Annotated in this window: 156 protein-coding genes, 7 pseudogenes and 1 riboswitch; of the genes and pseudogenes, 85 read left to right on the top strand and 78 right to left on the bottom strand. The window is 62.3% G+C overall.

Features of this window, described 5'->3' with window-relative positions:
• Positions 1-737: 737 nt before the first annotated feature.
• Positions 738-1,004 carry a hypothetical protein gene (locus tag AC0L3I_RS11730; protein ID WP_473487578.1) on the bottom strand — a complete coding sequence of 89 codons (267 nt, stop codon included), beginning with the start codon at positions 1,002-1,004 and terminating at the stop codon, positions 738-740.
• A gap of 311 nt (positions 1,005-1,315) precedes the next feature.
• Between AC0L3I_RS11730 and AC0L3I_RS11725 the strand changes: the two genes are divergently transcribed.
• Both AC0L3I_RS11725 and AC0L3I_RS11720 read left to right on the top strand, forming a co-directional pair.
• Entirely contained in the window at positions 1,316-1,780 is a 465-nt protein-coding gene (locus AC0L3I_RS11725) for a dihydrofolate reductase family protein (protein ID WP_473487577.1), read from the top strand.
• Between the two features lie 27 nt (positions 1,781-1,807).
• Positions 1,808-2,014, top strand: a pseudogene (locus AC0L3I_RS11720) (SbtR family transcriptional regulator); the annotation flags it as partial.
• Between the two features lie 153 nt (positions 2,015-2,167).
• On the opposite strand, the gene groL reads toward AC0L3I_RS11720, so the two are convergent.
• From groL to AC0L3I_RS11705, 3 genes are all read right to left on the bottom strand, one after another.
• A complete protein-coding gene (gene groL, locus AC0L3I_RS11715; protein WP_473526995.1) occupies positions 2,168-3,811 on the bottom strand; it encodes a chaperonin GroEL in 1,644 nt (547 codons plus the stop codon).
• 55 nt (positions 3,812-3,866) lie between these two features.
• Positions 3,867-5,120, bottom strand: a complete 1,254-nt coding sequence (gene hemA / locus AC0L3I_RS11710; RefSeq protein ID WP_473526994.1) for a 5-aminolevulinate synthase — start codon at positions 5,118-5,120, stop codon at positions 3,867-3,869.
• Positions 5,121-5,224: 104 nt separating this feature from the next.
• The gene (locus AC0L3I_RS11705; protein WP_473526993.1) at positions 5,225-5,722 is read right to left on the bottom strand and encodes an SCO family protein; all 498 of its coding nucleotides are present in this window, start codon (positions 5,720-5,722) and stop codon (positions 5,225-5,227) included.
• A 310-nt stretch (positions 5,723-6,032) separates the two neighbouring features.
• Here AC0L3I_RS11705 and AC0L3I_RS11700 point away from each other — a divergent pair, with 310 nt between their 5' ends.
• The 10 genes from AC0L3I_RS11700 to AC0L3I_RS11655 all read left to right on the top strand — a co-directional run bounded on the left by AC0L3I_RS11700 (position 6,033) and on the right by AC0L3I_RS11655 (position 15,346).
• Entirely contained in the window at positions 6,033-6,731 is a 699-nt protein-coding gene (locus tag AC0L3I_RS11700; RefSeq protein WP_473527007.1) for a carboxypeptidase regulatory-like domain-containing protein, read from the top strand.
• A 90-nt stretch (positions 6,732-6,821) separates the two neighbouring features.
• The gene (locus AC0L3I_RS11695) at positions 6,822-7,958 is read left to right on the top strand and encodes a metallophosphoesterase family protein (RefSeq protein WP_473526992.1); all 1,137 of its coding nucleotides are present in this window, start codon (positions 6,822-6,824) and stop codon (positions 7,956-7,958) included.
• A gap of 29 nt (positions 7,959-7,987) precedes the next feature.
• Positions 7,988-8,449: a c-type cytochrome gene (locus tag AC0L3I_RS11690; protein ID WP_123148005.1), complete on the top strand. Its 462-nt coding sequence runs from the start codon at positions 7,988-7,990 to the stop codon at positions 8,447-8,449.
• 157 nt (positions 8,450-8,606) lie between these two features.
• Positions 8,607-10,043, top strand: coding sequence for a cbb3-type cytochrome c oxidase subunit I (locus AC0L3I_RS11685; protein ID WP_473526991.1), 1,437 nt, complete (start codon positions 8,607-8,609; stop codon positions 10,041-10,043).
• The gene (locus tag AC0L3I_RS11680; protein ID WP_473526990.1) at positions 10,040-11,725 is read left to right on the top strand and encodes a cbb3-type cytochrome c oxidase subunit II; all 1,686 of its coding nucleotides are present in this window, start codon (positions 10,040-10,042) and stop codon (positions 11,723-11,725) included. Before AC0L3I_RS11685 ends, AC0L3I_RS11680 begins: the two co-directional genes overlap by 4 nt.
• 3 nt (positions 11,726-11,728) lie before the next feature.
• On the top strand, positions 11,729-11,905 hold the full coding sequence (locus AC0L3I_RS11675; RefSeq protein ID WP_404282276.1) for a hypothetical protein: 177 nt from the start codon (positions 11,729-11,731) through the stop codon (positions 11,903-11,905).
• Complete coding sequence (locus tag AC0L3I_RS11670) at positions 11,877-12,086, top strand: hypothetical protein (RefSeq protein ID WP_473526989.1); 210 nt, start codon at positions 11,877-11,879, stop codon at positions 12,084-12,086. The genes AC0L3I_RS11675 and AC0L3I_RS11670 overlap by 29 nt, the downstream gene beginning before the upstream one ends.
• 169 nt (positions 12,087-12,255) lie before the next feature.
• Positions 12,256-12,378, top strand: a complete 123-nt coding sequence (locus AC0L3I_RS11665) for a hypothetical protein (protein ID WP_280178825.1) — start codon at positions 12,256-12,258, stop codon at positions 12,376-12,378.
• Positions 12,379-12,434: 56 nt separating this feature from the next.
• On the top strand, positions 12,435-13,163 hold the full coding sequence (locus AC0L3I_RS11660; RefSeq protein WP_473526988.1) for a sulfite exporter TauE/SafE family protein: 729 nt from the start codon (positions 12,435-12,437) through the stop codon (positions 13,161-13,163).
• Positions 13,164-13,219: 56 nt separating this feature from the next.
• Positions 13,220-15,346 (top strand): heavy metal translocating P-type ATPase, encoded by a 2,127-nt coding sequence (locus tag AC0L3I_RS11655; protein ID WP_473527006.1) that lies wholly within the window; start codon positions 13,220-13,222, stop codon positions 15,344-15,346.
• An 8-nt stretch (positions 15,347-15,354) separates the two neighbouring features.
• Here AC0L3I_RS11655 and AC0L3I_RS11650 read toward each other — a convergent pair whose 3' ends face one another.
• The 4 genes from AC0L3I_RS11650 to AC0L3I_RS11635 form a co-directional block, all read right to left on the bottom strand.
• Complete coding sequence (locus AC0L3I_RS11650) at positions 15,355-16,623, bottom strand: FCSD flavin-binding domain-containing protein (RefSeq protein WP_473526987.1); 1,269 nt, start codon at positions 16,621-16,623, stop codon at positions 15,355-15,357.
• The gene (locus tag AC0L3I_RS11645; protein WP_473526986.1) at positions 16,620-16,934 is read right to left on the bottom strand and encodes a c-type cytochrome; all 315 of its coding nucleotides are present in this window, start codon (positions 16,932-16,934) and stop codon (positions 16,620-16,622) included. Before AC0L3I_RS11645 ends, AC0L3I_RS11650 begins: the two co-directional genes overlap by 4 nt.
• A 90-nt stretch (positions 16,935-17,024) precedes the next feature.
• Positions 17,025-17,351, bottom strand: a complete 327-nt coding sequence (gene soxZ / locus AC0L3I_RS11640) for a thiosulfate oxidation carrier complex protein SoxZ (RefSeq protein WP_254019927.1) — start codon at positions 17,349-17,351, stop codon at positions 17,025-17,027.
• 15 nt (positions 17,352-17,366) lie between these two features.
• Positions 17,367-17,813: a thiosulfate oxidation carrier protein SoxY gene (locus AC0L3I_RS11635; protein WP_473526985.1), complete on the bottom strand. Its 447-nt coding sequence runs from the start codon at positions 17,811-17,813 to the stop codon at positions 17,367-17,369.
• A 763-nt stretch (positions 17,814-18,576) separates the two neighbouring features.
• On the opposite strand from AC0L3I_RS11635, the gene AC0L3I_RS11630 reads away from it, so the two are divergent.
• The 6 genes from AC0L3I_RS11630 to AC0L3I_RS11605 all read left to right on the top strand — a co-directional run bounded on the left by AC0L3I_RS11630 (position 18,577) and on the right by AC0L3I_RS11605 (position 26,056).
• A complete protein-coding gene (locus tag AC0L3I_RS11630; protein ID WP_473526984.1) occupies positions 18,577-19,518 on the top strand; it encodes a hypothetical protein in 942 nt (313 codons plus the stop codon).
• 210 nt (positions 19,519-19,728) lie between these two features.
• Positions 19,729-20,589 (top strand): FAD binding domain-containing protein, encoded by an 861-nt coding sequence (locus AC0L3I_RS11625; RefSeq protein WP_473526983.1) that lies wholly within the window; start codon positions 19,729-19,731, stop codon positions 20,587-20,589.
• The gene (locus AC0L3I_RS11620; protein ID WP_126107184.1) at positions 20,589-21,065 is read left to right on the top strand and encodes a (2Fe-2S)-binding protein; all 477 of its coding nucleotides are present in this window, start codon (positions 20,589-20,591) and stop codon (positions 21,063-21,065) included. Before AC0L3I_RS11625 ends, AC0L3I_RS11620 begins: the two co-directional genes overlap by 1 nt.
• Positions 21,066-21,067: 2 nt before the next feature.
• Positions 21,068-23,332, top strand: coding sequence for a xanthine dehydrogenase family protein molybdopterin-binding subunit (locus AC0L3I_RS11615; protein WP_473526982.1), 2,265 nt, complete (start codon positions 21,068-21,070; stop codon positions 23,330-23,332).
• Positions 23,332-23,577 (top strand): MoaD/ThiS family protein, encoded by a 246-nt coding sequence (locus AC0L3I_RS11610; RefSeq protein WP_473526981.1) that lies wholly within the window; start codon positions 23,332-23,334, stop codon positions 23,575-23,577. Before AC0L3I_RS11615 ends, AC0L3I_RS11610 begins: the two co-directional genes overlap by 1 nt.
• 316 nt (positions 23,578-23,893) lie before the next feature.
• Positions 23,894-26,056: an adenylate/guanylate cyclase domain-containing protein gene (locus AC0L3I_RS11605; protein ID WP_473526980.1), complete on the top strand. Its 2,163-nt coding sequence runs from the start codon at positions 23,894-23,896 to the stop codon at positions 26,054-26,056.
• A gap of 39 nt (positions 26,057-26,095) precedes the next feature.
• Here AC0L3I_RS11605 and AC0L3I_RS11600 read toward each other — a convergent pair whose 3' ends face one another.
• A complete protein-coding gene (locus AC0L3I_RS11600; RefSeq protein WP_473526979.1) occupies positions 26,096-26,608 on the bottom strand; it encodes a YHS domain-containing (seleno)protein in 513 nt (170 codons plus the stop codon).
• A gap of 14 nt (positions 26,609-26,622) precedes the next feature.
• Positions 26,623-27,210 (bottom strand): ankyrin repeat domain-containing protein, encoded by a 588-nt coding sequence (locus AC0L3I_RS11595; protein ID WP_473526978.1) that lies wholly within the window; start codon positions 27,208-27,210, stop codon positions 26,623-26,625.
• A gap of 335 nt (positions 27,211-27,545) precedes the next feature.
• On the opposite strand from AC0L3I_RS11595, the gene AC0L3I_RS11590 reads away from it, so the two are divergent.
• The 3 genes from AC0L3I_RS11590 to AC0L3I_RS11580 all read left to right on the top strand — a co-directional run bounded on the left by AC0L3I_RS11590 (position 27,546) and on the right by AC0L3I_RS11580 (position 29,405).
• A complete protein-coding gene (locus AC0L3I_RS11590; RefSeq protein ID WP_473526977.1) occupies positions 27,546-27,902 on the top strand; it encodes an ArsR/SmtB family transcription factor in 357 nt (118 codons plus the stop codon).
• Positions 27,886-28,389, top strand: coding sequence for an SRPBCC family protein (locus AC0L3I_RS11585; protein WP_473526976.1), 504 nt, complete (start codon positions 27,886-27,888; stop codon positions 28,387-28,389). Before AC0L3I_RS11590 ends, AC0L3I_RS11585 begins: the two co-directional genes overlap by 17 nt.
• A 200-nt stretch (positions 28,390-28,589) precedes the next feature.
• A complete protein-coding gene (locus AC0L3I_RS11580) occupies positions 28,590-29,405 on the top strand; it encodes a class I SAM-dependent methyltransferase (RefSeq protein ID WP_123150947.1) in 816 nt (271 codons plus the stop codon).
• 197 nt (positions 29,406-29,602) lie between these two features.
• Here the strand turns inward: AC0L3I_RS11580 and AC0L3I_RS11575 are convergent, their stop codons facing one another.
• The 8 genes from AC0L3I_RS11575 to AC0L3I_RS11540 all read right to left on the bottom strand — a co-directional run bounded on the left by AC0L3I_RS11575 (position 29,603) and on the right by AC0L3I_RS11540 (position 36,092).
• The gene (locus AC0L3I_RS11575) at positions 29,603-30,022 is read right to left on the bottom strand and encodes a DOPA 4,5-dioxygenase family protein (protein WP_473526975.1); all 420 of its coding nucleotides are present in this window, start codon (positions 30,020-30,022) and stop codon (positions 29,603-29,605) included.
• Between the two features lie 116 nt (positions 30,023-30,138).
• Positions 30,139-31,695: a serine hydrolase gene (locus AC0L3I_RS11570; protein ID WP_473526974.1), complete on the bottom strand. Its 1,557-nt coding sequence runs from the start codon at positions 31,693-31,695 to the stop codon at positions 30,139-30,141.
• A 132-nt stretch (positions 31,696-31,827) separates the two neighbouring features.
• On the bottom strand, positions 31,828-32,655 hold the full coding sequence (locus tag AC0L3I_RS11565; RefSeq protein ID WP_473526973.1) for an ABC transporter permease: 828 nt from the start codon (positions 32,653-32,655) through the stop codon (positions 31,828-31,830).
• Entirely contained in the window at positions 32,583-33,359 is a 777-nt protein-coding gene (locus AC0L3I_RS11560; protein ID WP_473526972.1) for an ABC transporter ATP-binding protein, read from the bottom strand. Before AC0L3I_RS11560 ends, AC0L3I_RS11565 begins: the two co-directional genes overlap by 73 nt.
• On the bottom strand, positions 33,359-34,405 hold the full coding sequence (locus tag AC0L3I_RS11555; protein ID WP_473526971.1) for an ABC transporter substrate-binding protein: 1,047 nt from the start codon (positions 34,403-34,405) through the stop codon (positions 33,359-33,361). Before AC0L3I_RS11555 ends, AC0L3I_RS11560 begins: the two co-directional genes overlap by 1 nt.
• A 67-nt stretch (positions 34,406-34,472) precedes the next feature.
• Positions 34,473-34,910, bottom strand: a complete 438-nt coding sequence (locus tag AC0L3I_RS11550; protein ID WP_370463434.1) for a VOC family protein — start codon at positions 34,908-34,910, stop codon at positions 34,473-34,475.
• Positions 34,911-34,912: 2 nt separating this feature from the next.
• Complete coding sequence (locus AC0L3I_RS11545) at positions 34,913-35,644, bottom strand: FadR/GntR family transcriptional regulator (protein WP_292192908.1); 732 nt, start codon at positions 35,642-35,644, stop codon at positions 34,913-34,915.
• Between the two features lie 10 nt (positions 35,645-35,654).
• Positions 35,655-36,092, bottom strand: a complete 438-nt coding sequence (locus AC0L3I_RS11540; RefSeq protein WP_473526970.1) for an FAD-binding oxidoreductase — start codon at positions 36,090-36,092, stop codon at positions 35,655-35,657.
• Positions 36,093-36,492: 400 nt separating this feature from the next.
• Here AC0L3I_RS11540 and AC0L3I_RS11535 point away from each other — a divergent pair.
• A pseudogene (locus AC0L3I_RS11535) lies at positions 36,493-36,640 on the top strand (sugar ABC transporter substrate-binding protein); the annotation flags it as partial.
• A gap of 47 nt (positions 36,641-36,687) precedes the next feature.
• Entirely contained in the window at positions 36,688-37,437 is a 750-nt protein-coding gene (locus tag AC0L3I_RS11530; RefSeq protein WP_473526969.1) for a glucose 1-dehydrogenase, read from the top strand.
• A gap of 69 nt (positions 37,438-37,506) precedes the next feature.
• Here the strand turns inward: AC0L3I_RS11530 and AC0L3I_RS11525 are convergent, their stop codons facing one another.
• From AC0L3I_RS11525 to AC0L3I_RS11515, 3 genes are all read right to left on the bottom strand, one after another.
• Positions 37,507-38,082, bottom strand: a complete 576-nt coding sequence (locus AC0L3I_RS11525; protein ID WP_473526968.1) for a dihydrofolate reductase family protein — start codon at positions 38,080-38,082, stop codon at positions 37,507-37,509.
• A gap of 130 nt (positions 38,083-38,212) precedes the next feature.
• Positions 38,213-38,746 carry an SRPBCC family protein gene (locus AC0L3I_RS11520; protein ID WP_473526967.1) on the bottom strand — a complete coding sequence of 178 codons (534 nt, stop codon included), beginning with the start codon at positions 38,744-38,746 and terminating at the stop codon, positions 38,213-38,215.
• Positions 38,743-39,132 (bottom strand): ArsR/SmtB family transcription factor, encoded by a 390-nt coding sequence (locus AC0L3I_RS11515; RefSeq protein ID WP_473526966.1) that lies wholly within the window; start codon positions 39,130-39,132, stop codon positions 38,743-38,745. The genes AC0L3I_RS11520 and AC0L3I_RS11515 overlap by 4 nt, the downstream gene beginning before the upstream one ends.
• Positions 39,133-39,551: 419 nt before the next feature.
• Between AC0L3I_RS11515 and AC0L3I_RS11510 the strand changes: the two genes are divergently transcribed.
• Positions 39,552-41,099, top strand: a complete 1,548-nt coding sequence (locus AC0L3I_RS11510; protein ID WP_473526965.1) for a winged helix-turn-helix domain-containing tetratricopeptide repeat protein — start codon at positions 39,552-39,554, stop codon at positions 41,097-41,099.
• A 103-nt stretch (positions 41,100-41,202) separates the two neighbouring features.
• Here the strand turns inward: AC0L3I_RS11510 and AC0L3I_RS11505 are convergent, their stop codons facing one another.
• Complete coding sequence (locus tag AC0L3I_RS11505; protein WP_473526964.1) at positions 41,203-41,826, bottom strand: ankyrin repeat domain-containing protein; 624 nt, start codon at positions 41,824-41,826, stop codon at positions 41,203-41,205.
• A 399-nt stretch (positions 41,827-42,225) separates the two neighbouring features.
• On the opposite strand from AC0L3I_RS11505, the gene AC0L3I_RS11500 reads away from it, so the two are divergent.
• Both AC0L3I_RS11500 and AC0L3I_RS11495 read left to right on the top strand, forming a co-directional pair.
• The gene (locus AC0L3I_RS11500; RefSeq protein ID WP_473526963.1) at positions 42,226-42,681 is read left to right on the top strand and encodes a histidine phosphatase family protein; all 456 of its coding nucleotides are present in this window, start codon (positions 42,226-42,228) and stop codon (positions 42,679-42,681) included.
• 57 nt (positions 42,682-42,738) lie between these two features.
• Entirely contained in the window at positions 42,739-43,161 is a 423-nt protein-coding gene (locus AC0L3I_RS11495) for a VOC family protein (protein WP_473526962.1), read from the top strand.
• 386 nt (positions 43,162-43,547) lie between these two features.
• Here the strand turns inward: AC0L3I_RS11495 and AC0L3I_RS11490 are convergent, their stop codons facing one another.
• Complete coding sequence (locus AC0L3I_RS11490) at positions 43,548-44,690, bottom strand: MFS transporter (RefSeq protein WP_473527005.1); 1,143 nt, start codon at positions 44,688-44,690, stop codon at positions 43,548-43,550.
• 474 nt (positions 44,691-45,164) lie between these two features.
• Between AC0L3I_RS11490 and AC0L3I_RS11485 the strand changes: the two genes are divergently transcribed.
• Positions 45,165-46,175 (top strand): Lnb N-terminal periplasmic domain-containing protein, encoded by a 1,011-nt coding sequence (locus tag AC0L3I_RS11485; RefSeq protein ID WP_473526961.1) that lies wholly within the window; start codon positions 45,165-45,167, stop codon positions 46,173-46,175.
• Positions 46,176-46,327: 152 nt separating this feature from the next.
• The gene (locus AC0L3I_RS11480; protein ID WP_473526960.1) at positions 46,328-47,182 is read left to right on the top strand and encodes an aldo/keto reductase; all 855 of its coding nucleotides are present in this window, start codon (positions 46,328-46,330) and stop codon (positions 47,180-47,182) included.
• Between the two features lie 109 nt (positions 47,183-47,291).
• Here the strand turns inward: AC0L3I_RS11480 and AC0L3I_RS11475 are convergent, their stop codons facing one another.
• The gene (locus AC0L3I_RS11475; protein ID WP_473526959.1) at positions 47,292-49,439 is read right to left on the bottom strand and encodes an alpha/beta fold hydrolase; all 2,148 of its coding nucleotides are present in this window, start codon (positions 49,437-49,439) and stop codon (positions 47,292-47,294) included.
• A 172-nt stretch (positions 49,440-49,611) separates the two neighbouring features.
• Here AC0L3I_RS11475 and AC0L3I_RS11470 point away from each other — a divergent pair, with 172 nt between their 5' ends.
• Complete coding sequence (locus AC0L3I_RS11470) at positions 49,612-49,950, top strand: hypothetical protein (protein ID WP_473526958.1); 339 nt, start codon at positions 49,612-49,614, stop codon at positions 49,948-49,950.
• A gap of 69 nt (positions 49,951-50,019) precedes the next feature.
• On the opposite strand, the gene AC0L3I_RS11465 is transcribed toward AC0L3I_RS11470, so the two are convergent.
• Positions 50,020-50,325: a hypothetical protein gene (locus AC0L3I_RS11465; RefSeq protein ID WP_292186190.1), complete on the bottom strand. Its 306-nt coding sequence runs from the start codon at positions 50,323-50,325 to the stop codon at positions 50,020-50,022.
• A gap of 139 nt (positions 50,326-50,464) precedes the next feature.
• Positions 50,465-51,316: a class I SAM-dependent methyltransferase gene (locus AC0L3I_RS11460; protein ID WP_473526957.1), complete on the bottom strand. Its 852-nt coding sequence runs from the start codon at positions 51,314-51,316 to the stop codon at positions 50,465-50,467.
• Between the two features lie 177 nt (positions 51,317-51,493).
• On the opposite strand from AC0L3I_RS11460, the gene AC0L3I_RS11455 reads away from it, so the two are divergent.
• Complete coding sequence (locus AC0L3I_RS11455) at positions 51,494-52,414, top strand: VOC family protein (protein ID WP_473526956.1); 921 nt, start codon at positions 51,494-51,496, stop codon at positions 52,412-52,414.
• Between the two features lie 92 nt (positions 52,415-52,506).
• Here the strand turns inward: AC0L3I_RS11455 and AC0L3I_RS11450 are convergent, their stop codons facing one another.
• Positions 52,507-53,559 carry an acyltransferase family protein gene (locus AC0L3I_RS11450; RefSeq protein WP_473526955.1) on the bottom strand — a complete coding sequence of 351 codons (1,053 nt, stop codon included), beginning with the start codon at positions 53,557-53,559 and terminating at the stop codon, positions 52,507-52,509.
• A 395-nt stretch (positions 53,560-53,954) separates the two neighbouring features.
• On the opposite strand from AC0L3I_RS11450, the gene AC0L3I_RS11445 reads away from it, so the two are divergent.
• The gene (locus AC0L3I_RS11445) at positions 53,955-54,098 is read left to right on the top strand and encodes a hypothetical protein (RefSeq protein WP_473526954.1); all 144 of its coding nucleotides are present in this window, start codon (positions 53,955-53,957) and stop codon (positions 54,096-54,098) included.
• A complete protein-coding gene (locus AC0L3I_RS11440) occupies positions 54,095-54,496 on the top strand; it encodes a DCC1-like thiol-disulfide oxidoreductase family protein (RefSeq protein ID WP_095496521.1) in 402 nt (133 codons plus the stop codon). Before AC0L3I_RS11445 ends, AC0L3I_RS11440 begins: the two co-directional genes overlap by 4 nt.
• 189 nt (positions 54,497-54,685) lie before the next feature.
• Here the strand turns inward: AC0L3I_RS11440 and AC0L3I_RS11435 are convergent, their stop codons facing one another.
• From AC0L3I_RS11435 to AC0L3I_RS11420, 4 genes and pseudogenes are all read right to left on the bottom strand, one after another.
• Positions 54,686-56,185, bottom strand: coding sequence for a thiol-disulfide oxidoreductase (locus tag AC0L3I_RS11435; RefSeq protein ID WP_473526953.1), 1,500 nt, complete (start codon positions 56,183-56,185; stop codon positions 54,686-54,688).
• Positions 56,186-56,507: 322 nt separating this feature from the next.
• Positions 56,508-56,750, bottom strand: coding sequence for a hypothetical protein (locus tag AC0L3I_RS11430; protein ID WP_473526952.1), 243 nt, complete (start codon positions 56,748-56,750; stop codon positions 56,508-56,510).
• Positions 56,751-57,023: 273 nt separating this feature from the next.
• A pseudogene (locus tag AC0L3I_RS11425) lies at positions 57,024-58,279 on the bottom strand (NAD(P)/FAD-dependent oxidoreductase).
• Position 58,280: 1 nt separating this feature from the next.
• Complete coding sequence (locus AC0L3I_RS11420) at positions 58,281-59,669, bottom strand: aminotransferase-like domain-containing protein (protein WP_473526951.1); 1,389 nt, start codon at positions 59,667-59,669, stop codon at positions 58,281-58,283.
• 312 nt (positions 59,670-59,981) lie between these two features.
• Here AC0L3I_RS11420 and AC0L3I_RS11415 point away from each other — a divergent pair, with 312 nt between their 5' ends.
• From AC0L3I_RS11415 to AC0L3I_RS11400, 4 genes are read left to right on the top strand one after another with little or no spacing between them, the layout of a single operon-like run.
• Positions 59,982-61,145, top strand: coding sequence for an ABC transporter ATP-binding protein (locus tag AC0L3I_RS11415; protein ID WP_473526950.1), 1,164 nt, complete (start codon positions 59,982-59,984; stop codon positions 61,143-61,145).
• Positions 61,146-61,150: 5 nt separating this feature from the next.
• Positions 61,151-62,200, top strand: coding sequence for an ABC transporter substrate-binding protein (locus AC0L3I_RS11410; protein ID WP_473487532.1), 1,050 nt, complete (start codon positions 61,151-61,153; stop codon positions 62,198-62,200).
• A 6-nt stretch (positions 62,201-62,206) separates the two neighbouring features.
• The gene (locus AC0L3I_RS11405) at positions 62,207-63,487 is read left to right on the top strand and encodes an ABC transporter permease (protein ID WP_473526949.1); all 1,281 of its coding nucleotides are present in this window, start codon (positions 62,207-62,209) and stop codon (positions 63,485-63,487) included.
• Between the two features lie 2 nt (positions 63,488-63,489).
• On the top strand, positions 63,490-64,314 hold the full coding sequence (locus tag AC0L3I_RS11400; protein ID WP_473487530.1) for an ABC transporter permease: 825 nt from the start codon (positions 63,490-63,492) through the stop codon (positions 64,312-64,314).
• Between the two features lie 46 nt (positions 64,315-64,360).
• On the opposite strand, the gene AC0L3I_RS11395 is transcribed toward AC0L3I_RS11400, so the two are convergent.
• Complete coding sequence (locus AC0L3I_RS11395; RefSeq protein ID WP_258123107.1) at positions 64,361-64,699, bottom strand: winged helix-turn-helix transcriptional regulator; 339 nt, start codon at positions 64,697-64,699, stop codon at positions 64,361-64,363.
• A gap of 15 nt (positions 64,700-64,714) precedes the next feature.
• Here AC0L3I_RS11395 and AC0L3I_RS11390 point away from each other — a divergent pair, with 15 nt between their 5' ends.
• The 4 genes from AC0L3I_RS11390 (at position 64,715) to AC0L3I_RS11375 (ending at position 69,861) form a co-directional block, all read left to right on the top strand.
• The gene (locus tag AC0L3I_RS11390) at positions 64,715-65,758 is read left to right on the top strand and encodes an NAD(P)-dependent oxidoreductase (protein ID WP_473487529.1); all 1,044 of its coding nucleotides are present in this window, start codon (positions 64,715-64,717) and stop codon (positions 65,756-65,758) included.
• Positions 65,685-66,164: a GFA family protein gene (locus AC0L3I_RS11385; protein ID WP_473487528.1), complete on the top strand. Its 480-nt coding sequence runs from the start codon at positions 65,685-65,687 to the stop codon at positions 66,162-66,164. Before AC0L3I_RS11390 ends, AC0L3I_RS11385 begins: the two co-directional genes overlap by 74 nt.
• 339 nt (positions 66,165-66,503) lie before the next feature.
• The gene (ftsH, locus tag AC0L3I_RS11380; RefSeq protein ID WP_473526948.1) at positions 66,504-68,423 is read left to right on the top strand and encodes an ATP-dependent zinc metalloprotease FtsH; all 1,920 of its coding nucleotides are present in this window, start codon (positions 66,504-66,506) and stop codon (positions 68,421-68,423) included.
• 445 nt (positions 68,424-68,868) lie between these two features.
• Positions 68,869-69,861 (top strand): glycosyltransferase family 2 protein, encoded by a 993-nt coding sequence (locus AC0L3I_RS11375; RefSeq protein ID WP_473487526.1) that lies wholly within the window; start codon positions 68,869-68,871, stop codon positions 69,859-69,861.
• Positions 69,862-69,940: 79 nt separating this feature from the next.
• On the opposite strand, the gene AC0L3I_RS11370 is transcribed toward AC0L3I_RS11375, so the two are convergent.
• Complete coding sequence (locus AC0L3I_RS11370) at positions 69,941-71,167, bottom strand: glycosyltransferase family 2 protein (protein ID WP_473487525.1); 1,227 nt, start codon at positions 71,165-71,167, stop codon at positions 69,941-69,943.
• A 279-nt stretch (positions 71,168-71,446) separates the two neighbouring features.
• On the opposite strand from AC0L3I_RS11370, the gene AC0L3I_RS11365 reads away from it, so the two are divergent.
• The 5 genes from AC0L3I_RS11365 to AC0L3I_RS11345 all read left to right on the top strand — a co-directional run bounded on the left by AC0L3I_RS11365 (position 71,447) and on the right by AC0L3I_RS11345 (position 77,408).
• Positions 71,447-72,418: a polysaccharide deacetylase family protein gene (locus AC0L3I_RS11365; RefSeq protein WP_473487524.1), complete on the top strand. Its 972-nt coding sequence runs from the start codon at positions 71,447-71,449 to the stop codon at positions 72,416-72,418.
• Positions 72,418-73,263, top strand: a complete 846-nt coding sequence (locus AC0L3I_RS11360; RefSeq protein WP_473487523.1) for an ABC transporter permease — start codon at positions 72,418-72,420, stop codon at positions 73,261-73,263. Before AC0L3I_RS11365 ends, AC0L3I_RS11360 begins: the two co-directional genes overlap by 1 nt.
• Before the next feature lie 88 nt (positions 73,264-73,351).
• Positions 73,352-74,302, top strand: coding sequence for a glycosyltransferase family 2 protein (locus AC0L3I_RS11355; RefSeq protein ID WP_473487522.1), 951 nt, complete (start codon positions 73,352-73,354; stop codon positions 74,300-74,302).
• Positions 74,303-74,538: 236 nt separating this feature from the next.
• Entirely contained in the window at positions 74,539-76,167 is a 1,629-nt protein-coding gene (locus AC0L3I_RS11350) for a glycosyltransferase family 2 protein (protein WP_473526947.1), read from the top strand.
• Between the two features lie 5 nt (positions 76,168-76,172).
• On the top strand, positions 76,173-77,408 hold the full coding sequence (locus tag AC0L3I_RS11345; protein ID WP_473526946.1) for an ABC transporter ATP-binding protein: 1,236 nt from the start codon (positions 76,173-76,175) through the stop codon (positions 77,406-77,408).
• A gap of 242 nt (positions 77,409-77,650) precedes the next feature.
• Here AC0L3I_RS11345 and galE read toward each other — a convergent pair whose 3' ends face one another.
• The 3 genes from galE to AC0L3I_RS11330 form a co-directional block, all read right to left on the bottom strand.
• Positions 77,651-78,625: a UDP-glucose 4-epimerase GalE gene (galE, locus tag AC0L3I_RS11340; RefSeq protein ID WP_473526945.1), complete on the bottom strand. Its 975-nt coding sequence runs from the start codon at positions 78,623-78,625 to the stop codon at positions 77,651-77,653.
• Positions 78,622-79,596: a UDP-glucuronic acid decarboxylase family protein gene (locus AC0L3I_RS11335; RefSeq protein ID WP_473487518.1), complete on the bottom strand. Its 975-nt coding sequence runs from the start codon at positions 79,594-79,596 to the stop codon at positions 78,622-78,624. The genes galE and AC0L3I_RS11335 overlap by 4 nt, the downstream gene beginning before the upstream one ends.
• A gap of 378 nt (positions 79,597-79,974) precedes the next feature.
• Positions 79,975-81,177 carry an MFS transporter gene (locus tag AC0L3I_RS11330; protein ID WP_473526944.1) on the bottom strand — a complete coding sequence of 401 codons (1,203 nt, stop codon included), beginning with the start codon at positions 81,175-81,177 and terminating at the stop codon, positions 79,975-79,977.
• A 212-nt stretch (positions 81,178-81,389) separates the two neighbouring features.
• Here AC0L3I_RS11330 and AC0L3I_RS11325 point away from each other — a divergent pair, with 212 nt between their 5' ends.
• Entirely contained in the window at positions 81,390-81,812 is a 423-nt protein-coding gene (locus tag AC0L3I_RS11325) for a VOC family protein (protein ID WP_473526943.1), read from the top strand.
• 43 nt (positions 81,813-81,855) lie between these two features.
• On the opposite strand, the gene AC0L3I_RS11320 is transcribed toward AC0L3I_RS11325, so the two are convergent.
• Positions 81,856-82,749: a LysR family transcriptional regulator gene (locus AC0L3I_RS11320; protein WP_473526942.1), complete on the bottom strand. Its 894-nt coding sequence runs from the start codon at positions 82,747-82,749 to the stop codon at positions 81,856-81,858.
• A gap of 97 nt (positions 82,750-82,846) precedes the next feature.
• Between AC0L3I_RS11320 and AC0L3I_RS11315 the strand changes: the two genes are divergently transcribed.
• Entirely contained in the window at positions 82,847-83,596 is a 750-nt protein-coding gene (locus tag AC0L3I_RS11315) for an SDR family NAD(P)-dependent oxidoreductase (protein WP_473487514.1), read from the top strand.
• A gap of 205 nt (positions 83,597-83,801) precedes the next feature.
• Positions 83,802-84,140, top strand: coding sequence for a YybH family protein (locus AC0L3I_RS11310; protein ID WP_473526941.1), 339 nt, complete (start codon positions 83,802-83,804; stop codon positions 84,138-84,140).
• Between the two features lie 106 nt (positions 84,141-84,246).
• Here the strand turns inward: AC0L3I_RS11310 and AC0L3I_RS11305 are convergent, their stop codons facing one another.
• Positions 84,247-84,708, bottom strand: a complete 462-nt coding sequence (locus tag AC0L3I_RS11305) for an Lrp/AsnC family transcriptional regulator (RefSeq protein ID WP_095496501.1) — start codon at positions 84,706-84,708, stop codon at positions 84,247-84,249.
• A 158-nt stretch (positions 84,709-84,866) separates the two neighbouring features.
• Here AC0L3I_RS11305 and AC0L3I_RS11300 point away from each other — a divergent pair, with 158 nt between their 5' ends.
• The gene (locus tag AC0L3I_RS11300; RefSeq protein ID WP_473526940.1) at positions 84,867-85,874 is read left to right on the top strand and encodes an ornithine cyclodeaminase family protein; all 1,008 of its coding nucleotides are present in this window, start codon (positions 84,867-84,869) and stop codon (positions 85,872-85,874) included.
• A gap of 81 nt (positions 85,875-85,955) precedes the next feature.
• Here the strand turns inward: AC0L3I_RS11300 and AC0L3I_RS11295 are convergent, their stop codons facing one another.
• Positions 85,956-86,888, bottom strand: coding sequence for a dimethylarginine dimethylaminohydrolase family protein (locus AC0L3I_RS11295; protein WP_292206511.1), 933 nt, complete (start codon positions 86,886-86,888; stop codon positions 85,956-85,958).
• Positions 86,889-86,910: 22 nt separating this feature from the next.
• Positions 86,911-88,503 (bottom strand): zinc-binding metallopeptidase family protein, encoded by a 1,593-nt coding sequence (locus tag AC0L3I_RS11290; RefSeq protein ID WP_473527004.1) that lies wholly within the window; start codon positions 88,501-88,503, stop codon positions 86,911-86,913.
• 75 nt (positions 88,504-88,578) lie between these two features.
• Between AC0L3I_RS11290 and AC0L3I_RS11285 the strand changes: the two genes are divergently transcribed.
• The 6 genes from AC0L3I_RS11285 to AC0L3I_RS11260 all read left to right on the top strand — a co-directional run bounded on the left by AC0L3I_RS11285 (position 88,579) and on the right by AC0L3I_RS11260 (position 94,116).
• Positions 88,579-89,466: a LysR substrate-binding domain-containing protein gene (locus AC0L3I_RS11285; protein ID WP_095496498.1), complete on the top strand. Its 888-nt coding sequence runs from the start codon at positions 88,579-88,581 to the stop codon at positions 89,464-89,466.
• A gap of 255 nt (positions 89,467-89,721) precedes the next feature.
• On the top strand, positions 89,722-90,816 hold the full coding sequence (locus AC0L3I_RS11280; RefSeq protein WP_473526939.1) for an ABC transporter ATP-binding protein: 1,095 nt from the start codon (positions 89,722-89,724) through the stop codon (positions 90,814-90,816).
• Positions 90,817-90,906: 90 nt separating this feature from the next.
• Positions 90,907-92,019, top strand: a complete 1,113-nt coding sequence (locus tag AC0L3I_RS11275; RefSeq protein WP_473527003.1) for an ABC transporter substrate-binding protein — start codon at positions 90,907-90,909, stop codon at positions 92,017-92,019.
• A 24-nt stretch (positions 92,020-92,043) separates the two neighbouring features.
• The gene (locus AC0L3I_RS11270; RefSeq protein WP_473526938.1) at positions 92,044-92,877 is read left to right on the top strand and encodes an ABC transporter permease; all 834 of its coding nucleotides are present in this window, start codon (positions 92,044-92,046) and stop codon (positions 92,875-92,877) included.
• On the top strand, positions 92,877-93,683 hold the full coding sequence (locus tag AC0L3I_RS11265) for an ABC transporter permease (RefSeq protein ID WP_473526937.1): 807 nt from the start codon (positions 92,877-92,879) through the stop codon (positions 93,681-93,683). The genes AC0L3I_RS11270 and AC0L3I_RS11265 overlap by 1 nt, the downstream gene beginning before the upstream one ends.
• A 187-nt stretch (positions 93,684-93,870) precedes the next feature.
• Positions 93,871-94,116, top strand: a complete 246-nt coding sequence (locus AC0L3I_RS11260) for a DUF982 domain-containing protein (RefSeq protein WP_473526936.1) — start codon at positions 93,871-93,873, stop codon at positions 94,114-94,116.
• 45 nt (positions 94,117-94,161) lie between these two features.
• Here AC0L3I_RS11260 and AC0L3I_RS11255 read toward each other — a convergent pair whose 3' ends face one another.
• Positions 94,162-95,226 (bottom strand): glycosyltransferase family 2 protein, encoded by a 1,065-nt coding sequence (locus tag AC0L3I_RS11255; protein WP_473526935.1) that lies wholly within the window; start codon positions 95,224-95,226, stop codon positions 94,162-94,164.
• 171 nt (positions 95,227-95,397) lie between these two features.
• Between AC0L3I_RS11255 and AC0L3I_RS11250 the strand changes: the two genes are divergently transcribed.
• Positions 95,398-95,607 (top strand): hypothetical protein, encoded by a 210-nt coding sequence (locus AC0L3I_RS11250; protein ID WP_473526934.1) that lies wholly within the window; start codon positions 95,398-95,400, stop codon positions 95,605-95,607.
• Positions 95,608-95,719: 112 nt separating this feature from the next.
• On the opposite strand, the gene AC0L3I_RS11245 is transcribed toward AC0L3I_RS11250, so the two are convergent.
• Complete coding sequence (locus AC0L3I_RS11245; protein WP_123148166.1) at positions 95,720-97,051, bottom strand: dicarboxylate/amino acid:cation symporter; 1,332 nt, start codon at positions 97,049-97,051, stop codon at positions 95,720-95,722.
• 239 nt (positions 97,052-97,290) lie between these two features.
• Here AC0L3I_RS11245 and AC0L3I_RS11240 point away from each other — a divergent pair, with 239 nt between their 5' ends.
• From AC0L3I_RS11240 to AC0L3I_RS11230, 3 genes are all read left to right on the top strand, one after another.
• On the top strand, positions 97,291-99,150 hold the full coding sequence (locus AC0L3I_RS11240; RefSeq protein ID WP_473526933.1) for a sensor histidine kinase: 1,860 nt from the start codon (positions 97,291-97,293) through the stop codon (positions 99,148-99,150).
• A 14-nt stretch (positions 99,151-99,164) separates the two neighbouring features.
• A complete protein-coding gene (locus tag AC0L3I_RS11235) occupies positions 99,165-100,520 on the top strand; it encodes a sigma-54-dependent transcriptional regulator (RefSeq protein ID WP_473526932.1) in 1,356 nt (451 codons plus the stop codon).
• Positions 100,521-100,796: 276 nt separating this feature from the next.
• The gene (locus tag AC0L3I_RS11230) at positions 100,797-101,522 is read left to right on the top strand and encodes a 3-keto-5-aminohexanoate cleavage protein (RefSeq protein WP_473526931.1); all 726 of its coding nucleotides are present in this window, start codon (positions 100,797-100,799) and stop codon (positions 101,520-101,522) included.
• Positions 101,523-101,572: 50 nt separating this feature from the next.
• On the opposite strand, the gene AC0L3I_RS11225 is transcribed toward AC0L3I_RS11230, so the two are convergent.
• A complete protein-coding gene (locus AC0L3I_RS11225; protein WP_473526930.1) occupies positions 101,573-102,403 on the bottom strand; it encodes an NAD(P)H-dependent oxidoreductase in 831 nt (276 codons plus the stop codon).
• Positions 102,404-102,497: 94 nt separating this feature from the next.
• On the opposite strand from AC0L3I_RS11225, the gene AC0L3I_RS11220 reads away from it, so the two are divergent.
• Positions 102,498-103,421, top strand: a complete 924-nt coding sequence (locus tag AC0L3I_RS11220) for a LysR family transcriptional regulator (RefSeq protein WP_473526929.1) — start codon at positions 102,498-102,500, stop codon at positions 103,419-103,421.
• Positions 103,422-103,581: 160 nt separating this feature from the next.
• Here the strand turns inward: AC0L3I_RS11220 and AC0L3I_RS11215 are convergent, their stop codons facing one another.
• Positions 103,582-104,583: an NADP-dependent oxidoreductase gene (locus AC0L3I_RS11215; protein WP_473526928.1), complete on the bottom strand. Its 1,002-nt coding sequence runs from the start codon at positions 104,581-104,583 to the stop codon at positions 103,582-103,584.
• 124 nt (positions 104,584-104,707) lie between these two features.
• Between AC0L3I_RS11215 and AC0L3I_RS11210 the strand changes: the two genes are divergently transcribed.
• Both AC0L3I_RS11210 and AC0L3I_RS11205 read left to right on the top strand, forming a co-directional pair.
• Complete coding sequence (locus tag AC0L3I_RS11210; RefSeq protein ID WP_473526927.1) at positions 104,708-105,310, top strand: TetR/AcrR family transcriptional regulator; 603 nt, start codon at positions 104,708-104,710, stop codon at positions 105,308-105,310.
• 2 nt (positions 105,311-105,312) lie between these two features.
• Positions 105,313-106,182 (top strand): alpha/beta fold hydrolase, encoded by an 870-nt coding sequence (locus tag AC0L3I_RS11205; RefSeq protein ID WP_473527002.1) that lies wholly within the window; start codon positions 105,313-105,315, stop codon positions 106,180-106,182.
• A 136-nt stretch (positions 106,183-106,318) separates the two neighbouring features.
• Here the strand turns inward: AC0L3I_RS11205 and AC0L3I_RS11200 are convergent, their stop codons facing one another.
• The 4 genes and pseudogenes from AC0L3I_RS11200 to AC0L3I_RS11185 all read right to left on the bottom strand — a co-directional run bounded on the left by AC0L3I_RS11200 (position 106,319) and on the right by AC0L3I_RS11185 (position 112,026).
• The gene (locus AC0L3I_RS11200; RefSeq protein WP_473526926.1) at positions 106,319-107,377 is read right to left on the bottom strand and encodes a Gfo/Idh/MocA family protein; all 1,059 of its coding nucleotides are present in this window, start codon (positions 107,375-107,377) and stop codon (positions 106,319-106,321) included.
• 77 nt (positions 107,378-107,454) lie between these two features.
• Positions 107,455-108,239, bottom strand: a pseudogene (locus AC0L3I_RS11195) (ThuA domain-containing protein).
• 407 nt (positions 108,240-108,646) lie between these two features.
• Complete coding sequence (locus AC0L3I_RS11190; protein WP_473526925.1) at positions 108,647-110,137, bottom strand: DUF2778 domain-containing protein; 1,491 nt, start codon at positions 110,135-110,137, stop codon at positions 108,647-108,649.
• A 449-nt stretch (positions 110,138-110,586) separates the two neighbouring features.
• A complete protein-coding gene (locus AC0L3I_RS11185; RefSeq protein WP_473526924.1) occupies positions 110,587-112,026 on the bottom strand; it encodes an FAD-binding oxidoreductase in 1,440 nt (479 codons plus the stop codon).
• Positions 112,027-112,314: 288 nt separating this feature from the next.
• On the opposite strand from AC0L3I_RS11185, the gene AC0L3I_RS11180 reads away from it, so the two are divergent.
• Positions 112,315-112,578 carry a hypothetical protein gene (locus tag AC0L3I_RS11180; protein WP_473526923.1) on the top strand — a complete coding sequence of 88 codons (264 nt, stop codon included), beginning with the start codon at positions 112,315-112,317 and terminating at the stop codon, positions 112,576-112,578.
• A gap of 529 nt (positions 112,579-113,107) precedes the next feature.
• On the top strand, positions 113,108-113,407 hold the full coding sequence (locus tag AC0L3I_RS11175) for a hypothetical protein (RefSeq protein WP_473526922.1): 300 nt from the start codon (positions 113,108-113,110) through the stop codon (positions 113,405-113,407).
• Between the two features lie 63 nt (positions 113,408-113,470).
• Here AC0L3I_RS11175 and AC0L3I_RS11170 read toward each other — a convergent pair whose 3' ends face one another.
• The 3 genes from AC0L3I_RS11170 to AC0L3I_RS11160 are packed head-to-tail and all read right to left on the bottom strand — an operon-like array spanning position 113,471 to position 116,477.
• On the bottom strand, positions 113,471-114,703 hold the full coding sequence (locus AC0L3I_RS11170) for an NAD(P)/FAD-dependent oxidoreductase (protein WP_473526921.1): 1,233 nt from the start codon (positions 114,701-114,703) through the stop codon (positions 113,471-113,473).
• Positions 114,700-115,413, bottom strand: a complete 714-nt coding sequence (locus AC0L3I_RS11165; RefSeq protein WP_473526920.1) for a methyltransferase domain-containing protein — start codon at positions 115,411-115,413, stop codon at positions 114,700-114,702. The genes AC0L3I_RS11170 and AC0L3I_RS11165 overlap by 4 nt, the downstream gene beginning before the upstream one ends.
• Entirely contained in the window at positions 115,410-116,477 is a 1,068-nt protein-coding gene (locus AC0L3I_RS11160) for a type III polyketide synthase (RefSeq protein ID WP_473526919.1), read from the bottom strand. The genes AC0L3I_RS11165 and AC0L3I_RS11160 overlap by 4 nt, the downstream gene beginning before the upstream one ends.
• A gap of 653 nt (positions 116,478-117,130) precedes the next feature.
• Between AC0L3I_RS11160 and cueR the strand changes: the two genes are divergently transcribed.
• The 3 genes from cueR (at position 117,131) to AC0L3I_RS11145 (ending at position 118,858) form a co-directional block, all read left to right on the top strand.
• Positions 117,131-117,529 (top strand): Cu(I)-responsive transcriptional regulator, encoded by a 399-nt coding sequence (cueR, locus tag AC0L3I_RS11155; protein WP_123148164.1) that lies wholly within the window; start codon positions 117,131-117,133, stop codon positions 117,527-117,529.
• The gene (locus AC0L3I_RS11150; RefSeq protein WP_244602786.1) at positions 117,526-118,074 is read left to right on the top strand and encodes a cytochrome c; all 549 of its coding nucleotides are present in this window, start codon (positions 117,526-117,528) and stop codon (positions 118,072-118,074) included. Before cueR ends, AC0L3I_RS11150 begins: the two co-directional genes overlap by 4 nt.
• Positions 118,075-118,183: 109 nt before the next feature.
• Positions 118,184-118,858 (top strand): phytochelatin synthase family protein, encoded by a 675-nt coding sequence (locus AC0L3I_RS11145; protein WP_473526918.1) that lies wholly within the window; start codon positions 118,184-118,186, stop codon positions 118,856-118,858.
• 236 nt (positions 118,859-119,094) lie between these two features.
• On the opposite strand, the gene doeB is transcribed toward AC0L3I_RS11145, so the two are convergent.
• From doeB to ehuR, 10 genes are all read right to left on the bottom strand, one after another.
• Entirely contained in the window at positions 119,095-120,096 is a 1,002-nt protein-coding gene (gene doeB, locus AC0L3I_RS11140; protein WP_473527001.1) for a N(2)-acetyl-L-2,4-diaminobutanoate deacetylase DoeB, read from the bottom strand.
• 5 nt (positions 120,097-120,101) lie between these two features.
• Positions 120,102-121,292: an ectoine hydrolase DoeA gene (gene doeA / locus AC0L3I_RS11135; RefSeq protein ID WP_473526917.1), complete on the bottom strand. Its 1,191-nt coding sequence runs from the start codon at positions 121,290-121,292 to the stop codon at positions 120,102-120,104.
• A 38-nt stretch (positions 121,293-121,330) separates the two neighbouring features.
• Positions 121,331-122,323 carry an ectoine utilization protein EutC gene (eutC, locus tag AC0L3I_RS11130; protein WP_123148091.1) on the bottom strand — a complete coding sequence of 331 codons (993 nt, stop codon included), beginning with the start codon at positions 122,321-122,323 and terminating at the stop codon, positions 121,331-121,333.
• The gene (gene eutB, locus AC0L3I_RS11125) at positions 122,320-123,312 is read right to left on the bottom strand and encodes a hydroxyectoine utilization dehydratase EutB (protein WP_473526916.1); all 993 of its coding nucleotides are present in this window, start codon (positions 123,310-123,312) and stop codon (positions 122,320-122,322) included. Before eutB ends, eutC begins: the two co-directional genes overlap by 4 nt.
• Positions 123,313-123,316: 4 nt before the next feature.
• Complete coding sequence (gene eutA, locus AC0L3I_RS11120; RefSeq protein WP_473526915.1) at positions 123,317-124,093, bottom strand: ectoine utilization protein EutA; 777 nt, start codon at positions 124,091-124,093, stop codon at positions 123,317-123,319.
• A 6-nt stretch (positions 124,094-124,099) separates the two neighbouring features.
• Positions 124,100-124,759 (bottom strand): ectoine/hydroxyectoine ABC transporter permease subunit EhuD, encoded by a 660-nt coding sequence (gene ehuD / locus AC0L3I_RS11115; protein ID WP_473526914.1) that lies wholly within the window; start codon positions 124,757-124,759, stop codon positions 124,100-124,102.
• A 16-nt stretch (positions 124,760-124,775) separates the two neighbouring features.
• Complete coding sequence (gene ehuC, locus AC0L3I_RS11110) at positions 124,776-125,435, bottom strand: ectoine/hydroxyectoine ABC transporter permease subunit EhuC (RefSeq protein WP_473526913.1); 660 nt, start codon at positions 125,433-125,435, stop codon at positions 124,776-124,778.
• 229 nt (positions 125,436-125,664) lie between these two features.
• Positions 125,665-126,516 (bottom strand): ectoine/hydroxyectoine ABC transporter substrate-binding protein EhuB, encoded by an 852-nt coding sequence (ehuB, locus tag AC0L3I_RS11105; protein ID WP_473526912.1) that lies wholly within the window; start codon positions 126,514-126,516, stop codon positions 125,665-125,667.
• A gap of 91 nt (positions 126,517-126,607) precedes the next feature.
• Positions 126,608-127,393 carry an ectoine/hydroxyectoine ABC transporter ATP-binding protein EhuA gene (gene ehuA / locus AC0L3I_RS11100; protein ID WP_065006648.1) on the bottom strand — a complete coding sequence of 262 codons (786 nt, stop codon included), beginning with the start codon at positions 127,391-127,393 and terminating at the stop codon, positions 126,608-126,610.
• A 122-nt stretch (positions 127,394-127,515) separates the two neighbouring features.
• Positions 127,516-128,901 carry a MocR-like ectoine utilization transcription factor EhuR gene (gene ehuR / locus AC0L3I_RS11095; RefSeq protein WP_473526911.1) on the bottom strand — a complete coding sequence of 462 codons (1,386 nt, stop codon included), beginning with the start codon at positions 128,899-128,901 and terminating at the stop codon, positions 127,516-127,518.
• An 83-nt stretch (positions 128,902-128,984) separates the two neighbouring features.
• On the opposite strand from ehuR, the gene AC0L3I_RS11090 reads away from it, so the two are divergent.
• The 4 genes from AC0L3I_RS11090 (at position 128,985) to AC0L3I_RS11075 (ending at position 134,083) form a co-directional block, all read left to right on the top strand.
• The gene (locus tag AC0L3I_RS11090; RefSeq protein WP_473526910.1) at positions 128,985-129,476 is read left to right on the top strand and encodes an Lrp/AsnC family transcriptional regulator; all 492 of its coding nucleotides are present in this window, start codon (positions 128,985-128,987) and stop codon (positions 129,474-129,476) included.
• 330 nt (positions 129,477-129,806) lie between these two features.
• Entirely contained in the window at positions 129,807-131,300 is a 1,494-nt protein-coding gene (locus tag AC0L3I_RS11085) for an NAD-dependent succinate-semialdehyde dehydrogenase (protein ID WP_473526909.1), read from the top strand.
• Positions 131,301-131,584: 284 nt separating this feature from the next.
• Positions 131,585-132,964 (top strand): aminotransferase, encoded by a 1,380-nt coding sequence (locus tag AC0L3I_RS11080; protein WP_473526908.1) that lies wholly within the window; start codon positions 131,585-131,587, stop codon positions 132,962-132,964.
• 9 nt (positions 132,965-132,973) lie between these two features.
• On the top strand, positions 132,974-134,083 hold the full coding sequence (locus AC0L3I_RS11075; protein WP_473526907.1) for an alcohol dehydrogenase family protein: 1,110 nt from the start codon (positions 132,974-132,976) through the stop codon (positions 134,081-134,083).
• A gap of 114 nt (positions 134,084-134,197) precedes the next feature.
• Here the strand turns inward: AC0L3I_RS11075 and AC0L3I_RS11070 are convergent, their stop codons facing one another.
• The 3 genes and pseudogenes from AC0L3I_RS11070 to AC0L3I_RS11060 form a co-directional block, all read right to left on the bottom strand.
• Entirely contained in the window at positions 134,198-135,169 is a 972-nt protein-coding gene (locus AC0L3I_RS11070; protein ID WP_473526906.1) for an MBL fold metallo-hydrolase, read from the bottom strand.
• Positions 135,170-135,381: 212 nt separating this feature from the next.
• A pseudogene (locus tag AC0L3I_RS11065) lies at positions 135,382-135,979 on the bottom strand (YkoF family thiamine/hydroxymethylpyrimidine-binding protein).
• Positions 135,970-136,082: riboswitch (TPP riboswitch) on the bottom strand. It overlaps the preceding pseudogene by 10 nt.
• 312 nt (positions 136,083-136,394) lie before the next feature.
• Complete coding sequence (locus AC0L3I_RS11060) at positions 136,395-137,777, bottom strand: aspartate aminotransferase family protein (RefSeq protein ID WP_473526905.1); 1,383 nt, start codon at positions 137,775-137,777, stop codon at positions 136,395-136,397.
• Positions 137,778-138,035: 258 nt separating this feature from the next.
• On the opposite strand from AC0L3I_RS11060, the gene AC0L3I_RS11055 reads away from it, so the two are divergent.
• The 3 genes from AC0L3I_RS11055 to AC0L3I_RS11045 all read left to right on the top strand — a co-directional run bounded on the left by AC0L3I_RS11055 (position 138,036) and on the right by AC0L3I_RS11045 (position 139,944).
• Complete coding sequence (locus AC0L3I_RS11055; protein ID WP_473526904.1) at positions 138,036-139,157, top strand: NAD(P)/FAD-dependent oxidoreductase; 1,122 nt, start codon at positions 138,036-138,038, stop codon at positions 139,155-139,157.
• Between the two features lie 88 nt (positions 139,158-139,245).
• Positions 139,246-139,470, top strand: coding sequence for a hypothetical protein (locus AC0L3I_RS11050; RefSeq protein WP_123148078.1), 225 nt, complete (start codon positions 139,246-139,248; stop codon positions 139,468-139,470).
• A gap of 114 nt (positions 139,471-139,584) precedes the next feature.
• Positions 139,585-139,944 (top strand): YybH family protein, encoded by a 360-nt coding sequence (locus AC0L3I_RS11045; protein ID WP_473526903.1) that lies wholly within the window; start codon positions 139,585-139,587, stop codon positions 139,942-139,944.
• A 184-nt stretch (positions 139,945-140,128) separates the two neighbouring features.
• On the opposite strand, the gene AC0L3I_RS11040 is transcribed toward AC0L3I_RS11045, so the two are convergent.
• Entirely contained in the window at positions 140,129-140,566 is a 438-nt protein-coding gene (locus tag AC0L3I_RS11040) for a CBS domain-containing protein (protein WP_473485581.1), read from the bottom strand.
• A 235-nt stretch (positions 140,567-140,801) separates the two neighbouring features.
• Here AC0L3I_RS11040 and AC0L3I_RS11035 point away from each other — a divergent pair, with 235 nt between their 5' ends.
• Positions 140,802-141,239, top strand: coding sequence for a hypothetical protein (locus AC0L3I_RS11035; protein ID WP_123148076.1), 438 nt, complete (start codon positions 140,802-140,804; stop codon positions 141,237-141,239).
• 72 nt (positions 141,240-141,311) lie between these two features.
• On the top strand, positions 141,312-142,502 hold the full coding sequence (locus AC0L3I_RS11030) for an NADH-quinone oxidoreductase subunit D (RefSeq protein ID WP_473526902.1): 1,191 nt from the start codon (positions 141,312-141,314) through the stop codon (positions 142,500-142,502).
• A gap of 118 nt (positions 142,503-142,620) precedes the next feature.
• On the opposite strand, the gene AC0L3I_RS11025 is transcribed toward AC0L3I_RS11030, so the two are convergent.
• Positions 142,621-143,373 (bottom strand): metallophosphoesterase family protein, encoded by a 753-nt coding sequence (locus AC0L3I_RS11025; RefSeq protein WP_473526901.1) that lies wholly within the window; start codon positions 143,371-143,373, stop codon positions 142,621-142,623.
• Positions 143,366-144,178: a nucleotidyltransferase family protein gene (locus AC0L3I_RS11020; protein WP_473526900.1), complete on the bottom strand. Its 813-nt coding sequence runs from the start codon at positions 144,176-144,178 to the stop codon at positions 143,366-143,368. Before AC0L3I_RS11020 ends, AC0L3I_RS11025 begins: the two co-directional genes overlap by 8 nt.
• A 203-nt stretch (positions 144,179-144,381) precedes the next feature.
• On the opposite strand from AC0L3I_RS11020, the gene AC0L3I_RS11015 reads away from it, so the two are divergent.
• Both AC0L3I_RS11015 and AC0L3I_RS11010 read left to right on the top strand, forming a co-directional pair.
• Positions 144,382-144,666: an acylphosphatase gene (locus AC0L3I_RS11015; RefSeq protein WP_473526899.1), complete on the top strand. Its 285-nt coding sequence runs from the start codon at positions 144,382-144,384 to the stop codon at positions 144,664-144,666.
• 247 nt (positions 144,667-144,913) lie between these two features.
• Positions 144,914-146,620 carry an HAD family hydrolase gene (locus AC0L3I_RS11010; RefSeq protein ID WP_473527000.1) on the top strand — a complete coding sequence of 569 codons (1,707 nt, stop codon included), beginning with the start codon at positions 144,914-144,916 and terminating at the stop codon, positions 146,618-146,620.
• Between the two features lie 198 nt (positions 146,621-146,818).
• Here the strand turns inward: AC0L3I_RS11010 and AC0L3I_RS11005 are convergent, their stop codons facing one another.
• Positions 146,819-147,253 (bottom strand): hypothetical protein, encoded by a 435-nt coding sequence (locus AC0L3I_RS11005; protein ID WP_473526898.1) that lies wholly within the window; start codon positions 147,251-147,253, stop codon positions 146,819-146,821.
• Between the two features lie 300 nt (positions 147,254-147,553).
• Between AC0L3I_RS11005 and AC0L3I_RS11000 the strand changes: the two genes are divergently transcribed.
• Positions 147,554-147,739, top strand: coding sequence for a hypothetical protein (locus tag AC0L3I_RS11000; RefSeq protein WP_473485574.1), 186 nt, complete (start codon positions 147,554-147,556; stop codon positions 147,737-147,739).
• 153 nt (positions 147,740-147,892) lie between these two features.
• On the opposite strand, the gene AC0L3I_RS10995 is transcribed toward AC0L3I_RS11000, so the two are convergent.
• From AC0L3I_RS10995 to AC0L3I_RS10980, 4 genes are all read right to left on the bottom strand, one after another.
• Positions 147,893-148,204, bottom strand: a complete 312-nt coding sequence (locus AC0L3I_RS10995) for an FCD domain-containing protein (RefSeq protein WP_473526897.1) — start codon at positions 148,202-148,204, stop codon at positions 147,893-147,895.
• Between the two features lie 1,133 nt (positions 148,205-149,337).
• Entirely contained in the window at positions 149,338-150,807 is a 1,470-nt protein-coding gene (locus AC0L3I_RS10990) for a hypothetical protein (protein WP_473526896.1), read from the bottom strand.
• A 1,322-nt stretch (positions 150,808-152,129) separates the two neighbouring features.
• Positions 152,130-152,564 carry a hypothetical protein gene (locus AC0L3I_RS10985; protein ID WP_473485571.1) on the bottom strand — a complete coding sequence of 145 codons (435 nt, stop codon included), beginning with the start codon at positions 152,562-152,564 and terminating at the stop codon, positions 152,130-152,132.
• Complete coding sequence (locus AC0L3I_RS10980; protein ID WP_473526895.1) at positions 152,557-153,036, bottom strand: ABC transporter substrate-binding protein; 480 nt, start codon at positions 153,034-153,036, stop codon at positions 152,557-152,559. The genes AC0L3I_RS10985 and AC0L3I_RS10980 overlap by 8 nt, the downstream gene beginning before the upstream one ends.
• 246 nt (positions 153,037-153,282) lie before the next feature.
• Between AC0L3I_RS10980 and AC0L3I_RS10975 the strand changes: the two genes are divergently transcribed.
• From AC0L3I_RS10975 to AC0L3I_RS10965, 3 genes are all read left to right on the top strand, one after another.
• Positions 153,283-153,723 carry a hypothetical protein gene (locus AC0L3I_RS10975; RefSeq protein WP_473526894.1) on the top strand — a complete coding sequence of 147 codons (441 nt, stop codon included), beginning with the start codon at positions 153,283-153,285 and terminating at the stop codon, positions 153,721-153,723.
• 183 nt (positions 153,724-153,906) lie between these two features.
• Positions 153,907-154,824 (top strand): aldo/keto reductase, encoded by a 918-nt coding sequence (locus AC0L3I_RS10970; RefSeq protein ID WP_473526893.1) that lies wholly within the window; start codon positions 153,907-153,909, stop codon positions 154,822-154,824.
• Positions 154,825-155,490, top strand: coding sequence for a DUF6064 family protein (locus AC0L3I_RS10965; protein ID WP_473485567.1), 666 nt, complete (start codon positions 154,825-154,827; stop codon positions 155,488-155,490).
• Between the two features lie 37 nt (positions 155,491-155,527).
• Here the strand turns inward: AC0L3I_RS10965 and AC0L3I_RS10960 are convergent, their stop codons facing one another.
• From AC0L3I_RS10960 to AC0L3I_RS10945, 4 genes are all read right to left on the bottom strand, one after another.
• Complete coding sequence (locus AC0L3I_RS10960) at positions 155,528-156,169, bottom strand: ThuA domain-containing protein (RefSeq protein WP_473526892.1); 642 nt, start codon at positions 156,167-156,169, stop codon at positions 155,528-155,530.
• 68 nt (positions 156,170-156,237) lie between these two features.
• Positions 156,238-156,879, bottom strand: coding sequence for a LysE family translocator (locus AC0L3I_RS10955; RefSeq protein ID WP_473526891.1), 642 nt, complete (start codon positions 156,877-156,879; stop codon positions 156,238-156,240).
• 24 nt (positions 156,880-156,903) lie between these two features.
• Complete coding sequence (locus AC0L3I_RS10950; RefSeq protein WP_473526890.1) at positions 156,904-157,833, bottom strand: dihydrodipicolinate synthase family protein; 930 nt, start codon at positions 157,831-157,833, stop codon at positions 156,904-156,906.
• An 11-nt stretch (positions 157,834-157,844) separates the two neighbouring features.
• Positions 157,845-158,477, bottom strand: coding sequence for a LysE family translocator (locus AC0L3I_RS10945; RefSeq protein WP_473526889.1), 633 nt, complete (start codon positions 158,475-158,477; stop codon positions 157,845-157,847).
• 171 nt (positions 158,478-158,648) lie between these two features.
• Here AC0L3I_RS10945 and pdxR point away from each other — a divergent pair, with 171 nt between their 5' ends.
• Positions 158,649-160,139: a MocR-like pyridoxine biosynthesis transcription factor PdxR gene (gene pdxR, locus AC0L3I_RS10940; RefSeq protein WP_473526888.1), complete on the top strand. Its 1,491-nt coding sequence runs from the start codon at positions 158,649-158,651 to the stop codon at positions 160,137-160,139.
• On the opposite strand, the pseudogene AC0L3I_RS10935 reads toward pdxR, so the two are convergent.
• Positions 160,063-160,278: pseudogene (locus AC0L3I_RS10935) on the bottom strand (transposase domain-containing protein); the annotation flags it as partial. The gene pdxR and the pseudogene AC0L3I_RS10935 overlap by 77 nt on opposite strands.
• Between AC0L3I_RS10935 and AC0L3I_RS10930 the strand changes: the two are divergent.
• Positions 160,279-160,498, top strand: a pseudogene (locus tag AC0L3I_RS10930) (sugar-binding domain-containing protein); the annotation flags it as partial.
• A 572-nt stretch (positions 160,499-161,070) separates the two neighbouring features.
• Positions 161,071-161,751 carry a peroxiredoxin-like family protein gene (locus tag AC0L3I_RS10925; RefSeq protein ID WP_473526887.1) on the top strand — a complete coding sequence of 227 codons (681 nt, stop codon included), beginning with the start codon at positions 161,071-161,073 and terminating at the stop codon, positions 161,749-161,751.
• A 403-nt stretch (positions 161,752-162,154) separates the two neighbouring features.
• Here the strand turns inward: AC0L3I_RS10925 and AC0L3I_RS10920 are convergent, their stop codons facing one another.
• A complete protein-coding gene (locus tag AC0L3I_RS10920; protein WP_258123016.1) occupies positions 162,155-162,490 on the bottom strand; it encodes a hypothetical protein in 336 nt (111 codons plus the stop codon).
• Positions 162,491-162,558 lie beyond the last annotated feature (68 nt).

Here is a 162,558-nt window from a genome sequence, read left to right as displayed (position 1 = left end):
AAAATAGAACTGACTGCAACTTGATCATGATAACCTCCCTATATTGTTTTTCTTGTGTATCCGGGTAAGTGCAACCGAACATTGCTTCGTCGCTTATGCAAAGCGTAGGGTTGCAGCTTCGATTCCGACAAATCCATCTGTCAGAGCGATTTCTGCTTAGCCTCGTCAACTTTACAATTCCCCAGATGAATGGCAGTTCCAACGTCAACTGTCCTGGAAGCCGTACTGCGGACGAAAAGCAACGCCTGACATCCCGCGACGCTGTACTCGGCGCGAGAGGCCGGTGTTCGAAAGCGACGCCTACTAATCGAAACGCCAGCCTGTCGCCTTGTGCGGACGGCCGATGCGGTTCGCCGAACGCATCATCGGCTCAAGGCTCGGATCGTTGATATTGCCGAAATCGGGCAAGCCATACTGTCGAGCGGCCGCCAATACCCAGGAAAGACCTGCCACTGAGTTCCACGAGAGCCTAGAGGCGGAAGGAGAGCCGAGCTTTCCGACCGGTCCGGGTGGGTGGGCCGAGCAACAGAGTGACGGCGCTAACGCCCAGCGTAGCAGCACCGACGCAACCGCCGACAACCAGGGCAGGTAAACACAGGTCCTGACGGGTAAATTCGCGCGCTTGCCGCGCCGCGATGACATCCTCAACCTCACCTGAATGCGGCTGTCGCCCCATTCGATAACGGAATGCCAGCGGAGCAAGTAACTCCGCGCTGAATTGCGTCCGGTGCGAAATCCTATGCGAACAAGCCGACTGCTCGATCGTAAAAATGGTCGAGAGCGCAGCGCCTGGCGGCAATCCGGGCGGCTTCAAGCAATTCCTCGCGACCCGAGGCGCCGTCCTTGTAGGTTGCGATGACCACGCGCGCGATCATTTCGGCGTCCTCGTCGTCAAGCTCCGCTTCGCCGGACCGCAAAATTTCCCGAACCACACCCCTCAAGAGATCCAGTTCAATGGTTGAAAAAACGCCCATATGGGGCGCGGATGTGCACTCCACCGCCATCTGAATTCCTCCCGCTGTCACGATATCAAACACGCGAGAGATTACAACTAAAGTATTAGACGAGCGCTTCGGAGGTCGTTCGGCACCCGAACACCGCTGCAACCTTGCTATGCCGCATTTGCCCGAAGTGCCGCGAAATGCTTTTCTCACCTTGGGACAAACAGAAATGGTGCCATCTCATTGCCGAAGCGTCCGCAGACAACAATCGACGTTTCAGGCGGTTGTCGGACCCAACACCTTACGGAACCCCGTTGCGCCGCATGACGTGCAGACCTAGCAAATGCGATTAGTCGGCCATCGATGGAGTCCTCATGATGAAGACTGTCGTTAGGGTTGTCTGTGCCATCGGCCAAGCGGGGCAGCTCGGCCTCAAAGGCGGCCTCCCATGGGAAGGCAACCGGTCGCCGGAGTTCGTCGCCGACGTTGCACGATTTTTCGACCTCACCAGAGGGCACGTCTTGCTCGCCGGCCCCAAGACGATCGCGAGCATTCCGGATTTTGCTCGCGCGGATCGGGAACTTGTCGTTGTTCGCTCCAGCATGGATCCCGAGGACACGCTCCAACGCTTTGCCGGCCGTGTCGTTTTCATCGGCGGCGGTCCACCGGTGTGGGACGCCTATGCGCGCTTCGTCAGCCACTGGGATGTCACCCGGCTGCCCTATGACGGGCCGGCGGACCGCTGGTTCGATGCAAGATGGCTTACGGGAGGTGGCGAGGTTGCCAGAAATCACGCGACCAATGAAGGCTCGGCTCGTTTCGATCCGGGGAACATTTAGACCACGTCGCGACCCAAGTTCCAGTCCGCATTTTCTGCGACTTTGCGGCAGCTGATCGAAGCGGCGGTGGCCGATGGCTCGATCCGCAGCGACGTCGACGCCTCCGACGCGCTGGGCGGCATCTATTCAGCGCCCGACACCGAGGACTGGCGCGACCGCTCTCGCCGGCTGGTGTCGCTGCTGATGGACGGGTTGAGGTTTGGGGCTGGCAAGGGCACCAAGGGTAGTGGGTGAAGGCTGGGCCGCCGAAAGCGCGGCGCTAGAACGAAGTCGGCTACGCGCCATGAGCCGACCTTGGATACCGTGATCCTCGACGACTTGTCTCACCTCGATAGCGGACGAGATCATTGTTGATGGCCGCGAGCCCGGATTACGACCGTGAAGCGGTCAAAAATCCAAATCCATATCGTGATGATGATGCTCGTGACCGGGAAGCTCCGGCGGCGGCGGGCCAGGCACTTCGGCCACCATGGCCTCCGTCATGATGAGGAGGCCTGCCACCGAGGCTGCGCCCTGGAGCGCCGTTCGCACCACCTTGGCCGGGTCGATGATGCCCTTTGACATCAGATCACCGTACACGCCCGATTGGGCATCGTAGCCATAGGCGTTGTCGTCGTTTTCGAGGATCCCGGCGATGACGACCGAGCCTTCCAGGCCGGCATTGATCGCGATTTGCCGAGCCGGCCAGGTGATCGCCTTCCTGACGATCGCGATGCCGACCTGCTGGTCCTCGTTGCTGCCCTTGAGCTTCTTGAGCGCCCTGCCGGCGCGCAGCAAGGCGACCCCACCGCCGGGGAGAATGCCCTCTGCAACCGCGGCTCTTGTCGCGTTCATCGCGTCATCGATGCGATCCTTCTTCTCCCTGACCTCGACTTCGGTTGCACCGCCGACCCGGATAACGGCGACGCCACCGGCGAGCCTGGCCAGCCGCTCCTGGAGGTTCTCGCGGTCGAAATCGGAGGTGGTTTCCGCAAGCTCGAGCTTGATCTCGGCGATGCGGGCCTCGATTCTTTCCCGCTTGCCGGCGCCGCCGACGATCGTAGTGTTTGCCTTGTCGATCATCACCTTCTTGGTGCGCCCGAGCATATCGAGGGAAGCATGCTCGAGCTTGATGCCCAAATCCTCCGAGATCACCGTTCCGCCGGTCATCAGCGCGAGATCCTGCAGCATCGCCTTGCGGCGGTTTCCGTAGGCCGGCGTCTTCACGGCTGCAACCTTGAGAGCGCCGCGCAACTTGTTGACCACCAGCGCCGCAATCACCTCACCCTCGACATCTTCGGCGATGATGAGCAGCGGCTTGCCGGCCTGCACCACCTTCTCCAGCAGCGGCAGTATTTCGTTCAGACTGGACAGTTTCTTGTCGCTGATGAGGACATAGGCATCCTGCATCTCGACCCGCATCTTTGCACGATTGGTGATGAAATGGGGCGAGATATAGCCACGGTCGAACTGCATGCCCTCGACGAATTCGAGTTCGGTTTCGAGCGACGTCCCGTCCTCGACAGTGATCACGCCGTCATTGCCGACCCTCTTCATGGCGTCGGCGAGGCAGCGGCCGATCTCCCTGTCGCCGTTGGCCGAGATGGTGCCGACTTGCGCAATCTCGACGTTCGAGGTGACCTTCGTGGCGTTGTTTTTGAGTTCCGCGACGACGGCTTCGACCGCGAGATCGATGCCGCGCTTCAGGTCCATGGGATTCATGCCGGCGGCCACCGCCTTGGCGCCCTCCCGGGCGATCGCATGCGCGAGCACGACGGCGGTGGTCGTGCCGTCGCCGGCCTGATAGGAGGTTTTTGTTGCTATCTCGCGCACCATCTGGGCGCCCATGTTCTCGAACTTGTTGTCGAGTTCGATTTCCCTGGCGACGGTCACGCCGTCCTTCGTGACCCGCGGCGCGCCGTGCTCCCTGCCGATCGCGACGTTGCGCCCCCGCGGGCCAAGCGTGACGCTCACCGCATTCGCCAGGGTGTCAATGCCGCGCAGCATTCTGTCGCGAGCCTCGAACGAAAACATGATCTCCTTGGCAGCCATTTCCTTGATCCTTAAGACCTAATCTACGGGGAACGGCGAAGCTTCATTCGGCCGCTCAGTCGAGATTGTCCCGTGGCAGCCCGAGCCGATTCCAGACATCGAACAAAGCTGCCGCGAGCCGATCAATCATGATGTCCTCGTGACAAGGTGTCGGCGTGATGCGCAGCCGCTCAGTTCCCTTCGCCACGGTCGGATAATTGATCGGCTGGATATAGATGTCGTGCTCGCTCAGCAGCAGGTCGCTCGCCGCTTTGCAATGCGCCGGATCGCCGACTGCCACCGGAACGATATGGGTGTCGCTCAGGATGACCGGCAGCGCAGCGGCACCCAGCGCCGCCTTGACCCGCCGGACGCGGTCCTGCTGGCGCTTGCGCTCCCACTGCGAGGTTTTCAGATGCCGGATCGCCGCTGTGGCCGCGGCGCAGATCGCCGGCGGCAACGCGGTGGTGAAGATGAAACCCGGAGCATAGGAACGAACCGCATCGATCAGCACAGCACTTCCCGTGATATAGCCGCCGAGGCAGCCGAAGGCCTTGGCGAGCGTGCCTTCGATCACATCGATCCGGTTCATGGCGCCATCGCGCGCGGCGATGCCGGCGCCGCGAGGGCCGTACATGCCCACAGCATGGACCTCGTCGAGATAGGTCATTGCGCCGTAACGATCGGCGATTTCGCAAATGCGATTGATTGGCGCGACGTCGCCGCCCATCGAATAGAGACTTTCGAAGACGATGAGTTTTGGCCGATCCGGACCCGCCTTCAACAATTCCTCGAGATGATCGACGTCGTTGTGGCGGAAGATGCTCTTCTCCGTACCGGACTGGCGGATGCCCTCGATCATCGAATTGTGGTTGAGCGCATCGGACAGGATCAGACAACCGGGGATCAGCTTGGCGATGGTCGAGATGCCAGTCTGGTTCGAAACATAGCCGGACGTAAAGACCAGTGCCGCCTCCTTGCCGTGGAGATCGGCAAGCTCGCTCTCGAGCTCTAGGAGCGGATGGCTGGTGCCGGAGATATTGCGCGTCCCGCCGGCCCCCGTTCCCAGGCGGGTAGCAGTCTCCACCATGGCGGCGACCACTTTTGGGTGTTGTCCCATCCCGAGATAGTCGTTGGAGCACCAGATCACGACGTCCTTCGGTCCATGCGGGGAATGCCACACGGCATTGGGAAAGCGTCCGGCGATGCGCTCAAGGTCCGCGAACACACGGTAACGCCGTTCCTCCTGCAGACGCGCGATCGCATCTGCAAAGAAACCGTCATAACTCGTAACGCCAGCCTTTCGGGACTCCCACCGACTATCGGTCATGCTCCCCCCGATTTCTACTCGCCGCGGGTCTAGATCGCCCCATCGCGACGACCTTTGCTGCACCTCGAATTTCGTCCTATCCGAAACCCCATCGAAGGCTTCTTTCACTCACGAGATTGCGCCATGATTTTGCGCAGCGTGTCGGCAATGCGACCAGTTGGCGTGTCGAAGTCCAAGCCTCGCACGAATTTGCCCTGAGTATCCATAATATAGATGTAAGTACTATGGTCGACGACGTAGTCTTCGGCATCCGCTCCAGTTTTGTGGCGTGCGCTGTAGGCGCCATATTCCCGGGCAACCGCGGCGATCTGTTGCGGACTGCCGGTGAGTCCCACGATCCTTGGATCGATCGCCCCGGTGTATTTCCCCATCACCTCAGGCGTGTCGCGTTCAGGATCGACGGTGATGAAGAGCGGTTGCAGTTTTGCGGCGTCAGGGCCGAGTTCCTCAATCGCCGCGGCGATTGAGGACAGCGTCGTCGGACAGATGTCGGGACAAGAAGTGTAGCCGAAGAAAACCAGCAGCCATTTGCCGCGATAAGTCTCATCGGTGACCGTCGTTCCGTCCGGCGCCGTAAGCGTAAATGAGCCGCCGACCGTCACCGGCGTGTCAGTCCGCGCCACCGGTGGGCAGATCCACAGGGCCGCTGCGAATATGATGCAGAAGCGGGATATGGGGGACCGTAGGCCCGGAGCGAGGAGTTCATGCCGTCGGCTCATCAAGTACCTCCGGTACCTCGAGAAAGACGCTCCGAAACCCCGCGATGTTTGCAACTAGCAAACTCGCCTAAACTGCCGAACCTTATCATATTTTTTTGCTGAATGGCTAGACATGGTGCTGGTATGGCCCTATTTTTAAAAGTTGCCCCTCATCCTAATGAAGGAGGTGGCGTCTGTGACGATTCGCGAATTGATGAGCGGGCTGGCGGCGATCGCTTTCGTTGCGACAATGTCCGCGCCAACGCAAGCCTACGAAGAGAGTCCGGTCACGGGAGGCGGAACGATCGAGGGTACGGTCGTCTACCGCGGGGACGTGCCGACAACAAAGATCATCCCCACCAAGGATGTCGAGGTGTGCGGGGCCCCCCGCGAGGAGCCGCTGATCGAGGTCGGAGGCGATCAGGCCGTGCTGAACGCGGCGCTGTACCTAGTCGACGTGGCAAAGGGAAAAGCCTGGCCGGAGCCCGGCAAGCCGCCTGAGCTTAACAACCTCAAATGCCGCTTTGAACCCGCGGTTCAGATGATACCGGCCGGTTCGCTGGAGGTGGTCAACAGCGACCCAATGCTCCACAACACCCATGGCTATTATGGCAAGCGCACCGCCTTCAACCTGGCGCTGCCCAATAAGGGCCAGCGCATACCCGTCGAACTGAAGCGCGCCGGCACAGTCCGCATCGACTGCGACGCGCATGGCTGGATGGAAGGCTGGGTCTATGTGGTGGACAATCCCTACTACGCGATCACCGGCGCCGATGGCAAGTTCAGCATCCCCGATGTACCGCCTGGGGACTACAAGCTCGTGGCGATCCACCCCTTCACCGGACCCATCGAGCAGCCCGTAACGGTAGAGGAGAATAAGGCCACCAGTCTGACGATTGAACTGAAAAAATAAGAAAATGGGCGACCCACTGATGCAACAGGGTCGCGTTCCTGTGAGAAGACCGACGCTTTAAGAAACGGTCTGCACTGAGGAGGAAACCTGATGTCTGACGAGCTTGACCGCATTCGGCGCGAAATGCATGCGGTGCTGCAGCCGCCTGGAGTGCGCCCCGACGACTCGCTGCAAATCACCCGTCGCACCTTTATTCACAGATCGCTGCTGTTCGGCGCCGCTTCCGTCGGCCAGACCTTCGCGTGGTGGCCGCTGCTCAACACCATCGACGTTGCTCACGCCGCCGAAGCGCCCTTCAAGTTTGCCTGGATTTCGGACACCCATCTCTACGAGAGATCCCTCAACACGCGCTTCGTCGACAAGGTAGTGCGCGCCGTGCAAGAGGTCCAGGCCATGGATCCGCCGGCCGACTTCCTGATCTTCGGCGGCGACCTGGCCCAACTCGGAAAGATCGAGGAACTCGAGCTTGGCGTCGATCTCCTCAAGGATCTGACGATCAAGAAGTACTACATCCCGGGCGAGCATGACTGGTATCTGGATATGGGCAAGAAGTGGGGCGAGTTGTTCGGCCAGCCCAACTGGACCTTCGACCACAAGGGCGTGCGCTTCATCGGGCTCGATACGGTCAGCCGGGGACCGGACTACTGGACAGTGAAGAAGATGACGCCAGAGGAGCGCATGGGCCATATGGCGACCCTCGACGGCACGGTTGCCGGCGCGTGGGCAGGCGTCGGCCCCGACCAACTCGACTGGATGCAGAAGACGCTCGCTGACTGGGATAAGTCCAAACCGATCGTCATCTTCAGCCATAATCCGCTCTACGAGTACTACCCGCCCTGGAACTTCTGGGTGCGCGACTGGCGCGAAGTGAATGAGGTGCTGAAGCCTTATACCAAGGTCACCAACATCCATGGTCACGTCCACCAGGTACTCTATAACGAGATCGGGTCCATGCGCTCGATCGGCATGCTGGCGACCTCCTGGCCCTGGCCCTATGCCCCGGAGGGCGTGCCCAAGCTCACCAAACCAATGATCCGGGCCGACCCCGGCGATCACTTCGATGGGGTTGGCTGGGAAACCGTGAACGTGAACGCCGACGACAAGGTCGACGTCGAGTATATCATGTGGGGCCGCAAGGAGGTTTTCGTTCAGTCGGACCCGGATTCCTCGCTTAGTCAGCCCGAGAAGTTGCGACCGCGAATGGCCGACAATATGTGGCCATACTAAGGGAGGGCCATACTAAGGGAGGAATGGCGATGACAATCAGAGCGATTCTCGGCACGTTGTGCCGTCCGTTCTCCGTCGCTGCGATTGCGGTGGTCGCCGTCGTAGTCGGCCCCAGCAGTGCCCACAAGGCACCTCACACACCGGAGCAGTTGAAACTATTCGACGAGGTGCTCATGGAGGAGGTCAGGAAGGGCGACCTCTTGTTCCATGGCGATGCGGCGACCGCCAAACAGATGAACGTCGTCCTCTCCAAGACGGGAATGGCCTGCGCAATGTGCCATCCCATGGCCTCCGACACCCACCCGCAGTCCTACCCGAAGTTCCAGGTTGAAATCAACAAATTCGCGACGCTACGCGACATGATCAACTGGTGCATCGAGAAGCCCAATCAGGGCGAAAAGATCGAGTTCGATTCGGAGGCAATGAAGGCCTTGGAAGCGTACATCCTCTGGTCGAACGCCGGCTCGGTGTTAGTCCCCGGCAAGCATTAGTTCTTTTCGGCTTGGAGCGGGCTGCATAGCGAAGATTTGCGCGGGAAGATATCTGAAACCGGCCGCCGGCATCGGGTGGTTCTCGATGCCGGTAAAGTTTGGAGTTGAGTCCTGAAGATGCGCGCGGCTCAAGCGCGCGTGATGGAAGAGGCGCGCCGTGGCAGAGACATTGCGTGGCAAATTTGCCGGCATCGACCTGGATGAACTGGTCGACTGGCCGGTTGTGCGAACTTGGCTCTATTGGGGCATGTTCTGGCTCTTGGTCACACCGTCGATCGGCGTGGCGCTGTCGGGCCTCTTCAATTATCCCGATTATCTAGGCACTGCCAACCTGGGACTGACCTTCGGCAGGTTACGGCCGGTCCACGTCAACGGCGTCATCTTTGGCGCGTTTTCCTCCCTCTTCATCGGCGAATGCTACTACTTGGTGCCGCGCCTCTGCGGTGTGCGGGTGCCCTGGCCGCAATGGGGCGTACCGCTGGCCTGGCTGTGGAATGTCTCCGTGGCGGCGGCGCTCATCTCGTTGCCGTTCGGCGAAAACCACGGCCTCGAAGCGGGCGAGTTCCCGCTGTTCGCGAAAATCCCGATCTTCCTCGTTGTCGCCGCGGCGACCGCACAGTTCCTGATCACCATCGCCCGACGTCTCGAGCCACCACTTTATGTCGCACTCTGGTATCTGATCGGGGCTTTCGTCTGGACGACGATGAATCTCGTACTGGGCATCATCCTGCCCTACACGATTTCTGGCATAAACAGCGCGGCCTTCCACGGCCTCTACCTTCACTACATCGTCGGATTGTGGATCACGCCGGCGGGTTACGTGCTGATCTACAATTTTTTGCCGATCAGCGTGGGCAATCCGATCTATGGCCACAAGCTCTCGCTTGTCGGCTTCTGGTCCCTCGCCCTATTCTACCCCTTTGTCGGCATCCATCATTATCTTTACAGCCCGATCGCCGATTGGGCCGAGACGATCGCGATCGTCACCTCCATGCTGCTGATCATTCCGGTGTGGACGGTGCTGGTGAACTTCTTCGGCACGGTGAAAGGCCGCTGGGACGCCTTCGGCAAGAACCTCCCGGCGAAATTCCTGATCATGGGCGCACTGATGTACCTGGCAGGGTGTTTCCAGGGCTCGACGGAGGCTTTGCGCTCGATCCAACAGCCGACCCATTTCACTGATTTCGTCATCTCGCACTCGCACCTCACCGTGTTCGGGACGTTCGTGGTCTGGGCAATGGGCGGTCTGGTCTATGTCTGGCCGCGGGCGTGCGGGCGCGAGCTTTGGTCGTTCACAATGGGCAATTGGGCATTTTGGCTGATTACCGTCGGTATCTCCACCATGGGCCTGGTGCTGACCGCCGCCGGACTGCAGCAAGGCTTCCAGTGGATGGCCGGCACCGAATGGCTCGACACGGTGATCTCGATGCGACCCTATTGGCTGGTGCGTACCGTGGGTGGCATAACCATGGATATCGGGATGACGCTTCTCGTCATTAATCTGATGATGACGGCGCTGACCCGCCCCGCCGAAGTGGCGGAAGGTCCGGCATTCGGTGTGGCACCGGTTCCGGCTGGCGGGGCGAACCGATGAGCGCTCGATTCGTTACGCTGGTAGCCGGCATCTTTTTCTTCTTCGCCGCCCTCGTCACGCAAGGCTTCCTACCATTTTTCGAACCCTCGGCGCGAACCAACCGGGTGACCGCCGTGGTCCGCACCGATTTCGGCCAGCTCAAATGGATGATGACTGAGGCCACCGATTACACGCCGCTGCAACAGCACGGTCGCGACGTGTATCTGCGCGAAGGTTGCTGGTATTGTCATTCCCAGTACGTGCGCCCGGTGACCGGCGAGACACGCCGCTGGGGTCCGGTGACGGAGTCAGGCGAATTCGCCTACGACGTGCCACATCTGTTCGGCACGCGGCGCATCGGACCCGATCTGATGCGGGTCGGACTTAAGTTCAGCGACGAGTGGCATCTTGCCCATTTCTGGAATCCGCGCATGCTCTCCCCGGATTCGATCATGGCGCCGTATCGCGGACTGTTCGACGAGCCCGAGCAGCCGGTCAAGATCGTCGATGATGGGGCCGGCAATCGTACGCTGGAAAGGACGCCGGTTTCCGAGGGGCTGTTCGACTTCGCTAGCAAGGAGCAGATCAGGCTCACGCCAAACGCTGACGGGCTCCTGTTCGTCCCGCTGGAGGCGCGTGGCAAGGCTCCAGTCATTGTGATACCAAACGAGGAATACAAAGGCGATGCGGTCAAGATCGCCGCGGAGACGCAAGACCTGGAAGCCCTCATCGCTTATGTCCAGAAGCTCGGCATGGACCGCGGCAAGTGGCGCGATCTTTTTGAACCGCAGCAGCTTGAAGTGACCGAAGTCACATTCCCGCGTTCGAGTGAATGGATCGCCCATGGCCGCGAGGTCTATGAGCGGCGATGTCTCGGTTGCCACGGCCTGAATGGAGACGGCAATGGGCCTGCTGCGACCTTCCTTCACATACAGCGCCCGCGAAGCTTCGCGGCTGCTGTGTTCAAATTCCGGCTGACCAAGGAACCACTACCGACTGACGGTGACCTCCTGCGCACGATCACCCGCGGGGTACGCGGCACGGCGATGCCGGCCTGGTATGAACTGCCTCTCACGGATCGGCTCGCTGTCATCCAGTACATCAAGTATGAGCTGGCCGTGGACCGCTCCGATCCGGCCCAGCCTTATGCATTCTTCATCGAGGAGCCACCTGGCCCTCCGCTCTACATCGCAAAGCCGCCCACCGTTTCCCAGGCAATCCTCGAGCGCGGCAAGGAAGTGTGGCAGATCGCAAAATGCTGGGAGTGCCATGGTCAAGGCGGAAAGGGCGATGGCCAGAAGGCTGCCGGGCTGAAGGACGATCTCGGTTTTGGCATTGTGCCGGCCGACCTCACCGGCGGCCAGTTCAAGTCGGGGACAGCGGTCGAAGACATATTCCGCACCATGACGACCGGGTTGAGCGGCACCCCTATGCCCTCCTATCGGGACTCGTTGCCCGAGGAGGACCGCTGGGCGCTCTCGTATTACGTCCTCGCACTTTCGGCCTATAAAGACCCGCTCACATTGCAGGCGCTGACGATCAGCGACACGGATCGCGCGGCGCTTAATGATCTGACGCTGGAGGCGGCTTCTCCGGACAAGGCCTATGTTCCGGGCGGGGTGCCGGCGCAGAACACTTCTGAACTCGGCGAAGAGAACGGCGGATCGGTGACCGAGAAACAAAATGCTGCCGAAGGAGGCTGAGTTATGCTCGGATTTGAGGTCACCGGACCCTACGTGAGCGCGTTGCTTATGAGCCTTGGTGCGCTCTGTGTCTTTATTTGGGGCGTGCTTTCAGGCGCCTTCCACGGCGCCGATGAAGCGGCCACCAGATTCTACGAAAGGGAAGCGGAAAATGACAACGCCAAGCACACAGCAGAGTGACGGTCCGTCTCACGGTTCGGACCCCGACCACGAGATGGAGGAGTACGCCGGCGGCACCGTCCAGTCGCGACACGGGTATATCCCGATATGGCTGCTGGTCGTCTACGCGGTTCTTTTCGTCTGGGCGCTCTATTACGCCTACCTTTATTGGGGCGGAGTCGGACCGGGAAGGATCGGCTAGAGAGCACGGTCGCGCACGCCAGGTGATGGCTGACGAGTTGAGTGAAGGAGCAGGAGATGCTGATAGCCAAGATCGTAATGGGTTTAGCGATTCTGAATCTTTTCCTACTGGCCTCCGCGCTCGCTATGAACGTTGCCCTTGCTTATTTCGGCTGACCAGGAGGAGGCGTATGCTTGCAGATACCGTTTTCTCGTTCGCAAATGCGAGCCCGTACCAAGCGATCGCCTTTATCGGCGGCGCGATAGCCCACATCGCCTTCTTCGTATGGGTGGCGTACCTCGTGCGCCATTAGCGGCGCGGAGCAACACCTCTGGTTGATCGAGCGATGCGTCGGCAGGAGGTCTGCCAATGACCTATTATCTCGTGATCTTCGCCGCTGGGTTCGCGGGCAGCTTTCACTGCATCGGCATGTGCGGCGGCTTTGCCTGCGCGCTGGGCCACGATCAGCGAGGGGGAGGCGCAACCGTCCTTCGCCACCTGCTCTATAATACCGGCCGATTGACAACCTATTGCTTTCTGGGCGGGCTCGCAGGCGCGCTCGGTCAAGTCATCTGCACCACGCAGGATCTAACGGCGGCGCCGCTCTTGAACGGCTCCCTCGACATCGCCCAACGAATTCTCGCGATTGGCGCTGGCCTGCTCATGATTGCCATGGCGTTGCAGTTCTTCGGTTTGCTGCAGGTCTTTCATCGCCTTGCCATCGGATTTGGCCGCAGCACATTTGCAGTGTCCCTGCGCAGCCTGCTGACAGCCCGGAGCAGCGCCGCACCGCTTGCCTTTGGTGTGTTCAACGGCTTCCTGCCATGTCCCCTCGTCTATGCCTTCGCCGCCCAGGCGGCGAGCACCGCTGGAGCGCTTCCCGGGTTTCTCGTCATGGCATCGTTCGGACTGGGAACCTTCCCTGCGATGTTGATGATGGGCGGCGTCGGCCGGATACTCGGGCCAGCCTGGCGGCTGCGCGGCGTGCGGCTGGCTGGTGGCTTTATTCTTTTGCTTGGTCTCATCACGCTTGGCCGTGGTCTCCTGCCCTCGGACGCGCATATCGGCCTTGCTTGGCTGGGCGGACATCCCGCATGACTGCGCATGGCGATATCCTGTGTAGCCATTGCTCGCTGCCCGTCGGCGTGCGCCCGATGGAGCGCAGGCTCAACGCTGAGGCTTGCGCGTTCTGCTGCTACGGCTGTTGCATCGCCTTTCAGGTGAAGAGCGGCAGACACGAAGAGTGGGAGGCCGCCTGGCTGCTGATCCAGCTCGGCGTGGGCGGCTTTCTCTCCATGAATATCATGATGTTCAGCCTCCTCCTCTATTCGGACGCTTTCACCGGCGCCGACGCGGACGTGCTGCCGTGGATTCATCTTGTGCTCTGGATCTTCGCGACGCCGGCGGTGCTGATTCTCGGCAGCCCCTATTTTCGTGAAATGTGGCTCGATGGTATTCAGGGACGCGTGACATCATCAGCACTCATCGTGCTTGGCGTCGCTGCCGCCTATCTTTATTCGGCATTTGCCGTGTTCGAGGGCAGCACACATGTCTATTTCGACACCGCCGTGATGGTGCTGATGCTGTTCACCGTTGGCCGCTATCTCGAGGCCGTTGGCCGCGCCAGGGCGGCGCGCGACCTCGAACCGCTCCTCGCCGCCGAAAGCGAGAGCGCAACAGTTGTCGATGGCGCGGCAGAGATCCGCCGCCCAGTGCGGGAGGTGACGGCCGGCATGCTGGTGCGGGTCCGGCCAGGCGAGCGCATTCCAGTCGACGGCGTGGTTGTCGAGGGGGAATCGAACATCGATGAAGCCGTGATCACCGGAGAAAGCCGGCAAGTGACAAAGGGCGCCGGCTCCAAGGTGATTGCCGGCAGTATCAATATCGACGGCCCGCTCCTGATCCAAAGCAGCGGTGACGGAACCGCAACCCGCTGGGCACAGATTTGCCGGTCGGTGCGCGAGGCGCTCAGCCGTCGCAGTCCAACCCAACGCCTTGCCGATCGCGTCGTTGGCGTGGCCGTGCCGCTCGTCCTCGCCCTCGGCGGGCTGACGTTCGTTTACTGGGCGCAGTCATTGCCGTTCGATCGGGCGTTGCTGATTGGCCTCTCGGTACTGGTGGTTGCCTGTCCGTGCGCCGTAGGCCTGGCCGCTCCGATGGCGACATCGCTCGGCATTGGCCGGCTGGCGCGACACGGCTGCCTCGTCCGCGACCCCGGCGTGCTCGAGACCCTCGCGCGTGTCCGGTTGCTCGCCTTCGACAAGACCGGCACTTTGACGGCGGGCAAAGCGCGTCTCGTCGGCGTCGACTGCGAGGAGGTCGGCATCGACGAAGTACTGGCGCGCGCCGCCGGTCTGGAGCGCCTTTCCGAGCATGGTCTGGCGCGGGCCATCGCGGCAGCCGCCGCTCAGCGGGGCATCACGCCGCTCGTCACCCGCGATGTCCGGACGGTTCCCGGCCGTGGCATCCGCGGCAGCGCCGAAGGCCGGCCCGTGGCGGCAGGGAACGGCAGATTGATGAATGATCTGGGCTGGCCGCTTCCCCCGTCGCTGGCCGAGCGTGCGCGGTCGCTGGAGGCGAGCGGTCATTCGGTGGTCTATGTCGGTTGGGGCGAGCAGGTTCACGCCGTGCTGTCGCTCGATGATTCACCGCTTCCCGAGGCGCAGGCCGCGATCGCGGCCCTGCGTGAGCGCGGGCTCGACGCCACGCTGTTGACCGGCGACTTGGCGCAAGCGGCGGAGCGGATTGCGGCCCTGGTCGGGATCAAGGACGTCCAAGCGGGCCTTTCGCCGGAGGCCAAACGGCTGGCCCTGGATCGGCTCCGCCATGATCACGGTTCGGTGGCGATGGTCGGCGATGGACTGAATGACGGGCCGGGCCTAGCCGCCGCAGATGTCGGTATCGCCGTCGGCTCCGCCACCGATCTCGCCCGCGAGACTGCGGCGCTCGTGCTGCCTGCGGACGGATTGTGGATGTTGCCCTGGATCGTCGACGTGGCCCGCGCGGTCCGCAGGACCATCTTGACCAACCTTATGTGGGCGTTCGGCTACAACCTCGTCGCGCTGACGTTCGCAGCATTCGGACTTCTGCAGCCAATCCTTGCGGCGGCGATCATGGCCGGCTCGAGCATCCTCGTGGTGGTGAATTCGCTGCGGCTGGAGCGGCTGCCCGATCCTGTTCCAGCGCTGATCCCGGAGCAACGATCCGGCACCAAGGCGGAGCGTACCCACAATGACGCCGGCATATCCGCAATGGCCGGCCCAGCCGTCGAGCGGAGTTGAGTTTCGTTTCAGCCAAACACGTCGTGCGTGAAGGCATCATACCAGCCTTCCGCCGCGCGCGCAGCCTGCCGGCGGACCTCGGAGCTTTCCTCGACCTTGCTGACGAAGCTGATGACGCTCTTGAGCTTCCCGTCGACGGGCTTGAAGCTGATGGCGTTGCTGAACGCATCGTCGGGGGCGAGATGGGTGTAGCAAGTGTTGAACAAATGCGCCGGGAAACGCGCTGATCCGGTGAGATCGGCCGCGATGGCAAAGGCGCAGGCTTTGGCCTGGCTGTTGGCGCAGAAGGCGGATTTCGGCATATCCCCGCCGATGATCGCGTCACCGACCAGATGGATGCCGGGCTGCAGCTCCGATTCGAAGGTGACGGGATCGACCGGACACCAGCCCGACCGATTGGCGAGCCCCGCCTGCTGCGCCAAGCGCCCTGCCATTTGCGCCGGGATGACATTGGCCACCGCGGCCTTGAATGTTGCTCCCGCGGTGATCACCGACCGGGTCTTCGCGTCGATTGCTGTGACCCCGCCGGTGAACTGGGCCGGTAGCCATTCGATCATTCCCGGATAATGGCGGTTCCAAGCATCCTGGAACAGGTCCTGCGCGTTGAAGCTGTCTTTCGCATCGAGGATCAGAATTTTGGCCTTGGGTTTGCGGCGCTGGAAATAGGATGCGACGAGCGAAGCGCGCTCGTAGGGGGCGGGCGGACAGCGAAACGGATTCGGCGGAGCAACGAGCACGAACAGCCCGCCGTCCTCCATGCTTTCCAGTTGCTGGCGCAACAGCATGGTTTGCTGCCCTGCATTCCAGGCGTGCGGCATGATCTCCATCGCCGCATCGTCATAGCCCTCAAGCGCCCGGTCCCTGAATGCGATGCCCGGCGCAACAACGAGACGGTCATAGCTGAGCTTCGAGCCGTTGTTCAGCGCAACGGTTTTCGCCGCCGGGTGAATCGCCGCGGCGGACTCATGAATGACGGTGATGCCGTATTGCCTTGCCAGCGCTTCATAACCATGGCCGAGCGATTCGAACGGTCGTAGCCCGGCGAGATAGAGATTGCTGAAAAAGCAGGTCGTGTAGCTCTGCCGCGGTTCGACCAGGGTCACGTCGACGGCCGTGGCGCTGGAGGCGAGATATTTGGCGACCGTTGCGCCGCCGATGCCGCCGCCGACCACGACGACACGCGCCTTGGCCTGGCCCCGCGCCTTCGGCTGGTTGAGCGCCGTTAGCAACGCTGCTCCCGTCAGGCGGCCGAACTCGCGACGCGTCCAGGATTTCATCGCGGGTTACTTCCCTGCTTCGCGACATAGCGCGCGACGCTCGCGATCTCCTCTTCGCTGAGCGACAGCGCGATAGCGTGCATGATGTGATTTGAACTCTCGCTCGCCCGGTAGGCAAGCAGGGCGTTGGTGAGCCTCTCCTCACCAAGCCCGATGATGCTGGGAATGCCTGTGCCGCCGCCATCGAGACGATGGCAGGACGCACAGGTCGCGGCGAGTTGAGCGCCTTGATCGGCCTCCGCCGCCGCGCCGGATTGGCTGACGAGCAGCACGAGGCCCGTGGCAATCGCAGATCTCGCGACGGGGCGCATGCTGAATACCCGTCTGTTTCGGAGTTTTCCGGTCACGCTCCCACTCAACTTGTCACGCCATAATTCGCGCAGCTCGATTGCGCCGCCACCTCAACCGACCGTGAACTGGTGCGACAACATATAGACGGCACCGCCATCTTCTTCCCAAACGAAATCGAGCCGGCCGCTCTCCGTCGCGCGCAAGGAAAATTCGAAGAACGGATTGGCCGAAATCGCCTCGTGGAGATCGACACTGAACACCACGGTTTCGTTGTAGCGGCAGACAAACTTGTTGATGATCTTGCGCGGGATCACGTTGCCTTGATCATCATGGCGTAGCCCTGTTTCCATCTCATGGCTGATGATGGTCTTGACCTGAAAAATCTCTCCCTTCGCCGCGGCGCTCGGCACGATCACGCGGGGTGTCGGGGTGGTCACTGTCTCTCTCCGATCTCAGGCACAGCCATCCGTGGCGACACGGACCCACGTCGTGGTCATCAGCAAGACGCCGTCATTCATTTCAGCGACAGCGACGACGTGTTGCGGTTTGGCAAGCCGGATGCGTGTCGACACGCGAGGTAGACTGCGTTGCGGGACGAAATGGAAACTGGCGACTTCGATAAGCGGGTTCCGCGGCGCGAACACGCGCATCTGCCTCACATGGTCGGCCTCGGTCATGGGGCTGTCGATGTCGAGACTCATGGGCACGGTGTAGCCGGTCGGGAAGTCCGCCGGCATAATCAAATGAAGGCGATCTGACATCGTGGCCTTCCGTCCGATGAGTTGCTCGACGAGATCCAACGCTTCATCGTTCGCACGCGCGCTCGGCGGCGAGAAGAGCGCGACTCCGGCAAATCCCGCACTCCCGGCGATCAAAACATCGCGGCGCGTCAAGCTCATCGTCCCGGTCTCCAAACCTGCCACCTCTAGGCCACTCCAAGAACACATCGGCGGCGGGGCGGCGCACTCGGACACATCAGTGCGGCAGCTTCTACCAAATTTAGCACCGACACCCGCTGGGAGCAATCTCGCGGAAGTGCCCATGGACGCCCTTGAAACCAATGCATTCTGTTCAACAACGATATTCAACTTGCACGATGGAGTTTGCGGCGGGCCGAAAACCAATAGAAGCGTTGGAAGTTGCTGCTCGACCGCTTCCGGCGAGAGATATCTGGTCGCCATCGGCCTGCTTGGCACAAATGGATAGCCTCGGTACGCCGTCGGAACCGTCAATGCGAGCGAGTTCCTGATTGCCCTTTCGGTCTCGTTGAGATTCCTCGCCAGGATTCTTACCGGCCGTTGGGAGCACGCCAGCGGATTCCGCGACTACCTAACTTCAGCTGCCGGCCTGATTGCTGGAGGCGTTTTTTGCGGCACCGCTGTCGGGATAGATGGTCAAGGCATCGCGGGAAAGGACGCTCTTGCGGGTTGTCGGATCTCTGATCACACTCTTGGCGGGCTATCAGATGCTCGAATTAACTGGAGCGCTCGAACCGCGCCAGCGCAATGTCTGATTTACGAGCATGCGCGACATTCATGATAAGGCTGAAAAAGGACGGGTTAGGGTCATTTCCGGATGTTGACGCCCCCTACGAACATGTAGGCGTTGAAGCGGAATGGTATTAGTCTGCGCGGTCTGGGGCTTCAGGGACGCGGCAAACGCATGGATTTCAGTACTTTCTCAGGCCAAGGCTATTTCCTCATCGGCGGCCTCATCCTGGTCGGTGCCGGGCTTCTGATCCTTTCGCTGATCGTCAATGCTCGTGTGGCACACAATGTGCGCCACGACATACGCCATCGTGAAAAGCTGCTGGAATATTATCGCAACATCTTTTCCCAGCTCGGGGTGATCCTGATCGGAATTGGCGTTTCCCTGTTCATCTTCTTTTTTCAGCAGAATTATCAGGACCAGCGCAAACGCGAAACGGAGCTGCAGCTGGCTCTCGCCAAACTGGCCGCACGCATTGCTCGCGGCGCCGCCGTCGTCGAATACCTTGGCGAATTCGATGCGCTGCTGGATGATGGCGGGCCTTACATCAGCCCGGAGCTCGGTGGAACGAATGCCGCGATCAGCGCGCACGGGGCGGAACTCGGCAAGCAGGTCGCCCAGATCCTTCTGGTTGAGCGCGACGTTGAGGTTCAAGCCTTCGATATCCTGAACCTATCGCGCGATTTCGAGGCATCGTTCGTCGTCAACGAACTCGATCCCGCGCTGTGGTTCAACATCGTCCGGGATGAGAGCGAGATCAAATATGCCACCACTCAGCTCGCCCTCGACTACAAGGACCTGCAGGATGCGATCGGCGGAGACTCGATCGCGGTTGCGATCGCAAATCCTGAAAAGCAGCGAAAGATCAAGCAGGAGGTGCTCGACATCTTTTATGATGCCGACCTCTTGCGCCAGCGCAGCCGGAGACTTCTCGGCCGTGCGTGCTGGCTTTTCAGCAAGGGGCGCAGCTTCGTCAATCTTGGACCGGTCAACGAGATCGAAGCCGATGCCAGGTCGCACCAGGAATGGATCGATCGGTCGAAACGCTTCCTGACGCAGTTGAAGTCGGGAAGCGGCGATTGCTTCAAATTGCTCCAGTTCGGCCCGGCGCCCTGAGTTGAGAACGCGCCGGCAAAAGGCCCGCCGCCCTGCGGCTCCAGGGCTCAGACTCAGTCAGCTGGCTACCGCCGATGGCCGATATGGGGAGGAATGTTGCCATTTGTCTTGCGGCACCTGGCCTAATCGCTGCTGATGCAGAACCGGATGACCATTCCGATCCAAGGCTCTATAACAGGCCGACAGAATTGCGATGATCAAGGGGAGACGATGCGCTACATACGTCCGCTTTCAATGGAAGATGCCGTTGGCCACTTGGCCGGCTCGTCTGGCACGGCCGCCATTCTCGCCGGAGGCAGCGACCTCCTGGTGAGGATGAAAGGCGGCTTTATCGAGCCAGACCTTATCGTCGATATCAAGGCGATCGACGGACTGGGCGAGATCAGGGAAACGGCGGAGGGCTTCGGCATCGGTGCGGCGGTCTCGTGCGCCCTGATGGGCGAGAGCGCGGCCTTGAAGAGGGAATGGCCGGGCGTAGTCGAAGCGGCCAAGCTGATTGGCTCGAAACAGGTGCAGGGACGCTGCACAATCGTCGGCAATCTTTGCAACGCCTCGCCGGCCGCCGACAGCGTGCCGGCGCTGGTGGCCGCCGGCGCCAGGGCATTGATCATCGGGCCAGGAGGCAGGCGCACGGTCGCGGTAGAGGCAGTGCCGACCGGGCCTGGCAAGACGTCGCTCGCCAAGGGAGAAATCATCGAGGCGATCCTGCTCGACAGGCGCGCGCCGCGCTCCGGCGATGCCTATCTGCGTTTCATTCCACGCACGGAGATGGACATCGCCGTAGTCAGCGCCGGGGTGAACCTGACGCTCGATGAGCAAGGTGTCGTCAAAGCGGCCCGCGTGGCGCTGGGCGCCGTGGCCGCGACGGTGCTGCTGGTCGAGGAGGCCGCCGATGCCCTCATCGGCAGGAAGCTGGACGAAGCCGCGCTGGAGCGGCTCGCCAAGGTCTGCTCGGGGGCCTGCCGGCCCATCGACGACAAGCGCGGCACCATCGAATTCAGAAGGAAAGTTGCGGGTGTGCTGGCCAGGCGGGCCGCCATGACCGCCTATGCACGTGCAGGAGGCAAATGATGGCCGGTGTAGCAGTCTCAACGACAATCAACGGCGACAATTTCGAGTACCTTTGCCAACCGGACGAGACGCTGCTCGATGTGCTGCGCGACCGCCTCGGGCTGACCGGCGCCAAGGAAGGCTGCGGCACCGGCGACTGCGGCGCCTGCAGCATCATCCTCGACGACCGGCTGGTGTGTTCGTGCCTGGTGCTTGGCGCGGAGGCTGAAGGCCGGCGCGTCGAGACCGTCGAAGGCATGGCGCATGGCGACACGCTGCATCCGCTGCAGCAGAAGTTCCTTGAGCACGCAGCACTGCAATGCGGCATCTGCACGCCGGGCTTCCTGATCGCCGCGAAGGACCTTTTGGCCAAGAACCCCGACCCGACCGAGGAGGAAATCCGCTTCGGCCTCGCCGGGAACCTCTGCCGCTGCACCGGCTATGACAAGATCGTGCGCGCCGTCCAGGACGCGGCAAGCGTGATGAAGGGAGCATGACGATGAATTTCGATCCACGTTTCGCGGGGCGCAATTTCACCTCGGTCGGCACCCGCCCCATCCGTCCCGACGGCGTCGACAAGGTGACGGGCCGCGCGCGCTACGGCGCGGACTTCAACATGACCGGCCAGCTGGTCGGGCGTGTTCTGAGAAGCCCGCACGCCCACGCCACGATCAGGAAGATCGACACCTCGAAGGCGGAGAAACTCCCCGGCGTGAAGGCAGTGATCACCGCCGCCGACCTGCCCGACCTCACCGATGGCGATTCCGCCATGTACGACATCCTCGACAACTGCATGGCGCGCAAGAAAGCGCTCTATGACGGCCATGCGGTGGCTGCGGTCGCCGCGGTCGACGCCCGCACCGCTAGGCAGGCGCTGAAGTTGATCGAGGTCGACTATGAAGTGCTGCCGCATGTGACCGATGTCGACGAGGCGATGAAGCACTCGGCGCCCGTGCTCAACGACGCCATCTTCACCGAGGGCCTCGAGGAAAAGCCCGCCAAGCCGTCCAATGTCACCAAGCGCACCCAGTACGGCCATGGCGACGTTCATCAGGGTTTTGGACAGGCCGATTACGTCGTCGAACGCTCCTTCAAGACCGAGCAGACGCACCAGGGCTATATCGAGCCGCATGCCTGCGTGGCCAATGTCAGCTCGGACGGCACTGCCGACCTCTGGGTCTGCACGCAGGGCCATTTCGTCTACCGCCAGCACTGCGCCCAACTGCTTGGTATGGAAGCTTCCAAGCTTCGCGTCACCTCCTCGGAGATCGGCGGCGGTTTCGGCGGCAAGACCCATGTCTGGGCCGAGCCGGTGGCGCTGGCACTGTCGCGCAAGGCCGGCCGGCCGGTCAAGCTGGTGATGACGCGCGACGAGGTGTTCCGCGCCTCGGGGCCGACCAGCGCCACCTCGATCGAGGTCAGGATCGGCGCCCGCAAGGACGGCACGATCACCGCGGCCGAGGCGACGCTACGCTACTCCTGCGGCCCCTATGCCGGCATGTGGGCCGAGATCGGCGCCATGACCGCGTTTGCCTGCTACAGGCTCGAGAACGTCAAGACCGTCGGCTACGAAGTGCTGGTCAACCGGCCGAAGACCGCGGCCTATCGCGCGCCATCGGCGCCGATGGCGGCGTTTGCGGTGGAAAGTGCCGTCGACGAGCTGGCCAAGGAGATCGGCATGGATCCGGTCGAGTTCCGCATCAGGAACGCCGCCCAGGAAGGCACCAGATCGTCCTACGGCCCGGTATACGGCCCGATCGGCATCGGCCCGACGCTCGAGGCGGCGAAGAACCATCCGCACATGAAGGCACCGCTAGGCAAGAACCAGGGCCGCGGCATGGCTTGCGGCTTCTGGTTCAACTTCGGCGGCCAGACCTGCACCGACCTCAACATCGGCATGGACGGCTCGGTCTCGCTTGCCGTCGGCACGGTCGATGTGGGTGGTTCCCGCGCGTCGTTGTCGCTGGTGGCGGCGGAGGAACTCGGCATCGCCTACGAGCAGGTCAAGGCGGTGGTGGCTGACACCTCCAGCCTCGGCTACAACGACATGACGGACGGCAGCCGCGGCACCTTCTCCTCCTCTATGGCGACGATCTCGGCCGCCCGCAACGCCATCAAGATCCTGCGCGAGCGCGCCGCGCAGATGTGGGACATTCCCGTCGACGACGTGGTCTGGGAAAAGGGCCACGCCATCGCCAAAGGCGAGAAGTACGGCAACCTTGCGGCGCTGTCGCTGAAGGAGATCGCGGCCGCGTCCGGCAAAACGGGCGGGCCGATCGCCGGCCACAGCGAGCTCGTCGCCGACGGCGCCGGCGTCTCCTTCGCCACCCATATCTGCGATATCGAGGTCGATCCGGAGACCGGCGCCACCAGGGTCCTGCGCTACACAGTCGTGCAGGACGCCGGCAAGGCGGTGCATCCGACCTACGTCGAGGGGCAGTACCAGGGCGGTGCGGCGCAAGGCATCGGCTGGGCGCTCAACGAAGAGTACATCTACGGCAAGGACGGGCGGCTGCAGAACCCCGGCTTCCTCGACTACCGCATCCCGGTCTGCTCGGACCTGCCGATGATCGACACGCAGATCCTCGAGATCCCCAATCCCAACCATCCTTACGGGGTGCGTGGCGTCGGCGAGACCTCGATCGTGCCGCCGCTGGCGGCGATCGCCAATGCGGTGTCGAACGCCGCAGGCGTGCGGATGACGCATATCCCGATGTCGCCACCGCGCATCCTGGCGGCGATCGAGGCGGAACGGGGAGGCTGATGGTCGAAGTAACGCTCTGGGGATCGCTCGGCGCAATCGCCGGAGGCAAGAGCAAGGTCGAGATCGAGGCGAAGGATATCCGGGAGCTGTTCAGGAAGCTGGCTGAGCAGTATCCCGGCTTCGAGCCCTTGATCGATCGCGGGATTGCTGTGGCGATCGATGGGACAATTTATCGGGATACGTGGTCGAAGGAGCTGCCGCAGGGGGCGGAGATTTTCCTGCTGCCGCGGTTGGCTGGGGGGTAGGTGAGGTCGTCGGCATTGCCTAGCATCAAGGTCTCGAACATCGTGGATTGGCCGACAGCCGACCGGCAGTTTCTGGCGTCCAAAAAAGCGATAGCGGACATTCGATCCGGTAGGTCCGAGGTCCCTGACTGACCGGACCCTAAGCCGACCTTCTCACACAGAGATCGAAACGGCAGCGCTGACCACTACGTCCGCTAGTATCAACCTACAAACCGCGTCAATCTTTCAGCTCAATCTTCGGCGCACTCGCGTTTGCCAATGGTTCGGCGTAACCTCGCGTGGTTAGCCGTGTGGTCGCTCTCACGAAGGACTAGGTATGGAGCGTCGGCTCGCCGCCGTCCTAATCGCGGACGTCGTGGGCTATGGCCGCCTGAGCCAAGCCGACGAGGAAGGCACGCGTGCCCGCTTCCAAGCCGATCTGCGCGAGGTCTTCGAGCCGAGAATCGCCGCGCACCATGGCCGGCTGGTCAAGACCATGGGCGACGGGCTGCTGGTGGAGTTCCACAGCGTGGTCGATGCGGTGCGCTGCGCGGTTGAGGCACAGCGCGCCAAGTCCGAGCGCGACGTCGGCGTTGCGGCCGACCGTCGGCTTGCGTTTCGCATCGGCATCAATCTTGGCGACGTGATCGTAGAGGGCGACGACATCCACGGCGAGGGCGTGATCATTGCCGACCGATTGCAGACGATCGCCGATCCCAGCGGCGTGATGATCTCTGGCACCGCCTTCGATCAGGCCATTCACAAGGCCGATGTGGGCTTTGCCTATCTCGGTGAGCAACACGTCAAGAACATCGCCGATCCGGTGCGCGTCTATCGCGTCCTACTCGATGCTGGGGCAGCGGGAAGAGTTGTCGGCACAACGCGCAAGGCGGGCGCTCGGCTCCTGATCTTGGCAGTGGCTGGAGCGGTGTTGACCGCCGCCGTCGCGATGCTCGTGGTCTGGCAGATGTCTATGCCGCCTGAGCGGCCGTCCGTCGCCGTCCTGCCGTTTGCAAACCTGAGCGGCGACTCCGAACAGGAATACTTCGCCGACGGGATCACTGACGATCTCATCACCGACCTCGCCAAGCTGTCGGGACCGGTCGTCATCGCTCGCAATTCTGTCTTCACCTATAAGGGCCGGCCGGTCGTCGTGCAGGACATAGCGCGCGACCTCGGTGTCCGCTATGTGGTGGAAGGCAGCGTCCGGCGAAGCGGCGACCGGATCCATGTCAATGCTAAGCTCATCGATACGGCGACCGGCGACCATCTGGTGGCCGAGGAGTTCGACCGCAGCGCCTCGGATGTCTTCGCCGTGGAGGACGAAGTAGTCCGCCATATCGTCGAGGCTCTCGGGGTGCAGTCGACGGCGTCGGAGCAAGGTCAGTTGGCGCGGCCGCCGACCGCGAACCTCGAAGCCTATGACTACTATCTCCGCGGCGAGCAGGCGGAGAGAACCGGCCTGCTGCGGGAAGCGTTGCAGCTCTACGCGAAAGCGACCACGCTCGATCCCTCCTTCGCCGAGGCGCATGCGGCGGATGCGCGCACCGCGGTCTATGTCTGGCGCCTCGACTATGACAACGTTCTGCCAGGCCCCGTGGCTAGGAGACGGGCGTATGAGAAGGCCGGAAGCGCGCTGGCGCTGAACCCGGAATCCTCGCGGCCCTATGCCATCCTCGCCATTCTTCAGGTCGTGGATCGCCGATACGAGGAGGCACTCGCTTCCGCCGGGCGGGCCGTGGCGCTGGGGCCCAGCGACGCCGAGGCCCATGCGGCGCTGAGCCTCGTCCTCACTTTCGCCGGCCGCCACGCCGAGGCTGTCGCTGCAATCGAGACCGCGCAGCGGCTCAACCCCAGCCTCTCGACGAGCGAACGGCTGGTCGCGGGACTGGCGTTCCTATTGCATGGGGATTACGCCCGGGCGATTGAAACGCTGAAGCGCGCCCGCGCCGAGGCGCCGCGCCTCATCGATATTCATGCCTTACTCGCCGCAGCCTACGCTCGCGCCGGTCGTTTGAGCGAAGCCCGCGACGCGGCGGGGGAAGCCCGCCGTACCGTCCCCGTCACTTCCGTCGAGACCTGGCGCGTTCTCTATGCCCATTTTCGCAATGGTCAGGACCTCGAGCGCGTCCTCGAAGCCATGCGCGACGCCGGCCTTCCCGAATGGCCCTTCGACTTCCGCGGCGAGGATCGCGACAGGCTGAGTGGGGCGGATATCTCCCGCCTGGCCTTCGGGCGGACATGGCAGGGACAGACAGGCGCGGGCGATCCGGCTCTCCTGCAACTTGGCCGCGATGGCAAGACGGCTTTCCGGACCCCGACACAGATCGCAACCGGGACCGCCTTCGTCGATCGGGACATGCTGTGCGAGCAGAGCGAGAACGTGTTACTCGGGCGGCCCCGCTGCGGCCCGGTTTATCGGCGAACCCATGACCCGGGCAAGCCCGAATACACCTATGTCAACGCGTTCACGCTCTTCCATTTTTCGCCCGTCGAGTAGGTCCGCTGCCCGTCTCGACGTGGCACCTCGATCTGCGCATCACTGGAACCCGTCCTGCTCCAGCTGGGTCTCGATGGCGGGCCAATTCGCCTCGGCCTTTGCCAAGAGGTCGCTCGGGCGGGCCTTGAACTCGGCCATGAATTCCTTGCTGTAAGCCAGGTACAGCTTACCGCCGATGATCGCCCACGCTTCCGGATCGATATTGATCGTGGCACCATTGAAGGCCACTTCCCCGGTGCAATAGCCCCCGTATTGTGGCGCATACTTGGTAGGTTCACCGATGAAGAGCTCACGGTGCTTGCTGCTGGCGAACTGCCACGGCGTCCCCAGCCAGTCGTAGGAGAACTCCTCGGAGCCCTTCATCGCCCGGCCTTCGGTGAAGTAGGCAACCGGGTCGTAGCCCATGATCGCGACACCGCCGAAATAGCCGGTATTGACCTGGTCGGCGGCGAGGGCAGGAACGCAACTGACCATCAAGGCGATCGAGAATGTCGCTCCAAATGCTGATCCTCGAGTCGGGGGCACGCCGTACTTTTGGCTTGCTTCGCACATATTCCGTCCTCCGTTCAGTCACTCATCTCGATGCACAACGAGGCGCCTATCACCTCGGCGGGCGGGCAGGCCGCGCCGTGGCGCTTGAGCACCCGTATAATGTCTCTATGACCCTTGAAGCCGGCGCGCGTCACCGGCGTGTACCCGTGAAGACTCTCCGGCCGGCTGACATCGGCGCCGCGGGCGATCAGCAGCTCAAGCATGGCGACGCGGTTCTCTTCTACGGCGACCATCAGCGGTGTCACGCCCGCCTTGTTGGCAGCATCTTCGAGAACAGCGCCCTTGCCCAACAGCAGTTCTGCGATCCGCACGCTGCCCGAATACGCCGCCGCATGGAGCGGCGTGAAGCCCCCGGCGTTGCGCGCCATCACGTCGGCGCGTTTGCTGAGCAGCAGCTCCGCGACCGCCGGGTGATCGCTCAGCGACGCAGCGATCAGCGGCGTGGCTTGGTCGCGATCACGGCTGTCGACCTCGGCTCCGCTCGCCAGCAGGCGCTCGACTCTGGCCGTGTCGCCGGCCTTCACGGCGTCAAACAAGGACTCACCCGCGACGACACTCGCCGACGCGAGTAAGACAGCCACCACACACAGAATTCGAAACATGGCTGCGTCCTCGAAAGGCTAAATAGTTTACACCTCGGGCCTGCTTAGTGAAAGCGGCGATCGATTGGTTCTGGGTCAGCGCTCAAACATCAAAGTCCGTCGTCAGCAAGGCAGGCTGAATGACTGATATTAGGCCGTTAGCCGGCGGACTGCTTTCGGGGAGCAGGCGCTGAAAGCTGACATTCGTTCATCAGCGGCTCGAAGGTCCGCTTTTGACCCGCAGCAGACGATTTTTGCTGCCTCCCCGGTGGTGCATGGCCTCGAATGACCGGTCTACGGCAGGGAAGTTCGGGACGCTTGCGCTTCCTGCGCGAGCAGATTAGACACTGAACTATATGGTTCAGTATGTAAGTCCTCCCCTCGATCTCTCGTTCGCGGCGCTGTCCGATGCGACGCGCCGCGGGATCATCGATCAGCTTGGGCGAGGGGACGCGTCGATCACCAGTCTCGCGGATAAGTTCCAGATGACGCTGACCGGCATGAAGAAGCACGTCCAGGTTCTCGAGCAGGCGGGGCTCGTCGTCACGCAGAAGGTCGGACGGGTGAGAACCTGCAAGCTTGGGAAACGCGGCCTCAAGGCGGAGGCCGAGTGGATCGAGGCGCATCGCAAGCTCTTCGAGGCCCGCTTCGAAGCATTGGACGAAATCATCAGCGAAATGAAACAGGAGGGAACCGATGAATCAGCAAGTTAACAGTGCAGGTGGTGCGCAGAACCGCACGTCAGTCGAGCGCAGAGGGGATCGCGAACTCGTCGTAACGCGGACATTCAATGCGCCGCCGAGCACGGTTTACAGGGCGTGGAGCCAGCCCGAGCTGTTCCAGCGCTGGTGGGTGCCAAAATCGGCATCTGGCGTTTCGCTCGTATCGTGCGATATGGACGTCCGTACCGGCGGCAAATATCGGCTGGAATTCGGCGCCGGCGGTTCGGACACCATGGCCTTCTACGGCAAGTATCTCGAGGTGGTGCCGAACGAGCGCATCGTCTGGACCAACGACGAGGGCGAAGAGGGCGCGGTCACGACCGTGACCTTCGAGGACCAGGGCGGGAAGACGCTGCTGAACTTCCACGAAGTCTATCCGTCCAAGGATGCGCTTGAGGAAGCACTACAGGGCGGGGCGGCCGCATTGCCGGAGCAGCTGGAGCAGCTCGACGAATTGCTTTCCAGCATAGGCGAGTAGCGCGGGTCGGGAAACTCGCCTCGGGGGAACGTCTGCTCTTGGGAAGTGTCTCCACCGGCCTTTCCGGCCGGAGCGAAGGCGCAAAGCGGTAATTGATGTGCCGGGCGCAGGGGTCGCCACGGTTCAATTCACAGCCGCTGATCTTGACGCCGTCCGACCTTATGCGAAGCTGATATGGTCATTCGATCTGGGGGCAGTGAATGTCGTCATCGCATTATACGCATGGATCAAGTGAAGCCGAGCAGCAACGGCTGACGGCTTTAAACAAGCGTCTTAATCAACGATGTCTCGACGCTGCACAGCTGGTTGTTGGCGAGCGGGTCGTCGATTTCGGTGCTGGGTTAGGGCAGTTTTCGAGAATGATGGCGCGGGCCACCGGTGTTCCGGTCTTGGCTTTGGAGCGAAGCCCGGAGCAGATAGCGGAGGCGCTACGACAGGCCGACGCCGATGGGGATTTGGCATTTCTGGAGATGAGGCAGGGTGACGTGCTTGCTCCACTTCTTACCGACAACGAGCTTGGACAGTTCGACGTTGCTCATGCGCGGTTCGTTCTCGAGCACCTACCTGACCCGTTGCTGCTTGTTCGCAACATGGCCGGCGCAGTGCGACCGGGCGGACGGGTGATATTGTCAGATGACGACTATGATGGGCTGCGGCTCTGGCCCGAGCCACCGGGATTTGCCTCACTATGGCATGCCTATCAGCGAACCTACGACCGACACGGCAATGATCCAATCATCGGACGTCGCCTTGTTCAATTGTTGCATCAGGCCGACTTGCGTCCACGACGTATCACATTTGTCTTTTTTGGCGGATGCGCCGGCGAGCCTGACTTTGAGGCAGTTGTCCGGAACATTGCGAGCATCATCGATGAAGCGATGGACGATATCGTCGCTATCGGATTGCCTCGCCAATCCGTCACTGCGACGCTCGACGCCCTGATTGATTGGAGCAAGGAGCCGGACTCGGCCGTCTGGTTTGGAATGTCTTGGGCTGAAGCCGTTCGACCGGTCTAGTCGATGGGCCCTTGTGGTTCGTTTTGCCGTAACCAAGAGGTAGATTTCTGAACAGCGCGTCCGCTTTCGGTTGCCTCTGCCCTCGGGCGGAACGACTGAGATGCGGCGCAAAGCGGCCGGTCATGCCCGCCTGAACTGCACTGCAGGCACACGCGATTTCCGACGCCGAACCTCACATGCCGAACGGCGCCCCCTCCCTACGCCCTCAACGTCGGCTCCGTATTCACCTCCAGCGCCTCTTCCGCCTCATCCTCCTCGCCGAGAACCTCGCCGTGCACCCCCAGCGGGCGGCCTATCCAGATCGGGTCGACCAGATGGTCGCGCTTGGGGTTAGTGGTGTTCGGGTGGATGAGGATGCTCAGGCCGCCGTGGTTCAGCATCAGCCACGGAACGAGGGTAGCGAAAGCTCCGGTGGCGAACGAGACCTGGTACATGGCCTGCTCATGCGGGCCGACCGGCTCGTCGCGCCAGTTGCCCAGGCGCACGCGGAAACGTTCGCCGATGCGAAGGCGCAGCCATTCGGCATGCTGCCGCTCGGCCGGCCCGTCATAGTAGATATGGGCGTGATAGCTGGCGATCTCTGCGAGAGGCCTTGGAGTGGCGGCGTCTTCGTTCACCTTGATGCTCCCCTTCGATGATTACCGGCAGACCCGAAGCATGGAAGGTCGACCTTGTCAGGCAGTGTTGATGCCGCCTCTTGCCGGGGGATAACTGGACAAGCGTGATTTTGACACTAGTCACCCACGCGCGCCAGCGTGCCGAGATGATTGCCGTCGAGAAACTCTATCGTCATCGCCGACGCCTTGCCGTCGGGGCCGAGCACAAAGCTTACACCGGACGGCGCGTCCGGCGTCTCGGCGTCCGGGAAGGTCAGGAACAGGTCGCCGTCGAAATGCTTCAATGAATAGGACCGGGCGCCGGCCGGCCCGACCTTGAGCACAAGAGCGTCTCCCACAGTCGACACGACCGCATCGCCGATGAAATCGTTGGAATAGCGGCCTGCATAGGCACTGGCCGGTCCGGCCGGCCTTGCCGGAGACGGTGGTGCGGCATAGGTGGCCTTGGCCCCTGCGACTGCCGGGCCGAACAGACCCGCATAGGTATCGTCCCATGCCTTGACCCAATCCTTCTCGACCGTTCCATCAAAGACGAGGTCGGCGAAGCTGTCGGATAGACCTTCCGGCACCCCTGTCGAAAAGGCGTTGGCGACGATGACGATGCCTAGCTTCTCCTCCGGGAAGAGCGTCACCAGGGTGCGGGCGCCAACGCTGAAGGCGCCGGCATGACCCCAGCTCAGGCCGTGCCGGCCGAATTCGATGTTCCAGCCGAGGCCGTAGAAGGACTCGCCGCCGGAGACGGGGTTCTTGCCGCGCTCCATCAGCGGAACATGCGTCTGGTCCAGCGCGTCGGCTTTAATGAGGGTCTCGCCGGCATAGACCCCATTGCCGAGTACGAGGCGCACCCATTGCGAGAGATCGCGTGCCGTGGAGCTGACGCCGCCTGCGGGCGCCTGCGCATCCGGATCGCGCTTTACCTTCGCTGCCCAGACGCCGTCGATCTTGACGTGGAGCGCAGCGCGATTGGCGTGCTTAACGAAGTCCGCATGACGGGAGCTGGTCGAGACCATTCCAAGCGGACGGTAGAGCATCTCCTCGGCGACCTCCTCCCAGGACTTGCCTGTCGGCTTCGCGGCCGCGACGGCACCTTCGGTCAGTCCGAAATTGCTGTAGGAGTAGCCGGCACGAAAGCTCGACGATGGCGACACGAACCGCAGACGACGCAGGATCTCCGCACGATCGTAGCCAATGTCCTCGAGGTCGTCTCCGGCCGTGCCGGGAAGTCCACTGCGGTGCGAAAACAGGTCGCGGACCGTGAGTTCGCTGGTCGGATAGGGCTCGGACAGCCGGAAGGCCGGATCGAGATCGACGATTTTCGCATCCCAGGAAACGATGCGCTCGCTGACCAGCGCCGCCACGATCGTTGCGGAGACCGGCTTGGAGAGGGAGGCGATCTGGAACACCGTGTCCGCGTCGACGGCCTCCGGCTTGCCCGCCTCGCGATGCCCGAACCCCCTGAGGAAGACCACCTTGTCGTCATGCACGACCCCGATGGCGAGACCTGGTACGGCACCGTCCTTTACCACGCCTTCGGCGAGCAGTTCGAGCTTCGACAGGGCGGCAGTGATCCGCTCGGGCGTAACAGTATCGGCCGACGCCGCATGCGGCGAAAGCACCAAGACGGCGATGAAGGCCCACATCCCCCAACGGCGGAAATTCCGACCCAGCCCCACGCTCGAGCTCCCCCTATCCCCTGCAAGCACCGGTCATACTACAGGCCGACGCAGGAAAGGCCAACCCTCGCCTGCGCGTTGGGGCGAAGTCCCCTGCCCAACTCCAAGCGGCGATCCCTGGGAACCAGCCGGTCAACGGTATCGAACTGACCATCGCTCAGCGGCGACGACCGTCGTGAAGAACCCGATCGACAGCAGCGATGAGAGCACAATAGCGGCGTAGAGCCGGTCAGACTGATAGTTGAAGGTCGCCTGGATGATCAGCGCACCGAGACCTTTGTCGGAGCCGATCCATTCGCCGACGATCGCGCCGATCACCGCGGTCGCCGAGGCGATCCGCAGCGAAGCGAAAAGCATTGGCAGCGCGCGCGGCAGGCGCAGGCGCCAGAATACTTCCCAACGCGTCGCCGACAGCACGCGAAACAGCTCGTGCTCGCTGGCGCTCGCCGATTCCAGACCCCGGATCATGTTGATGAGCGTCGGGAAGAAACAGATCACTGCCGCGATCACGATCTTGGGCAGCATGCCGAGGCCGAAGATAAGGATGACGACCGGGGCCAGCGCAAGAACCGGGATCGTATTGAAGAACAGCACGACCGGAAAATAGGCAGCCTGAAGCGTACGGCTGTGCACGAAAACGACCGCCAGCATCACTGCGGCGAGGTTGCCGAGCACGAAGCCGAAGAGCGCCTCGATGGCGGTCGGCCAGAGGTTCGACAGGAGAAGCGACCCGTTCCTGGCAAACACGCCCGCTATCGCAGTCGGCGTCGGAACAATGTAGGCGGGCACGCCGGCGAGCGGCAGCAGGACCTGCCATGCGAGAATGAGCGAGCCGGCGCCGATGATCGGCAGCACGGTCTGTGCGAACGGCGAAAGCGCGCCCTGGTTCACGAGGCCGCTCCAAGGGCCGAGCGCATCCTGGCCATTGCCGCGACGATCGCCGGATCCTCGCGCGAGCATCTGTTGTCCAGCCCCTTGAGCGGACGCAGATCGTGGTCGGCGACGATCCGGCCTGGATGTGCGGCAAGCACGATCACGCGCTGCCCGAGATAGACCGCTTCGGCAATGGAATGCGTGACGAAGAGCACGGTCGTTCCGGTCCGCCGCCAAAGGTTCAGCAGTTCGTCGTTGAGGCGATCGCGGGTGATCTCGTCAAGCGCCCCAAACGGCTCGTCCATCAGCAGCAGACGTGGCTCGCCAAGGAGTGCCCGGGCGATCGCCAGCCTTTGGCGTTGTCCGCCGGAAAGCTGATGCGGCAAGCGCTCACTGAGCGCCGACAGGCCGACGAGCTCGAGCAGCTCGTCGGCCCGGTCGTCTATCATGCGCGACAGGCTGCGGCGGCCCACCTGGATCGGCAGCCGCACATTCTCGCGTGCCGTGCGCCACGGCAAAAGGGTCGAGTCCTGGAAGACGAAGCCCACACCGCGGCCGGAGCGCACCGCTGACGGCGTTTCGCCCATCACGCGTATCGTGCCCGCGAGTGGCGCCAAAAGGTCGGCGACAACCCGCAGAAACGTCGACTTTCCGCACCCCGAAGGCCCGAGGATCGACAGAAACGTCCCGGCCTCGACTGTCAGTTCGAGACCGGAGATCACCGTCACGGGCGAGTGCCGGCCGGGATAGCCGACGTCGAGCCTAGAGGTTTCGATGGCCGGCGCGGCCATCAAGAGGCAGGTGCGCCGAGCTTCGGCCGTTCAGCCGCACTGAGTTCGAGAATCTCAGTCGTATAGACGTCCTCGGCCTTCGGCCTGCCGTTTGGATACTGGCCAATCTGGTCAAGCAGCGCGATCTGGCTCTCGATCGAGGCAGGATCGAACGTGCCCCATCCATCCTTTTTCGTGTTGTCGTCGAACGACAGTTTCAGCACCAGGGGGATCGTCTTCTTTTCCCAGCCTGCGTCGATCTCGGGATAGGCCGCGACGAGCTTGTCGACCGCCTGCTCGGGATTGGCGTGGACCCACCCCCACCCCCTGGCGACCGCACCGATGAATTTTGCCAGGGTCTCGGAATCGGATTCGATGGCGCTGTCGGTCGCGAAGTAAACGTCGGCATAGGACGCCAAGCCCAGCTCCGACAACAGCAGATCGATGCGATCATCGCCGACGACGCTGAGCGCCTGCGTGTTGGTGATCCAGCCGCCGATCGCATCCACGTCGCCACGAACCAGCGGCGCCTTGTCGAACCCGACATTGACGATGGTGACTTCGGAAGGGTCGATCTTGTTCTTCGCGAGCATCGCGTCGATGGCGAAGCGCGCGGTCGGCTGCGTGCCGATCCGCATGCCCTTCAGGTCCGCTGGCGACCGGATCGGCTTCGCCGGTTTCGAGGTCAGCGCATAGGGTCCGGTGCGATAGCCGCAGGCGATGATCTTCACCGGGACGCCGCTCGCCCGCGCGGCATAGAGTTGAGGCGATTCCGAGAATTGGCCGAGCTGGGCGGCACCAGACACAACCGGCGGCACGGTGGCGGCGTTCGGTCCGCCGGGGCTGAACTCGACTTCGAGCCCGGCTTCTTTGAAGTAGCCATTGGCGACGGCTGCCACATCGCCGATCTGGCCGTTCGACATCAGCCAGTCATACTGGACGACGAGCCTGGCGGCTGCCGAGGCGCTGGCGCCAAACAGCTGAAGTCCTGGCCCGAAAGCCGCCAGGCCGGCGGCGCCGGTCTTCAGGATCGATCTGCGATTCCATTGCGATGTGTTCCCACTCATCTTCTTGCTCCTTTGTTGGACGGTTTGCATGCGGCGCGGCCCTTCTTGCGAGGCCGTCGCGATCCAATCACACTTGCGTGTCGTGATAGTCGCCCGGCCCGGCGCCGGTCCAGGCGTAGAGCTCCCACAGCGTCCCGTCCGGGTCGTGGAAGTAGGCGCAGCGCGCGTTCCAGACATAGTCGCCGGGCGGCCCGACGAACGGCACGCCCTTGTCCGACAGCTCGGCGTAGAGCCGGTCGACCTCGCCGGCGCTTTCGAGTTCCATCGCAACGCACGCCTTGTGCGCCTGCTTCGGAGAACGGACATTCGAGACGCCGCAGTGGCGATTGATGTGATCCAGTTCCCATGCGGCGAGCGTCACACGCTCGGAATGAAAATCGACAAAGCCCTCGGCGCGGCGTCTGATCCGGTAGCCGAGTTTCTGCGTGTAGAAGTCGATGGTGCGGTCGATATCCTCGACGAGAAGGCAGATATCGGTGATTGCCTTGGTCTGCCCGAGCGACATGGTCATTTGCCTCGATTGATCTTCGCGGTGAGTTCGACGCCTACCCGCGATGCCGCGCCATCGATGTGCCGGCGCATCGCCTCGCCGGCAGCCTGCGGATCATGCGCGGCGAGCGCGTCGTAGATTCGCACGTGTTCGGCGACGTTGACCTCGACCAGGTCGTGGAGCGGATTGGTCAGGCGGGCATAGTGGATCGACTGGCGGATCTGCTCGCATACGAACGAAATGAACGTGTAGATGTAGCTATTGCCCGTGGCCCGGGCGATCGCCCGATGGAAAAGCAGATCGGCCTCGATGCTGCCATCCTCCCAGCGCTCTTCGCCGCCCATGCGGTCCAGCGCAGCCTTGATCGCGTCAAGATCATCGGATGTACAGCGCGCCGCGGCCAGCGTGGCGGATTCGGTCTCCAGGATGCTGCGCAGCTCGAAGAGCTGCTCCATGTTGCGCTGGTCTTTCAGTGCTTCACGGTCGATCCGGATGGCTGTCCGCTGTTCCGGCGCCATGACGAATGCGCCCACCCCCTGACGCGCCTCGATCATGCCATCGGCGCGAAGCTGCGCAATCGCTTCCCTGACAACATTGCGGCTGACGCCGAACTTGTCGGCGAGCTGGCTTTCGGTGGGAAGCCGGGCTCCTGGGATGATGTCGCCGCCCTCGATCTCGCGGCTCAGATGCGAAGCGACGCGATGCGGAAGCGCCTCCACGCTGCCGATGATGGACGAACGCTGCTTCATGCGGCTTCCCCTACAAATCGCCCGGACCAGGCATGAGACACGCGGGATTGAACAGGCCTGCCGGATCGAAGGCTGCCTTGATCGCGGTATGAAGCTGCCGTTCGCGTTGCGACAGGCCGGCCCAGAACACCTGACTGCGGCTGCGACCGACGCCATGCTCGGCACTGAACGAGCCGCCGAGCGCGAGAGGGAAGGTCATGTCGGATGCTTCAGCGGCGTCCTTGACGTCCTGCAGCACGGCACCGGCGTCAGCTTGCAGCGTGAAGTCGAGCCGATCGACGGAGCGTATCCGATTGAGACGCTCAAGCGACAGCACGGCGAACTCCGAATTGTCTGGAATCGCGCCGCCGGCAAGTCCGGTATTGCCGCCTTGCACGACGATCGCGACACCGCTCTGCGAGCACCATCTCACAAACGCCTGGACGTCTTCCACGGATCCTGGACGCACGATGAAGCGGGCACTGCCGCGCCTGTCGCGGCCCCAATCGAGGAGGTGCGCTCTGCCAGTGGCGACCGTCCGTCTATCAGCGCATCACCCGCCAGCTGCGCAGGCAGCTCAGCAATTGCGCCGGAAGCTTCGCGTTGAAGAGATGGATGAACCGTAGTCATGGGTCCGATCATACGGTCATCCTACAACTTGGCAAGTCGCATTCTCTCGGTTGCCGTCTTCACTTCGGCGCCGAACTCCGCGGCCCACCCCGCAATCCACGCCCGCGCCTGAACTGTTCGCCCTCGAAAAATGCTATTTTTTACAACCGGCCGGGGCCAATGCCTTAACGTGCTGCCTGGAACTGTTCTTTGTCGGCCTGAAAATGTTTCAGATCCTTCGCAGTTTCTCGCTTGGCCAGGTCGGCCAGCGGCCGTTCGAAATGGGCTGCAAGACGATGATAGCGCTGAAGGACATGAAGGACGGCAAGGCCTCCGCCGGCCGACCCGACCTACACCGGGCTTGACATTTGCACTCCGGAGACAGCGGATACCTGCATCGCCAAATAGCACTATTGGGCGGGAGGAAACTCCCGCCCTTTTCCTAGGGGATATCAATGTCGGAATTGTTCTCGCTTAACGGCCGTGTCGCGTTGGTCACGGGTGCTTCGCGTGGTCTCGGCTTCGCCATGGCCAAGGCACTTGTGGAAAACGGCGCGACAGTGATCGTCAATGCCCGCGATCCGGCCGCCCTCGCCGCGGCGGCCGAAAGGATCGGTGCCGAAGCCCTGCCGTTCGATGTCACCGACGCGGCGATCTCAAGGGCGTCGCTGGAAGGAATCGTCGAACGCCACGGCCGCCTCGATATTCTGGTCAACAACGCCGGCATCCAGCATCGAAGTCCACTGGTCGAATGGCAGGACGAAGATTTCAACCATGTGATTGCCGTCAATCTGTCGGCCTGCTTCCGCATGATGCGCGACGCGGTGCGCCTGATGCTGCCAAACAAGTTCGGGCGCATAATAAACACCGGATCGGTTGCGGCGATACTTGGCCGTCCCACCATTCACGCCTATGTGGCGGCAAAGGCGGGGCTGCACGGGCTGACACGCTCGACCGCCGCTGAACTGGGCCGTCACGGCATCACCGTCAACGCGATCGCCCCCGGCTATTTCGCCACCGAGCTCAATACCGCACTTATGAGCGACGAGGCCTTCACCAAATGGGTCGAGACACGAACCCCGGCGGGCCGCTGGGCCCAGCCTGAGGAGCTCGGCGGAGCCGTGGTGTTTCTTGCCTCCGACGCTGCCGCCTACGTCAACGGACATGTACTGGCCGTTGACGGTGGGCTATCGGTTTCCCTCTGACCGGCAACGTGCCTTTCAGGAATAGATTTCAGCCGGGCAGCGCTGCGAGATCTGCGAAGACCGGCTGAGTTAGCCAATCCCATAGACCAGGCTCACGCGCCCGTCGGGAAGCTGCTGAACCTTCCGCAGTTCGAGCCCGCGACGATTTTGCGTTGCTCCAAACAGCGCCTTCCCTTCCCCGACGAGCAGCGGATAGACGATCAGCCGCAGTTCATCCACCAGCCCGGCATCGATAAGGCTCGCGGTCATTCGAGCACCGCCCATGAGATAGATATCCTTGCCCGGCTGCTGCTTGAGGGCAGCGATGTCTTCGAGGCTCCGCACGAAGCGGGTCTTTGGCCAGGCCGCCGAAATCATTGTGTTCGAAAGCACATAATGCGCGGTCTGTTCGGCAAAGCGGGCCCATTCGAGCTCCGCCGGCGTCGGTAATTTGCCGGTCATCGGCAGCGGCTTGTCCGGCTCATTCTGGATCGCGCTCCAGTAGCGCTCGTAGCCGACGTACATGACGCTCCCGAGCAGGCAGGCATCGATCTGCGGCGTCAGCCCATACTCCTCCGACCACGCGTCGACCCAATCGGCGTAACCCTCGGGTCCCTCCATCTTGCCGTCGACGGAAACCTTCATTCCGGTGATCAATTTGCGCATGACTTCCTCCATCGGGCTTGCGAAATGCAAGCACGTTTCATCGTCGGTTCGTTGCTGGTGTGCGAGCCTCCAAGGGCCGATGCCGGTGGAGGCTGGGCGGTGACTTCAGGGGTTGGCCGACGCGTTCGTGTCAGGCCGGCAGGCGGCGGTCGTATTCTTCCCGCAGGCGGCTCCAGCCGTTCCAGAAAGAGGTCGGGGTCTTGCCCGCGAGGCGGGCAGCGAGCATGTCGAGGTGCATGTGCCAGCCGGCGGTGACGTTGAGCTGAATTGCGCGCTCCGGCAGCCGGCGATGGATGACGGTGAGCAGCACATCGTTGCCCTTCGGCTCCAGCAAGAAGGAAACGCCGCCGGTGTTTCCCCAGGTGATGGCAAGCTTGTAAGGCGGATCGAGCTCGGTGATCCGGCCCTCCATCCGATGCTCTTCGGGGAAGCCCGCAGGGCGCTGGCCGGGCGGATCGGTCAGCTCGTCGTTACGCCAAACGAATTCGAACGACGTGCCGGCCTTCATTTCCATCTGCCCCGCGGCCATCCACTGCCGACGCAGGTCACTCTCGGTGAGATAGGCCCAGACCCGCTCGATAGGGCCAGGCAAAAGCCGCTGGATGGTGAATGTCGCCGGCTCGGTCAGCTCGCCATAGGCTTCGATGGTTTTCATCTGGTTCATTGGTCGTTTCCTTCTTTTGAAGTGGGCGATTTCCTGGAATCATCCTGGGCTTTGCGTGCGTCCTCCTCGCGAAGGAGACGTTCGAGAACATCGAGACGGTTGGTCCACAAGCGCTCGTAGAAGCCAAGCCATTGGTGGGCGCTGGCCAGCGGTCCGGGTTCGAGGCGGCAAAGATGCGTGCGGCCCCTCACCTCGCGACGAATAAGCCCGGCATTCTCCAGCGCCTTTATGTGCTTGGAGGCGGCGGCCAGCGACATGTCGAACGGTTCCGCCAGCTGGCTTACCGTTCGCTCGCCGCCGGCGAGGTCGCGAAGCATCCTCCGGCGAGTGGCGTCGCCAAGCGCGTGAAAAACCGCGTCGATCTGGGATGTCTCTAATTCAACCATGGAGTTGAATATAGAGGCGCGTTTTCGGATTGTCAACCGTTTGGTTGAATGATTGTGGGAAAACCCCTGCTACGCCAGATTCAGCAAAATTTCAGAAATCTTCCGGTACGCACCCGTTCTTTGGCTTCATTGTTCTCAAGAAAGAAAGAACCGGATGAGGTCGACCATGTCACTGAATGAGAACACGCGCCAAGCCGCCCGGCAGGAACTCCTCGAATATGTATCTTGCGTTATGGCTGCGTCGCCTTGTGCGCCCATGCCTGGAACGATGTTCGAAATGCTCGAGATCATCGCCATGGACAGGCGGATGGCTTCCAGCCAAAGTGAAGGCGAATCAAATTCCTTTGGTCCCTTGACGTCTGAGCGGATTGAGACCCCAATCAGGCAGCGTCTAGTCAGGCTGATCAGGTCGGCATTCGATGTCGCAAGAAAATCCAGAGCCCGTTCTGGCACTTGGCAGGTGCGAGCTTGATCTGGCGCGCGGCCTCCTTCTCCGCGACGGGAAACCTGTTGCTCTCCGCTCCAAGGCGTTTGATCTGTTAACCTATCTCAGCAGGAATGTTGGACGTGTCGCGACCAAGTCAGAACTGATGTCAGCGGTGTGGCCTGATGTCTTCGTGACCGAGGACTCACTGACGCAAGCCGTCAGGGAGTTGCGAAAGGCGCTGCAGGACGAAAGCCAAACCATTGTCCGCACGGTCGCTAAGCGCGGCTACGTCCTCTCTCTTCTCGATGCGCCAAAGCCAGAGCGCTCTGGACAGCCAAGCGTTGCGGTACTGCGCTTCAGCAATGAAGGTGCGCCGGAAGACACCCCTCTGGTTGACGGCTTCGCCGAGGACATTGTCAATGCGTTGGCTCGCTTTGGAACGGTGGTTGTGCTGGCGCGCAATTCCGGATTTGCATTTGTCTCGGATTCCGCTTCCGATTGGCGTGCCATTGGCGACAGCCTTGGCGCAACCTATTTGGTCCGTGGCAGGGCGACGACTCGCGCAGACGGCATGCGGGTCACCGTCAGCCTCATTACCGCTTCGACGGGTGGAGTTCTCTGGAGCGATAATTTTTCTGCGTCTGGCGGCCAGATCTTCGATATGCAGGAAGAAATCGCTCGCCGTGTGGTGAACCGGCTGGTCGCTCGGCTCGACGACGCAGGGATTAAACAAGCAACCCCAAAGCCTACGGACAGCTTGGCCGCATACGAGCTTCTCCTGCGTGGACTGGCCCGGCTGCGCGGCTATGGTGATGACGACAATGAGGCTGCGCGCAGTCTTTTCCAGGCGGCGGTCGAGAAGGACCCGACCTATGCCTTGGCGCATTCCTACATCGCGCTCGCCGATCTCATTATCGGTGGCTATGCTGAGGCATCCCCAGCGTTGCTTGGTTCAGTGATCGACCGCGCAGAGTGTGCGGTAACCCTGGCGCCGGAAGAGCCACGCTGTCATCGCGTACTCGCCCAGGCTTTCCTCTCAGCCCGTCGGTTCGAAGCGGCCGAACATCACCTTCAACGCGCGCTCGACCTCAATCCATACGACGCCGATACGATTGCGCAAATGGGATACTTGCTCACGATGAGAGGCAGGCCTCTTGAAGCACTGGCGGCGCTTGACAGTGCGATACGGATCAACCCGATCCATCCTGATTGGTACCACTATGATCGCTCTATCGCGCTTTACTCTTCAGGAGACTACAAGGCCGCGCTCCGTAGCATGTCGAAGCTCCCATTGAAGACACCCTGGCGGCTGACAAGGCTCGCGGCGTGCCATGCGCAACTTGGCGATCTCAAGGGAGCCCAGAGCATTATCGCAGAGGTCAAGCGGATAGCGCCTGACTATTCGCCACTGGAGTTTGCGCAAACCCGGATAGCGTTCGAACATGCGAGCGATATTGAACACTTCACTGCCGGCGTCGCCAAAGCACTTGCAGCATATGAGGCCGGCCCGGTCGGCGCCCTGCCCGGACATCGTGAGTAGCAGCGCGCTTATCGCGAAGGGCTGACGAGCCTTCCGGATTGGAGGATTACCTGTTTCTTCGCCCGGTAACCACAAATGGCAACTGGAACCGGACGCGAGACCTTCACTTGCCTTCGAAGAAATTATGGATCGCGGCTTCCAGCTTTTCGATAAGGTGATGGTTATGGCTGCTGCCAGCCCAGATCAGGGCGTTCAGTCTCATATCCTTGTTGAGAAAGTTCATTTTCCGAGAATCAAGCAGGTATCCCGCGACCTCATAGTGCCGTCCCTTGATAGCCTCGATAAGGGCGTTGTTTCGTCCGGTCTTGTCACTCAGATTCACGTCGGCGCCATTCTCGACAAGCAACTTGACGACATCAAGATGCCCGTTCTTTGCCGCTTCGATCAGTGCCGTTCTGCCGTAGTAGTCGGCTCGTGCATTGATCTCTATTTCGGGGTGTTTCACGAGGGCTAAAACAGAGGCGAAGTGGCCCTTGGCCGAAGCAAGGCTCAAAGGCGTGCTCTTCCATTTGTTTCTGGAATTCACATCGATCGCCGGGTGTTCGATCAACGCCTCGACCGCCGCGGTGCGGGCATTGAGGGCTGCAAGATGAAGGGCTGACCAGCCGCCGTCGTCCGCCTCGTTGATATTGGCGCCGGCCGCCAATTCCGCTCGAACGGCCTCCGCATCGCCGCTTTCTGCCGCGAGCAGCAGATTCGACCAGCCTCTCGCCTCTTCGGCTTCCAAGCTCTCAGTCAATGCAGTCGCCTCCCCAAATGCTCCCCGCAGGATACCATTGTTCCGGTTCGGCCGACATCCACCGAATGACCGGCTTCCATCGAAAAGCCTTTCTCATTCGACAGCCCTAAGCACCCGAACGGTGGATATACCACCAGGTTCGACATTTGGCGGATCGTGGACGAGCACTGCGACCCGGCATTGCTAAACGAGGCTCCCGGCCTGCAGTAGCTGCCGGCACTCGTCAAAGCTGCTATCGGATCCAAAGCCGCTATCGGAACGGTGAGAAGCAAGATGCGAATTGGACGTCGGCGATTTCTTATCCTGTCGCTCGGAGCGGCTGCTTTCGGCAAGGCACAAGCCTCCGAGCCACTCTGGGCAGCCCTGCGATCCGGAGAAGCCATTGCCTTGCTGCGCCATGCCGCGGCCCCAGGCTCCGGCGATCCGCCTGGCTTCAGGCTCGGTGAGTGCAGCACCCAGCGGAATCTGTCGGAAGAAGGTCGTGCGCAGTCCCGCGCGATCGGCGACCTGTTCCGTGCGAATGGCATCTCGTCGGCCGCCGTCTATTCGAGCCAGTGGTGTCGTTGCCTCGACACCGCTCGCCTGCTCGGGATCGGCGAAGTTGTGCCTCTTGAGCTGCTTAATTCATTCTTTGGCGACAGTTCGGCCGCAGAGCAGCGCACCGCCGCTCTTTTGGCATGGCTTCGCGGGCAACGTTTCGGCGGACCAGCCGTGCTTGTCACGCATCAGGTCAACATCACCGGCTTGACCGGCGAGGTGCCGGATAGCGGCGAAATGATCATCGCCCGTATTCATCAGGCTGATCCCGTGCAGGTCATCGGGCAGGTTGCCACGCCGGCTTGAGCATCATGGCCTTCGACCCCATCTCGTGCAGCATCGCTTCAGTCGTGGAACAACGACGTGCGAGGAGAGATCAAAGGGAGTGATGGCATGGCTATCGATTTCAACCACACAATACTGCCGGCCCGCAACAGCGAGGCGTCGGCAAAGTTCCTGGCGGAAATGCTTGGCCTTCCAGCCCCGAGGCGCTGGGGGCCTTTCCAGATGGTCACGACCGAAAACGGTGCCAACCTCGACTACATGGATACCGGCGGCGAAATCAGGCCGCAGCATTACGCCTTCCTGGTCAGCGAAGCCGAGTTCGACGAGATCTTCGGTAGGATTCGTGAACGGGATCTCCCGTACTGGGCTGACCCTGGCCGGACGCAGCTGGGCGAGATCAATCACCACGACGGCGGCCGCGGCGTTTATTTCGAGGACCCGAACGGTCATCTTCTCGAAATCATTACCCGTCAATACGGCAGCGGCGGATGGAACCCGTGACCGCTCGGCGACGTAGCCAGGCGGCGGACGCTCTGCGAACTGGTCTCATGGCGGAACCTGAACGGTGATCTTGATCGATGAATAATAGCGGCGACATTCGCAAATAACGAAGTACCTCCGAGGCCGACCGTGCTTGGCATTCTTGCAAACCGCACCTATCGCCTCTCTTCGCGGCTATCTTCTCAGCATCGGACCGGGTGAAAAAGCTCTTCAGGAAAGTCTCGTGATCGACATCGGTCACGGCGACGGTGCATGTCTACACCGCCTTATCGTCCAACCTGGCTTTTGTTACCCCGATGATGGCCCCCTTCGACATGGTATCGTCCGCCGCTTTGCCGCCGCGATCGATCCCTCCTGGCTAAACGCTCCAAACCGACAAGGCTGCATTACCGCTCCTCTGGGGGCTTCAAGTGCCGGAACTGCATCAGCAGCAGCAGGTCATAAATGATCTTCAATGCACCGCAGATGAGGAGGGGCCAAGCTCGGAAAGAGGCAGCAAGCAGAGCGCCCGCCAGCGCCGGACTGGCTGCCGCGGCCAGACTGCGCGGGACAGAAGTGAAGCTCGCGGCCGCCGCCCGCTCCGCTTCCGTGACAACGGCCATGACGTAAGATGAGCGCGTCGGGACGTCCATCTGCGAAAGCGCAGCGCGGACCAGCAGCAGGGCCAGTGTCAGAGGTAGCGTCGGCGCAAGCGCCGCCAGCATCAGGGCGATGCTGGACGGAATGTGTGTGAACACCATCGTGTTGATGAGTCCGATATGCCGGGACAGCCAAGCTGCAACGGGGAATGAGAACGCCGAAAGCACGCCGGACCAGAAGAAGAAAAATCCCGCTTCCGAAAGCGACAGGTCGAATTTTTCGAAAAGCCATAGGGCAAGCAGCGACTGGACGACAAAGCCGCCGGCGAAAGCATCAAGGCTAAAAAGGGCCGCAAGCTTGAGAACGATATTGCGCGAGGGGCCGAGCGCGGACGCGGTACCTGTGTCCGACGTGGGACGGCGCTGCGGGATCCGCGCGTAGAAGAGGCCGCCGAGCAGGCCGAGCAACGCGTAGAGCACGAACATGGCCTTGATGCCGGTGAGTTGGTCGAGGCCGGATGGAGCAACAAGATCAGGGGTCGCCGAAGCGAGTGCGCCAACGGCGCCTGCAAGCGCGCCCACCAAGCTGTAACGCGCGAACATCTTGGTCCGGGCGGCATCAGTGACTTCGCGCGTGAGCACGGCATGCTCTAATGGCACGAACACGCTGACGCTGCCGGCCGACGGGTTGATGGTGCCTGCGAACGCGATCACCAAAAGCAGCGCGTAGTCATGAACCAGGGCAAAGGCCACACCCGTGGCGACCATCAGACTGGTGGCGGCAAGCAGGAGACGGCGGTGATCGTGTCGGGCACCAAGGACTCCGACGGCGATGGTCAAGAGCGCTGAACCGAGCAGCGATGCGGTCGCGATGATGCCGACCTGCAGAGGCGTGAAGCCCAATGCGAGCAGGTAGACCGGCAACAGAACGGCCACGAAGCCATCGCCCATATCGCGCAGGGCTCGGGCCGCAAAAAGAAAGGTCGTCGGGTGGATCCGCTGCACTGGCCAAGCCTACTCTCATGACCTGCGTCGGCGTCACCGCGCTCGGCAGCGACGCTCGGCAAGGCGGAAAGATCATGACGGAGTCGCGTTGGATATTCCAGCGAGGCGAGTATCGGTTTTGTTGGACTGGAACAGAGAGAACCTGTTCCGGGTAGATGGACGGGTGTTTCAGGTACGGATGGATGGATGAAGGAACTTGTTAGGGCCCGTGAGCTCGCGCGGTCACTTCATCGAACGGCCGATGCCGAGCGCGTCCGTTTCGCGTGGGCACCTTCTCGCTCGCTCCACGCCTGCGAAATCCGCAGCGAAAATGGTATCGGACCGATTGGTGCTCCAATATGGACTTGTAGAGTTGTTGTCTTCGAGCGTTCCGTGAGAAATGGCATCCAGGCAATGACAGACCGCCAGAGGGGGGAATAAATGCGTCGCATCGCTCGGACCTCGCTTGCCATCATCCTTTCGCTAGCCGTCGCAATCCTGACTGCCTGGGCCGGGCTTGCCATGTGGTATCGTCTGCCTGCGGCTGAGCTTGGACGGGCTCTGGCCGGCGTTCTTTTCATCTTGTTCGGCCTCGCCACCGTCATCGCGCTGTTCAGCCGGTTTCGCATCAGGGCGTTCGTCCTGTTTGCAGCGGCGTTTGCTGTGGTTCTGGTTTGGTGGAGCACCATCAGGCCTTTCGATCACGCGGACTGGGCGCCCGACGTCGCCCGTCAGGTGACCGGCACCCGCGACGGGAACCTGTTGACGCTGACGGATGTGCGCGACTTCGAATGGCGTAGCGCTACTGATTTCACCGAACGCTGGACAATGCGGACATACGACCTCTCCAACCTTCAGACGGTCGACCTCTTCATGTCTTATTGGTCCGGGACCAAAATCGCCCATGTCATCATAAGCTTCGGCTTTGCAGGAGGTGACTATCTTGCCTGGTCGATTGAGGTGCGGCGCCAGGGAGGCGGCAAGTTTTCACCCACGGCAGACCTGTTCAAGAGCAATCCGCTGGTCATTATTGCGGCTGATGAGCGAGACGTCGTCGGCGTCAGGTCAAACGTTCGCGGAGAAGATGTCCAAATCTATCGGCTAAAAACGTCACCGGAGGCGGCCCGGGCGCTCTTGCTGGAATACGTCTTGGACGCAAATGCACTTTCCACGACTCCGGAATTCTATAATTCCATCACGACGAACTGCACGACCACGATCGTCAAGATGATGCGAGCGGTCGGTGACGTGGTTCCCCTCGACTGGCGCCTCATCGTCAACGGCTATCTTCCCGACTATGCATATGCCCGGGGTGCACTCGACACCCGCTTGCCATTGTCAGACTTAAGAGCGTTAGCCCACATAGACGAGCGCGCACGAAAGTCAGGCCTTTCGCCAGATTTTTCGAGATTGATCCGGATTGGCGTGCCATCCCCCGGTCCAATTTATTGATTTCTGGAAACTATTTGCTGGTCGGTGCGAATCGGATCTCATCCCGACTTCACGGCGCACTTCCACTTTCTCCACCTGTCGACTCGCCTTGGCGGACGTCGTGCCTAGATAAGCACACTGCGCTGGGCGAAACGATGCAGAAGGACCTGAGCATGCCTCAACAAATTACCCTGAATAAGCCTGAACAGATCACATTGAACGACGGCTCAGCCATTCCCCAGATCGGCCTTGGCGTGTGGCAGGTCGATCCAGCCATCACGAGCCAGGTGGTGAGTTGGGGGATCGAGGCCGGCTACAGGTTGATCGACACCGCCGAAGGCTACCAGAACGAGGAAGGCGTCGGGCGAGCGATCCGCACGGCTGGCGTGCCGAGGAGCGAGTTGTTCATCACCTCGAAACTGCGCAACGGCGCGCATCAGCGTGACGCCGCCCTGCGGGCTTTCGACCAGACGATGAACAAGCTCGGCATCGAGCAGATCGACCTGTTTCTGATCCACTGGCCAGTGCCCAGCCAAGGCAAATATGTCGAGGCGTGGAAGACGCTGATCGAACTCAGGCAGTCCGGCCGGATCAAGTCGATTGGCGTTTCGAATTTCAACCAGGACCATCTGGAGCGGATCATCGGCGAGACTGGTGTCACACCCTCAGTCAACCAGATCGAACTCCATCCCCGGTTTCAACAGCGCCATACCAGAGAATTTCACAGCACGCACAACATCCGAATCGAAAGCTGGAGCCCGCTGGGCAGTGGCCGGCTGTTGAGCGACCCGACCCTCGAAAAGATCGCGGGAAAACACCGCAAATCCGTGGCGCAGGTGATCATCAGATGGCACCTCCAGGAAGGGCTGATCGTCATTCCAAAGTCGATCCACCAGGACCGCATCGCCGCAAATTTCGATGTCTTCGATTTCGAGTTGGACGCGGCAGACCTCAAGACTGTCCGAGGCATGGATTCATCAGACGGTCGCACCGGGCCGAACCCAACCAGGGCTGCGTTCCTGTTCTGACGAGCGACGGCCAGATCAGCGAAGGCGGATGGCGCAAGGGTAGCCAGCCTCGCAACGGCCGGCTGCCCGACTGCCGAAACCTGCACGCCGCGATTTTTGTCGACCAACATCAGACACCGGGTTTGCTAACGGAGAAAAGCTGCAGGCTGCCGGGCAGCCCGCTCGCTTCCAGTTCGCCATGCTCTTCGAATATCAGGCCGGAGCCGACTACGAGATCGCGCACCGTCCGCGACGCGATGATCTCACCCGGCCGCGCACGATCGAGCAGCCGCGATGACAGCTCGATCGCGATGCCGGTGAAATCATCGCCGCGCTCCTGGCATTCGCCGGTATGGACTGCCGAGCGGACATCGAGACCGGATTGCCTCAGGCGATGACGGATCGCGATCGCGCACTGGATCGATCGCGTCGGCCGTTGGAACACTGCGAAAAATCCGCTTGCGGAGCGCCTGATCTGTCTGCCTTCGGCAGCGAACAGTTCGCCGCGGATCTCTTCGGCGTATCGCTCGATCAGATCTGCACCGAGACCAGAAGGGGGGCCGGCTATCTCCAGGGACAGCACCGACACCAGAATCCCTTCGCCCGGCGCTGCCGGCAAGGCGCCGGTGACGAAGGTCTGGATCTCGTCGACGAGGCGATCGGAATTCTCGCCCCAGATTACGTGATCACGACCGGCAAGCTCGATGTATTTGGCGCCTTCGATATGCGTTGCCAGATAGCGCCCCTCTTCCGGTTTTACCCAGCGGTCGCCCGCCGTCTGCACGATCAGTGTCGGGACGTGAATGGCTGGGAGAAGGGCGCGAACATCGATTTCGGTGCCCCAGCGCCAGAGCGCGATCGCGTCGGCAGGCGAAGCCGAATTCCTGAGATACGCGGCGAACCATTCTCTCTCGAAACTGTCATTCATCAGGCTGGGCGCGGCGTTGCTCATATCCGCCGGCTCCCCCCACTGTCTCTCGACGGCGGCCAGATCGTCTTCCACCTGCTCGCTTGTCCTTGCCCACGGGTAATCCTTCGACCATCGGCCGCTGGCATAGGTTCCGTTGAGGGCGAGAGCCGCTGTCCGCGCGGGATAGATCGCCGCGAACAGCATGCACATGGGGCCGCCTTCGGAGCTGCCGAACAGAACCGTGTGCTTCGAGCCGACCGCATCCAGCACCGCCCGCATGTCTTCCATTCGCTCTTCCAGCGTCGGCAAACCAACATTGCGATCGGACAGCCCCGTGCCGCGCTTGTCCATGCGGATCAGGCGCGAGAAGGCGCCGAGGCGCTGGAGCACATGCGAAAACCGCGGCGACGACCAGGCAAGGTCGAGGTTGGAGACCCATCCAGGCACATAGATCAGGTCGACCGGTCCGTCGCCGGTCACCTGATAGGCGATGTTGATTCCCGCCGATTTGACGTAATGGGTCGCGGGTCGCATCGGCTCGGCCCGGAACGCCGGCCGCTCGCCGGTTCGGGCTGGCAAGGGTGGCGGCGTCTGGGAAGGCGACGCCGAGGCAGCTGCCCGGGAGGCAGCTTGCGGCGTCATGCGGCGCGTCCGCAGGTCTTCATAGAGATGTCGGGTTTCCGGCTCGGGCTGCAGGTTCAGTTCCCGCTGCAGCGCACCGCGGCAATTTTCATATTGCTTCAGCGCGAGATTGAGCCGGCCCTGGGCCGCATAGGCTCGCATCAGGGCGCGGTGGGTGTCCTCCCTCAGCGGTTCCATGGCGAGCAGGCGGGTTGCCGAGCGCACGCATGAGTCAAGATCGTTCGTAGTGCAGTAATGCGCGACGAGCTTGTCCAGTGCCGCGACGGCCAGCGCCCTCAGGCGCTCGCGCTCGACCCGTAGCCAATCCTCGAACGGCTCCTCCTTCAGGCCGAAGCCGTCGAGCAGGTCGCCGCGATAGACGACAAGCGCCTGTTCGAGATCTTCAGGCGCCGAGCTGGCGGCCAGCGCCTGGAACCGCGCGACATCAAAATCAAGATCGTCGAGATTGAGGGTAATGCTGTCGCCGTCGGTCAGGAACGTTCGGCCATCGGATGCGTCCATCCCTTTCCTGATGGCCGATAGGGCCTGTCGAAGGCTCATCCGGGCCTGCGCCTCACCGTTGCCGCCCCACAAAAGCGCTGCGAGCTTCTCGCGTGACTGGCAGCGCCCGGATTGCAAGGCGAGATAGGCCACCATGGCGCGCGCCTTGCGGCTGAAAACGGGGGCCGCCGCTGCGCCTCCGGCGAAGTCGAAACCGCCTAGCAGACAGAGATGAGGGTGCGCCATCGGATCCGCCACAGCCACTTTGTTTGCGATCCTTTCCTGTAGTTGCCCCTAATTCAACCGTCATCTTCACCGGCCCGGCGTTTTCACGAATCCTTCACGCTGGCTGCAACGCGCCTCTCACGGCCGCGGTGGAGATTGTCCAGACGAGCAGCCCTTATTTCAGGAGGACACTATGCTACGCCCGAGTTCGTCCGAATGGCCCATCTGGCATGATGATCCCGGACAAAATGAGCAGCCGCGCGGCGGCCCGTTACGCCACGATATTGCGCTTACGCATTATCTCGAGAAGCAGCGGGCCTGCCGGGCATCAACGGTCCGCTCGTTCGATTTCCGGACTCCCGCGATCCGCGCATGCGCGCTGATCGCGCGACTTGGGCGTGATTTTTTCCGGCGACTGCATCCATTCAAACGGCGCATCGCTATGAAAAATGAACTTAAGTTGATCGACGATATTGGCTTGAGGCTGGCGCAGATCGAAGCCGAGATAAGCAACTCGTTCTGGCGTCGGTGAGCACGACAGCGGGTTTCGGCTCGATCCCAATGGCCTTTTTACGGTGAAAAGCTCCCCTTCCCGCTCCCCTCATATCCCCGATCCATCCAGCAGCGGGACATCTTCTTCATCCCAGGGGCTCGGCAATGAACCCTTGCTCAGATTGGCTGTCGGCAGCGGCATCCAGCACTTCAGCTCGGGTTCCGCGTATTCAACCACGCGTCCGGGCGACGAGTCGGAAGCGCGCCATCCTTCGCTGCCGAACTGATCGGCCCGAGACCAGTAAGCCAGGTCGACTTCCGCCGGCCCCTGTTCCGACGGCCGAACCGTGACAAGGATTCGGCTGCCATCCTTTGGCGCGCTCGACATGTGACGCCACCGATCGGGCTCGTCCATCGCATTTCCTCCTGCAGCCTGCATCTCGCCTGTCCAGACGAATAGTCGCTTCGCGTACAAGGCCGGTCAACCCGAACTTTGCGCAGGACAGTCTATAGTTGGCCGCCTGCCGGTCTGGCGCGACGTGGGCTCGCGGTCATCAGCGAACCTTGGCCTTGACCGCCCAGGCTCGGGTTTTCAGGGGAATTGACCCGTCCTCGCCGCGCGGCAGACTATCGCGGAGCCTCTCCATCAATCTCTGGCGAGCTGCGGGTTCGAGACTCATGCAATAGCCGGGCGCCGGCCCCGCCCCCAGGGTGAAGGGGTGCCAGTAGTCTTCGAAGTCCTTGAACACAGCGGGCATCTCAATCCTGGTGGACTCGATGGAAACGAGGCCGGCCTTCTCCGCGAGATCGGTCAGTCCATCTCGTGTGCAAAATGGAAAACGCCTGTCTTCGGTGAGGTCGATGGCACCGGGGTCAAGCGCCGTCGCAGCGGTCCAGAAGGCCCGCATGAATTCCACCCCGCCGCCAGGATAATCCCACACATAGAATCCAATCGTCGCTCCAGGGCGGGCCACTCGCCGCATCTCGGCGAGCGCCTTTTGCTTGTCAGGGATGAAGTTGAGGACAAGCGCCGACACGACGATGTCCTTGCTGCCGGATTCGACAGCCAGGGCCTGCGCATCGCCTGCGAGAAACTCGACACGTTTATCCGGCTCGTTTGCACGCGCCTTGGCGAGAAAACCCTCCGATGGGTCTATGGATACCAGGCTGCTGGGATTGCAGCGCGCCAGGATGGCTGAGGACAGCGCCCCGGTTCCGCAACCCACCTCCAGCCAGTCCAGCGCTTCTGCCGGATCGAGCCAATCCAGGAACAGTGGAGCGATCTGACGGCTCCAGCGCCCCATATAGAGGTCGTAGCTATCCCCGGCCTGCCAGGCGTCGTGGCGCGTTGCCTCAGTCATCGCAATCCCCTCCCGAGATAAATTCAGATCATTGGGTCGCCGCAAGAATACGCTCGCCTCTCGCGCAGGAACAGAGGCCCAGGAACGTGTAACCCGGGTCGTACGCACTCGGATGCCTCGACCAGTTCTCCGCCCACCAGAAGCGGATCAACCCGAACTTTGCGCAAGACAGCTTTATCGTTCGCGGTTAATCTTCTCAGGCTGCAATCCGGACGGTGTTCGATGAAAAGCGAAGATTTGCTCGCCAACGCCACCCGTCTCGGCCCGGTTCATCTGCGCGTCATCGATATTCCAGCTGCCTTGCCGCTCTGGCGTGACGTGGTCGGTCTCGCTGTCCTCGCCAATGATGGCGGGACGGCCGATCTCGGCGTCGACGGCAAATCTCTGATTGTGCTGCACACCGGAGCGACGACCGCCCTGCCGCCAAAGTCGCGCGTTCTTTTTCATGTTGCGGTACACGTGACGACGCGCAAGGAATTGGCCCGCGTCGCCGCCCGGCTTCGGGCGTCTGGCGTCAGGCACGGCGCCCAAGATCACCTGGTATCAGAATCCCTGTACGTCTCCGATCTTTCCGGCAACGGCATCGAGGTCTGTTTCGATACGCCCGACCGCTTCGCATCCAGCGCGGTGACGGCGGACGGCAGCGTCGCGCTTGTTGCCAGGGACGGCACCACGCATTCCGGCCTCGAGCCGCTGGACCTCGACCGGTTGCTGCTCGAGCTCGACAGTGCGGATGGTGTCGAAGCCCCGCTGGCGGCGGATGCCTTCATCGGCCACATCCATATGCGCGCACGCTCGCCCGAAACGCTGATGGCGTTCTATCTGGGCGTGCTTGGCTTCAAGCCGCACATCCAGTCCAGATCGTTCGGATTGTTTGACTGCGGGACCGACGAGCGCCGACACATGGTCGCATTCAACATCTGGGCCGGCGCCGAACTGAAGGAACCTCCGCCCGGCTCGGCGGGCCTCGAGCATTTCACAGTCATACTTTCTTCCCAGCAGGATATGGCAGCGGTCGCGCAGCGGCTACGCCATGCCAACATCCCCGCTAGGCAGGCGGAGCGGGCGCTGGACGTCTTCGATCCGGAAGGAAATCGCCTGCGAATGGTGGCCGCAGGGACTGATTGGTCATCGGTCCGCTAAGCGGCTTCCAGCAATCCGAGCTTGCCGTCCGACAAGGATCTCCAATCCAGAAGGAAATCGCCTGCTGCTGACGTCACCGGACGTGTTCGTGCTCAGCCTGCCCGGAACGCGAGGCTCCGCCTCATCAGTTGGATGCTGAGCGACAGGTCTCCGCTTCCGATGAACCAGGGAGACAGTATCAGGGACGATCTCAGTCCGCGATAGAGCAGATAGGGAAGTCCGAGCGACAGGGCGATCAGCGCCAACTCGGAAGACATTCCGAAGTCACGCAGCGTGAAATGAACGAACTGATGGACGAACATGATCACCAGCGAGGCCGCCCCGAATTCCGCCAACGGAGCGATGCGCAAGCTCGGCATCTCCATGAAGCGGATGAGGGCGAGGACAAAGGTCGAGATCGCCAGTGCAACGAGCAGGCCGAGAAGTGGGGGGCCGAAGATGGCGTTCTTCATGCTGAAGGTAAAGTCGGAACCCGTCCGCGCCGCCGCGAGCGCGGCCCCGGCAACCGCCACGACAAATACCGCCGACCACAGCGCGCTCATGCCGCGTTCGCGCAGGACATGTCCGAACCAGAATGCGCCGATGGCGAGCGGCACGTTCGTCAGAGCCAGCGGCGCGCGCACCTCCTGCCAATAGGCCTGGATTGAATAGGCGAGGCCGACGGATGCGCCGACGAAGATCAGCATGCCGGGATCGGTCGGTCCGCTAGTCCTGATCGCGACCTCGTTGTAGACAAGTTGCGTGGCGACGAGGCAGGTGACGAACCAGAACACGCCGAGTTCGCGGGTGAGGTGCCGTCCGCCCAGCAGTGCGTCGGTGATGAGTTCCCTGATCTGCCAGGGCGCCGGGGTGTCGCCGCGCAACAGGTCGACAGCGAGCACGCTCGCCATGATCGCGCCGAGAAACGTCACATAGGGGATGAGCAGGCCCTGGGCGCGCTTGCGGAAAAGCGCCTTCCTGTCCGAGACGGCGAAAAGGTAGCCGGATATGATGAAGAAGAACGGCATGAAGAAGAGCGATGCCGCAAAGTAAACCGGTTGCGCCCAGCGCCAGGTGCTGTGGTCGAGGACGTGGGCCATGACGACGAGGGTGATTCCCAAGCCCTTGGCGGTGTCCAGCCAGGTCTCACGCATGGGCAGGTTCAACTTCAGCGTTTCCTGGATACGGCCTACCGGCCGGCCCGGTCCTTCGGTTTCGATGGCGATTGTGCATCGCATCATACCTTGTGGCAAGTGCGAATTGGCTCGGATGCTCCGGATTGCCGATAGTCCGAATCAGTCGGCGAAATTCAGCATTCCGCTTGATTTTCCGCCGATCCTCACGCATTGTTGCGCTGCACAATATCGGGATGGTTCCGATGTGTCAGTTCAAGGCCTTTCGATAGGAAACGTTGACCCGGCACCGGTTACCGTTTTGCGAAAGGCAGCGGGCTGTTGAAATCGATCGCGCTTTGACGTCGGATCGGCCGGGTCCGATTTGAGGCAGCAAGGGATCACATACCAAGATGCTTCGCGACTTGTCCGCCTACAAGAAAATGATGATGCTCGGCATTATCGGGCTGCTGTTCGTCGCTGTCCTCGATGCCTTCAGCAACCTGCCGGTCGTTTCCGGCTGTGCGTTCTACGGCAATTGCGCGATCGCCGAAGCGCCGATCGAGCTCAGTCTGGACCCGACAGATCAATGAAGCCACCCGGGAAGACGGCGCTTATCGTCTATGACGGCGACTGCATCTTCTGCCAGAGCTATGTCCGCTTTGCCCGGCTGCGCGACGCGGTCGGTCCTGTCGAGTTGCTCGACGCGCGCTCAGGCGACCCGCGTGTTGTCGGGTTTCAGCGCCAGGGCTTCGACCTGAACGAGGGCATGCTCTTCGTTTTCGAGGACCGCGTCTATCACGGCGAGGAAGCCATCAATCTCCTGGCGATCCTCAGTTCCTCTTCGACACTTTTCGGCTGGCTCAACCGCCGGATTCTCTCAAACAGGACGGCCGCGCGGCTGATCTATCCGGCGCTCAAGCTCGGACGCCGGGCCACCCTGAGGCTTCGTGGCCGCTCGCTCATCCCTGCCGACCTTGACCGGCGCTAATTCATGTCGCGCAAAAGTGCGCAGCGGTTTTGCGATATCGACATGAACTTAAAGCGCGACGCGTGAATCCTTACAAACGCGATGCGCTTTAGACATTTCCCGGCGAAATAGATGGCTGAAGCCGACTGCCCGGCGACATCTACAGTTTCGTTCGTGAACATTCGAACAGCTCTCCTCCCAGAGCGGCGCTCAGTGTGTGCAGACCTTCGGCCGCGAGAAATCCACCAATTTGAAGGTAAGGAACTTTCGTTCGAGGAGGTTGGGCATTTCGCCTGCGAAGGTCGACGCGTTGGCGCGGGTAATCGTCTCGCCATCCTTCACGTAAGTCACCCAAGCCTCGGGCTTCCGGCGCAGTTGTTTCTTCAGATCGAGGAGGACGTGGTAATTGCCCGCCCGCGACTGCCGGACGAGATGGGGCTCCGAGGAATCAATGATCTTCACCACCTCGTTCTGATAGTTGAACAGGTATGGTGCTTTGGGAAAGAGCAGATGGTTGGTCTGGCCGGCTTCCGTGTGCAGATTGCTGAACATGTTGATAGAACTCTCCGTCTTGAGCCCGACATAGGGTGACAGGCAGGAGAGGAAGAACAAGCCCGGCACCAAATAGACCCAGAGCGGCTGGCGCGGCGAGGAAACGGTCCGGCAAGGCAGGTTCTGCAGAGCCACATAGGCCAGCACGACCATCGCCGCGCCGCCCACTACCGCCCAAATGAGGATCCAGACAGAGTGGACCATCATGTCGAAGGACCGCCCGGGAAAAGCATAGGTGAGCAGAATGACGAGGGTGACCGCGAACAGCATCACGGCCCCGCCCGGCAGCAAGATCCCGATCCGGCCGAACGTCTCGCGCAGCCGATTGGTAGACTCCAACGAGGTGCGATAAAGCGCCTCGCTAGCGGGCGTGGGGATGCTCAGCACATACAGCGCGAACACCAGGCTGGAAAAGTCCATGTACCAGGAATAGGCCGAGATCGGGATCACGTAATGGAAGACGAGTGCGAGGATGAACCCCACGGCGAAATAGCGCTTCCAGTAGAGAGACACGATCGCGATCGCCTCAATGACGAAGGTGGCGAAGATCGCAAGATACCGGCCAAAGAGATTGTCCTCGAGGCCGAACGGACGAGCCAGCGGAGCGTAGAGGCCCACCGCGCAACTCACGGAAGGGTCAAGGAAGTCGGTGTTGATCTTGTGGAAGATGCCGTAGAAATACATGATGGCGAGCAGCGACCGGGCGACGATCCGGATCTGTTGATAAAGGGACATCCGGTCCAGGGCGGCGCCGTGGCCGGCGGCCCGCAGATAGAGCACCGCTGCGCTGAGCAGGATAGCCCCGTTCATCACCGCCGTGATCGTCTTGTTATTCGAAGCGACCGGCATGCGCAGCGCGTATAGCACAAGCGATACCATCACGAGCCCGATCAAAAACTCGGTCCGCCGTGGGTACAGCAGGAGTAGCAAGCTGAACAGGACGACCGACCAGCTCAGAGCGGCAAAAAGCGGCCCCTTGTAGCCAAGCATGGCGTAGATATCACCGGCGATACTGAAGATCGCCGCCATTGCCCAGAAAGGAGTAAATGCCGTCAACCCGTCAAATGTGTCGTCGCGACCGCTGACGTTCGCGATTTTGCCGCGACCAATATTCCATAACGGTATGACGCCTGAGGACTGCTGCTGCCCTATAGACACTAGTTAGGCCCCCTCAAAGATCCTTTTGGCGGTTCTTTCGACGTCCAACTGAGGACGGCTTGCCGCCTTCGGAACCATTGCTCTATGTTGCACTGCAACATCAGCACGGGTTTAGATAAGAGTCAATCCGGTGTCGTCGGCAGATCCTCCTACTGGGCATCAGCCATTAAGAGACTGCTAGCAGGCACGGTGTAGAGCGGGATGCGTTCAAATTGAAATGGCCATCCCGCTCTATCTATTGTTTAGCTGTATTTCTGCGACGCCAAAACTTAAAGCCACGCACGGAGCCCTTCGGATGCGACGCGCTTTAAGAGTTCGCCGACTATCGCTGTCTTGCCGTTTTGGGAAATTCCACTACGTCCGCCGGCGGGCGCTTGTACTGGGCTGCGGCAATTGCATCGATCAGAATATCCAGAGCCGCGCGAGCTGCGCTGCTCGTCTCGTCATCGCCGCGCAAATAGTGGCAGGCTCGTTCAAGATGGAGGTGGGCGGCGGCAAAGTCGCTAGTCATGGATTCTCCTTTTGCCCGCCGTCCGACAAGGATGGCCCATTTCGATTTACCCAAAGGCGAATATCCACAGCTGGATTTGAATCAATTTTGGCCGGTTAACCAGATCTTCAGCATCGCGAGGCGACCTTGCTGCTGCGGACATGTGTTGAGTTCCGCCTCAGGCAACAGACCCGCTCCGGAGACCGGGGCGGGTTTTTGCTTGAATGCTTCGGGTGGAACCGGCATCCGCAATTGGCGCGCAGGCTGGCGTCAGTTGGGGGACAGAAGAGGATGCCGAACGCCTATCCAATGCTCACGCTGTCCTACTGCGGCCGAGCCGACGTACCTTCATGCATCGAAGCGGTCCGCTGCAAAGGGTGCGAGGCGGTCAGGATCGCCGCGTCCGGCAATCAGGTCGGCGACCATGCGAGCCGTGATCGGCGCCAGAGTGAGGCCGAGATGCCCATGACCGAAGGCATGGATCACCCTATGGCTGCCACGCGACGGACCGATGACCGGCCGGGAATCGGGCAGCGACGGCCGGAACCCGAGCCATTCGGATGAAGACCGGCCGAGTTGGGGAAAGAACTGCCTGACACCGCGATCGAGCAGCGCCAGCTGGCGCGGATTTGCCGGCGCTGCAAGCCCGCCGAGCTCGACGGTTCCGGCGGCACGCAGCCGGCCAGTCATCGGCGTCATGTTGAAGCCGAGATCGACAGGACAGACCGGACGATTGAGCAGAGGCGCTTCGGTCGGGAATTCGAGATGATAACCGCGTTCGGTCTCGAGCGGGACCTGTCGCCGGCCTGCATGGCCAACGCCCGCGATTGCGCGCCCGCGGCGATCACCACCGTGTTCGCCTTGATGCGAAGGCCGGAACCGCCGAGCCTGACACCGTCCGCCTCGACCCGCAGCCCGGTTATTGCAGCCTGCGCCACCGACACGCCGCGGGCGGTCGCTGCATCGAGCAGCCGCCGCATCAGCGTCTTCGGATCGGTGACGTTCATCGAGTCCGGGAAGTACAGGCCGCAGGCCCCGGTCGGGCCGGTCGGGGGCAGTGGGCTCCAGCGCGGCCCCTCTCCCGGCGTCAGAACCTCCTGATGCACACCAAACCCGGCGCGCAGCGCCCTGCCCCCAGCGGCCTTGGCGAAATCGCTCTTGCGGCGATACAGGTAGAGACAGCCGTTGCGGCGCATCAGGTCGGCCATATCGGCCTCTTTCACCATCTCCTCCCAGGCCGGCAGGGCCTCAGCCAGAAGCCCGGCGAGCGCCATCGCGTTGGCGCGGGTGGCCGCCGGAAGCGACTGCCGCACGAAGCGGACCAGCCAGGGCGCCAGCTGGAAAAACGCTGTCCAGCGCAATGCGAAAGGGCTGTCCGGATCGAGGAGCAGTTTCGGCAATTGGCGCAGCACGGCCGGGTTGCCGACCGGCATGCAGGCATATTCGGCGAGCGTTCCGGCGTTGCCGAACGAGGCGCCGGAGCCAGGCTCGTTGGGGTCGATGAGCAGCACCTCGCGCCCCTCGGCCGCAAGCCGGAGTGCCGTTGCCAAACCGACAATGCCGGCGCCGACTATGGCGACTTCCACGGTTTCCGGTGCTGCCATCCTAGACGAAGCCAGGCAGTTGCAGATGCCCGGCCGCGAGCAGTTCGGCCATGGTGTTCAGGGCCGTGCGCAGATCGTCGAGCGAGCGCGCGGCGCCGACATTGATGCGCACCCCGTGCTGCACCGGCTCGCGCCCAACCGCGAAGGCGTCGCCGGGAAGAACGGCAACGCCACGTTCCAGGCAGGTGCGAGCGAAACCCGCGCCCCGCCACGGCTCCGGGAGGCGCAGCCAGGCATGGGTCGAGGTGGCGTGGCTCTGGACATCGTAGCGGCCGAGGATTTCGGTGAGGATGGCCTGGCGCTGACGAAGCTCCTGCTTCTGGGCTTCGATGATGCGCGCCGCCGAGCCCTCTTCTATCAGCCGCGCGCCGATCAGCGCCGTCAGAGGGCTGATGCTCCAGCAGTTGATGCGTAAAGCCGCGGCGACCTGGCCGGCTATGGCGCGTGGCGCGATCACAAAACCGAGGCGCAGCCCTGGGGCAAGGCATTTCGACAAGGCGCCGATGTGAACCGTCAATTCGGGCTCGAGGCTGGCAAGCGACGGCGGCGGATTGTCCGCCAGCGGCCGGTAGACGTCATCCTCTATGATGAGGACATTATGGCGACGGGCCACAGCCACCAGCTCGTGCCGGCGTTCCTCGCCCAGTGTAATGGTGGTCGGATTGTGCAGGGTCGGCACCAGGAAAACCGCGCGCGGGCGCAGCTGCGCGCAGGCTGCCTCGAACGCGTCGGCTCGCATGCCGCCGCGGTCCATGGCGACGCCTCTGAGATCGAGGCCATGCACCCGGCACAGCGCATTGATGCCCTGATAGGTCACTTCGTCGGCGAGCACGACCTCGCCCTGCCTGGTCACCGCGCCAAGCACGCAATCCAGCCCATGCTGGGCGCCCGCCGCCAGCACCATCCGGCCGGGATCACCGTCGCCGGCCACCGGCCGCATCCACTCGGCGATTGCCTCCCTCGCCCACAGCGGCCCCTCGGGCGGATGATAGTCTTGGAGCGTGACGTAGTGCCGGTCCTTGGACAGGCGCGGCAACAGCAGCGCCAGCGCGTCGAGATAGGCCGAGGTCGCAGGTCTGTTGACGGAAAGATCGATGACGCCGGTGTCTTCGCTCGGCGCCGACACGAAACCTGGTCCTTCGCCGCCGTTGCGGGCGGCGACCGTGGTGCCGCGTCCGGGCCGCGCTTCGAGCAGGCCGCGCTGCTGCAGCGTCGACAGCGCGCGCGTCACCGTGGTGACGTTGATGCCAAGTGCGCGAGCAATCTCGCGCTGCGGCGGCAGCCGGTCTCCAACTGCAAGCGTGCCGGCTGCAATCCGTTCGGCAATAGCGTCAGCAAGGCGCCGGTAGACCGGGCCTTCATCCGAGGCGAGTTGCAGGTCCTGAAGCATGCGGATTGGCGGTTTCGGTGTGTTGACGCTCTGGCTACCGGCGCATCTAGCATGAGACAATGCTCCGGACAATAGCACTTGTCCGGTACATGTTTTCAAAATCCGGCTGAAAAATCTCACACAATCCCGAAGAAAGCCGCTTGACGGGCAAACTTGTCTGCATCTATGGTTCTTTAGCGACTGATTGTGTGAGCATACAAGTTTGGTTTGCCGCCCTTGCGCGGCCAGCGTCATGCGAGACCGACACATGCACGGCAAGCACCACCTCGTTTCGACAAGCGGCCATTGCCGCCGCTCAACGGATTTCCGTTCGTGATCGCCGAAGCGACAATCTTGCCAGCCGACAGCGCCGCTGCGGCACCGGACGCCCGCCGGCAGGGATTTGTCGAATTCGTCGATGTCGAAAAATCCTATGACGGCCGGGCTTTCGCGGTGACACGGCTAAACCTCAGTGTGGCGCGCGGCGAGTTCCTCACCCTTCTCGGCCCCTCCGGTTCGGGCAAAACGACGACGCTCAACATGCTTGCAGGTTTCGAACGGCCGACCAGCGGCGTCATTACGCTTGAAGGCCAGTCGGTCGACAGGCTGCCGCCCTACGAACGCAACATCGGCATGGTGTTCCAGAACTACGCGCTGTTTCCGCACATGAGCGTTGAGGAGAACGTCGCCTTCCCACTCTCGGTCCGCAAGATCACCAAGGCGGACGTTGCATCCCGCGTCGGCCGCGCACTCGACATGGTGCGGCTGCGGCAGTTCGGCGACCGGCGGCCAGCACAGCTTTCCGGCGGCCAGCAGCAGCGTGTCGCGCTTGCCCGCGCGCTGGTGTTCGAGCCGAGCCTAGTGCTGATGGACGAGCCGCTCGGCGCGCTCGACAAGAAGCTGCGCGAGCATATGCAGCTCGAGATCAAGCAACTGCACACCATGCTCGGCGTCACCATCGTCTACGTGACGCACGACCAGAGCGAGGCGCTGACCATGTCGGACCGCGTTGCCGTGTTCAACAATGGCGGGATTGCCCAGCTCGGTTCGCCTGATGATCTCTACAACACGCCGGAGAGCTCGTTCGTCGCGAGCTTCATCGGCGAGAACAACACGCTGGAAGGCAAGGTCGAGCGCATCTCCGGCAAGGAGTGCCGCGTCGCGCTGGACGGTGGCGGTTCGGTAACCGCGCTGGCCATCGGCGTTGCGGAGGGTGCGGCCTGCCATGTCGCCATCCGCCCGGAGCGGCTGAAGCTCGCGCCCGCTTCGAACGGAGCAAATGCGCTGGCAGCCACGGTCGATGGCCGCATCTATCTCGGCGACCACCAGCGTCTTCTGGCCAGGCTTGAAAACGGACAGGTGCTGACCGTCAAAGTCGGCCCCGAAGCGACCATGGGTAGCGGGGAACCGGTCACGGTTTCCTGCGCGCCCAACGACTGCCGTGCCTTTCCGGCCGATGCCGGAACGGGCGGTTCCATCTCGAAAACAGGGGAATAAGAACAATGAAAATCACAAAAACCCGGCTGTTCGCCTTCGCGGCAGCCACAGCATTCATCATGTCAGGACACGCTGCGTTCGCCGAAGAGCTTTCGATCATGGCCAGCGGCGGCGCCTGGCAGGATGCCCAGCGCAAGGCGTGGTTCGAGCCGTTCAGCAAGGAGACCGGGATCAAGATCGTCGAGCAGGAATATCTTGGCGATCTCGGCAAGGTAAAAGCGATGGTCGACACCGGTAACGTGCCGATCGATCTGGTGACGGTCGAGACCGCGACCGTGCTGCAGGGTTGCGACGCCGGCATTCTCGAGCGGCTCGACTATTCCAAGATCGCCCCCCGCGAAAAGTTCATCGAAGGTTCGGCACTCGACTGCGGCGTCGGCCTTGATGCCTATGGCGACGTGCTTGCCTATGATCCCAACGTGCTGAAGGAGGCGCCGACTTCGGTCCTCGACATCTTCGACACGACCAAGTTTCCGGGCAAGCGCGCGATGCGCAAGTTTCCGGCGCAGAACCTTGAATGGGCGCTGATGGCCGACGGCGTTGCGCCGGCCGATGTCTACGAGGTGCTGGCAACCCCCGAAGGCGTCGATCGTGCCTTCAAGAAGCTCGACACCATCAAGCAGGATATCGTCTGGTGGGATGCCGGCGCGCAGCCGCCGCAGCTCCTCGCATCCAAGGAAGTGGTGATGACCACCGCGTGGAATGGCCGTATCCAGAACGCCATCGACAAGGACGGGGCGCCGTTCAAGATCGTCTGGAACAACCAGATCCTCGAATATGACATGATTGCCATTCCGAAGGGCGCCAAGAGCCCGGACCTGGCCTACAAGTATCTTGCCTATATCAGCCAGCCGGAAATTAACGCCAAGCTCGCCAGCTACATCACCTACGGGCCGGTGCGCATCGATGCGGCTTCCTTTGTCGCGCCGGACGCTCTGCCGAAATTGCCGAACGCACCTGACCACATGACCGCTTACCTGGTCGCCGATACCGAATTCTGGGGCGACTATGGCGAGGATCTGGTCAAGCGCTTCAACGCCTGGCTCGCGCAGTAGGGGAAAATGTCGGCGCTTAAGCCCACGAAACTGGACCGGCCGCGGGCAAGCCGCGACTGGTCGGCCGCCGATTCCGGCACAGCAAGGTCGGTCGCGGCGGCGCTTCGCCGCGCCGATCTCGGCGACCGTCTGCGGTCGCTGGCGCTGGCGGCACCTTTGCTTGTGCTGCTGGCGCTGAGCTTCGGCATCCCGATCGTCCTGCTTCTGTCGCGCGCCGTCTATGATCCGACGATTGCCGACGCTTTGCCGCAGACCAGCCAGGCACTGGTCGGCTGGAACGGCACGGGACTGCCCGACGATGCTGCGTTCCTGGCCCTTGCCGCCGATCTCCGGAGCAATCAGGCCAAGGGCACCGCCTACGAACTCGCCAAGAGCCTGAACGCCCGTCTACCAGGTGCACGCAGCCAGGCGCTCAAGACGGTGCGTCAACTCGAGGCCGCCGACAGGCCGCCGCTGGAGGTGATGAAAGCAGTGCCGTTCTGGTCGGCCCCGGGCACATGGCCGGTCATCGAGAGCGGCACCCATAGCGTGACGTCGTTCTACCTGCTGAGCGCGCTTGATCTGCGCTGGAATGCCGATGGCGGCATCGAAAGGGTGCCGCCCGAACAGGCCATCTTCCTGCAGGTGTTCATGCGCACATTCTTCGTCGCCGCTGCGGTGACGCTGGCCACGCTGATACTGGGCTTCCCCCTCGCCTACCTCATCGCCTCCGTGCCCAAGGGCCTCGCCGCCATCCTCATCGTCGCGGTGCTGTTGCCGTTCTGGACGTCGATCCTGGTGCGCACCGCGGCCTGGACGGTGCTCCTGCAGAAATTCGGCCTGGTCAACGATCTGCTGCTGTGGCTCGGCGTTGCCGACGACCGGCTCGACCTGATGTACAGCCGCATCGGACTGATCATCGCCATGACCCACATCCAGCTGCCGTTCACGCTGCTGCCGATCTACAGCGTCATGCGCACCATCCAGCCTTCGCAGATGAAGGCTGCCTATTCGCTCGGCGCAAAACCTTTTACCGCGTTTCGCCGCGTCTACCTTCCACAGGTCTTTCCGGGCGTGATGGCCGGCTGCCTGCTCACCTTCATCCTCTGCCTTGGCTATTACATCACGCCGGCACTGATCGGCGGCGCCAGCGACCAGCTGATCAGCAATTTTATCGCCAACTACGTCAATGTCGAACTGAACTGGGAGATGGCGGCGGCGCTCAGCTTGATCCTGCTCGTCTTCACCCTGGCGCTGTTCGGCATTTTCGCCCGCATCCTCGGCCTCGACCGTCTCAAGCTGGTGTAGCCATGTTGCTGTCTCCCTACCCGACGACAGGCGAAAGAATCCGCATCACCCTGCTCTGGCTGTGGTGCGGCATGGTGATCCTGTTCCTCCTCGTGCCGATCCTCATTCCCGTTCCCTTGTCGTTCAACAGCGGCGCCTTCTTCATCTTTCCGCTGGAGGGAATTTCGACGCGCTGGTACGAGGTCGTGCTTGGAACCCAGCGCTGGCAAGCAGCAATCGGCAACAGCCTGATCGTTGCGTTCGGGACGACGCTGATCGCAACGATACTCGGCACATTGACGGCTATTGCGCTTTCCGACGAAAAGTTTCCCGGCCGCCGCATCGTCATGCCGCTGCTGCTGTCGCCACTGATCGTGCCGGTGGTGATCACCGCCGTCGGCTCATATCTGTTCTATGCACGCGTCGGCCTTGCCAGCACCTATGCCGGCATCATCCTGGCGCACACCGCGCTCGCCAGTCCCTTCGTCGTCGTCACGGTGGGAGCGAGCCTCACCGGCTTCGACCGTAATCTGATGCGCGCCGCCGCCATCTCCGGAGCAAAGCCCATCACATCGTTCTTCAGGGTGATGCTGCCGCTGATCCTGCCCGGCGTGCTGTCAGGGGCGGCCTTTGCGTTCGTCACCTCGTTCGACGAGGTCGTCGTGGTGCAGTTCCTGGCCAGCGCCAATCAGCGCACCATGCCGCTCGAAATGTTCATCGGCCTGCGCGAGAAGCTGAGCCCGGCAATCACCGCTGCCGCGACGCTGATGATGGCACTGTCGATCATACTGCTCGTCGTTGCCAATCTTCTGGCCCGCCGTGGCAAGCAGCGACCGCGCATTGACTAGGAATGTCGTGCGGCGGTCGGCCAAAGCCCCCATAGGCCTGCCCGCGTCAGGCCGCTTTACGGTGCGATTTCCATGTCTCGTGGTGCTTGCCCCACGCCGACATGACTGTCACCGCATCGTTCAGGCTAAAGCCGAGCGGCGTGATCGAGTATTCCACGCGAGGCGGCACCTCGTCATAGGCGCGCCGGCTGATCAGCCCGTCGGCTTCCATCTGCCGCAATTGTTGCGTGAGCACCTTTTCGCTGACGCCAGGCAACAAGCGGCGCAGTTCGGCAAAGCGGTATGGCCGCAGGTGCAGTTCCCATAGCAGCGAGGTTTTCCACTTTCCGCCGATGGCCTGCAGCGCGGCAGCAAAACCGCAGCTGTCTGGTTCCTTGCGCCTCATTTGGCAGCTCCTGTCATGATGGCGATAGCTTACCTCAAGGTGCGTACTTCTCAACGCAGCAAGAATTTATATCTTCGGATCGAGCGCGCCAAACACAAAACGGACCCTCGTCGAGAGGGCCATCAGTCTATCGGAGAAGTTACTATGGCATCGAATGTCTGCGTGCTCGGCGCGGGCCGAATGGGCTCGTCCATTGCTCGAACGCTGCTCGACCGCGGCTATCCAACATGGGTCTGGAATCGAACCGTGGCAAAGTGCGACTCATTGGCGGCCCTTGGTGCGAAGGTCGCCCCCTCGGTGGAGGATGGAATCCGAGCGGCCGACGTCGTGATCATCAATGTTCTCGACTATGCCGCCAGCGACGCTTTGCTGAAGCGGGAGGGCATCGCTTCGGCATTGGCCAGCAAAGCCGTCGTACAACTCACCTCCGGCTCACCGCGTCTGGCACGGGAAGAAGCGCGCTGGGTGGAGGCACATGGTGCCGGCTATCTCGACGGGGCGATCATGGCCACTCCGGATTTTATCGGCAAACCCGAGACCGCACTGCTTTATTCGGGTTCCCGCGACGTTTATGAGAAGCACAAGCCCCTGCTGTTCGCACTCGGCGGCGGCACGAGCCATGTCGGGGAACTGCCGGGTCAAGCCTCTGCGCTTGATACCGCTCTGCTCACGCAGATGTGGGGCGGGCTCTTCGGAGCACTCCAGGGCATGGCTGTCGCCGAGGCCGAAGGTCTCGACCTAGCGACGTTCAGGAACCATCTTTCCGGATTCAAGCCTGTTGTCGATGCCGCTCTGTTCGACCTGGTGGATAGAACGAATGCACGCCGTTTTGCCGGCGACGACGCGACGCTGGCGTCATTGGGCGCCCACTACAGCGCCTTCCAGCACCTGCTTGAAGCATGCGAGGAGCGAGGCCTCGACGCGGCGATGCCGCGCGCCATGGACATGATTTTTCGCCAGGCGCGTTCGCTCGGGCGCATGGAAGATGATTTTGCGTCTCTCGCGCCGCTGTTTCGAAATGGCTCGTCGCGCCAGAGCCGGGAGCCAGCGAATGCATAGCGGCAAGACGAAACGAACCGCGACCTGCTCATGCCGGGGCGTGGAACTTGTCCTCGCCGGAGAGCCGCGACGCGTCTATGCGTGCAGTTGCATGGAGTGCCAGCGCTGCACCGGAACGGCGTTCTCATACCGGGCCATCTACGCCGGTTCCGCCCTCGTCGGCCAGAAAGGCGAGACCAGGTCCTGGCGCAGAACCGGCTCGTCGGGACAATGGCTGGAGCAGACATTCTGCACCACATGCGGGTCGGTCGTCTTCATGCGGGCAGAAGGGCTGAAGGATGCGCTGTCGGTATCGGTCGGCTGCCTGGAGGACCCGGAATTCCCACCCCCGATAATGCTCCATTGGCCTCACAGAAAGCATAGATGGCTTTGCTTGGAGGGCCTGCCAGAAGCAGCCGCCTCTTGAGGGCGGATCACCAAGCGCGATGCCTGGCTTGCAGCAGGCTCGGCATTGTGAGTCCGGCAACGTCTCCTTCGGCAATCGATTTCCGTTCAAGAAGGTCCCGATTGGGCGGATAGTTGTCGCGGGCGACTGCGAATCCCAAGGCTCCCTCGCAGCACTCCTTGCAACACTTTGCGCTCCCCGACGTTCTCCCAAGGCACGCTCCGAAGCCGATTGTCGCGGCTCCATTGGCAAATCCAATTGCTGGAGCGAGGGAGCCATCCCGGCTTCGCCGGCTGGCCACGGCACCGTGTGCCGTGGCAGTTCGGCAACCTGCATCGACGTGACGCTGGAGGAGACGCCATGGACATGGGCAACAGGAAGACGCAGTTTAATATCTGGTACTGGATCGTCGCCTTCGTCGGGCTGATGATCTTCCAATATGTCTACACTGCCACGCAGCACGTCGCTCAGATTCCCTACAGCCAGTTTGAGACCCTGCTGCGCGACGGCAAGATCGCCGACGTGCAGGTTTCCGATCGCTTCATCCAGGGCCGCTTCAAGCAGCCGCAGGACGGGAAGCCTCTATTCATTACAACGCGGGTCGAGCCGAATCTCGCGCGGCAGCTGCAGGAACACGGCGTCACTGTCACTGGCCAGATCGAAAGCACATTCCTGAGCGACCTGCTCTCCTGGGTCGTCCCGATCCTCGTCTTCTTCGGCTTGTGGATGCTGCTGATGAGACGCATGGGCGGCGGCATGAGCGGGTTGATGCAAATCGGCAGGAGCAAGGCCAGGGTCTACGTCGAGGCCAATACCGGCGTGAGGTTCGATGACGTGGCGGGCGTCGATGAGGCCAAGGCCGAGCTGCAGGAGATCGTGGATTTTCTGAAGAGCCCGCAGGAATATGGCCGTCTTGGAGGGCGCATGCCCAAGGGCGTACTGCTGGTCGGACCGCCAGGCACCGGCAAGACCCTGCTCGCGAAGGCCGTTGCAGGCGAGGCAAAAGTTCCGTTCTTCTCGATCTCAGGCTCTGAATTCGTCGAGATGTTCGTGGGCGTCGGCGCCGCCCGTGTGCGCGACCTGTTCGAGCAGGCATGCGCCAGAGCCCCGGCAATTATTTTCATCGACGAGCTCGACGCGCTGGGCCGCGCCAGGGGTGCGGGCCCGATGATGGGCGGCCACGACGAGAAGGAGCAGACACTCAATCAGCTCCTGGTCGAGCTCGACGGTTTCGATCCGAAGATCGGCGTCGTGCTGCTCGCCGCGACGAACCGCCCGGAAATCCTCGACCCGGCACTTCTTCGCGCCGGCCGTTTCGATCGGCAGGTGCTGGTTGATCGGCCGGACAAGCAAGGCCGCGTCCAGATACTCCAGGTCCACATGAAGAAGGCGAAGCTGGCAGCGGATGTCGAGGCCGAGAAAGTTGCCGCGCTGACGCCGGGCTTTACCGGCGCCGATCTCGCCAATCTGGTCAACGAGGCGACCCTGCTTGCCACGCGCCGGAAGGCAGATGTCGTCACGATGGACGATTTCAACAATGCGGTGGAGCGCATCGTGGCGGGGCTCGAGAAGCGCAACCGGCTGTTGAACCCCAGGGAACGTGAGGTCGTCGCCTATCACGAAATGGGCCATGCTCTGGTAGCCATGGCGCTGCCCGGCGTCGACCCGGTGCACAAGGTATCGATCATCCCACGCGGCGTCGGCGCGTTGGGCTACACGATCCAGCGGCCGACCGAGGACCGATTCCTCATGACTCGCGAGGAACTGGAGAACAAGATGGCGGTGCTGCTCGGCGGCAGAGCGGCCGAGCAGATCGTGTTCGGGCATCTGTCGACGGGGGCCGCCGATGACCTGGCCAAAGTGACCGATATCGCCCGCGCCATGGTTACGCGTTATGGCATGTCGGAAAGGCTCGGCCATGTGGCGCTGGAAAAGGACCAGCGCTCCTTCCTGAGCCCCAACCCACTCGCCGGCGGTCCGCGCGAGCACGATTACGGCGCGGCCACCGCCGAAGCCATCGACGCGGAAGTTCGCAGCATCGTCGACACAGCTTTCGCGCGAACCGTCGGCCTGCTCACTGAGCGACGGGATCTGCTGGAAAAGACGGCGCGCAAGCTGCTCGAAATCGAGACGCTCAGCGAGGCTGAACTCGCGTCGCTCGTCGGAAACGTCTCGGCACCGGATCGTGCGACAACGGAGGCATCCGATCCGCAATCGGGGAAGCGACCGGTACGACGAGGCAAGGCTGCGGCTACAAACGTCTCGCGCCCCGCCGAGTGATGCCCTTCCTCGTCCCGACGGCAGATCGCTGGCATCGCCAATCTCGACGCGGCCTCCCCAGGTGACCCGTTCCCAGTGGCATAGTGTCGCTGCCAATCACTGAGATAGTCGCCCAGGGCCTGGCAATCATCAACAACGAAGACCGGCACGGCCCCGCGCACGCGCCAAGCCGGCGTTGCGGGCGGCCGCAATCCGCGTCGCGCGGCGCCGGTTGACCGGCTTGTTCAGTAAAGGCTAATGAGGCAGCGTTACGCGACCGATCGTTGTGTCTGTTTTTCAGATTTGGCGTTGCTTTCGTCGCGGTCCGAATCCGCCAGCTACGGTAGGCCAGGCTGAATGACCGACCTCATTTGCCTCGAATTCGCCCCTATCATTGAAGAGCGGTGCTGATTGCAATGCTGGCGCCATCCGTTTACCAACTCCTGCAGACAAAACGAAGGCTCGTATGATCCAGGACAATGCCAGGGTCGGCGTCGTGGTGCCGATGTTCAATGCCGAGCGAACCATTCGCGCCACCTTGACCAGCATCTGCCAGCAGGACCATCAGGCGCTGGATATTATCGTGGTGGACGACGGGTCGACGGACCAGTCCGCCTCGATTGTGGCCTCCTGTGCTGAGAGAGACCGGCGTATACGCCTAATGAGGCAGTCGAACGCCGGTGTTGCGCAGGCCCGCAACAGCGGTGCGGCCTCTACCGATGCAGAGTTTCTGGCGTTTGTCGACGCGGATGATCTCTGGGCCCCATCCAAGATCGCACTGCAACTGCGCGCCCTGCAGGAAGGCGGCTCTTCTGCGGGCCTGGCATATTGCTGGTTTGCCCAAATCGACGAGGACGGCCGGGTATTCTCACTATACCGACCCGATGCCGATGGCCGCGTTCTGCAACGGATGTGCAGAATGAATTTTGTCGGCAACGGAAGTTCGATGCTGATGCGTCGCTCCGCATTCGAGCAGGCGGGACAATTCGATCCTTCCCTGAGGGCCAGGAATGCACAAGGCTGCGAGGACCTTCTCATGTGCCTCAGGATAGCGGAAAGTTACGAATTCCGTGTCGTGCCTCAGCACCTGGTGGGCTATCGGATGACGAACGTCAACATGTCGAGCGATGTCATGCAGATGCTTCGTTCATGTGAAATCGTCCTTGCCGAGTATCGCGAAAAATATCCGCAGTTCGGCAGCGATCTCGATGCGCATCTGGTCGACATGATTCATTGGCTTGCCATCAGAGCCTTGGTCGGCGGGCGGCTGTTCGCAGCCGGCGACCTGCTGAGGAGATACTTCGTCCTGGAACCGCGCACGGCAATTTCCCGCCTGCCCAACATGATCGACATGTACTGCCGGGCCAGGCTGGTTCCTCGCTGGATGAAGGTTGGAGTGAAACGGATGCGAAACAAAAACGCCGAGTTTCGGCGCCTTTATGAAGAGACTATCTGGTGAATGTGAGCGTATTCCTGTTCGCGCGCTTGCAGCGGCTCTTCCGCCACGGGGGTCTGGGTGCACCTCGTGATCTGAGACCTTAAGCGCCGTCTTCGACGAGAGCGGACGGATCAATACTCCTCGGACCTGACTCGCGAAGCTGGCGCGGCGTCGGCGTCTTGAGGGCCACCTGGACTCGCCTTCGAAGCCACTCCGGAGGAAATGGCTGGCAGATGAAAGTCGGATCGGCGTCGAAAAAACGCTCGGAGGTACAGATGGAATGCGGTGAGGTCGGAACCATGCGCTGTTTAACGGCAAGTATTCTTGGCACAAGGCGACACAGCCGCCGCCACAGGTCTTGTGCGGACGGCTTTGCGAAGACATGAAACAGCGCGGCCGGATCGATCCGTGTTGCGTGGACAAGCGGAGCGATGGCCGCGCCTGGCGACGTGCGGGCGGCTTCGCTGCCATAATACGCTGAAGCCACGCCATCGGACCAACGAAACAAGAAAGACGCTAGCTTGGGATGTCGCGTGCGGACTGTTTCAAGGACGATCCGGTGCGATGTCAGCATGACGACATACCTGGTCGACATAGAAGATAGTGATCGCCGGTAACCAATCAGATACTCGGGAACGACATCATAATCGCAGATCGCGGCAATGTTGAGCTGCATCTGCAAGTCTTCGGCTCCTTGGGCGCCTGCGGCTCTGAGCGACGGGTCGTATCCCCCGGTTGCCGTAAGAACTGACCGCCTGATTAGTGGTGAACTTGCATTGCCGATAAAATTCTCAACCAGCAGCCAGTTGTGGACGTCCCCGCGGGCGAGAGTTGGCGGGGAGCATTCGATCACCCAATCATCATCATCGATGACCCGATACCATGCGTAGACAAGGCCGAGAGACGGCCGCGACTGAAAGAGGCTGTGCTGCTTTTCCAGCTTTGTCGGGTGCCACACATCATCCGCATCAAGTGGCGCTATAAATTCACCCTTCGCCGCATGAATTGCCAGGTTTCTGGCGACAGCAACCCCTTGGTTCTGCTGTCTCAGAAGAGAAATACGCGGATCACTGGTTGCAAATGCCTCGACGATCTCAGCGGTCCGGTCGGTCGACCCGTCATCGACCACTATGATCTCTAGCTGTTTGAAAGTTTGCGAGGCGGCCGACTGAAGGGTGTGTCGGATGGTCTTTTCCGCATTGTAGGCAGGAATGATGACGGAAACTGCGGGTTGCATATCAAAAAAAGCCTGCTTTTGATGAAGGATGAAAGAAAGACGGGGCGCCACCGGCCTAAATACTAGCATGCTCGAGCGGGATAGTATCAAGCCGCGCCTCTCCCTATGGCTACTTCAATGTCTGAGAATTCGCCCGGTATTCGCACTTACGGCGGCGACACGTGCTAATATGCTGGTTTCAATCCGCCCAAACTTGTGGATGCCTTCATGCTTCCTTTCATTTCGCTCACATCCGTGCCCGTGGCCCCGTGGTCATATTGCCATCAGCTATATGCTTGAACACTCACATGTATCGCGTTTCTGCCGATCGGGATGGCATCCACGATCGGACATGAGCGTGGTTTTTACGGTTCTTGCGGCGGGAGACCGATGGTGATTCCGCGCGTTCTCCTGCAGCTTGGTCGGCTGGTGCGGCGTCGACGCCTGCGCCGTGCTCCCATCATACTGATGTACCATCGCGTTGCAGATATCGCCGTCGATCCGTGGAGCCTAGCTGTCCATCCGGCGAGGTTCGACGAACAAATCGAAGCGCTGACGCGGAGCCGGCAGGTGGTGCATTTGCATGAGCTGTTTGATGTCATCGCACGGGGAAAGCCAGGCAAACCGCTTGCGGTTGTCACGTTTGACGACGGCTATCACGACGTCTACAGCAACGCTCGCCCGATCCTGCAGCGTCACGACTGCCCGATGACCCTGTTTGTTGCGACGGGAGCAATCGGAAGCGGCAGAGAATTCTGGTGGGATGCGCTCACGCGCATCTGTCTTGAGACCGCTGAACTGCCTGACCAACTCGACATCACGATCGAGGGAGGCAGGCATCAATGGCTTATCCCGAAGATGGTGGAAAAGGCCGGCCGTGACAAAGTCTACCGGGAGGTGTGGTCGGCGCTCCGAACGCTGCCGTATGAGCGACAGAACGCACACGTCGAAGACATTGCGAAATGGGCGGGCGTTGGTCTCGACGCCAGGCCAGAGCACTGTATTATGACTCCCGCGGAGGTTGGTGACATCAGTGACGACCTGATCACGATCGGCGGTCATACTGTCAGTCATCCCACGCTTCCGGCCCATTCCTTCGCGACCCAGCTTCGCGAGATCGTCGACGGCCGTTCGGCCTGTGAGCAAATGACCGGAAAACGCGCCCTCTCTTTTGCATATCCATTCGGAGACCATGACGCTCTGTCGGTAACTGCCGTCAGGGAAGCGGGATTTGAGTTCGCATGCACGACGCGCGCCGGGTGCGTTGCGCCCGAGGCAGACGTGCTGCGTTTACCTCGATTGTATGTCGGCAACTGGTCAGGGGACGAATTCTTGCGAAAAATTGAGGATCATCTGCTCTGATGAACGCACAGCAGACTACTATTATCACGCCTCGACGCGGCTGGTTTGACCTCGATTTCTGGCACCTGTGGCGCTATCGCGATCTGCTGCTCCTGTTCGCGATGCGCGACATCAAAGTCCGCTACAAGCAGACCTTGCTTGGTCCGGCTTGGCTGATCCTGCAGCCCCTGGCGCTTACCGCAGCCTTGACCACCGTCATCAGCGGTATCGCGGGCATTTCAACCGGTGGCCATCCCGCGCCAATCTTTTATCTGACAGCGCTGGTGCTGTGGTCGTATTTTTCCCAAGTCGTCTCCACCGCGAGCCAGGTCTTCATTGCGAACGGTCATCTTTTCAGCAAGATCTACTTCCCGCGACTCGTCGTTCCCGTGTCGTCGCTGCTGTCGAACAGTGTGGCCCTGGCGATCCAGCTTGGCGTCGCATTGGCTTTCTTGCTCTGGTACCAGCTGACAGGAAAAGTGGACGGGTTGTCGTGGCGCCTCGCGTTCTTTCCGCTGGTGATCATCCAGATCGCGGCATTCTCGTTGGCTGTTGGGCTTTGTCTAGGAGCGTCAACCGCGAAGTACCGCGATACAGCTCATATGACTCCGTTCTTGATTCAGATCTGGCTGTTCGTGACGCCGATCATCTTTCCTTTTTCGGCTATTCCCGAGCAGTACCGGACGCTGACCGGATTTCTGAATCCGCTCGCTGTCATAATTGATGAAGGGCGCTGGTGCTTCTTCGGCACTTCGGCAGTCGGTGCGCCACAAATCGCTGCAGCGCTTGTCATGACCTCGGTCGTGCTGTTCATCGGCGTCGTGATATTTCAACGCGTCGAACGAACGGCCATGGACATGCTGTGAAGAGAAATGACAACCCTTGCGGCCCCGTAGAGAGTGAAGGTCGCCTTTCGTCGGCCGCCGCGCATTCTGCACAACGGGCACGACGCCGATGCCATTGATCTCCGTCATCACGCCTTTCCTCAATGTCGAGCGGTTTCTTCCGGCTGCGATCGAAAGCGTGCGCGCGCAAACCTTCACCGACTGGGAAATGCTTCTCATTGACGACGGATCATTCGACGGGAGCGTTGCAATTGCGGTGGCTGCAGCAACCGGCGATCCGCGAATCCGTTTCATTCGATCGAACGGCCAGCGTCGCGGCGCCGCCGCGGCGCGCAATGCCGGAATTGCGGCCGCGTCGGGCATGTTCTTCACGTTCCTGGATGGCGACGATATATTTGAGCCGGAAAAATTCGAGACGGAACTTGCAATCTTTGATGCGCATCCTCGCGCTAAGGTCCTTTACGGACCGACCCTGTGGTGGTTCCCCGATGAGCCGCACAGGAACTGGACCGACTCGATGCCACACCAATCGGGCCGTCTGCACATGCCGCCCGACCTGCTCGACCAGGTCATCGTGCGCCAGCGGGCTCATGTGCCGTGCATCTGCTCGATCATGGTTCACCACGAAGCTTTGGTAGCGGTGGGCGGCTTCGATGAGGCGTTCGAGCTCTACGAAGACCAGACCCTTCTAGTGAAGCTGCTGTTGCGCTATCCGGTATTCGTGACATCCACGCCCACCGGCCGATACAGGCAGCACCTCGATTCAACATCGGCCAAGGCGACTGCTTCCGGCATCTACGATCGACTGCGCCCGCATGCTGCTCGCATTGGTTTCCTCGAATGGGTTGAGATGCATGCGTCGACCTCGGGATTGATGACGCCGGAGTTGCAGCGAGCGCTCCGCTTCGCATTTGCGCGCTATCCGGCCCAGCGTCGGCCCCTGACACTTCGCGATAGGTTTGACCTCGCCATCGAAGCCGGACGCCGGTTCGCTCGGCGGCTGACGCCACACCGCATCCTGTCGAAGGTGTTCAGGGTGCTGACGAGAGCACGGAAGTAGTGGGCGGGACCGGTGGCGCGGATTGGATCGCGACCGAGCCTGAGATGTCTGATATCAACAATACCGTTTTACGTGAATGACAAGTCGCATCGCCTCGCTGGGGGCGACGTGCTAAAACTGACGAGTGTCCTTTCTGTGCCAAAATTCTGTTTGTTATGCCTAAGGTCGCGTTCGATTTCTGGCAACGAACACCAGCCGTTGCCTCTCTGCGAAGCTAAGGAGAATTTGGCTGTTTCATGATCGCAGTCGTCATAACAACTTACAACCATACTCGCTTTCTTGAGGAAGCCATTCAGAGCTGTCTTCGTCAAAGCCGGCCGATGGATGAAATTATTGTCGTCGACGACGGATCCACCGACAATCCAGCATCGGTTGTCGAGCGTCATCCAGGCGTGCGCCTGATCAGGCAGGACAATTGCGGGCTCGCGGCCGCCCGAAACACCGGACTGGCGGCTTCCAGATCCGATTACATCACCTTTCTGGACGCGGATGATCGTCTCCTTCCGAATGCCATTGAGACGGGCGTGCGAATGCTGGTTGCGCATCCAGATGCGGTTCTCGCTTACGGAGCTCATCGCTTCATCAATGGAAGCGGTGCGATCGAGTCAGACAAGCATCACGTCGCGCTTATTGAAGATCCTTATCTTCAGTTACTGCGGACGGGAAACTTCATTGCGATGCACGCGACCGTGGTTTATCGGCGGGAGAGGCTCGCGGCCATGGGCGGGTTCGACGTTTCAATGCGGTCCTGCGAAGACTATGAGCTATTCTTGCGAATCGCCCGGCGCGGTTCGATCGTAACGCACGACGATGTCGTCGCCGAGTATCGCATGCACGGCGACAACATGTCGAAGAATCGATCGATGATGCTCGCTGCAGCATTGTCGGTGCTTGACAAGCAGTTGGCAGGCCCGGTTGACGACGATGTGCGTCTTGCAGTCCGCGATGGTAGGCGGTTCTGGAAGACCTACTATACCGGAGAGTTGACTACAGAGGCCTTGCGCGCGATCCGCGCCGAACCCGCCAAAGCGATTCGCATGCTGCGGCAGGCTTTGCAGATGTCGCCGCCGATCACGCTGCAAACGGCGGCATTTAGGATAAAGCGCAAGGTCGGCAGGCATGTGCGACGGCTGCTCGGAGCTTCCGGCGCCGATTGGCGGGCTCCGCGCGTCGGTTCGGTGCGGTTTGGGGATTTCGCACGCACGATGCCGATGAGCCACTCATTTGGATATGATCGCGGCAAGCCAATAGATCGGTATTATATCGAGAATTTCCTACAATTGAATGCGGCCGACATACATGGCCGTGTGCTGGAAATCGGCGACAACAGCTACACGATGCATTTTGGCGGTGCTCATGTCGTCAAGAGCGACGTGCTGCATGTTGATCCCGATGATCCAAACGCGACCATCATAGGCGACCTGTCGCAGCCCGGAGTGCTGCCGTCAAACGCCTTCGACTGCATCATCCTCACGCAGACACTTCATCTGATCTTCGACATGTCGGCTGCGGTCGCTGCACTGGCCGAAGCGCTCAAGCCCGGGGGCGTGCTGCTGCTAACTGTTCCTGGCATCACCCCGGTCGATCGCGGCGAGTGGGGCAGCACGTGGTTCTGGTCATTGACGCAGGCGGCGTTGGCGAAGTTGCTTGCGAAATCCTTCAGCACGGCGAACATGGCGCTCGAAACCCACGGCAACGTCTTTGCGGCAGTTTGTTTTCTTCAGGGACTCGCCAAGGAAGAAGTTTCTGACCAGAAGCTCGACGTCCGGGATACCGCCTATCCTATCGTTGTCACGGCGCGCGTCATGAAGGACGGGCTGACCGCGGATCAACCCGGCAGTCGAACCGCAAATGTTACGGCTTGAGATCGATGACAGAATTGCCAGCCGTTGAGGTCCGAGGACTTTCCAAGCGCTACCGGCGCGGCGCGATCGGCGTGCGCTCATTGCGTGAGGAGGTCGAACAACTTGTCGCACGTTTGCGCTCGCGGGAAGCCGAAGCTTCCCTCAACGAATTCTTCGCCATCAAGAACATCACTTTTTCCGTTCCGACTGGCACCGTGTGCGGTATCATCGGACGCAACGGCTCGGGAAAGACCACGCTGCTCAAGGTTTTGACCTCGATCACGGCTCCGGATGAGGGCGAGGCAGTGATGCGAGGCCGGATCGGAAGCTTGCTGGAGGTAGGGGCCGGATTCCATCCGGATCTCGACGGGATCGAGAACATCTACCTCAACGGCGCGATCCTCGGCATGAGTAAGGCAGAGATCACGCGTAAGCTAGACCGGATCATCAAATTTGCCGATATCGGCAGCTTTCTCGAGACGCCGGTCAAGCGTTATTCGTCCGGCATGTATGTTCGGCTTGCCTTCGCGATCGCTGCTCATCTGGAGCCGGAGATTCTCGTCGTCGACGAGGTGCTTGCTGTCGGCGATGCTGAATTTCAAAGGAAATGTCTCGGCACGATGAAGAACGTCGCGGGTGAAGGTCGGACCGTGCTGTTCGTGAGCCACAACATGGCCATGGTCCGGCAGCATTGCACAAAAGCGATTTATCTGGACCGCGGCCTTCTGAAGGATTTTGGCGAGGCATCATCGATCATCGATGCGTACCTGTCGAACACCGCCCCGAGCAGCAACGGATCCGAGCGCGTTGGCGATGATGACCTCTGGATGCAGGTGGCTATTGTGCATCCGGGTACGCACGAGCGCTGCAGCCAGCTCAAGTTTGGCGGCGATTACGATTTTGTGCTGAAGCTGGGCGCGAGGAAATCGTTTCACCGAAGCGTGGTTCATATCCAGATTTTTGATCAGGAAGGCAACTTGATCTCTGTGCTCGAAAGCCTCGCGGAAGGTGTTGGTCAATTCGACATCGTTGGGCAGGCCAAGGTTGTATTCAGCGTGCGATCGTTGGGATTGTTGCCTGGCACTTATAGCGCTGGAGCGGCTCTCTATGCGTGGGGAGAGGATGACCCGGACCTCGCAAGCGAGAACTTGCTGACGTTCGACGTTGTTGCAGCAACAGTCAATGACTCATATTGGCCATATCTCAAAGAGCACGGGATTGTGCGACTGTCGCATTCTGCCCAGTTGCTTAAGGTGGATTGAAGGCGCGTGGAGAGACGTCCTGGCGAATAGATCTTCGATGTAGTTCAATCCGTCGACCGCGCGACCGCAACGCTGAAATCGCGCGCGCCCTGCAAAGACTGAAGGACAATCCGGGCTTGCGGGAACGCCCTCGGTCAGGCATCGCGAAAACGCATAGAGGAAAATTTCTCGCTTGCCGCAGTGGCCGCCGCTCTCGATTGTTTGTTGACCAGGCGGTAGGGCTCTTCAGCAAAAAAAGATCGTCACAACCGGCGGCGATACCAGGCCAGCGCCGTTTCGACGATCCGGTCGATTCCCGATTGCTCAGCCATCCAGCCGAGTTCCCGGGTCGCCTTGCCGGCCGCGGCTACAAGCGCAGGCGGGTCACCTGCCCTGCGCGGACCGTAGGCCACAGGAAGGCGCGTTCCCGAAGCCCGGCTCACCGCATCGACCAACTCGTTCACCGTCGTTCCGGTTCCGGTGCCGAGATTGTAGACGTGGACTCCGGGATCGCGCAGAAGCTTCTCCCCTGCCAGAACATGCGCACGGGCGAGATCGGTGACGTGGACATAGTCCCGCACCGCCGTTCCGTCCCTTGTGTCGAAGTCGGTGCCATTGATGGTAAAAATCCGACCCGACCTGACCGCCGCCTCGATAGCGAGCGGAATGACATGCGTTTCCGGTTCATGCCGCTCACCGACCTCGCCGTCGGGATCACATCCGGCCGCGTTGAAATACCGAAGCACAACCGCGTTGAGGCCATGGGCATCCGAAAGATTGTCCACCATTCGTTCTACGATGAATTTCGACCATCCATAGGGATTGATGGGCGACTGCGGATGCGTTTCGTCAATCGGAGAACGAATCGGAACGCCGTAAGACGCGCAGGTGCTCGACAAGATCAGCTTGTCGACGCCGATCTTCAGCATTTCCTCGAGCAAGACCAGCGTCCCAAAACTGTTATTCCGGTAGTAGAGTTCCGGGCGCTCGACGGACTCGCCGACATAGGCGTAAGCGGCGAAATGCGCCACCAAATCCGGCCGATACTGGTGCAGCGCTGCTGCCACCGCTGCGACATCGCAAATATCGCCCTCGACAAGCGGTCCCCATTTGACCGCGTCGCGCCAGCCGCGCGAGAGGTTGTCGTACGCAATGACCGACCAACCGGATTCGGCGAATGCCTTGCAACAGTGTGAGCCGATATAGCCCGCCCCGCCAGTGACCAAGACTGTTTTCATTCGGCTGCAGCGGACCGAGCATATCCCGATGAGACCAAGTCTTCGAAATAGGCAATGGTCGTGGCGAGGCCATCGCGCAATGCAATTCTTGGCTTCCAGTTGAGATCGCGCAAGGCACACCCGATATCAGGCTGTCGCTGCCTTGGGTCATCGACGGGCAAAGGTAAAAACCTGATCTTGGATCGGCTTCCGGTAAGTTCGATCACGAGATTGGCAAGTTCGAGCATCGTGAATTCGACCGGGTTGCCGAGATTGATTGGACCGGTAACATCGTCGGCCGTGTGCATCAGGCGAACCAGACCATCGATGAGATCATTGACGTAGCAAAATGAGCGTGTCTGCTGGCCGGTGCCGTACACAGTTATCGGCTTGTTTCGCAGTGCCTGCATGATGAAGTTGGAAATGACGCGGCCGTCGTCCGGACGCATCCTCGGACCGTAAGTGTTGAAGATGCGCGCTACCTTGATCCGCAGACTGTGCTGCCGCCAATAGTCGAAAAACAGGGTTTCGGCACACCGCTTGCCTTCGTCGTAACAGGAACGGGGACCTATCGGATTTACCCTGCCCCAATAGTCCTCGGTCTGCGGGTGAATCTCGGGATCGCCGTAGACTTCAGACGTGGACGCCTGAAGGATCTTTGCGCGAACCCGCTTGGCGAGCCCCAGCATATTGATCGCCCCATGGACGTTGGTCTTTGTCGTCTGGACCGGATCGAACTGATAGTGAACCGGGCTTGCCGGGCAAGCAAGGTTGTATATTTCATCAACTTCTATGTAGAGCGGAAATGTCACGTCGTGGCGAATGATCTCAAAGGATCTGTTGTCGAGCAAATGCGAGACGTTTCTCCGACTTCCTGTGAAGAAATTGTCGACGCATACAACCTCGTGGCCTTCAGCAAGCAACCGCTCGCATAAGAACGATCCCAGAAAACCTGCGCCCCCCGTCACCAAGACTCGCTTTGCCTGCTGCATTTTAGGGATCCTCACGCCAGTTCTTCACGCAATCGAATGCGCAAAGCCCTGAGGCGAGGATAGGAAAAAAATGCTGCGCAGCAAACACAAAATGTTAACGCACTTGAAATAGGCGCGTGAGGTGTGGCGCAAAAATACGCGAAAAAACCGTTCATTCACCCGTTCTGACGGTTTTCGTCCGAACGTCGGCTTGCCGGCAATCGGCATTTGGACGTGAACGCGCTGCGCCGCAGCATGATCGATTGCTAATTAAGGGAGATGGGTCCTGCACAGTCTTGACCCGGCTCTATCACCGCCGATGAACGCCACGCGACTGGGGGTCAAAAGCTGACATATGCGATGTCCACTTTCGACCCCCTGCATCCTCTCTCCGCCGTGCTACGCCGGTTGCAACTCCCTGCGCGGCAGCCGCGGGAAGGCGATCGCCACCGCAACCGCGCCGAGCCCGACCAGGGCCGAGCCGATGAACAGCCAGGAATAGCTGGCATAGGCATCGAACACCATGCCGCCGGCGAGCGGGCCGAAGGCCATGCCGATGCTGGACAGCATGGTCACAGCACCAAACACCGTGCCGAGGATGCGCTGGCCGAAATATTCGCGCGCCAGCACCGCATAGAGCGGCATCACGCCGCCATAGGTGGCGCCGAAGATGACGGCGAGCGTGTAGAATTGACCAAGCTCACTGACGGCGAGATAGGCTGCGATGACCACGGACTGTATCGCCAGACCGGTAATCAGCACCGGCTTGACCCCCAGCCGGTCGGCGAGCACGCCGTATAGAAGCCTGCCGCCCAGGCCCGCCAGGCCCTCGATGCTGTAGATGCTGACCGCCGCCATCGGCGCTATGCCGCACAGCATCGCATAGCTCACCATGTGGAAGATTGGCCCGGAATGCGCCGCACAGCAGGCAAAGAAGGTCAGTGCCAGCACGATGAATTGCGGCGAGCGCAGCGCCTGCGGAACCGACATGCCTGTATCGTCGGCGGCAAGAGCGGAGGCAGCGTCACTAGCGACAGGCTTGGGCGGCTGACGCACCAGCAATGCGGCCGGCACCAGCAGCGCCCACGCCGCGACGCCGATGACAAACATGGCGGTGCGCCAGTCATAGGCCGAGATCAGCCAGCGCGCGAAGGGCGAGATCGTCATGGGTGCCACGCCCATGCCGGCCGAAACCAGCGAAACGGCAAGGCTGCGGTTCTTGTCGAACCAGGCCGTGGTCAGCGCGATCATCGGCGCAAAGAAGGCGCTTGCCGCGAGGCCGACGAGCACGCCATAGGTGATCTGGAAGACAAGCAGCGAGCCGGTGCGGCTGGCCAGTACCAATGCCAGCCCGAGCAGCACCGCACCTATCATCACGACAATGCGAGCGCCGTAGCGATCGTAAATGGCGCCCCAGGCGAAGCCGCCGAGGCCCATTACCAGGAAGTTCAGCGTCATCGCGCTCGATATGCCGGCACGCGACCAATCTGTGTCGAGCGCCATCGGTTCGAGGAAGATCGCCAGCGAGAACATCGCCCCGAGGGCGACACAGGTCATCAGGGCGCCAGCCGCGACGATGACCCAACGATAGGAAATGCGCATATTTTTCTCCCGAGATCGTTTGGACACGGCGCGACTTCTTTCGAGCTTCGTCACACCGCTTGCGTCCGAAGGACGATGGCGACATTTCGAATCCTACAATCCGGTTGCATTTTTTATCCAGTCAGGAAATCGCGCCACTCAATTGCTCCATTGCATTGACCGTGCACCGCCCTGAGCTAGATTTCCAACCTGGCGATCAGGAGCTAACAGGCATGGAACTTCATCGCGGCCGTCTCATCGACCACGTCCAGCTGGTGGTTAGGGATCTTGCCGCCAGCCGCCGCTTCTACGAGGCGGTTTTCAGCGTGCTCGGTATTCCCATCGGCGGCAGCGCCGAGGATTACTTCTGGGCCGACGAGCTGTTCGTCTCCAGCATCGATAGCCGGGCGGCCAGCGGACAACTGACGGGGCGCCACCACCTTGCCTTCCAGGCAAAGGACCGCGCGATGGTCGACGCCTTCTATAGAGCCGGCCTCGACGGCGGCGGCACGGACAACGGCGCACCGGGCGAGCGGCCGCACTACCATCCCGGCTACTATGCCGCCTTCCTGCTCGACCCCGACGGCAACAACATCGAGGCCGTCTTTCACGGCCCAGCCAACCGCAGCGTCGCCTCGGTGAAGATTGCGTTCTGATGACCGGGTGACGGATCGACGACGGACGCTGTCCCGACCTATCCTATCGTGTCAGCGCCGCCATCTGGTTCGCCAGGAAGTCGACGAACAGCCGCGCGCGGACCGGTAGCTGTCGCCCGTACGCATGGACGATGTGCACCGGCATGGTCGGCATCGCCACCTCGGGCAAGATGCGGACCAGGCGGCCGGCGTCGAGATCGTCCTGCACGGCAAACTGCATCAGATGCGCGATGCCGGCTCCGGCAAGCGCCGCTTGCCGGATGGCGCCGCCGTCATCGGTATCGAGCCGCCCGTTCGGCACGATTGTCGTGCCGTCGGCGAAGGTGACCGGATAAGGCCGGCCGGCCATCTGGTAGCGAACGAAATCGTGGCCTTGCAACGCCTCGATCGTGGCCGGCCGTCCGCGCCGTTCGACATAGGCCGGCGACGCCACCAGCACGATCGGCAGATTGGCGATCTTGCGCGCGATGAGCCCGGTGTCCGATAGCGCCCCCATGCGCACCGCGACGTCATATCCTTCGCGGATCAGGTCGGCGTGGCGGTCGGTAACGTTGAGTTCCAGTTTCACCTCGCTGTGCTGAGCCAGGAACGCTTGTGCCCAAGAGGCGATCAGGCCGCGCCCGAGTTCGACGGATGCCGTGACGCGCAGCAGGCCGCGCGCCGTATCGGCCATCTGGACGATGTCCTCGGCATCATCGAGCGCTCTGAGCAAAGGCGCGATCCGCTCGTAATAGGCGAGGCCTTCGCTGGTCAGGCCCAGCCGGCGCGTCGAGCGCTGGATCAGCCTGACGCCCAGCCGGCGCTCGAGCCGCGCCACGCTCTTCGACACCGCCGAGGGACTGGAGCCGACCAGCCGGCTGGCGGCATGGAACGAGCCCGCATCGACCGTGCGCACGAAGGCGACGAGACCGGCGGTCTTTTCGAGGATGGTGGTCATTCAAGAATTCCAGGCACGAAAGAACCGATCGAGGCGATCCTAATACGCTATCCGATCACTATTAAATACCGCCCATCATCAGCAAAGGAGAAATTTGATGAGCAACCTGAACGGCAAGGTCGCCATCGTCACCGGCGCCTCCAAGGGTATCGGCGCCGGCATCGCCAAGGGCCTTGCAGCGGCCGGTGCCGCCGTCGTCGTCAACTATGCCTCGTCGCGGGAAGGCGCCGACCGCGTCGTTGCCGCGATCAAGGACGCAGGCGGCCGAGCCGTCGCCGTCCACGGTGATGTGTCGCAAGCGGCTGACGTGCACCGCCTGTTCGAGGCGGCCAAATCGTCGTTCGGCGCGGTGGACATACTGGTCAACAATGCCGGCGTGTTCGCGTTCGAACCGCTGGAAGCCGTGACCGAGGCCGAGTTCCACCGCGAGTTCGACACCAATGTACTGGGCACCATCCTGGCCATCCGGGAAGCGGTGAACCATTTCGGCACCAGAGGCGGCAGCGTGATCAACATCAGCTCGGTCGCCAGCCTCAACCCGCAGCCGAACTCGCTGGTCTACGCCGCCACCAAGGGCGCGGTGGATTCGATCACGCTGTCCATGTCGCGGGAGCTCGGCGCCCGCAACATCCGCGTCAACGCCATCGCCCCGGGCGGCGTCGACACCGAAGGCCTGAAGCGGATAGGCATCGTCGGCAGCGAGTTCGAGAAGCAGGTCATCGCCATGACCCCGCTCGGCCGCTTCGGACAGCCCGACGACATCGCCCGCATCGCAGTGTTCCTCGCCTCCGACGAGGCATCGTGGCTGACCGGCGAGCGCATCACCGCCTCGGGCGGTTGGCGGTAGGGATAGAGGGCGCGGACCGCCGTTTCACGGACCATGCCCAACGCAGCGCAACGTCGATAAAACACTGCAATCGATGACGGGAGCGATTTAAGACCTATGTTGCGTCGAGGGAGGAGCGCCGTGCGGTATCGATGACAGCGAGAAGCCGGGGAGATAACGGATGACGGACGACGAAAGAGCAATCCGAAAGCTGGTCGAGACGTGGATGGATGCGAGCAAGCGTGGAGACACCGCGACCGTCCTCAGCTTGATGACGGACGACGCGATCTTCATGGTTCCCGGCCGGGAGCCCTTCGACAAGGAGATCTTCGCGGCGGCCGCGGAGGAGATGGCCGGCGTTCATGTCGACGGCACGAACGAGATCGTTGAACTACAGCTTCTCGGCGACTGGGCCTTCATGCGCGGTCGTATCGATATGACCGCGACGCCGCCGAACGGGAAGCCGGTGCGTCGATCGGGATATACGCTGACGCTCCTGCGCAAGGAGGCTGATGGTGCGTGGCGGCTCGCGCGCGATGCAAACCTGCTGACCCAGCAAAGCTAGAGCCGGTCTCCGGCATCTCTGCACCGGAAGGCACGCCAGGGGGAGCGATAAGATGGCAAAGATGCGATACAGATCGCCCTGAGCAGCGTTCCCCTCGTCCACCTGATCACACCGGCAAGAGAGCGTTCGGCTTGACATCGGCGATGGAGGCGAAAGTGTGCGTTTCGCGCACGCCGGGCAGTGGCAGGATGACCCGCTGCAGGAAATCCTGGAACACCGCCATATCGGCGATCCGCGCCTTGACCAGATAATCGAAACCGCCAACCACCATGTGGCACTCCAGAACCTCCGGAGCTTTCGCCACGGCTTCGGCGAAGCGGTCAAAGACGTGCGGCGCCGTGTGATCAAGCCGGACCTCGATGAACACCAGCGTTCCCCGGCCGACCTTGCGCGGATCGAGCATGGCCCGGACCGCGGTGATGAACCCGTCGCGGAACAGGCGCTTCACCCGCTGGCTGGTTCCGGTCGGCGACAGCCCGACACGCCCGGCAAGATCAAGCGTCGTCCGGCGCCCGTCCTCCTGCAGCAGCCGGAGCAGGCTGCGGTCTATCTGGTCGAGGTCGCCCATTTCACAATCCACGCCATTTCAGTGACTTGTGTGCCGATTTCACGCAGAGTGGTCAAAATCAACGTATTTCATCACATGAAACCTTGCAATAGCCTGCGCTTCCCTCATCCGCTCAAAGCAAATGTGGTGAGCCGATTTCGACGAAACAGGGGTGCAGGATGACCAAGGAATTGTTCAGCCCAGCCGGCGAGAGTGCGGCGGAAATCAGCAAGGGAGTGACCGAGATCCTGGTGCTGAGCGAAGCCGACGTGATGACGTGCATCGACCTCAGCCAGCTTCTCGATGTTCTGGAAGACGGCTTCAAGGCGCTGTCACAAGGCAAGGTCGTCAATCCACCCCGACCACAACTCGACATCCCCGGGGCCGGCTACAGCCTCGCCATGCCGGCCTGGATGGAGGGCATGAACCTGACCGTCAAGATCGTCAACGTCTTCGAAGGCAACCTGGCAATCGGCCTGCCCAGCCACCTCGCCACCATCAGCCTGTTCGATCCGCTGTCCGGCCTGCCGGTCTGCATCATGGACGGCACCTTCATAACCGCGGTGCGAACCTCCGGCTCCGCCGTGCTGTCGGTGCGCGCGCTTGCGCGCCGGGATGCCAGGATAGCTACGGTGGTCGGCGCCGGCGTGCAGGCCAACCAGCACCTGCATCTGTTGCCGCTGGTGCGCGACTTTGCCGAAATCCGCGTCACCTCGAAGAGCTTCGACGATGCAGCAGCGCTTGCCCGGCTGCATCCGTCGGTGGTGGCGGTCGCCGACCTCGAGGCGGCGGTGCGCAGCTCCGATGTGGTGTGCCTGGCGACGCATTCCTACGAGCCGGTGATCAAGGCAGACTGGGTTCGGCCGGGCACGCATGTCTCGTCGGTCGGGGTGGCGCCGCCCGGCGGTGAAATGCCGATCGAGCTCATCGGCAAATCCAGTCTTTTTGTCGAGACCAAGGATGCATTCAAACCGACCCCGGTCGGTTCTTGCGAGCTTGCCGGCATCGACCCTGATTTCGGCACCGAGCTTGGCGCCATGCTGCTCGATCGCGCGCCAGGCCGCGTTTCGAATCAACAGATCACCACCTACAAGGCGATGGGCATTGCGATGGAAGACATGGTCGCCGCCGATCTCGCCTATCGTTGCGCCCGACGTGTGCGCAAGGGAAAGCTCGTTGTGCTGTAGGCGCGTGCCGCGAGCCAGGCTGGGATCGACGTTGCTGACAATGGCGCTTTCGCGGAGGCGGTCGGGCTAAAGGCCGGCCCCTCAGGCCGGCTCGCGCTTCAGCGCCTGCGCCATGCAGTGGATGCCGCCGCCGGTCTTCGAGATCTCGCTCATGTCGACGGCCGCGACCTCGAAGCCGCGCGCCTTGAGCTGACCGATCAGCGTCTGGCTGGATGTCGGCGCGATCACCCTGTCCTTGCCCAGCGACATGAAATTGCAGCCGAGCGCCATCGTATCCTGGAACGGCACGTCGATGATCTCGTGGCCCTTGCCCTTCAGCCAGTCGACGATGCCAGGCTCCGTGCAGGCGAGGCAGACGGCGGTCAGCTTCTCGGCGATCGGCACCACCATCAGGTCGATATGGACATAATATTCGTCGATGAAGGCGATGCGGGTCTCCCAGCCCTCCTTGTCGAACCAGGCCTGGACCTGGCGCGCGCCCTCCTCCTGGGTGCGGGCGCCGCCGCAGCCGATCAGCACCACGCCGTCCTCGATGACGTTGAAGTCGCCGCCCTCGAAGGTGCCCGCAGTTACCATGTCGTAGATCGGGATGCCGAGCTTCTCATAGGTGCGGATCGCCGCATAGTTCTCGCCGCGCCGCCACCATTGGGACATGGCGGTGATAATGGCGCCATACGGCGTCATGACGCTGGAATCGCGCGAATAGACCTGCATCGGCAGCTCCGGCGTCGGCTCGTGCCAGTGGATGTTGACGCCGAAATGCTCGTAGGCGGCGACCAGGTCCTTGTGCTGCGCCTGCGCGATCTGGATGTTGCACGGCGCCTCGCGCAAATGCTTGCGCGACAACGAGCTGGTCGAGAGGTGGCGCAGGAAATTCGGCGAACCGAGCAGCACGTCGGTCAGGACGTCGGTCTCGTTGGCGAAGCCCCAGGCGGTCAGCGGCTTGGTGCCGCCGGCCGGATTGCGGCGCTGCAGTGAAAACGGCTCGGTGACGATGCGATCATGGACGGTCATGGGGTTCTCCTGGCTTGAATGATCACGCGGCTTGATTGCTTGGTATCCACCAGTCCCTTCCGCGCGGGGTGGTGACATATTCCGGCCAGCGGAAATGGATCGGCGGTTCGTAGTCGCAGAGCGGCGCGAGCCAATTGCTGCCACCAATGCCGCCGCCGGTGCGGCTGACGAATTCGTCCATCGCGGCTTCGCGGGCCGCCTTGTCTTCCAGCAGGCGAAGTGCCGCCAGGGCGATCGTCTTCGCGGCGCAGGTACCCATCGGATCGATGGTGGCTGAAATGCCGCCCAGCGCGTTCATCGCCCAGGACGGATACGCCTGGCCGTTCTCGGACCGCAGCGCCGGCCGGGCGACATAGAACCGCGCCGTCGGCGCGTGCCACGACATGTCGGTGTAATCGTCGGAGGTCGAATTGAGCTGCGATGGCGGCAGGTCGCGGCGCAGCAACGCCTCCGCCTCCTCAGGCGCGATCAGTTGCTCCAACTCGGCGATAAACGGCTCATCGGTCGCCGCGCCGCCGGCATTGACCTGGATTTCGCGCGCGATCGTCTTGGCCGTCTCGTCCCAGCGCGGCGGCCCGACCTTCGACAGCGCCTCGTAGGCAATCATTGCCATGGCGTGGTTAGCCAGCCCCGGCCGCGACTTCGACACCCAGTGCCGCTCGTAGCGGCAGCCGCTCATTTTCGCGGCGGCTTCGGCATTGCGGTCGAGCACGGCGGTCACCTGCTCGGCCATCGCAAGCGTCGGCACGCGGATCATGTACTGGATCTCGGCCAGACCCGCCGGCAGATTGTCGGCGGTCGCCTGCCCTGCCGTCAGGACCGCTTCGCTGATCGACCAGCCGCCCTGATGCGGCAGCATGGAATCGCGCAGCGCCTTGGAGGCCATGTACATCATCATGAGCGCGTCGTTGGCGCCGGGCGCCCTCACCGCCGAATGCGCCTGCGGAATCGGCGCGCCATCGCTTGCGCGAACCCAATTTTCGGGTTCGTCGCACACAAAGCGGTAGATCATCGCGTAGGCCGCGCCGCAATGCGTGTCCCAGCGCGCCGTGTTGCAGAGCGGCAGCATGTAGAAGGGATGGAAGGAGATCATGCCGGCGAGGCCATCATAGTAGCCCTTTGCCGCATGGATCGGCTTCGATCCTCGCACTTTCTCCGCCGGCTCGCCGGTGAAACGCAGCGTGCCCGATATGCCGTGGCGCTGCATCGCCGCCTTGGCCGCCAGCAGACCGCCGAGGCTGGCAATGCCCAGCCCCGAATGCGGATCGGTGTGGCCGCCGGCCTCAGCGCCTAGACCCGGACGCGGTCGCTTGACGGTCGCCGCATCCTGGCAATTGCCAGGTACCGCGTCATACTCGGCATACATGCCGATGGTCGGCCCGGCGCCGTTGGTCCAGTGGGCGCAGAAGGCGGTGGGCATCCCGCCGGAGCCTTCCTCGACCGAAAAGCCCTCGTGCTTCAGATGCTCGACATACCAGGCGGCCGACTGGTATTCGCGCCAGGCGGTCTCGCCGAAATCGAAAATCGTCCGCGTCCACGCCGACAGCGACGGCTGGATATCGTCGAGACAGGCAAGCGCGGTTGCTTGGGCCGAGGTGGTCACCGGTTCCTCCATGGGTGAAAGAAAGCAGTGAAGCGCCCCGCCAAAAAGTGATATGTTTTCCCGGCTCATGCAAATTCGGTTCACCTCTTGAGAATTCCATCGACGCAGGCGCTGCGCGCCCTCGACAGTTTTGCCCGCCACGGCAGCGTCTGGCGCGCCGCGGACGAACTGCATCTGACCCGCAGCGCCGTCAGCCATCAGCTTCGCCTGCTCGAACGCGATCTCGGCTTCGATCTGCTCGAGCGCATCGGCAAGGGCGTGGCGTTGACGCCGCGCGGCCAACGCTATGCCAGTGACGTGCGCAAGGCGCTGACGGTGCTGGGCGATGCCGTAACGGGCCATGCCGGCACCGGCGTCGGCGGCTCGTTCAGCGTCAGCTGCACGCCGGGCTTCGCCTCGCTGTTCCTTTGTACTCACATTGGCGAATTCCGGCAGATGTACCCCGATGTCGCGCTGCGTATCCTGACGCCGCGGCGGCTGGACGATGTCAGCAATGCCGACGCCGACGCCTTCATCGCCTTCGGCGTCGGCAACTGGCCGAACCGCGCGGTCGAGCTGTTGTGCGAAATCTCGTTCACGCCGCTGTGCAGCCCGACCCTGCTCAACAAGATCGGCGGGTTTTCCAAGCCCGCCGACGTGCTGCGCGCCAATCTCCTGCATCTGGGCGACACCGAGGACTGGGCGCGCTGGCTGGCGCTGTCGAAGGTCGAAAATCCCGACATCGAGGGCGGCATCTTCTTTTCCGACATGAACCTGGTCTTTTCGGCGGCGATCGCCGGCCAAGGCATCGCCATGGGCGACGAGCTGACCAGCCGCCGGGCGCTGAGCGAAGGCCGGCTGGTCCGCCCGTTCGACATCGCGATCAGTTCGCCGCGCTCCTATTTTCTCGTTTCCGAACATGCCAAGGCGGCGCATCCGGTGCTGAATGTTTTCAGTGGATGGTTGCGGTCGAAGCTGTCGGAGAACCAGCGTTAATCTCCCCTCCTTGAGGGGGGAGATGGCCGCGAAGCGGCCAGAGGGGGTCGCTTCGGCTGGACTCGGCCCGGTCTGCTTTCAAAGAAAGAGGAAGTCGCCACTCCACGCGAGACGACCCCCTCTGTCGCCTTCGGCGACATCTCCCCCTCGAGGCGCCATAGATGAATCAAATTTGCCGGTCAGGCGAAAACTATTCGGTTGCGGTGAGCCGCCGCCCTGCCTACGATTTCAATCAGCATTGAGGACAAAGGCAGGATGCAGCAACCCGGCCGTGCCGCAGAGATCAAGGCAATCGGGATCGGCAAGAGCTTCGGCTCGTTCCGTGCGCTGGACGACCTGACGCTCGATATCGGCCGCGGCGAGTTCCTGACCCTGCTCGGGCCGTCAGGTTCGGGCAAGACCACCTTCCTGATGATCCTTGCCGGTTTCGTGCAGCCGACCGACGGTCGCCTGTTCAGCGACGGCGTCGACATCACCGAGCGGCCGGCCGAGCAGCGCGCCGCCGGCATGGTTTTCCAAGGCTACGCCCTGTTCCCGCATATGAGCGTCGAGGCCAACATCGCCTTCCCGCTCAAGGTGCGCAAGAAATCGGCGGCCGACATCAAGCGACGCATCAGTGAGATGATCGAGCGCGTCGGGCTGAAAGGTCACGAGAAGAAACTGCCGTCGCAATTGTCCGGCGGCCAGCAGCAGCGCGTCGCGCTGGCGCGTGCCTTGGTGTTCGAGCCGGGCGTGCTTTTGCTCGACGAGCCGTTCTCGGCGCTCGACAAGGGCCTGCGCGGCCAGATGCAGGCCGAGATGAAGCGGCTGCACCAGGAAACCGGCACCACCTTCGTCTTCGTCACCCATGACCAGAGCGAGGCGCTGGCGCTGTCGTCGCGCGTCGCCATCTTCAACCACGGCAAGTTGCTGCAGGTCGGCGCGCCTGACGAGGTCTACGACCGGCCGGCCAACCGCTTCGTCGCCGAGTTCCTCGGCGAGATCAACATGCTGCCGCTGAAGGACGTGCGCAATGCCGACAACGGCGCCACCGGCCTGTGCGAAGACCGCACCATCACGCTACGCGGCAATGCAAGCGCCGTCGGCAGCAACGCCATCCTGGCGATCCGGCCCGAATACATGTCGATCGCGCTCGAAGCGACAGCCGGCGAGAACGGCATCGCCGCGACTGCGGTCGCCTCGACCTATCTCGGCGCTGCGACACGGCTCGATCTCACGACGCGCCAGGGTGCCAAGGTGACGGTGTCGGTGCCGAACGAGGTCGCCGCTTCGGCACTCGGCAAGGGCAATTCCGTGTGGCTGACATGGCCGGCGGAAAAAGGTTTCCTCCTTCCGGATGGAGGACAATGACGATCGGCGTGGCGAAGCTGAAATCGCCAGGCTGACTTTCGGGAAATATCAACGACAAAAAGGGGAACTGACATGACCAGCAATTCAAAGATGAGCGAAACCAAGAAACACTCGATCGAGACGCTCTCCGCCAGGGCCGCGCGCGGCGAGATCTCGCGCCGGCAGTTCACGCAACTGGCCGCACTCGTGCTGGCCGGGACGCCGATGCTGCTGCGCTCGACCGGCGCCTTCGCGCAAGCCAAGGAACTGGTCCTGGTCAACTGGGGTGGTGACGCCATCACCGCCTATGACGCGGCCTATGGCCAGGCCTTCACCAAGGAGACCGGCATCACCGTCAAGATGGATGGCTCCGGCCCGACCGAGGGCGCGATCGCGGCGCAGTTCAAGAGCGGCGCCCCGACTTGGGACCTGGTCGACGTCGACCCGTTCTCGGCCATCACTCTCGGCGCGCAAGGCATGCTCGAACCGATCGACTATTCGATCGTCGACAAGAAGAAGATGCGCGAGGGCTTCGGCTGGGAGCACGCCGCCTCGACCTATTTCTTCTCCTATGTCATCGCCTATGATTCCGAAAAATTCGGCAGCCAGGCACCAACCGGCATGGCCGACTTCTTCGATGTGACCAAATTCCCCGGCAAGCGCTCGCTCTACAAATGGGGCGTGTCGAGTTGGGAAGCGGCACTGCTCGCCGACGGCATCGCGCCGGCCTCGCTCTACCCGCTCGACCTCAAGCGCGCGCATGATAAGATCGCCGCCCTCAAGGAGAATGTCGTCGCCTATTGGGGCGGCGGCGCCGAAAGCCAGAGCGTGCTGCTCGACGGCGAGGCCTCGATGGCGATCGTCTGGTCGACCCGGGCGTCGCTGATCGAGCAGGATTCCGGCGGCAAGATCAAGTTCATCTGGGACCAGGGCCTGATCTCGCCCGGCGCGCTCGCCGTGCTCAAGGGCAATCCCGGCGGCAAGGACGCGGCGATGAAGTTCATCGCCAGCGCCCAGGATCCGGAGAAGCAACTGATCATGTTCGACAAGCTCGGCCAGGGTCCGGCCAATCCGGCCACCGACGCGCTGATCCCCGCCGACAAGAAGCGCATCAACCCGGTCGACCCCGAAAACATGAAGAAGCAGATACCGCTCGACATGGAGTGGTACGCCAAGAACTACGGGGCCGCACTCGACGAATACACGAAGATCATCTCCGCCTGATAGACCGGGATAACCGGGGCCGAGATGAAAGCATATCTCTCCGACAGGATGGGCGCGGCGCTGCTGATGGCGCCGCTGCTCCTCTTCCTTGCCGCCGCCTACGCCTGGCCATTCTTCGGCGTTGTCAACTGGAGCTTCACCCTGCCCGAGCCGGGGCTCGGGCAATATGGCACGCTGTTAAGCGACCCGCTGGTGCAGTCGGTGTTTGTCCGCACGCTGCGCATCGCCGCAATCGTCACAATTGTTTCGGTTGCCGCCGCCTACGCCATCGCCGTGGTGTGGGTGCGCGGCACGCCGGCGCAGCGCGTGATCGCCGAGTTCTGCATCCTGGTGCCGTTCTGGATCTCGGTGCTGACGCGCGCCTTCGGCTGGGTGGCGCTGCTTTCCAATCGCGGCCTGTTCAACACCTGGCTGCAGGCGATCGGCTTCATCTCAGAACCGCTGACGCTGGTGCGCAACGAATTCGGCGTCATCGTCGGCATGACGCATTTCCTCATTCCTTTCGCCGTGTTTCCACTGGCGTCTTCGATGCGCAGCCTTGACGACCGCGTGCTGCTGGCGGCGCGCGGGCTCGGCTCCAGCCGCATGCGCACCTTCTGGTCGGTGTTCATGCCGATGACGCGCTCGGGCATCATCGGCTCGGCGCTCATCGTCTTCGTCTTTTCGCTCGGCTTTTTTGTGACGCCGGCGATCCTCGGCGGCGGCCGCAGCGTGATGGTCGCCGAGTTGATCTACCTCCGCATCTTCCAGAGCCCGGACTGGGGCCTGGGGGCGGCGATCAGCGTCGTACTGGTGCTGTTCGTCGGCGCACTGATGGCGCTGGTGTTCCGTTATGTCAGGCCGAGGCAGCTAATCTGATGCCGACCTACCGCCCCGGCCCCGTCTCGCTGGTCCTCGCCGCCCTGGTTGCGCTGTTCCTGCTGTTGCCGCTGCTTGCCGTGATCCCCGTGTCGCTGACGCCGACCCGCATGCTGGCAATGCCGTCCGGCGAATTGTCGCTGCGCCACTACCGGGCGCTGATCGAGGATCCGCGCTGGATTAACTCGATCCTGCTCTCGATCAGGATCGGCGTCGTCAGCAGCGCCTTCTCCACCGTGCTGGCGCTCTGCTTCAGCCTTGGCGTGTGGATGTTCCAGCCGCGCTTTACCGCCGCGCTGGTCGGCTTCGTGCTGCTGCCGATGGTGGTGCCGCCGGTGGTCTCGGCGATCACGCTCTACTTCCTGCTGACCTCGATCTCCGGTGCCAGCTCGTTCTTCGGCTATGACACCTGGCTCGGTGTCGCCATGGCGCATGCGGTGATGACGGTGCCCTTCGCCACGGTGCTGATCCTGGTGTCGCTCAGCCAGCTCGACCGGCGCATCGACCTTGCAGCGCGCGGTCTCGGCGCCACGGTATGGGAGCGCGCCACGCGCATCATCATGCCCAACATCAAATTCGGCATCGTCACCGCAGCCCTGCTGTCCTTCGTGCTGTCATGGGAAGAGATCGGCGTCACCCTGTTCATCACCTCGGTCAACGCCATCACGCTACCCAGGCTGATGTGGATGGGCCTGCGCGACAACATCGACCCGGCGATTGCCGCACTCTCGGTGATCCTGATCATCATCACGGTGCTGGTGCTCGCGGCGCGCAGCCTTGTGGTCAGGCTGCGCCGGGCGCATTAGGGCAGAAGCGTGCCTGCCCTACCCGGGTCGGCATGCACCGCAAGGCCATTGCGTTCGTTGCATTGGAACGGGACGCCCACCGACTCCTGGCGGCGGAGCGCCGCCTTCACGCCATGGTGACAGGCACGAATGAAACCTTGCGCCACGATATGCGTTTTGGTGGGTTCAACTCATCAAAGGTTCCACCATGAACCAAGGATGGTTTTCCAAGCCGGTTGCGGTTTCGGTCGGCATCACGGGAGCGATCCGACATATTTCCAACGCACAACAGGCCGTCGAATTGCTGACAGGCCAGTGGCGCGACGCCGGCAGTCTGCAACACAGCTCAGCGCTGCGCGCATGCCGCCGGGCCATGAGCGGCGATGTTACAACCGAAGCCGCAAGAGATGCCTTTGTCGGCGCCGCGCGGGAGGCGCATGTTCTGGTCGAGTGAGCGGCCGAACAGAGCCGGATAGATGGCGGGCCATACTAAGGCAAGCTACCCCATGGCGTGGCGGATGGTCTTGGACAGACGGCTGAGGAATGCCGGCCTCGACGAGGCGTCAAGCTTCCAAGACAGCACCGCGGTCGCCATTTTCCGCGGCAACACCCCGACCGATAGGAACCAGGCGGCAAGGACGGCGCGCCGGCGCAGGGACGCCGTCATTTCGAGGCTGGCCACGGCGCCAGCCGCCCCGAGCGCCAGCCGGGAATCATTGGCCACGGGGTGCTGGCGCTTGTCTGCGCACAGCGACGCCAGCCGCTCTTCCAGATGGACCGGATCGTGGCGGACAGCCTCCGACGGCACAATTGTCAGGCCGATCCCGGAAGCATGGTCCGACAGCGCCTGCATGCGGCGGAAATCGTGGGTTACCCTCCAGCGTGCCCGCTCGGCGAGCTTTTCACCGAAGACCGAATGGTTGGCGCCGTGGATCCGGTAGGCGCCGAGGCATTCGTCGATGGACTGGACGTGCCCGTAAAGCGGCGCCAGCGTTGCAAGATAGCCATCGGCTCCCTGGCGGAACTCCGGCTCGGGAATCGGCATGATCGATTCCAGGGTTGAGCGGTCAAAGGCCAGCCCGCTGGTCACAGTCGTCTGATAGCGGCCCTTGTGCAGGAGTTTCGGCATGACGTCGCCGCTGTCGAAAGGCAGTTCGGGCGGCGGAAAGACATCCTTGATGCGTTGTCGTTCGTCGACGATATGCAACCTGGACTGCACCTGGGCGGTTGCCGCGTCCCAGGTGTCGACGATCCTGGAAATGGCGGTCGGATAGAGAAAGTCGTCGGCGTCGAGGAACAGGACGATCTTGCCCGAGCTTGCCGCAAAGCCGGTGTTGAAAGCGGCGGCATGCCCGCCATTTTGCGCTCGCGGGCAGGCGAGGATCCTGTCCCCATATGATTTCATGATTGTCGTCGAATTGTCCTGCGATGCATCGTCGACGACGATGACTTCGACATCCGCGTAGTCCTGCTCCAGGGCGCTGTCGATGCTGCGTTTGAGGAAACGCGCGTAATTGTAGTTCGGGATGATGATGGATACCGGAATCCTCGGGACAGACTGCATCGCATTTGACCTCGCATCTTGCTTTGGTTTCGGCAAAATCCCGCGCACGGGCCTGCCCCCTCTTCAAGTGCCCGACGAGTTTCCTGAGGAAAAGCCTGCGGCTTTCCATCAGGAGACGGGCTCGCTTTGCGACTTCGTACTGAGGCCGCCATGCCTTCGAGGGCTGCCGCCTTGGTCAAGGTTGTGGTCGGCGGCAGCAAAAGCTCCGACGGTTTTCGGCCGGTCGCAACCGAGCCCGACGGAAATGTCTCGCCCTTCGGTCGCGATCAGGTCGGGATCGAGGTGGACGGGCGCCTTGAAGGCATGGCGGATACTGACCTTCAAATACGGCTGGAACAAGCCCCGCACCAAGAACAAGACTCACAAGTCTGTTACATCTGAGGCAGCGCGCAGCGGCGTGGACTGTGGATAATCGCAGATGTTGGAGGTTGGCGGCGGCTATACCGAAGCCGGCGGCAGCCGGGCTTCGGTATATGACCGTGCAGCCTGAACGTCAGGCTGCCTGCAGCCCCGGCAACGACAGATCGGCTTCCTCCGGCAAGTCGCCGGCCATCGCGGCGGCAAACTTGGTCTGGTCGAGTTCCCCTTCCCAGCGCGCCACGACCACGGTCGCCACCGCATTGCCGACGAAGTTGGTCAGTGCCCGGCACTCCGACATGAAGCGGTCGACGCCGAGGATCAGCGCCATGCCGGCGAGAGGCACGGTGGGAACTACCGAAAGCGTCGCGGCAAGCGTGATGAAGCCGGCACCGGTGATGCCGGCGGCACCCTTGGAGCTCAGCATGGCGACGGCGAGTAGCAGGATCTGGTCGCCGAAGGTGAGCGGCGTGTCTGTCGCCTGCGCGATGAACAGCGCGGCCAGCGTCATGTAGATGTTGGTGCCGTCGAGGTTGAAGGAATAGCCGGTCGGGACGACCAGGCCGACCACCGAGCGGTTGCAGCCCGCGCGCTCCATCTTGGCCATCAGGCCCGGCAGTGCCGCTTCCGAGGACGAGGTGCCGAGCACCAGCAGCAGCTCTTCCTTGATGTAGCGGATCAGCGCCAGGATCGAGAAGCCGTTGTAGCGGGCGACCGCGCCGAGCACCACCAGCACGAACAGCAGCGCGGTCAGGTAGAATGTGCCGATCAGCATGGCGAGGTTGGCGATCGAGCCGATGCCGTATTTGCCGATGGTGAAGGCCATGGCGCCGAAGGCGCCGATGGGCGCGGCCTTCATCAGGATGGCGACGAGGCGGAAGATCGGCGTGGTCAGTGCCTGCAGGAAATCGACGACCGGGCGGCCGCGGTCGCCAACCAGCGCAAGAGCGAGCCCGAACAGCACCGAAAAGAACAGCACTTGCAGGATGTCGCCCTTCGCAAAAGCGCCGGTGATCGTGTCGGGGATGATGTTCATCAGGAAGCCGACGATGCTGGTGTCGTGCGCCTTTTCGGCATACGTCGCCACTTTTGTGGCGTCGAGCGTAGCCGGATTGATGTGCATGCCGGCGCCGGGCTGGACGACATTGGAGACGACGAGACCGACGACCAGCGCCAGCGTCGAGAACACCAGGAAATAGATCATCGCCTTGCCGGCGACGCGGCCCACCTTCTGCAGGTCGGAAACGCCGGCGATGCCGGTCGCCACCGTGAGGAAGATCACCGGCGCGATCACCATCTTCACCAGCTTGATGAAGGCGTCGCCGAACGGCTTCATCGCCTCACCGGTTTCGGGATAGAAGTGGCCGAGAAGCACGCCGGCGGCGATCGCCGCCAGCACCTGCACATAGAGATGCCGGTAGAAAGGAAGTTTGCCGCGCGGCTCGGCGGCAGCGAATACTGTCTGCATGACGTCCTCCATTGTGCTCCGATCGAAAGCTCGACCTCCCGGAGCAATTGCGTTGACCCCCAGCAGCCTCGCGACCGCCGAAGTCGTGTCTGCAACTGCCGTGCCAAGTGCGCGGAAAAGAGACTATCAATTTGATTTTATTGAGTATTCCAGAACTCACGAGGTCGCTTCGCACACAGAAAGTGCGGATATTCGCATAGCCGAATTGTGATTTGTGCGAAATCATGCACAAATAGGCGATGCTTCAACGCCCCTCCGCTGCCTTGTCGTCGACGCCCGAGCAACTCGGCAGGCGAGCGCGCCATGCCTGGCTGCTGTTTGCGGCCATCGCCCTTGCGATCGCCACGGTCGCACTTTACAGCGCCGGCCTCTATGGCCGCACCACCGAGGTCAGGGCCTTGGCGGCGCAAGCTCGCACCGATGCCAACCTGAAGGTCGCATTGCTGCGCGCTGTGCTGGAAAGCCCGCGCGCCCTGCCCCTGCTGCTGTCGGAAGACCAGCAGGTGCGCGACGCGCTGGCGCAGAAAAGTGGTGCTGCAACCGATGTGCTGAACCGCAAGCTCGAAGGGCTGGTCTCCGGCACCAAAGCTTCGGTGCTCTATGTCATCGGCACCGACGGGCTGGCGATCGCCTCCAGCAACTGGCGCGACCCGATCAGTTTCGTCGGCAACGACTACCGGTTCCGCGATTATTTCTCCGCGGCGATGCAATCGGGAACCGCCGAATATTTCGCGCTCGGCAATGTCAGCAAACGCCCCGGCCTCTACATCTCGCGCCGCGTCGGCGACGCTGCCGCACCGCTCGGCGTCGTCGTCGTCAAGGCGGAGTTCGATCAGCTCGAGGCCGACTGGCGCGAGGCGAACCGCCCGGCCTATGTCAGCGACGAGCATGGCGTCGTCCTGATCACCAGCGTGCCGTCCTGGCGCTTCATGACGACGGCGCGACTTGCCGGGCCTGATCTTGCCGCCATCCAGGACAGCCAGCAGTTCGGCGATGCACTGCTGATGCCGTTGCCGATCACGCGCCCGCAGGCACTTAGCCCGGACATGTCGATCGTCCATGCCGTGACGCCCGGCGGCAGCGATGCGGAATATCTCAGGCTTTCAACCCTGATCCCTTCGACCCCCTGGCGGCTCGACTATCTCGTCCCGGCCGAGGCGCCGATCGCCGCCGCGGCCCGTGAAATGCGGCTCCTTGCGCTCGGCGTCGTTGTTCCGTTGCTCGGCCTTGCTGCGTATCTGTTGTGGCGTCGGCAGTCAGGACAAATGCGGATCGCCGCCGAACAGGCGGCGCGCACCGAGCTCGAACGCCGCGTCGTCGAACGGACCGAGGATCTGAGCCGCGCCCGTGACCGGCTGCAGGCCGAGATATCAGACCACCGCAGCACCGAAGCCAAGCTGCAGGTGGTGCAGCAGGATCTGGTCCAGGCCAACCGCCTCGCCATCCTCGGCCAGGTCGCCGCCGGCGTCGCCCATGAGATCAACCAGCCGGTCGCCACCATACGCGCCTATGCCGACAACGCCCGCGTCTTCCTCGACAGGAAGCAGACCTCGCCGGTCGAGGAAAACCTCGGTGCCATCGCAGCACTGACCGAACGCATCGGCACCATCACCGAGGAGTTGAAGGCCTTTGCCCGCAAGGGCCGCACCGCCGCCGAGCCTGTGGAACTGCGCGGCGTCATCGAAGGCGCCGTCGTGCTGCTGAGAAGCCGCTTTGCCGGCCGGCTCGAAGCACTGGCCATCGACCTGCCGCCGCCGAGCCTCAAGGTCATGGGCAACCGGGTCCGGCTCGAACAGGTGCTGATCAACCTCTTCCAGAACGCGCTGGAAGCGCTGGACGGCCGCGACGATGCCAGGGTGCAGGTCTCGGTCGAAGACACGACGGATGGGGTCACGGTCGGCGTGTCCGACAACGGCTCGGGCATTCCGCCTGCTATCCTTAAATCGCTGTTCACGCCGTTCAACACATCGAAGGAAAAAGGCCTCGGCCTTGGTCTCGTCATCTCGAAGGACATCGTCGCCGATTACGGCGGCCGCATCGAGGTTTCGAGCGACGACAGCGGCACCCGCTTCACCATCCATCTTGCAAAAGCAGCGTAATGGCCAAAGCAGAAATGACGAACGATGACGCCGCGCCAGTCATCCTGATCGATGACGACAGCGATCTCCTGAAGGCCACTGCGCAGACGCTGGAGCTTGCCGGCTTCTCGGTATCGGCTTTTTCGGTGGCGGCCGAGGCGCTGGCGACGCTCGACGCCGGTTTTGCCGGCGTGGTGGTGTCGGATATCCGCATGCCTGAGATCGACGGCCTGCTGCTTTTCGACCGCGTCCTGCGGCTGGACCCGGACGTTCCGGTCATCCTCGTCACCGGGCATGGCGACATCGCCATGGCGGTCAAGGCGATCAAGGACGGCGCCTACGACTTCATCACAAAGCCCTTCGCCGCCGATCGGCTGGTGCAGAGCGTGCACCGCGCCGCGGAAAAGCGCCGCCTGGTGATGGAAAACCGCGCCTTGCGCGAAGCGGCCGGAGAGGCGCAGGACGGCCTGCCACTGATCGGCCAGACGCCGGCGATGGAAAGGCTGCGCCGGACGCTGCGCCAGATCGCCGACACCGATGTCGACGTGCTGGTGACCGGCGAAACCGGTTCCGGCAAGGAGGTGGTGGCCAGCCTTCTGCATCGCTGGAGCCGCCGCGCCAGGGGCAATTTCGTTGCGCTGAATTGCGGCACGCTGCCGGAGACGGTCATCGAGAGCGAATTGTTCGGCCATGAGGCGGGCGCCTTCACCGGCGCGCAGAAGAAGCGGATCGGCCGCATCGAACATGCCAGCGGCGGCACGCTGTTCCTCGACGAGATCGAAAGCATGCCGGTCTCGACACAGGTGCAGATGCTGCGCGTGCTGGAGATGCGCGAGGTCACGCCGCTCGGCACCAACGAAATGCGGCCCGTCGACCTGCGCGTCGTTGCGGCCGCCAAGGTCGATCTCGGCGACCCGCACCAGCGCGGCACGTTCCGCGAGGACCTCTACTACCGGCTCAACGTGGTGACGATTTCCATTCCGCCGCTGCGCGAGCGCCGCGACGACGTCGCCCTGCTGTTCTTCTATTTCGCCGAGCGCGCCGCCGCCCGCTTCAGGCGTCCGGTGCCGGCGGTGCCGGCCGCGGTGCACCGCCATCTCAGGGAGCATGACTGGCCGGGCAATGTGCGCGAACTCGCGCATTTCGCCGAGCGGTTTGTGCTTGGATTGGAGGAGGGTGCCGGAGCGCCATCCCCTGCCCCAACCCAGCCGGATGCCGCCATGAAGCTGCCGGAGCGGCTGGAGCGCTACGAGGCCGACATCATCCGCGAGACGCTTGGCCGCAACGAGGGCGACGTCAGGCGCACGATCGAAGCGCTGGGGATTCCGCGCAAGACCTTCTACGACAAGCTCCAGCGCCACGGCATCGTGCGCAGCGAGTTTTCGAGGTAAGGGTCGACGGCCGGCGCTGCCCCTCATCTGCCTGCCGGGAGAAGGACGCCTTCACCGAAGATTTCGCCAATCATCAGCGTAGCAGAAAGAGCGCTGAGGTTGCGGCCCGCCCCCCTTCTCCCCGTCACTATACGGGGAGAAGGTCCCGGCAGGGGGATGAGGGGCAGCGCCAACATCGGCGACTCTTCGCCACCAAGAAGCGGCCGCCCGGCACGAACCCGATTCCTGTGTCTGCGATCATGCGCTAGACTTGCCAGAATTCAACCGGGCTGACCCATGATTGTCCAGACCTGCATCAATGGCGCGCGCAGCGCCGATTTCCATCCGCAGCTGCCGCTTGATCCTGAAGCCATGGCGCGTGACGGCGCGGCCAGCGTGGCCGCTGGCGCGGCCGAGCTGCATGTCCATGCACGCGGGCTCGACGGCCGCGAAAGCCTCGCGCCGGCGGCGATGGACCGTACCATCCTTGCGCTTCGCCGCGCCTGCCCTGGAACGCTGATCGGTATCTCCACCGGCGCCTGGATCGAGAACGACGACGAGCGGACGCTTGCCGCGATCACCGGCTGGACCGAGCTGCCCGACTATGCCTCGGTCAATCTGAGCGAGAAGGCCGCGCCCGAGGTCATGGAGCGCCTGCGGCAGCGCGGCATAGGCATCGAGGCCGGGCTCGCCTCCGTCACCGATGCCGAGCGCCTGGTCCGCCTCGACCGTGGCAGCCAGGTGCTGCGCATCCTGATCGAGATCTCCGAGCAGGAACTGGACGCTGCGTGGGAAGTCTACGCCGGTATCGCGGCGGTGCTCGACCACGCCGGGATGCGCCGCGCCATCCTGCTGCACGGTGCCGACGCCACGGTCTGGCCGTTCGTGCACCGGGCGGCGGAGCGGCGCTGGTCGACGCGCGTCGGGCTGGAAGACGGCAAGGCGCTTCCGGACGGCACTACGGCATCAGGCAATGCCGCACTGACGGCTGCTGCCGTCGCGATCTTCCGGGCCGGTCGCTGATTCATCCCGTAGGTTTCGGGCGCCTTGCCCGATCTTTTCGGGATGCTGCGTCAGGCCACGTCCCGCAAAGTCGAACGCGGCGTCGCCGACTTGGCGATTGCGCGATCCTCGTGAAGCGCGAAGCCCGTTGCGCCCGGATCGCCCAGTTCGGGGCGGAGCTGCATGCTCGGGATGTGGTAGTCCCCGCCATTCTGCTGCCGATAGGGAATCGGCCGGATTGTCTCGAGCGTCCGCATCCTTTCGCGCAGCCGCTCCGCGACAGGCTCGAAATCGGCCTCCCCGAAACGATCCACTCTATAGACCACGAACGGCGGCAGCACGTCGTAGCCCGGATAATAGAGGATCCCGTGATTGATCGGAAACAGCAGGTCGTCGATCGGGCCGTTGACGCCTCGGGCGGAGTAATGCTCCTCCCAGCCGCCGGTGGTGACGATCAGCATCGCGCGCTTGCCGGCGAGCGTTCCCTCACCAAAGCGGTCACCCCACCGCTTGTCGCTGTGCTCGCCGACGCCATAGGCGAAGCCGTAGGCGTACACCCGATCGACCCAACCCTTGAGGATCGCCGGCATGGCGTACCACCACAGCGGGAACTGGAGGATCAGCGTGTCGGCCCACAACAGCTTGTCGATTTCCGCTTTAACGTCGCCGGTCAGAGTGTTGGTCGCAAGAGCTTTTTTGGATGCCCCAGCCGGCAGGAAGCGTTCTTCGGGCGGCCACGACGGAAAGTCGGCACGGTCCACCTCGGATTTCCAGCCATCGGCATAGAGGTCCGATATCAGCACCTCGTGGCCCTCGGCCTCGAGTTCCCTGATGGCGACGTCACGCAGTGCGCCGTTGAGCGAACGCGGTTCAGGATGAGCAAAAACAAGCAGGACTTTCATGGGTCAACTCCGAAAGAAGGACGATGAACGCTGAAGGTAGCCAGCCCCGGAATGATCCGCTATACCTAGGCAATGCATATGATTATGCCGAATAATGGATAGATCTGATGTGACCCTCGAGCGCATGCGCACCTTCGTTCGCGTCGCCGAGCGCGGCAGCCTGTCGGCGGTGGCGCGCGAACTCGGAGTTGGGCAGTCGACGGTCACACGGCATCTGCGCGAGCTCGAAGACGCCGTCGGGGTGCCCTTGCTCAGCAGGACCACCCGGCGTGTCACGATGACCGATGAAGGCAGCCGTTACTATGCCGACGCCGTCCAGATCCTGCGCCTCGTTGAGCAGGCCGGCGATGAAGCGCGAGGCACCCGCGGCGCGTCGGCCGGCACGATCCGGATATCCTGCACGGCAGCGCTCGGGGTCTTGCACGTCAGCCGGCTGATCTTCGCCTTTCAGGACCGCTATCCTGACATCGGGATCGATCTCAGCCTCACCGACGAGCGCATCAACCTCGTGCGGGAGGGCGTCGACATCGCGCTTCGCCTCGGTCCGCTCACCGACAGCTCGATGAAACTGCGGGCGCTCGGCCAGTCCCGGCGTTTGCTGGTGGCAGCACCAGCCTATCTGGCGGCGCGGGGCAGACCGGCTGTCCCGCAGGACCTGCCTGGCCATGAAGGCATCCGGATGTCGAACATCGCAGGAAGCGACAGGCTCGCCCTGCAGGGGCCGGGCGGCGAACGCCATGCGGTACCCTTTAACGGGCGATTTCGGGTCGACCATGGGCTCGCCGCGCGGGAAGCCCTCGTCGCCGGGCGCGGTATCGCACCTGCCCATCACTGGCTTGTCGACGATCTCCTCGCCGCCGGTCGGCTGGAAGTGATCCTGCCAGACTACACCCCGCCTCCCATACCGCTGAGCATGCTGATTGTCCCGGAGCGCGCGGGCATTGCCCGGGTTCGGCTGCTGGTCGATTTTCTTGCCGAGCGGATCGGCGGCATTCCGGGGATCGAAAAGCCGCACTAGTCGGCGTGCCCTCGGTCGGCCACGGCACCGGCAAAGTCCAACCCCAGACCGACCACAGCCGCGCCTTCCTGAGCAAGATCCTGCGGCGTTAGAGCTCCAACTCACCCAGTTGCTGCGCCGATGGCCGAGATGGTGGATAGTCGCCTGAAGCATTGCGACGCTATTTGATCTTGATGACAACCTTGCCCTTGGCGCGGCCCTGCTCGATGTAGGCCAAGGCCTCATTGGTCTGCTCAAGCGGGAAGACGCGATCTATAACCGGGCGGATGACGCCCGTTTCGATGAGAGACGTGATTTTGGTCAACTGCTCCCCATTGGCCGTCATGAACAGGAACGAATATCGGACACCTGCGCGTTTGGCCCGCCTCCTGATGCCGGCGCTCAAAAAGCGCATGACCAAGTTCAGCACCATGCTCAGAGCCTTCTCCCCGGCAAACTCCGGATCGGGCGGACCGGAGATCGAAACGGCGACGCCGCCTGATTTCAACACACGCAGGGACTTTTCGAGGGTCTTGTTGTCCTGGCTGTTCAGGACGACGTCGTAGCCCGAGAGGACTTTCTCGAAGTCATCCTTCTTGTAGTCGATGATGACATCGGCGCCCAGATTCCTGACCATATCCATGTTGGACGCGCTCGTTGTCGTGGCGACCGTCGCGCCGAGGTGCTTTGCCAACTGAATGGCGAATGTTCCCACTCCGCCGGAACCAGCCTGAACGAAGACCTTCTGTCCTTTCTTCAGCTTCGCTCTTTCAATCAGCGCCTGCCAGGCGGTCAGCCCCACCAGGGGAATGGACGCAGCCTCTTCCATACTGAGGTTCTTCGGCTTCAGGGCCACGTCCGCATCATTTATGGCGATGTATTCAGCGAAAGTCCCGACTCGACCGTCGCGCGGTCGCGCGTAGACCTCGTCGCCCGGTTTGAACTGTCGGACCTTCGAGCCGACGCGAATGACCGTTCCAGCCACGTCATGGCCTGCAACGAAGGGCGGGCGATAGGGCAGGATGAGTTTGAATTCTCCGTCCCTGATCTTTGAGTCCAGCAGATTGAGACTGGCGGCATGGATCTGCACCAGCACGTCATTCTCCCCTACTTCCGGCTCCGGAACTTCTCCAAGCCGCAGGGGAGCATTCTTTGCGTATCGATCGACGATGAAGGCCTTCATTGTAGCTTTCCCAAATTGAGGAGACCCGGCGCCCGATCGACATCTCCGATGCGCCGCGCTATTGCATTACGATCACTTAATGATAATATGATCGTAATGCAATAGCTGATTGAAGGAGAAAAACATGCGCTACGAGAAGGGCAGGAAGGAAGCATCGCGGCAGCGGATCATGGATGTGGCGACCGACCGGTTTCGCTCCGACGGCATCGCTGCATCAGGTCTCGCAGGCATCATGGGCGAGGCGGGACTGACCAATGGAGCTTTCTATCCCCATTTTCCGTCCAAGGCGGCGCTTGTGCGTGAGAGTTTGGCGGCCGCCCTGGAGGTTCAGGCGACCCAGATCCAGGAACTGTTGGCCGCTGGCGGCGCGTCACTGGCCATCGACGCGTATCTGTCGACGGAACACCGAGACAATCCAGGCAAAGGTTGCGCTTCAGCCGCGCTGTTGCCCGAAATTGCGCGTGAGCCGGCAGAGACGCGCCAGGTCTACGCCGAACACCTGCTCAAGCTCGTACGCCCGGTGGCGGCCGAATTGACGCCCGACGCCCGCGACCCCGAAAGTGTCGCGTTCGGCATCTTTGCGACCCTGATCGGCACGCTTGAGCTGTCCCGCGCGGTGAACGGAACCGAACTGTCCGATCGCATTCTTGAGGCTGGCGCGGTAGCGGCGAAGGCGTTGCTCCAGCCCCACGAGTACGGCAAGCCAGAAGAAAGGAAACCATCATGAACGTGCATCAGCTATCGCGACTATCGCGACCTGCCGCGATCGTCAAACACAGGGACGTGCCGACGAAAACGGTCGACGTCGGCGGTACGAAATTCGCCTACCGGGAACTCGGGCCCACAACCGGGGTACCGGTGATCTTTCTTACCCATCTGAGCGCGGTTCTCGACAATTGGGATCCCCGGGTCGTCGATGGTATTGCCGCAAAACGGCGAGTTATCACCTTCGATAACCGTGGGGTTGGCGCATCAGGCGGCTCCACTCCCAATACGGTGGAGGCGATGGCCCGCGACGCGATCGCCTTCGTCCGGGCCCTCGGTTTCGAGCAGGTCGATCTGCTCGGCCTATCTCTTGGCGGCTTCATCGCCCAGGCGATCGTTCAGCTGGAGCCTGATCTGGTTCGCAAGATCATCCTCGCGGGAACCGGCCCAGCCGGGGGTACTGGCATCGACAGGGTGACGTTCGTCACCATCTTCGACATGATCCGCGCTGCGCTGACCATCAAGGACCCAAAGAACTACCTCTTCTTCACCCAAAGCCCCAACGGCAAGAAGGCGGCGCGCGAGTTTCTGCAGCGATTGAAGGAACGGACCAATGACCGCGACAAGCCCATCGCGCTCGGCGCCTTCAACCAGCAGCTCAAGGCGGTCCGTGCCTTTGGCCTTGAGCGCCCTGCCGACCTGTCGCGTATCCGGCATCCGGTCCTCGTGGTGAATGGCGATCACGACAGAATGGTGCCCACCAGCAATTCCGTCGACATGGCACGGCGCTTTCCCAATGCCGAGCTGGTCCTGTACGAGGACGGCGGGCATACGGCCATTTTCCAGTATCACGGCGCCTTCGTGGAAAAGGCCCTGGACTTCCTTGAGGCCTAGCGCCGGCCGCTTGGTCCGATCCATCGGGTGACGACTAGCTGTCGTCTGCAACGCAAGGTTGAAGGTCTGTAGCGGACGATGACTCCGCAGGACCTGGGTTCCTCACCCCCGCCTCGCCGGGGCGAGGAACCCAAGCTTATTGTGTATCCGCATGGGCCCTGAGCTCTGCCCGCTTCTCGTCGGAGACGACGGCGAGGTCGAGCACCTTCTGCAATTCAGCCGCGTGGCGGAACGACGGCTCAGGCGGAACGCCCGTGCGCACCGCATCGACAAAGCGCTGGTAGTTGGTCGGCACCGTTCCGGCATCGAGAACCTGCCATTTAGCGTTCTCGATGTCCTCGCCCATGCACGCTTTCAGCTCCGAGTTTTTCAGATTGTGCACGACCTCGATGCCGCCCTTGTCGCCATAGATGCGCAGCCGCAATTCGTTGAGATGACCGGTTGCCCAGCGGCTGGCATGGACGACGCCGAAGGCGCCGTTGCTGAAATCCAGCGCCATGGTGAAGCTGTCGTTGGCGTCGAGCTCGTACTCGCCGATCCGGTTGCCGGGCGCCTTGTCGAACGACCTGAGGCGGCAGAACACATGGTCGACGTCGAGCGCCGCGCCATAGCTGGCAAAATCGAGGATGTGGATGCCGACATCGCCCAGCACGCCATTGGAGCCGTGGCCGCGCGACAGCCGCCAGAGCCATTTCGGATCGGTGCGCCAGTCGCCCCAGAATTTGGAAACCAGCCAGCTCTGCAGATAGGATGCCTCGACATGCCTGATCTGGCCGATCTCGCCGGCCAGCACCATGGCGCGCGCCTTCTGCAGCGGGGCGACGTTGCGATAGGTCAGGTTGACCATGTTGATGATACCGGCTTGCTCGGCGGCATCGGCCATTTCACTGGCCCTCTGGTAATTTTCGGCCAGCGGTTTTTCGCACAGTACCGGCTTGCCCGCCGCGATCAGCATCATGGTGGTCGGATGGTGGATGCGATCCGGCGTCACGTTCGCCACCGCGTCGAACTTGTCCCATGCGAGCGCGTCTTCCAGAGACGCGAACCGGTTGGGGATAGCGAACCTGTCCGAGAACTCGTCGACGCGCTTCTTGTCGAGGTCGACGGCGCCGATCAGTTCGACGCCCTCGATCTTGCTGAACTGCCTGGCGTGCTCTTCCGCCATCCAGCCGGTGCCGAGTATCAGGAGACGCATGATTCTTATCCTTAGGATGAGGCTTTATCTTCTTGTTTGAGCGTGGATTTTCCGAACCGAAGGTTCGGAATAGGCGCCTAGCGAAAACCGGCTTCGCCCTCGGCATGGAGTTTTCCGCCGCGCTCGACGATCAGCTCGAGCGCCTTTGCACCGGCACGTTCGGCGCATCGAGGATGGCTGGATGCGAGCCCTGCGGGTTGTGCGCCCATTTCACCGCATTGCGCAGCACCTTTTGGACATTCGCGTCGTGATAGGTCGGATAGGTCTCGTGACCTGGCCTGAAATAGAAGATGTTGCCGGCGCCGCGGCGATAGGTCAGCCCCGACCGGAACACTTCGCCGCCCTGGAACCAGGAGATGAACACCGTTTCCAGCGGCTCCGGCACGGCGAACTGCTCGCCATACATCTCCTCGTTCTCAAGCTCGAAATACTCGCCGATCCCGGCAGCGATCGGGTGGTTGGGGCTCGTCACCCAGAGCCGCTCGCGCTCGCCCGCCTCGCGCCATTTCAGCGTGCAGGGCGTGCCCATCAGCGTCTTGAAGATCTTCGAGAAATGGCCGGAATGAAGGACGATCAGCCCCATGCCTTCCCAAACGCGGCGCGCCACGCGCTCGACGACTTCGTCGGCGACGGCGCCATGGTCCTTGTGTCCCCACCACACGAGCACATCGGTTTGCGCCAAACGGTCGGCCGGCAGGCCATGCTCCGGCTGCTCAAGGGTCGCCCACGATACGGAAATTTCGGGGTCGAGCTTCAGGGCGTTGGCAATCGTGGCGTGCATGCCCTCGGGGTAGATCCCCGCGACCACCTCATTGGTCCTCTCATGGATATTCTCGCCCCAAACGACAGCGCGTACAGTCATGACATCCTCTTGATTGGTTGAAGCCGCCGCTGCCCCGGTTACCGGTCAGTCATAGTATCCCTGGCCGCGAATGAAAACGCTTTCGAGGTCGGTTGCTGACAATTGGGTGGAAATCCGGCGATCCCGGCGGGACAGCGCCCCCCTCTGTCCTGCGCCCTTTGCCACCGCTTGGCATCTCCCCCACTTGGAGGAGATTGGACGTCACGTCGGCTTCGCAAATCGCCAACGTTGTAGGAATGAGCGGGCGTGGAAACTGCCGATCTCCCCCCTTGTGGGGGAGATGCCAAGTTTGGCAAAGAGGGCAGGACAGAGGGGGCGCGAAGGATCGCTACAGAACGCCTTGTTTCTACACCGCCGCAGATGGTCAGGGCCTCGCCCTGCCGACGCGACCTGCATCAGCGGCTTGATCAGCCGCGCACGACGAGACGCTTGATCTTGCCCTTCTTGAAGGCGGCGAGGAAGCGGGCGTAGTCTTTGAAGGCGACGCAGCCGCTCGATTCCGCGCGGCCGCCGCGCAGCAGGTAGGTGTGGGCAAGAAAGCCGTCGCGGCCATATTTGTTTTTGCCGTCGATAGGAGTGAGGCGCAGGGCCTCCACCCCATGGAAGCGCGATTCGCGCAGCCTCAAATCGTAGGTGTGGGGCGGCGTCGGGCCGGCATTCTTCCGGTTGGCATAGCGCGGCTGGTCGGCCATCGAGCCCCGTCCCGAATGCGCCTCGAGCCGTGAGCCGTCCGGCATATAGACGGTTTTCGCCGAGATGTCGTAGACGGCGACGCCGCTGCCCACGCCGGGCCTGCTGAACAGGTTGCGGAAGGCCCCGCCGCCCGCCGGGCTGTCGGGCTTGGCATAGGCCAGCATGTCTGCGGCTTTCGACCGCTTGGCCGGCTTGCCCGGGCTGCTTTGCATGCCAGGGCTGCCCTGCATGCTTGGCACGGCCACGGACGACGAGCTCCTCGGTGACAACGTCGGCGCCCGGGGCGTATCGACCTCCGGAGCGTCGGCGGTCTGCACCTTGTTGGCTTTGGATGGCTGAGATTGGGCCTTGGCGGCCTTCGATGCCTGGACCTTGGGCGCTTTGGCCTTGGGTGCGTCGACCTTGGGTGCGTCGACCCCGGGCGCCTCGTCTGACTGATCGATTTCCGCCTGCGGGCGGAAGGTCGGCAAGGGAACGCTGTCGGGCATTGCGTCCTGCGGCGGCAGCGAGGCCATCTGCACCTCGCCCTCTTGCGACGCAGCAGGGTCAGCCGTCGTCACTTGCGGCAGCACATCGATCATCTGTTCCGGCAATGCACTCGCTAGCGCCAGTGCCAGACGGGAGGATCGTTCGATTTCCGCAACCTCGGGCCCGAAGCGCACGGACGCGGCACCGTGCTGATCAGGCACCGGCTCCGCAAAGCGCGCTGCCGTTGGCAGACTGGCGACCGCAAACGGCGCGGCCCCGCCGGAGGCGCGGGCAAAGGCAGCAGCAAGCTTTTGCGGCGACAGCGCCGCTTTCGCCACCACGCTGTCGAAGCGCGATTGCGATGAGATTTCGTCGACAAGCTGCACAGTATCCGGCCGCGCTAACGGCTTGAGACGCGCCGCTTTGCCTTCATGCACGAAGCTAGCGGCGGCCTGCGCGCAACCGGCATCACATCGGCTGAGCAGCGACGCCTGACGCTGCCGGCTTGCCAGTGGCGGCGCCCACGAATTGGTCGATGAATTGGGAAGCGTGCGCTGGGGATTGGCGAGCGCGATGGTGCGCGGCGCGAGCAGGCTTGGCGGAAGACTGTTGGAGGCGGCGGTGAGCGAGGTTCCCATCGAACGGAGGCCGGCCACGGTCGCCACCGACCACAGAGCGATCGCCACGCCAACAATGGGAATCGCGGCCCAGCGCAGGCCGGGCCTCGTCAAAGTCAATCGAGAATCAGGATTGTCACCCCGGTTTTTCAAACGCACAAACACCATACAACCAACCTCAATCGGCCTCGCGGCATGCGGGGCTCGCAGCCGTCACAATCACAGTCGCCTAGTGCCCCCAGCACGCTTCGCGTCTGTTGCCGATTGATTCAAAAGATGGACAAACTTGGTTAACCAATCCCTCTACCGATCGCCGATTGGGCGACGGTCGATTTCAAAAAAGCTCCCTCCACGACAATGAAAATGGCGGAAATGCCCTCCTTGTCAGGCTTTGCTGCCCGTTTTTGTAGGCCGAGTCAAGAAACCGAAAGGATTAGACCTTGCCTGGGCTGGCGCCAGCTGAAGGATAAAAGCGTTCGCATCCCCATGATCGTGCGCGCAGGCTGCGCTGCCGGCGCCGCCTTGGCCCGCGTCCTCCGTCGGAGGCGCGGGCCATTGCGTGCGCACGCCTATGCGGCGCGCAGGCTTTCCGCCGGGCGCAAATTCTGATTCATGCGGAACAGGTTCAGCGGGTCATAACGCTGCTTGATTTCCAGAAGCCGCCGATAGTTGCCGCCATAGGCTGCTTCGACCCGGTCGACCTCGTCCTCGGGCATGAAGTTCACATAGGCCGTGCCGGCGGCATAGGGCCTGGCCGCCTCGTAAACACCGCGCGCCCAGTCGATGCAGGCGCGGTCCATTTCCGGTTCGCGCCAGCGGGCGTGAACATTCATGACGAAATGCGCGCTGCGTTGCGGAAACGCCGTTGCATCCGCTGTCACGCGGCCCGCGGCACCGCCGATATGAGCGAAGAATATCTCGCATTCCGGCCCCGGAAGCCGGGGTATCGCGGCCGTGACGACCTCGATCGCGCTGTCGGAAAGCTCGGTGAAGTCATGACTCTTCCAGTAGTTGCGGGCCCCGGGCGTCAGCAACGGATCGAATGCCTGCTCCCAGCCGGTGAACGGGTTAGGGCCGACCACATCGGCAATCGGTGTGCCGATGGCGCGAAGCCTTTGCGTCGCTTTCTCGCCCTCCTGAAGGCCGCCGCAATAGCACATGGCCAGAACCAATACCTCCTTGCCATGCCATTCGGCCGGCAGGAACGGCAGCGGCGGCGCCTGCCGCATGACCACCCAGCAGGTCAGCTCATTGGGCGCTGCTTCGAGCGCAGCTCGGTATTCCCCCAACACGTTTTCGGCATCGGCGAAGGGATGAACGACAAGCCCCGACAGCACCTGCGGACCGACTTGGTGGAGCTTGAACTCGAAAGCCGTGACGACGCCGAAATTGCCGCCGCCACCGCGCAGCGCCCAGAACAGGTCCGGATTTTCGGTCTGGCTGGCGCGCAGCAGCTTGCCGTCGGCGGTAACCACATCGGCGCAGAGAAGATTGTCGATGGTCAGGCCGAATTTCCGCGTGATCCAGCCGAAGCCGCCGCCCAGCGTCAGGCCTGAAATGCCGGTGGTCGAGTTGATGCCGATCGGCACCGCCAATCCGAAGGCCTGTGTTTCCGCGTCGACATCGGCGAGCGTCGCACCAGGTTCCACCCATGCCCGCCGCGTCGCCGGATCGACCCGCACCGATCTCATCGGCGACAGATCGATCATCAGGCCGCCATCGCAGACAGCGCTGCCGGCGATGTTGTGGCCACCGCCGCGAACCGCGACGAGCAGCCTGTTTTCCCTGGCAAAATTGACGGCGGCGATAACGTCGGCGGCGCCGGCGCAGCGCACGATCAGCCCGGGCCGCCGGTCGATCATGGCATTCCAGATGCTGCGTGCGTCGTCATAAGCGGCGTCGCCCTCCCTCAGCACAGTGCCGCGCAATTGTGCCGAAAGCGCGTCCAGGGCCGCGGCATCGACCGTCGTCTTGCCGCGATCAAGCGTGGTGAGGCTCATGCTATCCATGGCTTTCCTCCCGATTGTTTTTGAGCCGTTTTTCCCTCCACCCGTTTCGAAGTGTGCCCTTATGTTAGAAGACGCGCAAGTTCCTAGTCGCTTGCTGAGCGATATTGCGCAACCCGCCTACTGGTTAGCTCTCATTGAGACTAGGGGCTGGGTAAAAAGCCCCGCCGGCGGGCCAAGCCGAGATGGGTGCTGGATCGCCGTAAGGCGGTCTCCGCCGGTTCGATCGAGGAACTACGCAGCGGTCCACGGAGTTAGGCGTATGAGCAACCAATGCAGAGGAGAGCTCTGATGGCACCGCGCAGAAAACCCGACGATCCGTCCGAAGGCCCGACCATCGAACAGCAGGATTGGGACGCGATCAAAGGCAGTAAAATTCTACCAGACAGCGTGCCGGGAAACGGCGACATCCGTTACGACATCGAGAAGGAGGCTGAACTGCCCGAGGAAGACGACGACAATCCGTACCAGGAAAGCGACGAGGCGCTGCCGGACGACGAAGAGGAACGCGCCATCTCGCGCAACCCCCCGAAGCAAGATATCGACGAGCCGTGAACAGCATTCAATAGCGGCTAATATCTCGACACGGTGATTTTGACAGGGTCGGGGCCGATCGGCAGCGAATGTCCACAGTCCCTTTCAGCGCCAACGCCCCCTCCCTCCCAGGGTCCCCGCGACATCGCTTTGCTCCTGCTCCGCCCTGGGACGACAAAAGGCGTGATGGCTGTGGCTAGTCGGCAGCGTTCGAGTTGGCGCTGGAGGCGGGGCGGCAGCGAACGGCGCAATCTGCAGCAACAGAAAAGACCCCGCGGGGAGGAGAAGCGCGGGGTCTTTGTCCGAATGCCGTCCGAACGGCTTTCATAGTCGCTGGAGTAGAACGACTGTGCTTCCAATCGTGGCCGGCGGATCTTGTTCCATCAAAACCAAAAAAGATGGCGCCCGTTTGCGGTTTCGCCAGCATTGCTGCTTGGATTGCCATCGGCCCAACCCGTCAATCACGATTTCTGTCTGGCGGAACAACGCCGAAAAACGCTCGGTGGATAGTTACTCGCAACCAGCGACGCAACTCCAATGGAGACTCACCATGATGAAGAAAATTCTTTCTGCAACGGTAGTCAGCATCGCCCTGGCCACTTCGGCGATGGCGCAATCAAACGGTACCGAATCCGGCACCAACGATCCGGGAGTGGCCACCGGGACAGGCACTGGCACCATGGCTCCCAGCACCGATAATGCAACTCCTGCCGATCCAAACGTAACCGGTTCAACAACCACAGGCTCCGACGGCATTGGTGACCGGTGTAAGGAAACGGCAGGGGTCGACGCGGATGCAAACGCCGCCAGTGGCACTGCAACTTCGGAAATGGAGAATTGCCCCAAGTGACAAAGCCAGCGCTTGTTGAGGTCGCTAGTACCTTGGTTTACGCATGACGCGCCGCACCACGTGTTAGACAAAGCCGGGTATCGGCTTTGTCTTGCCGCTTAGTTGCGCGCCCAATGTCAGTGCCTGCGGAAAATTCCGGACAATTGCCGCCATCAAGGTGGCGTTACCGGGGCGAAGGGCAATGCCGGCAATCGCTGCAGCGGCGTAGACCCGCGTCGAAAACAGTGTTTTCCAGGCCGCCTCATAGCGTCTGCCGGCAGCCTGCCGCCCTGCGCTGCCGCTTTGCGCGGATGCGAGTTCCGAAGCCAGCAGCCAGCCGGACTGAAGCGCCATCGAGATGCCCTCTGCGATGACAGGATGAGACTCTCCGGCTGCATTGCCGACGCGGAAGATATCCCGTTCGTAGCAGGAGCGAATTCCCGGCCGGATCGGACCTGCGGCAAGCCATGCACCGTCGGCGTGAGCTGACTCCAGGGCATCCCTGACACCCCGGCACGATTCCATCAGATGACGGGAGACCGCATCGGCGGCCGACAAATGGGTCTGCTGGTTGGGCCCAGGTTGTTTGCGCAACCGTGCGAGCATATCGCGCCGAATGCAGCACGAGATCGACAGTCGGCCATGATCTGCCGAAACCATGCCACCATAACCGCCGGGGAATACCAGCAGGGGCATCAAATCAGGCGCCAGGGACGACCCGATGAAATGCGCCTTGAAGCCGAGCAGGTCCGAAGGGCGGTTGGTCTTCCCGAGCTGGCTGGGCAGCGGTCCTGGTTCCCAGGAGCCGTGTGCGGCGACAATCACCGGCGCACGTAACATCGTCGTTTCGTTTCCGCCTTGAATTCGCACCATTTGCATCTCGCCATCCCGGTCGATGGCGACGGCGCGGCAAGGCTGAAAGATCTCGACGCCCGCCGATCGCGCCGCCTGCAAGAGCAGACAGTCGAGAATATCCCGGCCGAGCGCCCGGCCGAAGCCATCGTTTTCAGCGGGCCGATCTTTTGCACGGGGCCCATTTTTTGCAGGAGGCATGGGCGCCTCGACAGTAGCTTCGCCGGAAAAGAAGCCGACACGGCGGATTTCGGGGCCGGCATTGGCACGCCAGGTTTCGCCGATCTCCAACTGGTCCAGGAGCGCAAGATTGCTTGCCGATATATATTCGCCGCAGACCTTGCGGCGCGGGAACACGCTCTTTTCCACAATAGCCACGGCCCATCCGCGCCGGGCCAGCGTGAGCGCGACGGATGTGCCCGCCGGGCCGGCGCCTATGATGATCGCGTCATGGGTCCGCGTCATAGGTCATCACCGGTGCAGGCGCCGACGAAAATGTGGGAAAAAAGGCCGGCGCGCCGTTCCTCGACCGGTTTGCCTTTTGCCGCAAGCCAGAGACCGGAAAGCTCGCTGCCGCGAAAACCGGCGCGCACGCTTTGAGCCGCGTCGTTTCGTGTCACGTCATTGGCGCCGATTGCCGGCAGAAGACGCGTCGCGGCCAACGCCAGTTTCGTCCGCAACGGCTCTGTCGCCACGAGCAGCGGGGTCTTCGGCGCCATCAGCGAAAACAGGCGCACGAGCTTGGCATCATCGAAATGGTGCAGAAACAGATTGACGGTGATCGCGTCGAACCGTGTGCCCTCATTCTTTCTCGCCCAGTCGAAGACATCGGCGGTGACGCCTTCGATCGTCCATCCCAGCCTGTCAAAATCACCACGCAACTGCGCGGTGATGAGGTCGACGCGGTCGAGCATTACCAGTTCGACCCCAGGCCAATGCCCGGCCATGCGTCGCGCTACCGCCAGCATGAAGGAGCCATCGCCGGCGCCGATCTCCAGAATCCGGCGTGGCGGCCTTGGCACAAAATTCCTGAGCAGCGACGCCATGATCTTTGCCTGAAACATCAGCGCGTTGATCCGACGGAGGTCGCGGCGCGCGGCAAGCGCTCGCGGATCGTCGCCCGCAAGCCCGTCGAGGATTTCCGGCTCAAGCTGACGGTGCTCCAGGCCGCTCATGACACCGTTCGGAAAAGCATGGTTTCGGCTGTCAGCCCGGGTCCGAACGACATGCCGCAGCCGAGCAGGCCTGGTGGCGCCTTCAACATCTCTCTCATCACGAACATGACGGTCGCGGACGACATGTTTCCATATCGGCGCAACACCTCGCGCGATGGCTCCAGCGCGGCGGGCGCGAGTTTCAGGGCTCGTTCGACGGCGTCGAGGACCGAACGTCCACCCGGGTGCACGGCCCAGAGGTCGATCGCCTCGGTCGGCTGGTCGCCGAGGATGGCGTCCTGGTTGCTCCGCAACGCTTCATGGATCGCTGCCGGGACCTGGCCGGAAAGAACCATTTCGAAACCGTGGTCGCGAATGCTCCAGCTCATCAGGTCCCGCCGCTCGTCCGCCACGATACAGTAAAAGCTTTCGAGCTCGATGCCGTGCGGCTCGGCGGTGACGAGCGCAGCCGCACAGCCATCGCCCCAGAGGCAGAACGACAACAGTTTTTCCAGTTCGCTGGTTTCCCGCAGATGCATCGTGCAAAGTTCGATATTGACCAGCAGGACTCTGGCCTGCGGGTCGGAGCGGACGATGTGGCGGGCAAGCTTGAGGCCGTTGATCGCCGCATAGCAGCCCATGAACCCGATCATCGTGCGTTCGACCCTTTCCGGCAGGCCGCATCGCGCAACCAGCTCCAGGTCGATGCCCGGCGCTGAAAAACCGGTGCAGGTGGTAACGATAAGATGGGTGATGCGGGAAACGCCGCCACCAAGCTCTAATCCGTCGACGCCTTTTTTCGCCAGAACAGGTGCGGCATCTCCGAACATTGCCATTCTCTCGGCCGTTCCAGGAAAGGCGCCCCGGATGAACCTCCCGGCCAGGTCTGCTGATGGTCCTTCGGGGTCGCCGGCAGGTGCAAAGCAGGAATAGCGGTGCTCGATGCCGGCAAGGTCAGCCATGCGTTTGAAAATTCTTCGGCGATCGGCCGCAAGCATGGAGGCCGCGAAACGCAGATAGAATTGATGAACCTCGTGCTCCGGCACCGTTGTCGCGATCCGGTTGATATACGCTTTGGCCGGCATATTCTGTCTCCTCGGCGTTGTGCACGGTATACTTTGGGGCCACCGCCGGAGGTTGTTTGGTCATCGGCACCAGATGTGGACATCAGGTTTTGAGTGTTGTTCGATGAACGTTTCAGAGAACTGATTTCATCCCGAGGTCCAGCATGTGCTGTTTGCCAGGCTATGCTTCGGTTCGCCGGCACTAGGAACATAGGATCCATCACCGAGGCGTCCACCGAAGAGCCCGCGCCTCGGGCCGAGACGCCATTGCGTCCAGCCCTCACTGGCGCGGTCTTTTTGCTGATCGATGGAACATTAGCGCATACTAACAGTTGTAGGATGACAGCGAATATCTCCCGGATATTGGCTGCTGGATCGGGGCCCGTGCCCCGGTCGGCCCGCGCTCCTCCAGAAGCGCGGGCTTCCCCGATGCTAAGAACAATTGCCGGCTTGAATACCCTCCAAGACCCAGCGCTCTCATCTGACGCCGCGGTTCCTGCCTTGAGCGGGTGATGTCCGCATCCGCTCGACTTTTGCGTCGTTCCGCATGGTCCCAATTTACCGCTCGAGCCCTTTCCCGGCTGTGAGGGGCTGTGGCGCGTGAAAATCACCACAGCGGTTGACCTTCCAGCAGATGGAAGGTCTATTTTCCATGCAAACGGAGATTTTCTTCATTGAACATTGGCATCGCATCCGAGAAATCCGGCCTGCCGTCCAAGACGATACGTTACTACGAGGACATTGGGCTTTTGCGCCCGGCGCGGACAGACAATGGGTATCGTGACTATTCGGTAGCCGACATCCACCGCCTCCGGTTTCTGCAGCGCTCGCGCAGCCTGGGTTTTTCGGTCGACGAATGCCGCCAGTTGCTGTCGCTCTATCAAGACAAGGACCGCGAGAGCGCCGACGTCAAATCTATCGCAGAAGCCAAGTTGCGGGAGATCGACAGGAAGCTCGCCGAACTCGTGGGATTGCGTGGCCTGCTTCATCATTTGGTCGAGCACTGTCATGGCGACGAGAGGCCGGACTGCCCGATCATCGACGAATTGGCGGGAGAGGGCATGGTTCAGTGAAGTGGACCGCCGTGGTGATGCTGTCGCTTGCCTGCGCCTCCGCGGTGGTGGCCGCGGCCGGACCTGACCCAATCGTCGCGACGCGCCAGTCCTCGATGAAGGAGATGGCCGCTGCCGCAAAGACGATCGCCGGGATGTTCGATGGCAAGCTGGCCTATGACGCTGCGGCGTTCAAGGCGGCGGCCGGGACGTTACGTGCCCGCACCGGCCCTGCCCTCATTGCGGAATTTCCCAGCGCGACATTGGGTGCGCCTTCGGGCGCCAGGTTGGAAATCGACCAGGCCCGTTCGGAATTCGAGGCGCTGGCCCGTCACATCGGGACGCTGGCCAGCACGCTGGCCGCCAAGGCCGAGCGGGCGCCCGCCAGCATCACCGACGACATGAGGATGGATTCCGGCCCGGCGATGGGCGGCGGCAGCTTGCTGGGCAAGCGGCCGGCAGCGGCGGAAGCCGATCCTGCCAAGGCTCCCGCCGAGCACCTCCTGCATCTTATCCTGCAGGATTGCTCAAGCTGTCATTCGAAGTTTCGGCAGAAGGTCCTGTGATCGCCGACCGATCCGCGAGATCACCGGATGGCTGACCGGCCGGATGCGGCTTGATTGACGTTGCGGCGCCTTTTCTTCATTGTCCTATGCCTGCTCCGAGGTTTCAGCAATGAAGCGCAGTCTCGCTTTCGGTGTGATTGTCGGCAGTGTGATCGCCGTCGGCCTGCTGGGCGGCAGCGCAATTTTGATTGCTGGTCAGTCCAGAGTCTCGCAAGGTGCAATCCAGTCGTCGGTTACCCGCACCCCCGAATTGATTGACAGTGCCTGGAATCTCCCCGTGGCTGTCACTTTCAATGCCGATGTCACATGGCAATCAAACGGATCAAGGTGCGGCCCGGCAAGCGTTGCAAACACATTCCGCTCCATCGGCGAAGAGGAGACAACCGAAGCCGAAGTCCTCGCGGGAACCGGAAAGTGCTGGACAGGCTTTTGCATCATCGGGCTCACGCTGGACGAGCTTGCCGAGGTCGCTCGAACGAACACCAAGCGGAAGGTCTCCGTGCTTCGGAATCTGAGCGCTGATGCGTTTCGCGAGCACATGAGGCGCGCCAACGATCCCGGCCGCCGCTACATCGTCAACTTCACCCGTGAGAAGATTTTCGGCGCCGGCAGCGGCCATTTTTCCCCGGTCGGAGGGTATCTGGAGGCCGAGGACATGGTCTTCGTCCTCGACGTAAACAAGGACTACAAGCCCTGGCTGATCGAGCGTGAGCGCCTGTTCTCAGCCATGAACACAATCGACAGCGATGGCGACAAAAAGCGCGGCTTACTGCTTATCGAGTAGCACGGTCGCAAGCAGTTTCGCAGACCGCCAACGAGCGTAGTGCCTCAGCTCGGCCGCCAGCGCTGGGGCAATCTCGCGTGCTGCAAAAGGCGGTCAGGGATGCGCGGGTCGAGGCGCTGTCGGGCTTCCGCAAGGAAGTCGCCGGCGGTAGCTATCCAGCGACGCCGAAGTCGCCGGCATTGCAGAAGCCGCGCTTGAGGAATTTCGCACGTATCCCGGAAGCGATTGCCTTGCCTTCAATCGACGAGCACAGCGACCACGGCGGTGCAGTCACCCGCATTGACCAGTCCGGGAAAATGGCGTGCGGCCAGAAGGCCGGACATTGTTGCCCTGATCTCTTGAGGTGCGGCACCGGTGCGGCCGATGGAGTGGATGCGCGCCAGGACCTGGTCCTCTTCGACCGGCTCACCGAGATCGATCATCGTCTCGATCATCCCGTCGTCCTCGGCGAATGAGAAGCAATCGCCCGACGGCATGTCCAGCCAGCGGGTCGGCTGCATCTCGACCGCACCGGCGACAATGCCGGCATGGCGCAGCACATTGAGCACGCCGCGACGGGCGATCCGCACCGTTTCCGCGCGCGAGGTGCCGCCGCCGCCAAGCTCGGTGGTTATGAACAGCTTTCCCATCTCTTCGGCGGCAGTGTCGAACATGCCGACCGCATCGATCTCCAGCATCTTCATCGACCACGGTGCCGAGAACGCCTCGACCGCGGCGAAGCCTTTCGCTTCCAGCACCTTGTCGGGCCGGATATGGGCGGCGCAGAACGGCACGAAGTCGAGCGTCTTGCCGCCGGAATGGAAGTCGAGCGCGATGTCGGTGCGCGGCAAAAGTTCCCGCTGGAAGTAATCCGCGATCTTCTCGGTCACCGTCCCGTCGGGCCGGCCGGGAAAGCTGCGGTTGAGATTGCCCTTGTCGATCGGCGAGGTGCGGGTGCCGGCACGGAAGGCCGGATAGTTCATCGCCGGCACGATAATCACCGTGCCGCTGACTTGCTTCGGATCGAGCGTGCGGGCGAGATCATAAAGCGCCAGCGGCCCCTCATATTCGTCGCCATGATTGCCGCCGGTGAGCAACGCGCTCGGCCCGCCGCCGTTACGGATCACGCAGATCGGGATCATCACCGATCCCCAGGCCGAATCGTCGCGGCTGTAGGGCAGGCGCAGGAAACCGTGCTGCACGCCGTCGCGGTCGAAATCGACGGTCGGCGTGATCGGCGATGGGGGAAGGCTGGATATCGGGCTCAATTCTTCACCACCAGCTTGCGCGGCACATTGGCCAGGCACTCGACCCCGGTCTCGGTGATCAGGATGGATTCGGTGATCTCGAGCCCCATCGTCTCCAGCCACAGGCCGGTCATGAAATGGAAGGTCATCCCCGGCTTCAGTTCGGTGCGGTCGCCGGGACGCAGGCTCATCGTGCGCTCGCCCCAGTCCGGCGGATAGGAAAGCCCGATCGGATAACCGGTGCGGTTGTCCTTGACGATGCCGTATTTCTTCAGCACCGCAAAGAAGGCATTGGCGATGTCTTCGCATGTATTGCCGGGCTTTGCCGCGGCCAATCCCCCCTCCATGCCTTCCAGCGTCGCCTTTTCGGCATCGAGGAATTCCTGCGTGGGTTTACCAAGGAACACAGTCCGGGAAAGAGGACAATGGTAGCGGTTATAGCAGCCGGCGATCTCGAAGAAGGTGCCCTCGCCCGATTTCATCGGCCTGTCGTCCCAGGTCAGATGCGGCGCCGACGCATCGGCGCCCGACGGCAGCAGCGGTACGATCGCCGGATAGTCGCCCCCAATCTTTCCGTCTGGCCCGTCGACGCCGCGCGTGCCGGCATCATATATCTCGGCGACCAGATCGCATTTGCGCATGCCGACTTCGATCTTGTCGACGATGCGCTGGTGCATCACTTCCACGATGCGGGCGGCCTTGCGCATATAGTCGATCTCGGTCCGGCTCTTCACCGCGCGCTGCCAATTGACGAGTGCCGTGGCGTCGACGAAGCGGGCGTTGGGCAGATGCTTCTGCAGCGACGCGAAGGCAGCGGCCGAGAACCAGTAATTGTCCATCTCGACACCGATGCTGAGCTTGCCCCAGCCGCGATCGGCCAGCACCTGCGCGAGAAAATCCATCGGGTGGCGTTCGGTCGACTGCACATAGTGGTCGGCATAGCCGACGATGTTGTCATGGGCGAGATAGGCGGTGCGCTTGGCACCGTTGGCGTCCTGGCCGCGCCCGTACCACACCGGTTCGCCCGACGGCGGCACGATGACAGCCTGGTGCACATAGAACGACCAGCCATCATAGCCGGTCAGCCAGGCCATATTGGACGGATCGCTGACAACAAGCAGATCGACGCCCTTGGCCTCCATGGCCTTCCGTGTCTTGGCGAGGCGCTCCCCATATTCGCCGCGCGAGAATTTCAAATTAGGCTGCATTTTCTTGGTCCTCGTTTGTTGGGCCTTGCGGCCCAGCATCAGCTTTCGAAAATCGTACCGGTGTTGGCCGCCCGGGCACGGTCGCGGGCGAGCGTGGCGATCGCCGTGTCCTGCACGCCGGTGCCGGTCAGGTCGGCGATGGTGATGTCGCTGGCCGAGCGCCGGCCATGTCTTTCGCCGGCGATGATCTGGCCGAGTTCGGTAATCTCGGCATCGGCCGCCATCACGCCCGTCGCGATGGCATGATGCAGTTCGCCCAGCAGCCGCGTCTGTTTCGCGCTGTCGGCGACGTAGAGATCGGCCATGCGCAGGATCGCCGGCGCGATCTCGTTCTTGTGCTCGGCGTCCGAGCCCATAGCGGTGATGTGTTGGCCGGCCGAGATGAAGCCGGCCTTGATCAGCGGCTCGGTCGACGGCGTCGTGGTGACGATGATGTCGGCGCCTGCCGCCGCCGATGCCGCATCGGGGTCCGCACGCACGACGATGCCTAGTTTTTCGCGCAATGTGTCCGCCGCGGCTTCGGCCTTGGCGGCGTCCCTGGCCCAGATGCGGGCCTCGGCGATCGGCCGCACCAGCATAAGCGCCTCGAGCTGCAGCCCGGCCTGGACGCCGGCGCCGAAGATCGCGGCGATCGAGGAGTCCGATCGCGAAAGGTGTTTAGCCGCGACCGCTCCGGCGGCGGCGGTACGGATGTCGGTCAAATAGCCGTTGTCGAGCAGCAGAGCGTCGACCAGCCCTGTTTTTGACGACAGCAGCACCATCATGCCGTTGACGCTGGGCAGGCCGAGCTTCGGATTGTCGAAGAAGCCGGGACTGATCTTGATCGCAAAACCGTCGATCCCAGGCACATAGGCGGTCTTGACGTCGACCTCGCCGCGATGCTCGGGAATGTCGAGCCGCAGGATCGGCGGCATCGCCACCGGCAAGATAGCGAGCGCTCGGAACGCATTTTCGACGCAGGCGACGGCATCGAGATCGAGCTTCACGATCCCGCGCAGTTCGGCTTCGGTGAGTATCGTCATCCGGCTCATGCGGCGCTCCCCTCAATTGCTTCGCCACAGATGATTTTCCTGTGCAGCGTCATGTCGATGTTGCGGCCCGACAGAATGAGCACTGTGGTGCCGCTCGCCCTGACCTTGCCGGCAAGCACGGCGGCGATGCAAACCGCGCCGGCGCCTTCGACGATCTCGCGCTCCTGTTCATAGGCATGGCGGATGCCGGCGGCGATCTCGTCCTCGCTGAGCAGGATTACGTCGTCGAGCAGGTCGCGGCACATCGAGAAGGTCAGCCGGTTGTCGAGGCCGACGCCGCCGCCGAGCGAATCCGCCAGCGTTGGCAGTTCCTCGACCAAAACTGGATGTCCGGCGTCGAGGCTCGCCTTCATCGCCGCACCCCGCGCCATCGAAACGCCGAGGACCTTCGTGCCGGGGCTGACGCCCTTCACGGCAGCGGCGACACCAGCCGCCAGCCCGCCGCCTGACAGCGGCACCAGCACGAGGGCGGCGTCCGCAACCTGCTCGATGAGCTCCAGCCCGAGCGTGCCTTGCCCGGCGATGATATCAGGATGGTCGAAGGGCGGCAGCATGACCAGTCCCTCTTCCGCGACCAGCCGGTCGACCTCCTGCTGCGCATCGTCCTGGCTGTTGCCGACGATGCGGATCTCGGCGCCGAGCCGGCGGATTTCATCGAGCTTATTCTGCGGCACGAGTCGCGACATGCAGATCGTCGCGCGCATGCCTTCGAGCTTCGCCGCGTGGGCCAGCGCCCGGCCGTGATTGCCGGTCGAGGCGGCGACCACGCCACGCGCCTTCTCCTCGGCGTTCAGCGAAGCAATGGCGTTCGAGGCGCCACGCAGCTTGAAGCTGCCGGTGGTCTGCCGATGTTCGAGCTTGAGATAAACGGGCGCGCCCAAGTGCCCGGAAAGACTCGGGGAAAGCACGGTCGGCGTGCGCTCGACCTTGCCTGCGACGCGCTCGCGCGCGGCGCGGATGTCGGAGAGGGTGATAGGCGCAAGTGTCATGGCCTCATTGTCCCAACGGCAGCGTCATCAGACGGCCGAATTCGGCGCGCGGCTCGTCGTCGCCGCAAAGCCGCAGACAGTTCCAGACCGTTGCCTGGTTGCTGGTCACGACCGGACGGCCGATTGCCTCTTCCATGCCGACCACGGCAAGTGCGGCCCGCAGCGCCGTGCAGGAGACGAACAGCGCGTCCGCTTGCGCATCGGTCGCCTCGCGCGCCAGATCGACCAGCGTGGCCGGTGCAATCCGCGCCATCTCGCGGTCGTCGTCGAAGCCGAGACAGGTGAAGCTGGCGATCTCGAAACCGTGCGCCGCGAAATAGGCCGCCACCGGCCGGCTGGTCTCGACCGTGTAGGGAGTGAGAATGCTGATCGTTCCGGCGCCCAGCGCCTTCAAGCCACGCGCCCCTGCCATCGGCGGTGTGACCACGGGCACGCCGGGCTTGGCCGCCTGCACCGCCGCCTCGATCTCGGCATCGCCGATGACCACGGAGGCCGAGGTGCAGGAATAGCAGATCGCGTCGAGTGGCTCATCGGGCAGGATGAGCGCGGCGCCCGCCGTCAGCGACGGCTGCATCTTGCGCAAATTGTCCGGCGTCGTCGGATTGGCGTAGGGAATGCGCGCGACATAGACGCCGATCCGCTCGCTCGCCACCATGCGGCGAAAATCCGGTTCGGTCGTATGGTCGGTAGCAAGGACGATCAGGCCGATGCGCTTTTCCAGGGGACGCGCTTCGAGCGCCGGCCGTGTCGGCGTCAGTCTGATTTCGGGCAAGTGTTTCATGAAAGACTACCTCTCGATCTTGCCGTAACGGCGTTCCAGCCAGCGCAGCAGCACGACCGAGAATAGGCTGATGACGAGGAAGAAGGCGCCGACCAAGGTCATCGGCTCGACATAGCGGTAATAGGTGTTGGCGACGCTCTTGGCCTGGTTCATCAGTTCCAGCACGGTGATCGCCGAAAGCAGCGGCGTCTCCTTGAACATCGCGATGAAGTAGTTGGCAAGCGCCGGGATCATCGGCGGAATCGCCTGCGGCATGATGATGTGGGTCCAGGTCTGCCGGGCGTTGAGATTGCAGGCCTTGGCGGCTTCCCACTGGCCGCGTGGCACATTGTCGATGCCGGCGCGATAGACCTCGGCCGTGTAGGTGCCGTAATGCAGGCCGAGGCCGATGACGCCCGCCACCAGCGGCGGCAGCAAGATACCGATATCCGGCAGCACGTAGAAGATGAAATAGAGCTGCACCAGCAGCGGCGTGCCGCGGATGAACTCGGCGAGGAAGCCGACGGTGCGCGATAAGCGCTTGTTCGGCGAGCGCCGCGCCAGGGCGATGGCCAGCCCGACGATCGCGGCCAGGACCGAGCCGAGCAGCGTCGCCAGGATGGTGATCTTCACGCCGTCGATCAGCGTCGGCATGATCTCCCAGACGAAGTTCCAATCCCACTCCATTATGAGGCCCGATCCATCAGACGCGCACCCCATCGAGGCCGCGCGCCATGCGGCGTTCCAGCGAACGCACGCCCCACGAGATGATCAGCGCAAGGCAGAAATAAATGACGAGGATGGTGGTGAACGGCACCATCGTGTTGCCGGTCTGCGAGCGCACCACTTGCGCCTGGAAGGTCAGGTCGGTGAGCGAGATCAGCGAAACGACGGCGGTGGCCTTGAGCAATTCGATGGCGTTGTTGCCGAAGGTCGGCAGCATGACCAGCAGCGCCTGCGGCAGGATGACATGGCGCATGGCTTGCCAGCGGCCGAGATTGAGCGCGGTGCAGGCCTCGTACTGTTCGCGGCCGATCGACTGGATGGCGCCGCGCACCACCTCCGCGCCATAGGCGCCGACATTGAGGCCAAGCGCCAGCACGCCGGCCTGCAGCGGCGTCAGCGAAATGCCGATGAAGGGCAGCACGAAATAGGCCCAGAACAGCTGCACGAAGATCGAGGTGCCGCGGAAGAATTCGATATAAGCTGTGGCCAGCGCCCGAACGGCGAAAAAACGCGACAGTCGTCCTAGCCCGGCGAGAAACGCCATGATCAGGGCAAGCACCGACCCCATCAGCGTCAGCTCGATGGTAACAAGCGCTCCCTGCAATATCAGGCCGAAATAGCCGGACCATTGGGTCATGAAGGTCGAAATTTCCAGCGTTTTACGGTTGTAGTCTTGGCATCTTCTCCCCGTTCACGGGGAGAAGATGCCGGCAGGCAGATGAGGGGCAGAGCCAATCCGGCAGAACTGGCGCGGCCCCTCATCCGGCCTTGTTTGTGCATGTCGTTATCCCAAAACCGCTGCGCACTTTTGGGCGACATGCATTCGGGCCACCCTCTCCCCGTGAACGGGGAGAGGGAAAAAGGCCCTACTTCGCCGAGCAGAGCTTGTCGCGGCTCGTCGACATCGCCGCCGCCGCCGAGAAACCGTAGGGCTCGATGATCTTGGCGAATTCGCCGGACTCCTTCAGCTTGGCCAGTTCGACGTCATAGGCGTCGCGCAGCGCCTCGTCGCCCTTCTTGAAGGCCGCGCCATCGCAATAGACCGGCGCGCCGACCACCGGGGCGACGACTTCGAGGTTCGGATCGTTGGCCTTCTTGACCAGATCGTTGATCGACAGCACCGGCAGCGAATAGACGTCGATGCGGCCGTCCTGCAGCATCTTCAAGCCGCTCTGGCCGTCCGGCACGACGATGACGCGGTCACGCGGCACGCCGGCAGTGAGCGCCAGCTTCTCCTCGGTGCCGCCGCCGGGCGCCCCGATCGTCGCGGTGGCATCCCTGGCGACATCCTCATAGCTCTTGAAGCCCTTCGGGTTGCCCTTCTTGACCAGCATCGCCTCGGCGTCGCACAGCACCGGCTCCGAATAAGCGACCGCCGCGCAGCGCTCCGGCTTCATGAACAGGCCGGCGGTGACGACGTCGAAACGGCCGGCCTGCAGGCCGGGGATCATCGCGCCATATTCCGAGATCGAGGCGACGATGTCGTTGACGCCGAGGCGCTTGAAGATTTCACGCGCCACGTCGGGCGCCGCACCCGAAACCTTGCCGTCGGCCGCAACCGCCGTATAGGGCGGTTCATTGGCGATGGCGACGCGGGCGAAGCCCTGTGCCTTGAGCTCTTCGAGCTTGCTGTCGTCGGCCGATCCCGCGGTCGAGGCGGCCAGAATCGCGGTCAGTGCAACACCGGCCAGGCCGGCCAGAATGCCAAGTTTCTTCATTGTTCCCAACTCCTTGCTTCTCTTCTTGGTTCGCTTTGGTCGAGACGGCTTCGCCGCCCCTGAGGACGGCGTTGCCGCCTTGGCATGGCAGTCAGACGCGATGTCCGGCCGCGATGATCTTCTTCAGGAAGCCTTGCGTGCGCTCCTGCTTGGGATTGCGGAAAATCTCGTCGGGCTTGCCTTCTTCGACAATCTTGCCGCGGTCGAAGAACAAAACCCGGTCGGCGAAATCATGGGCAAAACCCATTTCGTGGGTGACGAGCAGCATGGTCATGTCGGTCTCGGAGCAGAGCCTCCACAAGACGTTCAGCACCTCCTCGACCAGTTCCGGATCGAGCGCCGATGTCACTTCGTCGAACAGCATGATCCTGGGCTGCAGCGCCAGCGCTCGGGCGATCGCCACGCGCTGCTTCTGGCCGCCGGAGAGCTGCGCCGGCATCGCTTTTGCCTTGTCGGCCATGCCAACCATGTCGAGCAGTTCCATCGCCCGTTTTTCGGCGGCGGCGCGCGGCATGCCCTTGGTCAGGATCGGCGCCAGCGTGACGTTGTCGATGACGCTCTTGTGCGGAAACAGGTTGAACAGCTGGAAGACCATGCCGATCTTCTGGCGCATTCTAGCCAGATGCCGTTCGTCGGCGGGCAGCAACTGGCCGTTGCGCTCCATGTGGTAAAGCTGCTCGCCATCGATCTGGATGTGGCCGCTGTCGATCCGCTCCAGCGTCATCAGGATGCGCAGGATCGTCGTCTTGCCCGAGCCGGATGGGCCGATCAGCGCCAGCTTCTCGCGCGGCATGACCTGCATCGACAAGCCGTCCAGAACCTTGAAGGTGCCGAAGCTTTTCGAAATGCCGTCGATCTTGATGATGGGCGCGGACAAAGAATTTCCCCGTGCTGCAGAAGCTGTGCTTTAACGATGCGGAACGCGCCAAATCATGTCAATCAGGAAAATAAACTCATGACAATGTTTCTGGCTCCGCAGAATTTCGCGGCAATGTCTGCCTAGATCGCCAGCAGGAGATGCTCCGGGTCGCCGAGCAGAAGTTTGGTGACAACGCTCAGGCCGGCGCGCAGTTCCCCCTCGGTGGTCGAGCCCAGCGAGATCCGAACCGCTGGCTGCCAGGGCGCCGCCGAGATACGGAACGATGTGCCTGGTGCGATCGCCACGCCCTGCAGGCGGGCCTGCGCGACGAAACTCTCCTCGGCACGGTCACCGGGCAGCTGCAGCCACAGATGCAGTCCGTCGCGATGGACACGATAGTCGACCCCGGCAAGCGCCTGGGCGGCGATCTCCTGCCGTCGCCGCAGCGCTAAACGTTGCCAGCGGACGAGCTCCATCGCCGTGCCGTCGGCCACCCATTTTGTCGCGATCTCGGCCACCAGCGGCGTCGCCATCCAGTTGGAGACGAGATGGCGGTTGGCGACGGCGGCGGCATAGCGGTCGGGTGCCGCGAGATAGCCGATGCGCAGGCCCGGCACCACGATCTTGGTGAAGGAGGTGACGTAGAGCGTGCGCTCGGGTGCGAAGGCGGCGATCGGCGGCGGACGGCCCTCGACCAGCGGGCCGAGCACGTCGTTCTCGATGATGGCGATGTCATGCCGGCGCGCCACCACAGCGATCTGCTCGCGCCGCGCGACATCCATAAGCGTTGCGGTCGGGTTAATCACCGAGGGCTGCACGAACACGGCGCGGATGTCGGAAAGCCGGCACGCCTCGTCCAGCGCCTCCGGGATCAAGCCGTTGTCGTCGATCGGCAGGCCCTCGAGGTTGAAGCCGAGATAGCGCGCCAGCGGGATCAGCGTGTGGTGGCCGATCGCCTCGGTGGCGACGGTCGAACCGGGCGGCGCCACGCTCATCAGCGCCACCGTCATGCCGGCCGTGGCGCCGTTGGTCAGGCTGACATTCTGCGCGGACACGTCGAGACCGCAGTGCCGCAGCCATTCGACCGCCACCGCGCGGTGGCGTGGGAACACCATGTTCGGCCTGAACGACAGCGCCGAACTCGACGGCAGGTTTTCGGCAAGCCAGCCCAGCGCCTGCTTCAGCCGCTCCAGATGCATCGGCTCGCAGACCGGCTTCAGGATCGAGAGGTCGATGACCTCGCCAAGGCGTTCCGGCAGATAGGGCGGCTCCGGCTCGCGGCGCTGCGTCTGCACGAAGCTGCCGCGGCCGATCTCGCCGGAGACCAGGCCCCGGCGGATCAGTTCCTCATAGGCGCGGCTGACTGTCTGCACCGAAAGCTCCAATTCGTCGGCCAGCCGGCGATGCGTCGGCAGCCGCGTGCCATTGGCCAACCGCCCATCATGGATGGCGCGCGCGAACTGGTCGGCGAGCGATTGATAGGCCGGCCGCCGGATGAGCGCGGGATCTGGACGCCACAATGTCATGACATATTAGAGATCGAAATCAGTGCAATTGACAATCGAAATAATGCGCCGTCATGGTGTCGGGGACAAAAAAGTGGACGCTCATGGCCGCACCGAAACTCGATCAGATCGACCTGAAAATCCTCGACGCGGTCCAGCGCGACGGGCGCATCACCAAGCTGGCGCTCGCCGAAAAGGTCGGCCTGTCGGCGACGCCGTGCTGGATGCGCCTGCGCAAGCTGGAAAAGGCCGGCATCGTCTCCGGCTATCACGCCAAGGTTGCGATGCGCGCCGTCGCGCCGGTCGCCACCGTCCTGATGGAGGTAACGCTGGCCAGCCACCGCCAGGCCGATTTCGACCGCTTCGAGCGGGTCATCCGCGATATCCCCGAAATCGTCGCCTGCTGGTCGGTGGGCGGCGGCGTCGACTATCTGCTGAAAGTGATGGCGCGCGACATCGACGCCTATCAGCGGCTGGTCGACGCCCTGCTTGAACGCGAGATCGGCATCGACCGCTATTTCACCTACATCGTCACCAAGACGGTGAAGGAGGAGATTGTCTTGCCGGTGGCGGATCTGCTGCCGGCGCTGTCGTGAGGCCTGAGCAAATCGCAAAGAGCCCCCTCATCCGGCCGCTTCGCGGCCACCTTCTCCCCGGCGGGAAGAAGAGGCTGGCGCCGGCGCTGGCGATCTCCTCTCCCCTCGGGGAGAGGTCGGATTGCCCCGAATTGCCCTTTGCAATTCGGTTGGCAATCCGGGTGAGGGGGCACTTCCCCAATGCGATTGCCCAGCCTAAAGCTGGACAGATTGTCTGTCCGAGCCGATGAATAGAGACAATCTCTCTAAGCGTGGGCGCCCAAACAGCCTCTCTGTCTGCACCGCGCGCATAGTCTCTCCGCATCGCCTCGACATCGGGAGACCTCGAACATGTCCGCGCATTTTGCCCGCCCACAACGCCACGAAGCGCTCGACCGGCTCGCCGACCGCCGGCTGCTGCGCGAACTCGCCTATGTCGACGGCCACTGGACTGCGAGTGAGGCCGCCGAGAGTTTCGAGGTGACCGACCCTGCTACAGGCGCCACCGTTGCCTGGGTTGCCGCGCTCGATAGCAGGCAAACGAGCAAGGCGATCGACGCTGCGTCGCGTGCCTTTCCCGCCTGGCGAGGACTTTTGCCGCAGGAGCGCTCGAAAATTCTGCGAAAATGGTTCGACCTGATCATCGCTGCCAAGGAGGATCTGGCCCTGCTGATGACGCTGGAACAGGGCAAGCCGCTCAGGGAAGCGCTTGGCGAGATCGACTACGCCGCCTCCTTCGTCGAGTGGTATGCCGAGGAGGCAAAACGCCTCAACGCCGAAAGCGTCACCAGCCATTTGCCAAACGTCGAGATGATGGTGCGACGCGAACCGCTCGGCGTCGTCGGCGTCGTCACGCCGTGGAATTTTCCCGCGGCCATGCTAACCCGCAAGGCGGCCGCCGCCCTTGCCGCCGGCTGCACGATCGTGGCGCATCCTTCGTCGGAAACGCCGCTGTCGGCGTTGGCGCTGGCCGAACTCGGCGAACGCGCCGGCCTGCCCGCTGGCGTCTTCAACGTTCTCGCCGGCAAGGCTTCGACCATCGTTGGGCGGATGTGCGAAGACCCTCGCGTCCGGGCCATGAGCTTCACCGGCTCGACCGAGATCGGCAGGCTTATCGCCGCGCAAAGTGCGCCGACGATGAAGCGGCTGGTGATGGAGCTTGGCGGCCATGCGCCGCTGATCGTCTTCGCCGATGCCGATCTCGACAAGGCTGTGACCATCGCCGTCGATGCCAAATTCGCCACGTCCGGCCAGGATTGCCTTGCCGCCAACCGCGTCTATGTCCAGCGTCCGATTTATGATCGTTTCTGCGCCGCCTTCGCCAGGCGCATCGAGACGCTGCGGACAGGCAATGGCCTGGCTGATGACACTGACATTGGGCCGTTGATGCATGAGCGCGGCGTCAAGAAGGTCGAGGAACAGGTCGCCGATGCGCTCGCCCATGGCGCACGCTGCCTCACCGGTGGCAAACGCGATTCTGCAGGACCGCTGTTCTACCGGCCGACCCTGCTCGCCGATGTCACCGACGACGCGCTGATCATGCGCGAGGAAACCTTTGGTCCGGTCGCCGCCGTGACGGCCTTCGACAGCGAAGACGAGGTCATCGCCCGCGCCAACGCCACCGAATACGGCCTCGTCGCCTATGTCGTCACCGAGAACGGCGGCCGCCAATTGCGCATAGGCCGCGCGCTCGACTACGGTATGGTCGCCATCAACCGCGTCAAGATCACCGGCGCGTCGATCCCGTTCGGCGGCGTCAAACAGTCCGGCATCGGCCGCGAGGGCTCGCGCCACGGGCTCGAAGCCTTTACCGATCTTAGATATCTCTGCCTGGACGTGGCGTAAGGTGTATCGACATTCAGGTGATGCCGGTCTGCAAATGGCGGCGTCCTGCGCTTCCCTACAGCGCCGCGCGCCCTGTTGGGCGCGCAAAGGACGCTGTAGAACTTTGATTTTTGCGCATGACCTTTCCGAAATCGATCTCGATTTCGGGGTCATGCGCGGGCTCACGTACGAAAAAGTACACTCCGCTCCGGTTCTCGGAAGCCACCATTTTCGACTCGGCCTGACCTGAATCTCGACACACCTTAGGCCGCGTCGGGACCATCTTTCTCTAAGGAGTCAAAAAAATGCTCGACCAGTCCAACGAACTCGCCGCCTGGGACCGCGACCACTTCTTCCATCCCTCGACCCATATGGGCACGCATGCGCGGGGTGAATCGCCGACCCGCGTAATCGCCGGCGGCGAAGGCGTCACCATCTGGGACAATAACGGACGCAAGAGCATCGATGCCTTCGCCGGCCTCTATTGCGTCAATGTCGGCTATGGCCGCCAGAAGATATCAGACGCCATCGCCGCGCAAGCCAAGAACCTGGCCTACTACCACGCCTATGTCGGCCACGGCACCGAGGCGTCGATCACGCTTTCCAAGATGATCATCGACCGGGCGCCGCAAGGCATGTCGAGGGTCTATTTCGGCCTCTCCGGCTCCGACGCCAACGAAACCAACATCAAGCTGATCTGGTACTACAACAACGTGCTCGGCCGGCCGGAGAAAAAGAAGATCATTTCGCGCTGGCGCGGCTATCACGGCTCTGGCGTCATGACCGGATCGCTGACCGGGCTCGACCTGTTCCACAACGCCTTCGACCTGCCGCGCGCGCCGATCCTGCACACCGAGGCGCCCTACTATTTCCGCCGCGCCGACCGCTCGCTGAGCGAGGAACAGTTTTCCCAACACTGCGCCGACAAGCTGGAGGAGATGATCCTGGCCGAGGGCCCGGACACGGTCGCCGCCTTCATCGGTGAGCCGATCCTCGGCACCGGCGGCATCGTGCCGCCGCCTGCTCTCTACTGGGAAAAGATCCAGGCGGTGCTGAAGAAATATGATGTGCTGCTGGTCGCCGACGAAGTCGTTACCGGCTTCGGCCGGTTGGGCACCATGTTCGGCTCCGACCATTACGGCATCAGGCCCGACCTGATCACCATCGCCAAGGGCCTGACCTCGGCCTATGCGCCGCTGTCGGGCGTCATCGTCTCGGACAAGGTCTGGCAGGTGCTGGTGCAGGGTTCCGACAAGCTCGGCAGCATAGGCCATGGCTGGACCTATTCGGCGCATCCAGTCTGCGTCGCCGCCGGCGTCGCCAATCTGGAACTGATCGACGAGATGGACCTGGTGACCAATGCCGGCGAAACCGGCGCCTATTTCCGCGCCGAGCTGGCGAAAGCCGTCGGCGGCCACAAGAATGTCGGCGAGGTGCGCGGCGACGGCATGCTGGCGGCGGTCGAGTTCGTCGCCGACCGGGACGAACGCGTGTTCTTCGAAGCCTCGCAAAAGATCGGGCCGCAGGTCGCGACAGCCCTTGGCGAGCGTGGTGTCATCGGCCGGGCCATGCCGCAGGGCGACATTCTCGGCTTCGCGCCACCGCTCTGCCTGACGCGCGAAGAGGCCGATATCGTCGTGTCGAAGACGGCCGATGCGGTGAAGAGCGTGTTTGCGAACCTCTGAAGAACCGACATGAATGCCATAACCAAACCCCTCCCCGCCACTATGGCCGCCGTGCTGCTGACCGGTCACGGCGGACCGGAAAAGCTTGTCTATCGCACCGACGTGAAAGTACCCTCGCCCGCCCCGGGCGAGGTGCTGGTCAAGGTCACCGCTTGCGGCATGAACAACACCGATGTCTGGGTGCGACAGGGCGCCTACGGCACGGAGGAAGATGCTGCCGCGGTATCGACCTGGCGGCGTCAGGGCAACACGCTGACTTTCCCGCGCATCCAGGGCACCGACACGGTCGGCAATGTCGTTGCCGTCGGCGACGGTGTTTCTTCGGCTCGCATCGGCGAGCGGGTGATGGTCGACTTCTCCATCTACAACCGCGACGACGATTCACTCGCCGACATCGACTATATGGGCCACGGCCGCGACGGCGGCTATGCCGAGTACCAGGCCGTGCCGGCCGAAAATGCCCATGTCGTCGCTACCGACCTGACTGACGTCGAACTCGCCACTTTCTGCTGCGCTTACCTTACCGGCGAACAGATGCTGGTACGCGCCGCATTGAAGGCCGGCGAGCGCGTGCTGGTCACCGGCGCGTCGGGCGGCGTCGGCTCCGGCATCGTGCAATTGGCGCGGGCGCGCGGCGCCATTCCCTATGCCGTCGTCGGCAAGGGCAAGGAACAGGCGGTGCTCGACATCGGCGCCGAGGCGGTGATCACCCGTGGCGTCACCGATCTGCCTGCTGCCGTGAACGACGCGACCGACGGCCAGCCGATCGACGTGGTTGCCGACCTCGTCGGCGGTGCGATCTTCAATGACCTCTTGCGCATCCTTCGGCCCGAAGGCCGCTACACCACCGCCGGCGCGATTGCCGGCCCGGTCGTGCAGATCGATCTGCGCACCTTGTATCTCAAGCAGTTGCAGCTGCATGGTTCGAGCCAGGGCACGCGGCAAGATTTCCGCCGTATCGTCCGCTACATCGAGGAGAAGAAGATCCGGCCGCTGGTCGGCGGCGTCTACAGGCTGTCCGATTTCCACCGCGCCCAGGCGGATTTCATTGCCAAGGATTTTGTCGGCAAACTGGTGGTCGTTCCGGATGCCATCTCGGATCTCGCAGCAACCCGATGACAGCCAAGATTATCGCTCTCGCTTAGTTCTGCGATCGACGTCTGACGCCGACCGGTTCGTCCGCTACGGGCAGCCGTCGCCGTGCAGTTGGCAATGGGTAGTGTCGCAGGGATATTACCCCTCGGCTGCGAATACGTAGCTGTTGCCATCCTTGGACAGCGTGCCGACGTTCGGCATCAACCAGTGAGTACCCGAAATGGTGAGCTTGTCGGCGACCGCGCGATCGAAGATCTTCTTTCGCGTTTCGACGGCCATTTGCGGATCCTGGTCGATAGCAAGCTGCCACTCGGGATTTGTTGAAATGTGGGGCGCAAGATTGACCACGTCAGCGCTGATCAGGAACTGTTTGCCGCCCGATACGACCAGATGCGCGACCATTCCCGGGCTATGACCCGGCGCCTGAACGGCGTGCACGCCGGGCAGGAGTTCTGGTTCTCCCTCAAAGGTCCTGACGTTTTTCCACGTCGCCACGGTGGCCTGAATGCGCTGGGCGAGGCCCTTGCGCGTCGGTCCGAGATCGATCGACTCGACTCCCTGGCGCGTCCACCATTTCAATTCCGCGGCGGGCACCACGATGTCGGCATCCGGGAAGACCTGGGCATTGCTCTCATTGTTCATGAGGCCATAAATGTGGTCGCCGTGCAGATGGGAGATCAGGATCGTCTTGACTGCCTTGGGGTCAAGGCCCGCCGCAGCCATGCTCTCGAATAGCCGGCCGCTCCCCTCACCATAAATCGGATGACCGCCGGTACCCGAGTCGATCAGGACCACTTGATCGCGCAGCTTTAGCGCCATGACGATAAACCGCAGGGGCGCCTGATTGTCGGGAAAACCGGCACCACGCAGCGCCGTCTTGACCTGTTCGACGCTGACATTCCTGACCATACCCTCCCGCAGCGAAACGTCACGCATGCCATCAATCAGACAGAAGACTTCAATGTCGCCAACCTTGTATTTTCGGAAAGGTTGAGCGACGGCCTGTTGAGCGCAGGCCGCGTCGACAAACGTGATCGGCTTGTCGAGTCCAAACGCAGCATGAGCACCGGCTGCGCCAAGTGTCAGGTCGCGACGCGAGATATCGAACATCCTTCCCCGCTGACTGAATGATCGAGCATATCAACGGCGCTCGGCACTGCACAAGGCCGCCGTGAACGCGGCGATCAGGGCCGGCCGATCGAGGTCGTCGCCGAGCCGAGAATGGTGGGGTCCGAGAACCGGAACGGAGCGTACTTTTGGATACGTGAGTACCGGAAGCGTAGGAAACCGCCGTTCGCGGGCCGGCTGAATATCGACACGCTCTAACAAGCGCTCGGGCTGTTCGCCGACACGGTAAAATCGAGCGCGACATGGCCTTGCGGCGCGCCGAAGCGAAGGAAGGCTTCCGATAGCGTCGCGAACACCGGTCCGGCATCGCCTCTAAGCTTGGTGCAGAAATTCTTCGACCTGTCGAAGACGCCCGAAGTCTTGAGAAAGTCGATGCAGCCGTAGATCTCGTCCATGTGATGGCCCTCGCCGAGCGGATAGAGCGAGAACTGCGCGGCGACCTCTTGGCCGAGCTTTTTCGCACCGTCGACATGCGACCGCGCCGCGCCGATGCGCTCGGCCAGGGACAGCTCGTGACTGCTGCCGGAAATCGGTGTGCAGATCGGATCGTCGGGCTCGCCGGGGCAGCCGCGCGACACCGTCGCCGACAACACGCAGTGCACGCCACTTGCCGCCGCCGAGGCGAACAGATCGCGCATGGCCGGGAAAAGCTGTTCCGGCGGGCCGACGATCAGCGTCGAGATGTCGTCGGTCTCGATGCGGAAATTCGGCCATCGCCGAAAGTGCTTTGAGGATGACGCCGACGAAATCGTCGCACATCGGATACAGGGAAATCTGTGCACCTGAAAACACGGTCGCCTCGCTCCGCTGGCATTACCCAGATCAGCTTGAGGGACCGAAGGCTTGGCACCTTCCATCTCAGCCCCGGCAATACGGAGCGCCCCTGTCGATTGGGTGGACGTAGCACCGGCGCGGTGGATGTTCAAGTACGATCCGGGGCAATTGCCGATCGTGGCGCCGCCGGCAAAGCTGCCGATCTCCCCTGCGGAAGATTGGATGCCGCAGCAAGGCTCAAAGCGTACCTGGCTTTCAACGCTCAATACGCGGCGGCTTTCACGAGGCGTTTTTCGTGATGGCTTTGTTTATCTGCAAGACCATTCTGATTTGGCTGCACGACGGCAACAAGGATTCCTGATCCTCTCCTGCAGCGTTATAAGTTTTTCGCAGTTTTCTTATAACGCCGCTTGCGTCGCTCGAGATCACGCCGTTACGCGCGCGCCAATTGCGGGACCTGCTTGCCCGCGGCTTCAAGCGATCTTTCGAACGCGTCGATCATCTCATCGACCTGTGGCTCGGTGATGATCAGCGGCGGGCAGAAAGCCAGCGCGTCGCCCATGTTGCGGGATATCACGCCGTTCTGCTGCATGAAACCGTTGACGAGCCCGCCCAGCGCGCCGGCCGTCTCCCACGGCGTCTTGCTCGCCTTGTCGCCGACCAGTTCGACCGCCGCGATCAGGCCGACTCCGCGCACCTCGCCGACAAGCGGGTGCGATTCGAGCTTGCGCAGCCGCTTCTGCATATGCGCGCCGACCGTGCGCGCATTGCCGACAAGGTCGCGCTCCTCGATCAGCTTCAGGTTCTCGAACGCGACTGCCGCCGCAACGGGATGGCCGCCGCCGGTGAAGCCGTGGCCGAAGGTGCCGATGCGATTGCTTTCGTCGGCAATCGGCTCGAAAACCTTTTCGTTGATCAGCAAGGCCGAGATTGGCAGGTAGGACGAAGAAATCTGCTTCGACAGCACCATGATGTCAGGCCTGATGCCGAAGGTCTGCGAGCCGAACATCTCGCCGGTTCGGCCAAAACCGCAGATCACCTCGTCGGCGACGAGCAGGATGTCGTATTTCGACAGGACCGCCTGGATCTTCTCCCAGTAGCCGGCCGGCGGCACGATGACGCCGCCGGCGCCCATGATCGGCTCGCCGAAGAAGGCAGCGATGGTTTCCGGTCCTTCGGCCAGGATCAGCTTTTCCAAGTCGTCGGCAAGCCGGCTCGAAAACTCTGCTTCGCTCTCGCCTGGCAGCGCCTCGCGCCAGTGGTGCGGCGTCGACGTGTGCAGCACATTGGCAATCGGCAGGTCGAAGGAAGTGTGGTTGTTGGGCAGGCCTGTCAGGCTTGCCGCGGCAATGGTGACGCCGTGATAGCCGCGATTGCGGCTGATGATCTTCTTGCGTGCCGGCTGGCCGATCGCATTCGACCGGTACCAGATCATCTTCATGGCCGTATCGTTGGCCTCGGAGCCGGAATTGGTGAAATACGCCTTGCTCATCGGCACTGGCGCCATTAGCACCAGCTTCTCGGCGAGATCGATCAGCGGCGAATGCGATTTGGAGCCGAAGTCGTGATAGTAAGGCAGCTTGGACATCTGGCGCACCGCCGCATCGACCAGCCGCTTCTCCGAAAAGCCGACCGCGACGCTCCAAAGCCCGGCCATCGCCTCGATATAGCGGTTGCCGGCGAGATCCTCGACATAGATGCCGTCGCCCTTCTCGATGACGAGTGGCCCTGCTTCCTCATGCTTGCGGGCATTGGTGTAGCCGTGCATGTGGTAGCTGATGTCGCGGGCTTCGGGAGAATTCGGTCGAGCGTCCATGATGGCTCCTGTCCTGCATGCCGGGACGTGCGTCCTGCCGCCGTTCGGCGCGCATCGGCCTCTGGATTAATGCTGTTTGGTGCATCTGTTTCTTGTAAGGGTGTCAAGCCCTTTCGGAAGGGCTGGCGGATGGACGGAAGACATGCAGAATTTCAGCTTCGAGGCTGCAGAACGCGAGAACCTGCGCCAGGCCGGCGGTGCGCGTCGCCCCGAACGGGTCACCAGCAGGCACAACAACAAGGCTGAGGTGGCCTGATCGTGGACCATGTCGACTGCATCGTCGCCGGCGCCGGCGTCATTGGCCTCGCGATCGCGCGAGAGATGGCACGGCGTGGCATGGATACCCTGATCCTCGAGGCCGAGAACGCCATCGGCACCGGGACCAGTTCGCGCAATTCCGAGGTCATCCATGCCGGCATCTACTATCCGGCCGGATCGCTGAAGGCCCGGCTCTGCGTGCCAGGCCGGGAAAAGCTCTACCGTTATTGCCAGGAGCGGGCGGTGCCGCATGCGCGCTGCGGCAAGCTCATCGTCGCCACGGATGCCGAACAGGAGCCGGTGCTCGCTTCCATCCTGGCCAACGCCTCTGCTTGCGGCGCGGGCGATTTGACGCCCTTGACCGCAGCAGAGGCGCGCAGGCTGGAGCCCAAGCTGCGGTGCACGGCGGCCCTTTTGTCTCCCGCCACCGGCATCATCGACAGCCATGCCCTGATGCTCGCGCTGCTGGGCGACGCCGAGGAGCACGGGGCGGCGCTCAGTCTCAACACCCGCATCGTCTGCGGCCGCATCGAGGGCGGGCGCATCGCGCTCGACACGGTCGACAGCACAAGCGGCGAGCGCTTTGAAATCGCCACCGCGCGCTTCATCAACGCCGCCGGGCTTGGCGCCACAGCACTTGCCAGCTCGCTTGACGGGCTCGACCCGCAATTCGTGCCAGATCTTCGCTATGCCAAGGGCAATTATTTTTCGGTCGCCGGCCGGGCGCCGTTCTCGCGGCTGGTCTATCCCGTGCCCGAACCCGGCGGGCTCGGCGTCCATCTGACGCTCGACCTCGACGGCGTCGCCCGCTTCGGGCCTGACGTCGAATGGACCGAGACACTCGACTATCGCGTCGATCCAACGCGTGGCGAGCGCTTCTACGACGAGATCCGCAAATACTGGCCGGACCTGGCCGATGGCAGCCTGCAGCCGGCCTATAGCGGCATCCGGCCGAAGCTCTCCGGTCCTGGCGAAGCCAATGCCGACTTTGTCATCCAGGACGCGCCGGTGCATGGCACGGAGGGCCTGGTCAATCTGTTCGGCATCGAGAGCCCCGGCCTGACCTCAAGCCTGGCGATCGCCGACCATGTCGCGCAGCGCCTCGCGCCGAAGGCCAGCTAGCCGAGGGCGATCCGCGCGAGCGCACCCGTAAGCCATCCGTAAGCCGGGGTCGCGGAACCTGGATCCGACGATCAACGGGACCATCGATATGAAGAACCGTTTCGAAGCCATGCCGAACCCAAGCTGCCGGTTCGAGATCTGGGACAATGAGACCGGCGAGCCCGTGGTCCATCACGATCGGCTGCTCACCTTCGCCTCGGCGAAGTCGGCGGCAAGGATCGCCGACTTCCTCAACGGCAGCAGCAGCCATCGGCGCCGCGCCGGCGCCGCCGAATGGCGCGTTGCGGCCCGCGATGTCGGCTGGGGAGGATGATCGCCAGGCTGCTCCACCTGGCGATCGGCATGGCGGAGCTTCGGCGGCTCGTCTTCCAACGAAACTTGGCGCAGGATCGAACGCTTTGGTACCGAGCGTCGGAGGAGTCTCGCCATGACCGATGAACCAAGCCGTGCACTGGCGCGTGATCCCCAGGATTTGGAGCGCCTGCTGATCTCCCGGCAGTGGGCGGGAGACATCGACGGCATGGCCGCGCTTTTTGAGCCGCATGCCGTCGTCGACAGCGGTGAAGGCCGACTGACGCGTGGCCGCGAAGCGATCCGGGCACTCTTCGCCGACATCACCGCAACGGGCCGAAAATTTGCTGCCGGAACTCAGGCACCGGCAGTTATCAGCGGAGACTTGGCACTCACGTCAACCCGTCTTCCCGATGGCACCGTAACCGCCGAGGTCGCCCGCCGCCAAGGCGACGGGACATGGCTGTGGGTCATCGATCGATTCTCCGTTGCGTAGCGCCGGCCCGGATGACCTCGGAAATCGATTTTCGCTGGGAATCATGCGCAAAACCAAATGCTCGCGCGTCCGGGCGTGCGGCCCTGTAGCGCAAAGGAGTGACTCCAGTACGGTTGTGGATTCGAAGTTTCCTGAACGCCGATGCCGTCGATCGAGCAGGAACCTCAAATCTGGTTATGATGCATCAGTGCGCCGTCTGCGAATGGTCGCCGCCCGGCTGCGAAATGCCGCCCAGCGCTTCGCCGGCCCAGGCCGGCTCGCCATTCGTAGCGAGATCGCCGAGCGAGACAATGCCAACCAACCGTCGGTCGCGGCTGATCACCGGCATTCGCCGCAGTTTGAGATCGCGCATATTCTGAAGGACATCGCCGACTTCCTGGTCGTCAAAGCAGCATTGTACCTCCGCGCTCATCACGTCCCTGATCTTGGCATCGGGACCTCTGCCCTCCGCGATGCCACGGACGGCAATGTCGCGGTCCGTGATCATGCCGACCAGCCGGTCATTCTCACCGACGGGCAGAACACCGGCGTCAAGATCGGCCATGGCTCGTGCGGCATCCCGCAGGGACTGGTCCGGACTGGCGACCTGAACATTCCGTGTCATGCACTCGCTGATTCTCATAGCTTTCTCCTCGAGGTGCAGCGCCCCGCCGATCCTGTGATGAAGGTGTGATCAGGGGAGAATGAACGCCTTTAGAAATTGTTCCATTTTTCGACCACGCGCAGCGGGCACGCGCGACGGGATAGCTCTGCGACGGGCCTTATCCGTGACGGACCGGGAACCATAATCCGGCACGATGGTTGTGTGATCACCGAGTGATCCTCCCCGAGCAAAACGGAAAACGGAAGGAACGATCATGCGCATGTTGACGACAATTGCCGCCCTTTCGGGATTGGCCCTGGCGCAGCCGATCCACGCGCAATCCACCGACCCGCAGCTTCCCCAAATCGCACCCCCGGCTCCGGAAGCCCTGCCCGATCCAAGCTTGCCTAACCAAACGCCTGACCAGGCCCTGCCTGACCAAGCCCTGCCGGATCAAGGTTTCACCGACCAGAATTTTACTGGCATTGCGATTGTCGCCCTGGAGGATTTGCCGCCGGAACTCAAGACACAAGCCGAGGCCGTGATCACCCAGACCAGCGTTGAAGATCTGCTTACCCTGCAGAGCTCGATCGATGCGTCGCCGCAGGCAGCAACGGCGCTGGCGGCGAGCGGACTGGATTCCTCGCAGGTTGTTGCCGCCAACATCGATGGCGACGGCATGCTGACGCTGATCATCCAGACAACCACCTGATCGGCGATCCGGGCGTGGCGGACCGGACCACCCGGCTTCGGCCCTGAAAACCCGGTACAGCGGAGCAGCGTCATGGCCGAAGCCGCAGTTCGCAAGTTCACCCTCAACTTCGGGCCGCAGCATCCCTCTGCTCACGGCGTCCTGCGGCTGGTGCTGGAACTGGACGGCGAGATCGTCGACCGCGCCGATCCTCATATCGGCCTGCTCCACCGCGGCACGGAAAAACTCATCGAGTACAAGAACTATCTGCAGGCCCTGCCCTATTTCGACCGGCTCGACTACGTCGCGCCAATGAACCAGGAGCATGCGTTCTGCCTCGCCGCCGAGAAGCTGCTCGAAATATCGGTCCCGAAGCGCGGACAGCTCATCCGTGTTCTCTTTTGCGAAATCGGCCGGCTCTTGTCGCATCTCCTCAACGTCACGACACAGGCCATGGATATCGGCGCGCTGACGCCACCGCTCTGGGGTTTTGCCGAGCGCGAGAAGCTGATGGTGTTCTACGAGCGCGCCTCCGGCGCCCGCATGCATGCGAATTATTTCAGGATCGGCGGCGTGCACCAGGATCTGCCTCCGAAGCTCCTGGACGATATCTGGAATTTCTGCGATCCGTTCCTCAAGGTCTGCGGCAATCTCGATGAATTGCTCACCGGCAACCGCATCTTCAAGCAGCGCAATGTCGATGTCGGCGTTATCGGCCTCGATGACGCCTGGGCCTGGGGCTTCTCCGGCCCCATGGTGCGCGGGTCGGGCGCACCGTGGGATTTGCGCAAGGCGCAGCCATATGAATGCTACCCGGAGATGGACTTCGACATTCCCATCGGCAAGAACGGCGACTGCTATGACCGCTACCTCGTCCGCATGGAGGAAATGCGCCAGTCGGTGCGGATCATGAAGCAATGCCTGGAGAAATTGCGATCGCCGGAAGGCCAGGGGCCGGTGGCAATTCCGAACCACAAGATCACGCCGCCGCCGCGGGCGACGATGAAACGCTCGATGGAAGCGACGATCCACCATTTCAAACTCTACACGGAGGGCGTTCGCGTGCCCGCCGGAGAGGTTTACGCAGCCGTGGAGGCGCCGAAGGGCGAGTTCGGCGTCTATCTGGTTTCAAATGGCAGCAATACTCCCTATCGATGCAAGATCCGCGCGCCGTCCTTTGCTCATCTGCAGGCGATGGATTTTCTGTCGCGCGGGCACATGATCGCCGATGTCGCCGCGATCATCGGGTCGCTCGATATCGTGTTCGGCGAGATCGATCGCTAGCGCATTTTGCAGCCAAGTGGAATTCTTGGCTTCGCAGAAATGCGGCTAAAGCAAACAGATAGAGCGGGATGCCTGGTTCAACTTAAACGTGTCCCGCTCTAACCACGCGCAGGGTGTTTCAGATTTCGAGCAAAGCGTAGGGACGGCCGGTCGGCTTCGCCACGTGCATGGCGACGTTGTAGACCGGGGCGCCGCCGGGCGTGCGACCTTCGTAGACGCCGCGATGCGCGTGGCCATGCACCACGGCGCTGACCTTGAACCGATCGATCGTCTCCGCCAGCCGCGACGAGCCCAGGAACGGAAAAATCTCCAATGGCTCGCCGGCGACCGTCTCGACCACCGGAGCGTAGTGCAGGACGACAACCGTACGATTGGTGCGAACCTGCCGCATTGCGTTTTCGAGCCGCATCGACTCGCTGACGCTTTCGGCGACCATCGCCTTGATCGCCGGCTCGCCGAAGGAGCCGAGCATGCGCGATCCAAAACCGCCAATAAAACCCTTCACGCCGACAAAGCCGACCTCCTTGATTTCCGTCGTCTGGCCGTCAAGAAGATGGACGCCCGCCTGCCGAAGAATGTGGGCGACGTCCTCGACCGCGCCGGATTCATAGTCATGGTTGCCGAGCACGGCGACGACCGGGATGGAGCAGGCGCGCAAATCCTCTGCAAGGATTTCGGCCTCTCGGGGCTTGCCGAGATTGGTGAGGTCGCCAGTGAGCACGAGGACGTCCGCTTCGCGCGAGACCTCGCCGAAGAGATCACGGCAGGAGGCCTGCCCGTCTTCCCGCACATGCAGGTCGCCGACGGCCGCAATCTTGACTGTGCGGTTTCTCTCGGTCCTTGCCGTGGCAGTTCCGCCCTTCTCAGCCATCACGAAATTCTCCTGTTCCGCCGACGCCGGCAAAGCCCCATTCCTTGACGTCGATCTCGTAGTCGGTCGGCGAAAGCAGGCGCCCGCGGCAGATCTTCATTCGGGGAGTAGGCAACTCCCTCTGCTTGGCGAGCCGGTCAAGCAATTCGTCCAGCAGCCAGGTGGGAATGTGATCGCGCTCGCTCGGATAGATCCATCGAAAATTCAGAAGCTGCATCAACAGCACCTCCCAGTGAACTTCGAGGTAGGAAAGCAGCCGGTGCCAATCGATCTGATCCTGCGCCTTGAGGATGGTATGAGCGATGTCGGCGCCGTCGTGGCGGCGTCTGTCCTGGATGAAGCATTTGGACCAGATAAGCTCGGTCGGACCTACGATCCGCACCTGACTGCCCAGCAGCTCGATCTGCCGTGCATGCTCCAGCCACTGGTCGCCGACCGGCATGGTGCCGTTTGCCGATGCGAATATGACGTCAAAAAAATGCGTGCTTTTGAAGACCTTTCCAAGCCATCGGTCGTCCACGATCTCGACCGCATAGCCGGCTTGCTTGAAATGGGCGAGGATGCGGGCGTAGTCGCCGGCCTTGCAGAAGATGTCGAGGTCTTTGGTCTGGCGCGTGACGCCCGTATAGGCACTCACCGCGTAGGTGCCGGCGACAAGAAAGGGGATGTCCGTCGCGGCAAGTTCGCGGATCGCCTCTGTATAAAAGACCTCGGCCTCGGCGTGCTGAAGCGTCGGCGCCGCTTTTGGATCGATCGTCGGAACGGATGCCGGGATGGCGCCTCCCGTTGGAGAATCGTTGGTCATGAAATCGTGGCTCCGAAGCCCAGCAACCTGCAGCTGTCCGTCCTTAACAAAGCCGCCGCCGCATGGTTCCGTCGACGAGATCATGCAGCCGGACGTCTCCATCGGGCTGCCGGGCAGCCGAATTCGTTAAAAATGTGATGGCGGAGCCTTTTTCGCCGCTGGTGAGTTGAAGGTGTGAGAAAACCAGCAGCACGGAGGTGACCATGGAGGACGAGCGCAAGGCGGTACGCGTCAGGCTCAATGGAAGGGTGCAAGGCGTCTCTTTTCGCGTTTGGACACGCACCGAGGCCGAGAGGCTCGGTCTGTCCGGGTGGGTTCGCAACGAGGATGACGGATCGGTAACGGCACTGATCGTCGGAGCCGAGGGCGCGGTTTCGACGATGATGAACCGGTTGTGGAAAGGGCCGACCGGGGCGTCGGTCTCCGGCGTGACATCCCAAGACGTCGATCCCGGCCAGGCGCCGAACGGATTCAGGATCATCGGCTAGCAAGCGGATACCGGCTTTTGGAAAAGCCGATGCTCAACCAAAAGCCAGGCCTCCGCGACGCTTGCCTTGCGCCGCCGGGAACAATCGACAGCCAGCGCCGTTTGGACCAATCAGCCATGATTACGGGCGGCCATGACAAACGATGACGGGATTCGGCCAATGGACGTCACCCGAGCAGACGGCTTTCCGCCCAGTTTCGGCGAAGAAAGCTTCTCGGTTCGGCTTTCGGACTGCCGACTACAACTCGATGTATGCTCTTGCACTAGCCACTGACTACGACGGCACACTCGCGGAAAACGGGGTCGTTTCCGATGCGACCCGTGCCGCGCTTGAGCGGCTGAAGGAAACCGGCCGCAAGTTGATAATGGTCACCGGTCGCGAGCTTGCCGACCTCGAAAGCGTTTTCCCGGAGCTTGGCATTTTCGACAAAGTCGTCGCCGAAAACGGCGCGCTCGTCTACACGCCGGCTTCGAAGGAGGAGCGCATCCTGGCGCCTGCGCCTCCGGCGGAATTCGTCGACAGGCTGATGATGCGCAAGATCGCCCCCCTGTCGATTGGACGTTCCGTCGTCGCCACCAGGGAGCCCAACGAGACCATCGTGCTGGAAGTGATCAAGGACCTTGGCCTGGAGCTGGAGATCATCTTCAACAAGGGTGCCGTCATGGTGCTGCCGAGCGGGGTCAACAAGGCGACCGGTCTTGCGGCTGCCCTTGAGGATCTGGAATTGTCCGCCCACAATGTCGTCGGCATCGGCGATGCGGAGAACGACCATGCCTTTCTGCGCGCCGTCGGCTTCGGAGTTGCAGTCGCCAATGCACTGCCGAAGGTAAGGGAGACGGCGGGCCACGTGACGAATGGTGCCCGCGGCGCGGGCGTGAGGGAGTTGATCGAGGGCCTCATCTCGCATGACGCCGCCTTGCTCGACACGGCGCGGCAACGCATCGAGATTGGCGCGGACGACGGATCGGGCGCGGTGATGCACCTTTCACCGCGCGGCGGCGGCGTGCTGCTGGCCGGCACGTCGGGGATCGGAAAATCCACCCTCGCCACTGCCCTGACCGAGCGCTTCGTCGAGCAAGGCTTCCAATTTTGCGTGCTCGACCCTGAGGGCGACTACGAGGACCTGGAGGACGTGCTGGTGGTTGGCGACGCCAAAAGCCCGCCGAGCTCGCGCGAAATCTTCGACCTCTTGTCGAAGCCGTCCAACAATGTCGCCGTCAACATGCTCGGGATCAAGACCGCGGAGCGGCCAAACGCCTTCGCCAAGCTGCTGCCGGAGCTTGCCGCGCTTCGCGCCCGCACCGGACGCCCGCACTGGCTGATCATCGACGAGGCACACCACCTGTTGCCGCACGCGCGCGATGGCACATCCTTTGCGCTTCCAAAAAGCCTTTCGGCGACCATTCTGGTCACAGTACATCCCGATCTGGTTTCGCGGGATGTGCTGGCAGGTGTCGACACGGTGCTGGCTCTTGGCCCGGAAGCCGACAAGGTTGTTGAAAGCTTCTGTGCAGCAATTGGCGAGGGCGTACCGCCGGGCGTCGTGCCGCCACCGGAAAACAAGGTCTTGTATTGGAACCGGTCGACAGCCGATCCCGCAAGACCGATCTCGGTCGAGCGTCCCCGGCAGGAACGCAAGCGCCATATTCGGAAATATGCCGAGGGCGATCTTGGCGACAACAGTTTCTATTTCCGCGGCGCGGACGGCAAGCTCAACCTGAAAGCGCAAAATCTCATGATGTTCCTCCATATCGCCGAGGGGATCGACGACCGCACCTGGGAGCATCACTTGCGCGCGGGCGACTATTCGGCCTGGTTCCGCGACCAGGTCAAGGACCAGGGACTTGCGGAGGAAGCGGCTGTCATCGAGGATGACGATAGTCTCGATCCGCATAGAAGCCGCGCCGCCATCGCGGAAGCGGTCCATCGCCGCTACACCGCGCCCGCCGACTGAAATCCGCCCATGCCCTGTGGTATCGAGGCCGATTGTATCGAGCTTCGCCGATGGCGGATCGCCGCCGAACGGCATATCCGCACATCAACGACCACTGATGCGAGGCGTGGAAATCGCTTCGCCGCCTCCATCAACTGAACATGCCGGCCCCTAGCGTGAATGCCGGTAGCTTCAATGCCCGTAGCGTCAATGCTAGCGTCAATGCATGAATGTTCCTCGCAGCCAGGCGAAGAAGCCGAACCTCTCGGACATTGCCGCACGGACGCGGGAGGCAGCCCATCGCGCTCGTATCGTGGCGCCGACATGGCAATGGCAGACGATTTCGTGCAACTGCCAGTCGGTCAGTTCGAAGAAGCGCCTGGCTTCACCGTAGGTGTCGTCTCTCAAGCCTTGTGCGCGAAAGATCGGGTCCTCGAAGGCAACCGTGAGAGGCGAGTCGTTATAACGCATCTTTTCGCGTATCTCAGGGGACTTGTATTCGGTGCCCGTCAACGCTTCGAGACGCCGATCGGGATTTTTCTCCAGCAGTTTCGCCCAACGTTCGAGACGCTGGCTTCGGGTCGCTACTAGGTCTGTTGCTTCAGCCTGAACGTCGGCAACGGTATGCAGTTGGTCAAGTGTTTGGTGCTTCACGGCCGCCTCCTATTCAACAGGTGAGTTCGTCCCACCCTGAAATGGAAATTATGGCGGTACACGACGCCGACAAGGCCCTCATGCGCGTACCATTCGATCACTTTTCTGACGGCGCCGTCCTGCCACGAGTGCCTGACGCCTGCGGGATCATCGGAGGTTGCCATCGGAACCATAGGCACACGTGGTCGTTCTGCGTGCACCAGCCCGTAGAGCGAAATCGGTCGAAACGGGTGGCGTTAGAATCCCGGCCGACGTCGGTGACCCGCCAAGGCAGAGTGCAGCGAGGAAGGAAATCGCACCATGGCCATTCTTCCCACTCCCGAACCAACCCCCACTCCGGCGCCCACGCCACCGCCGCTTCCTGAACCGAAGCCGGTGCGTGAGCCGGACCCGGACAGACTTCCCGACGAAGCTCCCGTCCCCAATCCGGATGAAAATGATGCGCCGCTGAAAATCGGTCCTAAAAGATCCGATCCCGGCATTTGACGGAGCGGATTGGTGTGAAGCGATCGGCGGGACGCTCGCTCTAGATCGCCCAATTCTTCATGGAGGCCGGTGTCGGCGCATTGCGCGGCCATCGAGCGCGTGGCGCTCGGGCGGCGTGGAATGATGATGGAATGATGCTCACCGTCGCAGGCATCAGATCGAGCGCTGCGGCGAAGCGAACTCGGAGGCCTGCCTTAGATGCTGGCGCAGCAGCGCCTCGGCCCATTCGATCTCGCCCGCTTCGACAGCATCGAGGATGGCCAGATGTTCCCGGCATGACTGCTCGATGCGTTCCGCCGGCAGTTCCTCGAAACCTGCCGATTCCTGCAACCGGCGCAGATTGTTCTGCTGGCGCACCGCATCCGCCAGGAACCGGTTGCCGGAACAGGCCGCAAGCCCTTCGTGAAAGGATGCGTTGATCCGGAGAACGGCAGGCTCATCCACGGCCAGAACTGGGATTTGCAAGGATCGGGATTTGCTTGCCGCCGTTCTTGCGTGCGCGCGAGCCACGCATACGACGGTGATCGCATCGTGCGATGTGGCTGCCGGGACCACCGAGTTCGATGGCACCTGGCTTCTTGATGGTGAATGGTCATCGAGAGACAATCCATGAGAGCGGTCCCGACTATGACCGTCCGGTCAATTCGCGTCCCGTGCGAGGCCACTAGCACGTACCCGCGTCCTTGATACACCGGATTCATCCCCTAGTTACCTCCCGTGGGCGCCTTAGTCGCGAGTTTGCCTGGGGGCGGCGGCGGTTGCGCCGTCCTGACTGCATGCCGCGGAAAGACGGTTCGACCGACGCACTTTATGGAGGTGGTCGTGCGTCAATCCCCTGAATCCAGCTGGGCATATGTCGCATTCGTTTGCTCGATCGCGGTAGCTTGCGCAGGAGCTGCCGCCGGCGGCGAGCGCGGCGGAGGCAATAGCGGTGGCAACCATGGTGGCGGAGACAATAGCGCTGGCAGCCATCACGGTGAAGGCCGCAAAGGCGGCGCGCACAAAGGACCTGGCGGCTCCAGCAGTAGGTCACCGGTGGACGACGATGGGACCAGCACCGCTGCAACGGCAGCAGTTGCGGCAACTACGGCCGCCACTGCCGTCAGTGTCGCCCGGTCCGCAGGAGCCGGACGGTCGCTCGACCTCCCGGCCAGCCTCCAGCCTCCCAGCGACATCAACAGTCCATCGACGGTTAGTCCAATCAAAGCGCTGCCGGGCGTCCCGGATGAAATCGTTCGCGCCTGCCATGATGCAATCGAGTCGGCCGCCGCCCCGTTTGGCGCGACCAGTGTGCGCGTCAGCAGCGCAGGTTCCATACGTCGGTTGAGCCCGGATACGATCTCGGCTCCCGTTGAGGTCAGCATCGACTATGGACGGCAAGGCAAGGTGGAGACGCGCCAGGCGCCGATCAAATGCGAATTGAACGCTACAGGCAGCGTGATCGGGCTGACATAGCGTATCGCGCAGAACTCCTCGCCGACGAGAGCAGGATGAATTCGAACGGGTGAATCATCCGCGGCGTCGTGAGAGGGTGCGACTGCAATGCCTCCCAAAGGCCCTGGGCCTTCGATAGGAGGACCGCACAGTCGTTTTGGAAATCACTCCAACGTCGCTTGTCTTGGCCTGAGGGGATAGGGAAGTATGAGAGAACGCACCCGGGCAATCCGCGCCGGGGCGCGAATCTTGCTGCGTGCAGTCTTCTGGCTGACAGCCTTCAACCCGCCGGCAGCGGCTGCCGCGCGGCCAGCGCGCGGCTTCAGCGGCGGCTCAATCTGGGCGCTGCGACGCTCAGCCCTGAGCCTGTCATTGTCCGCGCGCGCGGCGGCCAGGTCGCGGGCAAGAGAAACAGTGACTTCACGTTGCTTGTCCAGAGCCTCCTTCAGCCTGGCGACCCCTACCAAAAGTGCTCGGGCGGCGTCGCGTTCGAGGCGAGCTTTATCGAGGTCCTCATGGGTCGAGACTGCCGCAGCGCGTTCTCGTGCCAGAGCCTGCGCCGTCTCGGTTGCAGTCTGCTCCACTCGTTTTCTCGCTGTGACTGCTCTGGCTCGTTCCTGCTCAGCCGCGTCGCGCTCGAGGCGAGTTTTTTTCAGCTCCTCTCGCGTCGAGACTGCTGCAGCGCGTTCTAACGCCAAAGCCTGCGCTGTCTCGGTTGCAGTCTGCTCGGCACGCTTTCTCGCAGACACCGCTCTGGCTCGTTCCTGTTCAGCCGCGTCGCGCTCGAGGCGAGCTTTTTTCAGCTCCTCATGAATCGACGCTGCTGCAGCGCGTTCTCGAGCCAGCGCGCCCTCCGTCTCGGCTGCGGTCTGCTCCACTCGTTCTCTCGCTGTGACTGCACCGGTCCGTCCCTGCTCAGCCGCGTAAGCGCGCTCCATGAGCGCGGCATTGGACCGTTTCACTTCGGCGAGGTCGCCATGAAGGTCCTCTGATTTCCGGCGTTCGTCGTCGAGCATTCCGCTCGCTTGCGCCAGCGAAGCCTTGGCCTTGGCGCGATCCTCGGCGGCCTCGGCCTGAAGCTGTTCAATTTGCGCCTGCGCTCGCGATAGATCGCGCGCCACCCATCCGGCTCGCTGACGCTCCAGATGAGCAGCGGGCATCTCCGTAAAGACATAGTTGGTGGCCTCGCGCAGCATCGTGCGGGTATCTCCCGCAATGCGCCGCAATGCGTCAACTGTGCGGGCTGCCGCGAGCTCGTTGCGCAATTGCTCCTGGCGTACGCTATCGGCGGCTGCCATGCTTGTCCTCAGCGCGTCGATCTCCTTGCGCGACTCGAGCAGCGCTCGCTGCAGAGCGGCGCTCCTGGCGCGCTCGCCTTCCGCCGCCTGGTGCTCCTGGCCGGCCAATTCCCTCGCTGCGGCTGCCTGAGCAGCAGCTGCTCCGACTTGCGCCCGGGCAGCCGTGAGATCCGGGCTGAGCAATTCGACACTCGTGCGCTCGTCTCCCTGGGCTGGCCCACGCACATCTAATGCAGCACTCGCCGGAAGCTCGATGGGTCGCGAAAGGTCCGGATTGGCGTTGCCCTGGACCCGCGAAATGGCGGGGGCGCTTTCGACCCAGTTTTGTCTCGTCATCGCATAGCTAAGCGGCACGGCCAGACAGATTGCGGCGACGCCAAAGCGGGGCACAAGACCGATCGGCCTGCGAACGCGAGGAGGTGAGGCCGTCGCTGTGGTGGGGTCGGGATCCTCCGCGAGGGCGAGTTGCGTCGGCATACGGCTCAGAGCCGTCAATACTGGACTAGTTAGGGCGGCAAGATTAGCCGCCACCTGCCTCTGAACATAGCCAGCGATTTCTCTGATCGATGTCGCAAGTCGGCCGGATTGCGCTATGGTCGTCGCGGAAGCGAAAGCGTTGGTCTCGGTCACAGACGAGCTCTCGCAAGCTTCGGAGATTACGTCGAAATACTCGATTCGCACCCCGAACCGAAGGCAATCGGCATCCTGATGCCGAATATCCAGGTTTACGGTGTCTGAGGGCACCGCAACCTGAGAGGAACAAGCAGGCTCGGTTGCAAGGTCGACCGGGCTTTCCCAATCCCAAGATGCCTCTTCGGGGGGATCAGATCCGCCTTCGCTCACATCTGATTTGAGGCAACGCCGTTGCAGCGCGATAAGGATACGCCGGAGCACAAGATAGAGGCCCACCGAGGCAAATGCTGCTATCCCGCCCAGGATGGCGAGATCTGCGTCGTTTGCGTAAATTTCGGCAAGAGGATTTGACATTGCCGTGCCTGTGCGGTCTTGGGGGTATTCTCAAGTTCGTGAAGCGGTGTTTGGCCCCTCGTCTTGGTGCTGACTAAAGCCTTTGATCGCTTTCGAAGCTGTCACTTGCTCCGAGCAGTGTCCCTCCGACACTTGCTTCGAGATCCCTCCAGTGCTCGAATTGTTGTTGCATGACGGAGCGCCTGTCGCGCGCTGATAGACATGCCGGCGCAGATGACTTTTGTTTGAATCGAAACCTGAAGATGCCGTGGCCGCCGATTATCGCCCGCCAAGGGCACACAGGCTCTGAAAGCCGACTTGCACCTCTGCATCTCAACGTCCCGAAAGTTCTCCCACGGTGCGTACCATTCCGCCATTTCCGGTTCTGGACGGTCCGCCTGAGCTTTAAGCTAGTCACAAAGCTAGGTCACGGACCTCCACGGTCAACCGTCACCTCATACTAAACGTCAATAGCACTTCGGCCATGCCCAACGGCCATTGCTGCTCGGATCGCTGTCGAACGACCGCTCCTGGCGCACACGCGCCGTCGGAGAGCAGTTTAGGTCTCCTTCCTGCCCTGAGCGGCTTTACGGCCCCGGAACCAAGCGTCAGGTTTCACCACCAGGTAGCTCAAACGAATGATCGGAGGCAACACGCCTCCGATCCTTCGAGCGACAGACAATCGCCAGCTCCTATTCGCTTTTCCAGACACCCCATACGCGGGGGTTTGCCGCCGGCCATACCGAACAGCCCTTCACCTTCGGCGACACCGCGTCGACGGATGGCTCGTAATAGAGGCCAAGGATCGGCACATGCTTTGCCATGAGGGCATGGAGCTGCTTGAACAGCGCCTTGCGTTGAGCGGGGTCGGTCGTGGCCATCGACTTCGCGTAGAGGTCGAGCGCCTCCTTGCTGTCCCACTGCGCAGTCGGATCGGTCGCCTTGTCGCCGAGGATGACGCCATCCATCAGCGATGGATCGAGACGAGCCGAATAGCCGAAGGACTGGATCTGGAATTTGCCGGCAAGGTAATTATCGAGTTGTGCCGCCCAATCCAGCACTTCGAGCTGGGCATTGAAGCCCGCGGCCGTCAGCATCGCCTGCAGCAGCACGGCGTTCTCATACATGTCCTGGTAACGCGTGTTGGTCTGGATCTTGATCGGCTCGCCCTTGTAGCCGGCCCTCGTCCAGCAGTGCCTTGGCTTTGACCGGGTCGTGTTCCGGCCATTTGAGGAATTCGTCGTCGAAGAACGAGCTCGCCTGGGCGACGGCCGAGGGATCTCCCGTGGCGACACCGTTGGTGCGGGCGACGGCGATCTGGTTGATGTCGGTGGCATGCGCCAGCGCCTCGCGCATCTTGGCGTGCGACAGCAGCGGATCCTTGGTCTGCAGCAGGATCGCCGTCCACGACAGGCCTTGCGTCGACAGCACCGTCATGCCCCGCGACTTGGCTTCCTCGACACGCGATAATTCAAGATCGGGAAGGACGTCGAGCTCGCCGGCAAACAGCGCGGTCTCCGCTGCCGCCGTGTCGGGAATGACCATGAAGCGCACCTCGTCGACATAGGCCTCACGGCTCGCCTCGTTTAGGTCGCGCACGATAGCGGCGCGTGCGCATGGCCCATCTGGGCTTCGATCGCGGCGACGATCGCATCGGCGCCGTCAGCTCAACGTCGGTCGGGCGGCACGACAAACGACATCGTGATGCCGTGCAGGTTGACTCGATTGTCTGCTTGCCTAACTAGGATCTCGGGGCTCAGCGCAAATCACCACAGTCGGTGTATGATATCTTCCCGCATCCGAACGCTTGACCTTGTTGTTGTTGTCTTGGCCGGCAGTTCCATCGTGTCGTCTTGCGTCGCCCCTGACGACACGTCGAACCTCCCAAAGGAAGACGCCACAACGGCGGCAGCCCGCAAAGAGATGGTCGGTCTCAGCGAGGCGGACGTTCGAATGTGCGCCGGCTTTCCGACTGCCACCGCCGATGCGGGCGGAAGCCAGATCTGGACCTATCAGCGCACCGTTCAACGCGGCAACCTCAACGTCGTGATTCCAACTCTGGCCCTGGGTGCGATCCCGACGGTTGGAGGATCGCTCAATGTCGATCCCGGCGGCTATTGCAACACGCAAATCCGAATGGTCGATGGCCGTGTTGCCGAGGTTGCCTACGCCGGCGACAACAACACGCCGAACCACCGCGATGCGCTCTGCGTCAGCACGGTAGACGGCTGCGTGGTATATGCCCGCCAGCGCCATCAAGTCAGAACAGGAGCCATTTCCAGGTAATCGGGCTGGCTGGCGCAACCCAGGCCTGCACCGTTCGTTCCCATTTCAGGCAGACGTTCTATATTCCGAACAGTCGCCAGAGACCGACCGCACTCCCCGCCGATCAGCCATGCGAAGGCGGTCGCCCGGAACCGTTCTTGTGTTCGGGAGTACAGGGGGTCGGAAGGACAGGGATGGCAGACGATGATCATCACCCGCAGGACATTCGTGAAGGCTGCCGCCGCTTTCGGAGCGGCTCTGGTGTTGCCGGGAACCGCGCCCGGCGCGCCGCCTGCGCCGGTGATGCGCGCTGTCCCCTCCTCGGGAGAAATGCTTCCCGCTGTCGGCCTGGGCACCTGGATCACCTTCAATGTCGGCGACGATCCGGTGCTGCGCGACGAGTGCGCCGAGGTGATGGCGGCCTTCTTTGCGGAAGGCGGCCGCATGATCGATTCCTCGCCCATGTACGGCTCTTCGCAGCCCGTGATCGGCTATGGCCTCGAGAAGCTCGGCCGGCCCGAAGCGCTGTTTTCCGCCGACAAGGTCTGGACCTCCTCCGCCACCGACGGACCCGCGCAGATCGAGCAGTCGCGCCGCTTCTGGGGTGTGCCGCGCTTCGACCTCGTTCAGGTCCATAACCTCGTCGCCTGGGAGACGCATCTCGAAACCCTGTTCGCCATGAAGGCGGACGGGCGGATCCGCTATGTCGGCATCACGACGTCCGAAGGACGACGGCACGACCTGTTCGAACAAATCATGCGCGCGCATCCGCTCGACTTCGTGCAGTTCACATATAACGTCGTCGATCGCGAAGCGGAGGAACGGCTCCTGCCGCTGGCGGCCGAGCGCGAGATGGCCGTCATCGTCAACCGGCCGTTTCGCCAGGGCGCGCTGACGCGCCAGCTCCAAGGCGAGACGCTGCCGGCTTGGGCGGCCGAGATCGGTGCCGGGACCTGGGCGCAGTTCATTTTGAAGTTCATTCTTTCGCATCCCTCCGTCACCGTCGCCATCCCCGCCACCACCCGCGTCGACCATGTGCGCGAGAACGTGATGGCGGCGGCCGGTCCCCTCCCCGACGCATCTATGCGTGATCGCATGGCGGCCTACGTCCGGGACCTCTAGATGTCGGTGTGGTGGACCTACCGTCTGGAAGATTTCCTGCTCTTCTCGCCACGCGTCTACTGGCGCATGTTCGGGTTGGCCAATGCCGCGTTCTGGCCGCTGCATCTCCTGACGCTCGCCGCCGGCCTCGCCATCGTCCTGCTCGTGCTGCGGCGGCCGCCTGGCCATGGTCTCTGGATTGCGCTCGTCCTCGCCGCGCTCTTTGCCTTCGTCGGCTGGTCCTTCCTGTGGAGCCGCTATGCCGCGATCAACTGGGCGATCGCCTATGTCGCGCCGGCCTTCGGCCTGCAGGCGCTGCTGCTGGCGATCGGCGGTGCCGCACGCGGCGGCCTCGCCTTCGACCGGCGGGACATCGCAGGGCGGCTCGGGCTGCTGATCGCGGTCGTTGGCCTCGTCGTTTATCCCCTCCTGCCGCCGCTCTTCGGGCGGCCATGGTCGAGCGCCGAGGTCTTCGGCATCGCGCCGGACCCGACGGCGATCGTAGCGCTCGGCGTCCTGCTTGCAGCGAGCGGCGGGCTTGTGCCGCTGCTGTTTGCGATCCCGCTGCTGTGGCTGCTGCTCAGCGGCCTGACGCTTCATGCCATGGGCGATCCACAAGCCTGGCTGCCGCTTCTGGCAGCGGCCATCACTGTCGCTGCCTTGGCCCTGCGCCGCATTGCTCGGTGATGCGGCGGCGCGTTCGGCATTTGCCTCGTCGGCGCTCTCAGCGCGCCGCCCACACCAGGCCGCGACGAAATATTGTTCGCATCTGCGCCACCTCGAACTCCTTGGCGATATGGCCGAGCGCCGAATAGAACACTCTTCCCTTGCCGTGCCGGCGCTTCCAGACGACCGGCATGACCACGCCTTCTATCCAGGAGGCGTGCTCGCCGGAGAAGGTGGTGGTCGCCAGCACCTCGTTCGATGGGTCCACATGCATGTAGTACTGTTCGGAGCGGTACGAGAAATCATCGATGCCGTTCATGATCGGATCGTCGCGCCTGGTGATGTCAACCCGGTAGTCGATGATGTTGCCCGGGTGGGCCACCCACTGGCCGCCGCACATGAACTGGTATTCCGTGGCTTCACGAAAGGCATCGCACATGCCGCCGTGATAGCCGCCCAGGCCGACACCGCCCTCGACCGCCTTTGTCAGGTTGAGCTCCTCGTTCTTCGCAAGCTTGGCCATCGTGTAGATCGGGACGATCAGACTCAAATCGGCGATCGCGGGGTCGGCGAATATCTCGGTCGTGGTTTCGACGCGCACGCCAAACCCTTCTTCTTCGAGCATCGCCTTGACGACGCGCGCACCTTCTTCCGGCTCGTGTCCATCCCAGCCGCCCCATACGATCAACGCTTGCCGCATGTTCTTCTCCGTCAGTTGGTTGTATCGCCAAACGAGCCTTCGGCGGCAAGTGCGGCCGGCCGAACCGGTCAAGCAACCGGGCGCTTTGCTAGCAGCAGCCCACATCCAAGCATGATCATAGCGCCGCCCGAGCCTTCACGAAGCCGGCGAATGAGATGCGGACGGGACGCCGCGCCATCGCGAAGTCTTCCGGCTGCAAACGCCACGACAATATCGGCGAGCGTGTTAAGAGCAACCGAGACGGCGCCGAGGATCACGAACTGCAGGGCAACGTGATCCGACGATGTAACGACAAACTGGGGAATGAAGGCGAGGAAGAATGCGGCCGTCTTCGGGTTCATCGCTTCCACAAGAACGCCATCCCTGAAGGCCCGCATCGCGCCGACGGGCGGCTCTGAATGACCCAGCGACTTGTAGCCGAGCCTGGCATGGCGAATGGTTCGGTATCCCATCCAGACCAGATAGAGCGCGCCGACCACCTTGAGTGCCGTGAACAATTCGGCGCTTGCCAGCACGATCGCCGAGACGCCAAGACTGCCGGCTAAGACATGAAACAGCCCGCCGAGACCATTGCCAAGGCTCGAAGCGATTCCTTCAGAGCGGCCGCCGGAAAGAGTTCGGGCGGCGACATAGAAAATCCCCGGACCCGGAGTAATCGCCAGAAGGAATGCCGTGAACAGGTAGACGGTGAAAGCGTTGGAATTCAGCATGGAAATGTCCTGATGAAAGACTGTCTATCGAAGTTCAATACAAACTTTGGAACCAGTGGAGAAAACCGCATCGAGATGGTCGAGAGCGGCGGCGACGCGCTGCCGTGCCTGGTCCCTCAGTGGGAGGACGGGGCGTGGCGGATCGACGTCGCAGAGGTTCAGAAGCTTGGCGACGACGTACATCACCCTAAAACTGCCGAATTCCTGGAACAGCGCCCAAAGCGGTCCGAAGGCGGCGTCAAATCGCTCGACGGTGGCGGCGTCCCCGGATTGCGCCGCTCGCGTCAGGGCCAGAGCCTGTGACGGCAGAAGTCCTGCGACGACGGAATACCAGGCGTCGCTCCCGGCGAGCAGCGCAGGCGCCCCGCCCCAGTCGCCGCTGTAGCCGATCTTGAATGCCGACCCGGTCGCAGACCGGAGGGAGGCGAGTTCGGAAGCGAAGTCACATCCGGACGGCAAAGGCATCTTCACGGCTTCAATGTTCGCCACCTTCGACAAGCGGGAAATGAGGTCCAGGCTGAAAGTGAACTTGGTTGTGCCGGGATTGTTGTAGATGCAAAGCGGGAGCTGCCCCGCGTCGGCGACTGCGGCGAAGTGTTCGAAGACCTCGTCGTCAAAGAGCGGTGTATAGGAAACCGGAGCGAGCAGCAGGCCGTCGGCGCCCGCAGCCTTCGCGTCACGGGCAAGGTCCACCGCATCGCTGGTCCGGATCGCTCCGACGCCGACCATAACCGGGATTTTGCCGCCGACCGTGTCCATCGCCGTTTCGACCGCGCGTCGACGCTCTTCTCGCGTGAGGAAAGCGTAGGCGCCGGTACTGCCGAGCAGTCCGATGGAGTCCGCTCTCGCCTCCTCGATGTGCTTCAGAAGGCGCGCGAGGGCGGCGGTATCGAGCCTGCCGGAAGCGTCCGCCGGGGTGATCGGGAATGCCGAAAGGCCTTGGAAGATAGACATGAAAGAACCCTTCAGATGCGGGTCAGGAGAAGCTTCAGCCCGGCAAATCCGAAGAATACGGCCAGCGTGCCTTCGATCCAGTGCCGCGCCCGCCGATACAGGCGGATCATTGGAGCGGTCGAAAAGACGATCGCGTAGCCGCAGAAGATGGTGACGCTCAGGACCGCGCAGCCTGCGAGGATGACGAGTACCGTATACGGCGACGACCCAGAGCCGAGCCCCAGCGTCATCAGTGCGATCCATGCCAGGATCGATTTCGGATTGGTGAGGTGCATTAGCAGTCCGCGCTTGTAGAGAGTGGCCGCCGTCGCCTTCCGTTCGTTCGTCGGGCGAAGCTGATCCTGGTCTGAAGAAAGCGCAGCCTTGCCCGCTTTGAAGGCGAGATAGAGAAGATATAGGCCTCCGAGCACCTGCAGGACCAGGAGTGCCTGCGCGTATCGACTGAGGATCGCCGAGACACCTGTCGCCGCCATCAGGCCCCAAAAGATCGAGCCGCTGACTACGCCAGACGCGATTGCCAGCGCGGCCCTGCGGCCGTCGTTCATGGCGACGGCCATGATGCGCATATTGCTCGGGCCGGGACTACCGGCAGCGATGACGTATGCGGTAAAGACGATGATGAATTGGTGGATTTCGGCCAGCATTTTACTTCTTCGGGAGGTGCAAACTGGCGTCATCAATACCAGTACAACTGGCCCTGACATAGAACCAGTTTTGGATAAAAATTGCTGGTCCAGTTGCCCTCAGGCCTTTGCCTGACTGAGTTTTCCCGGTAATGCCTGGATCAACGAAACGTCTTCATTTGGGTAATCGCGATGGTCCAGTTACGGCCCCGCAAGCAGAATTCGTCGTCGGGAAATTCGTCGTCGGGACTGGGCGCGCGCGGGATCTATGAGAACCTGCGGGAACAGATCGTGGCGGAGGTATACGGCCGCGGAGACTTGCTTCCGTCGGCTCGTGCACTGGCGGTCGAGCTTGGCGTCTCACGAACGACTGTGACGTCCGCTTACGAACAGCTCGCCGCCGAGGGGTTCGTGGTCATTCGACATGGCGCTCGGCCACGGGTGGCCATCAAGATCGCACACAGCGAGCCGGGAGACCTCGTTCATACAGCTGCAGAGCCACACGGCCTCTCCGCTTTCGGAGAAAGGCTTCGATCCAGCGCCATTCCGATGCGGGTTCCGTCGGAGAAGCTCGTCGCCGACTTCCGCTACGGCGACATGTCGGCCTTTGACTTCCCGACCCTTGCCTGGCGGAAGGCGATGAACGATGCTGCGCTGGGACGGCCGCCCAAGTTATCCTATGGCGAGCCCTGTGGCTTGATCCGCCTGCGTACCGCCCTGCAGGGTTATCTATGGCGAGCGCGGAGCATCAGGTGCGAGGTGGGCGAGATCGTCATCGTCAACGGCTCTCAGCAGGGACTGGATCTCTGCGCCCGGCTCCTTCTCGATGAGGGCGACGGGTTCGCCATCGAAGAGCCCTGCTATCCGATGGCACGGAGCGTCTTCGAGATGACAGGAGCCATCGCCGCTCCGGTGGAAGTTGACGCCGAAGGCATCAGAGCGGACTTGTTGGCGGATGTTGGCGCGCGGCTGGCTTACGTCACGCCTTCACATCAGTTTCCCCTGGGAAGCGTAATGTCCATGGGGCGACGCCAGCAACTGCTGAGATGGGCGGAAGAGAACGGGGCCTACATCGTCGAGGACGACTACGACAGCGAATATCGATTCGACATGAACCCCATACCGCCGCTTCGCGCGCTTGGAGGCGCGTCGAACGTCATTTATATTGGTACGGTTTCGAAGACATTGTCGCCGACGCTCCGGATCGGCTACCTCGTCATTCCGCGAGAGTTGCAGGAGGTTTTTGCCCAGGCCAAGCGCCTGACGGACAGGCATGCCCCCATCCTCGAACAGGAGGCGCTTGCGACCCTGATGGAATCCGGCGTCTACGAAAGCCACGTGCGCAAGGCCCGTCGTCAAAATGCCCGCCGACGTGTAGCGCTCCTCGACGCTCTGCAGGCTGAATTCCGGGATGTCGTTCGGGTCGAAGGCGCGCAGGCCGGTCTGCACGTCGTCGTCTGGTTCGGCGACATGCCGCCCTCTATGGCGACATCGTTCATCGATAAAGCCGCCTCGCTCGGAGTAGGCATCTACTCCATATCACCTCATTATTTCGATCAGACGTTGGATCGGCGGTGCCTCGGCCTGGTGATGGGATACGCAAGTCTTACCGAAAGCCAAATCCACAGAGGACTAAAGCTCCTTCGACGCGCTTACGAGGATGCAATAGCTGCTGCGACGTGAGCGTTGCGGTCAGGTAGGCCAGTGGATCGACACCATTAAGCTTGCAGGTTTCGACGAGCGCGGCGATGGTGGCCCAGTTTTTTGCTCCAGTGTCGTGCCCCGCAAACAGCGCGTTTTTCCGGTTGAGGGCTATTGGCCGGGCCGCTATCCCGATGCCGACGGCAAGCCTGTCGACCACACTCTCAACCGGCCAGGTGCTTTCGCCGGAGCTCGACGACTACCGCAATATTCCCTGCCGCATCATCGCCTCAGGCGGGACGCACAAACGTGCCATTCTTGTAGCTGTGGCGCGGGCCGGGTTGGCGACGGTCGTCGTAACGGATGCTGACAGCGCAAAAACCATGCTTGAGCGCCGCTAGTGGTAGAAATCTGGCGCTTGGTACCCGATACGGATTACCTGTTCCGGCCCCTTGCGGACCCTGATCGTCGCAGACTTGAGCGTCCAAAACGAAGTCGGGAACCTTGCCCTCCAGCGCAAGTATTCGGGCGTGCTCTGTTTGAGGTCATTCGCCACATTTGGCGTCCGGGTCACATCGAGGCCGCCCGAGTTTCAAGACGATGAACACCGGGAGGTGTACCGGCCGCCGACAAGCCAATCGAGATCCTCCGTGCGCTCGACCAACGTGAGCATCTCGCGGTGCCGATGATCGCCCTAGTGCAATCCACTAATGCTATGGCAAGCCGGGGCTGGCGGTTAGCTACTACAGAGGCGCTCGAGACGGCTCGCGAAACGAGCGACCCGTAGATGCTTTTTTCATGTTATGATGGGCTTGTAACGCGCGTAATCTCGACCTCGGCAATATGATGGCAGGGGCCGAAGCCTATTTTGCCCTGGGCCGCAGGAAGGTTTTGCGCCCGCCTAGCACGGGCTCAACCCAAAAGCACGGCGTGCTGCCTTTTCTTTGACTGATCCGGGGCGAGGAGGTTGTCCATGTCCACGAGTAGTATCGACCGCCCGCTTCAGCCCGGCGACCGGGCACCGAATATTGTGCTCGACGCGATCTCGCGCGAAGGCAAGATCGCGCTCGACGATTTTCGAGGCCGTAGCCCGTTACTGGTCGGTTTGTTTCGAGGCCTGCACTGTCCATTCTGCCGGCGCCATGTCGCTGCGATGGCGCAGCTTAAGCCGGCCCTGAAGGAGAAAGGCGTGGAATGTCTCGCAGTGGTCAAGACGCCGGTCGAGCGTGCGCGGCTCTACTTCCGTTACCATCCGCTACCCGATCTTCTTAGCGCATCCGACCCGGAGGGCGCTTCACACCGCGCCTTCAGGTTACCCATCGTCGAGTTCACGGAGAATGAAACCGAATGGCCACACAAGCTCGGAATGGACGCGGTCATGACAATGCGGATCGATCTGCCGGGGGAGCTGCCCGAGCCAATGAACCCGGCTGCGGCGGGCGACTTTCTTGAGAAAAAGGACGGGTACGAAATTACGGCGGCCGACCAGAAGATTATGATCGCCGGTCACATGCCACTCATCGGCGAGTTCTTGCTCGATCGGGAAGGCGTTGTGCGCTGGAGCTTCACGGAAGCTGAAAAGGAAGGCGAAAATGTATGCCGGGCTCCAAATCCCAAAGAATTGATGTCTGCAGCTTTCCAAGTCGCACATTAATAGGCTGCTGAAAAACTCGCTCGACGACCACCGTCCTGTGTGATTCTGTGGGTTGACCATCATCGAGATGCTCAAGCGCGGCGGCTAAGGTGCGCCCGTAAGCTTCATAGCGGAGTGACCCGGCGCTAGAGTGAGCGAGCCTCAGCGCATATGCGGGGCTACGTCCGTTCCCTGCCGCGATTACGTCGTCCCGATAGGCGCCCCATACGGCAAATTTCCACCCTGAGCGGCCCTACGGCTCCGGTACCAAGTGTCAGATTTTGACCACTAGGCTGGGCACCGCAAGGTGGTGATCTGCCCCTCCAGAGCGCTTTGCGTTTTGGTGGAACCAAAACCGCGCTCTAACCCCTTGCTTTACGCATTTTGTCGGACGCCAAACGAAGACGTTTGGCTGCAAAATGCTCTAGAACCACCGCCGTTCAGGCTCGGAACTCTTTGCAATCACAATTCCCAAGAGAACACCGAGCACGCCGCCAAGCATCATCGCCGAAGAAATTGTGCCTGGGTTCTGCTGGACGGTTTCAGTCACGGTGTGCGCCTGGCTACGCAATTGCCGGGCTGCGCGCGAGGCCCGTTCGGCGGCGCTGTCGTACCAGCCCTGTGCCTCCTCGGCGCGGTCGGAAAGGGTCCGATTTATCTTGGTGATTTCGCGGCGAAGCTCAGCGATCTGCTTCTTCATCGCCTCCTGGGCTTCGTTTGCCGCCTTTGAGGCGCCTGCCATACTGGTGGTTTCGGCCATTGGATTTCTCCCTTGGTGATCAGATCTCCCTTAGGCAATCAGACAGGGGAAACGGTCGCGGACGCGCA

This window comes from Mesorhizobium sp. WSM4840, from assembly GCF_055811755.1.
The sequence above is the reverse complement of the archived record's forward strand: the minus strand, read 5'-3'. Positions and strand labels throughout refer to the sequence as shown.

Coding starts and splice junctions, on each gene's coding strand:
- AC0L3I_RS11585 (WP_473526976.1), top strand. CDS start 27,886: ATGAATCAGCAAGTTAACAGTGCAGGTGGTGCGCAGAACCGCACGTCA.
- AC0L3I_RS11060 (WP_473526905.1), bottom strand. CDS start 137,777: ATGGACGCTCGACCGAATTCTCCCGAAGCCCGCGACATCAGCTACCAC.
- AC0L3I_RS11280 (WP_473526939.1), top strand. CDS start 89,722: ATGCAGCAACCCGGCCGTGCCGCAGAGATCAAGGCAATCGGGATCGGC.
- AC0L3I_RS11445 (WP_473526954.1), top strand. CDS start 53,955: ATGCTCGGCATTATCGGGCTGCTGTTCGTCGCTGTCCTCGATGCCTTC.
- AC0L3I_RS11225 (WP_473526930.1), bottom strand. CDS start 102,403: ATGAAAGTCCTGCTTGTTTTTGCTCATCCTGAACCGCGTTCGCTCAAC.
- AC0L3I_RS10925 (WP_473526887.1), top strand. CDS start 161,071: ATGTCCACGAGTAGTATCGACCGCCCGCTTCAGCCCGGCGACCGGGCA.
- AC0L3I_RS10955 (WP_473526891.1), bottom strand. CDS start 156,879: ATGCTGAATTCCAACGCTTTCACCGTCTACCTGTTCACGGCATTCCTT.
- AC0L3I_RS11695 (WP_473526992.1), top strand. CDS start 6,822: ATGTCTGACGAGCTTGACCGCATTCGGCGCGAAATGCATGCGGTGCTG.
- AC0L3I_RS11255 (WP_473526935.1), bottom strand. CDS start 95,226: ATGCAGTCTGTCCCGAGGATTCCGGTATCCATCATCATCCCGAACTAC.
- AC0L3I_RS11320 (WP_473526942.1), bottom strand. CDS start 82,749: ATGACCACCATCCTCGAAAAGACCGCCGGTCTCGTCGCCTTCGTGCGC.
- AC0L3I_RS11020 (WP_473526900.1), bottom strand. CDS start 144,178: ATGACCAACGATTCTCCAACGGGAGGCGCCATCCCGGCATCCGTTCCG.
- AC0L3I_RS11590 (WP_473526977.1), top strand. CDS start 27,546: ATGGTTCAGTATGTAAGTCCTCCCCTCGATCTCTCGTTCGCGGCGCTG.
- AC0L3I_RS11465 (WP_292186190.1), bottom strand. CDS start 50,325: ATGGACGAGCCCGATCGGTGGCGTCACATGTCGAGCGCGCCAAAGGAT.
- AC0L3I_RS11645 (WP_473526986.1), bottom strand. CDS start 16,934: ATGCGCCCCGTCGCGAGATCTGCGATTGCCACGGGCCTCGTGCTGCTC.
- AC0L3I_RS10960 (WP_473526892.1), bottom strand. CDS start 156,169: ATGCGGCAAGCGTTGATCGTATGGGGCGGCTGGGATGGACACGAGCCG.
- AC0L3I_RS11525 (WP_473526968.1), bottom strand. CDS start 38,082: ATGCGCAAATTGATCACCGGAATGAAGGTTTCCGTCGACGGCAAGATG.
- AC0L3I_RS11420 (WP_473526951.1), bottom strand. CDS start 59,669: ATGCTTCAGGACCTGCAACTCGCCTCGGATGAAGGCCCGGTCTACCGG.
- AC0L3I_RS11455 (WP_473526956.1), top strand. CDS start 51,494: ATGAAAAGCGAAGATTTGCTCGCCAACGCCACCCGTCTCGGCCCGGTT.
- AC0L3I_RS11390 (WP_473487529.1), top strand. CDS start 64,715: ATGATGGCGATAGCTTACCTCAAGGTGCGTACTTCTCAACGCAGCAAG.
- AC0L3I_RS11035 (WP_123148076.1), top strand. CDS start 140,802: ATGCGCATGTTGACGACAATTGCCGCCCTTTCGGGATTGGCCCTGGCG.
- AC0L3I_RS11565 (WP_473526973.1), bottom strand. CDS start 32,655: ATGCTCGCGCGAGGATCCGGCGATCGTCGCGGCAATGGCCAGGATGCG.
- groL (WP_473526995.1), bottom strand. CDS start 3,811: ATGGCTGCCAAGGAGATCATGTTTTCGTTCGAGGCTCGCGACAGAATG.
- AC0L3I_RS11145 (WP_473526918.1), top strand. CDS start 118,184: ATGAAGCGCAGTCTCGCTTTCGGTGTGATTGTCGGCAGTGTGATCGCC.
- AC0L3I_RS11050 (WP_123148078.1), top strand. CDS start 139,246: ATGAAGAACCGTTTCGAAGCCATGCCGAACCCAAGCTGCCGGTTCGAG.
- AC0L3I_RS11620 (WP_126107184.1), top strand. CDS start 20,589: ATGGCCGGTGTAGCAGTCTCAACGACAATCAACGGCGACAATTTCGAG.
- AC0L3I_RS11215 (WP_473526928.1), bottom strand. CDS start 104,583: ATGAAGGCCTTCATCGTCGATCGATACGCAAAGAATGCTCCCCTGCGG.
- AC0L3I_RS11310 (WP_473526941.1), top strand. CDS start 83,802: ATGGATGCGAGCAAGCGTGGAGACACCGCGACCGTCCTCAGCTTGATG.
- AC0L3I_RS11180 (WP_473526923.1), top strand. CDS start 112,315: ATGGCACCGCGCAGAAAACCCGACGATCCGTCCGAAGGCCCGACCATC.
- AC0L3I_RS10965 (WP_473485567.1), top strand. CDS start 154,825: ATGTCGGTGTGGTGGACCTACCGTCTGGAAGATTTCCTGCTCTTCTCG.
- AC0L3I_RS11300 (WP_473526940.1), top strand. CDS start 84,867: ATGACCAAGGAATTGTTCAGCCCAGCCGGCGAGAGTGCGGCGGAAATC.
- AC0L3I_RS11220 (WP_473526929.1), top strand. CDS start 102,498: ATGGATAGATCTGATGTGACCCTCGAGCGCATGCGCACCTTCGTTCGC.
- AC0L3I_RS11260 (WP_473526936.1), top strand. CDS start 93,871: ATGAACCAAGGATGGTTTTCCAAGCCGGTTGCGGTTTCGGTCGGCATC.
- AC0L3I_RS11635 (WP_473526985.1), bottom strand. CDS start 17,813: ATGAGCTTGACGCGCCGCGATGTTTTGATCGCCGGGAGTGCGGGATTT.
- AC0L3I_RS11545 (WP_292192908.1), bottom strand. CDS start 35,644: ATGAAGCAGCGTTCGTCCATCATCGGCAGCGTGGAGGCGCTTCCGCAT.
- AC0L3I_RS11025 (WP_473526901.1), bottom strand. CDS start 143,373: ATGGCTGAGAAGGGCGGAACTGCCACGGCAAGGACCGAGAGAAACCGC.
- AC0L3I_RS10920 (WP_258123016.1), bottom strand. CDS start 162,490: ATGGCCGAAACCACCAGTATGGCAGGCGCCTCAAAGGCGGCAAACGAA.
- AC0L3I_RS11405 (WP_473526949.1), top strand. CDS start 62,207: ATGTCGGCGCTTAAGCCCACGAAACTGGACCGGCCGCGGGCAAGCCGC.
- AC0L3I_RS11230 (WP_473526931.1), top strand. CDS start 100,797: ATGATTGTCCAGACCTGCATCAATGGCGCGCGCAGCGCCGATTTCCAT.
- AC0L3I_RS11730 (WP_473487578.1), bottom strand. CDS start 1,004: ATGGCGGTGGAGTGCACATCCGCGCCCCATATGGGCGTTTTTTCAACC.
- AC0L3I_RS11680 (WP_473526990.1), top strand. CDS start 10,040: ATGAGCGCTCGATTCGTTACGCTGGTAGCCGGCATCTTTTTCTTCTTC.
- AC0L3I_RS11560 (WP_473526972.1), bottom strand. CDS start 33,359: ATGGCCGCGCCGGCCATCGAAACCTCTAGGCTCGACGTCGGCTATCCC.
- AC0L3I_RS11090 (WP_473526910.1), top strand. CDS start 128,985: ATGGCCGCACCGAAACTCGATCAGATCGACCTGAAAATCCTCGACGCG.
- AC0L3I_RS11080 (WP_473526908.1), top strand. CDS start 131,585: ATGCTCGACCAGTCCAACGAACTCGCCGCCTGGGACCGCGACCACTTC.
- AC0L3I_RS11235 (WP_473526932.1), top strand. CDS start 99,165: ATGACGAACGATGACGCCGCGCCAGTCATCCTGATCGATGACGACAGC.
- AC0L3I_RS11345 (WP_473526946.1), top strand. CDS start 76,173: ATGACAGAATTGCCAGCCGTTGAGGTCCGAGGACTTTCCAAGCGCTAC.
- AC0L3I_RS11325 (WP_473526943.1), top strand. CDS start 81,390: ATGGAACTTCATCGCGGCCGTCTCATCGACCACGTCCAGCTGGTGGTT.
- AC0L3I_RS11675 (WP_404282276.1), top strand. CDS start 11,729: ATGCTCGGATTTGAGGTCACCGGACCCTACGTGAGCGCGTTGCTTATG.
- doeA (WP_473526917.1), bottom strand. CDS start 121,292: ATGCAGCCTAATTTGAAATTCTCGCGCGGCGAATATGGGGAGCGCCTC.
- AC0L3I_RS11000 (WP_473485574.1), top strand. CDS start 147,554: ATGGCCATTCTTCCCACTCCCGAACCAACCCCCACTCCGGCGCCCACG.
- AC0L3I_RS11030 (WP_473526902.1), top strand. CDS start 141,312: ATGGCCGAAGCCGCAGTTCGCAAGTTCACCCTCAACTTCGGGCCGCAG.
- AC0L3I_RS11045 (WP_473526903.1), top strand. CDS start 139,585: ATGACCGATGAACCAAGCCGTGCACTGGCGCGTGATCCCCAGGATTTG.
- AC0L3I_RS11350 (WP_473526947.1), top strand. CDS start 74,539: ATGATCGCAGTCGTCATAACAACTTACAACCATACTCGCTTTCTTGAG.
- ftsH (WP_473526948.1), top strand. CDS start 66,504: ATGGACATGGGCAACAGGAAGACGCAGTTTAATATCTGGTACTGGATC.
- eutB (WP_473526916.1), bottom strand. CDS start 123,312: ATGACACTTGCGCCTATCACCCTCTCCGACATCCGCGCCGCGCGCGAG.
- AC0L3I_RS11410 (WP_473487532.1), top strand. CDS start 61,151: ATGAAAATCACAAAAACCCGGCTGTTCGCCTTCGCGGCAGCCACAGCA.
- ehuC (WP_473526913.1), bottom strand. CDS start 125,435: ATGACCCAATGGTCCGGCTATTTCGGCCTGATATTGCAGGGAGCGCTT.
- AC0L3I_RS11175 (WP_473526922.1), top strand. CDS start 113,108: ATGATGAAGAAAATTCTTTCTGCAACGGTAGTCAGCATCGCCCTGGCC.
- AC0L3I_RS11665 (WP_280178825.1), top strand. CDS start 12,256: ATGCTTGCAGATACCGTTTTCTCGTTCGCAAATGCGAGCCCGTACCAA.
- AC0L3I_RS11040 (WP_473485581.1), bottom strand. CDS start 140,566: ATGAGAATCAGCGAGTGCATGACACGGAATGTTCAGGTCGCCAGTCCG.
- AC0L3I_RS11240 (WP_473526933.1), top strand. CDS start 97,291: ATGCTTCAACGCCCCTCCGCTGCCTTGTCGTCGACGCCCGAGCAACTC.
- AC0L3I_RS11615 (WP_473526982.1), top strand. CDS start 21,068: ATGAATTTCGATCCACGTTTCGCGGGGCGCAATTTCACCTCGGTCGGC.
- AC0L3I_RS11085 (WP_473526909.1), top strand. CDS start 129,807: ATGTCCGCGCATTTTGCCCGCCCACAACGCCACGAAGCGCTCGACCGG.
- AC0L3I_RS11070 (WP_473526906.1), bottom strand. CDS start 135,169: ATGTTCGATATCTCGCGTCGCGACCTGACACTTGGCGCAGCCGGTGCT.
- AC0L3I_RS11275 (WP_473527003.1), top strand. CDS start 90,907: ATGAGCGAAACCAAGAAACACTCGATCGAGACGCTCTCCGCCAGGGCC.
- AC0L3I_RS11375 (WP_473487526.1), top strand. CDS start 68,869: ATGATCCAGGACAATGCCAGGGTCGGCGTCGTGGTGCCGATGTTCAAT.
- AC0L3I_RS10945 (WP_473526889.1), bottom strand. CDS start 158,477: ATGCTGGCCGAAATCCACCAATTCATCATCGTCTTTACCGCATACGTC.
- AC0L3I_RS11200 (WP_473526926.1), bottom strand. CDS start 107,377: ATGCGTCTCCTGATACTCGGCACCGGCTGGATGGCGGAAGAGCACGCC.
- AC0L3I_RS11655 (WP_473527006.1), top strand. CDS start 13,220: ATGGAGCGCAGGCTCAACGCTGAGGCTTGCGCGTTCTGCTGCTACGGC.
- AC0L3I_RS11600 (WP_473526979.1), bottom strand. CDS start 26,608: ATGTGCGAAGCAAGCCAAAAGTACGGCGTGCCCCCGACTCGAGGATCA.
- AC0L3I_RS11185 (WP_473526924.1), bottom strand. CDS start 112,026: ATGGATAGCATGAGCCTCACCACGCTTGATCGCGGCAAGACGACGGTC.
- ehuD (WP_473526914.1), bottom strand. CDS start 124,759: ATGGAGTGGGATTGGAACTTCGTCTGGGAGATCATGCCGACGCTGATC.
- AC0L3I_RS10990 (WP_473526896.1), bottom strand. CDS start 150,807: ATGACGAGACAAAACTGGGTCGAAAGCGCCCCCGCCATTTCGCGGGTC.
- AC0L3I_RS11330 (WP_473526944.1), bottom strand. CDS start 81,177: ATGCGCATTTCCTATCGTTGGGTCATCGTCGCGGCTGGCGCCCTGATG.
- hemA (WP_473526994.1), bottom strand. CDS start 5,120: ATGACCGATAGTCGGTGGGAGTCCCGAAAGGCTGGCGTTACGAGTTAT.
- AC0L3I_RS11160 (WP_473526919.1), bottom strand. CDS start 116,477: ATGCCGGCCAAAGCGTATATCAACCGGATCGCGACAACGGTGCCGGAG.
- eutA (WP_473526915.1), bottom strand. CDS start 124,093: ATGAAACACTTGCCCGAAATCAGACTGACGCCGACACGGCCGGCGCTC.
- eutC (WP_123148091.1), bottom strand. CDS start 122,323: ATGAGCCGGATGACGATACTCACCGAAGCCGAACTGCGCGGGATCGTG.
- AC0L3I_RS11170 (WP_473526921.1), bottom strand. CDS start 114,703: ATGACGCGGACCCATGACGCGATCATCATAGGCGCCGGCCCGGCGGGC.
- AC0L3I_RS11480 (WP_473526960.1), top strand. CDS start 46,328: ATGCCTCAACAAATTACCCTGAATAAGCCTGAACAGATCACATTGAAC.
- AC0L3I_RS11520 (WP_473526967.1), bottom strand. CDS start 38,746: ATGAACCAGATGAAAACCATCGAAGCCTATGGCGAGCTGACCGAGCCG.
- galE (WP_473526945.1), bottom strand. CDS start 78,625: ATGAAAACAGTCTTGGTCACTGGCGGGGCGGGCTATATCGGCTCACAC.
- AC0L3I_RS11690 (WP_123148005.1), top strand. CDS start 7,988: ATGACAATCAGAGCGATTCTCGGCACGTTGTGCCGTCCGTTCTCCGTC.
- ehuB (WP_473526912.1), bottom strand. CDS start 126,516: ATGAAGAAACTTGGCATTCTGGCCGGCCTGGCCGGTGTTGCACTGACC.
- AC0L3I_RS11650 (WP_473526987.1), bottom strand. CDS start 16,623: ATGAAATCCTGGACGCGTCGCGAGTTCGGCCGCCTGACGGGAGCAGCG.
- AC0L3I_RS11470 (WP_473526958.1), top strand. CDS start 49,612: ATGCTACGCCCGAGTTCGTCCGAATGGCCCATCTGGCATGATGATCCC.
- AC0L3I_RS11075 (WP_473526907.1), top strand. CDS start 132,974: ATGAATGCCATAACCAAACCCCTCCCCGCCACTATGGCCGCCGTGCTG.
- AC0L3I_RS11315 (WP_473487514.1), top strand. CDS start 82,847: ATGAGCAACCTGAACGGCAAGGTCGCCATCGTCACCGGCGCCTCCAAG.
- AC0L3I_RS10950 (WP_473526890.1), bottom strand. CDS start 157,833: ATGTCTATCTTCCAAGGCCTTTCGGCATTCCCGATCACCCCGGCGGAC.
- AC0L3I_RS11010 (WP_473527000.1), top strand. CDS start 144,914: ATGTATGCTCTTGCACTAGCCACTGACTACGACGGCACACTCGCGGAA.
- AC0L3I_RS11355 (WP_473487522.1), top strand. CDS start 73,352: ATGCCATTGATCTCCGTCATCACGCCTTTCCTCAATGTCGAGCGGTTT.
- AC0L3I_RS11555 (WP_473526971.1), bottom strand. CDS start 34,405: ATGAGTGGGAACACATCGCAATGGAATCGCAGATCGATCCTGAAGACC.
- AC0L3I_RS11515 (WP_473526966.1), bottom strand. CDS start 39,132: ATGGTTGAATTAGAGACATCCCAGATCGACGCGGTTTTTCACGCGCTT.
- AC0L3I_RS11290 (WP_473527004.1), bottom strand. CDS start 88,503: ATGGAGGAACCGGTGACCACCTCGGCCCAAGCAACCGCGCTTGCCTGT.
- AC0L3I_RS11395 (WP_258123107.1), bottom strand. CDS start 64,699: ATGAGGCGCAAGGAACCAGACAGCTGCGGTTTTGCTGCCGCGCTGCAG.
- AC0L3I_RS11335 (WP_473487518.1), bottom strand. CDS start 79,596: ATGCAGCAGGCAAAGCGAGTCTTGGTGACGGGGGGCGCAGGTTTTCTG.
- AC0L3I_RS11605 (WP_473526980.1), top strand. CDS start 23,894: ATGGAGCGTCGGCTCGCCGCCGTCCTAATCGCGGACGTCGTGGGCTAT.
- AC0L3I_RS11400 (WP_473487530.1), top strand. CDS start 63,490: ATGTTGCTGTCTCCCTACCCGACGACAGGCGAAAGAATCCGCATCACC.
- AC0L3I_RS11295 (WP_292206511.1), bottom strand. CDS start 86,888: ATGACCGTCCATGATCGCATCGTCACCGAGCCGTTTTCACTGCAGCGC.
- AC0L3I_RS11440 (WP_095496521.1), top strand. CDS start 54,095: ATGAAGCCACCCGGGAAGACGGCGCTTATCGTCTATGACGGCGACTGC.
- AC0L3I_RS11475 (WP_473526959.1), bottom strand. CDS start 49,439: ATGGCGCACCCTCATCTCTGTCTGCTAGGCGGTTTCGACTTCGCCGGA.
- ehuR (WP_473526911.1), bottom strand. CDS start 128,901: ATGACATTGTGGCGTCCAGATCCCGCGCTCATCCGGCGGCCGGCCTAT.
- AC0L3I_RS11610 (WP_473526981.1), top strand. CDS start 23,332: ATGGTCGAAGTAACGCTCTGGGGATCGCTCGGCGCAATCGCCGGAGGC.
- AC0L3I_RS10970 (WP_473526893.1), top strand. CDS start 153,907: ATGATCATCACCCGCAGGACATTCGTGAAGGCTGCCGCCGCTTTCGGA.
- AC0L3I_RS11550 (WP_370463434.1), bottom strand. CDS start 34,910: ATGTCGCTCGGGCAGACCAAGGCAATCACCGATATCTGCCTTCTCGTC.
- AC0L3I_RS11385 (WP_473487528.1), top strand. CDS start 65,685: ATGATTTTGCGTCTCTCGCGCCGCTGTTTCGAAATGGCTCGTCGCGCC.
- AC0L3I_RS11510 (WP_473526965.1), top strand. CDS start 39,552: ATGTCGCAAGAAAATCCAGAGCCCGTTCTGGCACTTGGCAGGTGCGAG.
- AC0L3I_RS11630 (WP_473526984.1), top strand. CDS start 18,577: ATGGATTTCAGTACTTTCTCAGGCCAAGGCTATTTCCTCATCGGCGGC.
- AC0L3I_RS11265 (WP_473526937.1), top strand. CDS start 92,877: ATGCCGACCTACCGCCCCGGCCCCGTCTCGCTGGTCCTCGCCGCCCTG.
- AC0L3I_RS11660 (WP_473526988.1), top strand. CDS start 12,435: ATGACCTATTATCTCGTGATCTTCGCCGCTGGGTTCGCGGGCAGCTTT.
- AC0L3I_RS11245 (WP_123148166.1), bottom strand. CDS start 97,051: ATGCAGACAGTATTCGCTGCCGCCGAGCCGCGCGGCAAACTTCCTTTC.
- AC0L3I_RS11530 (WP_473526969.1), top strand. CDS start 36,688: ATGTCGGAATTGTTCTCGCTTAACGGCCGTGTCGCGTTGGTCACGGGT.
- AC0L3I_RS11580 (WP_123150947.1), top strand. CDS start 28,590: ATGTCGTCATCGCATTATACGCATGGATCAAGTGAAGCCGAGCAGCAA.
- AC0L3I_RS11725 (WP_473487577.1), top strand. CDS start 1,316: ATGATGAAGACTGTCGTTAGGGTTGTCTGTGCCATCGGCCAAGCGGGG.
- AC0L3I_RS11490 (WP_473527005.1), bottom strand. CDS start 44,690: ATGGGCGATGGCTTCGTGGCCGTTCTGTTGCCGGTCTACCTGCTCGCA.
- AC0L3I_RS11365 (WP_473487524.1), top strand. CDS start 71,447: ATGGTGATTCCGCGCGTTCTCCTGCAGCTTGGTCGGCTGGTGCGGCGT.
- AC0L3I_RS11165 (WP_473526920.1), bottom strand. CDS start 115,413: ATGAGCGGCCTGGAGCACCGTCAGCTTGAGCCGGAAATCCTCGACGGG.
- AC0L3I_RS11670 (WP_473526989.1), top strand. CDS start 11,877: ATGACAACGCCAAGCACACAGCAGAGTGACGGTCCGTCTCACGGTTCG.
- pdxR (WP_473526888.1), top strand. CDS start 158,649: ATGGTCCAGTTACGGCCCCGCAAGCAGAATTCGTCGTCGGGAAATTCG.
- AC0L3I_RS11485 (WP_473526961.1), top strand. CDS start 45,165: ATGCGTCGCATCGCTCGGACCTCGCTTGCCATCATCCTTTCGCTAGCC.
- AC0L3I_RS11360 (WP_473487523.1), top strand. CDS start 72,418: ATGAACGCACAGCAGACTACTATTATCACGCCTCGACGCGGCTGGTTT.
- AC0L3I_RS11595 (WP_473526978.1), bottom strand. CDS start 27,210: ATGTTTCGAATTCTGTGTGTGGTGGCTGTCTTACTCGCGTCGGCGAGT.
- AC0L3I_RS10985 (WP_473485571.1), bottom strand. CDS start 152,564: ATGTATGAGAACGCCGTGCTGCTGCAGGCGATGCTGACGGCCGCGGGC.
- AC0L3I_RS11700 (WP_473527007.1), top strand. CDS start 6,033: ATGAGCGGGCTGGCGGCGATCGCTTTCGTTGCGACAATGTCCGCGCCA.
- AC0L3I_RS11015 (WP_473526899.1), top strand. CDS start 144,382: ATGGAGGACGAGCGCAAGGCGGTACGCGTCAGGCTCAATGGAAGGGTG.
- AC0L3I_RS11625 (WP_473526983.1), top strand. CDS start 19,729: ATGCGCTACATACGTCCGCTTTCAATGGAAGATGCCGTTGGCCACTTG.
- AC0L3I_RS11270 (WP_473526938.1), top strand. CDS start 92,044: ATGAAAGCATATCTCTCCGACAGGATGGGCGCGGCGCTGCTGATGGCG.
- AC0L3I_RS11210 (WP_473526927.1), top strand. CDS start 104,708: ATGCGCTACGAGAAGGGCAGGAAGGAAGCATCGCGGCAGCGGATCATG.
- AC0L3I_RS11305 (WP_095496501.1), bottom strand. CDS start 84,708: ATGGGCGACCTCGACCAGATAGACCGCAGCCTGCTCCGGCTGCTGCAG.